Source organism: Geomonas sp. Red276, from assembly GCF_054784495.1.
In genome coordinates this window covers 1-168,118 of the sequence record NZ_BLXW01000007.1, presented here as the reverse complement: position 1 = coordinate 168,118, position 168,118 = coordinate 1, and the positions used below count along the sequence as shown (strand labels likewise).

158 protein-coding genes and 1 pseudogene are annotated in these 168,118 nt (G+C 63.1%); 69 read left to right on the top strand and 90 right to left on the bottom strand.

Annotated features, from left to right (window positions below):
- Window positions 1–467 precede the first annotated feature (467 nt).
- Window positions 468–941 carry a carboxymuconolactone decarboxylase family protein gene (locus tag ACYVL5_RS07415; protein WP_460594915.1) on the top strand — a complete coding sequence of 158 codons (474 nt, stop codon included), beginning with the start codon at window positions 468–470 and terminating at the stop codon, window positions 939–941.
- A 101-nt stretch (window positions 942–1,042) separates the two neighbouring features.
- On the top strand, window positions 1,043–1,522 hold the full coding sequence (locus ACYVL5_RS07410; protein WP_460594914.1) for a YybH family protein: 480 nt from the start codon (window positions 1,043–1,045) through the stop codon (window positions 1,520–1,522).
- A 120-nt stretch (window positions 1,523–1,642) separates the two neighbouring features.
- Here ACYVL5_RS07410 and ACYVL5_RS07405 read toward each other — a convergent pair whose 3' ends face one another.
- From ACYVL5_RS07405 to ACYVL5_RS07395, 3 genes are read right to left on the bottom strand one after another with little or no spacing between them, the layout of a single operon-like run.
- Window positions 1,643–3,457 (bottom strand): NAD(+) synthetase, encoded by a 1,815-nt coding sequence (locus ACYVL5_RS07405; protein ID WP_460594913.1) that lies wholly within the window; start codon window positions 3,455–3,457, stop codon window positions 1,643–1,645.
- A gap of 15 nt (window positions 3,458–3,472) precedes the next feature.
- A complete protein-coding gene (gene pncB, locus ACYVL5_RS07400) occupies window positions 3,473–4,663 on the bottom strand; it encodes a nicotinate phosphoribosyltransferase (protein WP_460594912.1) in 1,191 nt (396 codons plus the stop codon).
- Window positions 4,664–4,678: 15 nt separating this feature from the next.
- Entirely contained in the window at window positions 4,679–5,299 is a 621-nt protein-coding gene (locus tag ACYVL5_RS07395; RefSeq protein WP_460594911.1) for a nicotinamidase, read from the bottom strand.
- A gap of 197 nt (window positions 5,300–5,496) precedes the next feature.
- Here ACYVL5_RS07395 and ACYVL5_RS07390 point away from each other — a divergent pair, with 197 nt between their 5' ends.
- From ACYVL5_RS07390 to ACYVL5_RS07360, 7 genes are all read left to right on the top strand, one after another.
- Window positions 5,497–6,198 (top strand): NUDIX hydrolase, encoded by a 702-nt coding sequence (locus tag ACYVL5_RS07390; protein ID WP_460594910.1) that lies wholly within the window; start codon window positions 5,497–5,499, stop codon window positions 6,196–6,198.
- A 17-nt stretch (window positions 6,199–6,215) separates the two neighbouring features.
- A complete protein-coding gene (locus ACYVL5_RS07385; RefSeq protein WP_460594909.1) occupies window positions 6,216–6,347 on the top strand; it encodes a hypothetical protein in 132 nt (43 codons plus the stop codon).
- Between the two features lie 24 nt (window positions 6,348–6,371).
- Complete coding sequence (locus tag ACYVL5_RS07380; RefSeq protein WP_460594908.1) at window positions 6,372–7,280, top strand: hypothetical protein; 909 nt, start codon at window positions 6,372–6,374, stop codon at window positions 7,278–7,280.
- Between the two features lie 93 nt (window positions 7,281–7,373).
- Complete coding sequence (locus tag ACYVL5_RS07375; RefSeq protein ID WP_460594907.1) at window positions 7,374–8,294, top strand: hypothetical protein; 921 nt, start codon at window positions 7,374–7,376, stop codon at window positions 8,292–8,294.
- A gap of 11 nt (window positions 8,295–8,305) precedes the next feature.
- On the top strand, window positions 8,306–9,553 hold the full coding sequence (locus ACYVL5_RS07370; protein ID WP_460594906.1) for an adenylosuccinate synthetase: 1,248 nt from the start codon (window positions 8,306–8,308) through the stop codon (window positions 9,551–9,553).
- 78 nt (window positions 9,554–9,631) lie between these two features.
- Window positions 9,632–10,732 carry a dipeptide epimerase gene (locus tag ACYVL5_RS07365; RefSeq protein WP_460594905.1) on the top strand — a complete coding sequence of 367 codons (1,101 nt, stop codon included), beginning with the start codon at window positions 9,632–9,634 and terminating at the stop codon, window positions 10,730–10,732.
- 198 nt (window positions 10,733–10,930) lie between these two features.
- Window positions 10,931–11,512: a cob(I)yrinic acid a,c-diamide adenosyltransferase gene (locus ACYVL5_RS07360; protein ID WP_460594904.1), complete on the top strand. Its 582-nt coding sequence runs from the start codon at window positions 10,931–10,933 to the stop codon at window positions 11,510–11,512.
- Between the two features lie 256 nt (window positions 11,513–11,768).
- On the opposite strand, the gene ACYVL5_RS07355 is transcribed toward ACYVL5_RS07360, so the two are convergent.
- The 3 genes from ACYVL5_RS07355 to ACYVL5_RS07345 all read right to left on the bottom strand — a co-directional run bounded on the left by ACYVL5_RS07355 (window position 11,769) and on the right by ACYVL5_RS07345 (window position 17,414).
- Window positions 11,769–12,734 (bottom strand): PleD family two-component system response regulator, encoded by a 966-nt coding sequence (locus ACYVL5_RS07355; protein WP_460594903.1) that lies wholly within the window; start codon window positions 12,732–12,734, stop codon window positions 11,769–11,771.
- Complete coding sequence (locus tag ACYVL5_RS07350; protein WP_460594902.1) at window positions 12,721–16,842, bottom strand: PAS domain S-box protein; 4,122 nt, start codon at window positions 16,840–16,842, stop codon at window positions 12,721–12,723. Before ACYVL5_RS07350 ends, ACYVL5_RS07355 begins: the two co-directional genes overlap by 14 nt.
- Before the next feature lie 311 nt (window positions 16,843–17,153).
- Window positions 17,154–17,414 (bottom strand): hypothetical protein, encoded by a 261-nt coding sequence (locus ACYVL5_RS07345; RefSeq protein ID WP_460594901.1) that lies wholly within the window; start codon window positions 17,412–17,414, stop codon window positions 17,154–17,156.
- 277 nt (window positions 17,415–17,691) lie between these two features.
- On the opposite strand from ACYVL5_RS07345, the gene ACYVL5_RS07340 reads away from it, so the two are divergent.
- The 3 genes from ACYVL5_RS07340 (at window position 17,692) to ACYVL5_RS07330 (ending at window position 19,840) form a co-directional block, all read left to right on the top strand.
- Window positions 17,692–18,978: a 4Fe-4S dicluster domain-containing protein gene (locus ACYVL5_RS07340; RefSeq protein ID WP_460594900.1), complete on the top strand. Its 1,287-nt coding sequence runs from the start codon at window positions 17,692–17,694 to the stop codon at window positions 18,976–18,978.
- Between the two features lie 143 nt (window positions 18,979–19,121).
- Complete coding sequence (locus tag ACYVL5_RS07335) at window positions 19,122–19,400, top strand: type II toxin-antitoxin system RelE/ParE family toxin (RefSeq protein WP_460594899.1); 279 nt, start codon at window positions 19,122–19,124, stop codon at window positions 19,398–19,400.
- Window positions 19,401–19,516: 116 nt separating this feature from the next.
- Window positions 19,517–19,840: a HigA family addiction module antitoxin gene (locus tag ACYVL5_RS07330; protein ID WP_460594898.1), complete on the top strand. Its 324-nt coding sequence runs from the start codon at window positions 19,517–19,519 to the stop codon at window positions 19,838–19,840.
- A 24-nt stretch (window positions 19,841–19,864) separates the two neighbouring features.
- On the opposite strand, the gene ACYVL5_RS07325 is transcribed toward ACYVL5_RS07330, so the two are convergent.
- From ACYVL5_RS07325 to ACYVL5_RS07305, 5 genes are all read right to left on the bottom strand, one after another.
- Window positions 19,865–21,673, bottom strand: a complete 1,809-nt coding sequence (locus ACYVL5_RS07325; protein WP_460594897.1) for a type IA DNA topoisomerase — start codon at window positions 21,671–21,673, stop codon at window positions 19,865–19,867.
- Between the two features lie 82 nt (window positions 21,674–21,755).
- Complete coding sequence (locus tag ACYVL5_RS07320) at window positions 21,756–22,556, bottom strand: general secretion pathway protein GspB (protein ID WP_460594896.1); 801 nt, start codon at window positions 22,554–22,556, stop codon at window positions 21,756–21,758.
- Window positions 22,557–22,822: 266 nt separating this feature from the next.
- Window positions 22,823–24,409: an AAA family ATPase gene (locus tag ACYVL5_RS07315; RefSeq protein WP_460594895.1), complete on the bottom strand. Its 1,587-nt coding sequence runs from the start codon at window positions 24,407–24,409 to the stop codon at window positions 22,823–22,825.
- A gap of 106 nt (window positions 24,410–24,515) precedes the next feature.
- The gene (locus tag ACYVL5_RS07310; RefSeq protein ID WP_460594894.1) at window positions 24,516–25,121 is read right to left on the bottom strand and encodes a CAP domain-containing protein; all 606 of its coding nucleotides are present in this window, start codon (window positions 25,119–25,121) and stop codon (window positions 24,516–24,518) included.
- A gap of 48 nt (window positions 25,122–25,169) precedes the next feature.
- Window positions 25,170–25,427, bottom strand: a complete 258-nt coding sequence (locus ACYVL5_RS07305) for a hypothetical protein (protein ID WP_460594893.1) — start codon at window positions 25,425–25,427, stop codon at window positions 25,170–25,172.
- Window positions 25,428–25,724: 297 nt separating this feature from the next.
- Between ACYVL5_RS07305 and ACYVL5_RS07300 the strand changes: the two genes are divergently transcribed.
- On the top strand, window positions 25,725–26,219 hold the full coding sequence (locus ACYVL5_RS07300; protein WP_460594892.1) for a hypothetical protein: 495 nt from the start codon (window positions 25,725–25,727) through the stop codon (window positions 26,217–26,219).
- Window positions 26,220–26,354: 135 nt separating this feature from the next.
- Here the strand turns inward: ACYVL5_RS07300 and ACYVL5_RS07295 are convergent, their stop codons facing one another.
- The 3 genes from ACYVL5_RS07295 to ACYVL5_RS07285 form a co-directional block, all read right to left on the bottom strand.
- Entirely contained in the window at window positions 26,355–27,986 is a 1,632-nt protein-coding gene (locus ACYVL5_RS07295; protein ID WP_460594891.1) for a methyl-accepting chemotaxis protein, read from the bottom strand.
- Window positions 27,983–28,240 carry an Os1348 family NHLP clan protein gene (locus ACYVL5_RS07290; protein ID WP_460594890.1) on the bottom strand — a complete coding sequence of 86 codons (258 nt, stop codon included), beginning with the start codon at window positions 28,238–28,240 and terminating at the stop codon, window positions 27,983–27,985. The genes ACYVL5_RS07295 and ACYVL5_RS07290 overlap by 4 nt, the downstream gene beginning before the upstream one ends.
- A gap of 194 nt (window positions 28,241–28,434) precedes the next feature.
- Window positions 28,435–29,796 carry a sigma-54-dependent transcriptional regulator gene (locus ACYVL5_RS07285; RefSeq protein WP_460594889.1) on the bottom strand — a complete coding sequence of 454 codons (1,362 nt, stop codon included), beginning with the start codon at window positions 29,794–29,796 and terminating at the stop codon, window positions 28,435–28,437.
- 235 nt (window positions 29,797–30,031) lie between these two features.
- On the opposite strand from ACYVL5_RS07285, the gene ACYVL5_RS07280 reads away from it, so the two are divergent.
- Window positions 30,032–31,813, top strand: a complete 1,782-nt coding sequence (locus ACYVL5_RS07280; protein ID WP_460594888.1) for a methyl-accepting chemotaxis protein — start codon at window positions 30,032–30,034, stop codon at window positions 31,811–31,813.
- A gap of 153 nt (window positions 31,814–31,966) precedes the next feature.
- Here ACYVL5_RS07280 and ACYVL5_RS07275 read toward each other — a convergent pair whose 3' ends face one another.
- Both ACYVL5_RS07275 and ACYVL5_RS07270 read right to left on the bottom strand, forming a co-directional pair.
- A complete protein-coding gene (locus ACYVL5_RS07275) occupies window positions 31,967–32,500 on the bottom strand; it encodes a cupin domain-containing protein (RefSeq protein WP_460594887.1) in 534 nt (177 codons plus the stop codon).
- Window positions 32,501–32,510: 10 nt separating this feature from the next.
- Complete coding sequence (locus ACYVL5_RS07270; protein WP_460594886.1) at window positions 32,511–33,422, bottom strand: GGDEF domain-containing protein; 912 nt, start codon at window positions 33,420–33,422, stop codon at window positions 32,511–32,513.
- Between the two features lie 361 nt (window positions 33,423–33,783).
- Between ACYVL5_RS07270 and ACYVL5_RS07265 the strand changes: the two genes are divergently transcribed.
- Genes ACYVL5_RS07265 through ACYVL5_RS07255 form a run of 3 tightly spaced genes read left to right on the top strand, consistent with a single transcriptional unit; the run spans window position 33,784 to window position 35,744 of the window.
- Complete coding sequence (locus ACYVL5_RS07265; protein WP_460594885.1) at window positions 33,784–34,167, top strand: DNA-binding transcriptional response regulator; 384 nt, start codon at window positions 33,784–33,786, stop codon at window positions 34,165–34,167.
- On the top strand, window positions 34,160–34,801 hold the full coding sequence (locus ACYVL5_RS07260) for a chemotaxis protein CheC (RefSeq protein ID WP_250678973.1): 642 nt from the start codon (window positions 34,160–34,162) through the stop codon (window positions 34,799–34,801). The genes ACYVL5_RS07265 and ACYVL5_RS07260 overlap by 8 nt, the downstream gene beginning before the upstream one ends.
- Window positions 34,788–35,744: a sensor domain-containing diguanylate cyclase gene (locus ACYVL5_RS07255; RefSeq protein ID WP_460594884.1), complete on the top strand. Its 957-nt coding sequence runs from the start codon at window positions 34,788–34,790 to the stop codon at window positions 35,742–35,744. The genes ACYVL5_RS07260 and ACYVL5_RS07255 overlap by 14 nt, the downstream gene beginning before the upstream one ends.
- A gap of 217 nt (window positions 35,745–35,961) precedes the next feature.
- Here ACYVL5_RS07255 and ACYVL5_RS07250 read toward each other — a convergent pair whose 3' ends face one another.
- The 5 genes from ACYVL5_RS07250 to ACYVL5_RS07230 are packed head-to-tail and all read right to left on the bottom strand — an operon-like array spanning window position 35,962 to window position 39,833.
- Complete coding sequence (locus ACYVL5_RS07250; RefSeq protein ID WP_460594883.1) at window positions 35,962–36,441, bottom strand: Zn-ribbon domain-containing OB-fold protein; 480 nt, start codon at window positions 36,439–36,441, stop codon at window positions 35,962–35,964.
- 1 nt (window position 36,442) lies between these two features.
- On the bottom strand, window positions 36,443–37,735 hold the full coding sequence (locus ACYVL5_RS07245; RefSeq protein WP_460594882.1) for a thiolase C-terminal domain-containing protein: 1,293 nt from the start codon (window positions 37,733–37,735) through the stop codon (window positions 36,443–36,445).
- Window positions 37,732–38,883, bottom strand: a complete 1,152-nt coding sequence (locus tag ACYVL5_RS07240) for an acyl-CoA dehydrogenase family protein (RefSeq protein ID WP_460594881.1) — start codon at window positions 38,881–38,883, stop codon at window positions 37,732–37,734. The genes ACYVL5_RS07245 and ACYVL5_RS07240 overlap by 4 nt, the downstream gene beginning before the upstream one ends.
- Window positions 38,884–38,903: 20 nt before the next feature.
- Complete coding sequence (locus ACYVL5_RS07235) at window positions 38,904–39,254, bottom strand: hypothetical protein (RefSeq protein WP_460594880.1); 351 nt, start codon at window positions 39,252–39,254, stop codon at window positions 38,904–38,906.
- A 33-nt stretch (window positions 39,255–39,287) separates the two neighbouring features.
- Window positions 39,288–39,833 carry a (2Fe-2S)-binding protein gene (locus ACYVL5_RS07230; protein WP_460594879.1) on the bottom strand — a complete coding sequence of 182 codons (546 nt, stop codon included), beginning with the start codon at window positions 39,831–39,833 and terminating at the stop codon, window positions 39,288–39,290.
- Between the two features lie 142 nt (window positions 39,834–39,975).
- On the opposite strand from ACYVL5_RS07230, the gene ACYVL5_RS07225 reads away from it, so the two are divergent.
- A complete protein-coding gene (locus tag ACYVL5_RS07225) occupies window positions 39,976–40,395 on the top strand; it encodes a c-type cytochrome (protein ID WP_460594878.1) in 420 nt (139 codons plus the stop codon).
- 247 nt (window positions 40,396–40,642) lie between these two features.
- The gene (locus tag ACYVL5_RS07220; RefSeq protein WP_460594877.1) at window positions 40,643–40,768 is read left to right on the top strand and encodes a hypothetical protein; all 126 of its coding nucleotides are present in this window, start codon (window positions 40,643–40,645) and stop codon (window positions 40,766–40,768) included.
- Between the two features lie 40 nt (window positions 40,769–40,808).
- Here the strand turns inward: ACYVL5_RS07220 and ACYVL5_RS07215 are convergent, their stop codons facing one another.
- From ACYVL5_RS07215 to ACYVL5_RS07205, 3 genes are read right to left on the bottom strand one after another with little or no spacing between them, the layout of a single operon-like run.
- Window positions 40,809–41,759 carry an aminotransferase class V-fold PLP-dependent enzyme gene (locus ACYVL5_RS07215; protein WP_460594876.1) on the bottom strand — a complete coding sequence of 317 codons (951 nt, stop codon included), beginning with the start codon at window positions 41,757–41,759 and terminating at the stop codon, window positions 40,809–40,811.
- On the bottom strand, window positions 41,759–42,043 hold the full coding sequence (locus ACYVL5_RS07210) for a class I SAM-dependent methyltransferase (protein ID WP_460594875.1): 285 nt from the start codon (window positions 42,041–42,043) through the stop codon (window positions 41,759–41,761). Before ACYVL5_RS07210 ends, ACYVL5_RS07215 begins: the two co-directional genes overlap by 1 nt.
- Window positions 42,044–42,086: 43 nt before the next feature.
- A complete protein-coding gene (locus ACYVL5_RS07205) occupies window positions 42,087–42,503 on the bottom strand; it encodes a class I SAM-dependent methyltransferase (RefSeq protein WP_460594874.1) in 417 nt (138 codons plus the stop codon).
- Between the two features lie 166 nt (window positions 42,504–42,669).
- Between ACYVL5_RS07205 and ACYVL5_RS07200 the strand changes: the two genes are divergently transcribed.
- Window positions 42,670–43,095 carry a DinB family protein gene (locus ACYVL5_RS07200; protein WP_460594873.1) on the top strand — a complete coding sequence of 142 codons (426 nt, stop codon included), beginning with the start codon at window positions 42,670–42,672 and terminating at the stop codon, window positions 43,093–43,095.
- Window positions 43,096–43,242: 147 nt separating this feature from the next.
- Window positions 43,243–44,445, top strand: coding sequence for a hypothetical protein (locus ACYVL5_RS07195; RefSeq protein WP_460594872.1), 1,203 nt, complete (start codon window positions 43,243–43,245; stop codon window positions 44,443–44,445).
- Window positions 44,446–44,518: 73 nt separating this feature from the next.
- On the opposite strand, the gene ACYVL5_RS07190 is transcribed toward ACYVL5_RS07195, so the two are convergent.
- Window positions 44,519–45,064 carry a DUF922 domain-containing protein gene (locus ACYVL5_RS07190; protein ID WP_460594871.1) on the bottom strand — a complete coding sequence of 182 codons (546 nt, stop codon included), beginning with the start codon at window positions 45,062–45,064 and terminating at the stop codon, window positions 44,519–44,521.
- Window positions 45,065–45,451: 387 nt separating this feature from the next.
- On the opposite strand from ACYVL5_RS07190, the gene ACYVL5_RS07185 reads away from it, so the two are divergent.
- A complete protein-coding gene (locus ACYVL5_RS07185) occupies window positions 45,452–46,951 on the top strand; it encodes a leucyl aminopeptidase family protein (RefSeq protein WP_460594870.1) in 1,500 nt (499 codons plus the stop codon).
- 83 nt (window positions 46,952–47,034) lie between these two features.
- Window positions 47,035–48,450: a B12-binding domain-containing radical SAM protein gene (locus ACYVL5_RS07180; RefSeq protein ID WP_460594869.1), complete on the top strand. Its 1,416-nt coding sequence runs from the start codon at window positions 47,035–47,037 to the stop codon at window positions 48,448–48,450.
- A gap of 102 nt (window positions 48,451–48,552) precedes the next feature.
- Here the strand turns inward: ACYVL5_RS07180 and ACYVL5_RS07175 are convergent, their stop codons facing one another.
- From ACYVL5_RS07175 to ACYVL5_RS07145, 7 genes are all read right to left on the bottom strand, one after another.
- Window positions 48,553–49,644, bottom strand: coding sequence for a type III polyketide synthase (locus ACYVL5_RS07175; RefSeq protein ID WP_460594868.1), 1,092 nt, complete (start codon window positions 49,642–49,644; stop codon window positions 48,553–48,555).
- Window positions 49,637–50,878, bottom strand: coding sequence for a U32 family peptidase (locus tag ACYVL5_RS07170; protein WP_460594867.1), 1,242 nt, complete (start codon window positions 50,876–50,878; stop codon window positions 49,637–49,639). The genes ACYVL5_RS07175 and ACYVL5_RS07170 overlap by 8 nt, the downstream gene beginning before the upstream one ends.
- Window positions 50,875–51,582: a class I SAM-dependent methyltransferase gene (locus ACYVL5_RS07165; protein ID WP_460594866.1), complete on the bottom strand. Its 708-nt coding sequence runs from the start codon at window positions 51,580–51,582 to the stop codon at window positions 50,875–50,877. The genes ACYVL5_RS07170 and ACYVL5_RS07165 overlap by 4 nt, the downstream gene beginning before the upstream one ends.
- A gap of 18 nt (window positions 51,583–51,600) precedes the next feature.
- Window positions 51,601–52,377 (bottom strand): hypothetical protein, encoded by a 777-nt coding sequence (locus tag ACYVL5_RS07160; RefSeq protein WP_460594865.1) that lies wholly within the window; start codon window positions 52,375–52,377, stop codon window positions 51,601–51,603.
- A 103-nt stretch (window positions 52,378–52,480) separates the two neighbouring features.
- Window positions 52,481–53,938, bottom strand: a complete 1,458-nt coding sequence (locus tag ACYVL5_RS07155; protein ID WP_460594864.1) for a B12-binding domain-containing radical SAM protein — start codon at window positions 53,936–53,938, stop codon at window positions 52,481–52,483.
- Window positions 53,939–54,659: 721 nt separating this feature from the next.
- Entirely contained in the window at window positions 54,660–56,267 is a 1,608-nt protein-coding gene (locus tag ACYVL5_RS07150; protein WP_460594863.1) for a methyl-accepting chemotaxis protein, read from the bottom strand.
- 214 nt (window positions 56,268–56,481) lie between these two features.
- Entirely contained in the window at window positions 56,482–56,973 is a 492-nt protein-coding gene (locus ACYVL5_RS07145) for a CYTH domain-containing protein (RefSeq protein ID WP_460594862.1), read from the bottom strand.
- 82 nt (window positions 56,974–57,055) lie between these two features.
- Between ACYVL5_RS07145 and ACYVL5_RS07140 the strand changes: the two genes are divergently transcribed.
- Window positions 57,056–57,910: an alpha/beta fold hydrolase gene (locus ACYVL5_RS07140; RefSeq protein ID WP_460594861.1), complete on the top strand. Its 855-nt coding sequence runs from the start codon at window positions 57,056–57,058 to the stop codon at window positions 57,908–57,910.
- A 139-nt stretch (window positions 57,911–58,049) separates the two neighbouring features.
- Here ACYVL5_RS07140 and ACYVL5_RS07135 read toward each other — a convergent pair whose 3' ends face one another.
- From ACYVL5_RS07135 to ACYVL5_RS07100, 8 genes and pseudogenes are all read right to left on the bottom strand, one after another.
- Window positions 58,050–58,397 carry a DUF190 domain-containing protein gene (locus tag ACYVL5_RS07135; protein ID WP_460594922.1) on the bottom strand — a complete coding sequence of 116 codons (348 nt, stop codon included), beginning with the start codon at window positions 58,395–58,397 and terminating at the stop codon, window positions 58,050–58,052.
- Entirely contained in the window at window positions 58,394–58,768 is a 375-nt protein-coding gene (gene crcB, locus ACYVL5_RS07130; RefSeq protein WP_460594860.1) for a fluoride efflux transporter CrcB, read from the bottom strand. The genes ACYVL5_RS07135 and crcB overlap by 4 nt, the downstream gene beginning before the upstream one ends.
- Window positions 58,769–58,852: 84 nt before the next feature.
- Window positions 58,853–59,770 (bottom strand): pirin family protein, encoded by a 918-nt coding sequence (locus ACYVL5_RS07125; protein ID WP_460594859.1) that lies wholly within the window; start codon window positions 59,768–59,770, stop codon window positions 58,853–58,855.
- 137 nt (window positions 59,771–59,907) lie between these two features.
- Window positions 59,908–61,731 carry a methyl-accepting chemotaxis protein gene (locus ACYVL5_RS07120; protein ID WP_460594921.1) on the bottom strand — a complete coding sequence of 608 codons (1,824 nt, stop codon included), beginning with the start codon at window positions 61,729–61,731 and terminating at the stop codon, window positions 59,908–59,910.
- A 54-nt stretch (window positions 61,732–61,785) separates the two neighbouring features.
- Window positions 61,786–62,934 (bottom strand): annotated as a pseudogene (locus ACYVL5_RS07115) (CHASE3 domain-containing protein); the annotation flags it as partial.
- 560 nt (window positions 62,935–63,494) lie between these two features.
- Window positions 63,495–63,989 carry a chemotaxis protein CheW gene (locus ACYVL5_RS07110; protein ID WP_460594858.1) on the bottom strand — a complete coding sequence of 165 codons (495 nt, stop codon included), beginning with the start codon at window positions 63,987–63,989 and terminating at the stop codon, window positions 63,495–63,497.
- 533 nt (window positions 63,990–64,522) lie between these two features.
- Window positions 64,523–65,164 carry a response regulator transcription factor gene (locus tag ACYVL5_RS07105; RefSeq protein ID WP_460594857.1) on the bottom strand — a complete coding sequence of 214 codons (642 nt, stop codon included), beginning with the start codon at window positions 65,162–65,164 and terminating at the stop codon, window positions 64,523–64,525.
- Between the two features lie 7 nt (window positions 65,165–65,171).
- Window positions 65,172–65,849, bottom strand: coding sequence for a response regulator (locus ACYVL5_RS07100; RefSeq protein WP_460594856.1), 678 nt, complete (start codon window positions 65,847–65,849; stop codon window positions 65,172–65,174).
- 210 nt (window positions 65,850–66,059) lie between these two features.
- Between ACYVL5_RS07100 and ACYVL5_RS07095 the strand changes: the two genes are divergently transcribed.
- The gene (locus ACYVL5_RS07095; protein WP_460594855.1) at window positions 66,060–66,626 is read left to right on the top strand and encodes a hypothetical protein; all 567 of its coding nucleotides are present in this window, start codon (window positions 66,060–66,062) and stop codon (window positions 66,624–66,626) included.
- 5 nt (window positions 66,627–66,631) lie between these two features.
- On the opposite strand, the gene ACYVL5_RS07090 is transcribed toward ACYVL5_RS07095, so the two are convergent.
- The 4 genes from ACYVL5_RS07090 to ACYVL5_RS07075 all read right to left on the bottom strand — a co-directional run bounded on the left by ACYVL5_RS07090 (window position 66,632) and on the right by ACYVL5_RS07075 (window position 69,576).
- Complete coding sequence (locus ACYVL5_RS07090) at window positions 66,632–67,321, bottom strand: SOS response-associated peptidase (protein ID WP_460594854.1); 690 nt, start codon at window positions 67,319–67,321, stop codon at window positions 66,632–66,634.
- A gap of 23 nt (window positions 67,322–67,344) precedes the next feature.
- Window positions 67,345–67,722 carry a PH domain-containing protein gene (locus ACYVL5_RS07085; RefSeq protein ID WP_460594853.1) on the bottom strand — a complete coding sequence of 126 codons (378 nt, stop codon included), beginning with the start codon at window positions 67,720–67,722 and terminating at the stop codon, window positions 67,345–67,347.
- A gap of 85 nt (window positions 67,723–67,807) precedes the next feature.
- Entirely contained in the window at window positions 67,808–68,542 is a 735-nt protein-coding gene (gene modA, locus ACYVL5_RS07080; protein WP_460594852.1) for a molybdate ABC transporter substrate-binding protein, read from the bottom strand.
- A 224-nt stretch (window positions 68,543–68,766) separates the two neighbouring features.
- A complete protein-coding gene (locus ACYVL5_RS07075) occupies window positions 68,767–69,576 on the bottom strand; it encodes a TOBE domain-containing protein (RefSeq protein ID WP_460594851.1) in 810 nt (269 codons plus the stop codon).
- A 403-nt stretch (window positions 69,577–69,979) separates the two neighbouring features.
- On the opposite strand from ACYVL5_RS07075, the gene ACYVL5_RS07070 reads away from it, so the two are divergent.
- Window positions 69,980–70,408, top strand: coding sequence for a bacteriohemerythrin (locus tag ACYVL5_RS07070; protein ID WP_460594850.1), 429 nt, complete (start codon window positions 69,980–69,982; stop codon window positions 70,406–70,408).
- A 299-nt stretch (window positions 70,409–70,707) separates the two neighbouring features.
- The gene (locus ACYVL5_RS07065) at window positions 70,708–72,219 is read left to right on the top strand and encodes an Lcl domain-containing protein (RefSeq protein ID WP_460594849.1); all 1,512 of its coding nucleotides are present in this window, start codon (window positions 70,708–70,710) and stop codon (window positions 72,217–72,219) included.
- Between the two features lie 89 nt (window positions 72,220–72,308).
- Here ACYVL5_RS07065 and ACYVL5_RS07060 read toward each other — a convergent pair whose 3' ends face one another.
- From ACYVL5_RS07060 to ACYVL5_RS07045, 4 genes are all read right to left on the bottom strand, one after another.
- Window positions 72,309–73,214, bottom strand: coding sequence for an AEC family transporter (locus ACYVL5_RS07060; protein WP_460594848.1), 906 nt, complete (start codon window positions 73,212–73,214; stop codon window positions 72,309–72,311).
- Between the two features lie 19 nt (window positions 73,215–73,233).
- Window positions 73,234–74,235, bottom strand: a complete 1,002-nt coding sequence (locus ACYVL5_RS07055) for a YhdH/YhfP family quinone oxidoreductase (RefSeq protein WP_460594847.1) — start codon at window positions 74,233–74,235, stop codon at window positions 73,234–73,236.
- Window positions 74,236–74,258: 23 nt separating this feature from the next.
- Window positions 74,259–75,266, bottom strand: coding sequence for an aldo/keto reductase (locus tag ACYVL5_RS07050; protein ID WP_460594846.1), 1,008 nt, complete (start codon window positions 75,264–75,266; stop codon window positions 74,259–74,261).
- Window positions 75,267–75,436: 170 nt separating this feature from the next.
- Window positions 75,437–76,060 carry a TetR/AcrR family transcriptional regulator gene (locus tag ACYVL5_RS07045; protein ID WP_460594845.1) on the bottom strand — a complete coding sequence of 208 codons (624 nt, stop codon included), beginning with the start codon at window positions 76,058–76,060 and terminating at the stop codon, window positions 75,437–75,439.
- A 60-nt stretch (window positions 76,061–76,120) separates the two neighbouring features.
- On the opposite strand from ACYVL5_RS07045, the gene ACYVL5_RS07040 reads away from it, so the two are divergent.
- From ACYVL5_RS07040 to ACYVL5_RS07030, 3 genes are all read left to right on the top strand, one after another.
- Window positions 76,121–76,342: a DUF5714 domain-containing protein gene (locus ACYVL5_RS07040; protein ID WP_460594920.1), complete on the top strand. Its 222-nt coding sequence runs from the start codon at window positions 76,121–76,123 to the stop codon at window positions 76,340–76,342.
- A 192-nt stretch (window positions 76,343–76,534) separates the two neighbouring features.
- Window positions 76,535–76,777, top strand: a complete 243-nt coding sequence (locus ACYVL5_RS07035; protein ID WP_460594844.1) for a hypothetical protein — start codon at window positions 76,535–76,537, stop codon at window positions 76,775–76,777.
- Between the two features lie 94 nt (window positions 76,778–76,871).
- The gene (locus tag ACYVL5_RS07030) at window positions 76,872–77,309 is read left to right on the top strand and encodes a MarR family winged helix-turn-helix transcriptional regulator (protein WP_460594919.1); all 438 of its coding nucleotides are present in this window, start codon (window positions 76,872–76,874) and stop codon (window positions 77,307–77,309) included.
- Window positions 77,310–77,507: 198 nt separating this feature from the next.
- On the opposite strand, the gene ACYVL5_RS07025 is transcribed toward ACYVL5_RS07030, so the two are convergent.
- Window positions 77,508–77,639 carry a hypothetical protein gene (locus ACYVL5_RS07025; RefSeq protein ID WP_460594843.1) on the bottom strand — a complete coding sequence of 44 codons (132 nt, stop codon included), beginning with the start codon at window positions 77,637–77,639 and terminating at the stop codon, window positions 77,508–77,510.
- A gap of 54 nt (window positions 77,640–77,693) precedes the next feature.
- Window positions 77,694–78,773, bottom strand: coding sequence for a branched-chain amino acid transaminase (locus ACYVL5_RS07020; protein ID WP_460594842.1), 1,080 nt, complete (start codon window positions 78,771–78,773; stop codon window positions 77,694–77,696).
- A 318-nt stretch (window positions 78,774–79,091) separates the two neighbouring features.
- Here ACYVL5_RS07020 and ACYVL5_RS07015 point away from each other — a divergent pair, with 318 nt between their 5' ends.
- Complete coding sequence (locus ACYVL5_RS07015) at window positions 79,092–79,670, top strand: hypothetical protein (protein WP_460594841.1); 579 nt, start codon at window positions 79,092–79,094, stop codon at window positions 79,668–79,670.
- Window positions 79,671–79,910: 240 nt separating this feature from the next.
- On the opposite strand, the gene ACYVL5_RS07010 is transcribed toward ACYVL5_RS07015, so the two are convergent.
- Entirely contained in the window at window positions 79,911–80,279 is a 369-nt protein-coding gene (locus ACYVL5_RS07010; protein WP_460594840.1) for a TRL domain-containing protein, read from the bottom strand.
- A gap of 339 nt (window positions 80,280–80,618) precedes the next feature.
- Here ACYVL5_RS07010 and ACYVL5_RS07005 point away from each other — a divergent pair, with 339 nt between their 5' ends.
- Window positions 80,619–81,128, top strand: a complete 510-nt coding sequence (locus ACYVL5_RS07005) for a hypothetical protein (protein ID WP_460594839.1) — start codon at window positions 80,619–80,621, stop codon at window positions 81,126–81,128.
- Between the two features lie 116 nt (window positions 81,129–81,244).
- Here ACYVL5_RS07005 and ACYVL5_RS07000 read toward each other — a convergent pair whose 3' ends face one another.
- The 3 genes from ACYVL5_RS07000 to ACYVL5_RS06990 all read right to left on the bottom strand — a co-directional run bounded on the left by ACYVL5_RS07000 (window position 81,245) and on the right by ACYVL5_RS06990 (window position 83,404).
- Entirely contained in the window at window positions 81,245–81,571 is a 327-nt protein-coding gene (locus tag ACYVL5_RS07000) for a ComEA family DNA-binding protein (RefSeq protein WP_460594838.1), read from the bottom strand.
- A gap of 181 nt (window positions 81,572–81,752) precedes the next feature.
- Window positions 81,753–82,355 (bottom strand): chemotaxis protein CheD, encoded by a 603-nt coding sequence (locus ACYVL5_RS06995; protein WP_460594837.1) that lies wholly within the window; start codon window positions 82,353–82,355, stop codon window positions 81,753–81,755.
- Window positions 82,356–82,468: 113 nt separating this feature from the next.
- The gene (locus ACYVL5_RS06990; protein ID WP_460594836.1) at window positions 82,469–83,404 is read right to left on the bottom strand and encodes an L-lactate dehydrogenase; all 936 of its coding nucleotides are present in this window, start codon (window positions 83,402–83,404) and stop codon (window positions 82,469–82,471) included.
- Window positions 83,405–83,603: 199 nt separating this feature from the next.
- On the opposite strand from ACYVL5_RS06990, the gene ACYVL5_RS06985 reads away from it, so the two are divergent.
- The 7 genes from ACYVL5_RS06985 (at window position 83,604) to ACYVL5_RS06955 (ending at window position 89,478) form a co-directional block, all read left to right on the top strand.
- On the top strand, window positions 83,604–83,801 hold the full coding sequence (locus ACYVL5_RS06985) for a hypothetical protein (RefSeq protein WP_460594835.1): 198 nt from the start codon (window positions 83,604–83,606) through the stop codon (window positions 83,799–83,801).
- A gap of 21 nt (window positions 83,802–83,822) precedes the next feature.
- On the top strand, window positions 83,823–84,410 hold the full coding sequence (locus ACYVL5_RS06980) for a cysteine hydrolase family protein (RefSeq protein WP_460594834.1): 588 nt from the start codon (window positions 83,823–83,825) through the stop codon (window positions 84,408–84,410).
- Between the two features lie 350 nt (window positions 84,411–84,760).
- Window positions 84,761–85,387 (top strand): hypothetical protein, encoded by a 627-nt coding sequence (locus tag ACYVL5_RS06975; protein WP_460594833.1) that lies wholly within the window; start codon window positions 84,761–84,763, stop codon window positions 85,385–85,387.
- Window positions 85,388–85,481: 94 nt separating this feature from the next.
- Complete coding sequence (locus tag ACYVL5_RS06970) at window positions 85,482–85,826, top strand: cytochrome c3 family protein (RefSeq protein ID WP_460594832.1); 345 nt, start codon at window positions 85,482–85,484, stop codon at window positions 85,824–85,826.
- 196 nt (window positions 85,827–86,022) lie between these two features.
- Window positions 86,023–86,526, top strand: coding sequence for a cytochrome P460 family protein (locus ACYVL5_RS06965; RefSeq protein ID WP_460594831.1), 504 nt, complete (start codon window positions 86,023–86,025; stop codon window positions 86,524–86,526).
- Between the two features lie 407 nt (window positions 86,527–86,933).
- Window positions 86,934–88,829 carry a methyl-accepting chemotaxis protein gene (locus ACYVL5_RS06960; RefSeq protein ID WP_460594830.1) on the top strand — a complete coding sequence of 632 codons (1,896 nt, stop codon included), beginning with the start codon at window positions 86,934–86,936 and terminating at the stop codon, window positions 88,827–88,829.
- A gap of 172 nt (window positions 88,830–89,001) precedes the next feature.
- The gene (locus tag ACYVL5_RS06955) at window positions 89,002–89,478 is read left to right on the top strand and encodes a putative molybdenum carrier protein (RefSeq protein WP_460594829.1); all 477 of its coding nucleotides are present in this window, start codon (window positions 89,002–89,004) and stop codon (window positions 89,476–89,478) included.
- A gap of 28 nt (window positions 89,479–89,506) precedes the next feature.
- Here the strand turns inward: ACYVL5_RS06955 and ACYVL5_RS06950 are convergent, their stop codons facing one another.
- The gene (locus ACYVL5_RS06950; protein ID WP_460594828.1) at window positions 89,507–90,382 is read right to left on the bottom strand and encodes a GGDEF domain-containing protein; all 876 of its coding nucleotides are present in this window, start codon (window positions 90,380–90,382) and stop codon (window positions 89,507–89,509) included.
- Window positions 90,383–90,785: 403 nt separating this feature from the next.
- Here ACYVL5_RS06950 and ACYVL5_RS06945 point away from each other — a divergent pair, with 403 nt between their 5' ends.
- Entirely contained in the window at window positions 90,786–91,001 is a 216-nt protein-coding gene (locus ACYVL5_RS06945) for a hypothetical protein (protein ID WP_460594827.1), read from the top strand.
- A gap of 62 nt (window positions 91,002–91,063) precedes the next feature.
- A complete protein-coding gene (locus ACYVL5_RS06940) occupies window positions 91,064–91,393 on the top strand; it encodes an STAS domain-containing protein (protein ID WP_460594826.1) in 330 nt (109 codons plus the stop codon).
- A 37-nt stretch (window positions 91,394–91,430) separates the two neighbouring features.
- Here ACYVL5_RS06940 and ACYVL5_RS06935 read toward each other — a convergent pair whose 3' ends face one another.
- Both ACYVL5_RS06935 and ACYVL5_RS06930 read right to left on the bottom strand, forming a co-directional pair.
- Window positions 91,431–92,516, bottom strand: coding sequence for a hypothetical protein (locus ACYVL5_RS06935; RefSeq protein ID WP_460594825.1), 1,086 nt, complete (start codon window positions 92,514–92,516; stop codon window positions 91,431–91,433).
- A 408-nt stretch (window positions 92,517–92,924) separates the two neighbouring features.
- On the bottom strand, window positions 92,925–95,918 hold the full coding sequence (locus ACYVL5_RS06930) for a PAS domain S-box protein (RefSeq protein WP_460594824.1): 2,994 nt from the start codon (window positions 95,916–95,918) through the stop codon (window positions 92,925–92,927).
- Window positions 95,919–96,363: 445 nt separating this feature from the next.
- Between ACYVL5_RS06930 and ruvB the strand changes: the two genes are divergently transcribed.
- Entirely contained in the window at window positions 96,364–97,377 is a 1,014-nt protein-coding gene (gene ruvB, locus ACYVL5_RS06925; RefSeq protein ID WP_460594823.1) for a Holliday junction branch migration DNA helicase RuvB, read from the top strand.
- Window positions 97,378–98,088: a DnaA/Hda family protein gene (locus ACYVL5_RS06920; RefSeq protein WP_460594822.1), complete on the top strand. Its 711-nt coding sequence runs from the start codon at window positions 97,378–97,380 to the stop codon at window positions 98,086–98,088. It abuts the gene before it with no gap.
- 64 nt (window positions 98,089–98,152) lie between these two features.
- Here ACYVL5_RS06920 and ACYVL5_RS06915 read toward each other — a convergent pair whose 3' ends face one another.
- The 4 genes from ACYVL5_RS06915 to trpB form a co-directional block, all read right to left on the bottom strand.
- Window positions 98,153–100,051, bottom strand: coding sequence for an ABC-F family ATP-binding cassette domain-containing protein (locus tag ACYVL5_RS06915; RefSeq protein WP_460594821.1), 1,899 nt, complete (start codon window positions 100,049–100,051; stop codon window positions 98,153–98,155).
- A 151-nt stretch (window positions 100,052–100,202) separates the two neighbouring features.
- Window positions 100,203–100,700, bottom strand: a complete 498-nt coding sequence (locus ACYVL5_RS06910; protein WP_460594820.1) for an LEA/WHy family protein — start codon at window positions 100,698–100,700, stop codon at window positions 100,203–100,205.
- Window positions 100,701–100,968: 268 nt separating this feature from the next.
- A complete protein-coding gene (locus ACYVL5_RS06905; RefSeq protein ID WP_460594918.1) occupies window positions 100,969–101,655 on the bottom strand; it encodes a transglycosylase SLT domain-containing protein in 687 nt (228 codons plus the stop codon).
- Window positions 101,656–101,881: 226 nt separating this feature from the next.
- Entirely contained in the window at window positions 101,882–103,072 is a 1,191-nt protein-coding gene (trpB, locus tag ACYVL5_RS06900) for a tryptophan synthase subunit beta (RefSeq protein ID WP_460594819.1), read from the bottom strand.
- A 175-nt stretch (window positions 103,073–103,247) separates the two neighbouring features.
- Between trpB and ACYVL5_RS06895 the strand changes: the two genes are divergently transcribed.
- On the top strand, window positions 103,248–103,724 hold the full coding sequence (locus ACYVL5_RS06895) for a tRNA (cytidine(34)-2'-O)-methyltransferase (protein WP_460594818.1): 477 nt from the start codon (window positions 103,248–103,250) through the stop codon (window positions 103,722–103,724).
- A gap of 223 nt (window positions 103,725–103,947) precedes the next feature.
- On the opposite strand, the gene ACYVL5_RS06890 is transcribed toward ACYVL5_RS06895, so the two are convergent.
- Both ACYVL5_RS06890 and ACYVL5_RS06885 read right to left on the bottom strand, forming a co-directional pair.
- Complete coding sequence (locus tag ACYVL5_RS06890; protein WP_460594817.1) at window positions 103,948–106,521, bottom strand: protease pro-enzyme activation domain-containing protein; 2,574 nt, start codon at window positions 106,519–106,521, stop codon at window positions 103,948–103,950.
- A 445-nt stretch (window positions 106,522–106,966) separates the two neighbouring features.
- Window positions 106,967–107,503 carry a nitroreductase family protein gene (locus ACYVL5_RS06885; protein WP_460594816.1) on the bottom strand — a complete coding sequence of 179 codons (537 nt, stop codon included), beginning with the start codon at window positions 107,501–107,503 and terminating at the stop codon, window positions 106,967–106,969.
- A 184-nt stretch (window positions 107,504–107,687) separates the two neighbouring features.
- Here ACYVL5_RS06885 and ACYVL5_RS06880 point away from each other — a divergent pair, with 184 nt between their 5' ends.
- The 3 genes from ACYVL5_RS06880 (at window position 107,688) to ACYVL5_RS06870 (ending at window position 111,472) form a co-directional block, all read left to right on the top strand.
- Window positions 107,688–108,197, top strand: a complete 510-nt coding sequence (locus ACYVL5_RS06880; RefSeq protein WP_460594815.1) for a hotdog domain-containing protein — start codon at window positions 107,688–107,690, stop codon at window positions 108,195–108,197.
- Between the two features lie 273 nt (window positions 108,198–108,470).
- A complete protein-coding gene (locus ACYVL5_RS06875) occupies window positions 108,471–109,655 on the top strand; it encodes a PAS domain-containing protein (RefSeq protein ID WP_460594814.1) in 1,185 nt (394 codons plus the stop codon).
- Window positions 109,656–110,005: 350 nt separating this feature from the next.
- Complete coding sequence (locus ACYVL5_RS06870; protein ID WP_460594813.1) at window positions 110,006–111,472, top strand: hypothetical protein; 1,467 nt, start codon at window positions 110,006–110,008, stop codon at window positions 111,470–111,472.
- Between the two features lie 105 nt (window positions 111,473–111,577).
- On the opposite strand, the gene ACYVL5_RS06865 is transcribed toward ACYVL5_RS06870, so the two are convergent.
- Both ACYVL5_RS06865 and ACYVL5_RS06860 read right to left on the bottom strand, forming a co-directional pair.
- Complete coding sequence (locus ACYVL5_RS06865) at window positions 111,578–111,889, bottom strand: hypothetical protein (RefSeq protein WP_460594812.1); 312 nt, start codon at window positions 111,887–111,889, stop codon at window positions 111,578–111,580.
- Window positions 111,890–111,894: 5 nt separating this feature from the next.
- On the bottom strand, window positions 111,895–112,230 hold the full coding sequence (locus ACYVL5_RS06860; protein ID WP_460594811.1) for a hypothetical protein: 336 nt from the start codon (window positions 112,228–112,230) through the stop codon (window positions 111,895–111,897).
- Window positions 112,231–112,516: 286 nt separating this feature from the next.
- Here ACYVL5_RS06860 and ACYVL5_RS06855 point away from each other — a divergent pair, with 286 nt between their 5' ends.
- The 8 genes from ACYVL5_RS06855 (at window position 112,517) to ACYVL5_RS06820 (ending at window position 120,367) form a co-directional block, all read left to right on the top strand.
- On the top strand, window positions 112,517–112,885 hold the full coding sequence (locus tag ACYVL5_RS06855) for a roadblock/LC7 domain-containing protein (protein ID WP_460594810.1): 369 nt from the start codon (window positions 112,517–112,519) through the stop codon (window positions 112,883–112,885).
- 109 nt (window positions 112,886–112,994) lie between these two features.
- Window positions 112,995–113,744: an oxygen-binding di-iron domain-containing protein gene (locus ACYVL5_RS06850; RefSeq protein WP_460594809.1), complete on the top strand. Its 750-nt coding sequence runs from the start codon at window positions 112,995–112,997 to the stop codon at window positions 113,742–113,744.
- Between the two features lie 4 nt (window positions 113,745–113,748).
- Window positions 113,749–115,059: an HD-GYP domain-containing protein gene (locus ACYVL5_RS06845; protein WP_460594808.1), complete on the top strand. Its 1,311-nt coding sequence runs from the start codon at window positions 113,749–113,751 to the stop codon at window positions 115,057–115,059.
- The gene (locus ACYVL5_RS06840) at window positions 115,056–116,855 is read left to right on the top strand and encodes a PAS domain-containing sensor histidine kinase (protein ID WP_460594807.1); all 1,800 of its coding nucleotides are present in this window, start codon (window positions 115,056–115,058) and stop codon (window positions 116,853–116,855) included. The genes ACYVL5_RS06845 and ACYVL5_RS06840 overlap by 4 nt, the downstream gene beginning before the upstream one ends.
- Entirely contained in the window at window positions 116,852–117,769 is a 918-nt protein-coding gene (locus tag ACYVL5_RS06835; protein WP_460594806.1) for a response regulator, read from the top strand. Before ACYVL5_RS06840 ends, ACYVL5_RS06835 begins: the two co-directional genes overlap by 4 nt.
- A gap of 104 nt (window positions 117,770–117,873) precedes the next feature.
- Window positions 117,874–118,680: a ParA family protein gene (locus ACYVL5_RS06830; protein ID WP_460594805.1), complete on the top strand. Its 807-nt coding sequence runs from the start codon at window positions 117,874–117,876 to the stop codon at window positions 118,678–118,680.
- The gene (locus ACYVL5_RS06825; protein WP_460594804.1) at window positions 118,655–119,254 is read left to right on the top strand and encodes a hypothetical protein; all 600 of its coding nucleotides are present in this window, start codon (window positions 118,655–118,657) and stop codon (window positions 119,252–119,254) included. The genes ACYVL5_RS06830 and ACYVL5_RS06825 overlap by 26 nt, the downstream gene beginning before the upstream one ends.
- A gap of 18 nt (window positions 119,255–119,272) precedes the next feature.
- Window positions 119,273–120,367 carry a response regulator gene (locus ACYVL5_RS06820; protein WP_460594803.1) on the top strand — a complete coding sequence of 365 codons (1,095 nt, stop codon included), beginning with the start codon at window positions 119,273–119,275 and terminating at the stop codon, window positions 120,365–120,367.
- Between the two features lie 211 nt (window positions 120,368–120,578).
- Here ACYVL5_RS06820 and ACYVL5_RS06815 read toward each other — a convergent pair whose 3' ends face one another.
- From ACYVL5_RS06815 to ACYVL5_RS06800, 4 genes are all read right to left on the bottom strand, one after another.
- A complete protein-coding gene (locus ACYVL5_RS06815; protein WP_460594802.1) occupies window positions 120,579–122,786 on the bottom strand; it encodes a tetratricopeptide repeat protein in 2,208 nt (735 codons plus the stop codon).
- 365 nt (window positions 122,787–123,151) lie between these two features.
- Window positions 123,152–123,892, bottom strand: a complete 741-nt coding sequence (locus ACYVL5_RS06810; protein WP_460594917.1) for a succinate dehydrogenase/fumarate reductase iron-sulfur subunit — start codon at window positions 123,890–123,892, stop codon at window positions 123,152–123,154.
- A gap of 23 nt (window positions 123,893–123,915) precedes the next feature.
- Complete coding sequence (locus ACYVL5_RS06805) at window positions 123,916–125,829, bottom strand: fumarate reductase/succinate dehydrogenase flavoprotein subunit (RefSeq protein ID WP_460594801.1); 1,914 nt, start codon at window positions 125,827–125,829, stop codon at window positions 123,916–123,918.
- Window positions 125,830–125,839: 10 nt separating this feature from the next.
- A complete protein-coding gene (locus ACYVL5_RS06800; RefSeq protein ID WP_460594800.1) occupies window positions 125,840–126,496 on the bottom strand; it encodes a succinate dehydrogenase cytochrome b subunit in 657 nt (218 codons plus the stop codon).
- Window positions 126,497–126,934: 438 nt separating this feature from the next.
- Here ACYVL5_RS06800 and tgt point away from each other — a divergent pair, with 438 nt between their 5' ends.
- The 3 genes from tgt (at window position 126,935) to mazG (ending at window position 129,455) form a co-directional block, all read left to right on the top strand.
- Entirely contained in the window at window positions 126,935–128,041 is a 1,107-nt protein-coding gene (tgt, locus tag ACYVL5_RS06795) for a tRNA guanosine(34) transglycosylase Tgt (RefSeq protein WP_460594799.1), read from the top strand.
- Window positions 128,042–128,047: 6 nt separating this feature from the next.
- Entirely contained in the window at window positions 128,048–128,446 is a 399-nt protein-coding gene (locus ACYVL5_RS06790; protein WP_460594798.1) for a c-type cytochrome, read from the top strand.
- A 220-nt stretch (window positions 128,447–128,666) separates the two neighbouring features.
- Entirely contained in the window at window positions 128,667–129,455 is a 789-nt protein-coding gene (mazG, locus tag ACYVL5_RS06785) for a nucleoside triphosphate pyrophosphohydrolase (protein WP_460594797.1), read from the top strand.
- A gap of 249 nt (window positions 129,456–129,704) precedes the next feature.
- Here mazG and ACYVL5_RS06780 read toward each other — a convergent pair whose 3' ends face one another.
- The gene (locus ACYVL5_RS06780; RefSeq protein WP_460594796.1) at window positions 129,705–130,274 is read right to left on the bottom strand and encodes a methylated-DNA--[protein]-cysteine S-methyltransferase; all 570 of its coding nucleotides are present in this window, start codon (window positions 130,272–130,274) and stop codon (window positions 129,705–129,707) included.
- A 221-nt stretch (window positions 130,275–130,495) separates the two neighbouring features.
- Complete coding sequence (gene murJ / locus ACYVL5_RS06775) at window positions 130,496–132,070, bottom strand: murein biosynthesis integral membrane protein MurJ (protein WP_460594795.1); 1,575 nt, start codon at window positions 132,068–132,070, stop codon at window positions 130,496–130,498.
- A 339-nt stretch (window positions 132,071–132,409) separates the two neighbouring features.
- On the opposite strand from murJ, the gene ACYVL5_RS06770 reads away from it, so the two are divergent.
- The 3 genes from ACYVL5_RS06770 to ACYVL5_RS06760 all read left to right on the top strand — a co-directional run bounded on the left by ACYVL5_RS06770 (window position 132,410) and on the right by ACYVL5_RS06760 (window position 134,475).
- Window positions 132,410–133,903: an oligosaccharide flippase family protein gene (locus ACYVL5_RS06770; RefSeq protein WP_460594794.1), complete on the top strand. Its 1,494-nt coding sequence runs from the start codon at window positions 132,410–132,412 to the stop codon at window positions 133,901–133,903.
- A gap of 111 nt (window positions 133,904–134,014) precedes the next feature.
- Window positions 134,015–134,245 carry a type II toxin-antitoxin system HicB family antitoxin gene (locus ACYVL5_RS06765; protein ID WP_460594793.1) on the top strand — a complete coding sequence of 77 codons (231 nt, stop codon included), beginning with the start codon at window positions 134,015–134,017 and terminating at the stop codon, window positions 134,243–134,245.
- Window positions 134,245–134,475 (top strand): type II toxin-antitoxin system HicA family toxin, encoded by a 231-nt coding sequence (locus tag ACYVL5_RS06760; protein ID WP_460594792.1) that lies wholly within the window; start codon window positions 134,245–134,247, stop codon window positions 134,473–134,475. Before ACYVL5_RS06765 ends, ACYVL5_RS06760 begins: the two co-directional genes overlap by 1 nt.
- A gap of 438 nt (window positions 134,476–134,913) precedes the next feature.
- Here ACYVL5_RS06760 and ACYVL5_RS06755 read toward each other — a convergent pair whose 3' ends face one another.
- The 16 genes from ACYVL5_RS06755 to ACYVL5_RS06680 form a co-directional block, all read right to left on the bottom strand.
- Window positions 134,914–135,213 (bottom strand): type II toxin-antitoxin system RelE/ParE family toxin, encoded by a 300-nt coding sequence (locus ACYVL5_RS06755; protein ID WP_460594791.1) that lies wholly within the window; start codon window positions 135,211–135,213, stop codon window positions 134,914–134,916.
- Window positions 135,210–135,401 carry an addiction module protein gene (locus tag ACYVL5_RS06750; protein WP_460594916.1) on the bottom strand — a complete coding sequence of 64 codons (192 nt, stop codon included), beginning with the start codon at window positions 135,399–135,401 and terminating at the stop codon, window positions 135,210–135,212. The genes ACYVL5_RS06755 and ACYVL5_RS06750 overlap by 4 nt, the downstream gene beginning before the upstream one ends.
- A gap of 454 nt (window positions 135,402–135,855) precedes the next feature.
- Complete coding sequence (locus ACYVL5_RS06745; protein ID WP_460594790.1) at window positions 135,856–137,031, bottom strand: class II aldolase/adducin head domain-containing protein; 1,176 nt, start codon at window positions 137,029–137,031, stop codon at window positions 135,856–135,858.
- A gap of 10 nt (window positions 137,032–137,041) precedes the next feature.
- Window positions 137,042–138,781 (bottom strand): aldehyde ferredoxin oxidoreductase family protein, encoded by a 1,740-nt coding sequence (locus ACYVL5_RS06740; RefSeq protein WP_460594789.1) that lies wholly within the window; start codon window positions 138,779–138,781, stop codon window positions 137,042–137,044.
- Between the two features lie 102 nt (window positions 138,782–138,883).
- Complete coding sequence (locus ACYVL5_RS06735; protein WP_460594788.1) at window positions 138,884–139,957, bottom strand: mannose-1-phosphate guanylyltransferase; 1,074 nt, start codon at window positions 139,955–139,957, stop codon at window positions 138,884–138,886.
- Window positions 139,958–140,200: 243 nt separating this feature from the next.
- A complete protein-coding gene (locus ACYVL5_RS06730; protein ID WP_460594787.1) occupies window positions 140,201–140,566 on the bottom strand; it encodes a glycosyltransferase family protein in 366 nt (121 codons plus the stop codon).
- A gap of 14 nt (window positions 140,567–140,580) precedes the next feature.
- On the bottom strand, window positions 140,581–141,414 hold the full coding sequence (gene rfbD, locus ACYVL5_RS06725; RefSeq protein WP_460594786.1) for an SDR family oxidoreductase: 834 nt from the start codon (window positions 141,412–141,414) through the stop codon (window positions 140,581–140,583).
- Window positions 141,415–141,595: 181 nt separating this feature from the next.
- Window positions 141,596–143,776 carry an LPS-assembly protein LptD gene (locus tag ACYVL5_RS06720; RefSeq protein ID WP_460594785.1) on the bottom strand — a complete coding sequence of 727 codons (2,181 nt, stop codon included), beginning with the start codon at window positions 143,774–143,776 and terminating at the stop codon, window positions 141,596–141,598.
- Window positions 143,777–143,829: 53 nt separating this feature from the next.
- Entirely contained in the window at window positions 143,830–145,104 is a 1,275-nt protein-coding gene (locus tag ACYVL5_RS06715; RefSeq protein WP_460594784.1) for a bifunctional folylpolyglutamate synthase/dihydrofolate synthase, read from the bottom strand.
- A 152-nt stretch (window positions 145,105–145,256) separates the two neighbouring features.
- Entirely contained in the window at window positions 145,257–145,592 is a 336-nt protein-coding gene (locus ACYVL5_RS06710; protein WP_460594783.1) for a cupin domain-containing protein, read from the bottom strand.
- A 109-nt stretch (window positions 145,593–145,701) separates the two neighbouring features.
- Window positions 145,702–146,331 (bottom strand): LysE family translocator, encoded by a 630-nt coding sequence (locus ACYVL5_RS06705; RefSeq protein WP_460594782.1) that lies wholly within the window; start codon window positions 146,329–146,331, stop codon window positions 145,702–145,704.
- Window positions 146,332–146,612: 281 nt separating this feature from the next.
- Window positions 146,613–147,461, bottom strand: a complete 849-nt coding sequence (gene accD / locus ACYVL5_RS06700; RefSeq protein ID WP_460594781.1) for an acetyl-CoA carboxylase carboxyltransferase subunit beta — start codon at window positions 147,459–147,461, stop codon at window positions 146,613–146,615.
- Window positions 147,462–147,597: 136 nt separating this feature from the next.
- Window positions 147,598–148,401, bottom strand: coding sequence for a tryptophan synthase subunit alpha (gene trpA, locus ACYVL5_RS06695; RefSeq protein ID WP_460594780.1), 804 nt, complete (start codon window positions 148,399–148,401; stop codon window positions 147,598–147,600).
- Between the two features lie 268 nt (window positions 148,402–148,669).
- Entirely contained in the window at window positions 148,670–150,844 is a 2,175-nt protein-coding gene (locus ACYVL5_RS06690) for a methyl-accepting chemotaxis protein (protein ID WP_460594779.1), read from the bottom strand.
- Between the two features lie 4 nt (window positions 150,845–150,848).
- Window positions 150,849–151,208 carry a cytochrome C gene (locus tag ACYVL5_RS06685; protein ID WP_460594778.1) on the bottom strand — a complete coding sequence of 120 codons (360 nt, stop codon included), beginning with the start codon at window positions 151,206–151,208 and terminating at the stop codon, window positions 150,849–150,851.
- Between the two features lie 38 nt (window positions 151,209–151,246).
- Window positions 151,247–152,551, bottom strand: coding sequence for a cytochrome C (locus ACYVL5_RS06680; protein ID WP_460594777.1), 1,305 nt, complete (start codon window positions 152,549–152,551; stop codon window positions 151,247–151,249).
- Between the two features lie 270 nt (window positions 152,552–152,821).
- Here ACYVL5_RS06680 and ACYVL5_RS06675 point away from each other — a divergent pair, with 270 nt between their 5' ends.
- The 3 genes from ACYVL5_RS06675 to ACYVL5_RS06665 all read left to right on the top strand — a co-directional run bounded on the left by ACYVL5_RS06675 (window position 152,822) and on the right by ACYVL5_RS06665 (window position 155,448).
- Window positions 152,822–154,519: a cytochrome C gene (locus ACYVL5_RS06675; protein ID WP_460594776.1), complete on the top strand. Its 1,698-nt coding sequence runs from the start codon at window positions 152,822–152,824 to the stop codon at window positions 154,517–154,519.
- Window positions 154,520–154,526: 7 nt separating this feature from the next.
- On the top strand, window positions 154,527–155,057 hold the full coding sequence (locus tag ACYVL5_RS06670; RefSeq protein ID WP_460594775.1) for an epoxyqueuosine reductase QueH: 531 nt from the start codon (window positions 154,527–154,529) through the stop codon (window positions 155,055–155,057).
- 178 nt (window positions 155,058–155,235) lie between these two features.
- Window positions 155,236–155,448: a DUF2905 domain-containing protein gene (locus ACYVL5_RS06665; protein ID WP_460594774.1), complete on the top strand. Its 213-nt coding sequence runs from the start codon at window positions 155,236–155,238 to the stop codon at window positions 155,446–155,448.
- Between the two features lie 106 nt (window positions 155,449–155,554).
- On the opposite strand, the gene hpnI is transcribed toward ACYVL5_RS06665, so the two are convergent.
- From hpnI to ACYVL5_RS06650, 3 genes are all read right to left on the bottom strand, one after another.
- On the bottom strand, window positions 155,555–156,694 hold the full coding sequence (gene hpnI / locus ACYVL5_RS06660; protein WP_460594773.1) for a bacteriohopanetetrol glucosamine biosynthesis glycosyltransferase HpnI: 1,140 nt from the start codon (window positions 156,692–156,694) through the stop codon (window positions 155,555–155,557).
- A gap of 215 nt (window positions 156,695–156,909) precedes the next feature.
- Entirely contained in the window at window positions 156,910–157,497 is a 588-nt protein-coding gene (mnmM, locus tag ACYVL5_RS06655; protein WP_460594772.1) for a class I SAM-dependent methyltransferase, read from the bottom strand.
- A gap of 8 nt (window positions 157,498–157,505) precedes the next feature.
- Complete coding sequence (locus ACYVL5_RS06650) at window positions 157,506–160,157, bottom strand: MMPL family transporter (RefSeq protein WP_460594771.1); 2,652 nt, start codon at window positions 160,155–160,157, stop codon at window positions 157,506–157,508.
- Between the two features lie 230 nt (window positions 160,158–160,387).
- Between ACYVL5_RS06650 and shc the strand changes: the two genes are divergently transcribed.
- The 5 genes from shc (at window position 160,388) to ACYVL5_RS06625 (ending at window position 168,111) form a co-directional block, all read left to right on the top strand.
- Entirely contained in the window at window positions 160,388–162,430 is a 2,043-nt protein-coding gene (shc, locus tag ACYVL5_RS06645) for a squalene--hopene cyclase (protein ID WP_460594770.1), read from the top strand.
- A gap of 9 nt (window positions 162,431–162,439) precedes the next feature.
- Window positions 162,440–163,426, top strand: coding sequence for an NAD-dependent epimerase/dehydratase family protein (gene hpnA / locus ACYVL5_RS06640; RefSeq protein ID WP_460594769.1), 987 nt, complete (start codon window positions 162,440–162,442; stop codon window positions 163,424–163,426).
- Between the two features lie 174 nt (window positions 163,427–163,600).
- Window positions 163,601–165,511 carry a 1-deoxy-D-xylulose-5-phosphate synthase gene (gene dxs, locus ACYVL5_RS06635; RefSeq protein WP_460594768.1) on the top strand — a complete coding sequence of 637 codons (1,911 nt, stop codon included), beginning with the start codon at window positions 163,601–163,603 and terminating at the stop codon, window positions 165,509–165,511.
- 164 nt (window positions 165,512–165,675) lie between these two features.
- Window positions 165,676–166,674, top strand: a complete 999-nt coding sequence (gene hpnH, locus ACYVL5_RS06630; protein WP_460594767.1) for an adenosyl-hopene transferase HpnH — start codon at window positions 165,676–165,678, stop codon at window positions 166,672–166,674.
- Between the two features lie 450 nt (window positions 166,675–167,124).
- Complete coding sequence (locus ACYVL5_RS06625) at window positions 167,125–168,111, top strand: IS30 family transposase (RefSeq protein ID WP_460594766.1); 987 nt, start codon at window positions 167,125–167,127, stop codon at window positions 168,109–168,111.
- Window positions 168,112–168,118 lie beyond the last annotated feature (7 nt).

Sequence of the window (168,118 nt, the reverse complement as noted above, 5' to 3'; positions counted from 1 at the left end):
GACTGGAACTGGAAACGATTCTTCACGGCAGCCTCCTCGGATGGAATGTGCCGTGATTATATGAACCACCTACGACGTAATATGTCGCGCTTGTCTTCCAGCGGAAGATTGGCGCTAATCAGGTAATCTTATGGGCGTCCCCTTGGGTTTCTTCATGCGTTTCCTCTCCCTTTTCCCCTTAGCTCTCCCGTCATTAGAGGGAGCATCCGGAAGTAGGTTCTCAACACCTTTCCTCTCAGTATCTTTTACCCAATTGAACCTGAACACATTCTCGTAATCGCGGTGGCCCACCACAAACGGCGCCCCACATACTGGCACCTAAAGGGTGAGAGGTCGAAAATAAATCTGTCGCAGGATTTATTATGAGACAATGCCTTCAAATGCCAGTGGCAGAATTGTTACCCTATCCCAACCGCCTGGACCTCACTGGGCGGCTTTTGACCGGAAGGAGGGAAAGGAGCCATACCATGAGAATCGATGTTACCAAGATCGCGCCGGAAGCTTTGAACGCCATGCTGGGACTGGAGAAAGCGGTACACGCCAGCGGATTGGAGGAGTCTCTCCTCGACCTGATCAGGCTTCGTTCATCACAGATCAACGGATGCGCCTACTGCATCGACATGCATACCAAGGATGCTCGGGCCAGGGGTGAGTCGGAGCAGCGAATTTATGAGCTGGATGCCTGGAGAGAGACCCCCTTCTACACTGCGCGAGAGCGTGCGGCGTTGGCATGGACCGAAGCAGTAACAGTAATCACCAACGGCCACGTGCCTGACGACGTGTACGAGGAGGCACGGAAAGAATTCACCGATCGGGAACTGGCCTTTATCACCCTGGCCATCGCCGCCATCAACAGCTGGAACCGTCTGGCGATCGCCTTCCGCGCCGAGCCCGGGACCTATCAGCCCAAGCATGACCCTATCAAGGCTAATGCAGCCTGAGGGACATAGAACTATTGGCGCCGCAGGGTGAGGAGCCGACGCTGATGCCCCTCCAAACCGACGAGAGGGGCAGCCAGGTTTAAAGGACACAGGAGGAAGGTATGCAGAGGCTGGAACGGACACCGGTGACGGGGCGGGAGGATAAAGGGGGGCTCTCTCCCGAGTTGGCTGCCTTGTCCGCTTTCTACGAGGCGCTCAACGAACGCGACATGGAGAAGATGGGCCAAAACTGGCTGCAAAGCGATGAGGCGGCGATGGATAATCCGCTTGGCGGTATCAAGCGGGGATGGGAGGAGATCAAGTCGGTCTACCAGCGGCTTTTCGCCAGCCAGTCGGAGTATTGGTTCGAATTCTACGACTACACCCTGCACCTGGACGGCAACACCTTCTACGTGGTCGGCCGGGAGCGCGGGGAATTCAAGATGGCCGGCACCGTCCTCACCATGGCGATCAGGACCACCAGGATCTTCACCCTCCGCGCCGGCCGCTGGCAGCAGGTTCACCACCACGGCTCCATCGAGGACCCGGATCTGCTGGCACGCTACCAGGCGGCGGTCAGCGGCAGCGCGCCTGCCCGGTAAGGGTTCCGTAGTTCGAGTCGGTCTCCTTCAAGGAGAAGAACATCGAGCCAGGGACAGACGTTGAGTACGGGCTCTTGGGGTGATGGGCAGAGGGCTGCCCACCCTACGGTGCGCCCCTAATCAGACGGCATCGAAGCTTGCTTGAACAGATTTATCTTTCCTCGAATCCCTGTTCCCGGCGTCTTCCCTCTCCTTGCCGGGGATTTCCCTTCCGACTACCTCCTGAATGAAACGGTCGTCCACGTACCGCGCGGCGACTGGGACCTGCCAGCCCGGGCCGAAGGAGCGCCGCTGCACGCGGATGATCGGCGCCGCCCGGTTGCGCTTGAACTGCGCCCGGTCCACCAGCCGGATCGCCCTCTCCAGTGCCGCGGTCGGGGTCCCCGCCAGCTTGCCCAGACACTCCTCCCGCTCCTCGTCCTCGAGCAGGTCGTGCTCTATGAAAAGCATCAGCACCGGGTCGAGGATTTCATACGGCAGCAGGGAGTCCGAATCCCTCTGCCCTTCGGAGAGCTCAGCGGAAGGCTCCTTGGTGAAGATCTCCTCCGGGATGCTCCGTTCGGGACGCAGGCGGTTGTGGAGCCTCCCGATCTCGTAGACCTGGGTCTTGTAGATGTCGCCCAGGACGTTCAGTCCTCCGCACATGTCGCCGTACAGGGTGCAGTACCCTTCGCACACCTCGCTCTTGTTGCCGGTGGAGAGGGCGAGGACGCCGGGACGGTCGTTGGAGAAGGCCATCACCTTCCCTCCCCTGATACGCGCCTGCCGGTTCTCCCTGGTCAGGCGCTCCGGCTCCTTGCCATACACCGCGCGGTATTTCTTCAGCCACAGCTCGTACTCTTCCGTGATGGGATCGGAATAGAGCCGGATCCCGAGGTTAGCGCAAAGTGCTTCCGAATCCCGGACGCTCCCTGCCGAGGAGAAGAGTTCGTTGGGCATGGTGATGGCGAAGACGTTCTCCGGCCCCAGCGCCTCCACGGCGAGGGCCAGGGTCACCGCGCTGTCCACCCCGCCCGACGATCCCACCACGGCGCCGGTGAAGCCGCACTTCCCCACATAGTCCCTGATGCCGAGGATGCTCTGCCGGTAGATCAGCTCGATGTCGTCCATCGGCTGCGGCTCGGCCGTCAACCGGCCGGCAGCAGCCGGGGCGGAGACCGGTACGATGGCGCCCGAGTCCCCTACTTCGATGACCGCCACTGCTTCTTCGAAGGAAGGGAGGCCATAGCCGATGCCACCCGACCGGTCGGCGACGAAGCTCGCACCGTCGTACACGATGTCGTCGTAGCCGCCGACCTGGTTCACGTACACCACCGGGCAGCCGCACCTCCTGGCGACGGCGCCTATCACCTGGTGACGCTTGAGCTGTTTCCTCACGTTGCTCGGGCTCGCGTTGATGCTGACCACCAGGTCGAGCCGCTCCCGCTCCAGGTGGGAAACCGGGTCCACCTGGTAGAGCGGGTTATCGGTGGCGTTCCAGGCATCTTCGCAGATCAGGAAGCCGATGCGCTGGCCGCGGAAGGTGGCGAGCCCCGGGCGGTTGCCCGGTTCGAAGTGCCGGGGCTCGTTGAAGATGTCGTAATCGCACAAGAGGTGCTTGTGATAGCTGTAGCTCCTCACCCCGTTCTCGAGGAGGGAGAGGCTGTTGAAGAAGGGCTTTCCCGCGAAGGGGTTGCGGGAGATATGCCCTACCACCACGCCGGCGCGCATGCCGGCCGTCGCCTGCTGCAGGAGGTGGAGCTGCTCGTCCTGGGCATCGACGAATCCGGCCCTGGTGATGTAGTCGTACGGATAGTAGCCGGTCGCGGCGAGCTCGCTGAAGATGATCAGGTCCACATCGTTGCCGTGACGGTTGACCAGCTCGGCCATCTTCGCCACGTTGCCGGGGAGGTCCCCGACCAGGTAATTCAACTGCGCCATCATGATCCTGAGCATGGTATCCCTCCTTGTCTAGGCGACCGCTTCCGCTGGAATCTGGAACACCTGCATCAGGTAACGCAGGAAGTCCGGGTTGTCGCACATCCCCTTGCCGGGGGCGTCCGAGATCTTCGCCACCGGCTGATCGTTGCACTCGACCATCTTCATCACCATGTTCAGCGCCGGCCGCCCGAAGTCGTTGGTCAGGTGCGTCCCGATGCCGAAGACCGGCCGCACCGCGTAACGCACCAGGCGGTACAGGGCCAGCGCGCTGGCCAGCGTGAGGCCGTCGCTGTAGACCGCGCCCTTGGTGGCGGGATCGATGCGCAACTGCTGCAGCCTTTGAACGAGCTTCCAGGTCCACTTGACCGGCTGCCCCGAATCGTGGCGGAAACCGTCGAGGAGCTTAGCGAAGTAGAGGTCGAGGTCGCGCAGGAAGGCATCCATTCCCACCACGTCGGTCAGGGCGATGCCGAGATCCCCCCTGAATTCCTTCACCCAGGTTTCCAGGGCAGCCTTCTGGCTGTCCACCAGGCGCGGCCCCAGGGCCTGGAACGCCTGCAGGTATTCGTGCGCCATGGTGCCGATCGGGGTGAGGCCGTACTTCATGGCGAGGGCCATGTTGCTCGTGCCGGTGAAGTTCTCGGGCAGCGCCTCGGCCTGCCTCATCACCGTATACTCGTGCCATTCCCTGCTCTCGCGCCGCCGGCCACCGAAGTCGGCGTAGCGAAACCCCTCCTCGCCCGAGCCGCGCACGAAGGCGATCTTCTCCTCCAGGCGGCGCTTCGCCTCCGCGTAGTTTTCGCCGGGGTAGCTGCGCCTGGTGAAAACCTCCTGCACGATGGGGAGGACATAAAGCTCGAAGGGCATGGAGTGGACGATGGCCCCCTGCGCCTCGATTATCAGCTCGCCGTCGCGCCCCTCTATCAACACGTTCCTGCTGTCGAGGCGGAAGATGCGCAGGAAGTCGAGGTAATCCCCCGCCAGGGAAGGGATCTTGGCGAGGTACTCCAGCTCCTCGCGGGTAAAGGAGAGGGAATCGAGATGCCTCACCTGTTCGCGGATCTCATCGGCATAGCGGCCCAGATCGACCCCACGGGTGCGGCACTTGAAGCGGTAGCGGGCGTGCGCACCGGGGTAGTGGTGGAGGAAGGTCTTCTGCATGGAGAGCTTGTAGCGGTCCGTGTCCATGAGCGTCGTGATGATCGGCTTGTCCTGTTTCATGTCCCCCACCTCCTTTTACAGCGAATCGACCACTTCGATACCGGCGTCCTTCATCTCCTGTATGGCCGCGCCGACGGTATCTTCTGCGATGCCTCGGCACGCCTCCAGATTGACCACCACCTCGAAGCCCGCCCTCCGTAGCTGCAGCGCCGTGTTCTTCACGCAGTAATCGGTTGCGAGCCCCCCCACGATGACCGTCCGGATGCCGTTGAGCTTCAGGTACTCGATGACGCCGGTGCTCTGGCGGCCGGAGAGATCGTGGTAGCAGGCGCCGTACGGGTGCATGTCCGGCTCCACTCCCTTTTGCACGAAGAAGTCGTACCGTGCGGGGTGCGGCAGCCCGTCGATCAGCTCGTGCCCCTTGGTTCCTGCGACGCAGTGCATATTCCAGCGGATATCCACGTTCTCCCCGGCCACCGGAGAGAAGGCCGGTTTCCCTTCCTCCACCTTCCAGACCGCGTTGACCGGGTGGGCATCCTTCGACCCCACCCGCAGCCTGGCCAGCGAAGCCTGCCGGTTGAGGACATCGGCCAGGGTCTCGCCACCGGGAACCGGCAGCTCCTCCGGGCAAAGCGGGGTGAATCCCTTCTGCACATCCACGTCAAAGCTTGCCGTCGTCTCCCTGTCGAGTTTCATGCCCCCTCCCGGTATAAATGTCTTTGAGCCACATATAATACCGGCCAGCATCACAGTCAACATATTTTTATAATAAATATTGAGTTTAGCATCGATATCCACTCGTCATTTTTTCTCCTTGACATTATGTCACTGTGACATTATTGTTTAGGCAAAACGAAAGCTAACGTCGAGCGGACGAACCCAGCGGAGGGATCATGGAAAAACGGCACGCCATTCAAACCTCCGTCGACCCGGTGATCTTCACCGTGTTCGACGGTCAACTGCACACCCTGGTGGTGAAGCGGACCATCGAGCCGTACAAGGGATGCTGGTCCCTTCCCGGCGGGCTGGTGGATACGGAGCAGGACCTCGATCTTCATTCGGCGGCCCTGCGCAAGCTCAAGGAAAAGACCAACGTGGTCGCCCCGTACCTGGAGCAGGTGGAAACGGTGGGGAGCGCCAGCCGGGACCCGCGCGGGTGGTCGGTGACCGTGGTCTACTACGCCCTGATGCCGCGGCCGGAGATCACCCTCGCCGCCACCCATGGCGCCTCCGAGGTGCGCTGGGAGCCGGTCGCGGACGAAACCGTCGCCATCCCACTCGCCTTCGACCACGAAAAACTGGTGCGCCTTGCGCTCGAGCGCCTGCGCGCGAAGGTCGGCTACACCTCGGTGGCGGTCCATCTCCTGCCCGAGCCTTTCACCTTCCTCGACATCCAGCACATCCACGAAGTCATCCTGGGGAGGAAGGTGGAGAAGAAATCGCTGATGCGGCGCTACCTGGGATCCGGCGTCATCGAGGAGGCCCAGGGGGCGCGGAAAGAGGGGCGCATGAGGCCGGCGCAGCTCTACCGGCTAAAGGATAGGCGCACCATCCACTACTTCACGAGGACCATGGAAGGGCCGCGGGAGGAGTGACGGCAAGGGAGGGGGCCATGGAAGATCGTCTGAATAGGTTATCGGCACTGACGGCGGCACAGCTCATGGCGATCGGCAGACCGGAGAGGCTCTTCTCGCCGGACGAGGAGGCGCTGAAGCGGGAATACCGCCACCTGGCCTTCGCCTGACACCCCGACCGCAGCCGCCATCCGATGGCGCCGGAGGTGCTGCAGCACATCAATGAGCTCCACCGCGCCGCACTCGACAAGCTCGCCAGCGGCAGCTGGGAGGGGCGCGGGTCCATGATGCTCTCCTCCAGGCAGGGGGACAAGTTCCGGCTCAATTTCCTCAGGCGCCGCCCCTTCGAGCTGGGGGTGATGCTGGTCGCCGATACCATGGTGGCCTTCCTCATCGACGGCAAGCACCGGCCGTTCTTCGACAACGCGGTCCGCACCGTGACCGGCTTCCGTTATGCCTCCGAATCGATGGAGCAGGAAGTGTCGCGCTATCTTCCTACCCTGCTGAGGTCCTTCGAGACCGGTGACGGTCAGCTGGTCATGGTGCTCAAGAAGAGCCCGGACCTGCTACTTCTGGCGGACGTTTTCGAACACTACCGCGAGACGGGCCAACCGGACCAGTGGCCGCGCCATGTGGCCTGGATTCAGAGCACCCTGCATAACCTCTGCTGTTATCTCGAGTGGGCGGGGCTTACCCACAACGACATCTCGCCGCATACCTATTTCGTGTCCCCCCTCAACCACAGCGGCGCGCTGCTGGGGGGATGGTGGTACGCGGCGCGGCAAGGGGAGAAGCTCCTCGGGGTTCCGGCGCGGACCTACGCCCTCATGCCTTTGGAGGTGAAGGAAATGAAGCTCGCGGACCCGCGGGTGGACCTGGAATCGGTCCGCTGCCTCGGCCGCGAGGCGCTGGGAGACGTCTCGGGAATGAATCTGCTCCGCACCCGCCCTGTTCCGGGGCCGATGCTGGACTGGCTCCGGCACCCCACGACAGGGAGCGCGATCCGCGATTACCGGCTGTGGCGGGAGGAGGTCCTGGTGGAGAGCTTCGGCCCGCGGAGGTTCGTAGAGATGCGCCTCACCGCACGTGACCTGTATGTCTGAGTGACCATCTCTCATCGGGCGGCATAGCTTGCACGCCGGGTGGGACTGACAGAGGCGTCCGGCACGGCCGGAGCGCCGGAAAAGGAGGACACCATGGGAACGGGACGATTCACCGACGCGGATTGGGACAGGTACACCACAACGCACATCAGGGGGAGGTCAACCTCCACGGTCTTCAGCTCAAGGTCGCTTCATCCGGCTCTGAATCCGCACGGGGTCGGTATGCGGGAATCCCGCGACTCCGCCGACAACCCTAACAGCCATGCCATCATCGTCGACGTGGACGTCACCGGATCGATGGGATTCCTCGCCGACGTCATGGTCCGGCAGGGGTGCCACACGCTGGCCACCGAGATCTACGCAAGAAAGCCGGTCTCGGATCCCCATGTCATGTTCATGGCCAACGGCGACGTGGAGTGCGACCGCGCGCCGCTCCAGATCACCCAGTTCGAGGCGGACATCAGGATCGCCGAGCAGCTCCGCCAGATCTGGCTGGAAGGAGGCGGCGGGGGGAACAGCCACGAAAGCTATCTCCTCCCCTGGTACTTCGCCGCCATGCACACCTCCATCGACTGCTTCGAGAAGCGCGGCAAGAAAGGGTACCTCTTCACCGCAGGGGACGAGGAGCCGCAGATGGTGCTCAGGGCATCGGAGATCGAGCGGGTGTTCGGGACAAGGCCGCAGGCGGACCTGACTGCCGAGGCGCTATTTGCCGTCGTTTCACGCTACTACCACGTCTACCACCTGATGGTCGAGGAGGGGAGCCACTTCCGAAGCTACGGAGACCGGGTGGTAAGCAAGTGGACGAGGCTCATGGGAGAGCGCGCCATCCGCCTTTCCGATCACACCAAGATGGCTGAAGTGATCGTCTCCACCATCCAGGTCAACGAGGGGGCGGACCGGGACGACGTGGTCGCCTCCTGGAACGGCGACACCTCGGTGGCGGTCAGGGCCGCCTTGAAATCGCTCACCCGCCGCGAGGAGTTGGGCACCGGCGGTTTCGTGAGGTTCTAGAGGGTACCGGTATGAAAACGGCCAAGGTAGTGATAGGGGCGGCGCTTGGGGACGAGGGGAAGGGGCTCATTACCGACTACTTCGCGAGCGCCTACGGAAACGATACGCTGGTGGTGCGTTTCAACGGCGGAGGACAGGCGGGGCACACGGTGACCTTGCCGTCAGGAGTCCGCCACGTGTTCGGGCACATCGGCTCCGGCACCTTCGCCGGCGCCCCTACCTACCTTAGCCGGTTTTTCGTGGTCAACCCGGTGCTGTTCTTCAAGGAGCGGGATCAGCTCCAGCAGGTTCTCCCCGGCAGCCTGCCGCCGGTGTACGTCGACCGGGACGCCATGGTGACCACCCCGTTCGACATGCTCCTGAACCAGGCGGCGGAAAGCATGCGGGGCGCGGGGCGGCACGGCAGTTGCGGCGTCGGCTTTGGTGAGACGATCGAGCGATGCCTCGACCCGCGCTACCGGACCACGGTGGCCCATCTGCAAGATATCCCGAGCCTTCGCCGCAAGCTCCTGCAGATTCGCGAGGCCTACCTGCCAAGGCGCCTCGCCATGCTCGGCATTGGCGAGTTGGAGGAGCGTTTCCGCTCACTGCTGGAGAGCGACCTCCTTGTGTCCGGCTTTTTAGAGGATGCCGAGGCCTTTGCCGATCAGGTCATCGTGAGCGGAGTAGACGTGCTCAGGCAGACAAGGCAGCTGGTCTTCGAGGGGGCGCAGGGACTGCTTCTCGACGAGATGCACGAGTGGTTTCCGCACGTGACCCGTTCACGCACCGGCCTCTACAATGCATCCATCCTGGCGCGGGAGGCCCGTATAGCGACCCTCGAGGTCACCTACGTCAGCCGTGCCTACCTGACGCGTCACGGGGCGGGTCCTCTTCCGTACGAGCTTCCGGGAAAGCCGTACCCGCGCATCGAGGACCGGACCAACATACCGAACCCGCACCAGGGCACCCTGCGCTTCGCCTGGTTGAACCTCGACCTCTTGGAGCGGACCGTCGCCCACGACCTCCGGCAGGCAGAAGGGGTGGAGATCCGTCCGTCCCTGGCCCTCACCTGTCTCGATCAGATCGACGGGCGGCTTACCTATGTTCGAGGGGGGCACCTGCGGGAAGGATTGGCGGATGATGTAGTGCAGATGGCCCGTTCGGCATTGGGGTTCCCCCGCATCTACCTCAGCGCGGGCCCGACCCGTGAAACGGTCACCTCGAGGACCCAGAGAGTGAGGGGTAGCAATGGCCTGTGCGTTGGAGCATCGATCTAGCCCCATGGGTTGTGCCATTCCATCCTTGATGGGATACTGTTCCAGGAGAAATCAATGGAGATACAAAGGATGAAGAACATGACTTTTACAGTAGCCGATGCGGCTGTTTCCATTATCAAGGCACCGCTGGTCTCCCCCTTCCGTATCGCGACCGGGCAGCATGACGAGCTCGATAACGTCTTCCTGCGGGTGGTGACCAGCGACGGGGTGTGCGGTTACGGCGAGGCTGCGGTGGCCACCCACATCACGGGGGAGACGGTGCCCGCGACCGTCGCGAACCTCCGGGCGGCGGCCGGGGCTCTCAAGGGGCGGACCATCTCCTCTGTGGAAGAGACCTGCCGGGAGTTTGCTCCGGCTTTTGCAGCGAACCACGCGGGTCTTGCGGCGCTGGAAATGGCGCTGCTGGATATCGCGAGCCGCCTGCAGGGTATCCCCTTTTACCAGCTCTTTACCGGGATCACTTCCCACCAACCGGCCCTCGCCTTCGCCACCGACATCACCGTGGTCATCGGCACCCTTGAGGAAGCGCAGGCAACCGCCAGGGAATTCGCCGCCCGCGGCTTCACCGCGTTCAAGATCAAGATCGGCAAGAACGAGGAGCTAGACCTGGCCCGCATCCTGGCGGTGCGGGAGATGGCGCCGGAGAGCCGGCTGATCCTGGACGCCAACATGGGATTCGATGCCCAGCGGATGCTTGCCTTCCTGGACAGGCTCGACCGCCACGGCTGCCGGCCGGTCCTCCTCGAGCAGCCGGTCCCCAGGCACGACTGGGACGGCTTGGCAGCGATAACCCGCGCGCTGCCGGGCTCCGGCACGCTCGTCTGCGCGGACGAAAGCGTCGGCTCGCTAATCGATGCGCAGCGGGCGGTGGAGAGCAACGCGGTCAGCGCCATCAACATCAAGACCATGAAAAGCGGCTTCTTCGAGGGAGCCGAGATCGCGCGGCTGGCGAGTTCGCACGGGATACCGCTGATGCTGGGCGCCATGATGGAAAGCGCGCTCTCGATCACCGCCTCGGCCCATCTCGCGGCCGGGCTGGGGTGCGTCGATTTTGCCGACCTCGACACCACCTTTTTCATCAAGGGGGAACTGTCCCACTCGCCCTACCTGGACGGTAGCGGGAGGTTCGACCTGGCGGGGGCTGGGCCCGGCATAGGATTCGTGCCGCTCTTTCCGTAAAAGCGATAAAAACCTTTAGAACGCGGATGACGCGGATTGAGCGGATCTACGCGGATAAGGCGAAAGACTTTGTAGTAAAAATCTAAATCTTTTGCCTGGTCTGCTGTAAATCCGCGTCATCCGCGTTCCAGGGTTTTGTTTGGCCGACTTGTCCCCTTTCGACGTTGGTGGGATAATCTCCGTGAGGAGGGGTCTCTCATGAGCAAACAGGGAACTCCGCCGCTCACGATCCAGCGGCTGGAACCGAAAATTAGACGCGGCCTGACCGTGGTGATCACCGGTCACGGCAAGGGGAAGACCACCTCGGCGCTCGGCATGGCGCTACGGGCGGTCGGCCACGGTATGCGGGTCTGCATCATCCAATTCATGAAGGGGGATCTCTACGCGGGGGAATGGGACGGGGTGAAACTGCTCGGTGAGCTGGTGGAGTTGCACAAGACCGGCAAGGGATTTTGCGGCATCCTCGGCAACCCCTATCCCTGGAAGGAGCATCGGGCCAACGCCCAGGACGCGGTGGAACTGGCGAGGGAGAAGATCGCCTCGGGCGGTTTCGAGATAGTGATCCTCGACGAGATCAACAACGCCGTCAAGCTCAAGCTGGTGGACCCGCCCCAGGTGATGGAGCTTTTGGACCTCAAGCCCGCACTATTGCACCTGGTCCTGACCGGTCGCGACGCGCTCCCCGAAGTCGTCGAACGCGCCGACACGGTGAGTGAGATTGTCGAAGTCAAGCACGCCTACCGCAAGGACATCGAGCCCCAGCCGGGGATCGACTATTAACAGCAAAACCTTGATAGAACACGGATGACACGGATGACACGGATGTAACGGATAAAGGCGGATCAGGCAAAAGATTTAGAATTAACTTCAAGATCTTTTGCCTTATCCGCGCAAATCCGCCCAATCCGTGTCATCCGTGTCATCCGTGTTCCAAGGTTTTAGGTTTTCCCCTCAAGCCTTTGCCTTATCCGCGCAAATCCGCTCAATCCGCGTCATCCGCGTTCCATGGTTTTCCGCGTTTCCATTGTTTAGAGCTTTATTCCCCGAAGACGGTCACCCGGTTCCTCCCGCTCTGCTTCGACCGGTAGAGTGCTTCGTCGGCCTGGGCGACCACCTCCTCGGGGCCGACATCGGCCACCATGATCCCGCCCGCCACCCCGGCACTGACGGTCACCACCTCCCCCACCTTGCTCTCCGCGTGAGGAATGGCCCGCTTCTGCAGCTCCGCCCTCAGCCGGTCCGCGAGCTTCGCCGCCTTGGCCGGGGTCGTGTCGGGGAGCACGACGACAAACTCCTCCCCGCCGTAGCGCGCGGTGAGATCCCCCGCCCGCCGGAAGGTCTCCCTCATCAGGGCCCCCACGGTCTGCAGGCAATGGTCGCCGGCCACGTGTCCGTAGCAATCGTTGTACTGCTTGAAAAAGTCGACATCGAAAAGGACCACGGAGAGCGGCTGCCGGCTGCGCACAGCCCGCTTGATCTCGGCCGAAAGGGTCTCGTCGAAGGTGCGCCGGTTGGCGACTCCGGTCAGGCCGTCGGCGCGGGCCAACACCTCCAGCTCCCGGTTCTTCTCGGCCAGCTCCCTGCTGAGGGCGTTCAGGAGGTCCCGGCTCCTTTTGAGCTCGAGGTGATTTCTCACCCTCGCCTTCACGATCGGAACGCTGATCGGCTTGGTGATGTAGTCGATCGCGCCGCAGTCCAGCCCGCGGGTCTCGTCCTCGGCCCTCCCCATGGCGGTCACGAAGATCACCGGAATGGGTGCGGTGGCCGGATCCTTCTTCAGGATCTCGCAGACCTGGTAGCCGTCCATGTCGGGCATCATGATATCGAGCAGGATGAGGTCGGGAGCCTCCCGCTGGACGACCTTGAGGCCATCGATGCCGCTCTTGGCGAAGAAGACATCGTAGTCGTCCTGCAGGATCTTGTAGAGGATCTCGATGTTGGCCAGCGTGTCGTCCACGATGAGGACTCTCTGGCGTGTCTGTTTGGCTTCAGGCGTCTTCATCACTTCCTCGCTGGTCCGGGCCAAGCCCGAGCTGCCGCATAATGCCGGCCAAAAGCTTCTCGGCGTCTGCAAAATCGAGGGACTGCAACGAGGCATCCAGCCGTTTCCCCTCCTCGGCCGGAAGCAGCGGACGGAGATCGTCCCAGAGGGTCAGGGCCCGCAGGTTGTGCGCCTCCAGCAGCTCGGCCAACTTCCCACCCAGTGAGGCGACCCGGTCGCGGTCGGGCGGAGAGGGAGCCGCCTCGACCGCCTCCGCTTCCCATTGCGCTTCCAGGATGGCGATCGAGGCCAGCACCTCGCCAAGACTCTCCCGGAACGACGCCACGAGCTCGTCGAGGGCCGCGGGCTCCGCGGAGAGAAGGGCCGCCTCCAGCCGCGAACCGGCACCGAAAAGTTCCCCGGCCCCCAGATTCCCCCCTACCCCCTTGACGGTGTGCACCAAAAGCCGCGCCTTGGCGTATTCCTCGGCGGCCAGGACCTCGTCGAGCTCCGCCAAGGTCCCCTCGTTCTCACGCGCGAAGCTTAAGAGGAGCCGCTTGAGGAGCAGAGGGTTCTCCACCGTCTTAAGCCCCCGTTCGAAATCAAGCCCCGGCAGCCGTTCGGGGAAGATCACCTCCTCGCCCTCTTCGCCGGGTGGCGGCTCCGCCTCGGGGGAGAGCCCTTCCCCCTTCACCCAGTGCATGAGCTTGGTGAACAGGTCATCCACGTCGATCGGCTTGTTTACCTGGTCGTTCATCCCCGCCTCGAGGCAGTCGTCCCGCTCGCTCGCCAACGCGGAGGCGGTCATCGCGATGATGGGGAGCGAGGTGAGTTTCGGGTTGAGCCGTATCCGCCGGGTCGCCTCCAGCCCCCCCATCACCGGCATCTGGACGTCCATCAGGACCGCCTGGTAGAGGTGGCCATGGCTGGTGAGGCGATCCACCGCCTCCTGCCCGTTGGATACCATGTCGACCCGGGCCCCGCGGCGCACCAGGAGCTCGTGGACCAGCTGCTGGTTGAGCGAATTGTCCTCCACCAGCAGCAGACGAACGCCGGAGAGCCCCTCCTCCTTCGCGGGCACCTCGGCCACGGCCGGTTCCGGGAGGGCGAGGCTCCGCTCCCCGGTGTGGCGCTGCAGGCCGATCTCGAAACTGAAGGTGCTCCCCTTGCCCACCTCGCTCTCCACCCGGATGGAGCCTCCCATCAGCTCCACCAGGTGCTGGCTGATGGTGAGGCCGAGACCGGTCCCGCCGTACTTGCGGGTGGTGGAGGAATCCGCCTGGGAGAAGGCGTGGAAGAGGGTCGCCTGCTGCTCCGGCGTCATGCCGATCCCGGTATCGGTGACGCTGAAGCGGACCACCACGTCCCCCGCCTCTTCCGCAAGGAGCACCACTCCCACCTCGATACTCCCCTGCTCGGTGAACTTGGTGGCGTTGCTGGTCAGGTTGAGAAGGACCTGCCCCAGGCGGAGCGGGTCGCCGACCAGGATGTCGGGCACCTGCGGCGACCGGTTCACCACCAGCTTGACCGGCTTCCCTTGCAAGGTCGCGCTGGCCAGCGTGGTCAGGTCGTTGAGCACCTTGTCGAGGGAGAAGGCCACCTGCTCGAGCTCCAGTTTCCCCGCCTCGACCTTGGAGAAATCGAGGATCTCGTTGATCAGACGGAGCAGGATGTTGCTGGCGGTCTGGGCCTTTTCCAGGTAATCCTGCTGCCGGTCGTTGAGAGTGGTCTGGCGCAGCAGGTAGAGCATGCCGATCACGGCGTTCATCGGGGTGCGTATCTCGTGGCTCATGTTGGCGAGGAACGCGCTCTTGGCCCGGGTGGCGGCCTCGGCGGCGGCGGTCGCTTTACGCAGTTCCTCCTCGGCCCGCTTTCGCTCGGTGATGTCCAGGAAGGTGACCACCCCCCCCACCACCTCGCCGTCCCGGAGCTGCGGGTAGGACCAGTACTCGACGGCAAAGGGAGAACCGTCCTTGCGCCAGAAAAACTGGTCGTCGCCGTGGAGCCCCTCCCCTCCCCGTAGCACCCCGAGCAGCGGGCATTCGGTACCGGGGAAGATCGCCCCGTCCTGGTGGCTGTGGTGGATCAAGAGGTGCATGTTCTTGCCGAGCAGTTCGTCGGGGTCGTCGTAGCCGAGGATCTCCGCACAGGCCGGGTTGGCGAAGGTGCAGGCCCCCTTGAGATCGGTCCCGTAGATCGCCTCCGCGGTCGATTCCAGCAGCAGGCGGATACGCTCGTCGCTCCGCCTCAAGGCCTCCTCGGCCTGCTTGCGGAGGGTGATGTCCTCCTTGACCGCCACGAAGTGGTGGATCTCCCCGTCGCTTCCTTTGACCGGAGATATGGAGGCTGACTCCCAGTAGACCTCGCCGTTCATCCGGCGGTTCAGCAACTCGCCGCGCCACTCGCGCCCGGAAAGGATGGTATTCCAGAGGTTCTCGAAGAACTCCCTCGGGTGCAGACCGGAACGGACCAGCCGGGGGTTCTTTCCGAGGGCCTCCTCGGGGAGGTAGCCGGTGGTCACGGTGAAATGGGGATTGACGTACTCGATGATGCCGTCACGGTCGGTGATCATGACGGTCACCGGCATCTGTTCCACCGCGAGCGACAGTTTCTGCAGCGACTCCTCGGCCTCCTTGCGGTCGGTCAGGTCCTGCAGGGTCTGGATGGCGGCGATGATCCTGCCGTCGGCATCGCGGATGGGGGCCGCCTCGAAGCTGAGGAAACGGGTGCGTCCTTTGAGGTTGGGGAACCACTCTTCCGCGCAGAGCCCGTCGGGGGCGAACGGCGAACGGGCGCAAAGGGTGTAGTAGCCGGTGAGATCGGGCTCTCCCTGGTCGACCACAAAGTCGGCCAGCACCGGGCGCGGGGAGGGATAGAACCCCTTCCACTGCTGGTCGCTCGAGATTACCTCGGAGGCGTGGATTCCGGTCAACTCCTCGCAGGCGCGGTTCCAGATGATGACCCGGTGCTGCGCATCGATGACGAAGGTGGCTACCGAGGAGTTCTGCAGGAGGCTGTCGGTAAAGGCCTCGTGGGCCAGCGCGGCAGCCTTTTGCCGGTGGGTTTCCTGCACCATCCGGTTGAAGGCGAGGGCCAGGGTGCCGATCTCGTCACGGGTCTTGATGGAGATCGGCGTCGGCTCCTGGTCGGAACCGGTCATCGCCTCGACATGACGGATGAAGGTGGTAAGGGGGGAGGTGAGCCGATGCATGAAGACCCAGGTCGCCAGCACGGTGAGGGCGAGCGCGGCCACCAGTGCCGCCATCAGGTATCCCCTGGTCTTCTGGATCGGCGCATAGGCGTCCGCCTTGAGGTAGCTCGCGGAGAGGACCCAGTCGACCGACGACAGGCGCTTGTAGGAGGTGAGCACCTGGCGTCCGTCGGAATCGATCCGTTCGCCGGTCCCGTTCCTGCCCGCTATGGCGTCGTCGAAGAGCGGGTCCCGCCCCGGCGGCGATCCCTTGGAGAGGATCCGCTTGGGGTCGCGGTGGGCGATGATGGTGCGGTCCTTGTGGTAAAGCGTGAGGTAGCCATGTTTGCCGAGGGAGGCATTGCCGAGCTCGGCAAAAAAGCTCGCCTTGCTCAGGTCATGGATCCCCCCCAGCATGCCGACCGACTCGCCGCCAGGGCCGAATACCGGGGCGGTGAAGATGACGATGGGGTGCCGGGGGCGCTGGAGCGAAAGAAGCGGTACCGAGATGCACGGTTCCTCGCTCGCCATGGTCCGCTTGAAGTATTCACGGTAGGAGAGATCCTTGCCGACCATGTCGGGGTCATGGGGAAGTATCCCGAGGAGCTCACCCCTGGCGTCAAGGAGGAAGATGCCGCCGTCGAAGATGGCCAGCGCGTCGGGACGGGTGGCGAGAAAGCGGCGCGCGTCCTCCCGGCTCCGAAGGGCCTCGGCAGGAACCACTCCGGTGATGGTGGAGAGCTGCTGCTGGGCGATGGCGATCTTCCCCTCGATCTCGTTGGCCATGGCGGTGACCATGGCGAACTGCTGGGAGGAGACCGAGGCGGTGAACTGCTCCTGCAGATACCAGGAAGCGGTCAAGGTGACGCCGATCATGACCGCCGCTACCAGCAGGCAGACCATGACACTCATCTTGGTGGTGAGGCTCAACCTGGGCATATCGTGTACCTTGCCGTGGCAAACGTTCCTTCGACGGTGGACGTGGTAACTGACAGCTCTCTGCCGGGAGATCCTTCCGGCCGGTAGGCCGCGGAGCGCAACAGTCGCTGGTAACGGTATCGGCTGGATCAGACAAAACCTTTAATGATATACGACGGATCTTTTCGTTAATTTTGCCAGGCTGAGCTACGGAAGGAGGGGACGGCGGGCGGGTGAGGCGTGGGGGCGGGGCGTGAGGGGAGAGACCTTCACGGGACTAAAAAAGGCCTCCCCCGGACGGGAAGAGGCCTCGGTACTGGGGGCGAGGTGGATCAGGCGCGAAGCCCGCTGTAGGTCAGGCTGTCGCTGTGACGCTGGGTGCGGAGGCTTCTTTGGTACAGGCTCTTCATACGCCGGGCATGCATCTCTGCCTGGCTATCCCAAGGGGCATCGGCGGAATCTAAGGAAGGCTGGAGGTCAGCACCGGGCGTCGATTTTTTGACGGCGGTGTCAAAAACCGAGCCTGCGGTACTGGGGAAGATCTCGGGGAAAACCAGCGGAATTACTCTACCAAAATGAACTAACGCCGACATTGAGATCTCCTTTGACAACAGTGATACTGTCCAGTGGCACTATCTCTTTCAAGCAGTATGCCAGCGGCAACGGACGGTAACTCATTGCCTCAGTTGGATGTCGCACAGGTGGCGTCCTGGAACTGTCCGGCAGGTGAACAGATGGTGTTCAGCGCCGGCACATCAGGCAAAGAGGATTCGTACATCCTTTGACCGTTGCGCCGGTTGTGCCCTTCGAGAGAGCTGGTAATATATTTTCATGAGTCATCACACATCAAAAAGCGGATACCGCCAGCTCATGACTCGCCTGAACAGGTTCCCGCAGGGGGCACCCTCCTCGGAACTGCTGTTCAAGATATTCTCCATCCTATTCACCGAGGCCGACGCCTCGCTCCTTTCCCGGCTTCCCCTCAGGCCCTTCACGGTCACCAGGGCCGCCCGCATCTGGAATGTCGGCGAGCGGGAGGCGGAGGCCACCCTGGAAGGATTCGCCTCCCGGGCGATGTTGCTGGACGTCGAGCGGGAGGGAAAGACCCTCTACATCCTCCCCCCTCCCATGGCCGGGTTCTTTGAATTCTCCCTGATGCGCTTCCGGGCCGACATCGACCAGAAGGAACTGGCCGGGCTTTTCTTCCAGTACATCAACGTGGAGGAGGAGTTCGTACGCGACCTGTTCGCCGGCGGAGAGACCTCCATCGGGAGAGTACTGGTCAACGAGCCGGCGCTCTCTCCCGAGGAGTTCTCCCACGTGCTCGACTACGAGCGGGCGAGTGAAGTCATCCGGAGCGCGAGCGACCTCGCCGTCGGGCTCTGCTACTGCCGCCACAAGATGGCCCACCAGGGCCGCGCCTGCCAGGCTCCCCTGGACAATTGCATGACCCTCAACCTGGCCGCCGCCTCGCTGATCCGCAACGGCATCGCCAAACGCATCGACACGGCCCAGGGATTGGAACTCCTCGAGCAGGCCCGCGAGCATAACCTGATCCAGTGCGCCGACAACGTACAGCGTGGGGTCAATTTCATCTGTCACTGCTGTGGCTGCTGCTGCGAGGGGCTCCTGGCCGTCAAGAGGCTGACCCTTCCCAACTCGATGTACACCACCAATTTCATCCAGCGCACCGACCTCGCCAGGTGCACCGGCTGTGGCCAATGCGCCCGCATCTGCCCGATAGACGCCATCGCCATGGCCCCGGCGTCCCCTCCCCTTCAAGGGGAGGGACAGGGTGAGGATGGGGTTTACTCCCGTCGCCCGTCCCCGAAGCTAGCGGAAGAGTTCTGTCTCGGCTGCGGCATCTGCGTAAAGAACTGTCCCGCCGGCGCCATTTCCCTGGTGGCCAGGGAGAAGCGGGCCCTCACCCCCATCAACACGGCCCACCGCCTGGTGATGATGGCCATCGAGCGCGGAAAGCTGCAAAACCTCATCTTCGACAACCAGGCCGACTTCAGCCATCGCGCCCTCGCCGCCATCCTGGGCGCCGTCCTCCGTCTCCCCCCGGTCAAGCGAGCCCTGGCCACCCGCCAATTCAAGTCCCGCTTCCTCGAAAAGGTCATGTCCCACGTTGAGATCGACAGCTTTTCGAAGTAGCAGTTCCCGCGCCGCAACAAAACGGGAGGCGTAGCACGCCTTCCACGCGCCATGATTTGCAACTCACAGGGAATTCTGCTATAACGCATTACGTAACAGAGGCTATGACGGCTTTCACAGGAGGGGGGTGGCCATGAAGTAACATGATCAAAACGTTCAAAGGGGGGGAGGTTGAGGAATTATTTGCCGACCGCAGGGTGGCGAAATTCATGGAAATTGAAAGGACAGCGAGGCGTAAACTACTGCTCCTGAATCAGGCCCGAAATCTTCAAGACTTGCGAAACCCACCCGGCAACAGGCTGGAAGCACTCGCAGGAGACCGGGAAGGACAGTACAGCATCAGGATCAATGACAAGTGGCGGGTTTGTTTCCGATGGGATGGACACGATGCCTATGACGTGGAGATAGTCGACTACCACTAAGAAGCAGCTTATACGTCGTGCAACCCGTGGTGCTCTGGAGTATGGGAAATAGCAGCAGAGTTAGAGTTTCAGCAGGACATAATCGGGATGTGGAGGTTATAGAGATGGTATCTCGGATGAAGGATATGGTAAGGGCAGGTGAGTTACTGGACTTGATCCCGCCAGGCGAGGTTTTGCTGGAGGATTTTATGAAACCACTCGGCCTGAGTATCAATGCACTCGCCAGGGAAATTGATGTCCCACCAGGCCGAATCAGCGAGATCGTCAATGGCAAAAGGAGCATCACCGCAGACACGGCTTTGAGGTTGGGGCTGTTTTTTTCGGTTTCCCCCGAGCTGTGGACAGGTTTGCAGGCTGACTATGACCTGAGAGTAGCCAAGCGGCTTCTGGGTGACAAACTGAAATTGCGGATTCAGCCAAGGTCGTTGCAAACAGCCTGAGTGTGATGTGAAAACACTAGCTATTTATGACTTAGCGTCTTTCTTTTTCGCTCCGTCGATCCACTTCGAGATTTCCCGGCGGCTGGCGAGGACGGAGGCGGGGATCTCGACGCCGGCCTTTTGGGCGAGCGCCTTCGCATACCGCAACTGCCCCTCGGAGGGGACGTTGCCGTCGCCCCTGCCGACCGGGACGGCGTACCCCATCTTGGCGTGGACCCCCTTGCAGAAGCGCTGCCAGCTCTCCTTGTTGTCCACCACCAAGTCGAGGAACCCTTCCATCCGGCGGGTGAGGTCGTAATCGATGACCCAGCCGTGCCTGGCCCGCAGGTAGTCGACCAGCGCCTCTCCGGGCGGAAGCGGTACCACCTTCCCCTTTTCCTCACGCACGTACCCGCGCTCGGTGATGTTCCGGGTGATCGCCGCATAGGTCGACGGCCGGCCGATCTCCAGCCGTTCGAGCTCCTTGACCAGGGAACCGAAGGTGAAGCGCCCCGGCGGCTTGGTCTTCTTCTCGTCCAGCTTTTCCCCTTTCTTGGGAACCATCTCCCCCCGCACGACCTCGGGAAGGGCCTGCATCGGGTCGTCTTCCTTCCCCTCCTTCTCCTCATCCTGATCGGTATAGATACGGAGAAAACCGTCGAACTTGAGCACCCTGCCGTTGGCCCGGAACCTCTCTCCGGCCACCTCGAAGAGCATGACGGTGGAGTCGTAGACCGCCTGTGCCATCTGGCTTCCCACCGCCCGCCGGAAGATCAGCTCGTAGAGCCGGGCATGCTCGGCGGTCAGCCCTTCCCTACCCATCAGCGCTTTGATTTCCGAGAGCTCATGGAGGTGGGTGGGGCGGATACCTTCGTGGGCGTCGGCCTGGCTGTTCTTGGACTTGTACTGGTGCGGCTTGGGAGGGACGTACCGCTCCCCCAGCGAGGCGGAGAGAAAGGTACGGATCTCGGCCACGAACTCGTCGGCCATGCGGACGGAGTCGGTACGGTGGTAGGTGATGAGACCGTGGTCGAAGAGAGCCTGGGCGAGCTTCATGGTCTGCTCGGGCGCAAGCTTCAGGCGCGCCGCCGCCGCGGCCTGGAGGTCGACGGTGGTGAAGGGAGGCTTGGGGGACTGGCGGGTTTCCTTCTTTTCCACCTTCTCCGCCAGCGCCTCCTTGGCGCCGCGGATGGCGGCCATGACGGCCTCCGCCTCCTCTTTCCGCTCGAACTTCCCCCGGACGTGGCGGGCCAGGAACTCGAGCCCCCCTTTCTCCAGCAGGATGGCGAGTATCCAGTACGGCGCGGGGACGAAGGCGCGGATATCCCGCTCACGATCCACCACGAGGCGCACCGCCGGCGACTGGACGCGCCCCACGCTGAATTTGCCGGACAGGTCGCGGCTGGCCAGGGGGGAGAGGATGTAACCGACCAGCCGGTCCCCAACCCGCCTCCCCAGGAAGGCGTGGTACAGCCCGGAGTTGGTCTTTTCGAAAGGGACCGCCCGGGAGAGGGAGTCCTTGAGCCCCTTCTCGGTGACCTCGAAGATCTCCATCCGGAGGCACTCCTTGGCCACCCCCTTGACCTCTTCGAAGATGTGCCGGCTGATGGCGTATCCTTCGCGGTCGGGGTCGCCGGCCAGCATGACGGTCTCCCCTTTGGCCGCCGCCTTGAGTTCCTTGGGGAGGTTCTTCTTTTTTTCGTGGAGGATGAAGGTGGGCTCGTAGGTGGCGAGATCGACCCCCATGGAAGCATCGGGGAGGTCCTTGAAATGGCCGACCGTGGAGATGGTCCTGGTCTTCAGGATGGACTGGATCTTTTTCGCCTTGGTCGGCGACTCGACGATGATCAGCAAGGGTCACCTCCAGGACTGCAGGCCTGGGAACGATACCGGGAGCATACCACCCCGGGGGGGAGACTCAACCGCTTGAAAGGAGTCAGCGCGACGGGACGGACGAGGAGAGGACGACGTCGAACTGGCGGCCGTTTCGGGAGAGGCGGACCTTGGTTTCCTTGATCTCCACCACCCGCGCCCCGGCCACTTCTTCCCCTTCTTTCACCAGGGTGCCGTTGAGCACCGCCCGGCGCAGGCTCCGCTCGTCCTGGAAAGCGATGCCGGAGATGGTGATGTCGGAGCCCCCCTGGCTGATTACCGGACCGTCGTCCCGGGAGCCCTTCATTTTGACCAGCGGTTCGCGTGCCACGCCGCGTGCCCCGCCACCGATCGTCGCAGCCGTCCTGGCTTTCCCCTTGCCCGCCGGGGTGAAAGCCGCAACAGGCTCCGTGCCAACCGAAGCAGCCGGGGCGGAAGGTGAAGAAACCGGCGGGGCGGAGGAGACCGGTGCCGCCTTGGCCACACGGGGGGGAGTGACCGCAGTGGCAGCCGGCACGGTTGGCGCCGGGGCGAAGGTTTCCGCCGCCTGGGGAGGAAGCGGAGCGGCCGGGGCAACCATCACCGCGGCCGGTGGAGCGGCGGCATTTTCCTGCCTTTCACGATCACCCTCCTGGCGCGCGGCGACCTGGCGATCGCTCTCTCCATGCCCCTTCAGGAAAAACCCGGCACCGATGCCGGTCAGCAGGAGAGCCGCACCGGCCGCCACCAGCAGGTACGGGCGCGGACGAGGATCGGTGGCGCCGCCGCGGTAGCGAAGCACCTCCGGCCGCAGGTCCGCCGCGGCGCAACGCCGGCTTTTCCGCTCCTGTTCCATCTTCCTCAACGCATCAAGTATCAGGCTCATGAGTTGCCCTCGATAGCAATAAAGTCCTTAATATCCTCGCCCGTTCACGGCGGAGAGTGGCCGAATCGTCCATTAGATACCCTCGCCCCCTTTGGGGGAGAGGGTGGCCGAAGGCCCTGCCCCACATTACCCTCGCCCCCCTTGGGGGAGAGGGTGGCCGAAGGCCGGGTGAGGGCAGTTTTTACCCCCTCCCTCACCCCCGCCCCTCTCCCGGAGGGCGAGGGGATTATTGTTTCCGCCCCTCTCCCGTAAAGGGCGAGGGGTTTTCATCTCCGATCTTTGACGATGCCCGGCGGGAAGAAGCCGCCGGCTTGCCGGTAGAGCCTCATCAGGGTCTCGGGGGTCAGCTTCCCGTCGACGGTCATCCCCTCCCGGGCCTGGAACTCCCTGACCGCGGCGGTGGTGAGCGCGCCGTCCTTGCCGTCCACCGGCCCCGCATAGGAGCCCGCCTCCTTCAAAAGCCCCTGCAGACGCTTCACCTTATCGGCCTTTTCCGCGGCCTTCGGCCGTCCCGCCAGCCCGTGGAAATCCTTCCAGAGCACGGTCGCGCTCCCCTTCCAAATGGCTCCCAGTTCACCGGAGCTCAGGCGCGCCTTCCCGGCCAGGGGCGGAACCAGCTGAAGGCCGCCGCCGTCCACCCCCACCAGAGCCACCACCCGCTCCCCTCCCGGCACCGCGACCTGCAGAAGGGCGGGCGCGTCCAGCCGCTCGAGGCTCACGAGATTTCCGGTAATCCGGGTGGCGGTGAGGCCGCTTCCACGCAAGAGGGCGGCGAGGGTGACCGCCTGCCCGGAGGCCGGCTTCACCGGCGGTTTCTTCCAGCACCCGAGCAGGGCGTTGACCGCCACCGGCAGGTTCTCATGGGGAGGAACCGAGGCGAGCTCCCGCAGGGCCACCTCGGGCGAAAAGGGAGCCGCCGCGACCGGGGCGGGCTTCTTCGCCTCGACGGCATCCTGCCGCGGGAAAGCAAGAAGGGCCGAGGCCACCGCCGCCAGCGCCAAGGCACCAACGATGACCTTGATGATCGCCCGGGAACCTTTCTCCTCCCTCCCGAGATCGGCGAGGGAAGCAGTGGCCATCGATGGCGACACCTCCCGCCGGCCGGCGGTATAGGCCGCCAAGAGGGAACGGTCACAGGCGCCGTTGATCAGGCGGGGAAAGCCTCCCGAGAAGCGGTAGATCTTCTTCATGGCACCCGGGGCGAAGGACACCGGCTCCCGACCGCCGGCCGCCGCCTTGACCCGGTGCCTGATGTAATCGCAACTGTCCTCGAACCCCATAGGCTTCAGGTGGTAGCGGACGGTGATCCGCTGGTCGAGCTGGCGAAGCTCTGAGCGGGAAAGGAGCGTCCTCAGCTCCGGCTGCCCCACCAGCACGATCTGGATCAGCTTGTCCGACTCGGTCTCCAGGTTGGAGATCAGCCGGATCTGCTCCATCACCTCGACCGAGAGGTGCTGGGCCTCGTCGATGACCAGCACCACCGTGCGCCCGCAGCGGTTCTCTTCCAGGAGAAAGGTGTTAAGGGCCTGATGCAGGTCCCGGATCTCTCCCCCTTCGGCGGAGATCCCGAACTCGGTGTTGATTTCCCGCGCGAGACCGAGCGGGGAGACGGTGGGGTTGAAAATGAGCGCGGTCCGGTAGGTATCTGCCTCCAGGTGGTTCAAGAGGGTGCGGACCAGCGTCGTCTTGCCGGTGCCCACCTCGCCGGAGAGTTCGATGAAGCCGACGCGGTTCTCGATGGCGAACAAGAGGTGCGCGAAGGCCTCCTGGTGCGGCGTGCTCAGGAAGAGAAAGGCAGGGTTGGGGGTAAGGGCGAAGGGCGGTTCTTTGAAGCCTAATTGTTCCCAGTACATGTTCGCCGAGTCGTCCTTTGGATGGGGCTTTCAAACCGTCGGTCTAGCTATAATTTCTCGCGCAGACGGTGTCAACTTCTTTCCTGCTAAATCGGAGCCGGCCCCCTTACTTGCTGAAGAAAGAGGCGAAGTCGATCACGCACATGTTGCGGTAGACCGGATGCGGTCCGCAGGCTGCCCCCGCCACATTGAAAGCGCGGGAAAAGATATTCTTTCTATGCCCGCGGTCGGGAACGCCGTCGTCGATGATCAGCTCCATCACCATCAGCCGGGGGTCTTCGGGGCCGTAGCCGATGTTCTCCGCGATCCGGTTGGACCAGGTGCCGTGCCGCTCGATCCTCTGCTGCATGGTGCCTGAGCGCAGCCCCTGGTGCCCGACGTCTCCGTTTTGCCCCTCGTCGCGCACCAGTTCAGCGGCCGCCTCGGCAAGACCATCCGACCAGGTAAGGGGCGGGAGCGGGGACTGACGCTCCATGAAGGCAATGGCCTCGTCGACCGCAGCCCCCCCTTCCGAGGTCACCACGGTGGCGACCGATCCCGGCGCCCGGTAGAATTTTCCCCAGTAGCTGCGGCGGAGCTCCCGGAGGTACTGGGCGTAGCGTCGCGGTTGGGTGCGGGCCAGGTTGGCCTCGGCCACCACCTGGCGGCCGAAGCCGTCGCTGGGAAGCGCCTCGTTCCCGGCTGTTAGCATCAGCAGCACGATGATCATCATGCCCCACATCCTGACAGCCATCCCCCGTCCCCCACAATTTACCGGCTATCAACCAAGCCTTTGCTCGAATACCCTCAGTGCGGCGGCCAGCGTTCCTTCCAGATCGTCACCATAGACGGTAAAATAGAGATAGGGACCGGAGTAATGATGCCAGTTGAGGTCCTCAACCTGGAGAGGTGCCAGATATCGCTCCATCTTCTCATACGGATAGAAAGGATCACCGTTTGGCCAGGTTCTTCTGAGCTTGGCAATCTGCGCCTCGTTCAGTTCGATGCGGTACCTGATCGATACGACTTCCGCGTTCACGTCACTACCCCCCGATGGGAGTCGCATTTCGCGACCCTCTTACCAGCAAAGACGGCACCGTCCCGCCCCCTTTGCCTTGGCCCGTCAGCCTGGAATGAGCATACCACAATGGCGCCGCCTTCCGTTTGACATCGCCACAAATTAGGTTAGATTAATTCCCTGACCATCATCGGAAAAAAGGGGGGGCTCTGTCACCCCGGAAGGAAGAGATTGTTCTTGTGTTTTGGAAACCAAGTCTGGTAAATAATGGCCGCGTCAAAAGAACCGGCCAGCAGGAATGGATCAAAGGTGAGTCATATGCAGCTTGCACTCTATCTGGAACACGGTGAGAAATTCGCCCGTGCCGCGCTCAAACTTCCCCAGTTTACCACCGTCGATATCGACTCCATCCTGCTTGACTGCGTCATCGAGGTGCTGCCGGTGACCTGCTCCAGCTTCCTGGGGCCCGACCATCTCCCCGGCATCGAGTTTCCCTACCCGGAGTTCAGGGTGGTTTTCAGGCTGAAGGATCGTCCCATGGTGGCCGCCGCCTACGGTATCGACGTCTTCGTCACCGACGCCATGCTGAGCCTGGTAAACCGTGCCCTCGGGCACAACCACATCGAGATCAACCGCCGCTACGCCCAGATCGAGCGCTACATCGCCACCAAGCAAAACGGGCTATTGGAGCTGGTGGGATGCAGCCACAAGGCCCTGATCGACCGGATCACCCACGCCTTCGTCGAGTTGAGGACCGCCTATCTCGACGCCCTGGACAAGGAAGGGTGCCTCCCGGTGCCGCACCATCCCTAGCCTGACTCCCCTCACCCGTCATGCCGGACGCCTTCCCGGCGGGCGGTGACGAAAAAAGCCGCCCAACGGGCGGCTCCTTTCCGGCAGCCCCGGCCATTTCCGCCAGGGCCTTCGTTTTCCGTACTTTCCTTTTAATCAGGCCAACTTGAAGCGTCCCACCAGCCTCTGCAGGTCTACCGCCTGTTCGGAGAGTTGGGCCGCGGCGGAGGCGGTCTGCTCGGCGCCGCTGGCCGTCTCGTGCACCACCTGGGTGATCTGCTGGATGTTGGTGGCCACCTCGCTGGTGGTGGCGGTCTGCTGCTCGGCGGCGGTGGCTATCTGCCCGACCTGGGCGGCTACCTCGTTGATCCGCTCCACAATCTCCTTGAGGGCGTCACCGGACTTGCGGGAGGAAACGGCTCCCTTCTCGGCCTCCTGGACCCCTGCCCCCATCGCCTGCACCGCTTCCTTGGTATCCCCCTGGATCGCCTTGATCATGGACCCGATCTCCTTGGTGGCCTTGGAGGTCCGCTCGGCCAGCGCCCTCACCTCGTCGGCCACCACCGCGAAGCCGCGTCCCTGCTCCCCTGCGCGGGCGGCCTCGATGGCTGCGTTGAGTGCCAAAAGGTTGGTCTGGTCGGCGATATCCTCGATGGTCCCCACGATGTTGCCGATCTCCTCGGAACGGGTCCCGAGGGCCTCCACCGTGTGGGCGCTCTGCCGTACCCGGTCGGCGATGACCTCCATGCCGGTGATGGTTTCCTGCACGATACGGGCACCCGCCTCGGCGGTGTCGTTGGACTTGCGGGAGATGTCGGCAGCCAGGAGGCAGTTGCGGGCGATGTCGCTGCTGGTGGCGGACATCTCCTCGCTGGCGGTGGCCACGGTGCCGCTTTGGGAGGCCACTTCCTCGGCGCCGGTGGCGATCTGGGCCGAGGTCGAGTGAAGCTGGGTGGAGGCCGAGGCGATGGAGTTGGAGATCCTCACCGTCTGTTCCACCATATCCTTCAGGCTGGTCACCATGTTGTCCATGGCCGCCAAAAGTTGCCCGCTCTCGTCCTTGGAGGTCACCTCCAGTTTGGCGGTGAGGTCCCCGGCGGCCAGCCGGTTGGCGGCTTCGACCGCCTTGGCCAGCGGGCCGGTGATCTGCCGGGTGATCAGGAGCCCGAGCCCGACCGCTGCCGCCATCCCCAGCACCACCAGCACCAGCATGGTGATGGTGGCCGATCTGGCGAGCGCACTGTTTTCATTGGACATGTTCTTCGCGTGGGTTTCCTTCAAGGCGGTCAGCTTGTCCAGCAGCTCCTGCTCGCGGAGGGCGGCCTTCTTGGCGTCGCCATGGAGAAGGGCCATCGCCTCGGCTTCGTGTCCCTGCTGGTCAAGTTGCAGCACCTGGTCGGCGTAGTCCAGGTAGAGCTTGCGGGCCTGGGTGAAGTCGGCGAACAGGGCCTTGGCCTCGTCGGTGGTCAGCGACTTTTCGAACTCCTTGGAGCGCTGGGAGACCAGTTCCCTGAGCTGGTTCATCGTTTCCACGTAGCTTTTGCGCTGCGCCGGGTCCTTGGTCTCCACCGCGTCTCTCACGTTGATGCGGACGCGCTGGAAGGCCACCGCCATGGTTCCGATGTCCGCCAGCGGCACGGTGTACTTCTCGTAGAGCAGGGTATCCTGGTTGTCGATCTGGCGGAGCTTGGTGATGCCGACCACCCCTACCACACAGGCGATCAGCGCGATGGAAAGGAACCCGGCTACGAGCTTGGTTCCTACTTTTAAATCTTTGAAGGCTTTCATGATGCCACCTCATTATTCAAATGCTGGCTGGGAATGCCGGCCCGGGTACAAAACCGCTTGATGCTGCTGTCGAGCCGTATCGACACCAGCGCGATGAGAGCGAGGTGCTCGGCCTTGATGGCGCCGATCTCCTCCTCGGTCAGTGGGTATCCATAGCTGCGGCAGGCCTCCTGGGGAGCACGTGCCGCCAGATTTCTGAAGGTGTCGTCGGTGAGCAGGCGACCCAGGAACTTCTCTACCGCATCCTGTGACATGGGGAACTCCTTTTGCGTCCCGAGGTGGGACAGCCTGTGCTGTCCTCACCCATGTAGTAGCATCAGGGGTGCCAACCGGGCGGATTCGTGATTTCAAGCAGTTAGGTTTCCGAGGAGGCGAGGGGCGTGTCCCGCAGGGGGACAATTGGGACACCGCGGGACAAAACGGAGTCGAATGATCCGCTTCCCCGCGATCAGGTGCGGTAGAAGACCTTGCGGTTCACCTTGAGCATCTGGGACGCCTTCGACTTGTTGCCGCCGCACCTCTCCAGGGTGATGGAGAGGATCTGCTCGGTGAGGGCATCGAGGGAGAGCTCTTCCACCGGGAGGGTCAGCTGGTAGGAGACTCCCCCGGCCGCCTCGGACGGAGCGGGAGAGTCCGGGGCCGCGCTTCCCAGTCCGAGGTGGGAGGGGCGGATCAGCTCGCCGTCGGTGAGGATGGCGGCCCGCTCCAGGCAGTTGCGCAGTTCGCGCACGTTGCCGGGCCAGCGGTAGGCGAGCATCGCCTCCATCGCCTTCTCGGAGATGCCGGGCAGCGGTTTGCCCAGGTGCTGCCTGAGCTGCTGCATGATGTGCTCGCACAGAAGGGGGATGTCCTCGCGGCGCCGGCAAAGCGGCGGGATGCTGAGCGGGAAGACGTTGATCCGGTGGAAGAGGTCCTCGCGGAAGCGGCCGGCGGCCACCTCGACGGCCAGGTCCCTGTTGGTCGCCACGATAACCCGGCACTCCACGTTGATCGGGGTGTTGCTCCCGATCTTCTCGAAGACCCGCTCCTGGAGGACCCTGAGGAGCTTGGCCTGCAGGGGGAGCGGCATGTCACCGATCTCGTCCAAAAGGATGGTCCCGCCGCGGGCCAGGCTGAACTTCCCTTCCCGGTCCCGGTCGGCGCCGGTGAAGGCACCCCGGACGTGGCCGAAGAGTTCGCTTTCCAAAAGGTGCTCGGGAATGGCCGCGCAGTTGACCGCGACGAAACCGTTGGGGAGCCCCTTGCCGGCGAAGTGAATGGCGCGGGCCAGTACCTCCTTGCCGCAGCCGCTCTCGCCGTAGATCGCCACCGTGGTCTGGCGGGCGTTGGCGACCTTGGCGGCCAGGGCCAGCATCTGCTTCATGGCCGGGTTGACGGTGACGATGCTCTGGAAGGTGAAGCGCTCCCGCAAAAGTCCCTTGATCTGCTCGTTTTCCTGGAGAACCTGCTGGTAGTCGAGCGCCCTCTTGACGGTCATCCTGAGGTCATCGGCGTTGTACGGCTTGACCAGGTAGTCGTAGGCTCCCCGCCGCATCGCCTCGACGGCCCCCTCCACGCTGCCGTGGGCGGTATTGACGATCATCGGGACACCGGGGTGGAGCTTTTGGACCTCTTCGAGGAGTTCGAGTCCCCCCATGCGGGGCATGACGAGGTCGGAGACGACCAGGTCGACGCGCCGGCGCTCCATGACGCGAAGGGCGTCCTCGCCGCAACCGCAGGAGATCACCTGGTATTCCTTGGACAAAAGGCTCTCCAAAAGGTGCAGGGAGAACGAATCGTCGTCCACAACGATGATGGTGGGGTTGACCATGAAAGGTGCAGTTTCCTTCTTTGCGGGTTTTTCTACCCTTATCGGCGATCCCCCCCCGGACTTGACCGTTATTTTCATCCCCTCCGTTTCTCCAACTACCAAAAGATACTAGGGGATTTTCTTTAATGTAAAAGTGAACCGAGCGTTAATTTAAGTTGTGTAGAACGCCATTTTTGGCGTAATATCCCGATCCTGGTTCCCCGTATTGAGCACCACCCGATCGTGAGAGTGCACCATGGCTATCAACCTGCGTCTCGGTTACAACTTCATTCGGCTCTCGCTGGCGAGCGGCGTGGCAATCGCCGTGGCCGGTGTGGCCTGCATCTCCAACCTGTTGACCATGCTCCCTCCCGCCAACGAGGGACGCCCCTACGCCTACGCGGCGATGGTCTTCCTCGCCCTGGAAGGGGCGGTAGCGGCCGGGGTGCTGGCCATGCTGGCATCGAGGAAGCTGGCCCAGCGGGTCAGGGTGCTGGCCGCCGCCCTCGACCGCGGCGCGGACGGCGACCTCACCACCCGCCTGACGGTCACCAGCATGGACGACCTGGGCGCGCTCAACAACAACTTCAACACCATGATGGAGCGCCTCTCCGGGGTAGTCGCCAAGGTCAACCACTCGATCGCCGAGCTGACCAAGATCGCGGGCGACATGAACGAGGTGGCCCAAAACGGCGTCAATGCCGCCGAGCTGCAGTCGGAAGGGGTGAATTCGGCCAGCGTGGCGGTGCAGGAGATCAACGAGGCGGTGCTCCAGATCGCCCGCTGGGTGGAGGGGCTCTCCAGCTCCGCCACCGATAACGCATCCTCCATCCTGGAGATGTCGGCCAGCATCGAGGAGGTCAACCTCCACGTGGAGGCGCTCTCCGCCGCGGTCGACGAGGTAAGCGCCTCCATCATCGAGATGACCGCCGCCGAGCGGCAGATCGGGGAAAGCGCCGACAGCCTGATGCAGGAATCGGCCACCACCTCGTCACTGGTGGGGGAGCTCGACGTCTCCATCAAGCAGGTCGGAGAGAACGCCGCCAAGACCGCTGCCATCTCGGAAAGCGTCCGCCGGGACGCCGAGGAAGGGCGCAAGGCGGTCGAGGCGACCATCGCCGGCTTCAACGAGATCCGCAGCTCCTCGAGCTCCTCGGTGGAGGCGATCGAGAACCTCGCGGTCCGCACGGTGGATATCGGCAAGATCCTGATGGTCATCGACGAGGTGGCCGAGCAGACCAAGCTTTTGGCCCTCAACGCCTCCATCATCGCCGCCCAGGCGGGGGAGCACGGCAAGGGGTTCGCGGTGGTGGCCGACGAGATCAAGGAACTCGCCCGCCGCACCCGCAGCTCGACGCAGGAGATCTCCGAGATCATCGAAGGGGTCCAGGAAGAGACCGATCGCGTGGTCACCGCCATCCGGCTCTCGGAGAAGCGGATCATCGAGGGGGACCGGCTTTCCCAGCGGTCGGGGGAGGCCCTCAAGAAGATCGTGGCGGGGGTCCAGCAGGCGACCAGCCAGGTGGACGAGATCGCCGACTTCACCGAGGCGCAGTCGCGGATGAGCCAGAACATGAGCAACGCCATGCAGCGGGTGGCCGACATGGTGCGGCAGATCGCCCGGGCGACCCGCGAACAGGGGCGCGGCAGCGAGCTGATCATCTCCGCCGTGCAAAGGATGAAGGACCTCACCGCGCAGGTCCGGATCTCCACCCGAGCCCAGAGCGAGTCCTCCAACCACATCGTACGAGCCACCGAAGACATCACCGCCACCATCGGCGACGTCAGGCAGGCCTGCGAGGACGAGACCAGGAGCTCGAAGCTCATCGTCAACGCCATGGAAAACATCCAGCAGTCCTCCCGCAGCAACGTGGAGAGCACCCGGGTCATCAACGGCGCGGTCAGCGGCCTCTCCCGCCAGGTGTCCCTGCTGCAGCAGGAGATGGCGGGCCTTCGCTACCAACAGGGCGCCTCCACGCCGCACGCCCCCGCCCCTTCCCCGCCGGGGCTCCCCGAGCCCGACCCGGCCCGAAGCTGAACCCGAAACGAAAAAAAGCCCGCTGATCGCGGGCTTTTTTTATTGCTGGAGCTCCCGTATTCTCGGGAGTCGTAGGGTGGGCACCCCGTGCCGGCTCCGGAGGAGAATGGCGGGCAGGTGGCAACGGAGGACGGGGTACAGCTCCCCTCCCCTTCAAGGGGAGGGACAGGGTGAGGATGGGGCTCGGGTCAGCCGGGTGATGAGCTCGCGGTGAGTAGGAAAGAGTGCCAGGAGCGAATCCCGTTCGGCCATCTCGAAATCGGCGAAGTCGAAGCCGGGGGAAACGGTGCAGCCGACCAGGGCGAACCCCTTCTTGCTGGACAATTCGGCCCCGAACCAGCATCCCGCCGGCACCACCGCCTGCAGGCTCTCCCCGGCGGCGAGATCGCTCCCGAGCCTGAGTTCCCGGTGCCCGCCGTCGGGGGTGATGACCTGGACCGTGAGGGGGGAGCCGAGGTGGAAGTGCCAGAGCTCGTCCGACTTGATCCGGTGCAGCGCGGAGATGTCTTTCCCCTCGAGCAGAAAATAGATCGAGGTGCAAAACGACCGGCTCCCCCCGAAGCGCTCCGGCAGCCCCCCGGTCGCGACGGTCTCCTTCGACCGGTAGGTCTCCCTGAACCATCCCCCTTCCGGGTGGCGGGTCAATCCGAGCCGGGCCACCAGCTCTTCCACGGCGATCTCTCTCATGTCCCCTCCCCTAGCCGATGGTTACCCGATTCCTGCCCTGCTGCTTGCTCTGGTACATGAGCGAGTCGGCGCGGGAGATGATACTCTCGGCGTCGTCGCCGCTGCGGATCATGGTCCCTCCGATCGAGATGGTCACCCCAACGATCTCCTCCCCTACCGTGATGAAACTCCGCTCCACCGTGCTCCGGATCCTCTCCGCCATGGAAACCAGGGTGGCCTGGTTCGCTCCCGGGAGGACGGCGATGAACTCCTCGCCCCCCCAGCGGGCGACCACGTCGAGCTTCCTGACCACGTGGGCGATCGACTTGGCCACCATGGCCAGCACCTCGTCGCCGGTGGGGTGCCCGTAGCGGTCGTTCACGTTCTTGAAGTGGTCGATGTCGATGAAGAGGATGCCAAAGGGGGTTAGGCGGGTTTGCCATTCCCCCACCGTCGAGTCGAGGGCCATCTCGCCCAGGCGCCTTGTCCCGGTATCGGTCAAGGGATCGGTGAAGAGGTCGTGGCGCAGCCGGTCCAACTGCTCCATCATCTGCATGGCGTTGCTGTCGGTGAAGATTTCCACCGCCCCAACGATCGCCCCTTCGCTGTTTCTGACCGGCGAGACCCGCACCTGGACGGGAAGGCGGTACCCCTGCTTGTGATGCACCATGGCGGTCAGCGCGTGGTGTTCGCCGTCGGTTATCGCGTTATGGAGGGGACACCCATCGTTGCAGACCTCGCACCCATCGATGTCGATGTGCTGCAGGATCTTATCGGCGCAGCTGTTGCCGATCACTTCCTCGCGCAGGTACCCGGTGATCCGCTCGGCCCCCTTGTTCCAGTAGGAGATGCGCCGGTTGAGGTCGATGCAGTAGACCCCGTCGAACAGGCTGTCGAGCAGCAGCGCGGGGGAGATGTCCGTTTCGGTGGTGGGTGAATCCATGGGCACTCCTGGAGAGAGCATGAGGTCCGGGACGGTGCGGCGAGCCGTTCTGGCGGGAAGGCCGGAGAGGGTACGCTGACGCAGGTCCTGGGGATCATCGTCCCCGGCCCAACCCGCCCCCGGGTGGTCGCGGGGCAGCAAAAATGGCCCAAGGGAGCGGGGCTAACCTGTCTTGTACCTTGACATTGGCGGCGCGTAAGTGTAATTTTGCGGCCATATAATAGCGTTTTAAATCCGGCTTGGCAATCCTCGCGTTCCCGGCACCCGGTGCAGGGAACCGACGCCGGGACGAACGACGCATTTTCACCCACTTCGGGGGCGAGCTGATATTTCCCTTACCACGGCAGGTAACGAGGGTTCAATGGCAAAGATACTGGTAGTCGATGATTCCATGGTGGCGCGGATGTGCCACATCGCCAGCATCCCCAAAGACCAGGGGCATGAGATCGCCGAAGCGTCGGATGGCCTGAGCGCCTTGGAAGCCTTTCGGGCCATGGAGCCGGACGTCACCTTCCTGGACCTGACCATGCCGGGGATGAACGGCCTCGACGTCCTCGCCGCCATCAAGGAAGATTACCCCAACGCAGTGGTGATCGTCTGCACCGCCGACATCCAGCGGCAGACGTTGGAGATGGTAGAGAAGCTGGGGGCCTTTGGCGTGCTCAGTAAGCCATGCAGCAAGGAGGTCCTGCAGGAGAAGCTGGCTCAGGCGCTGGAAAAAGCGGAGCAAAATCGTGATGAGTGAGACCGCATCCCTGATGACCCCACTGGAGAAGGACGTCCTCCAGGAAATCATGAACATTTCCTTTGGCCAGGCGGCGGCCGGGTTGTCGGAGGTCATCAACCTGTACGTCACCCTGTCGGTTCCCTACATCGACGTGCTGGCTCACGGGGAGGTGGCCCGCTACATCAAGGGGAAGATCCCGGACACCGGCGAGATGAGCATGGTGACCCAGATGTTCTCCGGCAACTTCAGCGGTTCGAGCATCCTCATCTTCCCGCACGGCGAGGGGAAAAAGCTCCTGCGGCTTTTCAACGGGGAGCTGGGAACCGAGGGGCACGACATGGATGTCCTGGAGCGGGAATCGCTGATCGAGATCAGCAACATCATCATCGGCGCCTGCATCAGCAAGATCGCGGAGATGCTCGGGGACGTGGTCAGCTACTCTCCCCCCCGTTTCTACGCCCGCGAGCAGATAAGCGACGCGCTCAGGGAATCGTTCGAGGCAGAGGGAGCCTTCGCCATCTTTTTCAAGACCCTCTTCCAATTCGAGGAGTACGACGCCCGCGGCTACCTCTTCATGGTCAGCAACGGGGCCGCCCTCTCCTGGCTCAAGCAGTCCATAGCGAACTACCTCCAAAAATATGCAGGCGCATGACCAGATATTTCAGAACATCAATCTCGGATTGATGGTGCTGGACCGTGACCTGAGGGTGCGGGCCTGGAACCGCTGGATGGAACTCCACAGCTCGCTGTCGTTCGCCGAGGTGGAGGGGAAATCGATCCTGCAGTTCTACCCGCATCTCGCCCAGCCGGAGTTCAGCCGGTTCTTCAAGAGCGTCCTCTCCTTCGGCAACTACGCCTTCTTCTCCCAGAAACTTCACCGGCAGCTGATCCCGATGAAGAATCCGCATCCAAGCGCCGCCCACATCCCCTACATGCAGCAAAACTGCACCGCCGGCCCGATCAGGAACGACCAGGGGGCCATCGAGAGCATCTACATCACCATCCAGGACGTCACCGAGTACGTGATGTACGAGCACCGTTTGGTGGAGATGAGCCGGCTCGACCCCATGACCAGGCTCCTTAACCGCAGCCACCTCGAGCAGACCCTGAGCGAGGAGATGAGCCGGGCCCAGCGGTACGGGACGCCGCTCAGCGTGCTGATGATCGACATCGACTTCTTCAAGTCGATCAACGACACCTACGGGCATGTCTGTGGTGACCAGGTTATCAAGGCGATCGCCAACCTGTTGAAGGACACCGTGCGGCGGATCGACGTGGTGGGGCGCTACGGGGGGGAGGAATTCTGCTGCGTCCTGCCGGAGACCGCCGCCGACAACGCCGTACTGCTGGCGGAGCGGCTGAGGGGGATGGTGGAGGAGAAGGTCCACACCTTCGGCGCCCACACCCTGAAGGTCACCATCAGCGTCGGGGTGGCCGAGCTCTCCCCCGGGCGCGACACCCTCGAAAAACTGGTGAACGCCGCCGACGACGCACTGTACAAGTCCAAGCACCAGGGGAGAAACCGGGTGACCTGTGCCGCCGGCGACGAATCGGTTCTCCACCCCGCCGCCCCCCCCGCCCTTCTCGCCAACTAGCCCCCCCGCAAGGTGCCTCCGGCCTCCTACGCGAGTCCACGCCCCCCATGCGAGTCCGCGAGTTGTCGGCGGCTTTTTAATGAGATTCTGCACCAGCCTTTCAAGAATACCTTAGCCAAATCGACCACTTACCCCATATTTCGGCGCGCCGAAATGGGTGAGAGACGCAGCAGTCCACGCAGTCCACGGAGTCCACCCAGTCCAAGCGGGTCGACCGTCACCTCGGCACGAAGTAGACGTCGGTCGGCTTGAACTTGCAGTTTCTCAAGAAGCGGGCTTGCACCGGCATGCCGACCGAGATCTCCTCCGGGCGGGCGCCGATCAGGCGGGAAAGGAACAGGGTGTCGACCCCCTCGAACTCCACCATGATCAGCGTGAAGGGGGTCTCCTTGAGGAAGGCCTGGCCACCGAAGTGGCAGGTGGTGAAGGTGTGTACCCTCCCCTCGCGGGGAAGCTCGAACCACTCGGTGGGGGCCCCACACTCCATGCAGTGCCCGCGCGGGGTGGCGAACCGGCGGCCGCAGGAGGTGCAGCGGCTCCCGAGAAGCTTTTTCCGGGTCAGCCCGGTGAAGAAGGGGGAATCCTGCGCATAGGAGTGGAGGTAGTCGATCTCGTAGTGGTACTTGAGGATGATGGGATCGGTATTGAAGAGGACGGTCCCCTCTTCGCTTTCGGCCAGTTTCGCGTCTTTGTCCATGTCACACCCTCTCCATGATGGAGACCGTGATGTAGGTCCCGGTCCCCGCGTGGCTGTGGATAAGCCCCCGCCGCGGCTCGGGGATCTGGAGGGTGGCGTCGTCCAGGTGCTTCCCGACGGTCCCCTGAAGCTGCCAGAAGGCGAAGACCGCCTGCATGAGGCCGGTCGCCCCGACCGGATGCCCGCAGGCGAGGAGCCCCCCCGACGGGTTGACCGGGAGCGGCCTCCACCTTTTGTCGCCCGAAAAGGTGAGCCCGTAGTCGAGGTTGGGCATGAAGGGGGCGCCGGAATCGACGTAGCGCCCCCCTTCCCCGTACCGGCAAAGTCCCAGGTCCTCGCAGGTCTGGATCTCGGACGAGGTGTAGGCGTCGTGCAACTCCACGAAATCGAGCTCCTCTCCCGGGTCCAGGATCCCCGCCATCCGGTAGGCGAGCTTGGCGGCCATCCTCCCTCCGCGGAAGGAGTGGACGCCGGGATAGCGGAGGTCGGCATACTCCTCGGCGCTCTCGTGGGGAAGGAGGATGACCTCCCCCTGGGGGCGGTCCGCCATCCGCATGGCATCGGTGCCGCACCCCACCCCGGTGACCCGGACCGGGTTGCCGCCCAGCCTTTGCGCGGCCTCCTCCGAGGCGAGGATCGCCACCGCCGCCCCCTCGGACATCTGGCAGATGTCGAGCAGCGTCAGCGGCTCGGAGACCATCTGGGAGGCGCGCACCTTTTCGATGGTCAGCCGCTCTGGGCGCTGGGCGTAGGGGTTGTAGAGCGCGTTCAGGTGATTCTTGATGGAGACCTTGGCCATCTGTTCGACGGTGGTGCCGAACTCGTGCATGTGGCGCACCACCATCATCGCGTAGTAGCCACTGTAGAATCCCCCGACCGGGTAGTCGAAGTTGGTGTCCGAGGCGAGCGCGATGAACTCGTTCCCCTTCCAGGTGTTCACCCTTCCCATGGTCTCGAATCCCATCGCGAGGCAGACCTCCATCCGCCCCGAGGCGACCGCCTCCCAGGCCGACTGGAAGCAGAGGCCGCCGGTGGCGCCGCCCCCCTCCACCCGCCGGGAGGGCTTCGGGTTCAGTCCGAGGTAGTCCTGCACCATGGCGCCGGCCATGAGCTGACGGGTGAAGTGGTCGGAGAAGTAGGAGCAGACGCTCCCGTCGATCGTCTCGCGGGAAAGGGCCGGGCAATCGGCGAGGGCGTAGTCGAAGGCGTCCTTCACCATCCGGCGGAAATCGGTTTGCGGGAGCGCCTTGGCGAACTTGGTGATACCTCCGGAGATCATGTAGACCGGTCTCATGACTTGATCACCTCTTTAAGGTAGGAGCGGGCGATGACCAGCCGCTGCACTTCGGAGGTCCCCTCGCCGATCTCGCACAGCTTGGCCTCCCGGAAGTAGCGCTCCACCGGGAACGCCTTGGTGTATCCATGGCCGCCGTGCATCTGCACCGCCTTGAGCGCCGCCCGCATGGCCGCCTCGGAGGCGTACAGCTTGGCCATCGAGGCCTCCCGGCCGAAGGGGAGGCCGCGGTCCTTGCGCCTGGCGGCCCGCAGGGTCAAAAGCCTCGCCGCGTCGAGCTCGGTCGCCATATCGGCCACCATCCACTGCAGCGCCTCGAACTCGGCGATCTTGATCCCGAAGGCGCTCCGCTTCTGGAGGTAATCGATGCTCTGCTCCAGGCAGGCCCGCCCGATGCCGACCGCCATGGCGGCCATTCCGATCCGCCCTGCCGCGAGGACCTGCATGGCCTGGGTGAATCCCTCGTTCTCCTCGCCGACCAGCGCCTCGGCGGGAAGCCGGAGCTCCTTCAAAAGGAGCGCCACCGTGTCGCTCGACCGGTAGCCGAGCTTCTCGAGGTTCTTCCCCTTCTCGAGCCCCTGGGCACCACCCGGCACCACGAAGGCGGAGATCCCCTTGGCACCCAGGGAGGGATCGTTCTTGGCCATCACCACCAGCACGCCGGCACGGGAGCCGTTACTGATGAAATGCTTGCGGCCGTTCAGCAGCCAGCCGTTGCCGTCGCGGGCCGCGGTGGTGTGGATCCCCCCGGCATCGCTCCCCGCGTCAGGCTCGGAGAGGGCCCAGGCACCGATCGTCTCGCCGGTGGCCAGCGGGGCGAGGTAGCGCTCCTTCTGGTCGTGGGAGGCGAAGAGATCGAGGTGGGTAGCACAGAGGGTGTGGGCGAGCAGGGTGATGGTGACCGAGGCGTCCACCCGCGCCAGTTCCTCCACCGCCGTGATGTAGGAGACGAAATCCTTCCCTCCTCCGCCGTAGCGGGTGGGAAAGATCAGCCCGAAAAGCCCCATCTCCTGGAGACTCTTCACCGCGTGGGCCGGAAACTCCGCGGTGGCGTCCCGCTGGGAGGCACCGGGAGCGAGTTCCCGGTCGGCAAACGCGCGGATCCGCTCCTGGAGTTCCTGCTGCTCGTCGTTGAGTTCGAATTCCATGGTAGTAGCCTCGCGACTCCCTAATGCTTCGGTCCCGGGATCTCCTTGATGTCGGCCGGGGCCTTCTTCTCCATGACCTCCGGCGGGGTTCCCTGGGGTGCGGGTTTCAGCGGCTGCCCGCAGCGGTTGCAGCACTCCTCGCAGCCGTCCTGCACGGCATCCCCCTCCTTGCTCTTCGACTGGACCGGGCTCTTGGCCGCCTTGCACTTCTGGCAGCAGTCGCAGGCCCCCTCCTTGGCGGGATCGCGAGCCTCGGGAGTGTCCGGCGGGACCAGGCCGGCGGCGCGGTTGGGATCGCTCGCGCAGGAGGCGGTGGCGGCCCAGAAGAGGAGCAGGAAGGCGAGGGAGGAAAGCTTGGTCGTTGGCATCATGGTCGGCTCCTTTGTCACGGGCAGGGGGCCCCGCTATCGGCCCAGGTGGACATCAGCTTGACGAACTCGGCGTGGGACATCGGCACCGGCGTGCGGCCGTCGCCGGGATGCCATCCCCACAGCACCAGGGGGGCATCCCGCACGTGATCGACCACCTCGGCGGGGGTCCGCGACCCGTTGCGGGCGGGGTCCTTCAACTTGCTCGCAAAGCTGCCGCGGCGTCCTCTTCTCGAAGACCATCTTCATGTCCGCCGAAGGGAGCTGCCACTCCGGTGCCCCGGGAGGGGTGTGATCGTACTCCTGGTTCTTCTCCTGGTGGCAGGTGGTGCAGAGGAGGCCGTTCTTCCCCAGGCCGTCCCGTCCCCGTTCGACGTGCATGGGGTGCACCGCCGAGAGCGGGGTGACGCAGGAGCGGACCGCCTGGCCGTTCACGTGGACCGTGCAGGCCCCGCAGAGGGCGCTTCCGCAGCCGTACTTGGTGCCGGTCAGCCCCAACTCGTCGCGGATCACCCAAAGCAGCGGCATGCCGGCCGGCACGTCGAGCTCATAGGCCTTTCCATTGACCTTGATGGGAATCATCGGGCCTCCTGCTACGACGGCAAAATGGGGGAGGGGGAATCAACAAAAAAACTAGCACTAATTAATTTTTTGCCAAAGCGGGCAAGACTGCGAAAGGAGTTCTGCTACAATTAGGCAAAATTCACACAAAGGAGGAGTGCCCATGCAGAGACGTATCGCCTTATCCTTGGCAGCGGTGGCTATCGGCGCGATTGGAATGGCGGGTTGCAAGAAACAAGCACCCCAGCAGGCGGAGACACCGGCCGCCAAGGCCACGTCATCGGCCTCCGCGCTGCCCCCCCCAAGCACCCCGGCCCAGCCGGCCCCTGCCAGCACCGGGCTGACCGGAGAAGCCCTCTTCAAGCAGTACTGCGCCTCCTGCCACGCTGACGGCGGGAACGTGATGAACGCGAAGAAGACGCTCCACAAGGCCGACATGGACGCCAACGGCGTCAAGTCCGCCGACGACGTCGTCAAGCTCATGCGTAACCCCGGCCCAGGCATGACCAAGTTCCCGGTCACCCAGATCTCCGACGACGATGCGAAAAAGATCGCCGACTACACCCTGGCGACCTTCAAATAGTTCCTCCCCCTCGACACGTTACTGCCCCCCTCCCTCGAGGCTTGAGGGAGGGGGGCAGGCAATTTAACGGGCGCCGCTTCCCCCATGAGCGGGGTTGGCTCTCCGGCATGAGCGCTCCCTTCCGGACACCAGCCAGGCTCTTACCCCATCCAGCATCCTGCCATTTTGTGACGCAGTTCACCCTCGTCTCGTCCGCCCCGGGTTATGCTCACCAGTTGAATCCACCCGATGCAGCACCGAACCCGACATGACCTTCTGCACCACCATCAAATCCCTCTACGCCCTCAACGGCTTGGTAGCCGTGCTCCTTTACCTTCCCCAGGTCGTCAAGGCCTGGCGGGACCGGGAGCATGCCTGTCCCTCTCCCGGCTGACCTTCGGCGGCTGGTGCGTCGGCTCGCTCATCAGCGCGGTTTACGCATGGCTCCTGGTCAAGGACCGGATGTTCACCGCCGTGAGCCTCGGCAACGTGGCCGGCTCGGGGGCGGTCTTCGCCATCGTGACCTGGAGCAAGTCGGTCAGCGGCAGGGGACGAAGCGGACGACGTTGCGGGTCTCGCCCAGGATCACCTTGAGCGCCGCCAGTAGGTAGTCGATCTCCTCGTCGGTAGTTGCCGCCCCGAGCGAGAAGCGGACCGCGCAGTGCGCCTCCTGCGGCGAGAGCCCCATGGCGAGCAGCGCGTGGGGGGTCCGGATTGCCGGACTTGTAGGCCGACCCGGAGGAAAAGGCGATCCCCTTCCTGTCGAGATGAAGAACCAGCGACTCCCCGCGGATCCCGGGGAGGATCATGTTGAGCGTGTTGACGAGCCGCCCCTCCCGGGGGCCGTTACGGCGTGCCCCGGCGATCAGCGAGCGGATCCCCTCCTCCAGCCTGTCGCGAAGCCTCGCCTGCCTCGCCGGCTCATCCCCGTAGAGCCTCTTCTGGGAAAGTTCCACCGCCTTGGCAAAACCGGCGATCCCCGGCACGTTCTGGGTTCCCGCCCGCAACCCGTGCTCCTGCCCTCCTCCCGTGATGAGCGGCTCGATCGGCACATCCTTCCCGACGTAGAGCGCCCCCACCCCCTTGGGACCGTGGAGCTTGTGGGCCGAGAGAGCGAGGAGATCCACCCCCAACGCCTCCACGTCGATCGGCATCTTTCCGAAGCCCTGCACCGCGTCGCAGTGGAAGAGCGCGCCCCGGGCGTGGGCGAGCGCGGCCAGTTCCGCCACCGGCTGGATGGAGTGGCGGCCGATGTGGCAGATCATCCCGAGCGGGTGCCCCTCCCGGGGCTCCACCGCGGTCAGCCGACCATCCTGGAGGGTGGCCGTAACGAAGCAGCCGGCGGGACAGATGCCACAGAGGCCATCGCGTTTTTCCACCGCCATCACTCCCTCCCCCGCCGCCCGGAGAGATACTTCGGGCTGCGCCGCATGAGCAGGAGGGCGAACCACTCACGCCCGTCAGTGAAGAGCTCCACCCTCTCGAATCCGAACTCCTCGAGGTAGGGGAGAAACCTCCCCAGCCGGAACTTCCGGCTGATCTCCACCTGCACCATCTCTCCCTGGGGGATGACGAGCTCCCTCCCCAGCGGCGAGAGATGGACCGTCTGCTGGCGGGTGAAGTGCGCGTAGACCTCGATCTGCTCCTTCTCGCGGTTGTAGAGCGCCACATGCTGGATGCCGTCAAGATCGAGCCGCAGCCGAGTTCCCGGTTCATGCGGGCGAAGAGGTTCCGGGTGAAGCAGGCGGCGGCCCCCGCTTGAGCCAGGCGGCGAGGAGGATGTCGGTCTTGATGGCGTTGCCGGAGCCGAGCTCGATCAGGTTGACCGGGCCGGCCGACTCCCGGATCCGCCCGCCGTGGGTGGCCAGGATGGAGGTCTCGGTACGGGTGAGGTAGTACTCCGGCTGCTGGGTGATCCTTTCGAAGAGGGCACTCCCCTGGGAGTCGTACAGTAAGCGGGACTCGAGCCGCCTGGGAGCCGACAGCATCCCGGAGGCGGTGGAGCGGGCGAAATCGCGGACCTCGTCGGTGGGGAAGGAACCGCGGATGATGCACGAGCCGGTTCCCGCGCAGGCGTCGCGGAAGCTCCGGCAGATCTGCATCTCCGGTGAGGCGAAGAACGAATCCATGGTTCCTCCTTGTGGGGGCGTAAAGATATTAGTGAATTGCAATGTATAGCACCTACCCGTCAACGCACCGCCGGGCGAACGCCCCAGCGGCGGTGCCGTCACTTTGCAATTTTTATCCAGCACAAGTAGAGTTATGACAAATGGGAACACAAAAAGAGGAGTCGTCATGAAAGCCGATCAGATCATGAGAAACGAGCTGATGGGACTTCTTCAAGGGGCCAACGCGCACATGAGCTGCGATGACGCGGTGGCGGAATTCCCCATCGACTTCCTCAACCGGCGGCCGCCCAACACCCCCTATTCCTTCTGGCACTTCGTGGAGCACCTGCGCATCGCCCAGTGGGACATCCTCGAATTCATCAGGAATCCCGACCATATCTCCCCCGACTACCCGCAGGGGTACCGTCCCGGGGCCGAACAGAAGACCGACGAAGCGGGATGGTACAAGAGCTGCGACTGTTTCCGAAGGGACCTTGCCTCCCTGATGGAGATGGTACGCAACCAGTCGCTGGACCTGTTGGCCCCCATCCCCCACGCCAGGAACTACACGATATACCGGGAGATCCTCACCGTGGCCGACCACAACGCCTAACACATCGGCGAGATCGCCATCATGCGGCAGATCATGGACATCTGGCCCGCACACAGCCGCTACCTCACCGGCAAGCCCGACTGACAGGTCCGCTCGGGACCGTACCGTGCCGTCTCCGCGCCCAAAGGGTGCCAAAAGGAGGACCACATGGAAAGAAGCCTCGATGTCGTCAAGGAGATCATGCTCTACTTCGCCCGGGCCACCGGCCTGGAGGGAGGGGGGCCGTCACGGCGCTACCTCTGGACCGACGCCTTCGCCGTTTGCAACTACCTGGAACTGTACCGCCAGACCGGGGAGCAGAGGTGGCGCGAGCTGGCCATGCGCCTAATCGACGAGGTGCACCACGTCCTGGGGCGCCACCGCCCCGACTCAGACCGCAGCGGGTGGATCGGAGGGATGAGCGAAGAGGAAGGGGAGCATCACCCGACCCGCGGGGGATTGCGGATCGGCAAAGCGTTGAACGAACGCAAGCCGGACGAGTTCCCGGACGAGCGGCTGGAATGGGAGCGGGACGGCCAGTACTACCACTACCTGACCAAGTGGATGCACGCGCTGACCTGCGCGAACCGGATCACCGGCGAGATCGATCCCCTGCGCTGGGCGGTTGAGCTCGCCCAGAGCGCCCACTCCGCGTTTTCATACCAGCCGGTGACCGAGGAAGGAAAGCGGCTGTACTGGAAGATGAGCATCGACCTCTCCCGGCCCGAGGCCCTGTCGATGGGGCAGCACGACCCGTTGGACGGGCTGGTCACCTGCTGCGAGCTCAAGGCGGCCACCGCCAGCTCCGACGTCGGCCTCCCGCCACTCACCGGCGAGATCCAGGATCTGCGGGAGATGTGCCGCGGCCGGGACTGGGACACCGACGACACCCTGGGGGTCGGGAGCCTCTTGAGCGATGCCTACCGGATGGTGCAGCTCACCGCGGAAGGGGCGTTCGACGATCTCCACCTGCTGGAGGAGGTCCTCGAGTCGGCCCGTTTCGGGCTCAATGCCATCAACAGCGAGGGGCAGTTCGACATCTCCGCCCGTTTCCGGCTGGCTTTCAGGGAGTTGGGGCTCTCAATCGGGTTGAAGGGTATCCTGCCGATGGCGGATTTGGCCGAGGAAAAGGCGGCGTTGTTCGGCAGCCGTTACCCGGCCATCAGGGAAAGGCTCGAGCTTCTGAAGGGGTACCTGCCGATGGCCGACCGGATCGAGCGTTTCTGGCTCGACCCGCTGAACCAGGAGACCGGCACCTGGAACGACCACCGGGAGATCTCCATGGTGATGCTGGCGACCAGCCTGGCGCCGCAGGTTTTCCTCTCCCTGCGCAACAGGGTAGGCAAGGTGGAGGCGAGGCAAGAAGAGTAGGAATTGGGATGTAACGGGATTACCGCGGGGAAAGGTTCCTTTCCGGGGGGGCGGGGAAGGTCCCCGAGGCGCATCACGGCTGCCCCGCGGCGAGCACCGCCCCCTGTGTCTCGCCGTGATGGGTCTTGGCATCGTAGGCCACCTGGAGGTCTTTCAGCTCCCGCAGCTTCTCGTCGGTCAGCCGCTTGGCCTCCTTCTCCAGCTCCCTTTCGCTTTTGAAATTCTGCAGCGAAGAGAGCACCTCGTTGATCTCCCCGGCGCTCTTCACCGTGATGTCCTTATGACCGAACTCGTGCAGCTTCAGGTGGGCGAGGTACTTCTCCCACAAGGGCGCGAGCTCCGCGCCTTTGCTGCCGACCAGCCTCGGCAGGTGATAGACGATCTCGACGTTGGTCTTGACCGACTTGACCGAACAGTGTCCTTCGTCTTCGGTGAGGTCGTAGTCGAAATGGAGGTCCCAGGTGGTCAGGGCGGCGTAGATATTCCCATCCCCCCACTTGGTGCCGTTGTGTCTCATCTGCCGCTGAAGGTCCTCTACGGTGGGGCCGTCGATGTCATAGTACTCGTAGCGCTCCTTCACCTTGAGCTCACAGGAAGCCTCCGATGCCGGCTGATGCATCGAGGTGGAGGAGATCTCCAGTTTCGAGGCTGGAACCGGTTTGAGCGGTCCGGAACTGGCGGCAAGAAGGTTTGAAGATGAAAAAAGAGCAATGGTCGCGGTCAGTAACAAGGTGGTGCGCAAAGACATCGAGGAGTCCCCTCCGGCGAATTGGGATTGCTGCAACGTTAGCTTGAGACTGCCAACAGGGTAAGGAAAAGTTCGCTCCCTGTAAGTGACCCACGTCACAAAGCAACGCAACTTCGGACGTTTAGTCTCTGGCCTCCGGATATGTCACCGGCCGGGGAGAGTTTCACTCATAGCTCAGCTCAAGGCTGCCGTTTGCATAATCGACCATTTCATTGCATCCTTTAGTAGAACTGTCCAATCCAGCAGAACGAGGTTGCCATGAGAATCGACGTCACCACCTCCTCCCCGCTCGACTTTGCCACCGCCGCCCTCGTGGTGGGGTGTTTCGAAGATAGCCCCGACGAGCTTCATTCCTCCCTCGATCAGGCCCTCGGCGGGGTCCTCACCAGGCTCACCGCCACCAGGGAATTCACCGGCAAGCCCGGCTCCACCCACCTCATCCACACGCTCGGCAAAATAGCTCCCGAACGGGTGCTGCTGGCGGGACTGGGAAAAAAGGGGGACCTCGACGACCGGCGGGTCCGCAACGCGGCAGGCGACGCCGTCCAGGCCCTCCGCCGGGCCCGGATCCCCTCCTTCGCCCTGGCCCTCCACCTGGCCGCCAGTCACGAGACCGGCCTGCAGGTAGCCTGCGAAGGGGCCCTGCTCGGGAGTTACAGCTTCGACGAGTTCAAGACCAAGGACCGCGAGGACCGTTTCCGCTTCGATACCATGACGGTGCTGGTGAATCGTAACGAGGAGGCGGCCTGGGAGGTGGCGCACCGCGCCGACGCCATCTACCGCGGCGTCCAGCTCGCCCGCGACCTGGTGTCGCAGCCGGGCAACGTGGCCACCACCGGCTACCTGGCCTCCGCGGCCCACGAGCTCGCGGCCCGCAGCTCCCTGAGCTGCCTGGTTCTCGAGGCCGATGTCCTGGAGAGCATGGGGATGAACGCGCTGCTGGCGGTCGGCAAGGGGTCGGTGGAGCCTCCCCGCCTCATCGTCACCGAGTACAACGGCGCGGGTGACCGCATCCGTCCCACCGTGCTGGTCGGCAAGGGGATCACCTTCGACACCGGCGGGATTTCGCTCAAACCGGGGGCCGGGATGGAGGCGATGAAGACCGACATGGCGGGCGCCGCGGCGGTCTTGGGGACCATGGAGGCCGCCGCCCTCATGAAGCTGCCGGTCAACCTGGTGGGGATCGTCCCCACCGCCGAGAACATGCCGGGGGGGCGTGCCTACAAGCCGGGGGACGTCATCACCGCCATGTCCGGGACCACCATCGAGATCACCAACACCGATGCCGAGGGGAGGCTCGTTCTCTGCGACGCCCTGCACTACGCCTGCACCCATTACAAGCCCGCGGCGGTCATCGACCTCGCCACCCTCACCGGCGCCTGCGTGGTGGCGCTCGGCCACGAAACGGCGGGCATGATGGGAAACGACCGCCGGCTGATCGAGGACCTGAAACGGGCCGGAGAGCGAAGCGGCGAGCGGGTCTGGGAGATGCCGCTTTGGGAGGAGTACGGCGAGCTGATGAAGAGCGACATCGCCGATCTCAAGAACGCCGCCAGCACCCGTGACGGCGGTGCCATCAGCGCGGCCTGGTTCCTGAAGCAGTTCGTCGGCCAAAACCGCTGGGTCCACCTCGACATCGCCGGGGTCGCCTGGACCGACAAGGCCCGCCCCGACAGTCCCAAGGGGGCTACCGGCGTCGGCGTCCGCCTCCTCATCGACTTCCTGGGCGGCAAACGCTACCACGTCCCGCACGGATAGAACGAACAATTCCCAAGGCAAATCCCCCCTGTCCCCCCTTTAACAAGGGGGGGACAGGGGGGATACCTAAACGCGAGCGCCCCATGAGAATCCTTCTGCTGGCGATGCCGGATGCCGCCAACAACTTCAACCGGGTCATCAAGGTCCCCAACCTCGGCCTCTGCTCGATCGCGGCCCATCTGCCGGAGCACGAGGTGAAGATCGTGGACCTCGTGCTGGTCCAGCGGAACATCACCTCCTGGCTTGCGAAACTCCTGGCCGAGTTCCGCCCCGAGATCGTCGGGATCAGCAGCATGAGCTTTCAGTACCAGAGCGCGGTCCGCGTGATGAAGATCTGCCACGAGACCATCCCGAGCGCCCACGTCGTCCTCGGCGGGTACCATGCCACCCTCGCCTACCGTGAGCTCACCAGCCGCTGGCCCACCCCTTTCGATTTCCTGGTCAGGGGAGAGGGTGAACGGGCCATGGTGGCCCTGGTCAAGGCCCTCCACGGGGAGCTTCCCTTCGAGGAGGTACCATCGCTCTCCTGGTGCCACCGGGGGGTCTTCAAGCACAACCCGCCGGCCCCGCTCATGGAAATGGAGTCGCTCCCCCCCCCCGCCCGCGACGCCCGCCTGCTCGACACCTTCAGCTACCTCGGGAGAAAGCTTGACTGCCTGGAGACCTCGCGCGGCTGCACCATGACCTGCACCTTCTGCTCGATCACCGGCATGTACGGCTCGAGCTTCCGCTGCCATGCCGTCGAGCGCGTGGTGGCCGACCTGAAGGAGCTCAAGAGACGGGGGACCCAGAGCGTCCTGCTGGTAGACGACAACATTACGCTTGATCCCCGGCGCTTCCGGAGGATCGCGGAGGCCATCGCCGAAGAGGGGCTCAACGACATGGAGTACCTGGTCCAGGCCTCGGTGGCCGGGATGGTGGCCGATCCCGAGCTGATCCCGGCACTGGCCAGGGCCAACTTCACCATGGTCTTTCTCGGGATCGAATCGGTGCTCCCGAAGAATCTGCTGCTCTTCCAGAAGGGGGACGTCAAGGACAAGACCGAGGAGGCCGTGCGGCGGCTGCGCGAGCACGGGATCGGCGTCATGGGGGGCTTCATTATCGGGAACCCGGACGACCGCGCCGATGATATCCGGGCCATCTTCCGGGCATCGAAGAAGCTCAAGATCGATCTCCCCTACGTCCAGTGCGTGACTCCTTACCCGGGGACCCGCATCCGGGAGGAGCTGCTGAAGGAGGGGCTGGTGACCAATCCGCACGATCTGAGCCGGTACACCGGCTTCATGTGCAACGTGCGGACGCGCCACCTGAGCGAGCGGCAGCTGAACAGGATCATGAACTGGGAGAACCTGAAGGCGTTCTTCAGCCCGGGGATGTTCATCGGGAATTACTTCGTGCGGCGGCGGGAGAAGGCGGCATGGAAGGTGATGCTGAACAATCTCGACCTCGTGCGGGGATGGTTCACCGGCGACCAGTTCCGGTCACGGCATAGGTTCTGAAAAACCCTCCCGCACCCGGCCTTCGGGCATTCATTTTCTCCCCTTAAAACCTCCCTCACCCGGCCTTCGGCCACCCTCTCCCCTGAAGGGGCGAGGGTTGAACTACATCTTTCTTAAGAGACAGGCATGGGCGGAGAGGCCGGCGCCGTAGGCTAATAGGACGCATAGCTGCTTAGGCTCTATCCCGTGCTGCAGGAGCTCCTCCAGGACGAACAGTACGGTGGGCGACGACATGTTCCCGTACTCCGCCAGCACCTTCCGGGTCGCCCACATCGCCTCCTCGTCGATCCCCACGCTTTCGCGCACCGCGTTGAGAATCTTGTCCCCCCCGGTGTGCAGCGCCCAATGCCCCACCTGGTGCGGCTTCAGCGCCGCTTCCGCGAGCAGGTCGTCCACCACCGCCGCAGCGGCCTTCCCGACCAGCTCCGGAAGCTCGAGGGAGAGCTGGTTGTGGAGCTGCCCGTTCTTGTGAACGAAGCGGATCGACTCCCGCTGCTCCGGAATGTAGCGCCCCGCCGAAGATACCAGCTCAAAGCCCGACGGCCGCTCCCAGAGCACCACCGCCGCCGCGCCGTCACCGAAGATCGCGTTGGAGAGGATCAGGCTCAGGTCGTTGTCCATCTGGAAGGCGGCGCTGCAGATCTCCACCGCCACGCTCACCACCACCCCGCCGTTCGCCTTCAGCATGGCCTCCGCCACCTGCAGGTTGGGTATCGCTCCGCCGCAGCCGCTTCCCACCAGGTCGTACACCGGGATCGTCCGCCCCAGTCCCAGCCGTTCCACGAGGTAGGTGGAGATCCCGGGGCAGATGTAGCCCGTGCAGGTGTTGACGACGAGCGCCGTGACATCCTTCACGGTCAGGCCGACCTTCGCCAGGGCGCCCTCCACCGCCTTCGCGGAGAGATCGATCGAGCGCTCGGTGAAGCGGCGGACCCGCTGGTCGGCGTTCTCCCCCATGATGTCGGCCGGCTCGTCGATGGCGAAGTGCCGCTTCCGGATGCTCGAATGGAGGAAGGTGGCCCGGATCTGGGCGATGCTCCTCGCGGTAAGCCGGTGGCCGAAATGCTCCTTGAGAAGTTCGGCCGCGGTGCGCTGGTCGGTCCCCATGGGGGGCGCGACGGTGGCGAGCGAGCCGATGTAGGCGCGCCGGGAGTGGTCTTGGGTTCTACGCTGGTCTGCCGGTTCCCTAGTCATGCCTCCCCCCTTCACAGACGCCCCACAAGGCGCCGGAATACATCTCCTCGAATACCTCACGGTAAAGCTCCATCATCTCGCGGCGATACTCCCCGTCGACGGTTACCGCCTGCTCGGTCCAGCGGGCGCAGTAACCGCACTCCCCGCAGGCCGTCTCCCGGCAGTCGATCTCCTTGATCCCCGCGAGGAAACCGTCCAGGCTGCGGTTGTCCACCCGTACCGGATCCCGGTCGAGCGAACGGATCAGCCCCCGCTTCTCGGCGAGCTTCTTAAGCCGCAAGAGCCCCCCCGCCCTCACCACACCGGGGCGGAAAAAGTAGCGGAGAAACCGGCGGAGCTCCGCGAGCCGCCCGGGTTTCGCCTCGCTCCCCACCTGGTAACCGTAGGGCTGGATCAGCTCGAGGAGGTTCCCGTCGAAGCGCCCCTCCGCGTACGCCCGCACCCGGGTCGCCAGCACCGGGGTCGGCGCTCCCCGCTCCAGGATCTTGAAGGAATCGAACCCCAGCTCGCGGTAGATCCCGAGGTCCTCCGGCCGGATGAATTCGGAGCGCAGGAAATGGGTGGGATCGGCGAGCTTGTCGTGGGAGCAGCGGAGCGCGCAGTAATCGATCAGGAACCCGCGGCTCGCGTGCCCCTTCTGGGAGGCGTGCGAGAGGTTCACCATGTGCTGACCGGACAGCGGGCAGAAGATCATGCAGTTCGAATTGGCGATCAGCTGCAGCTCCAGCTTCACCGCCCGCCGGATCGCCTTCAGCATGGAAAAGTCACGGTTGATGGCGATCGATTCCAGGGTGATGCAGTCGGCCCCCATCTCCTCCCAGAAACGGGCCTTCGCCACGCAGTCGACCCGGGCGTAGACCCCGACCCGCACCTTCAGGCGGGGATGGCGCTTCTTGATGACGGGAAGGAGAAAGGGGAGCGATACCGTCACCGAGCTCACCCCGCAATCCTCCACGAATCCCAAGAGCCGCTCGAGCGCCGCCTGCCCCTTCTTCGTGTACTCCAGGTTGTCCAGGCAGGCCGGATTGACCAGGTAGTTGAAGCCGATCCCCTTCCCCGCCGCCTCGCGCACATGTTCCTCGAACGCCTTGGCACTCAGGGGGGAAAGCATGAAGGAGGCCCGTCCCCCGCCCACCGGGTCGGAGGGGAGCTTCCCGAACAGCTCGGCGACCGGATACCCCTTCAGGGCGGTGACGAGGCCGGGCTGGAAATTGGTGGCGACCGAGAATTTCATCCCACCTCCCCCGCGAGAACGAGGAGCCAGAACGGCTCCCGGCTGACCCTGAACCGCCGGGTCCCGGCCTGCCGGGCCAGGGAGGCCAGCTCCTTTTCGGTGAAGGATTTCAGGACCGAAAGCGGCCCGTCGTAGCGGGTCAGCCGGTTGCGGGTGAACATGGTGCTCAGCATCCGGATCAGGAACCAGGCGACCCAGCTCCTCCGCAGGTCCATCACCAGGTATCCCCGCCGGGCGAGCCGCTGCATCTCCCTGACGAGGCGGACGTTTTCCTCGTCGCTCAGATGGTGGTTGGTCTTACTGCAGAGGACCACGTCGAAACTCGCGTCGGCAAAGGGGAGGCTGAGACCATCGGCCACCGCCAGCCGGATCTCCGGGTACTCGCTCGTCTCCCGGCGCGCGATGGCGACGGTCCGCTCGTTGATGTCCACCGCCGTCACCTCGACCCGGACGCCCCGGCTCCTCGCCCACTTCACCACGGCGACCGGGATATCCGCCGACCCGGTGGCGATGTCGAGGACGCTGAAGGAGTCGCGGCCCGCCACCAGCCGGCAGAGATGCTTCACCACCGCCCGGCTGTCCCCGAGATAGCGGTTGATGGTCCGGATGTCGGCCAGCGTTCCCTCCAGCTCCGCGGCGTCGTAGGACTCCGGCGGCAGATCGAGGAATTCGGGAGCGGTTCTTTTCTGCGGGACGAACGGCATCAGGGATCCTTTCGCAGGCTACTTGCCCCACACCGGGCTGTTCAGCTCGATCCGCCAGATGGGGCCGTCCGTGTAGAGGGGACCTTGGAACTTGAGGAAGGCCGGGACGTCGCTGGTGATGGTCCAGATGTGGTCGTCAGGCGGCGTGCGGCCGGTGATGGCGGCGGGGATCTTCAGCCAGCCGAGCTTGGGCTTCAGGAGATAATGTTCGGCACTCCGCTTGAGGTCGCCGATGGAGACCGGCTCCTGCCCCACGGGGGAGATGTCCAGCTCGATCACCCGGGGGGCCGGGGTAAAGGCGATCATGTGGATCTTCTCGCCCGCCCCTTTGGGGAGATTCTTCACCACCGTCGGGACCATCCCGTTGTAGACGTCCGGCGGCAGGTCGAGCTTCCCGGTCAGCTCCTTCTCATGGCCGTTCTTGCGCTCGGTGGTCTTGATCCGGTAGCTCCCCTTGGCGCAGTCGACGGTTACGTCCATCCCGGTCGGGAAGGAGGGGCCTTGCTGGACCAGGTGATAGCTTTGGAGGGAAAAGACCTTGTGCTGGGTGAAGACCGCGGTTTCGTCATGGAGGGAGCCGTCCTTGAAGTGCAGGAGCACGCGGGCCTTGATCTCTTCGCCGTTTTTGACCTGGAGGAAATCGCCCGAGGCGAGCCTTTTGCCGGCGGTGTCGTTGAGGACGAGAAAGCCGCGCGTCATCCCCTCGCCGAAGCGGACGGGCACGGGGGCGGCCTGGACGGAGGCGGTGGAGACGAGCAGGAAAAGAAGGAGAAACAGGAGCAGATGAACTCTCATAGCATGACCTCCGGTGGTGGCGGTCCCCTTTCAGAGCGCCGACTGGCCGCCGTATAGGATTGGAGGATTGTAACACAACATCTTCAATCTGCTTTCCCCGGTATCAACCGCGGTAGATCACCCGCCCCTTCCCGTTGATCCGGTTGAGATACCTGGCATAGCGCCAGAAGGGGCCGGGGAGTTTCATCATGGTGCCCAGACGGCGTAATCCGGTGACAGTGCGGGAACCGGTATCGGAAACGAAGATACAGCGAGAGAGGTCGTTCACCCCGGCCTGAAAGCACTCCCTGGCACGGCCGGTAGTGAGTTTGCCGCTGAAATAAAATGACGGCATCAGCAGGTCGTGGCTGGCGGGGATGACCCCTTCGGCGACGGCCACGCGATGGAGCGGGGTATCGGGATAGACCCTGATCCCCATGGTGACGAAGGCGGCATCCTTCTTCCCGATCGCGCCGTTGATGAAGGATACGGTCTTGGTGAGGCTCGTCTCGTCCTCGTCCGGAGCCCCCACCAGAAAGCACCAGAGTGCCCGCATCCGGCTGCGGGCGAAGAGTTCGGCGGCACGGCGCACCTCGTCCTCGCCGAAGTCCTTCCCCAGCGACGCCAGGGTCCGGTCGCAGGCGCTCTCGGGGGTCACCACCAGCGATTTCACCCCGCTTCGCTCCATCAGGGCCAGCTGCTTTGCGGTCAGCCCCTTCGGGGAAAGGGAGGAGACCCTGAAATGGGCCTTCACCCTCTTTCTCAGCACCTCCTCCAGCACCCCTTCGAGGTATCCCTCCGGCTCGTTGAAGACGCTGTCCACGAATTCGAACTCGCGGGCGCCGGTGTCGCGGATGGAGCGCTCGATCTCCTCCACCACCCGGGAGGGGTCCCTTAGCCGCCAGTTCTCCCCCTCGATGCGGCCGTAGGTGCAGTAAAGGCAGCCCTTGGCGCAGCCGCGCTTACCCTGCACCGGCAGCACCGGCTCCAGCTTCAGGTAGCGCCGGGTGTCGATCCAGCGGTGCAGCCGGGGCATGATGTCGATGGTGCCGCAGGAAGCGGTGACCGCAGCCGGCTTCCCCTGCGGGACGACCGTCGCCGGCCGGTTCCCATCCCGCAGGTTACCGCGCGAGACCAGGCCGGCAATCTCTTTCTCCCTGCCGCCACCAAAGAAGGTCACCGCGGCCCGCTCCCCCTCCCCCACCACCGCGTGATCGAGATCGAGGTAATCTAGCAGCTGCCGGGGCATGATGCTGGCCCCCGCGCCTCCGACCAGGATCCTCGCGCCGCTGCGGCTTTTGAGAAGAGCGGCGACCTCCTTCAGTTCGGGAAGATAGCTGCGGGGAGCGAGGAAGTCGCAGTTGTCGAGGTTCCTCACCGACAGGCCGATCCCTTCCGGGTAGAAGACCGCCAGCATCCGCTCGATCGCCTTGAGCGGGTCGGGAGCGAAGCAGAGATCCAGCAGCTTCACGTTGAAACCCGCCTGGTGGAGCGCCTCGGCCACCCAGGCCGCCCCCACCGGCACCGCCGGCTGGGGAGAGAGTTCTCGGTTGGTATTGATGATGAGGATACGAGCGGTCATGACCTCGCCTGTCGTACCAGCGGACGGATTCCCCCGAACGGGTCTTCCCGCCGGTGGGGAGCGCTTTGCCGACGTCCCGGGCAAAAGGAGGATGGGAAGCCGCCACACGGGTGACTCCACCGATGAATCCGGCCCGGTTGCCCTTTTCATTGGATTAGAAGAGTGTATCAGAAAGATAGATCCCCGCTGGACGGCCCAAGACGGAGGGAGGGAATACGTTAGCGGCTTCGAGGATATTTTTCCATGAGAGGTGCTATTGACACCGGAATTAGGGGGGGAGTAGAATGAACTTAATGGAAGGAAGGAACACCAAGCTCTTTGAAACAATCCCTTGGTCCGCAAAAGGCCGTAGGGGTTGGTAATTGACGTCCACGCGGACCGAGCCGACCACGCCTGAAAAACTGAAGCGGCTACATCCCCATCCGTTCCAGCGGCCAAACCCGCTGAAATAGGTTCCGTGACACAAACCAGTTGGGGTACCCCATCGCACCCTGGCTGTCGTCACATACCTGTGCAACGGAAACTCAGGAAGGTCCCAACATGGACGTCAGTTATTTTTCGGGAAAAGGCCCGCGGCATGAGTGCCGGCGGGCCTTTTTTATTTTCGAAAGCTCCAAAGCCTTCCGGATGCGCCGATCTTCCCCCGGGCGCTCCTTTCCCCTCCTCACCCCGCCCTCCCCTTGAAGGGAGGGAGACCTCGGCTGGGCGGAAGCCGGGGTGGTTAGGCCCGCAGCCGGAACTGCCCGACGATCTGGCGGAGGTCTTCGGCCATGGAGGCGAGCTGGTGGGCGGCGGCGGCCGATTCCTGGACCCCGTGGGAGGTCTCGGCCAAGGCGTGGTTGATGTCGTGCATGTTGTGGCTGATCTCCTCGGTGGTCGCCGTCTGCTCCTCGGCCGCTGTCGCCACCTGGTGAATCTGGGCCGTCATGTCGTCGATCATGCCGAGGATTTCTTCCAGTGCCCGGCCCGACCCCGCCGCCTGCCGGCTCCCCTTGGTCACCTCATGGACGTCCTGTTCCATGGCGACTACCGCGGTGCCTATCTCCGCCTGGATCCCCCGGATCATCGACCCGATCTCCCTGGTAGCCTTCCCCGTCCGCTCGGCCAAGGCCCGCACCTCGTCGGCCACGACCGCGAAGCCGCGCCCCTGCTCACCGGCCCGGGCCGCCTCGATGGCGGCATTGAGGGCCAAGAGGTTGGTCTGGTCCGCGATGTCCTCGATGGTGCTGACGATGGCGCCGATCTGCTCCGAGCGCGTTCCAAGCCCCGCCACCCGCTGGGCGCTCTCTTGGACCCGCTGGGCGATCCCGGCCATGAGGGTAATGGTTTCCTCGACCACTTTAGCCCCTTCCGCGGCCGCCTTCGAGGTGCGGCCCGACCCGTCCGCCGCCTTCCCGCAGTTCTGTGCGATATCACCCGAGGTGGCGGACATCTCGTCCCCGGCGGTAGCGATCGACTCGGCCTGTAGAGCCACCCGGTCGGTTCCCTGCGCCATCTTCCGGGCCGTCTCCTCCAGCCGGGCAGCAGCGGCAGCGAGCCTCTGGGTGGTCTCCGCAGTGCGGGAGATGATGCCATGGAGTTTCTCCATGAAGTGGTTCATCCAGCCGGCGACCTCCCCGATTTCGTCAGAGGAGCTCACCTCGAGCCGCTTGGTGAGATCCCCTTCCCCCTGGGCGATGTCCTCGATCATCACGCACATCCTCCCCAAGGGGCGTAGGAGTCCCTTCACCAGCACCAGCATGATGAGCGAGAGGATGGCCCCGAGAGCCAGTCCGATGCCGGCCACGATGTAGGCGAGATGCTGGTAGAGGGCCAGGTACTCACTCTGCTTTTCGCCGACGTAAAGGGCACCGATGACGGCACCGGAGCGGTCCACGATGGGGTCATAGGCGGTGAAGGAGGGAACGCCCAGGATGTCGGCCGCCCCGCGGAACGGTTTCCCCTCCTTGAGGACCGTGTCATACGCGGCCCCCTGGAGCTTGGTGCCGACCGCACGGCTTCCGTCCGGCTTCATCACGTTGGTGGAGATGCGGGTGTCCTGCATGAAGATGGTCGCGGCGCCCCCGAAGAGCTCCTTGATCTTGTCGGGAATCTCGTAGTTGTCGTTTATGACATACGACCCGGCCATAAGTTTACCGTCGGCCATCCTCAGATCGCCCCCCTTGCTCTCTAAGAGCAGGTGAAGGGTTCTCATCCTCGCGTCGAGGTCGATCCTGGCCTTGTTGGTGAGTTCCTTTTTGGTCTGGTAAAGAGACAGGAAGGAAGTTACGGCCACGGCAAAACAGACGGCAACAATAATGGAGAGAGAAATCTTGGTGGCTATCTTCAATCGCGGGGCTCCTGCTGGGTAGGATGGATCGGCACGCGATGGCATCTCGAGAAACCGGACGGAGGCGTGGCGCAATTAACGCCGGCCAATGGTTTCGAGATGAAATCGGTACCGAGCGACAAGTTACCCCATCGACCCCGGCAGGGATAACTTTAGCGATTCAATGAGGAAGAATGGCGGGATAGCGTATACGTTTGAAGAGTGGGCAGCGGTACTATTTACGTGATTCCCCCCCCTCCTTTCCCCACCGGGAGAAGGGGTGCTGCACGAGGCTCACGTTGCGGTACTTCGGGTCGCGGGAGACCTCTTCGCCGACCCAGGGGGGAAGTTCGACCTGCTGATCCTCGCTCTCGAGCTCGACCTCGGCCACGACCAGGCCGGCATTGTCGGCCAAAAACTCGTCCACTTCCCACTGGATCCCCGCGTAGGTGACGTGGTAGCGGTTCTTCTCGACCTGCGGCGACGGGCAGAGGTTGTCCAGCATCTCGCGCGCATCCGCGGGGGGGATCGGATACTCGTACTCGTCCCGGCTCACCCCCCGGGTCTTCCCCTTGATGGTGAGAAAGGCCCTCTCACCCTGCAGGCGCACCCGCACGGTGCATTCCGCCCCGGAGGAGAGGTACCCCTGGCGGGTGTGGACGGGCGAAGCCCCCTTTCTCCACTGGTCGCCGGCGACCAGGAATTTGCGTTCGATCTCTTTGGCCATCTCGCACTCCCTTGAAATCACGGCCGCGCCGCCGGCCTAGTCCCCGCGGGCGTTTCACGCCGCTTCTGGTACAATCATCCCCATGAACTCAACGCCCCTCGCCTGTCACCTCTCCGAGACCGAAACGCTCCGCTACCGCAAGTACGGAAACGGTCCAAAACGCCTGGTGCTTTTGCACGGGCTCGCCTCCCGGTCCGCCTGCTGGAAGGACCTGGTGCCGCTCTTCCCCGCCGACCGCTACACCCTTTACCTGGTGGACCTCCTGGGATCGGGAGATTCGTCCAAGCCCAAAAACGGTGACTACTCCATGCGGGGGCACAGCCGCAGGCTCATCGCTTTCCTGGAGAAGGAGGAGCTCGCCGGGGTAACCGTGGTGGGACATTCGCTGGGGGGGGCGGTGACGCTGATGACCGCGGTCGAGCTCCATCTGGCCGGCAAGGAGGCGCTGGTCGTTTCCCTGGTGATCATGGCCGGGCCGGGCTACCTCCAGCAGCTCCCGCTCATCGCCGAGCTGTTCGGCTACCCGCTGGTGGGACGGCTCTTCGTGGCGATGTACGCCCCCGATATCTGGATCAAGGTGGGACTCAGAGCGGCCTACCATGACCATAGCCTGGTGGACCGGGAACATATCAAGAGGTACGCCCCCTGCTACCGGGACCGGGCGGCCAAGCGGGCCCTGGTGCAGACCTGCCGATCGCTGGTGCCGGACGACGCGGAAGAGCTGGCCTCCCACTTCGGCGACCTGAGGCTCCCGGTACTTCTTTTGTGGGGGAGGGAGGACCGGATCGTTCCCCTTTCCCAGGGGACCCGGCTCAATGCCGTCATCCCGGGCTCGAGGCTGGAGATCATCGAGCAGTGCGGTCATAACCCGCAGGAAGAGAAGCCGAGGGAGACCTTCCAAATCATCGATCAGTTTGTAAGGGCGATGAACACCTAAGACAAAGACAATGGAACGCGGATGACGCGGATTTCTCCTTGTGCTCCCAGGGGATCAGCACCGGTCCGGGAAGGCTCATGGCGAAGTCGGCAAGCCAGGCCAAGCCTTCATAGCAGCCTCCTTGCGGGAGAGCGCGTCGCTATTTTTCCCCATAGCGGATCACCGTGGCCTTCTCCAGGGTGATCATCCCTCCCTTCATCATCTCGTCGATTTTCGGCATGACCTGGTCGATCTTCTCCTGGGTGTCGACCGCCTCCACGATGAGCGGAAGGTCCGCGGAGAGATCGAGCAGCTTTTGGGTATGGTAGGCCCGGTGTCCGCCGAATCCGCAGACGGCCCTGATCACCGTGGCGCCGGCGAACCCCTCCGCCAGGAAAAGCTCCATCAGCGCCTCGTAGAGCGGCTTTTTCTCGAAGCGATCCTCCTCGCCGATGAAGATCCTCATCAGCACTTTTTCCCCTACCTGTTTCAAAGGCCCCTCCTTCATATCGAGCGGATGGTGACGATCCCCAGCCAGGTGCATAAAAGGCAGAGGACCACGCTCCCCAAAACGTTGCCGAAGGCTACCGCGAACTGGCCGTCTTCGAGGAGCTTGAAGGTCTCGTAACTGAAGGTGGAGAAGGTGGTGAGTCCCCCCATGAAGCCGACGGTGAGCCCGACCCTCAGGGTGTCGGAGATCGCCGTGCTGCGCATCCCGAGCTCCATCACCACACCGATCAGGTAGGCACCGATCACATTGACGGCCAGGGTCCCGTAGGGAAATGCCCTCCCCAGCATCGAATAGACCCAACCGGAAAGGTAGTAGCGGGTCAGCCCGCCCCCTGCGCAGAAAAATCCGATCATCGCGGCAATCTTCATCCTTCCATCACTCCTTGACGCTCCTTGGACTGCTGGCGGCAAGCTAGCATCGGGAGTGTGAGCCGGTCAATGAAAAAAGTTCGGCTAGCGGTGCTTGATGAAGGTCCCTTCCTGGTACTCCCGGAAGGCGACCTCCAGCTCCTGCTGGGTGTTCATCACGATCGGGCCGTACCAGGCGACCGGCTCCCCGATCGGCTTGCCGGAGATCAGCAGGAATCGGACCGGGCTCTCCTGGGTGGAGACCGCCACCGCATCGCCGTCGTCGTAGTGAACGAGGTTCTCGCTCCCGCACTCGCAGGTACGCTCGAGGTCGAAGTAGTTGGTCCCCACCATCTCGTGGGCATAGGGGTTGCGTTCGAGGTCGAAGTAGCCGTGGCCGTCGATGACGTAGGCGAAGGCGGTGTACCCGCGGCGGATGGCATGGGTGAAGGTGGTTCCCTCCGGGAGGGTGACGTCGAGGTACTCGGGATCGACCACCACGTCGCGGATCGGTCCCCGCACGCCGCCGATCTGGCCGGCGATCACCTTGACCCGGGCGTCCTTAAGGCGCGCCTCCGGGATCTCGGCGGCGGTCAGGCCGCGGTAGCGGGGATCCATCATCTTGTGGGAGGCGGGGAGGTTCGCCCAGAGCTGGAAGCCGTACATCCGCCCCTCGTCGTCCCCCTTGGGCATCTCCTGGTGGATGATGCCGCTGCCGGCCGTCATCCACTGCAGGTCTCCGGAGCCGATCACCCCGCGGTTGCCCATGCTGTCGCCGTGCTCCACCCGGCCGCGCAAGACGTAGGTGATGGTCTCGATGCCGCGGTGGGGGTGCCAGGGAAACCCCTTCAGGTAGTGCTCCGGTGTGTCGGAGCGGAAGTCGTCGAGGAGGAGGAAGGGGTCGAGGTTGGGAACCTGGTAGTAGCCGAAGGCGCGTTTGAGATGGACCCCGGCGCCTTCCAGGGTCGGTTTGCTCTTCCAGACTTTGCGGATCTTGCGGATGGAACCGGTATCGGAACTCATGGGAACCTCCTGGCACGGTAATGGCAAAAACATTCTAATGGCCCACCCATCGATGTCAACCACACCGCCCCGGCGGCCAAAAAAGAGGGGGCCGGCTAAGCCGGCCCCCCTTTTTGCATCGCATGGCGCTCCACCGATCAGAAGCGCTCGAAATCGCTGTCCATCCCCTCGCCGTTCATGGCCAGGAGGGCACCTTTCACCTGCTCCTCCGCCTTGGTAAGCTGGTGGGGAGCCACCCGCGTGACGGCCTTGGACTGGACCTTCCTCTGGGGCGCCGGCTTCTTGGCCTGTCCGCTCTCCCGCACCTTGAAGAAGGAGATGGTCGACTGGAGCTGCTCGGCCTGGCTGGAGAGTTCCTCAGCGGTGGACGACATCTCCTCGGCGGCGCCGGCATTCTGCTGGATGACCTGGTCGAGCTGCTGGATGGCGCGGTTGATCTGGCCGGCGCCGGTGTCCTGCTCGCGGGAGGCGGCGCTGATCTCCTGCACCAGCTCGGCGGTTTTCTGGATGTCCGGCACGATCTGGGTAAGCATCGTCCCCGCCTGCTCGGCCACGTCCACGCTGGAGACCGAGAGCTTGCTGATCTCGCCGGCCGCCGCCTGGCTCCTTTCGGCGAGCTTTCTCACCTCGGAGGCCACCACCGCGAACCCCTTGCCGTGCTCGCCGGCCCGGGCCGCCTCGATGGCCGCGTTCAAGGCCAGCATGTTGGTCTGGCGGGCGATCTCCTCGATGATGTTGATCTTGCCGGCGATCTCGCGCATGGCGGTAACGGTCTGGGCCACCGCCTTGCCCCCTTCCAGCGCGTCCTGGGCGCTCTTCACGGCGATCTTCTCGGTCTGCAGCGCGTTGTCCGCGTTCTGCCTGATGTTGGAGCTCATCTGCTCCATGGAGGAGGAAGCCTCCTCGGCCGCCGCCGCCTGTTCGGTTGCCCCCTGGGACATGTTCTCCGAGCCGGAGCTCATCTCCATGGCCCCGGCCGCCACGTTGTCGGCCGCCGCCTTGACCTCGGCCACCACGTTGGAGAGCTGGGTCACCATGGCCCCCAGGGCCCGCATCAGTTCGTCCTTCTCGGAGCGCTCCTTGATTTCCACGAGGAGGTTTCCGGAGGCGATCTCCTTGGCGGAGGTGGTGATGGACTGCATGGCATCGATCAGCACGTTGAGGTTGTTCTTGATGATGTTGTACTGCCCTTTGTACTCCGCGGTGATGCGGGGGGGGATGTCCCCCTTGCTGATGCTGTCCACGTAGTCGGCGGTGACCATGAGCGGGTTGACGATGTTGGTGACCGTCTCGTTCACCCCCACCACCAGCTTGTTCCAGCCCCCCACGAAGAGGGCGGCGTCGGCCCGCTTGTCGAGCTCGCCGTTGGCAGCCCCCTTGATCAGGATGTCGGTCTGCGCCAGCAGGTCGTTCATCATCCTCACCATGTTGTTGAGGTTGTTCTTGATGACGTTGTACTCGCCCTTGTAGTCGGTGGTGATGGCCGGCGGGATGACCCCCTTGGCCACCTGGTCCACGTACTCCGCGGTCACCCTCAGGGGATTGACGATGTTGGCCACCGTGTCGTTCACCCCCACCACCAGCTTGTTCCACCCCCCCACGAAGAGGGCGGCGTCGGCCCGCTTGTCGAGCTCGCCGTTGGCGGCCCCCTGGATCAGGATGTCGGTCTGCGCCAGCAGCTCGTTCATCATGCGGACCAGGTTGTTGAGGTTGTTCTTGATGACGTTGTACTCGCCTTTGTAGTCGGTGGTGATTGCCGGCGGGATGACACCCTTGGCCACCTGGTCCACGTACTCAGCGGTAACCCTCAGGGGATTGACGATGTTGGCCACCGTGTCGTTCACCCCCGCCACTAGCTTGTTCCAGCCGCCGACGAAGAGGGAGGCGTCCGCCTGCTTGTCGAGCTCGCCGTTGGCAGCCCCCTGGATCAGGATGTCGGTCTGCGCCAGCAGGTCGTTCATCATGAGGACCAGGTTGTTGAGGTTGTTCTTGATGACGTTGTACTCGCCCTTGTAGTCGGTGGTGATGGCCGGCGGGATGACACCCTTGGCCACCTGGTCCACGTACTCCGCGGTAACCCTCAGGGGATTGACGATGTTGGCCACCGTGTCGTTCACCCCGACCACCAGCTTGTTCCACCCCCCGACGAAGAGGGAGGCGTCGGCCCGCTTGTCGAGCTCGCCGTTGGCCGCCCCCTGGATCAGGATGTCGGTCTGCGCCAGCAGGTCGTTCATCATCCTCACCATGTTGTTGAGGTTGTTCTTGATGACGTTGAAGTCCCCGTTGTAGTTGTCGGCGATCTGCGGCGGGATGATGCCGTTGGAGATCTTCTCGACGTATTCGGCGGCCACGTTGAGGGGGTCGATGACGGCGTCGAGGGTCTCGTTGACGCCGGCCACGATCTTCTGGAAATCCCCCTTGTGCTTGGAGGCGTCCGCGCGGGTGGAGAGCGTCCCTTGCACGGCGGCACCCGAGAGCATGTTGGTGTCGGCGACCAGCGCCTTGATCCGGGTGGTCATCTCCTGCAGGGCCGCCAGCAGCTGCCCCGCCTCGTCACTGCTCTCGATATCGATCTCGCTGGAGAGATCCCCTTCCGAGACCTTCTTGGCCACCTCGACCGCCTTGGAAATGGGGAGGGTGATGGCGCGGTCCAGCAAGTAGGCGATCACCATGGCGAGGATGACGGCCGTGAGCCCGCCGCCGATCATGACCAGCTTGGTGGTGGACCTGCGGGAGTCAGCCGACTTCATCCGCACGGCCAAGAGGGAGCTCTCCTCCTTGGTCATCTCCGAAAGGACGGCGCGCATGGCGTCCATCTGCGTCTTCCCCTTGGCTTCCTGGATGCTTCTCACCACCTGGTCCATCGAGGCCCTTCCCGCCACCACCTGCTTCCTCAAGGCGATAGTCGGCTCCACGTCGACCTGCATCCACTGGTCCTTCATGGCCAAAAGTTGGGAGAGGCGTTCCTGTTGGCGCGGGTTGTCCGCGGTCAGCTTTTTTGCCTCCTCGAAGTCCTTGGCGAAGGCGATCTTCCCCTGTTTGAGAGGATCCAGGAATTTGTCGTCCCCCGAAAGGGCGTAGCCGCGGGTCCCGGTCTCCATGTTGATGAGCGAGGTAAGCATGTTTCCCACGTGGTCGAGTACCTCGTAGGTGTGCACGTTCATCTGGTTGGCAGTACCGAGCGCGCTGAAGTTGAGGTAGGCGACCGTGACCAGCACCAGCACGATGGCGACCACGGTGAGGAATCCGGCGTATAGTTTTCTGCCTATAGCTACGTTAGCGAGCCATTTCATGGGCGCGTCTCCTAGTTGAGAAAGTGGGCGATTCTGGGTCTACTTGGGAACTGCTGTCATCGGGGGCCCCTGGACGAAGAGCCGGATAAGCGCGCCAGGATGCTTCGCTGTATGTCTCGGTGATGAGATACCCACCGCGGGCGAACGCCTGGTGTGACGTCCCGCCCACTTCCCCCCTTTGCCGTCAGGGAAATGGAGCGGCACGTGGTTTCAGAGGATGAGGCGGTAATCGCCGCCGGTGGTGTTGGGGTGAGAGGGTGTGTCGTAGCCGGGATACACCTCTCCCGACCGTGGAACGCCCTCGGCATCCCAAACTTGATCCGGCTGCGACCGGTGGCGTGCGGGACCTGGAAGTCGGCCTCCCGTTCCAGGGGTGGCCGATCCCGCATGAAGCTCAACGCCATCGGCCTACGTCGTTATCGGCCGTCCCGTCAGGCGGCCTGCTGGCTCGCCTGGGCAACCACCGCCACCTCTTCGCCGGCGAAGACGCGGTCGATGTCCAGGATGATGATGAACTGCTGGTCGTGCTTGGCCATGCCGAAGATGAAGTCGGTGTTCAGCTTGGAACCGATGCGAGGGGGGGGCTCGATCTGCTCCGGCGCCATGTCGATCACTTCCTGCACGGCATCCGCCAGCACCCCCATGACCAAAAGGTCGTCCTCGAGCTTCATCTCGACCACGATGACGCAACTGTCAACGGTCTTCGTGGTCTCGGTCATCCCGAACTTCAGGCGGAGATCCATGACCGGCACCACGCTGCCACGGAGGTTGATCACGCCTCGCATGAAAGGGGGGGTCTGGGGTACCTTGGTGACGACGGTAAAGTCGAGGATCTCTCTTACCTTGCCGACATCGAGCGCAAAGGTCTCTTCACCAAGTCTGAAGGTCAGGTACTGGGCACTCTCGGTAATCGCTGCAACTGACATCTGAGAACCTCCTTATGACTCGAAGCGCTGGACGAGTGGCATGAAATACATTTTCGCCCCCCGTCATCAGCTAGAACTACCTCTTGATTCTGCTCTTCGGCCGGTTCGGCCCCATCAATATCAGGTTTTTTCCTAGTACATAGGGAATTTTCCTGTATACGCATAACGGAGACCGGGGAGAAACCGCATCGGGCGGGAATCTCGCGGCTGCCGGCGAGCGGTGAACGGGACAGGGGTTGAACACCGGGAGTCAGGGAGTCAGGGAGTCAGGGAGTCAGGGAGTCAGGGAGTCAGGGAGTCAGGGAGTCAGGGAGTCAGGGAGTCAGGGAGTCAGGGAGTCAGGAGTCAGGAGGCCGGAGGCCGGAGGCCGGGGGCCGGGGGCCGGGGGCCGGGGGCCGGGGGCCGGGGGCCGGGGAGCGGGAGAGAGCTGGGAGCCTGGGTGCGCCCCAGCAAAGGGGAGCCGGAGAGTTGGAGAGAGCGAGGTAGCTCGAGTGAACCTGCGGCGAGGGGACCTCGGGACGCGGCGCGGGCTGCTAACCGGTGAGCAGCCCTTCCCGCAGGGCATAGCGGGTGAGGTCGGCGATGTTGTTAAGTCCGAGCTTTTTCATGATGTGGGCGCGGTGGGACTCCACCGTTTTCACGCTGATATCGAGGATGGTGGCGACCTCCTTGGACTTCCTGCCGGAAGCCAGCAGCACCAGGACCTCCCGCTCCCGCTCGGTCAGGAGCGGTTCCAGGGTCACCCCCCCCCCATTCGGCTGCCGCTGCGCCCCCCCAATCGTCCCCAACTCCGGCGAGATGTAGCGTCCCCCCGCGGCCACCGTCTTGATCCCCTTGACCAGCTCGGCTGCCTGCGCGCTCTTCAGCACGAACCCGCGCGCCCCCGCCCGCAGGGCATCCTCCAGGATCCGCCTCTCGTTATGCATGGAGACCATCAGGACCTTGACGTCGGGAGCCTCGCTGGCGAGGCAAAGGGTGGCATCGATACCGTTCATCCCTTCCATGCCGACGTCCATGACGACCACGTCGGGTGCCAGCTCTCGAACCAGGCGTACCGCCCCGACCCCGTCCCCGGCCTGGCCGACCACTTCGAAGTCGTCGCAGCGCTCGAGGATGGAGCAGAGACATTCCCTCACGATGGCATGGTCATCGACGAGAATGATGCGAATTTTCATAGCGCCCTCAGCCGTCGAGGCGGACTATCCCCGCCCGCACGGCGTACCTGGTGAGATCGGCGATCGAATTGAGCTTCAACTTCTTCATGATCTGCTGGCGATGGTTGTCCACCGTCTTGGGGGTCAACTTCAGCTGGAAGGCGATCCCCTTCGCGTTCTCTCCCCGGGCGATCAGGGAAAGGATCTCCTGCTCCCGGGGGGAGAGGGGATTTTCCTGCCGCGGAGCCGTTTCCTTGACGAGCTCGAGGTACCCCTCGATGACCAGGGAAAGGATCTCCGGGCAGAGGTAGTGGTAACCGGCCGCCACGGTCCGTACCGCATCCACCAGCGTATCCGAGGTGTGGTCCTTGAGGAGGTATCCCCTCGCGCCGGCCTGGAGAGCCTTGGTAACCTGGAGCCGGTCCTCGTACATGGTCATCATGAGAATCCGGGTCTGCGGGTGAAGGGCCAGGATCTCCCGGGTGGCGTCGATCCCGTCCATGACCGGCATGTTGAGATCCATCACCACGACTTCCGGGCGGAGTTCCCCGGCCAGCTGGACTCCCCGCTTCCCGTTGTCCGCTTCCCCCACCACCGAAAGGTCCGGGTATTTCCCGAGCAGGTATCTGATCCCCTGCCGTACGATGGTGTGGTCATCGATCACCAGCACCCTGATTACCCTTGCATCTTCAACGCTGTACGCCATCGTTAGCCCAGGCTCCTCGCGGTTTTCATGTAGCCGACGCCCCCTCATCATTAATATTAACGTTGTTGACGGTGATTGGGGGGGCAGATAAGATTATCATGGTCCAATGAGAAGACAATTTTTTTCGTTTCATCCCCATCGGCAATGAACTCGCGGAGACGGAGCGTCTAAGGCGCCGCCTGACGCGGCATACTTACCAGAGGAAACGCCATGGAACATCTAATGGAAGAGGCCTTCCGTTTCGCCCTGCTCACCGAGCTTACCAGTTACCGCGGTCTGCGCAACGCGGCGCTCATGCACCCTGACAACTACGCCAGAGAGCTGTTGCGCGAGCTGGGCGCCCGGCAATGGGAGATCGTCGAAGAGATCGCCAGACGCTGCCCGGAGAAGATAGCGAGCCGGCTTATGCCCGCCGACGACCTGCAACTTCCCGCTCCCCTCCCGTACCCGAGGGAGGCCTCCAGCCGGACGCTGTACCGCCAGTTGCGGGCGGCGCTGGTAGACAAGCAGTGCAGCGTCGAGAAGTATACCATCTTCGCCGCCTCCTTCCGGGATCCCGATATTTGTCGCATCTTCCAGCTGGCCCTCAACGGGTCGCAGCGGCTACTGGTCCGTATCCTCGACGCCTACCGCCAGGCGGACATTACCCTCCACCCTCCCATCCCGAACATGCGCAGGAAACGGACCCATCTGCGGTCGATGGCTCCCCCCTCCCCCAACCCGCACACCGAACTGTTCATCTCCCTGGTAGATTCCGGACGTCGTTCGCTTTTCTGAGATCATCAATCGAAGAGGGACATGACCGCTTCCCGACGCTCCACGAGCGCCGGCGAATCGTTTTGGACACTGTTGACCAGCGATGAGACCTCCCACTGCTGCATGAGCTCGGCGGGATAGGGGGTGAGAAGCGGCGTGACCTGCAAGGAATCCCGGATCCCCCGGTCCAGCCAGCGGTCCCAGTCAGCCGGGGCCAGGATGGCAGGCATGCGCGAATGGAGCGGTTCCACGAGCGGGTTGGCATCGGTGGTCAGGATGGTGCAGGACTCCACCACCTCCCCCTCCGGTGAGCGCCAGCTCTCCCAGAGGGCGGCAAGCGCCATGGGGGCCTTGTCGCGCAGGGTGACGTAGTGAGGGACCTTGGCCTTCCCTTCCCGTCGCCACTCGTAGAAACCGGAGGCGGGGACGATGCAGCGCCTGAGCTTGAGCGCCTGCCGGAAGGCGGCCTTATCCGCGGCCGTCTCCGAGCGGGCGTTGATCATGCGGGCCGCACCTCCGCGGTCCCGGGACCAGGAGGGGATCAGCCCCCACTGCAAAAGGGCGAGGCTCCGGATACCCGACAGATCCGCCCGGACCACCGCCACCGGCTGGGTGGGGGCGATATTGAAGCGGGAGAGGAGGGGACAGAGCTCGCCCAGGTTGAAGAGTTCGGCCAAAAGCTCGGGGGGAAGATCAAGGGTGAAGCGTCCGCACATACACCGGCTCCGGGGAAACGACTCTACTTGAGGACGTGGCTCGCCAACATCTTCTGCACCTCGTAGACGTTGACGTCCTTGTTGAACTTTTTCTCGATCGGAATGGTCTCGGTGCCGACCCATATCTTCAGCTCGGCATCGAGGTCGAATGCCGAACCGGTGACCACGCTGAACTTCATGATCTTCGCGTAGGGGATGGACAGATACTCGATCTGCTTCCCGGACAACCCTTTGACCTCCACCAGGATGAGTCTTTTGTTGGTGAAGAGGAAGGTATCCCGGAAGACGGTGAAGCCAACTTCAATGATCTCCCCGTCAGAGAGGAGGGCTCCATAGCTTGCGTGATACTTTTTGGCCTCCGGAGACCCCGCGCTCTTCGCCCCGCCAGTGAACATTCCCATGACTGTCCCCCGCAGCTTTTAATTATCGGATGATAGGCACGCTTCTTATCGGCAGCCGGGACGGAAACTGTAGGGATTTTGCCGATCACTGGTCGGAGAAGCCGTACTTCTCCAGCACCTTCTTGGCCTCGGCCCCCTTGAGGAAGGAGAGGAAGGCGACCGCATCGGGATTGCGGGCTCCGGTGACGGTGAGGGCGAGGGGATAGACGATCCGCTCGTGGAGGTTTGCGGGGACGGTGAAAAGGATGCGGGCCTTCTTCGCCTGCAGCGCGTCGGTGCGGTAGACGAAGCCGCCGTCCACCTCGCCCCGGTCGGCGTACATCAGGCACTCGCGCACGTCCTTGGTCATCACCAGCTTCTTCTCAACCTGCTTGGCGAGCCCGGCCCTGGTGAGGGCCTCCATGGCGTACTCCCCGGCCGGCACACTCTTCGGGCTCCCGATGGCGATCCGTTCCAGCTTGGCCAGGTCGCGCAGCGACGATGCCTTGCCGGGAGTCCCGGCGAAGACGAGCGTGTTGTGGGTGAAAATGCCGGTACTCCTGGCGTCGACCAGCCTCTTCCCCTTGAGATAATCCATCCACTCGACGTTGGCCGAGATGAAGATGTCGCCGGGGGCGCCGCTCTCTATCTGGCGGGCCAGCTGGCCGGAGCCGCCGTAGTTCTTCAAAAACCGCACGCCGGGATGCCTTTTGGCAAACCGGTCGCAGAGCTCGTTCACCACCTCCTTGAGACTCGCCGCTACCGAGAGGTTCACCTCAGCCGCCATGGCCGGGGAAGCGACCAGCAACGCCAACAGCACCGTCACCACCATTTTCCTCATAACTCGTCTCCTCCAGCTTCATCCGGCGCCCAGCCGGGCGACGTCCCGGCCGCCGCGCCGTTTTTCATTGTTTCATCCCCCCCACATCGCTTCCTTGTACCTGCCCTCCCCTTCAAGGAGATGGCAGGGTGAGGATGGGGTGTGGTTTGACTCGTTATGGCGAAGATACCATAACGCCCGGCCGGGAAAAAGGGGTGGCAGCAGGCGCCACCCCCTCCCCGGGCTCAGCTCACCCCGATGATGACCGAGCTCGCCTTGAATAAGGCGCAGGCATGGTCGCCGGGCTTGAGATCCAGCCGTTCCGCGCTTCCGTGGGTGATCACCGCGCTCACCGTGTTCCCCCCACCGATCTCGACGTCGATCTCGGTACTGACCGGTCCCTGGATCACCTTGGCGACGGTACCGCAGAAAACGTTGCGGGCGCTGACTTTGGCGTTGTGCAGGTCGGTTCCGATGATGACCGAGCTCGCCTTGATGATGGCGTAGGCCTCGGTTCCGGTGGCGAGTCCCAGGTTCTCCACGGCGCCGTTGGTGATCACCGCCACCAGCGGAACCCCTCCTTTCAGCGTCAGGGTAACCTCCGAGTTGACCGCTCCCTTGGTTATGCCGGTGACCGTCCCCGCAAAACTGTTGCGTGCGCTGACCTTCATGCTAATCCTCCTTATGAATCGGAGCAGGTCTTCGGTATCGCCGAGCCTGCTGCCGAGGTTACCGAGAAGCCGTTGCAGCTCCTCCTGGATCACGCGGTACTGTCCCAGGATCCGTTTACCTTCCCGGGTAAGACTGGTCCCCCCTCCCCCCTTGCCACCGGCCAGCCGGTCCACCAGCGGGAGGTGGGACATGTTATTAATGGTACGGACCATGTCCCAGGCGGTCTTGTAGCTCAACCCGCTCGCCTTGGCGGCCTTGGCGATGGAGCCGAGCCGGTCGATCCTCTCCAGGAGCTCGATCCGCTCGCCTCCCAGGAATCTCTGCTCGGCCAGGTTGAACCAGAGATGGCCGGCAACTTCCACCTTGTCGTCTCTATTTTTCATGGAGCAGATTCCCCCTAGCGGTGGCCCCGTCCCACCGCTTCGCCAGATAGCATAGCAAGCGGGCTCCGGCTGTAAAGTTACACAAGGCGTGCCAGCATGGCACCGGCACCCGTTTTGGCCGGAAATGCAGCGGCCGCGGGGGTTCTTGCGCTACCGTTATGAAGCGTGCCCCATATCGCCTGCCGCTCTGGGCGGCAACTGCCGATAAAACCGGCAGCCGGAGGCCAAAGGCACAAGCGGCCCGGCTGTTTCCATCCCGGGCCGGGGCGTGGCCGGACTGCGAAAAAACCTGAGTTGACGAACGGGAGATCAGGAGATACCGTCTCAAGACAATATTTCTTAAGCACGTACAAAGCCCGGCCGGCACCGGGCTTTTCAATGCCCCGCAGAGGAGGAAGCTTGTATGCCGATTATCATCTGGAACGACAGCCTTCAGGTAGGAATCGAAGAGGTCGACCTGCACCACCGCCGTCTGGTCGAACTGCTCAACAAGACCTACGATGCGGTGCTGGCCCGTGAAAGCGACACCCAGGTGGGAGAATGGCTGGACCAGTTGGTCGATTATGCCACCTACCATTTCAATACCGAAGAGATCATCATGAGCAACGCCCACTACCCGGATCTGGTGGCCCACCTTGCCGAGCACCAGAAGTTCGTGACCCGCATCATCGAGATCCAGCGGGACCACCAAAGCGGGAAGACCCACCTCTCGCTTGAGCTCATGACCTTCCTGAAGGACTGGCTGTTCGATCACATCATGAAGACCGACGCCGCCTACGGGAAGTTCGTCGCCGACACGAAGAAGGTTTCCGGAGTCTCCATCGAGCTGTAATCCCTGGTGCGGTGAAGAGAGAAAGGGTGAGGTGCCGCGGCGCCCCACCCTTTTTTTGCCTGCGCCCCCTCGCGCGCACGCCCCTTTGTGCAAAGGTTGAACACCTAGGCCGGTCCTCCCCCTCCAGCAACTCGAAATATCAGCCACTTAAGCCTCGAGGAGAGTTGGCCGGAAAATTGCTGGCATCCCGGGCACAATTGGCAACGTACTCGCCCCCCCGACGGGGATCGGGTAAAAACGCGAGGTGACCGATGGTGAACGTTCGGCGCAGAGGGTGCGGGATCAGGGGAACCGGGTGGATGGCACTTCTGGTTGGGACGGCCTTGCTCTTCGGCTGCGGCGGCAGCGGAGGACTTTCCGGCGGCAACCAGGTCAACCAGTCATCCCCCTCCCGGGACCGGCTCTCGGGGGTGATCAGCGACCGAAACGGAGTCCCCGTTTCCGGGGTGACGGTGACGCTCTACTACAACAACAGCAACACGACGGCGACGGCCACCACCGATTCCAGCGGCGCTTACTCGTTCCCGGATCTCTACAACAACCAGTATTCCGACTACGCCGTCTACGCCGAAAAGAGCGGGTTCGCCTTCTATCCCTCGGTTGCCGACCCCGCAGGGAAGGTGATGAGGGAGGACTTCAACGGCAACTACCGCACCGTGATCCGGTTCCTCACCATGCCGTCCCACGACGTGACCGGGGCCGACTTCACCGCCTATCGGCCGGGAGACCGGCTGGCGAGCCTCCCCTCCACCGGGGAAGCGGCCAGCTACGCGGTCGGGGATGACTATGCGGTGCGGGCCGGTGTTGCCTGGCCGGCCACCCGTTTCACCGACAACCAGGACGGCACGGCGACCGACAACCTGACCGGGCTCGTCTGGCTCAAAAACGCCGGCTGCTTCCCCCCCGCCGACTGGATGGCGAGCCTCGCCAACGCCAACCAGCTCGCCAGCGGCCAGTGCGGGTTGGTCGACGGCTCGCTCCCCGGCCAGTGGCGGATGCCCAACGTGAACGAGCTGGAAAGCCTGGTGGACGTCTCCCGCGCCGCCCCCTCCCTCCCGGCGGGGGCCCCCTTCACCAACGTTGCCCAGGGCAACGCGTACTGGTCCTCGACCACCTACATGGCGGGGATCGCCAACGCGCTCGCCATCCGCTTCACCGACGGCAGGTGGATCAACGGGCAGGACGCCGGGGACGGGAGCTTCTCCAACACCAAGACCAGCTCCTCCAACTCCGTGTGGGCGGTGAAATCGGGAGGAAACGGCGCCGTCAAGCTGCTGGCCACCGGGCTCTTCTCCGGCCAGGGGGGCGGCTCGGGGATCTCCTTCGGGACCGGCGACGATCCCGCGCTGCAACTCGGGATCCATCTCACCTCGCCCCGCTTCGTCGACAATGGGAACGGGACCCTCTCCGACACGGTCACCGGCCTCACCTGGTTGAAAAAGGCCGACTGCATCTCCGGAAACTGGTCCGGCTCCCTTACCGCGGTCAACGCCCTGTCGAGCGGCCAGTGCGGCCTCACCGACGGCTCAGCCCCCGGCGACTGGCGGATGCCGAACCGGAACGAGATGCTGAGCCTGGCCGACCGAGCCCCCACCTTCCCGATCGCCAACTACTTCAACGGGATCCCCGGCCCCGACGGCGTCACGGTCACTTTCGCCCCGGTGTTCCAGAGCTTCCAGGTCTTCACCTACTACTGGACCTCGACCAGCTACCAGCCCGATCCGGGGGAGGCCTGGAGCGTGTACAGCTGCGACTTCGGCGTCTACAACCACGCCAAGTCCGCCATCGGCTACGCCCTCGCGGTCCGCTGACCTTCAGCCCCCATTCAAACGCGAAAAAGGGTTACGGAGGAGATCCGTAACCCTTTTCTTTTACCGCCGTCTCTTTCTTCCCCGGCCGGTCACACCCCCGCGAGCGCGAGGTTCCAGAGGTAGAGCGTCACGAAGGAAAGCGGGATTCCCACCCCGACCAGCATGCCGACCAGCTGCGGCTTGAGGTCGTGGTCGATGGCGATGATCCCCGCCGAGATCATCGGCGCCATGGCGGACTCGAAGATGGTCACCTGGGTGACGGTCCCCTTGGCGCCGAGGAAAAGGACGTACAACAGGGCGATCAACGCCGGCCCCAGGAGGAGCTTGTAGGAAAGCCCGGCAACGAGGGCCTTCGCCTCGGCGCGGATCCCACCGAACTGGAGCTGGAAGCCGACCGAGAAAAGGGCCAGCGGCGTGAGGGTGCTCCCGAGCTTCTCGAGCACGCTCACTGCCCAGGCCGGGAAGGCCACCGGTCTCAGGAGCAGAGCCAGCACCAGCGCCTGGAACGGGGGAAAGAGAAGGATCTTCCTGGCCATCTGCCGGGGCGATACCGAGCCGGACGAGTAGCAGGTGGCTACCAGGATACCCAGCGTCGAGAGGACCATGAAGGAGCCGAGCTGGTCGGCCACGATCCCCACCCCCAGGAACTCCTTCCCGTAGTACGCCTCGATCATCGGCAATCCCACGAACGAGGTGTTCCCGAGCCCCGCCACCAGGATGAGCGCCCCGACCGTCTCCCGCTCGAGCTTCAACGCCCTCCCGCTCCCCCCGAAAACGATCCAGGCGGCCCCGAAGAGGAGCCAGGCCATGGCGGCGGTGAGGGCCAGGGTGGCATCCAGCTTGAGGTCGTGGATATGCAGGACCGCCAGGGCGGGGAGCGAAATGTGAATGATGAAGCCGTTGAGCGCCGCCGGCGTGGTTGACGGAAAGCGCCCGTTTCTCCTGAGGCCGATCCCCGCCAGCAGACAGATTGCGAGAAGAATGATGTTCGCCATGCGTCACCCTTACCTACCCCTACGGAAGCGCCACCACCACTCGTCCGCGGATCGCTCCCTGCAGGATGGCGTCGATTTTTTCGTCCAGCTTCTCGCGGACGACCTCGACGGAAAGCTCGGCGAGCCGCTCAGGCTTCCAGGGGCCGGCGAGCCGCTCCCATGCCTTTTGGCGGGTGGCGGCGGGAGCGTTGACCGAGTCGATGCCGACGAGGGTCACACCGCGCAGGATGAAGGGGAAGACGTTCACGGCGAGATCGGATGAACCGACCAGCCCGCAGCAGGTGACGGTACCGCCGTAGCGGGTCGATTTCAGGACCGCCGCCAGGGTCTCCCCACCGACCACGTCGACCGCCCCCGCCCAGCGTTCCTTCATGAGCGGACGGTCCCCACCTTCGGTGACCTCGGAACGAGCGATGACCTGGGCCGCACCGAGCGAACGGAGGAAGGCCTCGTCCGCGCCCTTGCCGGTCGCCGCCACCACCCGGTACCCCGCCCTGGCCAGGATGGAGACCGCCAGGCTCCCGACCCCACCGGTGGCCCCGGTGACGAGGACGTCGCCGTCGGCGGGTTTCACCCCGCCCGCTTCCAGCCTCAGCACCGAAAGGGCGGCGGTGAAGCCGGCGGTGCCGAGCTCCATGCTCTCCTTCAGGGTCAGCCCGTCGGGGAGCCGGACCGCCCAGGAGGAAGGGATCCGGATGTACTCTCCCCAGCCGCCGTCGGTCTCCATGCCCAGGTCGAAACCGGTGACGATCACCCGGTCTCCCGGCGCAAACGCGCCGCTGTCGCAGGCCACGACCTCGCCCGCCGCGTCGATCCCGGGGGTGTGCGGGAACTGCCGGGTGACCCCGGGGTGGCCGGTGGCGGAAAGGGCGTCCTTGTAGTTGAGCGAAGAGTAGCGGACCCGCACCAGGAGATCCCCCTCGCCAAGCTCGGCCAGGGTCCGCTCCTTGAGGCTCCTGACGAACCGCTTGTCCTCGGTTTTTTCCACCACCACCGCTTTGAACGTGGTCGCTAACTCCATGTCATCCCTCCTATCTCACTGTTTCAACGGTTAATGAGGCCAATCATGCTGGCCGGGTAGCGATCCCCCGCCACCGCCCCCCTGGGGATGACGGCCGCGATCTCGGCCAGATCCTCGGCGGAAAGGGCAATCGCGGCGGCCTTCACGTTCTCCTCCAGGTACTTCACCCGCTTGGTCCCGGGGATGGGAACCACGTCTTCTCCCTGCGCCATGACCCAGGCCAGCGCAAGCTGTCCGGAGCTCACCCCTTTCGAGGCCGCCATCTCGATGACCTTGGCCACCACCTCCAGGTTCTTCACGAAATTCTCCCCCTGGAAACGGGGAGAGTTGCGGCGATAGTCGTCGGCGGGGAAGTCGTCGAAGCTCTTGAGCTGGCCGGTAAGAAAGCCGCGCCCGAGCGGGCTGTACGGGACGAAGCCGATGCCGAGCGCCCTCAGGGTCGGGAGAATTTCGTCCTCGGGATCACGGCTCCAGAGGGAGTACTCGGTCTGCAGGGCACTCACCGGGTGGGTGGCGTGGGCCCGCCGGATGGTGGCCGGTGCGGCCTCGGAAAGCCCGATGAAGCGGACCTTCCCCGCCTGGACCAGGTCCGACATCGCCCCCACGGTATCCTCGATGGGGACCTCGCTGTCGACCCGGTGCTGATAGTAGAGATCGATGTGGTCCACGCCCAGGCGCTTCAAGGAGGCGTCGCAGGCGGAGCGGACGTACTCGGGACGGCCGCTGATGCCGGTGATGGGGGCCCAGCCACCGTTGGCGGCGGGCTGGTTGCTTCGCACGATGCCGAACTTGGTGGCGATCACGAAGTCGTTCCGTTTCCCCTTGATGGCCCGGCCGATCAGTTCCTCGTTGGTGAACGGGCCGTACATGTCCGAGGTGTCGAGGAAGTTCACCCCGAGGTCGAGCGCCCGGTGAATGGTGGCGATCGACTCCTTCTCGTCGCGCACCCCGTAAAAATCCGACATTCCCATGCATCCAAGGCCCTGGGCCGAAACCGTCAGCCCCTGGCTTCCCAATCTGCGCTGCTCCATCACTGCTCCTTTCTCCCTCACGTGGTGAGAATGATTCCGGCGCCTTCGCGCCGTCTGGCTGGTAGTCCGTCTGCCGGCGGTGAAGCCGGGGTGAAATCGAAATGCGCAGGGTCTGCCCCCGGCCAAAGCCGGCGCGAACAAGGAAATGCCAGGCCTTCCCCCGGGGAGGGTTATTTGGCCACGAGGACTGCCGCGTACATGGTGTCGATGAAATCCCTCAACGGTTGCGGCGATTTCATCACCTTGGCCCGCAGGATCGCCCCCTCCCATCCCGAGAGGAAAAAACCGGCGATGACGGCGGGGTCGCAGCGGGGGGTGAGCTCTCCCTGCTTCTGCGCTTCCTCCAGGCAGGCGGCGAAGCGCTCTTTCCAGGAGTGGAAGATCTGGTCGAGCCGCTCCCGGAACCGCTCGTTCTGGTCGGCCAGCTCCTGCCCGAGGTTGCCGATCAGGCATCCTTTGGCGAAGTTGGTGCCGGTCAGGTAGGCGAGCACCCTCTCCAGGTAATTCCGGATCCGGTCAAGGGGAGCGAAGGAGGTGTCGTCCAGAAAGGAAGCGAGGTACTGGTCGTAGCGGGCGGCGAACTGGTCGATGATGGCCAGCCCGAAATCTTCCTTGCTCCCGAAGTAGTGATAAAAAGAGCCCTTGGGTACCCCGGCCCGCTTCAGGACGGCATCGATCCCGGTACCGTTGTACCCCTGCAGGGCAATCATCTCCGTGCCGATGGAGAGTATCTCCGATCTCTTGTCGCTTTTCTTCATGGCGGCGAAAATAGACCGGTCGTCTAGTACTGTCAACTCCTTTTTTTCACCGCCCTTTTTCCGGGTCCCCCTTGACCGGTTGGGCATGAATGGCGGCTGGACAACCTGATGACCGCCTCCTGCCTCACCGCCATCGGCGAAGCAGGAGGGCCCCGCTGCTGCAAACGCGACACCTTCCTCGCGGTAACGGTCGGCCGTGACTTCCTCAACCGGCACCTCGACGCCGGGATGCCGGCCACCTCCAATCCGGTCTGCTCCTTCGCCGCCAATAACAAGGAGTGCCTGGGCACCGCCTGCCCCTTTTTTCCCGGCAGCTGAAGGGGGCGAAAAGCCCCTTTACCTCAAATGAGGCAGCGCCTCCTCATTTGAGGTTGACCTTCTCCACTCTCATTGTTGCCCCCCAACGGCACATCGCTGCTATTTCGGCCACTTACATTTTTTTTACAAGTTGGCACGAGGTATGCTCAATGAGAGATCAAGAAGTCAAACCACTCTCAGGAGATTTACGAAATGAAAAAGATCGTTGCTTCCCTCGTTGCTGCTCTCGCCGCCGTTTCCTTCGCTGGTGTTGTTTTCGCTGCTGACGCTGCTCCGGCTGCTGCTCCGGCCGACGCCGCTGCTCCGGCTGCCGAAAAAGCTCCCGCTAAGAAAGTGAAAAAAGCCAAAAAAGTGAAAAAAGCCAAGAAAGCCAAAAAAGCCGCTAAGAAAGAAGCCGCTCCGGCTGAAGCTCCGGCTGCCCCGGCTGCTAAGTAATCAAGGCCCCACGGCCATGAAAAAAGCCGCACCCATAAGGTGCGGCTTTTTTTTGCCCATTGCATCCCACTAAAGAGCGTGCTATTTGAATCCGATGCACAACCTCCTCTTTCGACTCAACGGGCTGACCCGGCGCTGGCGCCAGGTGCTGGATGCCGAGTTCCAGTCCTCGGGACTGACGGACGCCACCTGGCGGCCGCTTTTGCACCTTTCCGTCCTCGGCGACGGCATCCGGCAGAAGGAGCTCGCCGCCTCGCTCGGACTGGAAGGCCCCTCGCTGGTCCGCCTGCTGGACACCCTCATCGACAAGGGGCTGATCGAGCGGAGCGAAGACGAGCAGGACCGGCGGGCCAAGCAGCTCGCCCTGACCGGAAAGGGGCGCGAGCTGGTGGAAACCATCCGCACCACACTCACCACCCTGGAGGAGCAGGTGTTCAAGCCGTTCAACGAGCAGGAGATCGAGCAGCTGAACGATTTCGTGCAGCGGCTGGAATCCACCGTGAACGAGCTCCGCGACCGGGTAAAGCACTGACCCCGGCTCCGTTGCCCCGCCCTGACCGGCTCCGGCCTCCGAAACCCAATCCCCAATCCGTAACCTACCAGCTCCGTAACCGGGTAACCGCTCCGTGACCGGCCAACGCACTCCTACCGACCGGGTTCCCCACCCAGCGGGTCAAACGCCGCACACCCCATCCCCGTCCAACCGATGACCGCCGGAACTAAGGGTCTCCTAATGCTTGAACAGCAGGTGGATCAGGTTGGCGTGCTCATCCGCCATCGGCTCGGCCGCCAACAGGCAGTAGCAGAAGAACGCGACAGCCAGCGCAATCAGCGCATAGAACCACAAGGTACCGGCAGGCATGGCGATCCCTCCTTCCGGACCGCGCACGCGGCCCGCGTTGCTTTCAACTTCCCCCTACCTCCCGACGAACCTCAACCACCCAAACGGGTCCGCGACGACGCCGCCCTGGATCCCGGTCAGGGTGTCGTAGAGGCGCTGGGTGACCCGGCCGACTCCGCCGTCCCCCACCGCGATGGTCCGGTCCCGGTAGCCGAGCCGGCCGACCGGGGTGATCACCGCTGCGGTCCCGGTTCCGAACGCCTCAGTCACCCGCCCCGCCTCGATATCGGCCATCAGCTCCCCGACTTCGATCGGCCTCTCCTCGGCGCGGTATCCGAGCTCCCGGGCCAGGGTCAGCACCGAATCGCGGGTGATCCCCGGAAGGATCGACCCGGAGAGCGGAGCGGTGACGATGGTCTCCCCGTAGGCGAAGAACATGTTCATCGAGCCGACCTCGTCGATGTAGCGGCGTTCCCGGCCATCCAGCCAGAGCACCTGGTCGAATCCCTGCTCCTTGGCCTCCAGCCCCGCCCGCAGCGAGCTCGCGTAGTTGGCGCCGGTCTTGGCCTCCCCGGTCCCTCCCGCCACCGCGCGCACGTAGCGGTCCTCCACCCGGATGCTGGTGGGGGCGAAGCCGTTACGGTAGTAAGCCCCGACCGGGGAAAGGACTACGTAGAACCAGCAGCGATCGGCGGGACGAATGCCGAGGGCCGCCTCCACCCCCATGAGCACCGGCCGGATGTAGAGCGAAGTCCCGGGCGCGGTGGGGATCCATTCCCGCTCCAGCTCCACCAGCCGTGCGATCCCCTCAACGAAGAGCTCCTCGGGAACCGGGGGGAGGCAGAGCCGTTCGGCGGAGTGATTGAAGCGCCGGGCGTTCATCTCGGGGCGAAAGAGCGCCACCCGCCCATCCTGCCAGCGGTACGCCTTGAGCCCCTCGAAGATCGCCTGCCCGTAGTGGAACACCATCCCGGCCGGATCGACCGAGAGAGGCTGGTACGGCTGGATGTGCGCCACTCCCCACCCGCTCTCCTCGCGCCATTCCGCGAACAGCATCCGGTCGGTGAAGACCTTCCCGAAGCCGAGCTCGTTCCCCGCCGCCACCTTCGACCTGTCCTTGCCGCCGGTCAACGGCTCGGTCACTATCTGAACCATGCAAACCTCCCTGCTATCGGCTCACCGCCGGTCATTTAAAAAGTTGTCCACCACGCCGGTACCTCCCTTCCGCTGGGGAAGCACCCGCGGTCCGCTCTCCTCACCGCCTGGAGGGGACGACGCGACAATAAAATAGATAGCATGTTATTTAATTATTTACAATCGGTTTTCCTGTGGCGGCGAAGGAGCCGGACGGGAGAAATCACGTTGCGAAAACGTCGTGAGCACGCTATATTGCGCCACGTTTGCCTTCGGGGGGCGCACCCTGCGCCTCCACCGGCCGGCAGACCTTGAGAACAACGCAGCAACCGGAGTCCCATGGCACTGACATCACTCTCCGTCCCGCCCCAGTCGGCGTCGGCGGTCGTCTCCATCTTCAAACTCTTTCTCCTCCCGGTGGGAGGAGGCATCCCGGCCGGCGTCCTCCTCGCCAAGACCAAGGGGGTGGCATGGCCGCTCACCTCCCTACTCTATCTCGTTTCCGACCTGGTGCTGGCGGTCGCCTTCGAGCCGCTACTGAAGCTCATGGTCGCCCTCGGGGGCATCATCCCGCTGGTGAGAAAATTCGCCCTCGCCCTCAAGGCGACCACCGCCCGCAGCGTCGCGCACTTCGGCGGCACCACCACCGGCCCCCTGGGACTGGTCATGGTCGCCTTCGGGGTCGACCCGATGACCGGGCGCGCCTCCGCGCTCGCCGCCGGCCACGGCTTCGTCACCGGCTGGGCCATCGCCATCGCCGGCGACATGCTCTACTTCGGCGTCATCGCCGTGACGACCTTGCGCCTGAACAGTTACATCCGCGATCCCAACATCACCATGATCATCGTGCTGGCCGCCATGTTCTTCGTCCCCGTGCTGGTGCGGCGCTTCCGCGGCGGGCAACAGGCCGCCCAGTAACCTGCCTCCGCAAAAACGAAGGGATCGGCCACCACGGCGCCGATCCCTTTCTCCATTAATCGAGGCAATCCCGTTCTCGGTCGGCGTCCCCGTTCTCGGTCGGCGTCCCCGTTCTCGGTCGGCGTCCCCGTCCTTGGTCCCCACGTTTTCCGATCACCGGCCCTGGTTTCCGCTCACCGGCCCGCTTCCGCTCACCGTCTGCGGCCATTCGGCTGCCGCGGGCTCGAACTCACCCGGCCCTCACTTGTCGATGCTCTTGATCCCATGAACGCCGGTCGGCTTGCTCAAGCCCCGGTCGCCGTAGACTATCGTGCAGTTGGTGCTGAAGGGGAAGTACCAGTACCCTGTCTCACCGATCAATTCCACCGTGTTGATGGATCCCTTGTTGGCGGCGGTAATGATGGATCCGTCCCCCCAAAGAGGCAGGAAATAGAAGATGTTGAAGGTGCAGGATTCGCCCTTTTTCATCTGCTGCAGATCGATGAACTTGATGTTCTCCACCCCGACCGGGGTATTGTCCGCGTATCGCAATGTCTTGGCGAGATCCTTCGTCGGCACGCAACCCGAAATTCCCGTGACCAGCATCAACAACGCAGCTAGCTTCTTCATACGTCCTCCTCTGCCACGAAAATGAAGAAACAGATCACCCAAAGCTCATTTTACTGCCGACTAAACCGCTTTCAATGGATCTGTATTAATTATTGAATTATAAAAGATAAATGAGTCAGGCTCGGGCCAATCGCTGACTGGGACAACGGAGCCGACTGTCTTCTCTCCTGTGAGGAAAGCCACCGTTATGCCAACCGCTCAAAAGTGAGTGGTCAACTCCAGGTACGCATGGTAGCATTCGCTACAGTGAGATAGAATTTTCCGGCGGTGCCGAAGCTATCGGCGGCGTTCATCCAGCACACGCGGGGTAGCATCACAAAAGCAAAAGGAGCCGTTGTCATGAGATATGTACTGAGCGCACTGCTGGTGCTGTCCGTCCTGGTGAAGCCGGTACTGGCCCAGGAATTCGGGAACTGGGCGGTGGACACCAAATCGGAGAAGTTCCTCTATGCCGCCACCGGCAATGAGAGTGGCGCCTTGCTCGGGCAGTTCTGCTTCGTGGAGAGTGGATCCTGCGTCTGGCTGATCGGCATGGATACCGGGTGCAGCAAGGGGGACGAGTACACCGTCCTCGCCAATTCCGATGCCGGCTCGAGCGCGATGCAGGTACTGTGTGACGGCCAACTCGACAACGGGATGTACCGGTATGGGTTCAGCGATTTCGAATCGATCGACACGCTCCTGAAAACCGCCACCCGGGTAGGTTTTGCCGTACCGCTCCAATCCGACCAGTTCAAGGTGATCCGCTTCAAGCTCGACGGTGCCAAAGCCGCCATTTCGGTGATGAGGGCCCTGGCCGAGAAAAGGATGAAAAATATCGAGACCGGCACCAAGGACGAGACGATCTAGCCACTTCAAGGGGAAGAGGGAGAAGTCCGCCGAAGAGGCGGATAGCTGCTTCAGAAAAAAAAGGGACCACCCTCCATCGGGTGGTCCCTTTTTCAATCGTCGCGGTCCGACCGTTACTATTTCGCCTGCTTAGCCACGATCTTTTCCTTTACCTTGTCATAGACCGCCTTGGGAAGGACCTTCTTCGAGACCAACTGGTCCTTCTTCGCGTACGGCCGTCCGGCGATGATCTTCTTGGCGTAGGTATCGCCGATCCCGGGAATGGCCTTCAATTCTGCCTCGGTGGCGCTGTTGATGTCGACTGCCGCCTGCTTGGCAGCGGCAACCGTCCCTTTCCCCTTTTCCATCGCTTTGGCAGCGGGATTGGGATCGGCGGCGAACGCCGGCAGGGCTAATGACAGGGTGAGCAGCGTAGCGGCAACAAGTTGAATGAACTTTCTCATTACGACCTCCTTTGGCATAGAATCAAGCCGGCATTATACCGCGTTCCCTCACTCAGTCAACGCATTCCGATTCCTTACCGACTGGCAGAGTCACGGTTTTGTCACGAGGTGAACTGACTATTGTCTGTGACTTCATTGAATGAGCGGACAACGGAGAATGAGCCGGCGCTATGTCAGCAGCTTAGCCTTCCCAGATATCGACGAGAGTAAGGGCCGCTTGTTGCTGCTCAATGGCCCTCTGCCAGCAGTAGCGGTCACGCTGTGCCAGCCGGTCGCTGCGGAGATGATTGATCTTCCTGCGGTGGACGGCGAAATCGCCGTTGGAAAAGTGGATGACCCGGCCGAATTCCCCTCCGACGTCCATCGCGTCGACCGGGATCCGCTCCATCTCGAGGTACTCGGTGATGAAACGGCAGTTAACCTCCCCCACGCAGAAGAAGTTCCCGCCGGCGCTATCGGGGTTGAGGATGGTGGCGCCGCCGAAGACCTTGGCCCGCAGCATCGAGCGGGTGGTTCCCTTTGCCATCATCGCGTTGATGAGGAGGTCCATGGCATGGATGCCGTAGCGTCCGGCCTCGGTGATCGTGGGGGGAAGGTCGCGCGAATACCGGCGGTTGCTGAGCATGAAGTGATTCATCCCGATGATGCGGCGGACGGGGTCATAGAGACAGGCGGCGATGCACGAGCCAAGCAGGGTGGAAATCACCCCGGGGCTCGCGGTGGCGTAGTATTCGCCGGGGGAGATGACAACCCGCTCCCCTTTCTGGTACTTCTCGATCTTCATTACGTCTCCCGAGCCGTCCGCCCTACCAAGCCACGGTCACCGTAGCTCTCCATTGCGTTATCGTCAACTGCCGCGAAACATTGAGCGCTACGGCACACCCGGGCATGACGCCGCTAAAGCCCCTCGAGCGCCGAGGTGACCACCCGCGCGCTCGCCCGCAATTTCTCATCCTCCTCAGCGGCCAAAACCGGCGGGAAGGTGGCGAGGATCCCTTCCCCGCCGACCAGTTGCGGGAGCGAGAAGGTCACGTTCGGCCCTCCCCAGGATTCGGGGATCAGCGAGGATACCGTCAGGATGGCCCGTTGGTTATGCAGGATCACCTCGATGAGGCGGGCCAGCGCACTCCCCACCCCGTAGTAGGTCGCCCCCTTCCCCTCGATGATGGAGTAGGCCGCCCGCCGGACGTCGTTGTCGATCCGCTGGCGCTCCTCCGCCCCCAGGGAGACCTCGCGCTTGCCGCAGAATTCTTCCAGCGGCATCCCACCCACGGTGACCAGCGACCAGGTGAGGACCTCAGAATCCCCGTGCTCGCCCAGCACGTACCCGTGCACATGGTGAGAGTCCACGCCGAGATAGGTGCCGAGCAGCGTCCGGAAACGGGCGGTGTCCAGCATGGTCCCCGAACCGATCACCCTGGTAGAGGGGACGCCAAAGTCGTTAGCGTAGCGGATCGTGAGGTGGGTCATGACGTCGACCGGGTTGGTGGCGATGACCAGGATCGCATCCGGGGCGTTCTTGAGGACGGTGGGGACCACCTCCCGGAAGACCGCGGCGTTTCTTTGCAGCAGTTGGAGCCTGGTCTCTCCCGGTTTCTGGCTGACTCCGGCGGCGATGATCACCGCCCGGCTCCCCTGGAGGTCCTCGTAGCTCCCCGCCGCCACCGTGAGCGGGTGGGCGAACGGCACCGCGTGGTAGATGTCGTTGGCCTCCGCCCGGCTTCTCGCCCCGTTCATATCGACCAGCACGATCTCGCGGCCGATCCCGCTCATCACCATGGCGTAGGCAGCCGTCGATCCTACGAGGCCGCAGCCGACGATTCCGATTTTCATATCCCCCCCCCTCATGCGTTCCCGCCTGGACTTGCATCACACATCCACGACAGGCAAAGTTTAGGGCCAGGGAGGATTCTGTCAATGCAACCGGCCCAGCCGGCATTCATCGTTCTCTTCGCTTTAATGCGTCCGGGAGCTCTGCTATACTCTTCGCTGGTCGTCTCCGACTGATACTCACACAAGCTCGGGAGGAAAAGTGAATCACAAGTCGGCCGCAGTCATTGCGGCGGTTTTGGCTATCATCCTGGCGGCTTTCATCCTGAAACTCGCCGTCGGTTTCGCGCATCTCACCCTCTGGTTCGCCCTGCTGGGGATCAAGATCGCCTTCCTGCTGCTTATCGCGGTGGTGGCCTTTGCCATCCTCTACCACAAGCTCAAGCCAAAGTCGAAATAGCACCGCCGGAGGAGAGAGATCATGAGCGCGCCGAGCATCGATTGGGACAGCACCGCCGTCCTGATCATGGACTATCAAAACGACATCATTGCCATGCAGCCGGAGGAACGGCGCCAGCCGCTGCTGGATAATGCTGCCCAGGTCCTCGCCATGTCCAGGGAAAAGGGGATCCCCGTCTTCTACATCGTGGTCCGCTTCCGCGAGGGGTACCCCGAGCTCTCCCCCCGCAACCGGATGTTCCAGGCGGTACGCGGCTCGGGGCGGTTTGTGGAGGGGACCCCGGGCGCCGAGATCCATCCGGCAGTGCCCCCCCTTCCCGGCGAACTGGTGGTCACCAAGCGCCGGGTGGGAGCGTTCTCCACCACCGAACTCGACGCCGTTCTCCGCGCCAGGAGCGTCACCTCGCTTGTCCTGTGCGGGATATCGACCAGTGGCGTGGTCTTATCCACCGTGCGGTGGGCGGCCGACATGGACTACGCCCTCTGCGTCGTCTCCGACGCCTGTTCCGATCAGGACCCCGAGGTGCACCGTGTCCTGACCGAAAAGGTCTTCCCCCGGCAAGCCAACGTCGTCACCACCGCGGACCTCCTCGCCGCCGCCCAGGGCTAACCACTCCGGGCGCCGCCACCGCTCCGGCACCGCTCCGCCTCATCTCCGCCTCATCTCCGCCTCATCTCCGCCTCATCTCCGCCTCATCTCCGCCTCATCACCGCCACCTCTCCGCCTCATCACCGTCTCTCGGTCGCAACGGGAGGGAGGGGGGCCGGGGAAATCGCCGTCAAACCGACCGACAGAGCGTCGGCTCTCCTTACAGGTCTCTAACGGTAGTCACCGCCCCCGCCATCCGCCCCCGGCGCAAAAAAGCGAACAACTCCCGCCCCCTGGGGCGGTCCAGCCTTCCCCCTCCCCGCTGGCATCCTCCGTGAAAGAGTCCCCTGGATACCCATGGGAGCGATGCCATGACAATTGCGAGATACGGCATTCCGTCTGCTGCCCCACGGGCTCGCCACGCCCTGAAGCGTATTGCGCTCATCGGCGCCCTCTGCGTCCTCTGCTCCTGCGGAGGGGGCCCGACCCCACCCGCCGCCGTGGTGGAGGCCGATCCCCCCTCGCAGACCGTAACGCCACCCGATGCTTTCACCATCACCGGCGGCACCTATGCCATCAGGGAAGCGAACTTCCTGGCGGCCACCCGTTCCCCAGAGGGGATCGTCCTCCGAGCCGGTATCGCCTCAAGCCTGACCGACCCCGCGTTCCGGACGGTGGCGAGGATCGACATCCTGACCCCGCAGGCGCTTCTCCCCGGCACCAGCTACCAGCTTGCCGCCCTTCCCGCCGAGCGCCCCGCCTTTCCCGGCGCCTTCTACCTCTTCAACGGCCAACAGTCGACCCTTCTGCAAACCGTCGGCGGAGCCATCACCTTCAACTCCTTCGGCACCGACAGCGGCGACAGGATCTCCGGCACCTTCACCGCCACCATACAGGACGGCTACGACCTCACCCTCTCCGGCCCGACCTACACCATCGCCGGCACCTTCCGCTTCACCCTCGACACCGCCGGCCCCGTCCCCTCCAACGATCAATGACCTTTCCGGCCGCGTCTCCCCCCTCTGCACTGGATCTGGACAACCAACTCGCAGGAGTTAAAATTGTCTCAGCGCGTAATGGAGGAGTGCCAAGATGAGACATATTCTCTTAGCCGTGTTAGTTCTGTCACTCACCGGTGCGTCTGTGAGCTTTTCCGCCGACACCACCCCCAATCGGGGCCCGGAGATCATCAGGTTCCACATGGGGGATCTGACACTCCCGTTCAGACACTGGGGTCACCAAAGGCTCGTCAATAACCAGTGTTCCTCCTGTCACGCTTCCACTCCCGGCAAGATCGACAACTGGGGAAAGGACGTCGCCCACGCGCTCTGCATTCCCTGTCACGAGACCAGTCACCGCGGCCCCACCGAGTGCAAGGAATGCCACCAGACCACGGTCTCGATCAAGCAGTTCGCCCCCGCCACCGACCCCCACTAGCCGCGGAGGCCTCTCCCATCGCACATACGCGAGGGGCGCAGGTGACTGATACCCTGCGCCCTTCGCGTATCCGGCCATCGAAAACCACCCTTCGAATTCTATGATACTCTTGAGTACGCTTTGTGAAAGACACTGCACCGGGATTTGTACAGACAGAGGAGACTTTGGACAGTTTCTGAGAGAAAAGGAGACGACTGTGAGATTGTATCTGAGTGTACTGTTGGTAGCCCTGATCGTGATCCCTTCAGCCGCCCTGGCCGTTAACGGTAACGGTCCCGTAGCACCCAATGGCATAGGCCTTTTCAAGGATTACCGGATGTGGCAGGTGATCGCGCCTTCCTACCGGGAGGACAAGCAGCAGATCCGCCTGATCCTCGGCAATCCCATTGCCGTCCAGGCCATGCGGAACAAGGTACGGCCGATGCCGGACGGGGCCGTCCTCTGCAAGATCGCCTGGTCGGCCAAAAAGCATCCGCAATTCCCGGTGGCGACGGTACCGGAGAACTTCGCCCAGGTCGAGTTCATGGTCAAGGATTCGGCGAGGTACAAGGCGACCGGCGGCTGGGGATTCGCCCGCTTCGTCGGCCCGAAGTACCAGCCTTACGGAAAGGACGCCAGTTTCGTCCAGGAGTGCTTCGGCTGCCACACCCCGGTGAAGGGGAACGACTATCTCTTCACCGGCTACGCCGCCGTCCCGTGACGTCCTGAAACACCCCCTCCTCCCGGCAACCTACGACCACAGCCGCTAGGCCCACCGGAATGACAGCCGCTCATTCCGTTGGGCTTAGCCTTAGGTACCCTCTCGTTGTCATCCTGATCCCCCCACGACGTAATCTTCAACCGCTCCGGAAACAGTCCCGGCAATACCCGACCCGCCATGCTCTTTCACCGCAGAGTATTTGGGAACGTTAAAGAGCTGGTAATCGGCAAAAATTGCGCTGACGGTGAAATAATTTTCAAGTCACCCTCTTCCTATGTCGATATACATCCCGGTAAGTCCCTTCCGCCTTCACCTCCGGACCTGCAGTGACATTCACACGTCACCTTTCTTCTATTGAACTGTTTCCAAAGATCTTCACTAACCAAGGTGGTCCGGAGGATAAGGGTATGAAGTTGAACAGTATCAGGGCGAAGCTTACGGCAGCCATCGTGGTGGCCATGGTAGCCACGGTGGTTATTTTGGGAGCGGTCAACTACTGGATCACCAAGGGGCTTTGGGTCGGCGAAACCAAGGAAGGGCTGAGGGCGCTGGCGGTTCACAATGCGGAGAAGCTCAACCTTTGGCTGGAAATCCGCAGGGGTGAGGTGGCCCAACTGGCGGCCTCGCCGCTCCTCGTCGGCGGCAACGATCAGACAAGAGTGGAGTATCTCAAGAACGAGAACAAGCGGAACCCGGCCTACGCCTTCCTCTTCGTGACCGACGCCGACGGAAACGCCATCCTGACCACCGGTGACAAGATCAACGTCGCCGACCGCCCCTACTTCAAGGAGGCCAAGGACGGCAAGGTGGTGGTATCCGACCCGGTACGCTCCAAGGTCGACGGCAAACAGGTAGTGGTGGTGGCTGCCCCCATCACCCGCAACGGCCAGTTCGGCGGCGTGGTGGCCGCGACGGTCAGCCTGGAAGACATGATCAAGATGGCGGGAAAAATTAAGCCCGGTGCCACGGGTTACGCCTACGTGGTGCAAAAGAACGGCCTGACCATCGTCCATCCCTCCGAAAAGCTCGTCATGAAGCATAACCTCCTCGAAGACGCCAAGGTCGGAAGCGACCTCAAAGCCATCGTCGGGAAGATGGTCGCCGGCGAGTCGGGTATCGGCACCTATAGCTTCCAGGGGGTCAAAAAGTACTGTTCGTATGCCCCCATTGCCGGGCCGGGTTGGAGTCTGGGAGTGACCGTCCCGGTCCACGAGGTGACGAGCAAGCTCAACGGGGTGCTGCTGGTGACCCTGGTGGCCCTCATGGTAGCCGTCGCCGCGGCGGCCGTCTTCTCCATCCTCATTGCGGGTACCTTTACCAAGCCGCTGCTCGCCATGAACGTTCTCATGGAGGAGCTTGCCGGCGGGGACCTGACCAAGCGCCTGGACGTGAATTCCAAGGACGAGCTGGGCGAAACCAGCCGGCATTTGAACAGCTTCGTGGACAGGATGCAGGGAAGCATCGCCCAGGTAGCGCAGACCTCCTCCCACCTTTTCCAGGCGGCGACCAAGGTGAAGAGCGCCGCGGGCGGCATGGCCGACGGGGCGGACCGGGCCTCCGCCCAGGTCGGCACGGTGGCCACCGCGGGCGAGGAGATGGCGTCCACCTCCTGCGACATCGCCCACAACTGCCAGCTCGCCTCCGAAGGGGCGCGGGAGGCCCACGAAGTCGCCCTGGCGGGAGCGCGGGTGGTGGAGGAAACCATCTCCGTCATGAAGAACATCACCGACCGGGTGAAGGGGACCGCCGCCGCGGTCGGAAGCCTCGGAGCCCGCTCCGATCAGATCGGCGCCATCGTGGGGACCATCGAGGATATCGCCGATCAGACCAACCTGCTGGCCTTGAACGCCGCCATCGAGGCCGCCCGGGCGGGAGAGCAGGGACGGGGATTCGCCGTGGTGGCGGACGAAGTGAGGGCGCTGGCGGAGCGGACCACCAAGGCTACCCGCGAAATCGGCGAGATGATCAAGGCGATCCAGAAAGAGACCGGCGACGCGGTGACCGCCATGGAGGAGGGGGTTACCGAGGTCGCCCGCGGGTCAGAGAAGGCGGCCGGCTCCGGGAAGGCGCTGGAGGAGATCCTCGAGAAGATAGCCGCCGTCACCAGCCAGGTCCAGATGGTGGCCGTCGCGGCCGAGGAACAGACGGCGACCACCTCCGAGATCAGCGCCAATATGCAGCGGATCACCGAGATCATCGGCGATACCACCAGTGGCGCCCGCCAATCCGCCTCTGCCGCCGCCGAGCTGCACGGCAGCGCCGACGAGCTCCAGCGCCTGGTTCGCCAGTTCAGGATCGGCTGACGCCCGCCCCTTCCCGCGACATTGCGAGACACCCTCCCCTCAACCTGCCACCGCAGACGCTAACCCCCCGGAATGACAACCGCTCATTCCGGGGGGTAGTTGCCTTTCCCAATTTTTTTGACATACTTGCCGCTATTCTTTCCCGTGCGAGCGGGGGATCGAGGGGTCATTCATGCTCAGAGAAGTCATCTCCGGAGGGCAGACCGGCGTGGACCGGGCCGGACTGGACGCCGCGGCGGCGAACGGATTGGCGACCGGCGGGTATTGCCCGAAAGGGAGACTCGCTGAAGACGGCACCATTCCGCCCCACTACCACCTCACGGAAATGGAGTCGGCTGCCTACATCATCCGGACCGAGAAGAACGTCGTGGAAAGCGACGGCACCCTGATACTGAACATCGGGGACGTGACGGAAGGGACCAAGGCCACCCACGAGTTCGCCCTGAAGCACGGGAGACCGGACCTCATCGTCCAGTTGGACGCGCCGGAGCTCATCACCCCGGGGGAGGTCGCCCAGTGGATAGAGGAAAACGAGATCGGCACCTTGAACGTCGCCGGGCCCCGCGAGTCCAAATACCCCGGCGGGATCTACTCGGCGGCTCTCCATTTCCTCGAAGAGGTCTTCGGGATGCTCAGGGGTAAGGGGTAGGCGAGGGGATGCGGGGGGGCCGAACGGGTCAGCAGCAGCCTGCGCGATAGTCGGCGAACTGGACGTCGTTCTTCCCGGAATTCTTCACGCGGTACATGAGACCGTCGGCCTGGCTGATGATATCGTCCAGGCTCCCTCCGGCTCCGGCGCAGCTTACCGCGCCGACGCTGACCGAGACCGGCAGGTCGTCGGCACGGAACATCGCAGCCAGGGCCGCCTGCACCTTCCGGATCACCACCTGGGCGCTCAGTTGGTCGGTCCCGGGTAGAAAGATCACGAACTCGTCCCCCCCAAGCCTCCCAATGACGTCCGATTTGCGCAGTTGCATCTTCAGACAGCTCGTCACCGACTGCAGCAGGCGGTCACCGGCCCGGTGCCCGAGGGTGTCGTTGACCGTCTTGAAATGATCGATGTCCAGATAGGCAACCGTGAACGGGGTGTTGGAACGCTGCAGCGCCGGCACCTCGTACTCCATCAGCTCCAGGACACCGCGGTGGTTGAAGACGCCGGTCAGGGGATCGATCCGCGACATCCGGGCGTCCGCCGTCCAGTTCTTGTAAATCCAGGAGACAATCGACATCACCACCCAGAAGGTGGCCAGGGTGGAGACCATGTTCCAAACGGTGGCGTAGTAATCGTGGGTGAACTCGAGTTGGGTGGCGGAGAAAAAGTAGATGCATGCCAGGATGACGAGCCCCGCCCTCCGGGGACCGGCGAACCAGGTCGTGAAGCAGATCGGGAAGAGGTACAGGAAGAGAAAAAGGTACTGTGGTGGGGTGGTGAGGTCCAGAGTTCCGACCGCCATCGCTATCGTCAGCCCGAAAAGCAGGTTGCTGTTCTTACTCCTGCGGCCGAAGAACGCATTGCTCGATGCTATCACACGGTCGAATAATCTCTGCGCCATATATCGTTATCCTTCAAAAAGACTAGGATTCTTTATGTCATAAGAGCAAGACCCCTTCTTATTGGCTGAAGACATCACATTTACGCCCTTTCTGCTGTTCTTATCCCATAAAACGAATTAATTGGCAATATTTGAAATCATATTACCATGTCCTGAATTGAGTACGTCACGTCCCCATTCTTCCAGCACGGTACCAAAAGATAAATATCTCAACAAAGATAAGCAAGCCGGCTAAAGCTTTCTCACTCACGAACTGGCCCAACACAGTATCCGTGCAAACGTGTGCCTGATGCGGGCAGACCCTTTGACATCGAGAGATTGAGGGATACAGTTACAGGAATTCCCCGTCCACGATGCCGTCGAAGAAAACGCCCCCGCCGAGGTGCTAGGAAGGCCCGGGAGCGTGATCCGCCTCGCCTACACCCGCAAGGACGGGTTGAAGTACCGCAGCCTCATCCACGCCTGCCCGGCCGGAAACTGGCTCTATCGGGTGGTCCACGTGGCGCCGGCCCGCTACTCCTTCGACAAGGACCTGCCGGCCGTGCAGAACATGATGAAGACCTTCTGCGTCCATCCGGTGCGAACCGGCGGCCGGGCGGCAGTAAGCCGGTCCCCGTAGCAAAAGCGGGGCGCCCTTTTTGTCTCAAGTCCGGCCGCGATAAGACCGAGAAGTAGTCAGCAGTGTATGAGGCGGTTGGCGTTACTGTGTCAAGGAAGGGGGATCCGGTGGAAAGAAAATCGGTTGTGTGCACTCATCTGCAGGGAGACTGGTCGAGCTCCGGGATAGGAAGACAACTCATTCCGCTGTCAGAGCTCTCAACGAGGTTGGGGAAGGAAACCAGGGAAGTCCATCTTGATTGCAGTGGCATAGAGAAGATCGATCGAAGCGGCATCGAGGCACTCTACAGCTGCCTTCACCGTCTGCAGACACGCGGTTATCAGCCCCGGCTGGTAGCCGTACCCCAGGTGGTCCGGGATTTCCGGCATTTTCAGGAGTTGCTGGAAGTCTGACCGTGCACCGGCGAGGGGAATTTCCCCTCGCCTTTCGCTATTTTGCCACCGGATAGAACATGTACGATCCGAAGAGGTTGTCCCTCCAGACCTGGAAGGTGGCGGGTCCCGTGTAGTTGTCGTCGAGGGCGGGGCCCGTGATGGAAAAGGTCGCCGGCTGCGCGCTGCTGGAGGTCGATGAATTCCAGCTGGCGGTCGTGGTGTAGGTCTTCGATATCTTCAGGTGGTTACTCACGAAGTAGGTGAAATCGACCGGCCCGTCCACGTAGCAGTCGACGCTGTAGTTGTACTTCGCCAGTTGCTTCCGAGAGGAGGCGTTGCGGGGGGTGACCGTAAAGGTCTGGGTATCGGGCCCGTAGGTGAAGGTGCTGCCGCCGCTGGTCGTCTGGAGGTCGTAGCGGTAGCCGTCGTCGCTGGCCGGGTCGTACTCCCCGGATGTGAAGGGGTCGGCCGCCAGGATGGCCGCGTAGTCGTCGGCGGTGAGCCCCCCGACGGTGGTGTCCCAGCTCCGGGCCAGCAGCGCGGCGGCTGCGGCAGGGATCCGGCTCGGCTCCTTTAACTGGGAAACGCGCAGGGCGACGATGTCGGGAAAGGGGGACGATGCGCTGTCCTCCTCCCGGTTGGCATATCCGTCCCAGCGTATGCTCGACGACCCGCTGATGGTCAGCTTGGCCGCCGGGTTGAGCCAGACGAAGATGATGTCGCTGTCGTGATCGATCCCCTGGGGGGCGTCCTCGCCGGAGCGGGTGAGACCGCTGTTTCCCTCCATCATCAGCCCGAAGGCCGCCGTGTAGGCGGTGTCGATCGACTGGGTGTAGTTACCGAGGCTCGCATCGAAGATGGCGCCCCCCGTGCTGACGCTGACCGGGTCGGAGAACGACTGGCGGTTGAGCGAGCTGGAGCCGAGGAGCCGGCCGTCGACGGGATACCGGACGTAGCTTGCGCTTCCCGGAGGGGCATAGAGGATGCCGACGATGAGATACTTGGGGTAGATGTAGCCGGTAAGCTGGGTGGTGGTGTTGGTTCCTGCCGGTGATGGTTGTTTCGAGTTTTCGGGAGAGGACAACGCGCCGCAGCCGGCAATCAGCAAAGCGGCCAGGAAAACCGACGTCGTTTTCAACATGCAAGCCTCCGCAGTCACTACTCATCACAATAAAAAGAAGCATCCCTTCTACCAATCCCGCTTGCTGATCCAACAACCGTACCAATGCCTCCCACGCATCCCGAAACGCCGGGTCCTGTTATAGATCAACGAGTTGGCCGCCGGACCCAAATATCACTCTAAGATGACAAGGTGTGAATTTTTTTACACTCCCCTTCCCGCCGGCATTTTTTCGCCCATAAAATAAACACTTACAATAAAATGTAAAATTTTTCACACTGTCCACTTTTTTACAGTCAAAGGCGCTTCACCGCCCATCCTCTAAAACAGAACGGGGATTAACGGCTCTGAATCGGGCACGGCGTTCTGACTGAGGTGCAAATAAAGGAAGAAGGAACAGCAGGGACGGCGGGAGGGCAGGTTGAATGTTCAGCGGTGGTCGAGGAGCTCGCGCACCCGGGATAAGAGTACCTGGTGGAGAATGGGCTTTTTGAGATAGAGACAGTGCTCGTCGTAAAAGTCAGCGGGAAGCTCGTTGTTGTAGCCGCTCATCAGGATGGCGGGGAGATCCGGGCGGACCCGGCGGATCTCCTGGTACAGCTCGGCGCCGCTTCTTCTCGGCATGACGACATCGGTGAGCAGGAGGTCGATCCTCCCCGGCTCCTCCTGGAACCGGTTCCAACCTTCCATGCCGTCGGCCGCCTCGATGACCGAATAGCCGCTTTTTTGCAGCATCATCCTGAACATGGTCCGGATGGTGTCGTCGTCCTCGACCAGCAGCACCGTCTCGCTCCCCGTCACCGGCTCGGGGTTCTCGGTGGCGGCTTCCATTATCTTCCTCGCCGTCACCAGCGGGAAGTAGAGGGAGAAGCTGGTTCCCCGGCCGGGGCGGCTGTCGACGGCAATCCCCCCCTGGTGGTACTTGGTGATGTTGTAGACCATGGCGAGGCCGAGGCCGGTCCCCTTTCCAACCTCCTTGGTGGAGAAGAACGGCTCGAAGATCCTCTCCAAGGTCCCTTCGTCCATACCGGTCCCGGTATCCTCCACCACCAGCAGGGCATGCCCTCCCGGCGCCTCGAGCCCGAGGAGGCTCGCCTTTTTTGGCTCGACATCGATGCGGCCCGTCGCGATCCTGATGGTCCCCTTCCCCCCGATGGCATCCCGGGCGTTGGCCACCAGGTTCATCACCACCTGCTCGATCTCGCCGCCGTTGGCCATGATCCAGAGATCCCCCTCGCAACGGGCGAGTGAGAACTCCACCGATTCGGGAACCAGCTTGGTAAGGAGGCTCTCCGCCTCGCCAAGGATGCGGTTCAGGTCGACCGGCTCCTTGTTGCCGCCGCTTCGTTTCCTGCTGTAGGTAAGGAGGCTCCGGATCAGCTTGGCCCCCTTGGAGGAGGCCACCAGGACCTGGTTCACCATGTAGCAAAGCGATTCCTGCCCGGCCCCGAGCTCCCGGGCGAGCTCCGCGTAGCCGGTGATCGCGGTGAGGATGTTGTTGAAGTCGTGGGCAATCCCCCCGGCGAGGGTGCCGATCGCCTCCATCTTCTGGGACTGGCGCAGCTGCTGTTCCAGGTGGGCCCGGGTCTCCTCGGCGGCGACCTGGTCGGTGATGTCCCGGGTGATGCCGATGAGGAGCTGGCGCCCGCAGAACTCGAAGCCGCTCGAGGTGACCTCCACCGGGAGCACCGTCCCGTCCCTGCGCCGCTCTCCCGCGATCAGCCGGGCGAAACCGCCCCGGGCCGCCCGGTCGAAGAAGAGCGGAAGGAGGGGGACGTCCTGGGGCGAGGCGATGTCCCGGATCTGCATCCGGAGGAGCTCGTCCCGGCTGTAGCCCAGGCGGGAACAGGCGGCCTGGTTCACCTCCACGATGGTGCCGGTCTCGTCGTGGACGAAGACGGCATCGGTGATGCTGTCGAAGAGCGTCCGGAACATCTTCTCGGACTGGTCGAGCTTCTCGATGATCCTCTTTTGCTCGGTGATGTCGAGCAGGCAGCCGATCTCTCCCCCGAGGGATCCGTCGAGCTCCGGGAAGGGCGCGCGATAGTGGATGACGTCGTGGCAGGTACCGTCGAAACCGACGAAGGTTCCCTGGCAGGTCTCCACCCCCTCCCGGCCTCGCCCCCCTTCCGCGGGCGGGGTGCCGGTGGCCGGCCGGAAAGGGACCACCGCCGAGACGGGGTGCCCCACCACGTCGTCGCTGCCAAGGCCGACCCAGCGGAGAAAGCTGCTGTTGCAGCCGATGCAGTTGCCCTTGGCATCGCCGTAGTAGGTCGGAACCGGGATGGTTTCCATGACGATCCGCTGGAAGCCGATCTGCCGGTTGAGCTCCTTGCGCTGCCGGTCGAGCTGGGAGAGCATGGTGTTGAAATGGGCGACCAGGCTCCCCACCTCGTCATCGGTGGTGACCGGGATCTCCTCCTCGAGCCCCGAGGTGGCGGAGACCCGGGTGATGTGCCCGTAGAGGTCGTAGAAGAGGTTGACGCTTTTCCTCATCAGGGAAACCGCGACGAGATTGGCGGCCAAAAGGACCGCACCGATGGTTAACAGGTTGGCGAGGATGGCCTTCCAAAGCGACGCGTAGTAAGGGGTGAGATCGCGGTAGGAGGCGAGGAAGCCGACCCGTTTGCCGGAGGCGTCCTTCAAAGGAGAGAGCCCGACCGCCACGGTCTGGCGACGGGTGGTGGCGATGGTGACGCCGGGGCGGTTGGCGGCGCCGGTGAGTTGTGGGGCCAGGGCCAGGGCGAGGCCGGGATCGGTGGGGTAGAGAATCCCGGCCCGGGCGGCGGCCTCGGTGGTCACCCGCGGGGGAAGCTTCTTGAGGAGATTCATGTCGAGCAAGAGGGCGAAGTTGTTGCCCCCCATCCTTTTCATGCGCTCGAAGACGGTGTTGAACTCCTCGCCGACCTCGATGAACCCGAGGAGCTTCCCCTTCACATACACCGGGCCCACCGCCCTCACCGAGAAGAAGTTTTTCCCCTCCTCTATGCCGGTCGTTATCTGGAGGGTGGAGCGGGCCTTGAGGAAGGTCACCCGCTGCAGACGGTCGCGGTCCTCTTCCGGCTTGTGGACCCGCAGGATGACGGTCCCGTCCGGGGCGATGAAGTAGAGGTGGGTAATGCCGAGGTCGCGGCGCAGCTCGGAGAGAATCGGGGTGCCGGCGGCGAGCAGGGTTTCCTTGTCGCGGCGAGCCAGCGCCCGGGCCAGCGCTTCCGCGTGGGTAAGGCCGTAGATGGTGCCGGACAGCCCCTTCTCGTCCCCCTGCACGACTTCGCGGAAAACCTTGTACTGGCTGTCGGGAAACCCCTTGAGCTCCTCGTTGAGCAGGGAGATCCCGCGGTGATAGACCACGGCCCCGGTCAGGAAGGTGGTCAGTATGAAGAAGACCACGATGGTGAGTGTCAGTTTGGATTTTATCGACATGCTCGGGCCGCTCTGCGGTTGCGGCGGCTCGCTTAAGACAGTGAGCCGTCATCTCCTGCACCGGGAGGATCCGAAATACCGGGGAAGAAGAAGTCTCCCCCCGTCTCCTCCATTGAAGGATGAAGCTATGCGACAGTCAGAATCTCTCACGAAACGTGGGCGGGACCAAGTTAGACAATTCCGTAGAGAGCCTAATCCATTGAAGCAAAAACGCGGCGGCAGTCAAAAATAATTCCTGCTAACAATAGCAGCGGCCTATGCCAGTTTCAATTCAAAACGGCATGGCATCGCTCCTCTCAAAAGACCATGGGAAGGCATCGCTTCCCGCGCGAGACAGAGCCCTCCCCACCCTGCCGGGAAGGGCGAATGCCTTGACCTTTACCGCCAACTGTTATACCTTGACGCGTCCTCGATGATCCCCGATAACCCCTCGTTTGGAAAAGGCATGACCCGTATCATCACCGCCGACAAGACTGAAGACGATCTCCTCGAAGCGACGCTGCGCCCCCGGGCGCTCTCGGACTACGTCGGGCAGGAGAAGGCCAAGGGGAACCTGGGGCTTTTCATCGACGCCGCCCGCGGCCGGGGCGAGGCCCTCGACCACGTGCTCCTCTACGGCCCCCCGGGGCTCGGCAAGACCACGCTGGCCAACATCATCGCCTGCGAGATGGGGGTGAACATCAAGTCCACCTCGGGGCCGGTCATCGAGCGCCCGGGCGACCTGGCCGCCATCCTGACCAACCTGGAGCCGCACGACGTCCTCTTCATCGACGAGATCCACCGCCTCTCGCACGTGGTGGAGGAGATCCTCTACCCGGCCATGGAGGACTTCCAGCTCGACATCATCATCGGCCAGGGGCCGAGCGCCCGCACCATCAAGCTCGACCTCCCGAAGTTCACCCTGGTCGGGGCCACCACCCGGGCAGGGCTCCTCTCCTCGCCGTTGCGCGACCGCTTCGGGGTCATCTCCCGGCTCGAGTTCTACACCCACGACGAGCTCGCCTTCATCGTCACCCGCTCCGCCCGCATCTTCGGAATGGCCATCGATCCGGACGGCGCCCTGGAGCTCGCCCGTAGAAGCCGCGGGACGCCGAGGATCGCCAACCGCCTGCTGCGCCGCGTGCGCGACTTCGCCCAGGTGCGCGCCGGCGGCGTCATCACCCGGGAAGTGGCCGACCAGGCGCTCGAGCTCCTGGAGATCGACGAGATGGGGTTCGATCCCATGGACCGCGCGATCCTCCTGACCATCATCGACAAGTTCGGCGGCGGCCCGGTGGGGCTCGACACCATCGCCGCGGCCATCAGCGAGGAGAGCGACACCATCGAGGACGTCTACGAGCCGTTCCTGATCCAGAACGGTTTCCTCAACCGCACCCCGAGGGGACGGGTGGCCACCGCCGCCGCCTATCAGCACTTCGGGAGGGTGGCACCCGAACCGCCCCAGGGAAGACTGTTCTAGATGCAGCTCATCTTCGATTTCCCCGTCATCCCCCGCTTCAGCTTCGAGAACTTCGTGGTCTGCAGCGGCAACAACACCGCCTACCGCTTCGCCCGCAAACTGGTCGAGGACGGAGGAGAAAACCTCCTCTACGTCCACGGTCCGGAAGGGTCGGGGAAGACCCACCTCCTCACCGCCCTCGCCAACGCCATCGACGGGAGATACTTCAGTTTCCGGGATGCCGCCTCCCTCTACGGCGAGGCGCAGCCCGGCGAGGGGAGCTCAAGGCTGGCGGAATACTTCGAGGAGGCCCGGGCGCTGATCCTCGACGACCTGCACCTGCTGCCGGACAGCCAGGAGGCGCGGGTCGAGGTGTGGGAGCTCTTCAACGCCTACTACACGACGGGGAGAAAGATCGCCATCTCCGGGCTGATGCCCCCCAAGGAGCTGCCGCACCTGGACGGGCACCTGACCAGCCGGCTCTTGTGGGGACTGGTGGCGAGGATGGATGTCTCGGATGACGAATCGAGAAGGATGATCCTGAAGAAGCTGGCCGAAGACCGGCAGATGGCGCTCCCGGCCGAGGTGATCGACCAGATGCTGTTGACGGTGCGAAGGGACATCCCCTCGCTGGTGTGGGCGCTGGAGAACATCAACCGCTACTCCATCTCCACCATGAGGAAGATCACCACCAGGCTCGCCAAGGAGGCACTGGGGGTTGCGAGGGACTAGGGGAGCTACCGTAGGGTGGGCACCCTGAGCCCACGCGGGTAAGACAGCGACGGGAGGCGGCTTTTTAGCCGCCTTTTTTCGTCTCCAGCTCCTCCCAGCGGGCGTAGGCGGTGGCGAGCTCGGACTCCAAACGGCCGTAGTCGGCGGTGATGGCCGCTATGCCGCCGGCTACGCTCGCATAGCAGGAGGGATCCGCCAGCATGGCCTGCACCCTGGCGAATTCATCCTCCATCCCGGCGATCTTCACCTCCACCTGCTCGAGCTCGATCTTCTCCTTGTAGCTCAGCCCCTTCTTCGGCTTTTCGACCGCCGGGGCCTGGGCCTCGCGCTTCTCCGCCCGGGCGGGGGCCGCGGCAGCCTTGGCGGCCGCTTCCTTGCGCTCGCGGTACTCGGTGTAGTTCCCCTCGTAGAAGGTCACCACCCCGTTCCCCTCGAAGGCCAGCACCCCGGTCGCCACCTTGTCCAGGAAGAAACGGTCGTGGGTGACCATCAGGACACAGCCGGGGAAGGCGGCGATGGAGGCGTCCAACAGCTGCAGGGTCGGGATGTCGAGGTCGTTGGTCGGCTCGTCCAGGACCAGCATGTTGGAATCCTGCAGCATCAGCCTCGCCAGGATCAGCCGGCTCTTCTCGCCACCGGAAAGGCTTCCCACCGGACGCCGCCGGTCGTCGGGGGCGAAGAGGAAATCCTCCAGGTAGCCTATCTTGTGCCGCTTCTCTCCCCGGCAGGTGACGTAGTCCCCCTCCCCGAAGAAATCGTAGATGGTCTGGTTGGGATCGAGCACCTCGCGCAGCTGGTCGAAATAGGAGATCTTGGTCTTCTTCCCCAGCACCACGCGGCCCGAGTCGGGCTCCTCCTCCCCCATGATCATCCTGATCAGCGTGGTCTTGCCGCAGCCGTTGGGGCCGATGACGCCGATCCGGTCCCCCTTCTTCATGCCGAAGGTGACGCTCTTGATGAGCTGCCGATCGCCGTACCCCTTGCCGACCTTGTCCAGCTCCAGGATGGTCCCCCCCAACCCCTCGTCGGTGGAGAAGCCGATCTTCAGCTCGCGGCGGCCGGGACCGGAGACGCTCTCCTCCAGGTCGTAAAAGCGGTCGATCCTCGCCTTCTGCTTGGTGGTGCGGGCGGCGGGGCCCCGGCGCATCCAGTCGGTCTCGATCCGGAGGAGATTGAGGAGCTTGGCCCTTCTCGCCGTCTCGTTCATCAGCTTGGCTTCCCGCTGCTCCAGGTAAAGGGTGTACCCGCCCTGGTAGGAGGTGAGGTTCCCCATCTCCAGCTCGAGCATCCGGTTCACCACCTGGTCGAGGAAGTAGCGGTCGTGGGTGATCAGCATGACGGCGCCGGGATAGGCCTTCAGGTGCTCCTGGAGCCACTGCGTGGTATCGGCGTCCAGGTGGTTGGTCGGCTCGTCGAGGAGAAGGAGGTCGGGGGCCTGCAGAAGGAGCCTGGCGAGCGCCACGCGGCGCTTGGTTCCGCCGGAGAGGGTGCCGATGCGCTGGTGGGGATCGGGGAGCTGGAGGTGGGTCATCATCTCCGAGACCCGGTGGTCGGTGTTCCAGCCGCCGTGGTGCTCGATCCAGACGGTGAGCTCCCCCTGGCGGACCAGGAGGCGGTCCATGTCCGAAGGGTTCGACGACATCCGCTCGGCGATCTCGTTGAAGGCGGCCATGGCCTTCCTGATCTCGGTGAGCCCCTTTTCGATCTCGGCGGCCACCGTGGAGTCGTCGTCGAGGATCGGGTCCTGGCTCAGGTAGCCGACCGAGGCGCCCCGTTTCATGGCGATGGAGCCGCCGTCGCGGTCCTCTACTCCGGCCAGGATGGTGAGCAGGGTGGATTTGCCGGCACCGTTGGCCCCGATCAGCCCGACCCGCTCGTCCTCGCCGACGGCAAAGGTGACGTTGTCCATGAGGACCCGGGGACCGAAACTTTTCGAGAGGTTGGTTATGTCGACTACGTTCATTGCAGCTCCAAATGATTGATTACCCGTCAGACAGGGGACAGGGGGCCTCTATTCTACCCTCGCCCCCTTGGGGGTGGCCGCAGGCCGCACGTATACCCTCGCCCCTTTAGGGGAGAGGGTGGTCGAAGGCCGGGTGAGGGCGCTTTTCAGCCTACCGGAAGAGGTCGCCCAGCCGGTTCAGAAAGTTCGAGGGACGAAAGGACTTCGGGATGGCGTAGGTGCCGGTCTGGTTGACCGGGATGGTGGTCTGGCCGACCAGGGTGTCCACATCGAGCCCGGCGGAGAGCTGATAGGGGATGCGGTCCGCGTCGGGCGCCTTTTTCAGGATCTCCACCAGGTCGCCGTAGGCCACCCGGATCGGGATCCGGAACTCGGTCTCCACGTCGGAAGGAAACTTCACCTCTTCCCGTGCCCCCCCCTTGGCCAGCGGGAGCGCCATCACCTTCAGGTCGTAGCTGTACCCCTTCAGCTTCAGGTCGTAGAAGTTGGGGTTGGTCACCGCCAAAAGGAGCTCCATCCCGAGCCCCCCCGGATCGAGGCTCGTCACCGTCAGGCTCTTGACCGTAACGGTGGGCGCCTTCACGAACAGCGAGCAGCCGCTGAGCCCCAGCAGGCTAAGCAGTATGAACAGCAGGACGGTCTTCTTCACGTGTTCTCCGTAATGCCCGGTTCAGCCTCGCGCCACCAGGCCGGGGCACCTTGGTGTCGGCTCCCCGGGCCTCGCGTTATATACAAGGGGCGGAGGTGGGGGAGGTTTTAAAATCTGCCCTCACCCGGCCTTCGGCCACCCTCTCCCCCAACGAGGGCGAGGGTATGAGTATACAAAGGTGGGGAGATTCGTTAATAGAAAAAGGGCGGGTTCCTCATGGAAACCCGCCCACTATAGCACAACAGGTCAGGAAACGACAGCAGTAGCATCACTGGTAGTTGACGGCAACTCTCTGATACGACTGCTTCTCCATCTCCTTCAGAATTTCAGCCCGGAAACGTTTCCGCATCCGGTCGTAGGCCTTGGCGGCGGGGCCGGCTCCACAGTAGTAGCGCTTGGCCCGGGACAGATTCCCTTTCGCCATGTCGAGCTTTTCGTAAAGCTCATGTACCGCGGCGTCGGCACACTTCTCGTCATCTCTCATCTCGCCCGGCAGATAGCCGTGGCTGATGGCCCTCTCGGGCATCAATTGCCAAACGCCCATGGCCCCTTTGGAAGATACTGCACGGCTGGATAGCTTGTGTCCGCCTGTCTCGGCCAGGGCTATTTCGGCGAGATCCAGCGGGGTGAACTTGGTTCCTTCCGTCTTCTGGTAGCAGATCTCCGCCAGCCATTTGGCCCGCTGCGGCGTGGTGCGCCGAGCGAAGGTCGCCGAAATGGCCGGCACCATGTTCTTTCTTTCTTCCGTTTTGGCATCTTTCGATGCCTCCTTAGCAGTCCCCGGGGAAGAACCGGACTGCTCCTCCTCTTTCTCTTTCTTCCCGCCTGCCTGCAGAACACGATCCGATTCCGTGTTCCCCGGTTTTACCGGAACCTGCGCCTGCTGCAGGTGGGACTGGTCGCACGAGGTGTTGAACAACAACACCGTGGCCAGCAGAATAACAAGTTTTTTCATAGGTGACAGTTTTGATGGCTTTTGCCGGCTTTGGGGGTAAACCTTGAGGTCGGTGGAAGCCTGCGCCAATCATCTCCTTTCTTGAGGATGGGTTGCCGTCAACATGAGGCACCAAGTGTAGCCAATCCTCATAAGATTGCAAGTTTCGAATTATAATTAATTAACCCTGCCAATAAAAAAGGAGACCGTACGACGGTCCCCTTCCCCGAAACTACCCGAATTTTATTTAAAGCTGTACCCCCATGACGTCTGCGACGGTGTGGATGTCCTTGTCTCCACGGCCGGACAGGCAGACTACGATGGTCTGGTCGGCAGAGAGAGTGGGGGCCAGACGCAAAGCATGGGCGACAGCGTGAGAAGATTCCAGAGCGGGGATGATCCCTTCTTCCCTGGTGAGTTCCTGGAAAGCGGCCAACGCTTCGTCGTCGGTGACCGAGACGTAGCTCGCGCGGCCGATTTCCTTCAAGTACGAATGCTCGGGTCCCACGCCGGGGTAATCGAGGCCGGCGGAGATCGAGTGGGCGTGGGCGATCTGCCCGAATTCGTCCTGCAGGAGGTAGGTCTTGTTGCCGTGCAATACGCCGACGCTCCCGGCGGAAAGGGGGGCGGCGTGCTTGCCGGATTCGATGCCGTAACCGGCGGCTTCGACGCCGACCATCTGCACGTTGGCGTCGTCGCGGAAGGCGTGGAAGAGCCCGATGGCGTTACTCCCGCCACCGACGGCGGCCACCAGGTAGTCGGGGAGCTTCCCTTCCACCTCAAGGTGCTGGGCGCGGGCCTCGTCGCCGATGATGGCCTGGAAGTCGCGCACCATCAGCGGGTACGGGTGCGGACCGGCCACGGTGCCGATGATGTAGAAGGTGTTGTCGATGTAGGTCACCCAGTTGCGCATCGCCTCGTTCATGGCGTCTTTGAGGGTGGCGGTACCCGAGTTGACCGGGATCACCTTGGCCCCCAGCAGCTTCATCCGGAAGACGTTCAGCGACTGGCGCCGGATGTCCTCCTCACCCATGAAGACCTCGCACTCCATACCGAAGAGGGCGGCGACGGTGGCGGTGGCCACCCCGTGCTGGCCGGCGCCGGTCTCGGCGATGACCCGCTTTTTCCCCATCCTCTTGGCCAAAAGCGCCTGCCCGATGGTGTTGTTGACCTTGTGGGCACCGGTGTGGTTCAGGTCCTCGCGCTTGAGGTAGATCTTGGCCCCGCCAAGCTTACGGGACAGCTTTTCGGCATAGTACAGGGGGTTCGGCCTTCCCACATACTGGCGCAGGTAGTAGGCGAACTCTTCCTTGAACTCCGGGTCGTTCCGGTAGTGGTTGTAAGCCTGTTCGAGCTCGAGAAGCGCCGGCATCAGCGTCTCAGAGACGTATCTACCCCCGAACGGGCCAAAGTGTCCGTTGTGGTCTGGCTGGGTCAAAAAAAGCCTCCGGTACTGTTTGGGAAGGGTGCATCATAGCTTATACGTCGATAAATTGCAAGCTTAGCCTCTCTTTCCCTCTGTCATCGGCAGGTTACGGCGTTTCTCTTTGCCTTTGAGAGGCGTTTGCGGTACATACAAGGGTTGTCCTTAATCCAGTCCGCGGGAGCCTTCTATGGCATTGGAAAAGCCCTTTCACATTGTTCTGGTGGAGCCTGAGATTCCACCCAACACCGGTAACATTGCCAGACTGTGCGGCGCCACCGGGACCTATCTCCACCTGGTGGGAAAGCTCGGCTTCTCGACCGACGACCGCTACCTCAAAAGGGCCGGGCTCGACTACTGGAGCGAGGTGGAGATCGATTACTGGCCGGATCTTTCCTCGCTGCAGGAGGCGAACCCCGGGGCGCGTTTCGTCTACACCAGCAAGAAGGCGCCGCAGAGTTACCTGAACTTTTCGTTTAAGCCGGGGGATTTCATCGTGTTCGGGAAGGAGACCAAGGGGCTTCCGGAGGAGCTGATCGATGCGAACCCGGAGACTTCGGTGCGGATTCCCATCATCGGGAAGGTGCGAAGCCTCAACCTCTCCACCTCCGCCGGGATCGTCCTTTACGAGGCGCTCCGGCAGACGGGGGTTTTAGAGGCGGAATAGAATGAGAAAGCCCCCTCGGCTTGCATGGCCGAGGGGGCTTTTTTTATCTTGGCAGCCTACCTCTCCTTCTCGCGCCACCCCATCATCACCCCTGCCCCTCTCCGCCAGCGGGGGCGAGGCGATGTTCCCTCTCTACCCTCGCCCCCCTTGGGGAGAGGGTGGCCGAAGGCCGGGTGAGGGAAGATCTTCACCAACTCCCAGCACTTCCGACGCCCGCTCTCCCCTACCTCACCGTGATCGCCACGTCGTCCAGGTACATGTTATACCCCCCCGCGCTGATACCGAGGAAACCGAACATGAAGTTCTTGCCGACGTAGGGGGTGAGGTCCACGTTGACCTGGGACCACCCGGCGGTGCCGGCGTAGCGGGAGACCGCGGAGCCGACCTTGGTCCAGCTGCTCCCGTTGGTGGTCACCTGGGCCTGGACCTTGTCGCCGTAGGTCGAGCGGCCGGTGTCGTGGTACATCCAGAACGACAGCGTCGCCCCCTTGGCGGTGGCCGGGATGGAATAGACGACGTTGTTGAACATCCGGACCTGGTTGCCGCCGGGCGCGCTGTAGGAGTTGAACATCGACATGGTGGTGCCGGAGTGCGGGGTCGCGGCCGGGCTGCTGCCGCTATTGAGGATGTACCACCTCCCGGCGGTCCCGCTCACCGAGACGGCGTACCAGCTGTCGGTGAAGCTCGAGCTGAAGAGGGTCGCCGACTGGATCGTTACCGGGACGGTGGCCGAGTGCACGAGCGATCCCGCGGTGGCGGTCACGGTGATGCTCTTCGTCCCGGTGGCGGCGCTCGCGGAAGCGGTCAGCGTCAGCGTCGAGCTCCCGGTGCCGGGGGAGGCGATGGTGGCCGGCGAGAAGCTCGCGGTGACGCCGCTGGGAAGTCCCGAGACGCTCAGGGTGACGGCCGAGGCGAACCCGGTCCCCCCGGTGGTGGTCACCTTGAGGCTGCCGGAGCCCCCCTGCACGATGGCGGCGGGGGAAGCCGCACCCAGGGAGAAATCGGGCGTCGTGACGGCAGCCCCCCCCCAGTTGGCCACCAGCGCGGCGGCGTCTACCGAACCGAGACCGGTCGCGAGGTCGTAGCCGGTCCCCGACGAATAGCCGGAGACCCCGGGGACGCTGTTGTTGCTGGTGGTCACGTCGTGGAAGACCTTGGCGCCCCCGGAGCCGTACTGGTTGTTCCCCAGCACGTAGAGCTGCGGATTGGCGTTACCCTGCCGCCCCCCCTTCTGCACCACCAGGGCCATCACCCCGGCAAAGGCGGGTGAGGAAGCCGAGGTCCCCCCGACCGCACCGAGCGAGCCGTTGGAGTAGATCAGGTAGCCGTCGTGTCCGGCGGCGGTGAGGGCCACGTCGGGGACGTCGCGTTTGCCGTCCTGCGGCACGCCGGGAGCCGCCTGCCAAGTCGGTTTGGCATAGACCCGCGAAACGCCGCCCCCGGTTGCCCACAGCCCGCTCCCTCCCGAGACGGTGCCGCTTTCGTTCCACGCCGACTCCGGGATGTAGCCGGTGGCCGAGGTCATGTCGGTGGAGCTGACCGAGTTCCAGTAGCTCCCGCTCGCGTCGTTGAACTGGGTCCCCCCCACCGCGATGTTGTACGGAGTGGAGGCAAGGCCGTTGACCGCCTGGCCGGAGCCGGAGGTGACGGAAGCGCTGCTGCACCCCGCCGCCCCGGAATCGCCCGAGGCAACCAGGACGGTGATCCCCTGCGAGGCGGCCTGCGCCCAGAGGTTGTTGTAGAAGGCGTTCTCGGTGCTCCCCATGTCCGATTCGCAGCTCCCGAAGCTCACGGTCATTACCGGCGCCAGGTTGTTGGCCACGATGTACTGTGCGGAGAGGTCGACCCCGTCGGTGCTGTTGGTGGACTTGGAGGTGACGAACTTGATGGTGGCGTTTCTGGCCACCGCGCCGGCCCACTCGACGTCGAGGTCGGCCTCGGTGTCCTCGGAAGCCCCCAGGTCACCCGGGTCGGCTCCGTTCACGATGATCTGCGCAGTGTTGGCGGGAAGCCCCATCTTGGAACGGAAGGTGGTCCAGTTGCTGGTAGAGGGATGGGTGCGGCCGACGATGGCGATGCTCTGGCCGGTGCCGTCCACCCCGCCGGTGTAGAGCGGCTTGACGTTGTAGATGGTGGCGAAGTCACCGGGGGCGACGTAATGGTTCGACCCGGAGGTGTAGTTGGGAACCGCCTGCGGCGAAGCGAAGGCCTTGAGGCCGTTGTTCTTGGGCTGGCGGGGGATGTTGTGGAGGGTGACCACCCCCGACACCAGGTCGGCCAGCCCGCGCGGGATGGAGGGATCGGTCGCGTTGGCGTGGAACACCCGGTTGCCGTCGGTGAAGGTGTTCATCCTGGTCTTGAAGGTGACCTCCACCTGGTTGACGGTGCCGGAGAAGTTGATCCAGGTCCTGCTTTTACCGACCTCCTCGACGGTGAAGCCGTGCGAGGTCAGCCAGTCGGCCACCGCCTTCACATCCTCGGCCGAGGGCCCGAACTGGGCGCCGAACTGGTCCGGGGTGAGCCAGTGGTGGTAATTGGGGGAGGAGGGATCCTTCTGTTCCTTGAGAAACTTCTGCAGGGCGGGCTGCTTGGCGGCCGGGACCTGGAGCGAGAGGATCATGTGCTCCATCGGGAGGTTGACCGGGGCCAGCGAAACCTTGGCCCTTCCCTGGGGCGAACGGGCGAGCGGATGGGTGTTGCCGGTCAGCACCACGGTGTCGTTATCGTCGATGAAGCGCCCGGCCAGGGCCTGGGTGGCCCCGGCCAGGAGGGAAACAAGGCATATCATGGCAACCATAAAGCGTCTTCCCTGCATGGCATGCTCCTTATGTAATGCGTTACCGAACGTTTGGTCGGATCGGCTATCCTTTCGGGAAATCGAGGGGAAACTTTAGGCGCATTCCCCAGCGCCCCCCCGAAAGCGGGTGGGGAGGCGGGGTGCAAAAGTGGGCCCAAGCTCAGGAAGGGTTAAGGGGTTGAATGCGCGGAGAAGAGGAACGGGACGGGAGGCGAAGCGCTGTGCAGCGGGTGAACAGCTGTAGCAATCTTGAACAGGGGAAAGGAGGAGACGCGCAAGCGCAACCAAACGGGTGGAAATGCCGGGGAGGGCACTGAAGGGAGGGGAGTGGCACCAGGCGGAGCGTGAAGGCCAGGGTACTGGAGGGAAAAGGGGACTGGCACCCGCTGGAGGGGAAAGGAAAGGAACGGGGACTGGCACCGGGGCGGAGCCAGTCCCCTGAGGGTCAGCGGTCCCAGCGGGGGGCGTAGCCGTTGTGTCGGACCTTGTCGTACTGGAGGGCGTCGGCGGAGAGCGGCTTGCGGCTTCCGGCCGGGTGGCCGATGGCGATCATGCACTCGACCTTGACGTGATCGGGGATGCCGAGGAGATCCTGGATGTACGCCTCGGAGGTCGTCTCCTTGTCGCGCTGCCGTTTGCGGATCTGGATCCAGCAGCTCCCCAGTCCCAGCGACTGGGCGGTCATCTGCACGAGGATCGCCGCAATCGAGCAGTCCTCGACCCAGACGTCGCTCTTGGTGCTGTCGGCGCAGATCACCACCGCCAGCGGCGCCCCCTTCAGAAACGACGATCCGTGCTGCTTCGCGGTGGCGAGCTGCCCGATCAGCTCGCGGTCGTCGACCACCACGAACTCCCACGGATTGATCCCCCGCGAGGTGGGGGCGCGCAGCAGGGCCTCCACCAGGGTTTCCACTGTCTCAGCATCGACCGGCTGTTCGGTGAAGGCGCGCATGCTGCGCCGTTTGCGTATCAGCTCTATCAAAGGTTCACCTCCATTGAGTGAGAATTCGGGCATGATAGCCGTCAAAGCAGGCAAGGTAAAGGGGTTGAGAAAGATTTTCTTTCTTGAAGGTCTTTATTTCCGAAGCAAAGTCTGCTACGGTAGCGCCGGTGATCCACGTGAACGTAAGGGTCAAGTAACGATCTTGATGGGAGGAACTCCAGCCGTGTCCAATTCCAACATTGCCAAGGTTTCCCAGCTTTCCCGCCCGGCGGTCGATCTCAGCGGCGAAGAGGGGTGGATCCATTTCGACGCCCCTTCCCTGGTGGGAGAATCGCTCAGGTTCGTCTCGGGTGATCCCGAGGGAAACCGCTTCCGCGCCCGCTACTACCGTGACAGCGAACAGCACCTGCACGCCCGCATCTGGTTCGGCCCCGAGACCGGTGGCCCTCCCGGCCACGCCCACGGCGGCGCGGTGGCGGCGGTGATGGACGAGGCGCTCGGCCTGGCCGCCTGGGCCGCCGGCTACCCGATCGTGGTGGGAAATCTCAACGTGAGCTTCAAGAACATGCTCCCGCTGGAGGAGGTGGTCACCCTCGAAAGCCGGGTGGTTTCCGCCCAGGGGCGCAAGGTGATGGTGCACGGCCGCCTCTTCCGCGGCGAGACCACCTACGCCGAAGCCGAGTGTCTCTGCATCACGCTTCCCGCCGACAGGCTCCCAAAGAAAACGAAGTAGGGATTCAAACCCCATCCTCACCCTGTCCCTCCCCTTGAAGGGGAGGGTACCTATACCGCACTTGGCCGGGAAGGGAGCGGGTACCCGCTCCCGCTTGCACTCCCGCTCATCCGCCCCGCTCATCCGCACCCCTCAGGCTCCCCGCCTGCCCTCCCCGACCTATTCAGTAAACATTTATTTACCGTGCGAAATCTGCTACTCTTGCGCGGTCGTCACCCCAGGCGGTACGAGGCCGCCAGATGGGTAACATCCACCTCCTTCCCGGAGTCGTCCATGCACCAGTACGATCAGATGTCCCGGTACGAGCTCATCAAGGAGATCGAGGCGCTCAAGCGCAAGAACAGCCTCCTCCAGGTGACTCAGAGTGTGGCCTTGAGAGAGAGCGAGGCCCGCTACCGCCGCATGATCGAAACGGCCAACGAAGGGATCATGGTCACCGACCCCAAGGGAGCCATCAGCTTCGTCAACACGAAGATGGCCCTCATGCTGGGGTATCATCCCCACGAGATAGTCGGCAGGTATATCTTCGATCTCATGGAAGAGGAATGGGCGAGGCGCTGCCAGGAAAAAATCTCCCACCGGCGCAAGGTCGGCAAAGAGCAGTTCGAATTCTGCCTCCAAAGCAAGGAAGGGTACCGGGTCTGGTGCCACGTCGCCATCTCCCCGATCTACGGCGACGACGAGGTCTTCCAGGGATCCTTCGCCATGGTGACCGACATCACCGACCGGAAAAAGGCGGAGGACGCGCTGAAGACCAGCGAGGAGCGTTACCGCGCCATGGTCGAGTCGCTGCCGGGGCTGAGCTACATCTGCTCGGCCGATTACCGCATCGAATTCCTCAACGAGCGTTTCAAGGGGCTCCTGGGGCGCGACGCCACCGGGGAGCCATGCTACCAGGCGCTCCACGAGCTCTCCGAGATCTGTCCGTGGTGTGTCAACCAACGGGTGGCCGCGGGCGAGACGGTGACCTGGGAGGTGCAAAGCCCCAAGGACGGCCACTGGTACCACATCACCAACAGCCCCATCTATAACCGCGACGGAACCGTCTCCAAGCACGCCATCATCAACGACATCACCGACATCAAGCTGATGGAGACCGAGCTCGGCGCCCGCACGAGCATGCTCGAACAGGCGGAGTTGCAGGGATCGTTCGGGAGCTGGCAGTGGGAGGCGGCAAGCGGCATCCTCACCCTCTCCCGGCAGGCGGCCGGCCTCGTCGGCTCCCCCTGCGGCACCTTGGCATGGGAGGAATTCCTGGCGCTGATCCATGACGGCGATCGCCCGCAGGTGGAAACGGCCATGCGCGAACCGGTTACCCCGGGAACAAAGATGGAACTCCTCTTCCGTCTCGTACAGCCCAAAGCCGCCGAAATCTCCCTGCGCATGCTCGGGGAGCCGATGCTCGACCCGGAACAAAAGCCGCTTGGGCTCTGCGGTCTCCTCTTGCGCGCCGGATAGCGGCACCCCGTCACTCCCTTCCTCCCGTCACCCCCTTCCTCCCGTCACCCCCTTCCTCCCGTCACTCCCTTCCTCCCGTCACGCCTCCCTCTCGTCAATTCCTCCCTCTCGCCACTGCCACCCCGCGCGTCCCGTCACCACAGTTTCCCCTTCGGTAACGCCACTTCCCTCCCGTCAACGCCAGCTCCCGCTTTCGTCCCCGCCAACTCCCGCCGGCTCGTCGCCTCCCCCCCTCCAGCTGCCCCGCCGCCCTTGTCACCTCTGCAAAGCCCGCTATAATAAACTTTAACATTTTCCAATTTAATTAACCTGCAGCGCACCTTGCACCTCCCCATCCAAAGGAGCCGGCCGTGAACTTCGAAGGGTACAAGGCCATCGTGGCAGTGGTGCTCGCCTCCCTCACCTGCCTCTTCTATCTCATCTGGTTCTTCATCCCCCCCATCCGCCTGGTCTGGCGCTGCCTCTCCCGCGAGGAGAACCTCCCGCTCCTCAACACCCTCAAGGCCTGCCGCGAGTCGGCCCTTCCGCTGAAGCCCGCCATCTTCCGCAAACAGATGCGCCTTTGGCTGGAGCTCCGCCTGCTGCACCCCCGTCCCCGCCGGGAGCCCAACTGGCGGCTCGACCCGCGCACGAGGCGTTACCAGCTGACCTTCGACGAGGAGGCGTACCGGACGGAGCTCGCCGAGTGGCGCCGCTCACTCAAGGCGAAGTTCGCCGCCCTCAAGATCAAGGAGAAGGAGCCGGTCATCGAGGTGGCCGACGTCTTCCGGCTCAACGACGAGGTGACCAAGAACGGGATCAAGGAGTACCTGCTGGCGGTCGCCCAGCTGAACCTCTCGCTGGACGAGGAGGCCTCCTTCCTCTGCAGCGTCAGGATCAACGAGGGATACCTCCTTCCCCTGAACCTCCTGGCCGGGCTGATGTCGCGCTTCGACGACGACTGGGAGCCGACCATCTCCAGTTACCACCGGATGGCGGAGAAAAGCTTCAGCTGCCTGCAGATGTCCACCTTCGACCTGTGGCTATTGTGGGGGCCGAGCGTCCCGATCTGCACCTGCGATCAGTGGAGCGGCCCGATCACCCTCCAGTACGGCTATGGAGACGAGAACAATTCGGTGCGGGTACGGGTCAAGGACCAGTCAAAGGAGCTGCTGCTGGCCGAGCTGAGGAAAGCGACCGCCTCCCGCGGCGGCGCCCCCCACCCCGCCCTGCACGCCAGCGTGACCGGGAAGCTCTGGCCCCCCAGCAGCTTCTACCAGGGGGGGATCTGCGGCGCCCAGCAGGAGCTTCTCAACCCGGACCGCGAGGCCTTCATCCTGGAGTACGAGGGGCACAGCGTGAGCGGTAGCGCCGGGGCCGGGCAGTTCTACACCGCCTACGTCTGGGCGCTTTTTGCCGTGGGGAGGGAGAAGGAACCGGCCGTCGAAGAGATCCGCAAGGAGCCGTGGCTGCACGTCATCCCGTTCTTCGAGCACGCGAACATCGTGGACGAGCGGTGCTACCGGATGGCCAAGGTGCAGCTCGCGCACAAGGTGATGAATTACCTGAGGGAAAACGAGGGTGGGGTGGGGACTGCGCCGGTGAGGCTTTGGTACCTCTGCGCCCTGGACGATCCGGGGAGCGGACACGCGCTGGAGATCCCCCCCAAGGGGAGGACCATCCTCGCCGAACTGGAGGAGCTGGCCGGGCGCCCCGATTACCGGAAGGAGCGGGAAAGGATGGCCCTGGCCGACCACTACCTGAGCCGCGAGCTCTCCGGCTGTCACCTGTCCGGCGCCATCAGGGAACTCTTCAGGACCATCGAGGAGAGGGAATAGATTTGAGACGGCCCGCAGGGGGCAGCCACGACACGAAGGCAGCCGCGGCACGGGGGAGCTGCCGCAGGAACGGGGCGGCTGCCGCATGAAGGCTACCGCCCGGGCTCACTCCTCCCGGTCGAGCCCGTCCATCTTCCGGCGCAGCCAGAGCTGGCAGACCATGTCCACCACGATGAAGCCGGTGACGGTCAGCAGCAGCGACGGCCTCGGGTTGAAGTAGAAGAGGCAGTTGAGAAACATGTAGGAGCCGACCACGGCGGCCAACAGCGAGCGGACGGTGCGGGTGGCCGCTTCCTCGGCCTCCTCTCCCCCGTTGGTGAGCCTGACGAGCAGGGGTGCCGCGTGGTAGCCGATCGAGGCATCCAGCAGGGTGAGCACGAAATTGACGACGAAAAGATGCGGCAGGTACCTTTCCACGCGGACTATCTCCCCTCCTCGCTCAAAAGCTTCTTTACCAGCGCCACCAGCACTCCCACCATGATGAGAAACGCTGTGTCCTGCAGCGAATTCCAGTACCGGAACTGGCTGTCCGAATAGCTGTAGTAATCCGACACCACCCGGGCGATGCCGGAGGCCACCGCGATCGCCACCGCCCCCCAGCGCCCCGCCCCCCAGGCGACCATGAAGATCGGGATGACGTAGAAGATCAAGATCGAATAGTCACCGGTCAGAAAGTCGATGTATCCCAGCCCGACCACCATCACTAAGGCGGCCAGCATCAGGAGCCAGGCCGGCATCCGGTCGATCCGCTGCAGCATGTCTTCCCCCTCGACACCTCCCGCACCTCGAGCCTCCACGGTCGCCGTGGAAGCGGCAGCGGGACGGCACCGGTACGAGATGGATTCCCAGAGAGGAACATATACCTACTAAAGCTCGTTCTGTCTATGAGAATCAAGAGACTGTCATAGAGTCCCCACCTTCTGTCTGCGACGGGAAGAAAGATGTCATACGCGAATTTTCGCTTCCCTTTCGATATGCCTTGTGGTACAAAAGGATCGTATTTATCCCATTACCGGTTATCACGGCACGTCATGAGGAGGTTTTATGTCCCGCATCGAAGGGTTGAACAATGCTCTTAACAGCCTGCAAGCCAGTTCGAGCGATATCGAGGCTTGCGCTATCGTCTCCGAAGATGGGCTCATCATCGCCAGCCTGCTTCCGCAGGGTGTCGAGGAGGAGCGGGTAGCCGCCATGAGCGCCGCCATGCTTTCGATGGGCGAGCGGATCGCCATCGAGCTCAAGCGCGGCGAGCTGGAGCAGCTCTACGTGAAGGGGAAAAACGGCTACTTCATCGGCATGCACGCCGGCGAGCACGCGGTGCTGATCGCCCTGGCCAGAAAGGACGCCAAGCTCGGGCTGATCTTCTTCGACCTCAACAAGGCGGCCGAAACCACCAAGGGGATCCTCCAGTGACCCTCAACCGGCATCTCCCCCCCCAGTACCCGAACGCTGAAAAGCATGAACTTCCGGGCAGGATCATTCTCCCGACCAACGAACTCGCCACGCGCTAAAAGGAATAGACATGATCAAACTCTTCGAAAATGGTACCCACAAGAACGTCTTCGTGAACAACCTCTCCACCGGTCAGATGGTGCAGGCGAACCAGCACCTGATCATCAACAACGGTGAGGGTATCATCCTCGATCCCGGCGGCCACAAGATCTACACCAAGCTCTTCGCCATGCTCTCCAGCGAAATGAAGCAAAACGGGCTGAAGCACATCTTCTTCTCCCACCAGGACCCGGACATCATCGCCGCCGCCAACGGCTGGCTGATGGTCACCGACGCCCAGGCCCACCTCTCCGGCCTCTGGATGCGTTTCATCCCCCACTTCGGCGTCGACGAGATGGTGGTGACCAGGATCAAGCCGATCCCCGACGAGGGGGAGATCATCACCCTGGGCGGGGCCCAGCTCATGTTCCTCCCGGCCCACTTCCTCCATTCCTCGGGGAATTTCCACGTGTACGACCCGACCTCCAAGATCCTCTACACCGGCGATCTCGGGGCCTCGCTCGGCAACGACTACACCTTCGTGGAGGACTTCGACTCCCACATCCAGTACATGGAGGGGTTCCACCGGCGCTACCTCGCCACCGGCAAGGCGCTCAGGATGTGGGCCAACACGGTCAGGAAACTGGACATCGAGATGATCGCTCCCCAGCACGGCGCGATGTTCCCCAACCGCGAGCTCGCCCACAAGTTCATCGACTGGGCCGAGACCCTCACCTGCGGCGTCGACCTCATGGGCGACTGCTACCCCATCCCGGCCTGATCCGATGCAAAATGGCGGCGCCTTTCAGATAACCGGGCTCGTCTACGGACTCTCCTCTGCCCTCGACCTGGTGAGCCAGTCGCTCGTCAACCATCACCGCGAGGTCTTCAGCTTCGCGATCAAGATCGCCGACGCCTTCCCCATCTCCGACCACGACAAGGGCCAGATCTGCATTGCGGCCCTCTTGCACGACATCGGGGTGGTGGCCTTTCACGGGGCCATCACCCCGGAAACCAACGACGCCGAACTAAACGACCACGCCGAGCTTGGTCACCGCCTGCTGCGGGACTTCACCCCCTTTTCCCCCGCCGCCCGCATGATCCGTCATCACCACAAGAGCGCGCTGCAGCTCAAAGAAGAGGAGCCTGAGGAGCTCATCAGGCTGGGAGCCGGCATCGTCCACCTGGCCGACGCCATCGCCCAGCGGCTCGACGCCGGCCATTGCCTTCTCAACCAGTGCCAGCAGCTGCGCGGATGGGCGGCCGGCAACCCCTCCGGAGTCTTCATTCCCGAGGTGGTGGAGGCCTTTCTCCAGCAGTCGAACAAGGAATTCTTCTGGTTCGACGCCAAGTTCGCCACCGTCTCCCAGTTGGGGGGGGAGAGCGCGCTGTCGGGGGCGAGCGTTGCGCTGGATCTCGAAGGCCTTAAGGAGCTCTCCGCCGTCTTCGGCAGGATCATCGACTACCGCAGCCGCCACACCGCGGCCCACTCCCGAAGCGTCGCCGAGGTGGCCGGCGCCCTGGCCCAGAAGGCCGGCTTCTCCGACGGCGACTGCTGCCGGATGCAGGCGGCCGGCAACCTCCATGACCTCGGGAAGCTGGCCCTGCCGGTCTCCATCCTCGACAAGCCGGGGGCGCTGGCACCCGAGGAGCGCAACCTGGTCAAGAGCCACCCCTACCACACCTACCGGATCCTCAAGGAGATCCCGGGACTGGGAGATATCCCGGCCTGGGCCGCGCTGCACCACGAGGTGGCCGACGGCACCGGCTATCCCTTTCATCTCAAGGGGGACGAGATCCCGCTGGGGGCGAGGATCGTGGCGGTGGCGGACAACTTCGCCGCCTTGAGCGAACATCGCCCCTACCGGCTCGGGATGGAGCGCCAGCCCTGCCTCGAGCTCCTGGAGACCTCGGCCAGGGCGGGAAAGCTGGACGCCTCGCTGGTCGCCCTGGTGGCCGAGAACTACGACGAGTTGAACGAACTCACCCACTCGGCGCTCAGCAAGGGACAGCAGGAGTACCAGAAAATCCTCAAGGAATCCCTCTACTGGCCCCGGATCACCGCCGGCGCCACCAGGACCGGAGCCCACCCATGAACCTCTCACACCTAGGCGTTGGCGGCGGATTCGAGAGTCGCGAGAACTGGCAGCGGCTAAAGCTCGACCCCGACAGCGTGGTGGTCGGCGGCAGCGGGCCGCTGCTCCCCGTGATGGACGGCACCCCGTTCTTCCAGATGCTGACCGGGCCAAGCCGCAAGGACTTTCTCCGCATGATCCCCAAAGGCGAGGACACCCCGGGGGGCGGGATCCTGCTCGCCACCGACGGGACCATGATCGAGGTGCTGGTCACCCCCTCCCCGGCCGGTTACAACCTCTACTACCGCCGGCCGGTGGAAAAGCGCGGCTCCTTCCAGCGGCTGGAGTTCTTCTACCGCCACTTCGTCACCTCCCAGATCGGTATCTGCATCACCGATCCCAAGGGGAACATCGTGGACGCCAACCCCTACTTCCTCAGCTTCTACGGCTACACGCTCGACGAGCTGGTCGGCCAGAACCCGAGGATCCTCAAGTCCGGCCGCCAGTCCCCCGAGGCCTACAAGGAGATGTGGCTTAAGATCAGCGACCCCGCCGTCCAGCACTGGACCGGCGAGATGATCAACCGCAGGAAAAACGCCGAGGAGGTCATCGTCGCCCTCACCATCTCGGCGGTGCGTAACGCCGCCGGGGTGCTCATGGGCTTCGTCGCCTCCACCCTGGACGTGACCGCCAGGAAGCAGATGGAGAAGGAGCTCCGCGCGAGCAACGAAGAGCTTTTGGAGTTGAACCGCCTGAAGACCGACCTGATGGCGATCACCTCCCACGACCTGAAATCCCCCCTGCACGCCATCATCAGCCGCGCCCGCATGCTGATCGAGCTCGGCGAGGAGTTCCCGGCCGGCAAACGCCAGGACGCCCTGACGAAGATCGTGGAGTCCGGGGAGAAGATGACCACCTTCATCGGCGAGCTTTTGGACCTCGAGAAGATGGAGGCCGGCCGCTACCAGCTGAACTCCGCCCGCGTGCACCTGGACACCGTGTTGCAGGGGTGCGTGGACACGAACCTTCCGACCGCCACCGAGAAGGGGATCGTGCTGGCCCTGAAGCAGCGGGGAGCGAGCGGGCCGTTGCGGGCCGACTTCCTGAAGCTCGAGCAGGCCTTCAACAACATCATCTCCAACGCCATCCGCTACACCCCGCGGGGCGGGACCATCACGGTGACCTTCACCGAGCATCCGGGGAGGCCCAAGCGGGTGGAGATCACCGACACCGGCCCGGGGATCCCGGAGAAGGACCTCCCCTTCATCTTCGACCGCTACTACCAGGCGCGGGTCAAGGGGGGAATCGCCGCCCGGGTCTTCGGCGCGGGGCTGGGCTTAAGCATCGTGAAGAAGATCATGGACCTCCACGACGGCAAGGTCTGGGTCACCAACGGCAAGAACGGCGGCTGCACCTTCACCCTGGAATTCCCCGAGGTGCGCCGCGCGGTCTCCGGGCAGGACCTGGCCGCCATGATCATCGACCCGCAGCAGGAGATCTACGGCTGGCTGGAGGCGCCCCTCAAGAAGGCCGGTGTCTCCTGCTTCATGGCCAGAAACGTCTTCGAGGCGAAGAGGATCGCCGGCCGGGAACGCCCGGAGCTGCTCTTCGCCGCCGACCAGGAGCTTCCCGAGCAGTTGCGAAGCTTCGTGGCCGGGCTAAACGACAGCAAGCGCCGCATCTCGGTCGCCACCACCCCGCACGCCCCCCCGGAGGGGCTTTACCATCACCAACTGCTGACCCCGGTCATCGACATCGAGCTGTTCGAGCTGGTTGACGACCTCTTGAGCGAACTGGGGGCCCCGGAGGACCCATGAACCACCTGATTCTGACCATCGATGACGACGACAGCACCCACGAGGTGCTCGGGCAGTACCTGGAGCTGGCCGGCTACCGGGTGAGCCACGCCTGGAACGGCGCCCAGGGGCTCGACGAGATCGCCAGGGAGACCCCCGACCTGGTGCTCCTCGACGTGCAGATGCCGGAACTGGACGGCTTCCAGACCATCGAGAAGATCCGCCAGGACCCGGCCATGGCCGACGTGCCGGTCCTCTTTCTCACCAGCCTCGACCGCTCCAACCTGAAGATCAAGGGGCTGGAGATGGGAGCCGACGACTACATGGTAAAGCCGTTCGTGCGCGCCGAGGTGCTGGCGCGGGTCAAGGCCGCCTTGAGACGAAGCGCCCGGGCCAACACCCCGTCCGCCGCCCTCACCGGCGAGCTCGCCGCCGTCAGTATCGCCGAACTGTTGCAGACCATGGAGGCCGGGCGCCGGACCTGCACCATCACCTTTCCCGAGCTGCAGGGGACCATCTACCTGGAGAACGGGGTGGTGGTTCACAGCGTCCAGGGGGCCTTTACCGGGACCCAGGCGCTGCAGAGGATGTTCTTCCTGGAGCGGGGGAAGTTCAAGCTGACCCTGGACGAGATCCCCCCGGAGATCCCCCGCGCCCCCTCCCGTTCGAGCTATCTGGTACTCGACTGCCTCACCTACCTGGACGAGCTGGTGGCCATCCTGGGGAATAGCGCCGACCCCGCCTGCCAGGTGGTCGAAGTGAACGGTCCTCCCCCCTGGGTCCCGTTCGCGGTAGCCGCGAGGCTCCCCCTCCCCTGCCGCGATTTCCTGAGCCTCATCGAGGGGGACCTGAAGGAGAACGCGGAGAAGCTGAGAGAGGCCAAGGCCGCCGGAGCCATCGCCCTGAGATCCCCTCTCCCTCCGGGAGAGGGCTAGGGTGGAGGGAACCCTCCCTCTCCCTCCGGGAGAGGGTCAGGGTGAGGGAGAGGGGTAATGCCGGCAGGAGCCGTTACAACCGATAAATCTCAAGGAGATCCATTATGGGGAGAGTGATAACCATAGCCAGCCAGAAGGGGGGAGTCGGCAAGACCACCACCGTCCTCAACCTGGGCTACAGCCTGAGCAGGTTCGGCAACCGCGTCCTGCTTTTGGACTGTGACCCCCAGGGAGGGCTCACGTTGGCCACCAACCTTAAAAAGCGCACCGACCTCGGGCTGATCAACCAGCTCATGGGGGGAAAGGGGCTTTCCGACATCGTCATGCACACCAAGGACCCGAACCTGGCGGTGGCCGGGATCGGGAGGCTCGATCCCGAGGACGTCTTCATGCTCGACGAGTTCGCCAAGGACGGGCGGCTGACCGCCGGCGTCCGGGAGATCGCGGCAGGGTTCGACTATCTCCTGATCGACGCCCCGGCGGGCGTGGGAGGGCTGGTCACCTCCCTTCTTTTGGCGAGCGACGCCGTCATCCCGGTGGTCCTCTGCCGGGCGCTGGCCATCAAGAGCCTGCCGCTTCTTTTGAACCTGGTCCGCTGGGTGCGGGATCACCACAACCCCGGGCTGTCCATCGAGGGGGTCCTCATGACCATGTTCGACCAGAACAACGAGACCGAGCGGGAGTTGGGGAGCGAGTTCCGCGCCTCGCTGCCGCCGGAGCTCTTTTTCCGCAACACCATTCCGTACCTTGCCACCTTCGAAAAGGCGAGCGTCCGGTCGTTGCCGGTGGCCTTGCTTGCCGAGGGGCAGCAAGGGGCCAAGTGCTACATGGATCTCGCCCTGGAGCTCAAGGAGCGGGAAATCGCGAGACAGACGGGGGTGAGCGATGAGCTTGTTGCAGGGCTGTTCTGAGCTTCAGGAGACCGCGCGCCTGGTAGAGGAGCTGATGGGGCTGCGGGCAGCCCCCCGCCCGGCCGCGCCCGCCGCGCCCGCCGCACCCGCCGCACCCGCCGCCGCGCCGGCTTCCCCGTCCGACAGGTCCGACCCGTCCGACCGGTCCGACGCCCCGCCGGCCGCGCCGGTCATCGAGCTTGAAGAAGAGGCCATCCCGCAGTTCGCCTACCGCGGCGACAGGCTTCAGTACATCCTCACCTCGCTCTGCAAGCGCGGTGACTTCATCGGTGCCGTGGTGGCCGACCACAAGGGGCTTCCGCTGGCCGACTTCAACTCCCCGGTCGGGGGCGACATCCTCGCCGCCTTCACCTCGGTCCTCGGCAACGCCCTCGAGCGCGGAGCCATGCTGCTCGGGGAGAGCGGCGCCGACATCATCTCGATGGACATCAACTACACCGACAAGGTGGTCCTGCGCCGTTTCGCCGTGCGGGGGGAACCCTACTTCCTGATGGTGGTCTGCGCGCAGTCGGTCGAGGAGCGGACCGAGCTCGAGCTTTCGATCGAACAGCTGATTGCTGCACTTTCCGAATAAAGGAGTTACCGGAAACCCATGATCCTCCTCGTTGATGACGACGAACTCGTCCTGGAAGTCTGCTCCGCCAGCCTGGCCGAAGCCGGCTACGAGACCATCACCTTCAATTCGCCCCTGGCGGCCCTTCCCTACCTCGAGCAGGCCGAACCGGAGCTGATCGTATCCGACCTGATGATGCCGGACATGGACGGCTTCGGCTTTCGGGAAGCCTTCCTGGAAAGGTTTCCCGCCCGCCACACCCCCTTCCTCTTCCTCTCCTCGATGTCCGATCCGGACATCATCATCGAGGGGCTGGAGCGGGGGGCGGACGACTTCCTGCTGAAGCCGATCGACCACCGCGTGTTCGCCGCCAAGGTGAAGAGCGTCCTCAAGAAGAAGAGCGGCAGCGGGCAGGCCTTCCGGGGCGACCTGGCCCAGTTCCCCCTCCCGAAGGTGATGCGTTTTTGCGAGCTGAAGGGTATCACGGGCGGGATCGAGATCAGCGGCGAGGGGGTGAACGTCACCCTGCGTTGCCGGTCCGGCAACTTCGAGCTCGAAAAGCAGGGGCGGTCGACGGCCCTCGAGAAGGTGATGGGGCTCTCGTCGGGGAGATTCACCATCCTCGTCGACCCGGTCGACTACACCGAGCTGGGGAGGATGGAGATGCCGGCCGGCCGTAACCAGGCCCCCGCCAGTCCCGAGGTCCCCACCGGCGCCCTCTCCGGGGTGCGGGTACGCGACCGCCTGTTCCAGGTGCAAAGCGAGTATGTGGAACCGGGCCAGCAGATCGTCACCCTGGTCATTTTGGACGGCAAGGTCCGGCTCAAGCGCGGCACCCCCGCCGCCCTTTCCCTGGGGCGCAGCGTCCTGCAGCAGCTCCTCGAGGAGCAGCACGTGGCGGTGGAGAAGGAGATCCAGGAAAAGCTCAACGAGAAGATCGAAGAGAAGAACCAGGCCGAGCCGAACGCCAAGCAGCGGTTCAACAAACTCCTCGAAGACGGGCTCGACCACTACCGCCAGGGAGAGCACGAGAAGGCGCTCGCCGTATGGGAGGAAGCCGCGCTCCTCAACCCCGGCGACAAGCTGATCGAGACCAACCTGAAGATAGTCAGGAAAAAGCTCGGCTTGGGGTAACTTTTAACCTGATTGGCGAGTAATTAAAAGAAAAGGCCGAGCTTCCTGATGGAAACTCGGCCTTTCGTTTTGAATCCTCTCCCCAAGGAGAGGTTGCTGCCTTACCTATACCCTCGCCCCCCTAGGGGGAGAGGGTGGCCGAAGGCCGGACTTACTATACCCTCGCCCCCCTAGGGGGAGAGGGTGGCCGAAGGCCGGGTGAGGGCAGGTTTTACCGCTTGCTATACGCCTCGACCAGCAGCCCTTCCAGCTCGCGTATCATCCCCTCGTCCCCGAAGATCGCCGGCGAAGCCTCGTTGATCTTAGCGCTGATGCGCGAGCGGAGATCCCGATCGCTGGCGATGGCGACCGCTTTCTCGACGTAGGCCGCGGTGCTCTCCACCACGCAGTCGTCGATCCCCATCCGGCGGTAGAGGCTCAGCGTCAGGCGCCCGCGCATGAAGGCGCCGGGGAGAGTGACCACCGGGGTGCCGACCGCGAAGGCGTCAAAACTGGTCACTCCGCCGCTGACATGAAGCGTGTCGAGCACCACGTCCACGAGCCTGGTGAGCTCCAGGTAGTCTCCATAGGGAAGCCGCAGGATGAAGAGCACCCGGGAGAGATCCACGCCGGCCCCCTTGAGCCTTTCCAGGATGAGCTCGTTCCACTGCTGCACCTCCCGCTGGAAGATCACCAGCACGGCCTCCGGGTCCTTCTTGAGGATCTCGGCGAAGATCGTGTCCATGTCGGGGTGGATCTTGAAGAGAGACTGGCTGCAGAGGTAGAGATGCGTCCCCTCCTGCAGGTCGAAGTCGGCGCGGGTCCGGGCGGTCCTGAGTGCCGAAGGGCGCTCCACGAAGAGGTAGGTGCTCTTCTCGCTCAGGCAGAGAAGCTTCTCGCTGTAGTTAGCCGCCGCGTCGGCGGGCTCGCAGCCGGCCTGAGACACGAAGTAGTCGATGTTGGGGATGGCGGTAGAGACCGGATGCCCGCAAAGGGCGACCTGGACCGGTGCGAGGCGTCCGAAGGCCAGGAAGTAACTAAGCGGCTCCATCCCGATGTCGCCGTAGACCAGCATGTCGAGCTTGGCATCCGCCACGAGCTTCTGGGCGACGTTCAGCACCATCGGGACCGCGATCGCCTCCACGTTCTCGAGGACCCCGGCGGTCACCTGGTCCTGGCGGCCGAAGGTGGAGATCACCACCACCTCGAAACGGTCGCGGGAGATCCTTCTGATCAGCTCCAAAAGGAAGTGCCCGAGCGGATGGTCGAAGAGGTAGTTGGAGAAGAAGCCGATCCGGATCTTCCCGCCGGGGGCGGGAGTGTCGGCGAGGGTGGCGCAGTGGCTCGCGAGGAAGTTCAGCTGCGGGCAGCTCGCCTGGAAGAAGTCGGCCAGCTGTTTCATCAGCGGGAGATCGTTCATGCCGTGGAAGGCAAGATAGAACGGGGTGATGCCGACCTCGCGCACCGGATCGATCATGCGGGGATTGATCTTGGCCATCTCGACCAGGTCCCGCCGCATCCGCTCCCGGCAGTGTTCGATCTCCTCGACCGAGGCGGGTACCGGAGGCATTACCAGGGCATGCTTGACCCAGACCCCGGTAGTGGTGCCGAGCTTCAGTGCGTTTTCGAAGGCGACCAGGGCCGCACGCCAGTTTCCTGCCAGGTTGAGGACGGTCCCCATGTTGGAATGGGCGAAGGCGAGAGTCTCGTCGAGCTCGACCGCCCGCTGGAAGTGCGGAAGCGCGTCGAAGACCTTGCCGACGTTAAGCAGGGCCGAGCCCAGGTTGTTGTGCAGCTTGGCGTGCCCTTCGAAGATGTTGAGCGCCTGCCGGTAGTGGTCGATGGCCTCGAAGTCGCGTCCGAGGTCCTGGCAGAGGACACCGTACGTGTAAAGGCTTAACCAGTGCTCGGGATCGATGCGGAGGGCGGTTTTGAGAGCCTCCTCCGCATCGTCATACTGTTTGAGATCGTGCAGCAGGTCGCCGAGACGGAAGTGCGCCTCCACGGCGCGATGATCGATGGCGGTGGCGATCACGTACCAGCCGCGGGCCGCGTTGACCTGTCGCGCCTTCTTGTACCCGTCACCGGCGGCCAGGGCGGCCTTGATGAGCTCCGTGCAGGTTTCATGGTCGACGACCGAGATGATATCGAGAGAGATCTCGTTGGGATGCGGCATCCCTTCGAGGTACGGGATGGTATCGCCCACCCGCTCCTGTTGAACGAGCGCGGTGCAGAGTAAAAAGATGGCCGCGGGGCTTTCGTCACCGGAATCGACCAGGTTCTGGTACATCTTGCGTGCGGACTCCAGGTCGCCTTGGATGTGGAGGGAGATGGCCGACTGGAGATCTCCTCCTTTACCCTTTTTGGGAGACTCCTTTTGGGGAGACTCATTTTTGGGGGACTCCGCTTTGGTCGAATCCCTCCTGAACCACTTGAGCATGCTACCTCCGCCGTCTCAGTCATTGAACCAGCATCACAGATACTACCAGCCCGTCATCAATAGCAGACAACAGAGATAATTTCCACTTCAAACTAGGATCGACACCACATCCACCAGCCCCTCGTCCGCCGGTAGATGTTGGCCGAAGGCCGTACTCACTATACCCTCGCCCCTTTAGGGGAGAGGGTGGCCGAAGGCCGGGTGAGGGAGGTTTTTGTCCGACCTCTGCCCTCACCCCCGCCCCTCTCCCCCAGGTGGGGGCGAGGGGAGAAGTTAAAAAGGGGCGAGGGGGTACAGATACAAAAAAAGGGCGGAAGGTTTCCCCCCCGCCCTTTCCTTCATTACCCGCGAAATGCGGCACCGGACTACTTGAACAGTGCCTTCTGGTACTCGCGGTTGAGCCTGGCGATGAACTTCACGCTGATCCCTTTCGGGCAGGCTGCCTGGCACTCGTAGTGGTTGGAGCAGTTGCCGAAGCCGTTCTCCTGGAGAGCGTCCACCATGTTGCAGACGCGCTTGGCGGCTTCAGCCTGGCCCTGCGGGAGCTCGGCCAGCTGGGCCACCTTGGCGGAGGTGTACAGCATGGCGGAGCCGTTCGGGCAGGCGGCTACGCAGGCGCCGCAGCCGATGCACTCGGCGGCGTCCATGGCGTAGTCGGCGGACGGTTTCGGCACCAGGATGGCGTTACCATCGGCAACCCCGCCGGTGTGGGCGGAGGTGTAGCCACCGGCCTGCGAGATCCGGTCGAGGGCGGTACGGTCGACGATCAGGTCCCTCTGGATCGGGAAGGCCTTGGCCTTCCAGGGCTCGATGTAGATGGTGTCGCCGTCCTTGAAGTTCCTCATGTGCAGCTGGCAGACGGTGGTACGCTCCTGGCCGCCGTGCGGGATGCCGTTGATGACCTGGGAGCACATGCCGCAGATACCTTCGCGGCAGTCGTGGTCGAAGGCGATCGGGTCGCCGCCGCTCTTGATCAGCTGCTCGTTGACTTCGTCAAGCATCTCGAGGAAGGACTGGTCGGGGCTTACGTTCTTGGCTTCGTACTGCTCCAGTTTGCCCGGCTCATTCGGCCCCTTCTGGCGCCATACATGTAATACAAGGTTCATTCCATGGCTGTCGTGATGGCTCATTATTTGTAACTCCTTACCGCCAGATGGACGTTCTCGAACGTCAACGGCTCCTTGTGCAGTTCGGGTTCTTTGTCGACACCTTTGAACTCCCAGGCGCCCACGTAGCAGTAGTTCTCGTCGTCACGCTTGGCCTCGCCGTCCGGCATCTGGTGCTCGACACGGAAGTGGCCGCCGCAGGACTCGTTCCTGTGGAGGGCGTCGCGGGTCATGAGCTCGCCGAACTCGAGGAAGTCGGCGACGCGGCCGGCGTTCTCCAGCTGCTGGTTGAGCTCCGCACCGGAACCGGTGACCTTGACGTTCTTCCAGAACTCCTCGCGCAGGACCGGGATCTTCTTGAGGGCGTCCTTGAGGGACTCCTCGCTCCTGGCCATACCGACGTTCTCCCACATGATCTTGCCCAGTTCGCGGTGGAACTCGGAGACGGTCTTCTTCCCGTTGATGGAGAGGAGCTTCTTCTGGTTGGCCAAGACGTCCTCGATCGACTTCTTGCACTCGGGGTGGTCGGCGGTGACGGTGCCCGGCTTGGTCTTGGCCAGGTAGTTCGCGATGGTGTAGGGAATCACGAAGTAGCCGTCGGCCAGACCCTGCATGAGGGCGGAAGCGCCCAGGCGGTTCGCGCCGTGGACCGAGAAGTTGGCCTCGCCCAGGACGAAGAGCCCCGGGATGTTGCTCTCGCAGTTGTAGTCGACCCAGAGGCCGCCCATGGAGTAGTGCGGAGCCGGGTACATACGCATCGGCTGCTTGTAGGCGTTCTCGTCGGTGATCTTCTCGTACATCTCGAAGAGGTTGCCGTAGCGCTCGCGGATGGTGTTCTCGCCCACGCGCTTGATGGCGGCGGAGAAGTCGAGGTTGACACCGCGGCCGCCGGGGCCTACGCCACGGCCGTCGTCGCACTGCTCTTTGGCGGCGCGGGAGGCGATGTCACGCGGAGCGAGGTTACCGAAGGAGGGGTACTTCCTCTCCAGGTAGTAGTCGCGTTCTTCTTCCGGGATGTCGTTCGGGTGACGGTTGTCCCCCTTCTTCTTGGGAGCCCAGCAGCGGCCGTCGTTACGGAGCGACTCCGACATGAGGGTCAGCTTGGACTGGTGATCGCCGGACTGCGGGATGCAGGTCGGGTGGATCTGGGTGTAGCAGGGGTTGGCGAAGAAGGCGCCTTTCTTGTGGGCCTTCCAGGCGGCGGTGACCGAGCAACCCATGGCGTTGGTGGAGAGGTAGAACACGTTGACGTAGCCGCCGGTGGCGAGCACCACGGCGTCGGCGGTGTGCACGCGGACCTCGCCGGTGATCAGGTCGCGCACGGTGATCCCTTTGGCCTCGCCGTCAACCACGACCAGGTCGAGCATCTCGCAGCGCGGGAACATCTTGACGGTCCCGGCCTTTACCTGGCGGGAAAGGGCGGAGTAAGCGCCCAAAAGGAGCTGCTGGCCCGTCTGCCCCCTGGCGTAGAAGGTACGGGAAACCTGGGCGCCACCGAAGGAGCGGTTGTCCAGGTAACCGGCGTAGTCGCGGGCGAACGGAACGCCCTGGGCGACGCACTGGTCGATGATGTTGTTGGACACCTGGGCCAGACGCCAGACGTCTGCCTCACGGGCGCGGAAGTCGCCACCCTTGATGGTGTCGTAGAAAAGACGGTAGATGGAGTCGCCGTCGTTCGGGTAGTTCTTAGCGGCGTTGATACCGCCCTGGGCGGCGATGGAGTGGGCGCGGCGGGCGGAATCCTGGTAGCAGAAGGCTTCCACGTTGTAGCCGAGCTCGCCGAGGCTAGCGGCGCCAGCGCCACCGGCCAGGCCGGTACCGACCATGATGATCTTGTATTTACGTTTGTTGGCGGGGTTGACCAGCTTCAGGTCGAAGCGATGCCTGTCCCACGAGGTCTGAATCGGTCCTTTCGGACATTTTCCGTCGAGTATCACTTGAAACCCCCTATTTCAGTGCGCCGACAAGAATGGCGGCAGGAATCGAGATGTAAACCAGCATCAGGAAGGCAGAGACGACCTTGCCGCCGGTGCCGAAGACCGGAATGGTCTTGTCGTTGTTCCACCCCATGGTCTGCAGGAAGCTCGGGATACCGTGGGAAAGGTGCAGGAACAGCATGATCATCGCGAAGAAGTAGACCACCGCAATCCCGGCGTTGGCGAAGCTGGTGGAAACCATCTTGAAGACGTCCGGGCGGTTGACGGTGTCGAGGCCGACCACCACGTCCGGGGTGAGGTGCATGGTGAACTGGGCCAGGTGGTAGAGGATGAACAGGGCCAAGAGCAGGCCGGTCCAGATCATGTTCTCGGAGGCGAAGTTCGCCTTGAGCTGCTTCTTCACGGCGTAGGCGCCGGGGTTGGCAGCCTTGTTCTCCAGGGTGACCTGGACGCCGTAGCAGATGTGGACGGCAATGGCCGACAGCATCACCAGGCGGAAGATCCAGACCAGCGGCGGAAGGCTGTGGAGGTGCTCGGCATACGCATTGAGCGCGCCGAAGAAAATGGTGGTGTTGCCGATCATGTGGATCAGTACGAACAGGATCAGCAACTGGCCCGTGATCGACATCAGGATCTTTCTACCTACGGTGCTAGTAAGTATTCGCATGTTTTTGGTCCCTTTGCGTTTTGTGAATCGAGTGGGTTTGAGTCTTCGGTTTGCCTTCGCTATGCAGGGGCAAAACCTGCGGTCCTTTTGGACTCGCCGTTCCGCTCTAACTGGGTGGGGGTGCCCGCCATGGGCTCAATGTCTGCATGCCATATCTCTCCTTATTCACTTATGAATTCAACACCAGGCTGAGCGTGATTGTGCATATGAACCGGAGACCGATACTCGGCGCATATTAAATGCCGTTATAGCAAAATGCAACTGTTTTTTGTATACAGTACACATTTAATGTACCCCCTTGAACCTCCCCTCCCCCGCCAGTACCGATAACGACGTTCTGAAATACTCGGGGGACCGTGGCGGTTGCATTTTATGCCTTCCTCTGTTAAGAAAGTCGGTGGCATAAGCAAAAAATTACCCTGTTGAGACGGAAGGTTCATGATATTCAGACTGCTCAAGAAGGACGTTAAGACCCAGGCCCGCCGCGGCACCGTGTACACCCCCCACGGCGAGATCCAGACCCCCATCTTCATGCCGGTGGCGACCCATGCCGCCATGAAGGCGATGACCCCGCTCCAGGTCCAGGAGACCGGCGCCCAGATCATCCTCTCCAATACCTACCATCTCCATCTGCACCCGGGCGAGGCGCTGGTCCAGAAGGCCGGCGGACTCCACCGCTTCATGGCCTGGGACGGCCCGATCCTGACCGACTCCGGAGGTTTCCAGGTCTTCTCGCTCCCCAAGAAGCGGATCACCGAGGAAGGGGTCTTCTTCAAGCACGAGGACACCGGCGAGGAGATCTTCCTCGACCCGGCCCGGGCCATCGGCATCCAGGAAGCGCTCGGGGCCGACATCATCATGAACTTCGACGAGTGCATCCCCTACCCTTGCGACAAGGCCTACGCCCAGCGCTCCACCGAGAAGACCCTGCGCTGGGCCAAGCAGTGCAAGGAGGCCCATACCAGAAAGGACCAGTACCTGTTCGGCATCGTGCAGGGGAGCGTCTTCGAGGACTTAAGGAAGCACTGCGCGAAAGAGCTCGTGAAGATGGATTTCCCCGGCTACGCCATCGGCGGCGTTTCGGTCGGCGAGGGGCTCGAGCTTTTGAAGCAGGTGGTAGGCTACACCGCGCCGCACCTTCCCGAGGACAAGCCCCGCTACCTGATGGGGGTCGGCCTTCCCGAGGACATCCTGGAGAGCGTCGAGCGCGGCGTCGACATGTTCGACTGCGTGATCCCGACCCGCTACGCCCGGAGCGCCACCCTCTTCACCAACCGCGGCAGGATCCGGCTCACCAACAAGAACTACCGCCGCGACTTCTATCCGATCGAGCCCAACTGCGACTGCTACACCTGCCGAAACTTCACCCGGGCCTACCTGCACCATCTCTTCACCGCCAACGAGGTGCTCTCCGCCATCCTGGCCAGCATCCACAACGTCCATTTCTACCTCAACATGATGGCCGAGATCAGGCGCGCCATCGAGGACGGGAAGTTCAAGGAGTACAAGGAGAACTTCCTCGCCTCCTACCTGAAGGGGAAGTAGCGTGGGATGGAGGATGGAGGTCAAGACCGCCCGAGGTACGGCAAGGCGATGAAGCGGCTATCGCGTGCCATACTGCTGGCGGCGCTGGTGGCGCTGGTGGCAAGCGGCTGTTCGAAGCGCCAGGAGAAACAGGCCGAAGAAGCTCCTCCCCAGGTGCGCGAGCACGAGCAGACCGGCGAGGAGATCTTCAACGAGCGCTGCCGCGACTGTCACAAGGTGGGCGATAAGGGAGGGCCCGCCGGCCCCGACCTCTCCGCTGAGGGAAGCAAGCGCGACCGCGACTACCTGGTTAGAGTAATCAGGGAGCCCGCCAAGCTCTATCCCGGCACCATCATGCCCCCCGGCGACCGCCTGACCGCCAAGCAGATCGACCTTCTGGCCGACTACCTTCAGGACCTAAAATGATTTCCATCCCCACCCCCCTTATCCCCTCCCCCCTCATACCCTCGCCCCTTTAGGGGAGAGGGTGGCCGAAGGCCGGGTGAGGGCGAATTCGCCTCTAACCCCATCCCTCACCCCCGCCCCTCTCCCCCAGTGGGGGCGAGGGGAGAAAAAAACAGGGGAGAGGGTGGCCGAAGGCCGGGTGAGGGCGATTTTAAGCTTCCGCTTTTCTTTGGAGACCGCTATGAAAACCACTCAGCAAAGATTCGACCGCCTCATGGAAATCATGCGCAAGCTGCGCGCCCCCGGTGGATGCCCCTGGGACGCCGAGCAGACCCACACCTCCCTGAAGCGCTACCTCATCGAAGAGGCCTACGAAGTCATCGAGGCGATCGACAACGGCGACGCCGCCCTTTTGAAGGAAGAACTGGGCGATCTTCTCCTCCAGCCGGTCTTCCACGCCGCCATCGCCGAGGAAACCGGCGCCTTCACCATGGACGAAGTCCTCGACGCCATCAACGACAAGCTGGTCCGCCGCCATCCCCACGTGTTCGGCGAGGAGGTCATCGAGAGCAGCGAGGCCCAGGTGGCCAACTGGGAGAAGATCAAGAAGCAGGAGAAAGGGGTGGAGAGGAAATCGGCATTGTCGGGCATCCCACCCGAGCTCCCCGCGCTGATGAAGGCGCAGAAGATCACCGAGAAGGCCGCACGGGTCGGCTTCGACTGGGAGCACACCGACCAGGTCTACGCCAAGGTGATGGAGGAGTTGCACGAATTCGAAGAGGCGATGCTGTCAGGGGACCAGCAGGAGATGGAAGCGGAGCTTGGGGACCTCCTCTTCGCCATCGTGAACCTGGGGCGCTTCGTCTCCGTCGATCCGGAGGAGGCGTTGCGCAAGACCATCGCCCGGTTCACCAAGCGCTTCAGCCACGTCGAGGAGAGCCTCCACGCCCAGGGGAAGGCGATGCAGAATTCGACGCTGGAAGAGATGGAGGTCCTGTGGGAAGAGGCGAAGAGGCTGGAAAAAGACTGAAAAAACTAATATTTTCCCGGGACCAAATTCTTATCCACATCTTCTGTTGAAAAGGTGTGGATAACCATGTTGAGAAATAGAGAAACTTCCGCTTTTTAAGCACTTTCCACGTTCTGCATAATTATTGGCCACGCAGGTTATCTTATTTATTTTCAACAACTTACACCCCACGCCTCCCACCGGCCCCACCGGAGACGGGTAAACAGTTAAAGCATACCAATGAGGCAAAAGGGCCGGTGGAAAAACTGTTTATAACCTACCTAAAAATCGCGGTTTCAAGGCGCCTCGCCCATTAAAATCCGCGCCTTCCATGAGGAGAAGATCCTTTTTGGAGGAAATGCCTCCCGGAGCGGTGAAGCCGGTGAGTTGACCGTTACCTGCGAGCACCCGGTGGCAGGGAATGATAACCGGCAGACGGTTCCTTGCCATCGCTCCTCCGATGGCCCTAGCCCCCTTCGGGGAGCCGCAGGCGGCCGCCACTTCCCCGTAGCTCATCACCTTACCGTACCCGATCCCGAAGACCAGGTTGTAGACCCCTTTCTGGAAGCTGGTGAAGCCGTCCAGATCGAGCGGCAGGTCGAAGGCAACCCGCTCGCCGGCGAAGTAATCCTTGAGAAGCTTGGCGCCAGCCTTGGTGAGAGGGCTTTCCCCCCGGGCGGAAGGATAGCATTCCGCCGCCCAGGCCCGAGCCTCCTCTTCCGTAGAGGTACCAAACGGCAGCCGGTGGTCCACCAGCCCCGCATCGCTCGCCGCCAGCACCCCGAATCCCGCCGCAGTCTCGTATATAGAATATGCAGTAACCTCGTTGCTTGCTCTCATCACGTCTACCTCTCTGGTACCCCTTTCCAATATTCCCTCGCCCCTTTAGGGGAGAGGGGCAGGGGTGAGGGAGGTTTTAAAACCTACCCTCACCCGGCCTTCGGCCACCCTCTCCCCCAAAGGGGGCGAGGGTTTTTTTAATGATCTATCTAAACCATTTTACTTCATTTGAGGGGGACAACGGAAGGAAAGTTAGCGGGGTAACCCCGCGTAATCCCGCGTCAGGCAGCACTTTTCAGCAGTTTTTTGCGTGCGAGCCCCAGCACGTCCCTGGCCTCCTCACACGCAAGCAGGTGGGCAATAGCGAGGAAGATCCCGATCCCGGTCACGACCGCGCCACCGAGCACGCCCACCTTCAGCAAGCGCCCGCCGGTCTGGGACCAGTCGATCAGCCCCACCATCCAACGGACGGCAAGAGCCATGGGAGCCGTGGCAACGACACCCTTCAGCGCCGAAACCATAATGGCGCGCCCGCCGAAGTGCCCGATCTTTCTCCTGAGGAACCAGAGAAGAAGGAGCATGTTCCCCAAGGCCGACAGCGAGGAGGCGAGCGCCAGCCCTCCGTGCTTCATCGGCCCCATCAAGGCCAGGCTGAAGAGCAGGTTCAACGCGAAGGCCGCGAAGGCGGTTATCACCGGGGTCCTGGTGTCCTTCAGCGCGTAGAAAGCGGGAACCAGCACCCGCACGAGGGCGACGAAGGTGAGACCGAGCGAGTAGTAGAGCAGCGCGACGCCGCAGTTCTGCGCCTTCTGGTAGTCGAAGGCACCTCCCATGAACAGCAGGGAAAAGACCGGCGTGGCACAGAGCATCAGGCCGGCCATGGCCGGGATGGTGATGAAGAGGGTGAGCCGGACGCCGTAGTTGAGGGATTCCTTGAGCGCATCCATATCGCCCACCGCGGCCTGCCTGCTCATGGAGGGAAGAACGGCCTGGGCGACGGAAACGGTGAAGATCCCCTGCGGGAATTCGAAGAGCCGCTGGGCGTAGTAGAGATAGGAGACGCTCCCCTCGGGAAGCATGGAGGCGAGGACCGCGCCGACGGCGATGTTGAGGTAGTAGACCCCGACGCCGAAGACCGAGGGGCCCATCAGCAGGGCGATCCTCTTGACCGCCGGGTGCCGGTAGTTGAAGTTGAGGCGGATCGGGAACCCCTTCCGGTACAGGACGGGAAGCTGCAGCAGGAGTTGCACGATCCCCCCGATCAGGACGCCGACCGCGAGCGCGACGATGGGGACGTCGAAGCGGGTGTGCAGCACCAGCGCCGCCGTGATCATCGAGATGTTCAGAAAGACCGTGGAAATGGCCGGGGTGAAGAAATGGCGGACCGTGTTGAGGATCCCCATGCAGAGGGCCACTAGGCTCACGAAGAAGATGTACGGAAACATGAGCCGGTTCAGCAGGATGGTGATCTTAAGCTTCTCCGGATTGCTGGCGAAGCCGGGGAACATGGCGTGCACGATCTGCGGGGCGAAGATGATGCCGATGACGGTGATGGCGGCCATCACCAGGGTGAGGATGGTAAAGCAGACGTTGGCGAGTGCCCGGGCCTCATCCTCCCCCTTGTTGGTGTACCACTCGGAGAAGGTGGGGACGAAGGCGGAAGTCAGTGCCCCCTCGGCGAAGAAACGCCGGAGCATGTTGGGGATCTGGAAGGCGGCGAAGAAGGCGTCCGTGTAGAGCCCGGCGCCGAACAGGCGGGAGACGACCATGTCGCGCACCATTCCCATGATGCGGGAGAGCATGGTAGCCGCACCGATCACCCCGGCGGCACGCGCGATGTTTTTCTTTTCCGACACTAGGCACCCCGGTCCCTAACAGGCTATAAGTCCGGGAATCTACCACAGAGAGCCGGAAATTGCCAACTCGAACGGTGGCACAGGCCACGTCTCCCTCACCCGGCCTTTGGCCACCCTCTCCCCTGAAGGGGCGAGGGTATAACTCTGCACCTCCCGTGGAAGAGGACCAAGCCATTTCCCCTCGCCCCCCCGATTTTTACCTCCACGGCGAGAATGCCAGCCAAGCCCCATCCCGAGGAGTAACCTTCACTTTGACAGCCGACACCCCGTGGTGATATTCTGCACCGTTCACCCGCTTCAGCCGCGGGTCCAACGGCATTCACTCCCGGAAAAGGCATCATGAATCCTCTGAAAAGACTTGCCAAGCAGACCGCCATCTACGGCTTGAGCAGCATCGTCGGCCGCCTCATCAACTATTTCCTGGTCCCTCTCTATACGCGCATCTTCCTGCCGCAGGAGTACGGCATCGTCACCGAGCTCTACGCCTATGCGAGCTTCCTGATGATCCTCTGCACCTTCGGCATGGAGACCACCTTTTTCCGCTTCTCCGAGACCGACCATCAAGATGACAAGGTCTACTCGACCTCGCTTTTGCCGGTAATCGGCGTCAACCTCCTCTTCATCGCCCTCGGCATCGCGGGCTCCTCCTTTATCTCCGACCAACTCCACTACAACAATCACCCGGAGTACATCGTCTACTTCGTGCTGATCGTGGGGCTTGACGCCATCGCATCGATCCCGTTCGCCCGGCTGAGACAGCAGCACCACGCCGTGAAGTTCGCGACGCTGAAGCTCGTCAACATCATGATCAACATCGTCTGCAACTTCTTCTTCCTGCTCCTTTGCCCCTACCTGGTGGGGCACGGCTACCAGCTTCCGGCCGCGCTCTATCATCCCGGTGGCGGGGTAGGATACGTCTTTTTGTCGAACATGATCGCGAGCGCGACGACGCTTCTTATCCTGTACCGCGACGTGATCGCAGCCAAGTTCGGGTTCGACCGCCAGCTGTTCAAGGAGATGTTAGGGTACACCCTGCCGCTGCTCTTGGCGGGGCTTGCCGGGATGGTGAACGAGACGCTCGACCGGATCCTGCTCCGTTTCCTGATCGTGGTGCCGGCGGGAGCGGGGGATGCGGCCAAGTACGTGATGGCGCAGATCGGTATCTACGGGGCGAACTACAAGGTTTCCATCCTGATGACGCTGTTCATCCAGACCTTCCGCTACGCCGCCGAACCGTTCTTCTTCGGCCACGCGAAGGAAAAGGGATCGCGGGAGACCTTCAGCAAGGTGATGACCTACTTCGTCATTTTCGGGCTCGCCATCTTCTTGGGCGTGATGCTGAACATCGACATCATCAAGCACTTCATCGGCAGGAAGTTCTATCCGGGGATCGGCATCGTCCCCATCCTGCTCCTGGCGAACCTGTTCCTCGGCGTCATCTTCAACCTGTCGATCTGGTACAAGCTGAACAACAAGACCAGCTACGGCGCCTACCTCACCATCTTCGGCGCGATCGTCACCATCGGCTCCAACATCGTGCTCATTCCGCGGATGGGGTATGCGGGTGCCGCCTGGGCGACCTTCATCTGCTATTTCCTGATGATGCTCCTCTCCTACTTCTGGGGGCAGAAGTACTACCACATCGACTATGAAGTCGGCAAGATCGGCTGCTACTTCGTCTTCGCGATGGCCATCTTCTTACTGACCAAGCTATGGCCGTTCCATGGCGGGGTGGTGATGTTGGCCGCCAACAACGCCCTCTTCGCGCTCTTCGTGGGAGTGGTCTTGTATCGGGAGAATCTCTGGCAGTTGGTGGTAAGGAGGAAGGAATAAAAGGTCAGCCACGTTGGCTCGGTGGCCATTTTCAGGACGTATGATAAATGCGAAGGCTAGCTTGCCTTTTGACTACTGCCCTCGTATACTCCCGGTGAAGGAGACAATTCCATGGAACGAATCATCAACGTCCACGTTGAGAAGCTACCGGAAGGATTTTATCTGGTGACCTCTGATGAGGTCCAGGGGCTGGTCGCTCAAGGGCGAACCGTTGCCGAAGCCATGGAGATTGCCCGAGATGTCGCACGCCGGCTAATCGAGGCGCAACTAGAGCGCCGTGAAGTTGCTTCCGGAACAGAGTTAGCCGAGTCTTTCGACCTTCCGCTAGTTATCGGCTCCTGATGGGAAGATTATCCGGGTTCCGCTACCGAGAGATCGTTGCACGCCTAAAGCGGTTTGGATTCGCATTTGACAGGCAGGCAGTTGGCAGTCACGAGATCTGGTTCTGCGAAAAGTCTGGGCGATACACCACCATTCCAAACCACGCTGGAGAGATGCCGGAGGGCACTCTCCGAGCAATTCTGCAACAAGCTGGCATCACCCCAGAAAGATTCCTCAACAACCGCCCTTAGAGCCTTTCATCCTCCACTCGGGGTGGTCCCTTAGTTCCTGCATTTCTTTAGCTCCCATCGATAAACCTGCTACGAAGTCAACGTTTCAACCTGCCAACATTGCTTGCTACAGAGCTGCCCCTTCTGCCCGTCCGTCAGTTCTTCCCGTTCCAGGAATTGCCCCTTTCCATACATTATTATAACTTACTCCAGGCCTCGCCACTCAATGCCGCAGCAGATAATGTGGTGCAGGACTCGTTAGGGGGAACTATATAGATCCTCCGTTTCTTTGTCAAAGACTGATCTCATGAACTAAAGGAAAGAGTAAAAAGAAGACGGGTTTCGCAGAGGGGGCATGCCAGGGGATAGAAGATGGGGGGGGGAGACCAATTGCTGGTTCCTTAAAGCTGCACTTCTAGGCGGAGAGTTTCTCCTCGACGACTTAGGGTGAGGGAGCTATCAGCTTTCTCCTAAGCGTTTTCGAGTCCATGCCGGGTTTCTACGGCAGTCCAGGACGGCGTACACCGATACCAAATCAACATCCAATTTGTAGTAGATCGCGAAGGGAAAATGTTTGGCGAGCATGCGGTGGTAGGTACCAAAGAGAACAGGATGGATGCCGGCGAGTTCCGGCAGCAATTCTATGTCATCAAAAAGGGAATCAAGGAACCTTCGTCCGAGTCCAGCCTCCTGCTTTTCATAGAAGCGGAATCCGTCGATCAGGTCTTGCGCGGCTGCGTCAAGAATCCTGATGTTCACTCGCATTCTTCCCTAATCCTCGTTTTAGCGGCACTCCAGTCGCAGAACCGAGATTCTCCTGCCGAAAGACTATCCTCTCGTTGAGCCAGGATCGAGCCATGCCATTCAGGGGACTCAATTCCATCCGCATGCCGGCATAGATCGTCCCAGAGGGACTCCATTGCCTCAATTTTTTCTTTTCGGGTCATCTTCTCAATCGGAAAAGATAGCGGCATACCTAATACCTCTCAGAGCGGTTTTAGCAGATCTCGTGCTATTTTGCTGGCAACTTTAACTATACCTGTCTTTGATGCGGTAAGCCAGACCCATCAATCTTAGCCCCTTTCCCGGCGTCGAGGATGCTTGGGTCGTTGAGATGAGACGACAGCATGATTATGTGATTGGAGTTGAAGGCCAGTCTCTGGACACCCTGCGCCATGAGCGCCCTGACGTCATGCGTCCGTCCCTGGCTTTGCGCCACCGTCAGTGCCGCTGAAATGCCCCGCAACGTATTGGGAAGGGACAGGTACACCGGCCGGATTTCTTCCTTATAGGCGATGTGCTCTTCACCCTTATCGGCCCGGTTGGAACGGGCGCGTGCGGACAGGCGAGTACCTACGTCTTGCCTAGATTTTGCCTGGATTGTGGGTTTACAAGGGCAGCTTAGCGGAGGGGGGAGGAGAGTGATTGATCGAACCTGCGGAAGTATTCGGAACGGCAGAAGTTCTCGACGTCCACCATGGCGGCGAAGGCATCGCCGAAGCGCTCGCCGATGGTGAAGACGCCATGGCCGTAGACGATGGCGCTGCCGGTGCGGCCGATGACGGGGGGGACCCGTTTCGCGAGCCCTCCGGCACCGATCTCACCGGCCACGACCGGGGTGCCTCCCAGGTAACGGACGTGAGGACAGTCCTTCCAGCAGTCGGTGATGGTGCAGTCGCTGGTCTCGCACAGCATGCTCATGATGACGGCGAACTTGGGGTGGCCGTGGAGGATGACGGTCGCGCCGGTCTCTTCGAAGATCTTGCGGTGGGCCAGGAGCTCGCTGGAAGCGGTGATGCCGGTGGTCGAGGTGTTGTCGGTGGGAACGGGATCGATGCAGCCGGCCAGCTCGTCGAGGCTCGCCGCGGTCTGGGAGATGTAGATGAGCTCGCCGGCCTTGGCGGAGATGTTGCCGAAGAAGGAGTCGACCAGCCCCCTTTCCACGGTATAGCGCCCTACCCGCTCGATCTCGTCCAGGATGTCGTCCCGGTGATCGGAAAGCTCCTCCCGGAACGCGAGCCCCTCGGCGGAAAGCGGACGCAGCCACTCGTTCCGGAAGGTGTCGAAGCCCTCCCGCTCGCCCGGAAGCCTGAATCCTTCCGCGAGCAGGTCCTGGAGGTACTTCACGAAGGTTGAGTGGAAGACGGAGGAGTAGTTGATGTAGGCCTGCTCGATGGTGATGGCGCCGACCGACACGATCCCCACTCCTTCCACGATGACGCCCTTGCGGCTTCCCAGCAGGCGGGCGATCTGGGCGGAGGGGTCCTCGGCCAGTTCGTCGCGGCGCAGGAACGGGATGTCGTGCAGGAAGGTCCTCGTCTCGGTGTCCTGGGGTAGGATGGAGGTTTCGTCGCTGGCCGCCCGGCCGATCAGAAACTCGGCGAAGGGAAGCGACGGGCGCGCGACCACCAGGGCGAGTGAATTCAGTTTGGACAGGATGGCACCGGCCAGGGCGGCGAGGTCGTCGGCACCGGCGGTGAGGAGGATATCGTCCTGGGCGGCGATGGCGATCCGGTCGGCGGACGCCGAACGGTCGGAGACGAGCTTGGCGGTATATTTGGCGATTTGGTCTTTCATTTCTATACCGTCACGGCTGGCACTCGAGGAAGGAGCGGTCGACGAAGGTGCCGTCTTCGTTGAGGCCGCGGATGCGGTAGTACTTCTGCAGCTCTTCTTCGAATCGCTCGCGGTCGATGGGGGGAACGTCGATCCCGTCCCCGGAGGTGCCGGGCTCGGTGAAGAAGCGTTCGGGGAGCTGGTCGTCGGCCAGGCTGAAGCCGTTCTCGCAGTTGTAGAAGCGCTCGGTGAGGTAGATGCGCTCGCCGATCGCCTTCAACGACTCCGGGCCGTACTCCACGCCGGTCACCGCCGAGAGAAGCTCGCCGTACTCTTCCAGCGTCGCGCCGAAGAAGGCGAACTTGCAGGCGACCAGGGAGTCGACGGCGGCGTTGATGTCCTCGGCGATCTTGATGATGCGGGCCTTTCCTGAGAAGGAGAAACGGTCGGTGGGGACCGGTTTTCTCAGGATCTCGTGGGAGATGGGATAGGCCCTCAGGTGGCAGCCACCGCGGTTGGAGGTCGCGTAGGCGAGCGCCATGCCGTAGGCGCCGCGCGGATCGTAGGCGGGAAGCTCCAGGGACTTGACCGTCATGGAGAGCTCGGGGCGGTGCCGCTGCTCGGCGAACTTCCGCGAGCCGAGGCTCAACAGGAGCCCTTCGGCGCGCCTGAAGGCGATGTCGTAGAGAAGCCCGGGGACCTCCTCGACGGCGGGGAACCTCCCCCGCTCCTCGCCGAAGGCGGACAGGGTGGCGGCGGCCGAGATGGTGTCCATCCCGAGCTCGTTGCAAAGCGAGTTGGCGCGGACGATCGAGTGGAGATCGGAGATCCCGTTGAGGGCGCCGAAATGATTGACGGTCTCGTACTCCGGAAGCGGCTCGTGGTCGGGGGTCGCCTTCTTGCACTGGATCGGGCAGCCGTAGCACCCCTCCTTCTTGGCGTGGAATTCCTTGCGGATGGAGGGGCCCGAGTAGTTTCCGGAGTCGGCGAAGTAGGTGGACTGGAAGTTGTTGGTGGGAGCCATCCGGCGCTGCGCCATCAGGTCGACCAGGGCCGGGGTGCCGTATTCCGCGATCCCGAGTTCACCGAAGATGACCGGCGAGGCCCGGAACAGACGCATGACATCGTTGCGGGCCTCGTTGAAGCGTTCGGAGGCCGCGATCGCGACGGGAGCGGTGCCGTTGACCGTGATGGCCTTGAGCCCCTTCCCCCCCATCACGGCGCCGAGGCCGCCGCGGCCGATGGAGTTCCCCTCCCCCATCATGATGTTGGCAAAGAGGACGCCGTTCTCGCCGGCGGGACCGACGGCGGCGACACTTCCTTTCCCCTGCAGGAGAAGGACCGTCTCCTTGATCCCTTTTCCCCAGAGCTCGCCGGCCGGGCAGAGGGAGGCGAGGTCGCCGTACACCGAGAGATAGACCGGTTCCTTGCTCTTGCCGGTGATGAAGATGGCGTCGAGCCCGCACCCCTTCAGGCGCCAGGCGAAACGCCCTCCCGCCGAGCAGTCGTAGATGGTGCCGGTAAGGGGGGAGCGGGAGACACACGCCATGCGCGCGGCGGTAGGCGAGGAGGTCCCGCAGAGAGGGCCGACCGCGAAGATGAGCGGCATCTCCGGGTCCATCGGATCGAGCCGGAAATGCTCGCGCATCAGGCGCACGCCGAGGCCGCGGCCACCGAGGTAGGCATGCAGCAGATCAACGGGGATCTGCTCGCGATGGCATTGCCCGGTGGTCAGGTCGACACGCAGGATTTTTCCGGTCCAACCGTACATAGTAAAGGCCTCATCTCCCCTTGCCGAAAAACCGCCCTCACCCGCCCTTCGGGCACCCTCTCCCCCAAAGGGGCGAGGGTATTACTCTTACGGACGAAGGGCCTAGAGGTAGCCGGTCTCTCCGCGCTTTTCCAGCTCTTCTACTACCTTCTTCACATCCTGGGCGGCGGACTTGGAGCAGACCATGATGGCGTCGGGGGTGTCGACCAGGATGAGATCCTTTACCCCCACGAAGGCGACCAGCTTGCCGTTACCGCTGGCCAGGCACCCTTCGGAGCCGATGGAGACCGAGCCGTGGGAGTTGATCACCACGTGCCCTTCGGCATCCCCCTCCATGACTTCGGGGAGGGCACTCCAGGAACCGACGTCGCTCCAGCCGAAGGAGGCGGGTATCACCTGGACGTCCTCCGCCTTTTCCATCACCCCGAAGTCGATCGACTCTCCCTTGATCCCCGCATAGATGGCTTCGATCTGCGGCTTCAGGTCGGAGATCTCCCAAACGTCGTCACCGAAGGTCAGCTTGGCCAGCGCGGCGCAGAGTTCCGGCATGAAGGCCCCGATCTGGTCGAGGATGGTGCAGGCCCCCCAGACGAACATCCCGCTGTTCCAGAAGAAGCGCCCGGTGGCGAGAAATTCCATGGCCCTCTCAAGGTTCGGCTTTTCGACGAAGCGGCGCACCGGGATGGCGCGTCCTTCTCCCTGCCCCTCGGCCTCGATGTATCCGTAGCCGGTCTCGGGCCTGGTGGGGGTGATGCCGAGGGTGACCAGGGTGCCGCTCTCGGCGACGGAGCGGGCCTGAAGGAGGGTGCCGCGGAAGACTTCCTCGTCGAGGATGTAGTGATCGGCCGGGAGGACAGCCATGATGCCGTCGGGATCGAAGCGGGCGATGAGGGAGGCGGCGAGGCCGATGGCCGGGGCGGTATTGCGTCCCACCGGCTCCTCGATCACGTCCACCGGGACTCCCGTTATGTACTCGAGCTGCTTCCTGGTCTCGGCGGCCTGCAAGACGTTGGTGACCACCATGATCCGCTTGGGATTCATGGGGAGCACCCGCTCCACGGTCCGCTGCAGCATCGACTTCCCGCCGAACACCGACATAAGCTGCTTCGGTGTGCTCTTGCGGGACAAGGGCCAAAACCTGGTGCCGGATCCGCCGGCAAGGATGACGATATACATGTTGCCCTCCTGGGATAGCATTCGAGTCTTCATAAGGACAGGGGTGAGGGTTGAGCGCAGCCCGCCCTTTATACCCTCGCCCCTTCAGGGAAGGGGGTTGGCCGGAGGCCCCTCTTTATTCCCTCGCCCCTTCAGGGGAGAGGGTGGCCGGAGGCCGGGTGAGGGAAGGTTTTGCCTTTGCCCCTCCGGCTCCGCGTGGGCACGGGGTGCCCACCCTACAGAAGGAGTGGGGGAGTTACGCGGTTAGGCGATCTGCGACCCGTTCGGCTCCACACGGTGATAGTCGTCCTGGAACCGGACGATGTCATCCTCGCCGAGGTACTCACCGCTTTGCACCTCGATGATGACCAGCGGGATCACTCCGGGGTTCTCCAGCCGGTGGCTGGCCCCGATGGGAATGAAGGTGGACTCGTTGATGTTGATGATCTTGACCTCGTCGCCGCAAGTGACCTTGGCGCTTCCGGAGACCACTATCCAGTGCTCGCTCCGGTGGTGATGTTTCTGCAGCGACAACCGCTGCCCCGGCATCACTTCGATCCGCTTGATCTTGTATCCGTTGTTCTCGTCAAGGACCGTGTACTTGCCCCAGGGGCGCTCTCCGCTCTCCATGCTTCCTCCGGATGTTATTTGTTGGGACGCAGCTCAAGGTAGCGCTTGAGCGCCTCCTGCCAGGGCTGCGGCGTGAAGCCGGTATCCTGGATAAGCCTGGCGCAATCGAGGGTGGAATAGAGGGGACGCGCCGCAGGACGACCAAGTTGTTCGGTGCTCATGGCGTTGACGGTAACCTCGACGCCGGCGAGGCGGAAGATCTCCTTCGCAAAGCCGTTCCAGGAAACGAACCCGGAGTTGGCGGCATGGTAGATCCCCGTGCAATTCTTCTCGACCAGGGCCTTGATGGCCCGGGCGAGATCGTAGGTCCAGGTGGGGGACCCGATCTGATCGTCGACCACGCTCAGCTCTTTCCGGTCGGTTGCAAGCTTCAGCATGGTCTCGACAAAATTCTTGCCGGCGTGGCCGTAGAGCCACTGGGTGCGGACGATCAGGTGGTCGGGGGCCAGCGCCGCGTTCATCTCGCCCGCCAGCTTGGACTCACCGTAGACGCTTAACGGCTGGGGGAGGTCGTACTCCTCATAGGGAGAGCCCTTGCTCCCGTCGAAGACGTAGTCGGTGCTGACCTGCACCAGCTTGGCGCCGAGCTCACGGCAGAGCATGGCGAGAAAGCCCACCCCTTCACCGTTGACCTGCATGGCGGTCTCCGCGTTCGACTCGCATCCGTCGACGTCGGTATAGGCGGCGGCGTTGATCACCACCTTCGGCTTCAGGGTCATCAGCACCCGCTGGACGGAAATGAGATCGGTGATGTCGATCTGGTCGACATCCACCCCGCGCGCGGCGTCCCCGTAGAGGGCCATCAATTCCTGGCCAAGCATGCCATTGCAACCGACTACCAGTATCATCAATCCTCCAAACAACACAAAAACAGGTTCTATGTTCTATGTTCTACGTTAAAGACATCTATCGCCACGTTCGGGTTCGCCTTCCTCGCCGTTAACCTGGAACGTAGAACGTGGAACCTGGAACGTGACGTTATTAGATACACCGTTAAAAGCAGTTATGTCAACATCTTGTGCCCGCGGGCTAGAAGGCCCGGATGGGGCCAGGGGAACCGACGCCATAAAGGGTGAAATTGACCGTGAACTCCTGGTTGCTGGAGACCAGGGTGCTGCCGACGCGGTCGGCGTAGGCGGCGATCACGCTCCAGCACTGGCGCTTGTACTCCAGCGAGTAGCGGGACTCGAGGAAGGCGCCACGGTCGAAGGAGTAGCGCCCGAGGACCGAGGCGATGATCTGCCTGGTGAGCGGGAAGGAGAGCCGTCCCTCCATGTACTCCAACTGGTCGCGCGAGGCGCGATAGGAGATCCCGGCCTGGCTGGTCCCCTCTCCTTTCCAGTCCATGGAGATGTCGAAGGAGGAGAAGTTGTTGTCGACCGGGTTGTACCGGGTGTCCAGCCCGAAGGCGACATCCTTTACCGGGTTCACCCTTCCCTCCACCCAGAGGTCGCCGAGATGGTGCCCGGGGTCCACCAGGGTGAGCAGGTCGCGGGGAACGCTTTGGGCCGGGATGGAACCGGTGGCGGGAACCTCGCGGGCGAACTGGCCGCTGATCTGGTAGAGCTGGGAGAGGCGCAGCGAAGCGAGATCCCGGTACTCAGGGGTGCCATCGGCCGCGGTCGATTTCCCGGTCAGCACGTTGGAAAGCGACCACCCCACGCTATTCTGGGCCAGCACACGGTCCTCGTAGTCGAAGAAGGGGAGGTCTTCGTCCCCGCGGCGCTGCACCCACCCGTACTCAAGGGAGGGAATCAGCACGTGACGATAGGTATCGCCGTAGACCCGCTCCAGGGGGAGGGAGAGGACTGCCCCTGCGTCCGCCTGGCCGAGTTCCTCGAAGCCGTCGTCGGCCTGGGCGCCGTAGATGTTGTAGAGCCGCTGGCGGTATCCGCCATAGAGTGACAGATCGAGGCCGGCGGGCTTGGCGTACCAGGTCGCTTTGGGGTGGAAGACCACCCGTTCGCCGGTAGTGCCGACGGTGCGCTGGAAGTTGACGAAGCTCGAGTCCATGGAGAGGAAGAAGGGACCGACCTTTTCACCGGCGGCGACGAACGACAGGGAGGGGAAGCGCTGGATGGTGGCGTCGTTATTGGAGGCGACCAGGTCCTGAGTATAGCGGACCTCGCCGCTTACCCCGTAACGCTCCCAGCGGTGATCGAAGAAGATGCTCGACTCGAGGAGCTGCCGGTTGTAATCGCCGGCGATCTCGCCGTAGTCGAGATAGTAGGAGCGATCGGTGATCAGGTGAATGCTGGAGGCAAACATGGTGTTGGGGGAGACGACTTCCAGGTGCCTCTGGTCGATCTCGCCGCGGGGGCGGTCGGCCTGGGTGTCGTAGATGCCGAAGGTCTGGAAGCGCCCTTCGCCCCCCTTGGGACGGGCATACCGGTAATCGACGGCAAGACCCGCGCCGCGTGAGCTCTCGAGGTCGAGACCGAAGGTAACGTCCTGGCTCTCGCTGACGGCCCAGTAGTAGGGGATCTGGATGTAGTACCCCTTCTTGCTCGAATGGCCGGGTTTCGGCATCAGGAGGCCGGACTGGCGGTCGGTCTTGACCGGGAAGATGAGAAACGGGCTGTAGAAGATGGGGATGTCACCGGCGTAGAAGACGGCATCCCGGGCGGTGGCGAAATCGTCGAGGGTGACGTCGATCTTCCTTGCCTGGAAGTGCCAGCTGGGATCGTCGCCGTCACAGGTGGTGAAGCTCCCCTTCTCCAACCGGTAGCTCTCCTCGCCGGTCTTTTCGAGCTTCTCCCCGCGCACGTAGAAGTTGCCGCGCTTGATGAAGAGGTCGCCCGGGGTCATTTCCCCCGTCTCGGAAAGGAGGTTGAGGGAGAGGCGGTTCCCCTTGAGGGTGTCGCCGCTTCTTTCCAGGAGGATATTCCCTTGCGCCAGCGCATCGCCGGAGTTGCGGTTGTAGGTCACCTGGTCGGCCTGGAGGGAAACGCCATCACGAACCATGCGGACGTTGCCGCTGGCGCGGTAGGTGTCGGATTTGGTGTCGAGCTGCAGGTCGTCGGCCTGGAGAGTCACCTGGCGGGGATCGGCGGAAACGGCGCCGGGGACGGCGGCAGGCGCGGCGCCAGAAACTTTGGCGGACGGCGTCGCCGGCGTAGCGCCGGTGGACGGTGTCGCGACATCGGCACCCCATGCCGGCGCCGATACCAAAAGATAAAAAAGGAGCCAGGCGGCTCTGCGAACTATCATCGCTCTCCTAAAAAATCCACACCCCGCACGGGGTACACGGCGCTCCCGGGGTACTACCCGCGGAAGGCCTCAAAAGGTCGCGAAAGGAGATGACCGCGCGCTTCCCCTACCGTAAAGAGCGAGCCGCAGACGACGACCAGGCCGTCCAGGCCGGCCAGTTCCCGCGCCCGCTCGACTCCCTCAGCTACCGAACCGCCGACTTCCACCGCGGCACCTTGTCTGCGGCAACTCTCCGCCAGTTCCGCCGCCGGCAACGCCCGCTCCAGCGCGGGCGACACGGTAACCACGAGATCGGCCAGCGGCAACAGGGCCTTCAACAGCGGTTCGCGTTCCTTGTCCGCCATCACCCCGATGACCATGACGAGTTTACCACGGGGTACGTCGGCCAGCGCGTCGGCCAGGGCCTCGGCTCCCGCCGGGTTGTGGGCGCCATCGAGAAGTATCCGGGGCTCCCCGTCGAACATCTCCATCCGGCCGGGCCAGGACGCGTTCTCCACGCCACCGACCAGGGCGGCGCGCTCAATGGGAAATCCGATCGCCGAGAGCACCTCGGCGGCGGCCAAGGCGGTGGCGGCGTTGCCGCTCTGGTAGCGCCCATGGAGACCGGGGACCACCTCGTGCAGATCCATCCCCATACCGCGGTACTCTAGCTTGCCGGCTTTCCAGCAGGCGTCGAAGTCGGTGCCGCAGCGGTAAAGGGTGGCGCCGATCTCGGCGGCCTTGGCGGCGATGGCCTCTTCGGCGACCGTTATCTGCCGGGCGGAGACCAGCGAGGTCCCCGGCTTGCAGATGGAAGCCTTCTCGGCCGCGATCTCGGGCACCCCCTCCCCCAGGTACTCGACGTGATCGAGGGCTACCGGGGTGATGACGGTGAGCAAACCGTCCAAGACGTTGGTGGCGTCACGGCTCCCCCCCATCCCCGCCTCGAAGACCGCGATGTCGACTCCCTCCTCGGCGAAGTAGAGGACCGCCAGGGCGGTGATCATCTCGAAGAAGGTGGTCTCCGGCGGAGCGGCCGCCATCACCCTCTGGGCCAGGCGAACCACCGAATCCTCGGAGATCTCCCGGCCGTCGATGCGGATCCTCTCGGTGAAGGAGATCAGGTGGGGGGAGGTGAAAAGACCCGTGCGGTAGCCGGCGGTGGTGAGGATGGAAGAGAGGAAGGAGGCGGTGGAACCTTTGCCGTTGGTCCCAACCACGTGAACCGTCGGCAGGTTCTTCTGCGGGTCACCCAGCGCGGCCATCAGCCTGGATATCCTCTCCAGCCCCGGCTTGATGCCGAATCGACCGAGGGCGTATATGTGGGAGAGGATTTCGGCGTAGGTCATGACAGCGGGCGATTATAGGTAAAGACAGGCCAAATGTCTATAACGTCTTCCCCTTTCCGGAAAGGCACCGATCTTCACCGATGTAAAGTCCCCCTATGGAAAAGGGGATTTAGCCTTTCTCAAAGGGAGGAATTCCCGCGGGAGTTAGGCCGTCACGGATGGTGCGCGGTGAGATTGAGGGTGACCATGACGAGATATTCCTCACCGGTATTGCGGTAGGAGTGCAACTCCCCCGGATCGATGCCGACCACGGTCCCCGCCTCGAGGACGAGATCCTTCCCCGCGACATGGGCAGTCCCGCTTCCGCTCAATACGAGCATCAGGTGGCCGTACCGGTCCACGTGGGGGCGGAATTCGCCGCCCGGCTCGACCCGGGTGTACACCGCCTTGGTATCGCCATCCAGCAGAGTTCTACCCCATACCCCGGTGGTCAGGTTGGCACGCACCGGCTCCCAGGGCAAATCGTCCAGCTTCGCGTTAAAGCTCATCTACACCTCCTCGGGCTAGCATCAACCCTCACCCGGCCTTCGGCCACCCTCCCCTACTTAAACACCCCTCTCCCCCATCGGGGGAGAGGGCCAGGGTATATTTACTCAATTACCACCGTTCGGGCCAGGCGAGCCTCAGGCCGAGGGCAATGAGGACGGTGCCGGCAACCTGGCCGATGCGTCCCTGCGAGGCGGAGGAGCGCTTGATCCAGCGGCCGATCTCGCCGGAGAGAAAGGCCACCGTTCCGAAGCAGATCATGGTCAGCACGACGAAGGTGGTCCCGAGGGTCAGCATCTGCAGGGCGACGCCTCCCTTCTCGCGCTCGAGGAACTGCGGGAAAAAGGCGAGGAAGAACAGGGCGACCTTCGGGTTCATCACGTTGGCCAGGATGCTCTGGCGGAAGATGACCCGGCACTCGAGACGGGCCAGTTTGGCGTCGGGAGAGAGGGCCGCCCCGCTTCTGAGCATCCTGACGCCGAGGTAGATGAGATAGGCGGCACCGGCCAGCTTGATGCAGGTAAAGGCGACGGACGAGGAGGCGATGAGCGCCGAGAGTCCGACGATGGCGAAGAAGGTATGGACGAAGTTGCCGAGGGCGAAGCCGGCCGCGGCGGAAAGGGCGGCCTTCTTCCCCTGCGCCATGCCGCGGGTCATCACGTAGAGGATGTCGGGCCCGGGGGTAAAGGCGAGGATGACCGAGGTGGCGGAAAACATGGCGAGATGCGAGAGAGAAATCATGGAGGATCCTTTTTTACCCCATCCTCACCCTGTCCCTCCCCTTGAAGGGGAGGGAACGCGAGGCAGGCACTTCGTGTTTTCAGGAGGCCGAAGGCCACTCCACTAGACCCTCGCCCCCATTGGGGGAGGGTGGCCGAAGGCCCTCCGATATCCCCTCTCCCCTAAAGGGGCGAGGGGATATTGGATACAGGGGAAAACCTGCAAAAGCAAAAGGGCGCCGCCGGTGTAAACGGGGCGCCCTCGCTGGTGCTTCAGCCTTGCGGCGTTCCGGCCCCCTGCGGCTACTGACGGTACAGCATCTTCAGGATGCTGGAAAGCTGCTGCTTCATCTTGCTCCGGTCGACGATGACGTCCACCATGCCGTGGTCGAGCAGGTACTCGGCGCGCTGGAACCCTTCGGGGAGCTTCTGGCGGATGGTCTGCTCGATGACGCGGGGACCGGCGAAACCGATCAGCGCCTTGGGCTCGGACATGTTGATGTCGCCGAGCATGGCGAAGCTGGCGGTGACCCCGCCGGTGGTCGGGTCGGTCAGGATGGAGACGAAAGGAAGACCCTGCTCCTTGAGCTTGGCGAGCGCCGCGGAGGTCTTCGCCATCTGCATCAGCGAGAGGATGCTCTCCTGCATCCTGGCGCCGCCGGAAGCGGAGACGATGATGACCGGGGTGCGCTTCTCGAGCGCGCGCTCGATGCCGCGGGTGATCTTCTCACCCACCACGCTCCCCATGCTCCCCCCCATGAAGGAGAAGTCGAACACGCAGATCTCGACCGGGGTACCGTCGATCAGGCCGGAGCCGCAGATGATGGCGTCCTTGCTCCCCCCCTTGGCCACCGCGGCATCGATACGATCCTGGTAGCTCTTGGAGTCCTTGAAGTTGAGGCAGTCCACCGACACCATCCCGGCATCGGACTCTACGAAGCTCCCGAGGTCCGTCAGGAGTTCGATCCTCTTCCTGGCGGAGACCCGGTAGTGGTGGTTGCACTTGGGGCAGACGTTGAGGTTGCTCTCTATGTCCTTGGTGTAAACGGTGGCGTTGCAGCTGACACATTTGGTCCACAGCCCCTCGGGTACCTTCACCCGGGGATCGGCCGACTTCGCCTTCGGCGGATTGTCTCTTTTAAACCAAGCCATATCTCTGTCCTCTTAAGGGGAGTTCCCCATCCTTTTCGTGTTGAAAAACTGGCCGTGTTTTTTACCAGATAGAACAAGGCATGTCAAACAAAAGGGTACGCGCATTGCGCTAAGTTACGGAAATTTCTATATCTCACTAGGCGGAGGCCGAGCGGACCCCTTCTTTCAGCGCGGAAACGAAGGTGCCGAGTGCCTTGACGAGCTCGGCGCCCTGGTACTTCTCGAAGAGCTTCACCAAGGCGCTGCCGACCACGACGCCGTCGGCGTTCCTGGCCACCGCACCGGCCTGGGAGGGATCGGATATGCCGAAGCCGACCACCAGCGGCAGCGTGACGGCGGCGCGGACCTCGCTCACCCGGGAGGCCAGGGTGTCGGCCACGGAGCTGCGGGCTCCGGTGACTCCGGTCACCGAGACGTAGTAGATGAAGCCGCTGCCGAGCCTGGAGACGGTGTCGATCCTCGACTGGTCGGAGGTCGGGGTGAGGAGGAAAATGACGTCGAGGTGGTGGCGGTCGGTCGCTTCCTTCAGCTCGGCCGCCTCTTCGGGGGGAAGATCCACCACCAGCAGGGCGTCGACCCCCGCAGCCTGGGCGTCGGCCGCGAAACGGTCGGCCCCGTAGGCGAAGATCGGGTTGTAGTACCCCATGAGGAGGATGGGGACCTGGGTCCGGGTCCTGAGCCTCTTGACGAGCTCCAGGATGGCCGGCAGGGTGGTCCCCCCGGCCAGGGCGCGCTCGGAGGAGAGCTGGATGGTCGGGCCGTCGGCCATCGGATCGGAGAACGGCACGCCGAGCTCGATGATGTCGGCCCCCGCCTTCTCCAACTCCAGCACCGCCTCTTCGGTGGTGGCAAGGTCGGGGTCGCCCGCGGTGATGAAGGTCACCAGGGCCTTTTCCCCCTTCTGTTTCAAGGTCGTGAACGTCTCGGCAATCCTGCCCATGGTTGCTCCTAAGGCGCCCGCCCCGCTAACGGGAGGGGGCATCGGTGAATTGGTTAGGCCATGCTCTTCCCGGCCCGGCCCCCCCATCCTCACCCGGCGCTCCCCGCGAAGGGGAGGGAGGAACTGGCGGAGGGGAGCGATGGTGCATAGCCGGATTAGCATTTTTGCGTCGAAAAGGCAAATCCCCCCGGTCCCCCTTGGCAAAGGGGGGGACGTTGTGGGGGGAGTTGCGGTGTGGTGCTAACCGATGGTGGCCCGACCGTCAGGCTCAGATCTTGAAGCCGTCGATCTCTTTTCTCAGGAGCTCGGTCTGGCGGAAGAGCTTGTTGACCCCCTCGTCCATGACGCGGGTGGCACCCAGGTTGGCGTCGGTGGCTGCCTGGATCTCGTCCACAGAGCTCACGATCTGCTCGGAACCGCGGGTCTGCTCGTCGCAGGCCCTTTTTATGTGGGAGATCATCTCGGTGATGCTCTCGGTGCTCTTGGCGATCAGGCCACCGACCTTGTTCTGCTCGCGGGTGGAGGAGAGCACCTGGGAGGTGAGGGTCTTCATGTTCTCCACCGCCCCCATGATCATCTCGCTCCCCTGGCCCTGCTCGCGGGTGGCCTTGGCGATCTGGGATACCATCTCGGAGACCTGCTCCATGGCCTCGCGGATCATCTGGCTACCCTTGGCCTGCTCGACGGTGGTGCGGGCGATCTCCGCCACCTGGGCGGTCGCCTCGTTGACCCCCAGCACGATCTTGTGGAGCGCCTCGCCCGACTTCTCGGAGAGGATCTCGCCGTCGCTGATGCTCTGCTCGGCCTGCTCGATCGCCTCGACGGCCCGAGCGGTCTCGTCCTGGACGCCGCGGATCACCTGGGCGATTTCGCGGGTGGAGGCCGAGGTCCTTTCGGAGAGTTCCTTGATCTCGTCGGCCACCACGGCAAAGCCCTTGCCGTGCTCGCCCGCCTGCGCCGCGATGATGGCGGCGTTCAAGGCCAAAAGGTTGGTCTGCTCGGCCACCTCGTCAATGACCGAGAGGATCTCGCCGATATCGGTGGCCCGCTCGGAGAGGGTGGTGATGACCTCGCTGGTGATCTGGGAGGAGCGCTTGATCTCCTGCATACCGTTGATCATCGCCTCCACCGACTCGCGGCCGGTCTCGGCGTCCATGCGGACCGCGGCCGAGATGGAGGCGGTCTCGTTGGCGTTTCTTTCCACCTGCTTGATGGAGCTGTCCATCTGCATGACGGAGGAGGCGGTGGCGGTGGCGACTTCCATCAGGCTCACCACGCCGTTGCCGACTTCCTTGATGGATACCCCCATCTCGACGATCGAGGAGGAGACCTCGTTGACCGACTGGGAGAGGTTCTCCATGCTCTGCACGACCTCCTCGACGCTGGAGGCCATCTCCAGGATGGAGGAGGAGCTCTCCGAGGCGGAGGCCGAGAGGGAATCGACCCCTTCCGCGACCCCCTTGATGGAGGTGTTGATCTGCACGATGGCAGCCGAAGTCTTGGCCACGCTCTCCGCCTGGGTCTTGGCCGAGGCCACCACCGAGTGGGAGGCCTTGGACATGGTCTCCGAGACGGCGGCCAGTTCGGCCGACGAGCGGGAGACCTTCCCCATCATCCCGGAGAGCTTCCCGGTCATCTCGTTGAAGTCCGCCCCGAGGGTGCCGATCTCGTCGTAGGCATCCATCTCGACCTTGCAGGTGAGATCCCCTTCCGATCCCCTGTTCACCGCGTCCAGCAGGATCTTGACCCGGGTAACGATGTTGCGGGTGATGCTGAGCCCGAGCCCTACCGCCACCGCGATGGCGAGCAGGATGACCAGCACGAAGACCCCCACCGAGGTCCGCTGGATCTGGGTGACCTGGGAGTTGGCCTGGTTCATCTGGTTGCCGACTTCCAAAAGGATGTCGTCCAGGTCGGCCTTGGCCTTGTCGTTGGCGTCGGAGATGTCCTCGTTGGCCAGCCGGTGGAGGGTGTCGTCGGTAAGCGAGGAGCCGCTCCCCAAGATGGCGCGCTTGTGCTCGACGAGCTTGTCGGCCACCTTTTCGAACTCGTCCCAGCTGGCGAGGAATTTCTTGGTCCGCTGCTCGATGGAACCACCCTTGACGGCGGGCTTGATGCCGAGCTTGACGTTACCGTTCAGAAGCACCTGGGCCTGGCTCTGCAGCAGGTCACGCTTGGTGTGGTAATCCTCGACGTAATCCTCGAACTTGTCCTTCTCGGAACGCACCAGGGCGGCCTGCATCAGGCTCACGTGGCAGTACTTCTGGGTCACCGCCATCAGGAGAACCTGCTTCTGCTCCTTGGAGAGCTGCTCGAGGATGTTCTGGATCTGCCCCCCCACCCTTTTCACGGTGACGACCCCGAAGCTTCCGGTGATCACCACCAAGAGGGCCATGACCATGAAGGCCATGAGCAGGCGGCTGCGCAGCTTTAGTTTCTTCATGAAATCAGCGCTCCGCTTCGCTCAGAAGGTAGTTCATGAGATCGACGGCCTGTTTGACCTGGGCCTTGGTCATGTTGGAGTCGGGCTTTCTCAGCATCTTGATGCCGTAGGCCTTGGTGGCGCTGCGGTCGAAGGGCTGACCGGAGATCGGGGCCACCCCGGTCTGGACCGCGACCACCAGCCGCTCGAGGGTGTGGCACTTGACGCACTTGACGCGCACCACCTCGTAGTCGGCCTTCATGGCCGGTGGAAAGCTGGAGGGATCGAACTGCCTCTCGGCCCCCCTGCCGACGACTCTCAGTCCGGCCTGGGCGGCGGTGGCCGAAAGGGCGATGAGAAGCATGGTGACCAGTACCTTCTTCATGTGGTCTCTCCTTTTTAGGTGCGATACCCGCCCGGACGCTAGAGGCTGAAAGCCAGCGAGGCGAGGGCGGTCCGGTTGATGCCGGTCGGGGCATCGGTGAAGATGTACTCAAGCGACAGCTTGGTGTTTTGCAACGGGGTGTAGGCGATGGCCGGGATGTAGCGCCTGGTGGCGCCGTCCACCCCTTCCTGGAAGTCGTAACGGAAAAGGGGGACCAGGTTGATGGGGGCGCCGAGGTAGTATTCCCCTTCGACGCTGTAGGCGTGGGTCTCCAGCGCGGTCGGAGTGGCGGAGAAGAGCGGGTTGGCGTCCCGGCCGAAGCTGCCGCTCCCCTTCAGGTGGAGCCTCTTGTAGAGGATGTCGATCTCGCCGCCGGCACGGTAGAAGCTGTTCATGTTGCGGGCGATGCCGATCTGGTCGAAGTCGCCGTTACGCCCCTTGTAACCGTAGGCGCCCAGGGTGATGGCCAGGTAGTCCCACACGCTCTCGTTGTCGAGATCGATCTCGGGCTCCTCACCCTTGTAGTCGGTTCCGCCGATCTTCAGGGCCAGGCGGCCGTAGCCGTCGTTTTGGTTCTGGCCGTTTCGGTCCACCACGCCGCCGGCGAAGAAGAGCCGGTTCCCGAGCACCCCGTTGATCTCCAGGGCGTCTTCCGGCGCATCGACAGAGAAGGGGGAGCTCCCGACCAGGTAGGAGGTTGAGGCGTAGGGGGGAACGACGATGACCTTGTTGCTCCGCTTCCAGAGCGACACGTTGGGTTCCATCCGCCCCACTTTCACGTTGATCGGGGTCCCCAAGGCCTCCCTCCAGACCAGGAACAGCTCGCTGATGTTGGGGTTGTTGTTGGGAGGGGTGTTGGCGTTGACGGTCGGGTTGTTGGCGACGGGGCCGGTCTGGGCGCCCTGGGTGTACAGGTTGTAGGTGACGAAGAAGGCCGCCGCGTCGCGGAAGGTGCCGCCGGCCTGCAGCCTCAGGGAACGGGCGGAGAGGTCGAGCTCGTTGCCGTCGAAGGCGTCCCGGTCATAGGCCGCGTCGACGGTGGCGGTGAAGGAAACCGGGATCATCTCCGGCAGGCCGGAAAGCAACGCCCATTCGCTCTTGGAATCCTTCCCCTCGGTCGCCGCCTTGGCAGCGCCCTTCTTGCCGGGGTAGACGTAGTTGTTCCTCAGGAAGGCCTCGCCGAACTCGTTCAATTCGGGATAGATGGTGTGGCAGGTGGAACACTCGGTCTTGTGCTGACGGCTGAAAGCGGGAATGGCGTCCGCCCGGTCCGGCTTCACGAAGGGAGCTGCAAGCACCCCAGCAAGAATTACAATGGCAACGCGGCTTTTCCGGAGCAACATGGCGGTCTCCTGATGCAATTAACGATGTCTCAAAAAATTAAAACTATCTCATTCGAAAGCCGCGGAATGGGCTTAGCCCGCGGGGCAATAGACAGCCGTTAAATAATCAGGGGCGATTATTACTATATTGGTAGTGTGAAGTCAACTTAACAAAACACGGTCCCAGAAATCATTTTTCATGCCGGTGAAGGCTTACTCATATTTTTGCTTACTATTTTGTGCTTGTTGGTGGTATATATAGCGACCAAATCGCTGGGGGAGGCTTTTTCCATGTTTTTGAAATGCATTGTACTGCTGATGTCGATGACTTTTCTCCTTTCCGGCTGTGGAAGCGGCCCGAGCACTGTTCAGCCGACACAGTCAAAGCTGAGTGTCTCCCAGACCTGCATGCAGGTCGCCTGTCACGGCGCGATGACCTCGCCGGGAACCGGGGCACTGATCGTCAACGAGTGGCTGGCCTCCACCCACAACACCAACAACGGTGCGGGGTGCGCCGATTGCCACGAGCCCGACGCGGGACACCCGAACCTCTGCAACAAGTGCCACGCCGGCGGGGGATTCTCGGTGGTCATCAACCCGGACGCCTCCGGCAAATGCGGCAAATGCCACGGGCTCAACCACCCGGGCGACATCATGGTCACCCTCTCCCCCAACCACTTCGGGAACATGACCGCGAGCCTTGCCCAGAACAATTACCGGGCGAGCTACGTGAGCTCCCTCTACATCAACAACTGCAATAAGTGCCACAACCCGCACGACCCGACCTCCGCCCGCCAGGTGAACGCGGACTGGGCCGACTCCGGGCACGGCAACGTGACCAAGGCCCGCACCAACTACGACTTCAAGACCCGCGGCACCTACCAGCCGGTGGCCACCACCTTCCAGTACTTCTGCGAGCGCTGCCACACCACCACCGGCTTTATCAAGTTCGTCACCAGCGGCTTCACCGACCAGGCCCCCTTCGCCGGCCCCGGCGCCCAGGTGGTGCAGAACGCCCCGGTCCAGGTACCGGCCGGACAGGCCCAGCCGGCCGACACCCCGTCACCGGACAAGACCAAGGAAGTCACCGGCTGCGATGCCTGCCATGACGACGGCCACGGACGCGCCTACGGGTACCAGGTGAGAAACGTCCCGGCCGCGGTGATCTACTACAACTTCTCCTCCTCCAATGCATCGCCGACCGTGAAACTGAACAACAACCCGGTCACCTTCCCCGACCTGGGCGACTCCAACGTCTGCATGCCGTGCCACACCGGCCGCGGCATCGGCCGCATGGTCAAGGACGCGGCCGCCGCCGGGATGGATTTCAGCAACACCAATGCCCCGAGCGCCCACGACCGCGCCTCCGGCATCACGCTGTTCCAGGTCGGCGGTTACGAGTTCCCGGGTCTCGACTACACCAACCTCGGCTTCCAGCACTGGCAGGTCGGCCAGGCCAACTTCAAGGGGACCGGCACCAGCGGCCCCTGCGTCACCTGCCACATGAAGAACAGCCATTCGCACCTGTTCCTGCCGGTGACCTTCGACACCACCGGGGCGGTCACCGCCCTGCCGGCTAACTGCGCCTCCTGCCACACCGGGGCGAACAGCCTCGACCTCACCACCTACAACACCCGCAAGGCCGGGTTCCAGGCGGCCATGGCGATCCTCAACAAGCTCCGCACCGGCAAGGTCGTCTCGCTCCCCAACCGTAACTCCAACTACAACGCGGCCTGGCCCGGCGGCGGCGCCAACACCATGGGGGTCGCCTTCAACTACGGCTGGCTCTCCAACGACACCGGCGCCTTCGCCCACAACCCGCTGTACGTGAAGCGGATCATCTACGACAGCATCGACTGGATCTACTACGGCTCGTTCGGCAACGACGTGGCGGCGGCCATCAACAGCGTGCCGGTCGCCGGCACCATAACCGCGGCCACCAAGACCAACGCCATCAACTACCTCATGCCGAGCGGCACCCGTCCGTAAGGGGAACATGAAACTACTTCTGCACATCTGCTGCGGCCCCTGCGCCGTCTACCCAGTCAAGGAACTGAGGTCAGGCGGCGCAGAGGTCACCGGCTTCTTCTTCAACCACAACATCCATCCCTACACCGAGTTCCGCGCCCGAAGAAACGCCGTCCGCGAATACGCCGGGATGATCGAGCTCGAGGTCATCTACCGAAACGAGTACCTCCTCGAAGAGTTCCTTGCCAACGTCGCCGGCAATCCGCAATCGCGTTGCGGCTACTGCTACCACTCCCGGCTGGAGGAGACCGCCAAGACGGCGGCCGAGCAGGGATTTCCCGCCTTTTCCTCGACGCTTCTCTACAGCAGGTACCAAAATCACGATCTGATCAGGGAGTTCGGGGAGAAACTGGGAGAGCGCTACGGGGTGAAGTTCCACTACGACGATTTCAGGCGTGGGTGGCAGGACGGGATCGATCTTTCGAAGGAGATGGGGCTCTATCGGCAGAAGTATTGCGGCTGCATCTACAGCGAAAAAGACCGCTATGTGAGAAAATAGGTTCCGAAAACCTTCCCTCACCCCTGCCCCTCTCCCCCAGTGGGGGCGAGGGGAGTTGAAAAAAAAGGGAGAGGGTGGCCGAAGGCCGCGCCCACATTACCCTCGCCCCCTTGGGGGAGAGGGTGGCCGAAGGCCGGGTGAGGGTGGTTTTTGAAGTTAGAACAAGAAGGTATCGTCCATGCCTCAATTCGGTAAATCGCTCATCGTTATCGGTCTTGTCATCGCCCTTATCGGCGTGATCCTGACCCTGGCCGGCCGCATCCCCTGGCTCGGCCGGCTTCCCGGCGACATCTATGTCAAGCGGGAGAACTTCACCTTCTACTTCCCGCTCGCCACAAGCATCATCGTCTCCATCGTCCTATCCTTCATCCTCTGGCTTTTCCGGAAATAACAATCGGCCATCGTGTAGGTTGCGTTGAACGGCTTCTTCGTGAAACGCAACGATCCCCGTGGAGGCCGTCGCGTTTCGTACCTCAACGCGACCTACGCTATCTCACCTACCCTATCTCGACGATCTTCCCGCCCCGGTTCAACTGGAACAGGTGCCCCCGCCAGAGGACACGGTTTCCCACCAAGGAGAGCGCCCAGACCCCGAACGATAACGCGTCCCGGATCGGCAACAGCCAAAGCCAGCCGGGAAGGAGCCGATCCTTGACGTAGGCGCGGCTGTAACCCAGGCACGCCAGGCTGCGGACCAGGTAGAGAAGCGCCGCCGCCGCGAAGCCGGCCGCCGAGAAGCCGGAGAGAAGGAGAGCCGCGAGTGCTCCCGGGAAGGGCAGCGTGATGCCGGAAGCGAGATACCCGCCGGGACGGGAGACCCGCATGGTCCGCCCCCAGCGCAGCTGCCGCACGAGCACCTCGGAGACCGATTCGCTCCCCTTCATGATGCTCTCGACGAAGTAGGGGGAGAGCTCAAGCTTGAAGCCGGCGCGGTGGATCATGTTGCCGAGCTGGTAGTCGTCGGCCAGGTAGTCGACCAGCGCCTCGAAGCCGCCGATCTTGTCGAGCGCGCTCTGGCGTACCGCCATCGATGCCCCCAGGGCGAAGCTCAGCCCTTCCAGCTTGACCGCCGCCATGACGTTGGGGACCATCTCGCAGGAGAAGCCGAGCGCCTCGACAGCGCAGCCTACCCCTTGGACGCCGGAGGTGCGGTAGAGGGAGGTGACGAGCCCCACCTCGGGGTCGGCGAAGGGGGCCATGACCTCGGCCAGGTAGGTGGGACGGACGCGGATGTCGCTGTCGCAGACGATGAGGAAGGGGTGCCTGGCCTTGGCACGGGCGTGCATGAGGTTGCAGACCTTGTAGTTGGCCCCGTGGATGCCGCCGTCGATGACGAGCTCGATGTCGACCTCGGGGAAGGCGGCCACCACCTCCCTGATCACCGAGATGACGGGGTCGGTGGTGGAGGCGACGGCGAAGACGATCTGGTACTCGGGGTACTCCTGGCGGCAGAAAGAGGAGAAGTTTTCGAAGCTCTCGCCATCCATTCCCTTGACCGGCTTGAGGATGGAGACCGGCGGCGTGTAGCCGGGAAGGGGCTTCCGGCTGCCGAAGAAGCTCCGGCCGCAGTAATAGGTCAACCCGGCATACACCATGGCCGGCGCGGTGGCGATGAATGGTAAAACATTGCGGAGCATCGAGTACCTCTAAAAGACGAGCTTAAAAACTGCCCTCACCCGGCCTTCGGCCACCCTCTCCCCCAACGGGGGCGAGGGTATATTCTGGAGACCTTCGGCCACCCTCTCCCCCAATGGGGGCGAGGGTTTAATCTGGAGGCCTTCCCGTAAAGGGGAGGGGTTATTCAATATTCCCTCGCCCCCATTGGGGGAGAGGGGCAGGGGTGAGGGAAGGTTTAGACTTTTTCCACCCACACCAAATACGGTGCCACCTTGGAACGGTTCATCTGGCGGCTCGTCCAGACGTTAAAGCGGCGCGGGTCGAGCGCGGCCGCCCACTCCTCTACCGCCTGCGCTTCCTCCGGCCCGCCGGGATGCCCGGTGTAGAGGGCAACGGTGATTATCCCCGCCGGCTTCAAAAGGGAAGCCGCCTGCCCGAGCGCCGCAACAGTCGATTCCGGGGAGGTCACCAGCGAGCAATCTCCGCCGGGAAGGTACCCGAGGTTGAAGACCACCGCCGAGAGCCCCTCCGGCACGAACCCTGAAAGTTCCTCGTGCCCGGCCTGAACGAGTTCCACCCGCCCGGCCAGCCCCTTCTCCTCCAAGAGCGCACGAGTCGCCTCGATGGCCACCCGCTGCAGGTCAAAGGCCCAGACGCGCCCCCCCTCCCCTACCAGCTCGGCCAGGAGTGCGGTGTCGCCGCCGTTGCCGCAAGTGGCATCGACCGCCAGCTCCCCCGCGCTAACGTGCCCGGCGAGCAGGAAATGGGAAAGCGGCACCGCCCCCCGCAATTCCCCCCTCGCTTCCCTGGCTTCCGCCGCCACGGCCGCCCCTACTTCTTCCCCGCCAGTTCGAGCACGGCGGGGAGGGTGATCATGAAGGCGATCTGGCAGGCGACCATGCCGAGCGACATGACGGCGCCGATGGAGAAAACTCCCTGGTGGTGCGCCACCATCAAAGCTCCGAAGCTTGCCATGATGGTGAGGGTGTTGAGAAGGACCCCCACGCCGGTACTGGAGGTCACCACGGTGGCGGCGCTCTCGTCCTCGCGCCGGAAGCGGTTGATGATGTAGATGCCGGAGTCGACCGCAATCCCCAGGACGAGCGGCATGACGATGATGTTGGCGGAGTTGAAGCTGATCCCGAAGATCCACATCCCGGCCACCATGAAGAGTATCCCCACCACCAGCGGCACGAGGCCGATGAGGGCGAACTTGATGCTCCGGAAGGCGACCAGCAGGATCCCGACGATGGCCACGAAGGCATAGATGAAGGCCATCCGGTAGGCGTCGCGCATGATGGTCATCGACTCGTACACCATGACCGGTTCGCCGGTGGCATGGGGCTCGATCCTTCTCACGTCGTCAAGGAAGGCCTTGAGCGGTTTCAGGTCGAAGATCTCGTTCTTGGGCGCCACCTGGAGCATGAGCTTGCCGGTCTTGCCGACGAAGCGCGCCCGCAGGTCCGCCGGGATGTCCTGGTCGCCGACCGGGTGGGCGTTCAGGCTCTGTTTCAAGAGGGCGATCTTTTCCGGGAGCTCGGCGAACATCCCCCCCTGGAAATCCTGCAGCATCCCGACCGCGTTCTTGTCGCGCTCCTTGTCGAGCTTGGCGAAGAAAGCGTCGAGCACGGTGAGGAACTTGCCGACCGGCTTGGCCTCCGGGCGCCGTTGCTGCTCGAGCCTGGCCTTGACCTTCACCACCGCGTTCCTGAAATCCTCGAAGACGCGGGGGAGCTCCATGAGGGAGAGCTCCGGCTCGTACTTCTGCGGCTTGACCTGGTCGAGCTCCTGCCGAATGGCGGCCAGCTCGGCGAGCTTCTCGGGCTGCTGGTCGGGGACGAAGGTGTTGATGCTCACCACGTGGTCCACGGTGGGAAGCGCCTCCAGCTTCTTGGTCTTCTCGGCGGCCTCGGCAGGGTTGTTGGCGGTGGCCACGGCGAAGTAGCCCGCGTTCTCCTTGCTGCTCATGAGCTTGTAGGCGTAGGTCACCGACTGGAGCCCCTTGGCCTGCAGGTTCATGAGGTTGTAGTCGAAGGAGATCTTCGACAGCGGATAGAGCGACGCGGCGCAGAGAACGGCGGTGGCCGCGATCACGAAACGGGGATGCCCGAAGAGGAGCATGGAGAGCCGGGGAAAGCGCGGGGCGGATTCGGCGTGGGCAACCCGGCGCGGCTTTCTCCAGCGGGCCAGCAGGACCAGCATGGCGGGGAGCACGGTGAAGGTCACCGCGACGCAGATGGCGACCCCGCCGGCGGCGATGATCCCCAGTTCGGCGATGCCGCGGAAATCGGTGAAGACGAAGGTCAAAAAGGCGGCGGCCACGGTGGCGGCGGCCATCACGATCGCCCAGACGTTACGCTGAAGGCCGATGCCGATGGCGTCCAGCTCCTGCTGCCCAAGCCGGAGCTCCTCCTGGTAGCGGAGCACAAGCTGGATCCCGTACTCGATCCCGATCCCGATCAGCATGATGGCGAACACCATGGAGAGGATGTTCAGGTGGCCGACCGCGGCGGTGGCGAACCCGAAGGAGAGCGAGATGGCGACCAGAAGGGAGATCATGGCGGCGAAGACGTTGAGCACCCCGCGGAAGGCCAGAAGCAGGAGCACCACGGTGAGCGCGAGCGACACCACGGTGGCGATGGAGATGTCCCGCTGGCTGGTGGTCATCTCCTCGTTCTCGAGGACCGGCGAGCCGGTGAGGCCGACCGTTACCCCCTTGAACTCGGGAAGCTTCCGGAGCTTGGCCACCTCGGCGCGCACCTTGGCGATGGCGGCCTGGGCCGGGACGAAGCCGGTCATCTTTCTCACCGGGAGCGCGGTCAGGATCTGCTGCTTGCCCGCCTTGGCGAAGGAGGAATCCTGGCTCATGAACATCCCCTCGATGGAGGGGGGAGCCCCCCCCGCCGCACCGAAGGTGGAGAAGCCGGTCCCAAGCTTGTCGAGCATGAAGACGATCTCGGGAAGCTTCGAGTTGTCCCCGGCGACGTAGGCGTCCATGGTCCTCGTCATGTAGGTGAAGAGGGTCTGCACCGACGGCGACCTGGAGAGCTCCTTCAGGGCCGGGGTGGCCAGGGTGATGTTCCGGTGGAGCTCCTTTAGGTCGGAAAGCGGCATGAAGAGCAGGCCGTTGTCCCGGAAGAAGGGGAGCGCGTAGGGATAGAAGACCTGGGCGAAGTGCTCTTTGTCGGCGGAAAGGGCGTCGAAGAGCTTCTGGCCGAAGGCGCCGGCCTTCTCGGCGTCCTGGCTTTCGATGACCGCCACTATGTCTTCGGGGTCGCCGAACTCAGCACGATAGGCCTGATAGTCACGGTTGAAGGATGTGTTCTTCGGCATCAGGTCATCCCGGCCGGTGAGAAACTCCATCCGCTGTGAGGTATACACAAGAGAGAGCGCCGACAGTACCAAGGCCACCAACACGACCAGCCAGGGATGTCTCGACGAGAGGGAAAAGAGTGCGCTCCGCGATTTCGCGTTTTCGTTCATAGTTATCCTGCCTTCCTTTGCCCCGGGTCAAAGAGATGCAACCTAGCACACCATTGGGGGCTAAATCAAGATTCGGCAGCGAAACCGACGATTTAATAGATACATAGGCAATCCGCGATCAAAAAAGGGTGTACCTTTGAGCAAAGTTATGGTATTTCTGCCAGCTTGTAACTAGCATTAAAACCGATACACTGCATGAACTTACGCCAATCCACCAAAAGGAGTTTGTGGTGACATCCCCCTTCAAGCACCCCATATCACCCGCACTAACTTCATTCAACGGGCCCGCCGTCGAACCGGAGAAGGTCGTCGGCCAGAACCAGGGAGCCAAGGTACACCGGCTTCCCCCTTCCATCTGGAAGCGGAAGCCGGGGAGCGCGCAGACCCAACTCGACGTAGCGATCGAAGCAAGCAGGGATTTCTTTTTCAGAGAGCAGCTCCCGCAGGGGTACTGGTGGGCCGAGCTCGAATCGAACACTACCATCACCGCCGAATATATCATGCTGTTTCACTTCCTGGGTCTGGTCGACCACGAGAAACAGCGCAAGATGGCCAACTACCTCCTCTCCAAGCAGACCGAGGACGGCTCCTGGACCATCTACTTCGGCGGCCCCGGCGATCTCTCCACCACGGTGGAGGCCTACTTCGCGCTGAAACTCGCCGGCTACCCGGCCGAACACCCGGCCATGCAGAAGGCGCGCGCCTTCGTGCTGGAGCACGGCGGGATCATCAAGACCCGCGTCTTCACCAAGATCTTCCTGGCCCTTTTCGGTGAGTTCGCCTGGTTCGGGGTCCCGAGCATGCCGGTGGAGCTCATGCTCCTCCCCAACTGGGCCTACTTCAACATGTACGAGCTCTCCAGCTGGGCCCGGGCCACCATCATCCCGCTTTCGGTGGTGATGACCAACCGTCCGGTGAAGAAGCTTCCCCCCTCCATGCGCGTGCAGGAGCTCTTCGTGAGGCCCCCGCGCCCCATCGATTATACCTTTACCAAGGAAGACGGGATCCTCACCTGGAAGAACTTCTTCATCGGCGTGGACCACATGCTGAAGGTCTACGAGAGAAGCCCGATCCGTCCCTTCAAGAAGCGGGCGATGGCGGTAGCCGAGAAGTGGGTGCTCGATCACCAGGAGAATACCGGCGACTGGGGCGGTATCCAGCCGGCCATGCTGAACGCCATCCTCTGCCTGAACGCGCTCGGGTACCCGAACGACCACCCGGTCATCGTGCGCGGGATGGAGGCACTGGCCAACTTCTGCATCGAGAGCGACGACCAGCTCGTTTTGCAGTCCTGCATCTCGCCGGTCTGGGACACCGCGCTCGCCCTGAAGGCGCTCACCGACGCCGGGGTCCCCAACGACCACCCGTCGCTCGTCAAGGCCGCCCAGTGGCTCCTCGACAAGGAAGTGAGGAAGCCGGGCGACTGGAAGATCAAGGCACCGGAACTCGAGGCGGGGGGCTGGGCCTTCGAATTCCTCAACGACTGGTATCCGGACGTCGACGACTCCGGCTTCGTGATGATGGCCCTCAAGGGGATCAAGGTCAAAGACCGAAAGCACATGGAAGGTGCCATCAAGCGCGGCATCAACTGGTGCCTGGGGATGCAGAGCAAGAACGGCGGCTGGGGCGCCTTCGACAAGGACAACACCAAGTACCTCCTGAACAAGATCCCCTTCGCCGACCTGGAGGCGCTGATCGATCCCCCGACCGCGGACCTGACCGGCCGCATGCTGGAGCTGATGGGGAACTTCGGCTACTCGAAGAACTACGACGCCGCCGTCCGCGCCCTGGACTTCCTGAAGACCACCCAGGAGCCGGAGGGGTGCTGGTGGGGACGCTGGGGTGTCAACTACCTCTACGGCACCTGGTCGGTTCTTTGCGGCCTGCAGGCGATCGGCGAGGACATGACCCAGCCCTACATCCGCAAGGCGGTGAACTGGATCAAGTCGCACCAGAACATCGACGGCGGCTGGGGCGAGACCTGCGAGTCGTACCACGACCGCACCCTGATGGGTATCGGCGAGAGCACCGCCTCCCAGACCGGCTGGGCGCTGTTGGCCCTGATGGCGGCGGGCGAGGCGAACTCGTCGGCGGTGACCCGCGGCATCCAGTACCTGATCTCCACCCAGAAGGCCGACGGCACCTGGGACGAGACCCAGTACACCGGCACCGGGTTCCCCAAATACTTCATGATCAAGTACCACATCTACCGCAACTGCTTCCCGCTGATGGCGCTCGGCACCTACCGCGAGCAGACCGCGGGCAAGGAGTAGGCTTAGGCCGTGAAAGCGTTCGTCACCGGGGCCACCGGTTTCATAGGTGCCAGCATCGTCCGGGAGCTTCTGAAGGACGGAGTGGAGGTGCGGGTGCTCGCCCGCCCCGGCTCCGACCGGAGAAACCTCGACGGTCTCGAGGTGGAGATCTTCGAGGGTGACCTCTCCGACCAGGCGTCGCTTACCCGGGGCCTGGCCGGCTGCGGTCGGCTCTTCCACGCCGCCGCCGATTACCGGCTCTGGACGAAGAACCCTGCTTCCATGTACGATGCCAACGTCGGGGGGACCACCAGGATCCTCACCGCCGCCCTCGAAGCAGGTGTCGAAAAGGTCGTCTATACCTCCAGCGTCGGAACGCTGGGGAACCCGGGGGACGGCACTCCCGGGACCGAGTCCACCCCGGTGGATTTCGGGCAGATGGTCGGGGACTACAAGAAGAGCAAGTTCCTGGCCGAGCGTGCCGCCGAGGGGTTGATCGAGAATGGGCTTCCCCTGGTGATCGTCAATCCCTCCACCCCGGTGGGGCCGATGGACATCAAGCCGACCCCGACCGGGAAGATCATCGTCGATTTTTTGAACGGAAAGATGCCGGCCTATCTCGACACCGGATTGAACCTGATCGACGTCGAGACCTGCGCGCGGGGGCACCTGCTCGCGGCTGAAAAGGGAAGGATCGGGGAGAAGTACATCCTCGGCAACGAGAACCTGACCCTGGCCCGCATCTTCACCCTGCTTTCCGAGATCACCGGTCTTAAGGCCCCCAAGGTCAGGCTCCCCTACTACCCCATCCTGGCCGCAGCCTATGTGAACGAGGCGATCTCGGCCGTGACCGGGAAGGAGCCGCTCATCCCGCTCGCCGGGGTGCAGATGGCAAAAAAATTCATGTACTTTGACCCGTCCAAGGCGGTAGCCGAACTGGGGCTCCCGCTCACCCCGATCAAGGGATCCTTGGAGCGCGCGGTCGATTGGTTCCGCAGCCACGGCTACGCGAAGTAGCCTCCCTACGTCCCCCCCTATACCCTCTCCCCCCGGGAGAGGGTGGCCGAAGGCCGGGTGAGGGAGGTTTTCGTCGCCACCAGCTGCCCAGGTTGGCGCCTCCGTTGAGGCAGCGCCCTCCTGCATATAGTGCGTTCACCTATTTTTTCCTTTTCTCTAAGTACGGGTCGATACATGTACAAGCTCCTTTCCAAGATCAATGGTCCCGGTGACCTGAAGAAGCTCAAGACCGACGAACTGGTGAAGCTCGCCGACGAAGTGCGCGAGTTCCTTCTGGAGACCGTCCCCAAGACCGGCGGGCACCTCGCCTCCAACCTCGGCTGCGTCGAGCTCTCCATCGCCCTTCACTACTGCTTCAACTCCCCGGTGGACAACATCGTCTGGGACGTCGGCCACCAGGCCTACACCCACAAGATCCTCACCGGCCGCCGCGACCGCTTCCACACCCAGCGCTGCTACAAGGGGCTGAGCGGTTTCCCGAAGCGAAGCGAGTCTCCCCATGACGCCTTCGGCGTCGGGCACTCCTCCACCTCGATCTCGGCGGGACTCGGGATGGCGGTCGCCCACGCACTTTCCGGCGACGACAGCCGCGCCATCGCGGTGATCGGCGACGGCTCGCTCACCGGCGGCATGGCCTTCGAGGCCCTGAACCAGGCGGGGCATCTCAGAACGAACCTGATCGTGGTCCTAAACGACAACGAGATGTCGATCTCCAAGAACGTGGGGGCGCTATCCTCCTTCATCTCCAGGAAGATGACCGGCGGCTACTACCGCGGCCTCAAGAAGGAGATGGAAGGGCTCATCTCCTCCATCCCGGCCATCGGCGGGAACATCCTGCACTTCGCCAAGAAGGCCGAGAACACCCTGAAGGGGTTCCTGACCCCGGGGACACTGTTCGAAGCGCTCGGCTTCGAGTACGTCGGCCCCCTTCCCGGCCACGACATCCCCACCATGATCGGCGTGCTGGAGAACGTGAGGCACCTGGAAGGGCCGATCCTTCTCCACGTGATGACCAAGAAGGGGAAAGGGTATCCGCCGGCCGAGCAGACTCCCGACAAGTTCCACGGCATCGCCCCGGTGAAGCCTGCCAGCGCGGCGCCCGCCAAGCCGGCTCCCCCCTCCTACACCCAGGTGTTCGGCGAGACGCTGGTGAAGCTGGGGGCTACCGACAAGAAGATCGTCGCCATCACCGCCGCCATGCCGGACGGCACCGGGCTCTCCCCCTTCGCCAAGGCCTACCCCGACCGTTTCTTCGACGTCGGCATCGCCGAGCAGCACGGCCTCACCTTCGCGGCGGGGCTTGCCGCGGAAGGGTTCCGTCCGGTGGCGGCCATCTACTCGACCTTCCTGCAGCGCGCCTACGACCAGGTGTTCCACGACATCTGCCTGCAAAAACTCGGCGTCACCCTGGCGCTCGACCGCGCGGGGCTGGTCGGCGACGACGGCCCGACTCACCACGGCGCCTTCGACATCTCGTACCTAAGGCACCTGCCGGAATTGACCGTGATGGCGCCCAAGGACGAGAACGAGCTGCAGCACATGCTGAAGACCGCCATCTACCTCGGCCGTCCGGTTTCCCTTCGCTACCCGCGCGGCGCAGGTTTCGGGGTCGCGATGGACAAGGAGATCAAGGAACTCGAGATCGGCAAGGGGGAACTGCTCCTGGAAGGAAGCGACGTCACCCTGGTGGCCATCGGCTCCACCGTCTATCCTGCCCTGGAAGCCGCCGAGCTTCTCAAGGAGAAAGGGATCTCCGCCGGGGTGGTCAACGCCCGCTTCGTGAAGCCGCTCGACACCGCGCTGATCCTTGGCGAGGCGAAGAAGAGCGGCTGCATCGTCACCGTCGAGGAGAACTCGCTGCAGGGCGGCTTCGGCAGCGCCGTACTCGAGGCGATCTACGACTCCGGGCTCTCCTCCATCCGCGTGAAGCGGCTCGGGATACCGGATCACTTCGTCGAGCACGGCAGCCAGGCGGAACTCAGGAGAGATCTCGGGATCGACGGCGCCGGGATCGCCGAATCCACCGAAGCCTTCGTCAGGAAGGCCGAAGAAGGCGGCCGTCAGCAACTGGCCCGCGTGAAGTAATCCAGTACGGCGACAAAGAACAAACGGGACCGGTCATAGGGCGCCCCATTAACCCTTTGACTCGTCCCGTTTTATCGTGTAATAAATGCGCCGCGCTTTTCCCGCAAGGGAGCCTGGCCTGTAATGGCACTCAACGACTCGAAGTAAGGTAAGGAAAGAAAACCATGCGTTTCCCGATGCGACTCAACTATGACCTGACCAAATACATCGTCTCCAACAAGATGAAGAAGAACGACAAGTATCCGCTGGTGCTGATGCTTGAGCCGACCCATCTTTGCAACCTTGCCTGCTCCGGCTGCGGCAGGATCCGTGAGTACGCCGACACCATCCAGGCGATGATGAGCCTTGAGGAGTGCCTGGCCTCCGTGGACGAGTGCCCGGCACCGGTAGTGACCATTACCGGCGGCGAGCCGTTCCTCTATCCCCACATCTTCGAGCTGATCGAGGCGGTCCTCGAGCGTGGCAAGCACATCTATCTCTGCACCAACGCGCTGTTGCTCGAGAAGGCGCTCGACAAGATGAAGCCGCACCCGAACTTCGTCCTGAACGTCCACATGGACGGCATGGAAGAGACCCACGACCGGATCCTCGAGCGTCCCGGCACCTTCAAGATCGCCATGAGCGCCATCAAGAAGGCCAAGCAGTTGGGCTTCAGGCTCTGCACCAACACCACCATCTTCAAGGAGACCGACCTTGTCGAGATCGAGATGCTCTTCTCGCACCTCAAAGAGATGGGCGTCGACGGCTTCCTGGTGGCGCCGGGCTTCGGCTACGAGGCGGTAGGCGAGAAGCTCTTTTTGGAGCGCCGCGAGATCCAGAAGAAGTTCGAGCAGGTCTTCGAGATGAGCAAGCGCTTCCCGTTCTTCTCCACCCCGATGTATCTCCGCTTTTTGAAGGGCGAGAAGGAGCTCCAGTGTACCCCGTGGGGGAACCCGACCAGGAACCCGCAGGGTTGGAAGGCCCCCTGCTACCTGATCACCGACGCCCACTATGGAAGCTTCAAGGAGATGATGGAGAAGACCGAGTGGGACAAGTACGGCGTCGGCAAAGACCCGCGTTGCGCCCAGTGCATGATGCACTGCGGCTTCGAGCCCACCGTCGTCTCCGAGATCGGCAAGAGCTGGAAAGACATGTGGGAAATGTTCCTGTGGAACCTGTCCTAAAGCACGTAAGAATGCAAGACGGCAAAGCCCGCTCAACTCCTACAGGTGAGCGGGCTTTTTTTATTCGCACAGAAGCCTTGTGCCAAACAGCCTATCATTTTTTCAAAATGGCGCGGGCTGCTTTTATAGTCTCGACCACTTTATCCTCGAACTTCTTCGTCAAACTCTTATCCACTTCCAAGGTACCTTTGCGGTAATTCAATTTAATAACGACTGGCACGACGAAATGTGCGTTGCTAGGGGAGGTAGCGTTATAAAGGCCGATTATCTTGACGCTGCTATCGGGATAGCGATCACTAAAAGACAAGGCCCTGATTGAATCGCAAGACCATGGATGAATTCTAATTCAAAATGCACCACCCTGAAGGAGGGGTAAAAAAGAAGGGACACAGTGAGTTTTTCTGGTAGTTTGGAAGCGCCAACGACCAAACCTCAGAAGGAGAACCCACCGTGCCCCACAAGCATCTTAGCGCAGAAGAACGCTCGTGCATTGAAATTTTTCTCGGCCAGGACATGAGCAGCAGAGATATCGCCGCTGCTCTCAATCGGGCCCATTCATCGATAACCCGGGAGATCAGGCGGAACAGGTCCCTTAGTGGCTACCGAGGCCAGACGGCCCAGAAGAAGGCCGATACGCGGCGCAAACAGCCGAGGCATTTTCGTCGTCAAGAGCATGATCCTCTCGTGAAATACGTCGACAAGAAACTGCGTAACGATTGGTCCCCGGAGCAGATTGCTAACCGAATTCAGATTGACTACCCCGACGACGACCGAATGCGGATCAGCGTCGAAGCCATATATGCTTGGGTCTATACCGCAACTCGCCAGGGAAGCACCATTCACAAGCACCTTAGGAGAGGTCGCAGCCGTCGCCGGCAGCAGAAGCTCTACGGGAAAGGAAAGCGCTTCTTTCCTGAACGTGTCGGCATTGCCGATCGCCCCGAGGAGGTCACCTCTCGTGAACGCTTTGGCGACTGGGAAGGGGATATGGTGTCGGGTTCCTCGGGCAAGCCTGCTCTTGCCACGTGCGTCGAGCGAAAGAGTCGATTTCTTGTGGCGGCAAGAACCGAGGATAAAACGGCTGCCTCCTTCAACGCTGCCATCACTGCGGAAATGCGGTTAATCCCCGAGGACTTGCGAAAGACATTGACGGTGGACAACGGTTCCGAGATGGCGTGTTTCAAAGAACTGGAAGCTCAAACAGGACTGACGACATATTTCTGCGACGCGCATTCTCCCTGGCAGCGCGGAACTAACGAGAACTTCAATGGGCTACTGCGGCAGTACTTTCCCCGGGGTACAACCTTCCGCAGTGTCAAAGAAGAGGCGGTACAGAAGGCAGTCGATCGGCTAAATAACCGCCCCCGCAAGTGTTTAGACTACCGGACGCCCGCTGAGGTCTTTGCTACTGCCCTCGCTGGTGCATTTGCAACTTGAATTGACA

Excerpts from the sequence above, each read along its gene's own strand:
- ACYVL5_RS06850 (WP_460594809.1), top strand. The coding sequence starts at position 112,995 with ATGATCAAACTCTTCGAAAATGGTACCCACAAGAACGTCTTCGTGAAC.
- ACYVL5_RS06770 (WP_460594794.1), top strand. The coding sequence starts at position 132,410 with ATGAATCCTCTGAAAAGACTTGCCAAGCAGACCGCCATCTACGGCTTG.
- ACYVL5_RS07095 (WP_460594855.1), top strand. The coding sequence starts at position 66,060 with ATGGAACATCTAATGGAAGAGGCCTTCCGTTTCGCCCTGCTCACCGAG.
- ACYVL5_RS07380 (WP_460594908.1), top strand. The coding sequence starts at position 6,372 with ATGGCGCCGGAGGTGCTGCAGCACATCAATGAGCTCCACCGCGCCGCA.
- ACYVL5_RS06980 (WP_460594834.1), top strand. The coding sequence starts at position 83,823 with ATGAGCGCGCCGAGCATCGATTGGGACAGCACCGCCGTCCTGATCATG.
- ACYVL5_RS07395 (WP_460594911.1), bottom strand. The coding sequence starts at position 5,299 with ATGAAACTCGACAGGGAGACGACGGCAAGCTTTGACGTGGATGTGCAG.
- ACYVL5_RS07405 (WP_460594913.1), bottom strand. The coding sequence starts at position 3,457 with ATGCTCAGGATCATGATGGCGCAGTTGAATTACCTGGTCGGGGACCTC.
- ACYVL5_RS07360 (WP_460594904.1), top strand. The coding sequence starts at position 10,931 with ATGAGCAAACAGGGAACTCCGCCGCTCACGATCCAGCGGCTGGAACCG.
- ACYVL5_RS07175 (WP_460594868.1), bottom strand. The coding sequence starts at position 49,644 with ATGACTAGGGAACCGGCAGACCAGCGTAGAACCCAAGACCACTCCCGG.
- ACYVL5_RS07290 (WP_460594890.1), bottom strand. The coding sequence starts at position 28,240 with ATGTCACAGGATGCGGTAGAGAAGTTCCTGGGTCGCCTGCTCACCGAC.
- ACYVL5_RS07235 (WP_460594880.1), bottom strand. The coding sequence starts at position 39,254 with ATGATGCCAACGACCAAGCTTTCCTCCCTCGCCTTCCTGCTCCTCTTC.
- ACYVL5_RS07025 (WP_460594843.1), bottom strand. The coding sequence starts at position 77,639 with ATGCCTGCCGGTACCTTGTGGTTCTATGCGCTGATTGCGCTGGCTGTC.
- ACYVL5_RS07260 (WP_250678973.1), top strand. The coding sequence starts at position 34,160 with ATGAGTGAGACCGCATCCCTGATGACCCCACTGGAGAAGGACGTCCTC.
- modA (WP_460594852.1), bottom strand. The coding sequence starts at position 68,542 with ATGAGGAAAATGGTGGTGACGGTGCTGTTGGCGTTGCTGGTCGCTTCC.
- ACYVL5_RS07385 (WP_460594909.1), top strand. The coding sequence starts at position 6,216 with ATGGAAGATCGTCTGAATAGGTTATCGGCACTGACGGCGGCACAGCTC.
- ACYVL5_RS06840 (WP_460594807.1), top strand. The coding sequence starts at position 115,056 with ATGAACCTCTCACACCTAGGCGTTGGCGGCGGATTCGAGAGTCGCGAG.
- ACYVL5_RS07190 (WP_460594871.1), bottom strand. The coding sequence starts at position 45,064 with ATGCATCAGCCGGCATCGGAGGCTTCCTGTGAGCTCAAGGTGAAGGAG.
- ACYVL5_RS06855 (WP_460594810.1), top strand. The coding sequence starts at position 112,517 with ATGTCCCGCATCGAAGGGTTGAACAATGCTCTTAACAGCCTGCAAGCC.
- ACYVL5_RS07125 (WP_460594859.1), bottom strand. The coding sequence starts at position 59,770 with ATGAGTTCCGATACCGGTTCCATCCGCAAGATCCGCAAAGTCTGGAAG.
- ACYVL5_RS07185 (WP_460594870.1), top strand. The coding sequence starts at position 45,452 with ATGAGAATCGACGTCACCACCTCCTCCCCGCTCGACTTTGCCACCGCC.
- ACYVL5_RS07370 (WP_460594906.1), top strand. The coding sequence starts at position 8,306 with ATGAAAACGGCCAAGGTAGTGATAGGGGCGGCGCTTGGGGACGAGGGG.
- ACYVL5_RS06720 (WP_460594785.1), bottom strand. The coding sequence starts at position 143,776 with ATGATAGTTCGCAGAGCCGCCTGGCTCCTTTTTTATCTTTTGGTATCG.
- ACYVL5_RS06920 (WP_460594822.1), top strand. The coding sequence starts at position 97,378 with ATGCAGCTCATCTTCGATTTCCCCGTCATCCCCCGCTTCAGCTTCGAG.
- ACYVL5_RS07140 (WP_460594861.1), top strand. The coding sequence starts at position 57,056 with ATGAACTCAACGCCCCTCGCCTGTCACCTCTCCGAGACCGAAACGCTC.
- hpnH (WP_460594767.1), top strand. The coding sequence starts at position 165,676 with ATGCGTTTCCCGATGCGACTCAACTATGACCTGACCAAATACATCGTC.
- ACYVL5_RS06730 (WP_460594787.1), bottom strand. The coding sequence starts at position 140,566 with ATGGAGAGCGGAGAGCGCCCCTGGGGCAAGTACACGGTCCTTGACGAG.
- ACYVL5_RS07315 (WP_460594895.1), bottom strand. The coding sequence starts at position 24,409 with ATGTACTGGGAACAATTAGGCTTCAAAGAACCGCCCTTCGCCCTTACC.
- ACYVL5_RS06685 (WP_460594778.1), bottom strand. The coding sequence starts at position 151,208 with ATGAAGAAGGTACTGGTCACCATGCTTCTCATCGCCCTTTCGGCCACC.
- ACYVL5_RS06930 (WP_460594824.1), bottom strand. The coding sequence starts at position 95,918 with ATGTCGATAAAATCCAAACTGACACTCACCATCGTGGTCTTCTTCATA.
- ACYVL5_RS07075 (WP_460594851.1), bottom strand. The coding sequence starts at position 69,576 with ATGAAAAATAGAGACGACAAGGTGGAAGTTGCCGGCCATCTCTGGTTC.
- ACYVL5_RS07015 (WP_460594841.1), top strand. The coding sequence starts at position 79,092 with ATGGCACTGACATCACTCTCCGTCCCGCCCCAGTCGGCGTCGGCGGTC.
- ACYVL5_RS07220 (WP_460594877.1), top strand. The coding sequence starts at position 40,643 with ATGACCTTCTGCACCACCATCAAATCCCTCTACGCCCTCAACGGCTTG.
- pncB (WP_460594912.1), bottom strand. The coding sequence starts at position 4,663 with ATGAAACAGGACAAGCCGATCATCACGACGCTCATGGACACGGACCGC.
- ACYVL5_RS06860 (WP_460594811.1), bottom strand. The coding sequence starts at position 112,230 with ATGCTGCAGCGGATCGACCGGATGCCGGCCTGGCTCCTGATGCTGGCC.
- ACYVL5_RS06790 (WP_460594798.1), top strand. The coding sequence starts at position 128,048 with ATGGAGGATGGAGGTCAAGACCGCCCGAGGTACGGCAAGGCGATGAAG.
- ACYVL5_RS06975 (WP_460594833.1), top strand. The coding sequence starts at position 84,761 with ATGACAATTGCGAGATACGGCATTCCGTCTGCTGCCCCACGGGCTCGC.
- ACYVL5_RS07350 (WP_460594902.1), bottom strand. The coding sequence starts at position 16,842 with ATGCCCAGGTTGAGCCTCACCACCAAGATGAGTGTCATGGTCTGCCTG.
- ACYVL5_RS06970 (WP_460594832.1), top strand. The coding sequence starts at position 85,482 with ATGAGACATATTCTCTTAGCCGTGTTAGTTCTGTCACTCACCGGTGCG.
- hpnI (WP_460594773.1), bottom strand. The coding sequence starts at position 156,694 with ATGCTCCGCAATGTTTTACCATTCATCGCCACCGCGCCGGCCATGGTG.
- ACYVL5_RS07230 (WP_460594879.1), bottom strand. The coding sequence starts at position 39,833 with ATGATTCCCATCAAGGTCAATGGAAAGGCCTATGAGCTCGACGTGCCG.
- ACYVL5_RS07300 (WP_460594892.1), top strand. The coding sequence starts at position 25,725 with ATGCAGCTTGCACTCTATCTGGAACACGGTGAGAAATTCGCCCGTGCC.
- ACYVL5_RS06650 (WP_460594771.1), bottom strand. The coding sequence starts at position 160,157 with ATGAACGAAAACGCGAAATCGCGGAGCGCACTCTTTTCCCTCTCGTCG.
- rfbD (WP_460594786.1), bottom strand. The coding sequence starts at position 141,414 with ATGATACTGGTAGTCGGTTGCAATGGCATGCTTGGCCAGGAATTGATG.
- ACYVL5_RS07165 (WP_460594866.1), bottom strand. The coding sequence starts at position 51,582 with ATGCCGTTCGTCCCGCAGAAAAGAACCGCTCCCGAATTCCTCGATCTG.
- ACYVL5_RS07200 (WP_460594873.1), top strand. The coding sequence starts at position 42,670 with ATGAAAGCCGATCAGATCATGAGAAACGAGCTGATGGGACTTCTTCAA.
- ACYVL5_RS07255 (WP_460594884.1), top strand. The coding sequence starts at position 34,788 with ATGCAGGCGCATGACCAGATATTTCAGAACATCAATCTCGGATTGATG.
- ACYVL5_RS06765 (WP_460594793.1), top strand. The coding sequence starts at position 134,015 with ATGGAACGAATCATCAACGTCCACGTTGAGAAGCTACCGGAAGGATTT.
- ACYVL5_RS06670 (WP_460594775.1), top strand. The coding sequence starts at position 154,527 with ATGAAACTACTTCTGCACATCTGCTGCGGCCCCTGCGCCGTCTACCCA.
- ACYVL5_RS07010 (WP_460594840.1), bottom strand. The coding sequence starts at position 80,279 with ATGAAGAAGCTAGCTGCGTTGTTGATGCTGGTCACGGGAATTTCGGGT.
- ruvB (WP_460594823.1), top strand. The coding sequence starts at position 96,364 with ATGACCCGTATCATCACCGCCGACAAGACTGAAGACGATCTCCTCGAA.
- ACYVL5_RS07275 (WP_460594887.1), bottom strand. The coding sequence starts at position 32,500 with ATGAGAGAGATCGCCGTGGAAGAGCTGGTGGCCCGGCTCGGATTGACC.
- tgt (WP_460594799.1), top strand. The coding sequence starts at position 126,935 with ATGATATTCAGACTGCTCAAGAAGGACGTTAAGACCCAGGCCCGCCGC.
- ACYVL5_RS07155 (WP_460594864.1), bottom strand. The coding sequence starts at position 53,938 with ATGACCGCTCGTATCCTCATCATCAATACCAACCGAGAACTCTCTCCC.
- ACYVL5_RS06665 (WP_460594774.1), top strand. The coding sequence starts at position 155,236 with ATGCCTCAATTCGGTAAATCGCTCATCGTTATCGGTCTTGTCATCGCC.
- ACYVL5_RS06845 (WP_460594808.1), top strand. The coding sequence starts at position 113,749 with ATGCAAAATGGCGGCGCCTTTCAGATAACCGGGCTCGTCTACGGACTC.
- ACYVL5_RS07225 (WP_460594878.1), top strand. The coding sequence starts at position 39,976 with ATGCAGAGACGTATCGCCTTATCCTTGGCAGCGGTGGCTATCGGCGCG.
- ACYVL5_RS07085 (WP_460594853.1), bottom strand. The coding sequence starts at position 67,722 with ATGGGAATGTTCACTGGCGGGGCGAAGAGCGCGGGGTCTCCGGAGGCC.
- ACYVL5_RS06715 (WP_460594784.1), bottom strand. The coding sequence starts at position 145,104 with ATGACCTACGCCGAAATCCTCTCCCACATATACGCCCTCGGTCGATTC.
- ACYVL5_RS06735 (WP_460594788.1), bottom strand. The coding sequence starts at position 139,957 with ATGTATATCGTCATCCTTGCCGGCGGATCCGGCACCAGGTTTTGGCCC.
- dxs (WP_460594768.1), top strand. The coding sequence starts at position 163,601 with ATGTACAAGCTCCTTTCCAAGATCAATGGTCCCGGTGACCTGAAGAAG.
- ACYVL5_RS06705 (WP_460594782.1), bottom strand. The coding sequence starts at position 146,331 with ATGATTTCTCTCTCGCATCTCGCCATGTTTTCCGCCACCTCGGTCATC.
- ACYVL5_RS07410 (WP_460594914.1), top strand. The coding sequence starts at position 1,043 with ATGCAGAGGCTGGAACGGACACCGGTGACGGGGCGGGAGGATAAAGGG.
- ACYVL5_RS07005 (WP_460594839.1), top strand. The coding sequence starts at position 80,619 with ATGAGATATGTACTGAGCGCACTGCTGGTGCTGTCCGTCCTGGTGAAG.
- mazG (WP_460594797.1), top strand. The coding sequence starts at position 128,667 with ATGAAAACCACTCAGCAAAGATTCGACCGCCTCATGGAAATCATGCGC.
- ACYVL5_RS06835 (WP_460594806.1), top strand. The coding sequence starts at position 116,852 with ATGAACCACCTGATTCTGACCATCGATGACGACGACAGCACCCACGAG.
- ACYVL5_RS07050 (WP_460594846.1), bottom strand. The coding sequence starts at position 75,266 with ATGGAGCAGCGCAGATTGGGAAGCCAGGGGCTGACGGTTTCGGCCCAG.
- ACYVL5_RS06750 (WP_460594916.1), bottom strand. The coding sequence starts at position 135,401 with ATGACCCGAAAAGAAAAAATTGAGGCAATGGAGTCCCTCTGGGACGAT.
- ACYVL5_RS07120 (WP_460594921.1), bottom strand. The coding sequence starts at position 61,731 with ATGAACGACCTGCTGGCGCAGACCGACATCCTGATCCAGGGGGCTGCC.
- ACYVL5_RS07055 (WP_460594847.1), bottom strand. The coding sequence starts at position 74,235 with ATGGAGTTAGCGACCACGTTCAAAGCGGTGGTGGTGGAAAAAACCGAG.
- trpA (WP_460594780.1), bottom strand. The coding sequence starts at position 148,401 with ATGGGCAGGATTGCCGAGACGTTCACGACCTTGAAACAGAAGGGGGAA.
- ACYVL5_RS06760 (WP_460594792.1), top strand. The coding sequence starts at position 134,245 with ATGGGAAGATTATCCGGGTTCCGCTACCGAGAGATCGTTGCACGCCTA.
- ACYVL5_RS07215 (WP_460594876.1), bottom strand. The coding sequence starts at position 41,759 with ATGGCGGTGGAAAAACGCGATGGCCTCTGTGGCATCTGTCCCGCCGGC.
- ACYVL5_RS07145 (WP_460594862.1), bottom strand. The coding sequence starts at position 56,973 with ATGGCCAAAGAGATCGAACGCAAATTCCTGGTCGCCGGCGACCAGTGG.
- ACYVL5_RS07340 (WP_460594900.1), top strand. The coding sequence starts at position 17,692 with ATGACTCGCCTGAACAGGTTCCCGCAGGGGGCACCCTCCTCGGAACTG.
- ACYVL5_RS07375 (WP_460594907.1), top strand. The coding sequence starts at position 7,374 with ATGGGAACGGGACGATTCACCGACGCGGATTGGGACAGGTACACCACA.
- ACYVL5_RS06895 (WP_460594818.1), top strand. The coding sequence starts at position 103,248 with ATGGCATTGGAAAAGCCCTTTCACATTGTTCTGGTGGAGCCTGAGATT.
- ACYVL5_RS07240 (WP_460594881.1), bottom strand. The coding sequence starts at position 38,883 with ATGGAATTCGAACTCAACGACGAGCAGCAGGAACTCCAGGAGCGGATC.
- ACYVL5_RS07020 (WP_460594842.1), bottom strand. The coding sequence starts at position 78,773 with ATGGTTCAGATAGTGACCGAGCCGTTGACCGGCGGCAAGGACAGGTCG.
- ACYVL5_RS07415 (WP_460594915.1), top strand. The coding sequence starts at position 468 with ATGAGAATCGATGTTACCAAGATCGCGCCGGAAGCTTTGAACGCCATG.
- ACYVL5_RS07245 (WP_460594882.1), bottom strand. The coding sequence starts at position 37,735 with ATGAGACCGGTCTACATGATCTCCGGAGGTATCACCAAGTTCGCCAAG.
- ACYVL5_RS07265 (WP_460594885.1), top strand. The coding sequence starts at position 33,784 with ATGGCAAAGATACTGGTAGTCGATGATTCCATGGTGGCGCGGATGTGC.
- ACYVL5_RS06815 (WP_460594802.1), bottom strand. The coding sequence starts at position 122,786 with ATGCTCAAGTGGTTCAGGAGGGATTCGACCAAAGCGGAGTCCCCCAAA.
- ACYVL5_RS06875 (WP_460594814.1), top strand. The coding sequence starts at position 108,471 with ATGCACCAGTACGATCAGATGTCCCGGTACGAGCTCATCAAGGAGATC.
- ACYVL5_RS07135 (WP_460594922.1), bottom strand. The coding sequence starts at position 58,397 with ATGAAGGAGGGGCCTTTGAAACAGGTAGGGGAAAAAGTGCTGATGAGG.
- ACYVL5_RS07065 (WP_460594849.1), top strand. The coding sequence starts at position 70,708 with ATGGCACTTCTGGTTGGGACGGCCTTGCTCTTCGGCTGCGGCGGCAGC.
- ACYVL5_RS07285 (WP_460594889.1), bottom strand. The coding sequence starts at position 29,796 with ATGGTCAACCCCACCATCATCGTTGTGGACGACGATTCGTTCTCCCTG.
- ACYVL5_RS07180 (WP_460594869.1), top strand. The coding sequence starts at position 47,035 with ATGAGAATCCTTCTGCTGGCGATGCCGGATGCCGCCAACAACTTCAAC.
- ACYVL5_RS06710 (WP_460594783.1), bottom strand. The coding sequence starts at position 145,592 with ATGAGCTTTAACGCGAAGCTGGACGATTTGCCCTGGGAGCCGGTGCGT.
- ACYVL5_RS06740 (WP_460594789.1), bottom strand. The coding sequence starts at position 138,781 with ATGTACGGTTGGACCGGAAAAATCCTGCGTGTCGACCTGACCACCGGG.
- ACYVL5_RS07355 (WP_460594903.1), bottom strand. The coding sequence starts at position 12,734 with ATGAAGACGCCTGAAGCCAAACAGACACGCCAGAGAGTCCTCATCGTG.
- ACYVL5_RS06905 (WP_460594918.1), bottom strand. The coding sequence starts at position 101,655 with ATGAAAAAACTTGTTATTCTGCTGGCCACGGTGTTGTTGTTCAACACC.
- ACYVL5_RS06935 (WP_460594825.1), bottom strand. The coding sequence starts at position 92,516 with ATGTTGAAAACGACGTCGGTTTTCCTGGCCGCTTTGCTGATTGCCGGC.
- ACYVL5_RS07030 (WP_460594919.1), top strand. The coding sequence starts at position 76,872 with ATGCACAACCTCCTCTTTCGACTCAACGGGCTGACCCGGCGCTGGCGC.
- ACYVL5_RS06950 (WP_460594828.1), bottom strand. The coding sequence starts at position 90,382 with ATGGCGCAGAGATTATTCGACCGTGTGATAGCATCGAGCAATGCGTTC.
- ACYVL5_RS06680 (WP_460594777.1), bottom strand. The coding sequence starts at position 152,551 with ATGTTGCTCCGGAAAAGCCGCGTTGCCATTGTAATTCTTGCTGGGGTG.
- ACYVL5_RS06745 (WP_460594790.1), bottom strand. The coding sequence starts at position 137,031 with ATGAAAGACCAAATCGCCAAATATACCGCCAAGCTCGTCTCCGACCGT.
- ACYVL5_RS07170 (WP_460594867.1), bottom strand. The coding sequence starts at position 50,878 with ATGAAATTCTCGGTCGCCACCAATTTCCAGCCCGGCCTCGTCACCGCC.
- ACYVL5_RS06990 (WP_460594836.1), bottom strand. The coding sequence starts at position 83,404 with ATGAAAATCGGAATCGTCGGCTGCGGCCTCGTAGGATCGACGGCTGCC.
- ACYVL5_RS06820 (WP_460594803.1), top strand. The coding sequence starts at position 119,273 with ATGATCCTCCTCGTTGATGACGACGAACTCGTCCTGGAAGTCTGCTCC.
- ACYVL5_RS07195 (WP_460594872.1), top strand. The coding sequence starts at position 43,243 with ATGGAAAGAAGCCTCGATGTCGTCAAGGAGATCATGCTCTACTTCGCC.
- ACYVL5_RS07365 (WP_460594905.1), top strand. The coding sequence starts at position 9,632 with ATGACTTTTACAGTAGCCGATGCGGCTGTTTCCATTATCAAGGCACCG.
- ACYVL5_RS06890 (WP_460594817.1), bottom strand. The coding sequence starts at position 106,521 with ATGGTTGCCATGATATGCCTTGTTTCCCTCCTGGCCGGGGCCACCCAG.
- ACYVL5_RS07345 (WP_460594901.1), bottom strand. The coding sequence starts at position 17,414 with ATGTCGGCGTTAGTTCATTTTGGTAGAGTAATTCCGCTGGTTTTCCCC.
- ACYVL5_RS07295 (WP_460594891.1), bottom strand. The coding sequence starts at position 27,986 with ATGAAAGCCTTCAAAGATTTAAAAGTAGGAACCAAGCTCGTAGCCGGG.
- ACYVL5_RS07070 (WP_460594850.1), top strand. The coding sequence starts at position 69,980 with ATGCCGATTATCATCTGGAACGACAGCCTTCAGGTAGGAATCGAAGAG.
- ACYVL5_RS07310 (WP_460594894.1), bottom strand. The coding sequence starts at position 25,121 with ATGATGATCATCGTGCTGCTGATGCTAACAGCCGGGAACGAGGCGCTT.
- ACYVL5_RS07280 (WP_460594888.1), top strand. The coding sequence starts at position 30,032 with ATGGCTATCAACCTGCGTCTCGGTTACAACTTCATTCGGCTCTCGCTG.
- ACYVL5_RS07205 (WP_460594874.1), bottom strand. The coding sequence starts at position 42,503 with ATGGATTCGTTCTTCGCCTCACCGGAGATGCAGATCTGCCGGAGCTTC.
- crcB (WP_460594860.1), bottom strand. The coding sequence starts at position 58,768 with ATGAAGATTGCCGCGATGATCGGATTTTTCTGCGCAGGGGGCGGGCTG.
- ACYVL5_RS06810 (WP_460594917.1), bottom strand. The coding sequence starts at position 123,892 with ATGAACCTTGTATTACATGTATGGCGCCAGAAGGGGCCGAATGAGCCG.
- ACYVL5_RS07090 (WP_460594854.1), bottom strand. The coding sequence starts at position 67,321 with ATGTGCGGACGCTTCACCCTTGATCTTCCCCCCGAGCTTTTGGCCGAA.
- ACYVL5_RS06675 (WP_460594776.1), top strand. The coding sequence starts at position 152,822 with ATGTTTTTGAAATGCATTGTACTGCTGATGTCGATGACTTTTCTCCTT.
- ACYVL5_RS07000 (WP_460594838.1), bottom strand. The coding sequence starts at position 81,571 with ATGAGAAAGTTCATTCAACTTGTTGCCGCTACGCTGCTCACCCTGTCA.
- ACYVL5_RS07320 (WP_460594896.1), bottom strand. The coding sequence starts at position 22,556 with ATGAGCCTGATACTTGATGCGTTGAGGAAGATGGAACAGGAGCGGAAA.
- ACYVL5_RS07060 (WP_460594848.1), bottom strand. The coding sequence starts at position 73,214 with ATGGCGAACATCATTCTTCTCGCAATCTGTCTGCTGGCGGGGATCGGC.
- ACYVL5_RS06955 (WP_460594829.1), top strand. The coding sequence starts at position 89,002 with ATGCTCAGAGAAGTCATCTCCGGAGGGCAGACCGGCGTGGACCGGGCC.
- ACYVL5_RS07250 (WP_460594883.1), bottom strand. The coding sequence starts at position 36,441 with ATGGACAAAGACGCGAAACTGGCCGAAAGCGAAGAGGGGACCGTCCTC.
- ACYVL5_RS07335 (WP_460594899.1), top strand. The coding sequence starts at position 19,122 with ATGATCAAAACGTTCAAAGGGGGGGAGGTTGAGGAATTATTTGCCGAC.
- ACYVL5_RS06995 (WP_460594837.1), bottom strand. The coding sequence starts at position 82,355 with ATGAAGATCGAGAAGTACCAGAAAGGGGAGCGGGTTGTCATCTCCCCC.
- accD (WP_460594781.1), bottom strand. The coding sequence starts at position 147,461 with ATGGCTTGGTTTAAAAGAGACAATCCGCCGAAGGCGAAGTCGGCCGAT.
- ACYVL5_RS07390 (WP_460594910.1), top strand. The coding sequence starts at position 5,497 with ATGGAAAAACGGCACGCCATTCAAACCTCCGTCGACCCGGTGATCTTC.
- ACYVL5_RS07270 (WP_460594886.1), bottom strand. The coding sequence starts at position 33,422 with ATGGATTCACCCACCACCGAAACGGACATCTCCCCCGCGCTGCTGCTC.
- ACYVL5_RS06780 (WP_460594796.1), bottom strand. The coding sequence starts at position 130,274 with ATGAGAGCAAGCAACGAGGTTACTGCATATTCTATATACGAGACTGCG.
- ACYVL5_RS06800 (WP_460594800.1), bottom strand. The coding sequence starts at position 126,496 with ATGCGAATACTTACTAGCACCGTAGGTAGAAAGATCCTGATGTCGATC.
- ACYVL5_RS06690 (WP_460594779.1), bottom strand. The coding sequence starts at position 150,844 with ATGAAGAAACTAAAGCTGCGCAGCCGCCTGCTCATGGCCTTCATGGTC.
- ACYVL5_RS07100 (WP_460594856.1), bottom strand. The coding sequence starts at position 65,849 with ATGGCGTACAGCGTTGAAGATGCAAGGGTAATCAGGGTGCTGGTGATC.
- ACYVL5_RS06825 (WP_460594804.1), top strand. The coding sequence starts at position 118,655 with ATGAGCTTGTTGCAGGGCTGTTCTGAGCTTCAGGAGACCGCGCGCCTG.
- ACYVL5_RS06915 (WP_460594821.1), bottom strand. The coding sequence starts at position 100,051 with ATGAACGTAGTCGACATAACCAACCTCTCGAAAAGTTTCGGTCCCCGG.
- ACYVL5_RS07110 (WP_460594858.1), bottom strand. The coding sequence starts at position 63,989 with ATGTCAGTTGCAGCGATTACCGAGAGTGCCCAGTACCTGACCTTCAGA.
- ACYVL5_RS06960 (WP_460594830.1), top strand. The coding sequence starts at position 86,934 with ATGAAGTTGAACAGTATCAGGGCGAAGCTTACGGCAGCCATCGTGGTG.
- ACYVL5_RS06830 (WP_460594805.1), top strand. The coding sequence starts at position 117,874 with ATGGGGAGAGTGATAACCATAGCCAGCCAGAAGGGGGGAGTCGGCAAG.
- ACYVL5_RS07105 (WP_460594857.1), bottom strand. The coding sequence starts at position 65,164 with ATGAAAATTCGCATCATTCTCGTCGATGACCATGCCATCGTGAGGGAA.
- ACYVL5_RS07035 (WP_460594844.1), top strand. The coding sequence starts at position 76,535 with ATGAAAAAGATCGTTGCTTCCCTCGTTGCTGCTCTCGCCGCCGTTTCC.
- ACYVL5_RS07330 (WP_460594898.1), top strand. The coding sequence starts at position 19,517 with ATGAAGGATATGGTAAGGGCAGGTGAGTTACTGGACTTGATCCCGCCA.
- ACYVL5_RS07160 (WP_460594865.1), bottom strand. The coding sequence starts at position 52,377 with ATGAGAGTTCATCTGCTCCTGTTTCTCCTTCTTTTCCTGCTCGTCTCC.